The following is a 230,686-nucleotide window of genomic DNA, read 5'->3' as shown; positions in this document are numbered from 1 at the left end:
GCCCGCAGTTCCTCGGCACGGCGCTGGATGTTGCGCTCGGCGGCCAGTACGCGGTCGCGCTCGGCCTTTTCCGCGCGCGCGCGCTCGGCTTCCAGCTGGCTTTCGCTGGGGCCGGCCGGTGCGCCCTTGGCGTGCCGCGCCTTGTTCTGCTCGCGCGCGACCTGCGCGACCTGGGATTTCTTCACCAGGCCGGCCTTGAGCAGCTGCTCCTGCAGGGGGTTCGCCTTTGCCATGTTTCGCACTACGTGATCGGAACGATGCGGCATGATACCGGCCCACACCCGCCCGCGCCCGCCGATGCAGCCCCTGAACTACCTTGCCGGCTACCCCGAACACCTGCAGCAGCGCGCCCGCGAGCTGCTGGCGCAGGGTGCCCTGGGCGAGGCCGTGCGCCGCCGCTACCCGCAGCCGCACGCGGTGCGCAGCGACCGCCAGCTCTACGACTACGTGCAGGCGCTGAAGGAACGCCACCTGCGGCAGTCGGTGCCGCTGGGCAAGGTGCTGTACGACGGCAAGCTGCAGGTGCTCAAGCACGCCCTGGGCCTGCACACGGCCGTGTCGCGCAACCACGGCGGCAAGCTCAGGGCCAGCCGCGAGATCCGCATCGCCAGCGTGTTCCGCGATACCCCGGCGCCGTTCCTGCGCATGATCGTGGTGCATGAACTGGCGCACCTGAAGGAGGCCGAGCACAACAAGGCCTTCTACCAGCTGTGCCTGCACATGGAACCGGACTACCACCAGCTGGAGTTCGACCTGCGCCTGTACCTGACCGCACTGGAGCACGAGGTTCCCCGGCAGGCGCTACACTCGCCGCCCGCCGCACCTGCCCGCCCCCGATGACCACCCCCATCCGCCTCGACAAGCGCCTCGCCGCGCAGCTGAACTGCTCCCGCGCCCAGGCCCGGCACTACATCGAGGGCGGCTGGGTCAGCGTCGACGGAGTGGTGGTGGAAGCACCGCAGGCGATGGTGGCCGGGCAGACCGTCACCCTCGCCGCCGGTGCCGCCAGCGAACCGGCCGAGCCGGCGACACTGCTGCTGAACAAGCCGGCCGGCTGCAGCGCCGCGGACCTGTCCGCACTGCTGCGCGAGGAGGCCCGTTTCGCCGACGACGCCTCCGGCATCCGCCTGCTGCACCGCCACTTCCTGCGCCTGGAAACGCCGATGCCGCTGGACGACGACGCCTGCGGACTGGTGGTGCTTACCCAGGACTGGCGCGTGCGCCGCCACCTGCTCGAGACCGGGGCATCGCTGGAACAGGAATACATGGTGGACGTGGACGGCGAAGGCAGCCCCTGGGCGCTGCCGAGGCTGACCCACGGCCTGGACTACCAGGGGCGCGCGCTGCCGCCCTGCAAGGTCAGCTGGCAGAGCGAACAGCGCCTGCGTTTCGCGATCAAGGACGTGCGGCCGGGCCAGCTGCGGCACATGTGCGCCGCGGTCGGGCTGCGCGCCACCCAGGTACGCCGGCTGCGGATCGGCCGCATCGGCCTGAACAGGATGCCGGACGGCCAGTGGCGTTATCTCGCCTCCGCCCAGCGCTTCTGAGCCACGCCGCCGCCGGCAACGACGCCCGGCAGCTACGCCAGCAGCCGCAGCACCGCCGCCGCCAGCGCACCGGCCAGCACCACGCCCAGGAACGGCAGCCGCAGCAGCAGGGCCAGTGCGGCCGCCGCCAGCGCCCCCAGGCGTGCGTCCAGTACCACGCCCTGCCCCGCGGACACCGCGTTCATCGCGGTCAGCGACGCCAGCAGGCCGATGGTCAGCGCACCGGCCACGCGGGTCATGCGCGCCGACTCCATCCAGCGCACCGGCACCAGGTAGCCGCAGAACTTGACCGCCCAGGCCACCGCGCTGGCCAGCAGCACCCAGCTCCACAGGCTCATCGGGCACCCGCCGGGTCGTGGCCGGGGGTCACGTCCGGCTCCAGCCCTTCATCGGCCGGCCCGCGCCCGAACCAACCCCACAGCGCGGCGACCGCGGCCGCCAGCAGGATCGGCACGCCCGGCGGCGCCCAGGGCAGCGCCAGCACCGTCACCAGCGCACACGTCGCGGCGATGGCCAGCGGTTCGCGCGCACGCAGCCGCGGCCACAGCAGGCCGAGGAAGGCCGCCACCGCGGCGCCGTCCAGTCCCCAGCGGCGCGGGTCGCCCAGCGCATCGCCCAGCAGTGCCCCGAGCAGGGTGAACAGGTTCCACAACAGGTACACGCCCACCCCGGCCACCCAGAATCCGCGACGCTGCTCGGCCGGCGTGTCCTGGCCGGCGGCGGTGGCCGCCGATTCGTCGATGGTCAGCTGCGCCGACAGCGGGCGCAGCCAGCCGCGCGGCCGCAGCATGCGGTTGATCTGCGCACCGTAGACCGCGTTGCGGATGCCCAGCAGGGTGGCCGCGCCGAATGCGGCCATGCCGCTGCCGCCGGCACCGATCACGCCGATGAAGGCGAACTGCGAGCCGCCGGTGAACATCAGCAGGCTCAGTGCCGCGGTCTGCCCGACGCTGAAGCCGGAGGCCACCGCCAGCGCCCCGAAGGACACCCCGTACAGGCCGGTGGCCAGGGCGATGGACAGGCCGATGCGGACCGCGGGCGTCAGGCGCGGGGCCATCTTCAGCCGCGCCCGCGCGCCTGTTCGGCGGCGGCCACGAACACCACGTCGGTCGAGGAGTTGAGCGCGGTTTCGGCAGAGTCCTGCACCACGCCGACGATGAAGCCCACCGCCACCACCTGCATCGCCACGTCGTTGGAAATGCCGAACAGGCCGCAGGCCAGCGGGATCAGCAGCAGCGAGCCGCCGGGCACGCCGGACGCACCGCAGGCGCCGATCGCCGCCACCACGCTCAGCAGCAGCGCGGTAGGCAGGTCCACGGCGATGCCGAGCGTGTTGACCGCCGCCAGCGTCAGCACCGAGATGGTGATCGCCGCGCCGGCCATGTTGATGGTCGCCCCCAGCGGGATCGCCACCGAGTAGGTTTCCTCGTGCAGGCCCAGCTTGCGGCACAGCTCCAGGTTGACCGGAATGTTGGCCGCCGAGGAACGGGTGAAGAACGCGGTGATGCCGCTTTCGCGCAGGCAGCGCAGCACCAGCGGGTACGGGTTGCGGCGGGTGGTCAGCGCCACGATCAGCGGGTTGCCGACGAAGGCCATGAACAGCATCGCGCCGACCAGCACGCACAGCACGTGCAGGTAGTTCGCCAGCGCGCCCAGCCCGGACTCGGCCAGCAGCGAGGCGACGATGCCGAACACGCCCAGCGGCGCCAGCCGGATCACCATGCGCACGATCCAGGTGATCGCCGCGGACAGGTCGCCGACCACCGCGCGCGTGCCGGCACCGGCGTGGCGCAGCGCCAGCCCCAGTCCGATGGCCCAGGCCAGCAGGCCGATGTAGTTGGCATGGGCCAGCGCGTTGACCGGGTTGTCGACGACCTGCATCAGCAGCGTGCGCAGCACCTCGCCGATGCCGCCCGGCGCGCTCAGCCCGGCGTCGGTGGGCGCCTTGAGCAGCAGCGTGCTGGGGAACAGGTAACTGGCCAGCACGCCCACCAGCGCCGCGGCCACAGTGCCGGCCACGTACAGCAGCAGGATGGTGCGGATGTGCGTCTTCTGCCCCTGCTGGTGGTTGGCGATGGAGGCCGTCACCAGGACCAGCACCAGCACCGGGGCCACCGCCTTCAACGCCGATACGAACACCGTGCCGAGCAGGCCGGCCGCGTGCGCGCCCTGCGGCCAGGCCAGCGCCAGCGCGATGCCGGCGAGCAGGCCGATGATGATCTGGACCACCAGGCTGGGGGCACGGAAGGAGCTGGAACGGTTGTGCATCGGCGGGCTCGGGCAGGGCAAACCGCGATTCTCCCCCAGACCGGCCGCCGCCCACACCCCCGGAACGTCATGGCCCGACGCAGCGGCATCACCCGGACCCCGCTAGGATGCACGCATGGAACCTTCCCCGTACCGCGGCAGGCGCCTGCTGCGCCTGTGCACCCGCATCCTCGCCGCGCTCCTGCTGCTGGTCGCCAGTGGCCTGCTGCTGGGCGACTGGCTCACCCCGCGCGCGGTCGGCGAGCCCTCCACCGCACTGCCGCCGCGGGCCGCGCAGACCGCGCTGGACCGGGCGCTCGAAGCGCAGCTCGCCGCGCACCCGGGGCAAAGCGGCGCGGCCTACCTGGTCGACGGCCTGGAAGCCTTCGCCGCGCGCTCGGTGGTCACCCGCCAGGCCGGCCGCAGCCTCGACCTGCAGTACTACATGTGGCACGACGACATGGTCGGCCACCTGCTGGTGAACGACGTGTACGCGGCGGCCCAGCGCGGGGTGCGGGTGCGGCTGCTGCTGGACGACATGAACGCCAAGGGGATGGATGCGCAGCTGCTGGCGCTCGACGCCCATCCGCGCATCGAAGTGCGCCTGTACAACCCGTTCCGCAACCGCGAGGGCCTGTGGCGCCTGCTGGAGATGGTGCAGCGGGTCTTCAGCATCAACCACCGCATGCACAACAAGGCCTGGATCGCCGACGGCCGCGTCGCCATCGTCGGCGGCCGCAACATCGGCGCCGAGTACTTCGACGCGCGACCGGACGTCAATTTCCGCGACCTGGACCTGCTGCTGGCCGGCCCGGCCGCCGGCGAGGCCAGCGCCATTTTCGACGCCTTCTGGAACAGCCGCGCCGCCGTGCCCATCGCCGCCCTCGCCCCGCCGTCGGCGCGCCAGCTCGACCAGCTGGTCTCCCGTGCCGAGCTGGATGCGCGCCGGGCCGAGGCGCTCCCCTACCTGCAACGCCTGCGCGAGCGGCTCACCGACACCTATGTCGGCGGGCGCCTGGCACTGCACTGGAGCGACCGCATCCAGGTCCATTCCGACCCGCCGCTCAAGCACCGCGACAACGACCGCGGCGACTGGCTGGTGACGCGCCTGGGCGCGGAGCTGGGCCAGGCGCGGCACAAGACCCTGCTGATCTCGCCGTACTTCGTCCCCGGCGACACCGGCACCAGCGAATTGCTGCAGCAGGTGGCAGACGGCGTGCATGTGGGCATCATCACCAACTCGCTGGCGGCCAACGACGTGGCTGCCGTGCACAGTGGCTACATGCACTACCGGCTGCCGCTGCTGCGCGGTGGCGTCCAGCTGCATGAGCTCAAGGCGCGCGGCAGCAGCGGCCGCAGCTCGGCCTTCGGCAGCAGTGGCGCCAGCCTGCACACCAAGGCCATCGTCGTGGACGACCGGCGCGGCTTCGTCGGGTCCTTCAACCTCGACCCGCGCTCGGCGTACCTGAACACCGAGATGGGCGTGCTGTTCGACGACCCGGTGCTGGCCGCGCAGCTGCGCGAGGAGTACCTGCGCCTGTCCGGCCCCGACCTGAGCTACTACCTCTACCTGGACAGCGACGGAAAGCTGCGCTGGCTGGACCGTGCGCGCAGGCCACCTGCCGGCTACGTCGTCGAGCCGGATACCACCTGGCTGCAGCGCGCCACCACCCGCGTCATCAGCTGGCTGCCGCTGGAATCACAACTGTGACGCGCCGCGCCCGCAGTATCCAGCTCAGCCCTCGCCCGGCGCATCGGGGCTGACCCGCTTCCACAACCAGCCACCGACATGGCCGGGAACGCAGGCGGACAACGTTTCCAGCGCCTGCGCTTCCTCGAGCAATCCTTCCCGGCACAGCATCGACAACGCCGCGGCCAGTTCGCCGACCTGCAGCGAACGCGCCAGCGGCGTCGATGGCACGCCCTGGCCGCCGGCCTCCAGCGCCGCGGCGACATCGGCGGAAAGCTGCCAGGCGCGCGCGATCCGCGCCGCCAGCTGCGGAGTGCACCGTTCCAGCAGGGACAGCAGCAGTGCCGGCGATGGCGCCAGCGTCTGCCGGCGCGAATAGGCGTCGGCGGTGGCGCGCACCACCATCACCATCGCCAGCCCGCGCAGCAGGCCGGCCAACTGCGCGGAGAAACCGTCCTCGCGCTCGACGCTGCGGGCATGATCGGCCGCGGCCAGCGACATGCGCAGGGTGTAATCCCATACCCGCTGCGAGAACCGGCCGCCATCGCCGTCGGGAGGGTTCATCACCGGCTGCACCAGCGCCGCGGAGATGATCTGGCGGATGCCTTCGTTGCCGACCACGGTCACCGCGCGCTCGATGCTGCGCACTTCCTGTTGCTGGAAGCGGTACAGCGCGCTGTTGGCGATGCGCAGCAGGTTGACCGTCAGCAGCGGGTCGCTGCCGATGATGCGGCCGATGGAGCGCGCCGAGGCGGTGCTGTCGTTGACGCTATGGATCAACTGCGGCAGCAGGTGCGGACGCCGCGGGATGTAGCGTTGCGACAGGTCGGCGCGCTCCAGCACCGCGATCACGGTATCGGCGATCTGGCGGTGCCCGGCCGCATCGGGCAGCTCCGCCACGTCGTCTTCGATGCCGAGCGCGGCGCGCAGGAAGCGCCGGCGCATCCGCGGCAGCAGCGCCGGGTCCATTGCCGGGGCGGCAGCGTGGTCCGCATCGGCGGCCTCGGGGACGAAACTCCAGGCCGCATCCGCGCGCCGCCGGCCGAACCACCACGCCGCACCCGCGCCGGCCAGCAGCGCGGCCAGCAGCGCCGAGACGATCACCGGCTCCACTGCTGGAACCCCGGTCGGGCAGGAGCTGAAGGCCGCATGCCGCGCCCCGTTACCTGTCGGCTTTTTCCAGGCGGATGCCGAGCGGACCGCCCAGCGAACCGTCTTCGTTGATGGTGAAATTCAGCGACGCGCCCTTCTGCGGCAGCGCCACCTTCAAGGTATCGCCCTCGCGCACGTAGGTGGTTTCCTGCGAGATGCCCATCGCCTCGATGGTGACCGTGCCACCGGGCGTGAAGCTGTACCGGGTGACGCCCATCGCATCGGCATAGACGCCCTTGATCCCCTGGCTGCAGGCCGACAGCAGGCACAGCACGGCGATGACGGGCAGGTACTTCTTCATTGCTTCCCCCGGGGTAATGGCGCGGCCATCCACGGCCGCCGCATGCGGATTGATTCTGCCACAGGCCGGCGCCGGCCAAGCCGCCGGTCGTCAGTCGTCTGCGTCCGCCCGTGCGCCGCCGGCAACAGCGGCCTGCGGCAGCGGCGCGCGCACGAAGCGCGCCGACAACCGCAGCGCGTAGACCAGACCGGCGACCAGCGCCAGGCCGGCACCGCTGGCGAACGCCGCGCCCAGCCCGAAGCGCGCGGCGACCAGGCCAGCCAGCACCATGCCGGCGCCGATGCCCACGTCCAGCGCGCAGAAATAGGTGGCCACCGCGGTGCCGCGGCGGGCGTGGCCGCCGAGATTGACCATCATCGTCTGGTAGGCCGGGTACACCACCCCGAAACCGAAGCCGGCCAGCAGTCCGGACAGGTAATACGTCGCCGGCGCGGCCGCGTACGCCATCAATCCCAGCCCGGCGACGATCGCCAGGCTGCCGCCGTTGGTCGCCAGCACCACCCGGCCGCCATCGATCAGGCGCCCGGAAAAGGCGCGCGAGACCATCATGCCCACCGCCATCAGGGTGAAGAAGATGCCGGTATTGCCGGCGCCGAGCTGTTTGCCGTGGAGCGCGGCGAAGGCCAGCAGCATGCCGTAGCCCAGGCCGATCACGGCCAGGTTCAACGCCAGCGGGATGCCGCGTACCAGCAGGAAGCGATCCAGCGACAACACCGTGGCGGCGCCGTCGCGCTGCTTGCGCGGCGCATGCACCCACGACGCCACCAGCAGGCCGGCGATGCCGGCGGCCACCGCCGCCTCGAAGATCACCTGGAACGGATGGTGGTCCATCAGCCACAGCCCGGCCATCGGGCCCAGCGCCATCGCCAGGCTGCTCATCAGCCCGAACAGGCCGATGCCCTCGCCGCGGCGCGCCGAGGGGATGATGTCGATGGCCTGGGTGTTGGCCGCGGTGCTCATCACCGCGAAGGTCACGCCGATGCCCAGCCGCACCAGCACGAACACCAGCACGGTGTGCGCCAGCAGGTAGCCGGAGGTGAACAGCACGTAGGCCGCCAGCGCCACCAGGTAAGCGTGCTTGGCGTTGAAGCGATCGACGATGAAACCGGAAAACGGCCGCACCAGCAGCGCCGCGATCACGTAGCTGGACAACACCAGCCCCACCGTGGCCTCGCCGATCCGCAGCTGCTCCACGAGATGGAACGGCAGCGTCGGCATCAGCACGTAGAACGACATGCCCATCAGGAAGTTGGCGATGCACGCCAGCACGAACCCCGGGGTCCACAGCGCGGGCCGCGGCTGGCTCATGCGCGGCCGCCACCACGGGATGCGCGCGCCGGTACCGGATGGGCGCCAGCGCGGATGCGCCTGCGCGGCACCCGCGCCATCAACCGACGCCGCGCAGCGCCAGGGTCAGCGCCAGCACGCTCAGGATCACCGCGATGGTGCCGTCCAGCACCCGCCAGGTGCCGGGCTTGTGGAACAGCGGCGTCAACAAGCGCGCGCCCAGCCCCTGCGCGGTCAGCCACAACGCGCTGGCGGTGACCACGCCGGCGGCGAACGCCATGCGCGCGTGGCCGAAGTTGTCGGCGATCGAACCGATCACCACCATGTCCAGCCAGAAGTGCGGGTTGATCACCGAGAATCCGGCCGCGGCCATCATCGCCGCGCGGCGCGAGGATTCGGCGCTGTCATCCAGCTGCATGCCGCCACCGCCGGCCACGGCCCGCCGCGCCGACTGCAGCGCATACCAGACCAGGAAGGCGACGCCGCCCCACAGCAGCACCGTGGTCAGCCACGGCAGCTGGTCGGTGAGCGTGCGCAGCCCGGCCACGCTGGCGAAGATGAAGGCCGCGTCGATGGCGAAGCAGGTGGCGATCACCGGGATCACGTGCTGGCGCAGGATGCCCTGCCGCAGGATGAAGGCGCTCTGCGCGCCGACCACGGCGAAAAGACCGATGCCGGTACCGGCACCGCTGAGCCAGGCGGCACTGGTGGCCTGGGCGGTTACGACGGAAAACATGGGGGAACTGCCTGTCTGCTAAGAGGGGGACGGCACCGGGGGTGCGTCGATGGCGGCAATTGTCGCAGTGCAGCATCAAGAAGTGGAGCTAAACTTCTTAAACCCTCATTAGCCATGCTTAATCATGCGCATCGACCATGCCCAACTCCGCGCTCTGGCCGCGGTGATCCGCGAAGGCAGCTTCGAACGCGCCGCGCTGGCACTGAACGTCACCGCCTCGGCGGTATCGCAGCGGATCAAGGCGCTGGAGGAACGCGTCGGCAAGCTGCTGGTCAGGCGCACCACCCCCACCGAGGCCACCGCCGAGGGCCAGGTGCTGGTGCGCCTGGCCGAGCAGACCGCGCTGCTGGAGCGCGACGCGTTCGAGCGGATCGGCCTGTCCGACGCCGACCTGCCGCGCGCCAGCATCCCGGTGGCGGTGAACCACGACAGCATGGAGACCTGGTTTCCCGAAGCCGCGCTGGCGTTCGCCCGGCTCGGCAGCACCACGCTGGACCTGCATACCGAGGACCAGGACCACACCGCGGCGCTGTTGCGCCAGGGTGCGGTGCTGGGCGCGGTCACCACCCTGTCCGAACCGGTGCAGGGCTGCCAGATCCACGCGCTGGGCAGCATGCGCTACGCTGCCACCTGTACCCCGGAGTTCCATGCGCGCCACTTCGCCAGGGGCGTCACCGCGCAGGCCCTGGCACAGGCCCCGGTGCTGGTGTTCAACCGCAAGGACGACCTGCAGGCGCGCTATGCCCAGCGCCTGACCGGCTCGCAGCAGCCGCTGCAGGCGCCGACCTGGTGGATCCCCTCCACCCGCGCCTTCGTCCACGCCAATCTCGGCGGCCTGGGCTGGACCATGAACCCGCTTCCGCTGGTCCGCCGCCACCTGGACAGCGGTCGCCTGGTCTACGTCAAGGCGCGTGCCTGGGAGGACATCCCGCTGTATTGGCAGCACTGGAAGGGCGAGGTCGCCTCGATGGCGCTGCTGACCCGCGCCATCCTGCAGGCCTCCTCGACCCTGATCCGCCGGCGCCGCTGAGCGCGCCGGTGCGCACCGCCCGGAGCGGCGTCAGTCGAAGTACAGCGCCAGCCCGACGCCGCCCTGCCAGTCGGCGGTCGCTGCGTCCAGCCCGCGCAGGAACGAAACGTCGAGCTGCAGCCACGGCGTCGCCATCCAGGCCAGCCCGGCACCGGCGGCGCGCATGTGCCGGGCGTCTTCGCCGTAGCCGGCTTCGACATAGGCCGCCACGTCCTCGCCCAGCGGGAACCCGTAGCTGGGCGAGAACAGCCAGCCGCTCCCTTCCGCACCCCATTGCCGGTCGGCGTACAGCGCCAGGCTGGTGTCGGCCGGCAGCGCCCAGGCCACGGTCACGCCCGCGTCGCGGACGCGGCCATCGCCGCCCAGCGGGGCGCGTCCCCAGGGCAGCGTGGTGCCGAGCCTGAAGGCGACCGTCAGCGTGTCGCTGGCCAGCGCCGGCGCCCACTTCAGCGCGACGCTGCCATCGCCGCCGCCTTCGGCACGCTCGCGCAGGCCGGCACCGCGGATGCGCTGGCCGCTCCAGGTGTCCGCGCCCAACTGCAGCTCCACGGTAGGGGCCAAGCCAAGCCGCAGCAGCGTGTCGGCCGTCCACGCGGTGGTGGTCACCCCGCCGCTGCGGTCGCGGCTGCCATCGGGCAGGCCCTGCTCCCAGGCGAGCACGCCCTTGCCCACCGTGCTGGCCGAGAAACCGATGCCCGGCCGGTCATAGGCCGGCGCCTGTGCCGCCTGCGCGTCGGCGCAGGCCAGCAGGGCCATCGCCATTCCAGTCAGAAACCCGTGCATGCCCTGCCGCCCCGCTGTGCTGGAGCCCGGCAGTGTACGCACGGAACCGCTCAGCGGTGCGCCAGCGCATAGGCCAGGGCGCCGGTCACCGCCGCCACCTGGGCGTCGTCGCACTGCTCGGGCGTGGCGCGCGGGCTGTCCGGGTAGACCTCGGTGGTGGTGGTGTAGCGCGCACCGGTGATGCTCGCGCACAGGCCCAGCGCCTTGAGCGGGTATTCGATGACACCATGCGCCACCACCGGCGAGCCGATGATCCGGCCCTGCGCATCCGGCGGCGCGATGTGGGTGACCCTGGCCACCGCGGCGATCACCGCCTGCTGGAACGCCGGCTGCGGGTTGAGCGAATCGGCGCACAGGTAGAAGCCGTCGGGGACGCTGTCCGGCTCGAACGGCTTGCCGTCGCGCGCGGCCAGCGCCGGGCGGAACTCGCTCTCGTCGCTGTCGGTGGTCTCGTGCAGGTCGACGTGCATCAGGAAGCGCCCCGCCAACGGCTGCACCAGCGCCATCAGCGCGGCCGATTCCGGGGCCGGGCTGGCGGCGATGAAATTGCGGTTCGGATCCAGCGCCAGCGCGTTCCAGCGCTGGATCCGCTCGTAGCCCCACGGGCTCACGCAGGGCGCGACCAGCAGGTTGCAGCGGCCGGCGTAATCGGCCGCGTGCCGCTCGACGAACTTAAGCGCCCCCTGCACGCCGCTGGTTTCGTAGCCGTGCACGCCCCCGGTCACCAGCGCGACCGGCAGGGCGTCGTCCCAGCCGCGGCTGCGGATGGCCAGCAGCGGGTAACGACCGGAGGGATAGTCCAGCTCCCCGTAACCGGCCACGTCGAAGCGGTCGCGCAGGGCATCGATCCGGGCCAGCACGTCGTCGGCATAGCTGCGCTGCACGCGCTGCCGGACCAGCCATTGCGCTTTTTCCGCCACGCCCCAGGCCTGGCCGGGGGTTCCGATGGGATAGAAGGCGGTGGTCATGGCGGCTCCTGGTTGCAACGGACTGGCGCGCACTCTACACCGCCGGGCACGGCAGCGATGCCGCGCCCGGGCCCGGCCGCGTCATCTGCCGGGGTCGGCGAGCAGCCGGGCGATGTCCTCGTCCTTCTGCTGCCACATGCCGTTCATCCACTGCTGGAAGCGCGCGCGGAAGGCGCGGTCGCCCTGGTAATCGCCGGCGACCAGCTCGGCCGGGATCGGCCGCTCCCGCACCAGTACCTTCACCTCGGGCACGCGGTCGGCCATCAGGTCCAGCATCGACGGGATGCCCCCGGGGTAGACGATGGTCACGTCCAGCAGTGCATGCAGGCCCTGCCCCATCGCATCCAGCACGAAGGCCACGCCACCGGACTTGGGCTTGAGCAGGTGCCGGAACGGCGAGCCCTGGCCGTCGTGCTTGGCACGGGTGAACCGGGTGCCTTCGACGAAGTTCATCACCGCCACCGGGATGTCGCGGAACCGCGCGCAGGCACGCCGCGTCGCTTCCATGTCGCGCCGGCCCAGCTCCGGGTTGCGGGCGATCTGCTTGCGGCTGTAGCGGCCCATGAACGGGAAATCCAGCGCCCACCACGCCAACCCCAGCACCGGTACCCAGAACAGCGAGCGCTTGAGGAAGAAACGCAGCAGCGGGATGCGCCGGTTGAACACCTTCTGCAGCACCAGGATGTCCACCCAGCTCTGGTGATTGGCCAGCACCAGGTAGTGGCCGTCGCGCTCGAGCGTGGCCGGCATGTCGGCCTGGAAGCGGGTGCGGGTGAACGCACCCATCATCGCGCTGTTGACCCCGATCCAGCTCTCGGCCAACCCGGTCAGCAGCGGATTGCAGGCGCGACGCACCGCGGCCAGCGGCAGCAATGCCTTGAACAGCGCCACCGCAAACAGCGGCAGGCAGTGCAGCAGGGTGTTGAGCGCGATCAGCAGCAGGATCGGGACGATGCGAAACCATTTCATGGGGGGGAATATCTCGCGCAGTGCGGACCGGGGCCGCCATCCGGAACAGAGCGGCACAGGGTAACAAACGCCGCAGGCGCTGGCGGGGCCGGCGCGCCCACTTCCGCCGGACACCCATGCTGGCGCGATAATCTGCTTCCCGTCCCCGCCTCGCCGTCCCCGCATGCCCTCGACGCTGCCGCCCCCGGGCGAGATCCTCGACCTGTTGCCCGACGTGGTGTGCGTGGTCGACCCGGAAGGCCGTTACCTGGCGGTCAACGCCGCCTTCGAGCGGCTCATCGGCTACCGCCCCGAGGATGTCCTGGGGCGCTGCATGACCGAACTGATCCACCCCGAGGACCACGCCACCACCGTGCAGGCGGTGCAGCGGGTCATGGCGGGCCACCCGCTGCCGCATTTCCGCAACCGCTACGTCCGCCGCGACGGCGGGCTGGTGGACATGCAGTGGTCGGCCAGGTGGCTGCCCGCCTACGGCGTGCGCATCGCCGTAGGCCACCCGGTCGGCGAACTGCGCGAGCTCGAGCGCCGGCTGGAGTTCATGGCCGCGCACGACCCGCTTACCCGGTTGCCCAACCGCTACCGGCTGCGCGAGGAGCTGGACCGGCTGCTGCGCGATGGCAGCCGGCCGCTGGCCGTGCTCTACCTGGACCTGGACGGGTTCAAGGCCATCAACGATAGCCATGGCCATGCGCAGGGCGACCGCCAGCTGCGCGAGACCGCCGATGGGCTGCGCCAGGCGCTGCGCCACGGCGATTTCATCGCCCGCGTCGGCGGCGACGAGTTCGTGGCGCTGCTGCCTGACTGCAGCGGGCCTGACGACGCCCGCGCGGTGGCCGGCGTGCTGCAGTCCGCGCTGGACCAACGCCAGGCACACTCGCCATTTCCGCGCATCGGGGTCAGCATCGGCGTGGCCTGCTGCCCGGCCGACGGCCGCGACGCGGAAACCCTGCTGCGCCGCGCCGATGCCGACATGTACGCGATCAAGCACCGGCGCGAGCGGGCGCCCGGCGCCTGAGCCACGGGGCCGGCACGGGCCTCTGCTACCCTATCGCGATGAACCAAACCGCTGACCCTTCGGCCACCACTGCTGATTTCACGCCGATGGCGCAACGCTTCCGCGGCTTCCTGCCGGTGGTGGTGGACGTGGAGACCGGCGGCTTCGACTGGAACCGGCACGCGCTGCTGGAAATCGCCGCCATCCCCCTGGACATGGACGAGAACGGCCTGCTGCTGCCTGGCCAGACCAGCTGCGCGCACGTGGTGCCGGCCGAAGGCACCGACATCGACCCCAAGTCGCTGGAGGTCACCGGCATCGTGCTGGACCACCCGTTCCGGCTGGCCAAGCCCGAGCGCGAGGCACTGGAGCACGTGTTCGCGCCGGTGCGCGCGGCGCTGAAGAAGTACAACTGCCAGCGCGCGATCCTGGTCGGCCACAACGCCCATTTCGACCTGAACTTCCTCAATGCCGCGGTGGCCCGCAGCGGCCACAAGCGCAATCCGTTCCATCCGTTCAGCGTGTTCGACACGGTGACCCTGGCCGGCGTGGCCTACGGCCAGACCGTGCTGGCGCGGGCGCTGCAGGCCGCCGGATTCGAGTGGGACGCCAACCAGGCGCACAGCGCGGTGTACGACACCGAGCAGACCGCGCGCCTGTTCTGCCAGATCGTCAACGGCTGGCCACGACAGTAGGCGCCCACGCCCGGCCGATGGCCAGGGCCGGAACGGCCGGCCACCTGGTCAACCCAGGCAGATCCGGTCGCGGCCATCGCTCTTGGCCTGGTACAGGGCCTTGTCCGCGCGCTGGAACAACAGCAACGGCGTGCGGTCGTCCGCGGCCAGCTGCACCAGCCCGGCGCTGAACGTCACCCGCAGGTTGTCGATGCCGGCCCAGTTGCGCTGCGCATGGAACAGCCCCTGCAGGCGCGTGCACACCCGTTGCGCCTCGTCCAGCGCGGTGTCGTTGAGCAGCAGCGCGAACTCCTCACCGCCCAGTCGCGCCGGCAGGTCGGAATCGCGGCAACTGGCCGCCAGCAGCCGCGCCACCTCGCGCAGCACCTGGTCGCCCACGCTGTGCGACCAGCTGTCGTTGACGGTCTTGAAGTGGTCGATGTCCAGCACCAGCAGGCTCAGCGGGTGGCCGCTGCGCTGGGAGCGGGCGAAGTCGCGTGCCAGCGCCTCGTCGAAGGCGCGGCGGTTGGGCAGGCCGGTCAACGGGTCCTCGTGGGCCTGGCGCTCGAACGCCACGGCCTGCTGCCGCAGGCGCTCGGCCAGCGCGGTCTTTTCCTGGTTGGCCGCCAGCAGGCGCTCGGCCTGCAGCTGCAGGTCGGCGGTACGCTCGGCGACCTGGCGCGCCAGGCGCATGTTGCTGGTCTTGTAGCGGTGGATCAGGTACCGGTACAACGCCACCAGCGCCAGCAGCAGCACGATGCCGGCTGCCGCCTGCATGCTGCGCCGCTGCCACAGCAGCGGCTCGACGGTGAACTTCCAGGCCGCCTCGCTTTCGCTCCAGCGCCCGCCCGGGTGCATGGCAGACACGTGCAGGGTGTAGTCGCCGGGCGGCAGCCCCATGAATTCCACGCTGCGCTGGTTGCCGCGACCGATCCAGTCGGCGTCCAGCCCTTCGAGCCGGGTGCGGTAGCGGATCCGGTCGGACATCAGGTAGCTCAGGCCGACGTAGCCCACGGTGAGCCGGCGCCCGCCGGGAATCGCGGTGACGCCGTTGGCCTGCCAATGCAGCGGCACGCCGTCCAGCTGCACGCTTTCAACCACCACCGGTGGCGGCAGCCGCTCGCGGAACCGCTGCAGCCGCGATGGATCGACCATGCTCAGGCCACCGGCGGTCGCGACCCAGTAGGTCCCGTCGCCGCGCAGCACCGCCGATGGCCCGGTGCTGCCGTTGGCCTGGGCGTTGTACATGCCGTCGATCTCGTTGTAGCGCTCCACTTCGATGCGCGGGCTGCGCCCGTCGGCCACGGCGTCCAATGCAGCCTGGGTCGTACGCAGGATGCCGCGGTTGCTGCTGATCCAGACGTTGCCCAGGCGGTCGGGCACCATCTCGAACACGGTATCCACCGGCATGCCCTGCTCCAGCCCCACCCGGGCCAGGTGACCGTCGCGGTAGCGGTACAGGCCGCGGTCGGACGTGGCCCACATCGCATCGCCCACCGGGGTGAAGCCGAAAATGCTGCGGCCACCGCCCAGTCCGTCCACGTCCAGCCGTTGCACGGTGGTTCCGCGCAGTATGCGGATGCCTTCGATGGTGCCGATCCACAGGCCGTCGTGGGTGTCGCGCAGCGCGGTCACCAGTCCCCCCGGCAACCCGGCGGCCACGGGCACCTGCACGCCATCGGCGCCCAGCCGCACCACCCCGCGCTGGGTGCCGGCCCAGATGCCGTCGCCATTGCGGTCGGCGGCCATCACCCGCACGTTGCCCGCCGCCAGGCCGCTGGCCGTGCCGTAATGGCGGCTGCTGCCATCGCGGTCGATGCGATAGATGCCGTCGCCGAAAGTGCCGACCCACATCGCGCCATCGCGGCTCTGGACCACGCTCAGCACCGACGGCGCCTTGCCGACGCTGTTGCGCAGCGGCACCGGCACGATGCGGCCGTCCTGCTCCATCCGGTCCAGGCCGGCGGCGCCGCCGATCCACAGGCGCCGCTGGTCGTCCTCGATCACCGCGCGCACGTAATCGCCGCTCAGTCCATCACGGGTGGTATAGCTGGTGAACAGGGTTTCGCGCAGCCGGTACAGGCCGCCATTGCCGCCCGCCCAGATGCTGCCCTCGGCATCCTCCATCAGGCTGGTGATGCGCCCGTTCTGCATCTGCCGGCTGTTCGGCAGGCGCTCCACGCCGTGGCTGCCGATGCGGTACAACCCCTGGTTCTCGGTACCCAGCCACAGATCGCCATGGCGGTCCTGCAGCATCGCGGTGGTGTGGGAAACCCCGGGCAGCACGTGCACCCGCCGCGCACCGCCGGATTGCATCCGGTACAGGGCGCCATCGGTCACGATCCACACCACGCCGTCCGGCGCGCGGTAGGGCCAGGCCGGGCCCGGCGGCAGGCCCAGGGCGGCCGGTGCATCGCGCAGCACGCCATCGTCGCCGCGCAGCTTCAGCCCATCCATCGTGCCGACCCAGACCCGGTCCTTGTCATCGACGGCCAGCCAGTTGGACAGGGTCATGTTCACCTGTGCGCCCGGCTGCGGCGGCTCGTAGACCATGCGTCCGTCAGCCGCCAGATAGCCGAGCCCGCGCCCCTCGTACAGCAGCCACAACCGGCCCTTGCTGTCCTTCTGCATCGCCTGGATCAACACCTTCGGCGCCGGCGGGTGCTGCGGCCATTGTCGCCAGCGACCGTCGAGGGTGCGCCGCAGGACGTTGCCGCGCGAGTCGCTCACCCACAGCGCACCGTCGCGATCCACGTACAGCGCGCCTATGCCGTTGTCGAGCAGGCCGGGGCGGGTGCTGCGGTCATAGAGGTCGAAATCGAGCCCGTTGTAGCGCGCCACCCCTTCCCAGGTGGCGAACCACAGGTGCCCCTCCGGGGTCTGCGCGATGCCGCGCAGCGAGTTGTGCGGCAGCCCATTGCGCGAGGTCCACATGTCCACGGCGTAATCGCGCAGCGGCGGCGTCTGCTCGGCCGCGGCCACACCCCCGGCCGCAACCAGCAGGCACAGCCACAGCAGCACGAAGCGCTGGGCCCAGCGGCCGCGGGCAGTGCCGCGGTGGCACGATCCACGGCATCGATCCAACGACGGGGCCGGGCGGTCGATGCGGTCGGACGGCTGCGGCAACGTCATGTGCACGGGCAGGGGGAGAGTGGGCACATGGTAGGGGGGATTGCCCGCCCCGTGGAGTCCCCGTGGAGCCCCCGTGGCGGGAACCGGGCAGCGGAACCGGCCGGTCCGGCGGCGGTCAGCCTCGGCGCGGGGCGTCCGCGGCGGGCGCTGGCCAGCGGACCACCGCTTCCAGCCCGCCATCGGGATGGTTGCGCAGGACCAGGGTGGCGCCGTTTTTCTCGGCCAGCGTGCGGGCGATGGTCAGGCCCAGGCCGGCACCGCCGGTATCGCGCGAACGCGAGGTCTCCAGGCGCAGGAACGGCGTGAACACCGCCTCCAGTTCGTCCGCGGCCAGGCCAGGCCCGTGGTCGCGGATGCGCACCTCGACCTGGCCATCCCATGCCTGGGCGCGGATATGTGCCGAATGGCCATACTTGACGGCGTTGTCCACCAGGTTGGAGAACAGCCGCTGCATGGCCAGCGGGCGCAGCGGCAGCACCGCGCCACAGCCCTGCTCGAACACGACCCGGTGCCCGGCTTCGGCCGCATCCTCGGCCACGCTCTGCAACAGCGAATCCAGGTCCAGCACCACCCGCTGCTCGGCGCTCTCGGCGCTGCGCGCCAGTTCCAGTCCCTCGCGCACCAGTGCCTGCATCGCCGCCAGGTCGGCGATCAGGCGCTCGCGCAGCGGTTCATCGGCCACGTTCTCCAGCCGCAGCCGCAACCGCGTGAGCGGCGTCTGCAGGTCGTGGGTGATCGCGGCCAGCATCTGCGTGCGCTCGCCGATATGCCGCTGCAGGCGCTGCTGCATGGCGTTGAAGGCTTCGGCCGCACGCCTTACTTCCTGCGGCCCGGTCACCGGCAGCGGGTCGCGCTGCAGGTCCTGGCCCAGTTCGGTGGCCGCGTCGGCCAGCCGCTGCAGCGGCGAACTGGCGATGCGCGCCACCACGTAGGCGAGCACCGCGATGGCCAGCGACAGCAGCGACAGGAACAGCGGATCGAAAGCGAAGGGGCTGATACGCGCCGTTGCCGGGTACTGCAGTGTCAGCCGCAGCGGCGTGCCATCGCCCAGGGTCAGCTCCACCAGGCGGCAGCGCGGTGGCATCACCGCCGGATAATGCTTGCGCAGCTGCTGGGGAATGTGCCGCCGCTGCAGCTCCGGCAGCGGCGGCAGGCAGGCGCGGAAGCCGGTGACATAGGCCCGCGCATTGGCCACCGGCCCGTCGCGATCACCCAGGACCTCCATCAGCGCCACGTCCTCGGCGCCAGCGTGGACGTCGCCCCGCGCCAGGTGCACGCTGGCGCCGCCGGTTTCCAGCAGGCGCGCACGCAGTTCGGGGTTGATCTCAAGCAGGGCCACGAAGCCCTGCAGGCGGTCGGCCATGCGCATCAGGTTCTGCTGCTCGAACTCCTGGCGGCGGTGGGTATCGGCCAGCAGGGTGGCGCCGATCGCAGCGGCCAGCATGCCGGCCAGCAGGATGACGAACAGCCGCCCGGTCATCGAGGCCAGGAACCGCCGCAGCCGCTGCGTCATTCCAGGGTCACCACGCCGGCGAACACATAGCCTTCGTTGCGCACGGTCTTGATCAGGCCGCCGGCAGCGCCGAGTTTCTGCCGCAGGCGGCTGACCTGCAGGTCCATGGCGCGGTCCTGGGTCTCATAGCTGCGGCCGCCACTCAGTGCGGCCAGCTGATCGCGCGAGAGCACCTTGTTGGCATGGCCGACGAATACCCGCAGAAGGCGGAACTCGGCGCCGGACAGCATCACCACGCACCCGGCCGGATCCACCAGGTGGCGCCGTTCCAGGTCGAACACCCAGTCGGCGAACGTCGCCCGGCGCATCGCCAGCGGCTCCAGGTTGGCCGGCAGCGCCTCGGTCCGCCGCAGCACGCTGCGGATGCGGGCCAGCAGTTCGCGCGGCTCGAACGGCTTGGCCAGGTAGTCGTCGGCGCCCATCTCCAGGCCGAGCACGCGGTCGATCGGCTCGGCGCGGGCGGTAAGCATGATCACCGGGGTGGTGGAGCGCGTGCGCAGTTCGCGGCACAACGCCAGCCCGTCCTCGTGCGGCAGGTTGAGGTCGAGCACGATCAGGTCGATGGGTTCGCGCGCCAGCGCATGGCGCATCTCGACGCCATCGGCGGCGGTGCTCACCGCATAACCGGTGCGGCCGAGCTGTTCGGCCAGCAATCCGCGGATGTCACTGTCGTCGTCGACCACCAGCAGGCGATGCATGGCCCGGACCTCATTCGTGGACAGACCGCCATGCTAACCGAGCGTGGCCCGCACGCGCCGCGGTACCACGGGACCGGCCTCAGCGCGCCCCTGCCGTGCCGTTCCATCCCAGGTCCGGCTCGCGGTAGTAGCGGACGCCCAGTGCGTCCAGATGCGGACGCAGCGCCCCCATGCGCCGCACGAAGCCGGCATAGCCGCGCCGCGGCGCGGAGCTCCACGCCACCTCGGCCACCGCCGCCAGGCGCGGCCACAGGCGCTCGTCGGTGGCGGCATCGGTATGCACGAACTCGCTCCACAGGGCCGCTTCCACGCCCACCGCCGTCCTGTAGGGCGTCGGGTCGAAGGCATACACCCGGGCCAGCGGCACGCCTTCGGCACGGCACCAGTCGGCGCCGGGCTGGCCCGCATGGTTGCCATGATCGATGTACAGGTACGAACACGGCGACAGGATCAGCGGATGCCCCCTGGCGACCGCCGCATCGATGGCATAGTCGTCGTTCCACAACTGCAGCAGCGCGCCGGGCTGCAGGTCGGCCACCGAGCCCTCCTCCCAGACGATGGGCGTCCGCCCCATCGCCTCCACCATCGCCGCCGCGCGTGCGACGAACCCGGCGTACAGCGGATGCTTGATCTCGTCGCCGCCGATATGGATCTCGGCGGACGGGAAGATCGCCACCACCTCCTCCAGCACATCGCGGACGAAGGGGTACACGACGTCGGGCTTGTCCAGGCACAACACGCTGAAGCCCACCTCCACGCCCGAGTAGGTGCCGCGGTTGGCCACGTCATCGCAGGCCAGCGCGTTGTACGAGGCCAGCGCCGCCTGCACGTGGCCGGGCATGTCGATCTCCGGCACTAGGGTGACGCCACGCACCTGCGCGTAGGCCACCAGGTGCTTCAGCTGCGCCTGGGTGTAGTAACCGGCGCGCCCGCCCTGCACCGCGCTGGCGCCGCCGATTTCCACCAGCCGGGGATACCGCTTGATCTCGATCCGCCAGCCCTGGTCGTCGGTCAGGTGCAGGTGCAGCCGGTTCATCTTGAACAGCGCCATGCGGTCGATGTGCCTTTCCAGGTAATCGACCGGCAGGAAGCTGCGCGCCACGTCCAGCGAGAGCCCGCGCCAGCGGTAGGCCGGCACGTCGGTGATCGCCAGCCGCGGCACCCGGTACGCCGGGCCGGCGCTGGCCGGCAGCAGCTGGCGCAGGCTCTGCACCGCGTGCAGCAACCCGGCATCGGTACGCGCGCTCAGGTGGATCGCATCGTCCACCACCAGCCGGTAGCCCTCCTCTCCGAGCGCGGCGTCGTCGACCCGTTGCAGGCGCAGCGGCGTGCCCGTGTCCGCGTTGGCGATGTCCAGCGTCGCCAGCAGTTCGTCCAGCGCACGCCGGGCCATGGGGGCGGCGCCCGCGTCTTCCACCGCCACCGCCGCGGCAATCCGCAGCGTGCCCGGACGGGTCTCCAGCGAGCGTGGCAACGGCACGATGTGCGCCACCGGCGCCGCCTCGACGGCCACCGCTGGCACCCGGTGCGCACAGCCGGCCATCACCGCCAGCGCCGCCCAGGGCAAGAGAATGTCGAGCTTGAACAACCGTTTCATCGCGCCCTCGCCTGCCGGTAGTGGAGCAGCGGCAGTCTGCCGGCGCCGCAGCGGCGCCCCTCCACGGGGGGCCCCATGCCCGCCCTGCCTGCGATGATCAGTCGGCGCCCTTGACGATGCGCCCGTCCTTGACGATCACCGCGAAGTTGCGCGCCGGGTCGGCGATCACCTGCAGGTCCTCCAGCGGATTGCCCTCGACCAGCAGCAGGTCCGCCAGCGCCCCATCCTCGACCACCCCCAGGCGCCCGCGATAGGGGCTGCGCAGGCCGGACAGCGCCAGCAGTTCGGCATTGTCGTGGGTGACCATGCGCAGGATCTCGGCCGGCGTGAACCACTCCCGCAGGCCGAGGATGAAGGCGTTCTGCTCGACATTGAGCGCCGGCTCGAACAGGAAGTCGGTGCCCCACGCCATGCGCACCCCGGCACGCTTGGCCATGGCCCACATGCGCGCCTGCCCGTCGATCACCGGCTTGCGCTTCTCGCGGCGCAGCGGGTCCATGTTCTCCGTGCTCGCGCGCAGGGTCTGGCTGGACAGCCAGACACCGCGGCTGGCCATCAGCTTCAGCGTGTCCTCGTCCAGCATCTGCCCGTGCTCGATGCTCTTCACGCCGGCTTCGATGGCGCGACGCACCGCATGCACCGTATAGGCATGCACGGTGACGTAGGTGCCCCAGTCCCCGGCGGCCTCCACCGCGGCGCGCATCTCGTCGAGCGTGTACTGGGTGACGTCCACCGGGTCATAGGCCGATGACGTGCCGCCGCCGGCCATCAGCTTGATCTGGCTGGCCCCCATGCGCAGGTTCTCGCGCACCGCGGTGAGTACCTCGTCGCGCCCGTCGGCGATGAAGGTCGCGCCCATCTCCTCGGCCAGCGCCGGCTTGCCGAAGAAGCGCCGCGAGCGCTCGTGCGGCAGGCGCATGTCGCCATGCCCGGCGGTCTGGCTGATGGTGGCGCCGGACGGCCAGATGCGCGGGCCGCGGGTGCGGCCGGCATCGATCGCCGCCTTGAGTTCGAAGATCGGCCCGCCGACATCGCGCACGCTGGTGAAGCCGCGCAGCAGGGTGCGCTCGGATTCGGCCGCCACCCGGGCGGCGAGCTGGTCCGGCGTGGCGGCCAGGGCCACCATGTCCGCCTGCGACAGTGCGGTGAAGGTACTGTGCCAATGCGCGTCGATCAGCCCCGGCATCAGCGTGCGGCCTCGACCCTCGATCACCGTGGCCGCGGCCGTGGGCGTCGCCGCCGCGCCGATCGCGGCGATATGGTTGCCGCGCACCAGTACGTCGGTGGGCGCCCCCAGCGTGCCGCGCACGGTGTCCAGCACCCGGACCCCGCGGAACAGCAGTTCGCCCTCATCCGGTACGGCCTGCGCGAATACCGGTGCGGCGAACAACAGCGCCCACAACAACGACAGCAGGCGCATCAGCCAGACGCTGGACATGGCGGTTCCTCCCTGTGGCATGCCGATACCGCCGGCCGGCGGCCGCGCCAGTATAGGCGGCGGCACCGCCACACCGGCACGGGGAGCCGCCCGCCGCGGGCCGTCAGCTACCGGCGAACACCGGTTCCAGCAAGCGGAAGGTGCCGGCGTCGGCGTCCATTTCCACGCGGCCGCCGACCGGCACGATGAACTGTTCGCGGATGTGGCCGATCATCGCCCCGCGGAAGGCCGGGATCTTCAACGGCGCGATGTAGTCGGCGAACAGCTGGTCCAGGGTCAGCGAGCCGTAGCCGTCGCCGGGGGTGCAGCCGGTGCATTCGCCGAAGATGAAACCGGCGATCCTGTCCAGCGCGCCCATCAGCTTCAGCGTGCTGAGCATGCGGTCGACGCGGTACGGCGCTTCGTCCACGTCCTCCAGGAACAGGATCTTGCCGTTGAAATCGGGCAGGTACGGCGAACCGGCCAGCGCGGTCAGTACCGTCAGGTTGCCGCCCACCAGCTCGCCGCGCGCGGTGCCGCCGGTGATGGTGCTGGTGCGGTTCTTGCGCGGCACCAGTTCGTCGTCGGTATCGACGCTGTTGCGGTATTCCATCAGTTCGCGCTTGAAGAACAGGCGCTCGAACTGGTCCACGTTGAACCGGTTCCAGCTGCCCGATCCGATCGGCCCGTGGAAGGTCACCAGCCCGGTCTTGGCCTGGATCGCGCAATGCAGCGCGGTGATGTCCGAGTAGCCGAGCAGCACCTTGGGGTTGGCGCGGATGGTGGCGTAGTCCAGCAGCGGCAGCAGCCGCGCCGCGCCGGAACCGCCGCGCACGCAGACGATGGCCTTGACCTGGCGGTCGCCGAACATGGCGTTCAGGTCGCCGGCGCGCTCGGCATCGGTGCCTGCCAGGTGGCCGTAGCGCGCGCCATAGTGGGCGCCGGTCCTGACCTTGAAGCCCAGCGCCTGCATCGCCTCGCGCGCCAGCTGCAGGCTGAGCTGGTCGCTGCTGGCCGCCGACGGGCTGACCAGCCCCACCGTATCGCCTTTCTCCAGCGGCAGCGGCAGCAACCGCGCGCCGCGTTGCGCCGCCAGCGCGCTGCCCGTGCCCATCAGGGGCAACAGGGCCCCCGCCAATGCCGTGCCGCCGAGGAATCGCCGCCTGTCCATGCCACCGCCTGTCTGCAGAAAGTCCGGCCGAGGGTAGCAACGGGCCCGCCTGCCCGACAGTGCGGCGCCGGCTTCATGCACACCGGCCTCCGCACACTGGAAAAGCGCATGGCACAAGGCACCCGGCGTGTTTCGTGCAGCGCTTGCCGGGGCGCATCCATAACCGCGCGGCATGGGTGCCGCACGAACTGTCATGCCCTGCCACGGGCACGCCACGCATGCCTGCCGGGCGGTCAGTCTCCCGGCACCGGAGAAACGCCATGCAAGGCACTGCTCACGGCAACGCCGGCCGAGGCAGGCGGGTCATGAGGCCACGCACACGCCCAGCGACCGGCTCTTGGCGCGGTACATGGCCGCATCGGCCGCGCGCAGGTAGTCGTCGATCGTCTTCAGGCCGGACTGGCTGCTGACCAGGCCGATGCTGGCGCTGCTGCTCACCGTATGCGGGCCGATCATGTACGGCACTTCGAGCGCCGCGGCGATCTGCCGGGCACGCTCGGCCGCCTCGCCGGGGTCGATGGATTCGAGCAGCAGGTTGAACTCGTCGCCGCTCATGCGCGCGACCAGGTCGACGTTGCGTACGCACGATTCGAGGCGACGCGCCACCTGCTGCAGCAACTGGTCGCCGACATGATGGCCCAGGCTGTCATTGACCGCCTTGAACCGGTTGAGGTCCAGCAGCAGCACCGCGAACATCGTGGTCCCGCCACGCGCCGGCATGTCCGCGCCGTCCCCGGATTCGTTGCGGTGCAGGGCGATGGCGTGTGCCAGGCGGGCCCGGAACAACGGCCGGCCCGGCAGGTTGGTGAGCGCGTCATAGGAGCTGCCGCGTTCGGCCAGGTCGCTCAGCGAGCCGGCCATGCGCACGGCAACGCCGTCGTCGAACTGGGCCACGCCGCGCCAGTTCACCCACACCAGGCGCCCGGAGCCGTGGAACGCCCGGAAATCCACCGAGAAATTCGGGCTGTTCCCGGACAGGTGCCGGCGGTAGGCCAGCTGCACGCGGGCGCGGTCGTCGGGGTCGATGAGCTGCTGCAGGAAGTGCCAGCCGCCGTGATGCACCGGGTCGCTGTCGCCCATCCCCACGATCTGGCGGAAGCGCTCGGACACGTGCATGACATCGGTGCGCAGGTCCCAGTCCCAGATGCCGTCGTTGGAGCCGAGGGTGGCCAGCGCGTAGCGGTTGTCCGAGCGCAGCAGTTCCAGCTCGGTGTGCTTCTCGCGGGTCACGTCGATCATCAACCCGATCATGCGGTTCGGCCGGCCCGGCTCGACCACCGCCCGGCACAGGTCGCGCACCCACACGACCTTGCCGCACTTGGCGATCAGCCGGTAGCTCATCTCGTAAGCGTAGCTGTGCGTGGCGTTGTACGCGGCCTCGTCGATGAGCAGCGCCTCGGCCAGGTCGTCCGGGTGCACATGCGCGCGCCAGAAGCCCGGATCGGCGCGCCATTCCTCCACGGTGTAGCCGAACAGCCGCTCCACCTGCGGGCTGAGGAAGGTATTGCCCACCCCGCGCTCGGCTTCCCAGACCACGCCGTCGATGGTCTCAAGCAGGCGCAGGAAGCGCTGGCGGACCTCCACCAGCACCTGCTCGGTGACCTCGGTGATCTCGATCAGCACGCCCTGGCGGCTGATCACCCGCTCGGCCTCGTCGGTCTCCGGCTGCAGTTGCAGCCGCACCCAGCGGTAATCGCCCGCGGCAAAGCGCAGCCGGAACACAGGCATGCCCGAGCGCAGGGTGCCCACGTCGTCGGGATGCACGAATTCCAGCAGCGACCGCCCCAGCGCCGCCTCCAGCGGATGCCCGGTAAGCGCGTGCCAGGCCGGGTTGAGGTAGGTGATCGCCCACAACGCATCCGTCTGCACCACCGCTTCGGGCAGCAGCTGCAGCAGGCTCGCGGAGGGTGTGGGGAGGGCGGACATACGGGGCTATGGTCACCGAGCGCAATCGCCCCGTCCAGCGGCGGGCCCGCTTGGGCGTTCATCCCGGCGGGGGCGCATGATCGTGGCCGGACGATCCTGCCCACCCCACCCCGCGGGCCGGCCGGCGCCACCGGGTGCGCCGGCAATGCGGCAAGGCCCGCCCCGGGGCCCTGCCGTCGCGGCCAATCACATGTTCCGGCGGTACTCCCCGCCCACGTCGTACAGCGCGTGGCTGATCTGGCCGAGGCTGTGGGTCTTGACCGCCTCGATCAACGCCGCGAACACATTGCGGCGCTCGCGCGCGGTGTTCTGCAGGTAGGCCAGGCCGTGGCCGTCGTGGACGCCGTCGTCGTTGCAGGCGCTGCCGACCACTTCGTGGCTGTGCGAGGTCTCGCCGGCCGGGGCCAGCACATTGCGGTTGCGCTGCCAGTTGCGCACGTTCTCGATCTGCTGCCCCTTCTCCTCCTCGGTCGAACGGATCAGTTCGATCTCGGTCGCCACTTCGCCGGCATGCTCCTTGGGCAGGAACATGTTGACGCCGACCAGCGGCAGGCTGCCGTCGTGCTTCTTGTGCTCGTAGTACAGGCTCTCTTCCTGGATCTTGCCGCGCTGGTACATGGTGTCCATCGCGCCGAGCACGCCGCCGCGCTCGCTGATCGCCTCGAACTCCTTGTACACGGCCTCTTCGACGATGTCGGTGAGCTTGTCGACGATGAAGCTGCCCTGCCACGGGTTCTCGCAGAAGTTCAGCCCCAGCTCCTTGTTGATGATCATCTGGATCGCCACCGCGCGGCGCACGCTTTCCTCGGTGGGCGTGGTGATCGCCTCGTCGTAGGCGTTGGTGTGCAGGCTGTTGCAGTTGTCGAACAGCGCGTACAGCGCCTGCAGCGTGGTGCGGATGTCGTTGAACTGGATCTCCTGCGCGTGCAGCGAGCGGCCGGAGGTCTGGATGTGGTACTTCATCATCTGGCTGCGCTCGTTGGCGCCGTAGCGCTCGCGCATCGCGCGCGCCCAGATGCGGCGGGCGACGCGGCCGATGACGGTATATTCCGGGTCCATGCCGTTGGAGAAGAAGAACGACAGGTTGGGCGCGAAGTCGTCGATCCTCATCCCGCGCGCCAGGTAGTACTCGACGATGGTGAAGCCGTTGGACAGGGTGAAGGCCAGCTGGCTGATCGGGTTCGCGCCGGCTTCGGCGATGTGGTAGCCGGAGATCGACACCGAGTAGAAGTTGCGCACGCCGTGGTCGACGAAATACTGCTGGATGTCGCCCATCATGCGCAGCGCGAACTCGGTGGAGAAGATGCAGGTGTTCTGCGCCTGGTCTTCCTTGAGGATGTCGGCCTGCACGGTGCCGCGCACGGTGGACAGCGTCTCGGCCTTGATCCGCGCGTAGGTGTCGGCATCCACCAGCTGGTCGCCGGTGACGCCGAGCAGGCCCAGGCCGAGGCCGTTGTTGGTCGGCGGCAGCTCGCCGTGGTACTGCGGGCGGGTACGACCTTCGAACATCGCCGCGATCTTCTTTTCGGCCTCGGCCCAGCGCGCCGGGTCGGCCTTCAGGTACTTCTCCACCTGCTGGTCGATGGCGGTGTTCATGAACATCGCCAGGATCATCGGTGCCGGGCCGTTGATGGTCATCGACACCGAGGTGGTCGGCGCGCACAGGTCGAAGCCGGAGTACAGCTTCTTCATGTCGTCCAGCGTGGGAATGTTGACGCCGGAGTTGCCGATCTTGCCGTAGATGTCCGGGCGCGGCGCCGGATCCTCGCCGTACAGGGTGACGCTGTCGAAGGCGGTGGACAGGCGCGCGGCCGGCTGGCCGACGCTCAGGTAATGGAAGCGGCGGTTGGTGCGCTCGGGGGTGCCCTCGCCGGCGAACATGCGGATCGGGTCCTCGCCGCTGCGACGGTACGGGTACACGCCGCCGGTGTACGGGTAGGAACCGGGCAGGTTCTCCTTCTGCAGGAACACCAGCAGTTCGCCCCAGCTGCGGTAGGTAGGCGCGGCGATCTTCGGGACCTGCTGGTGGCTGAGCGACTCGCGGTAGTTCTCGACGCGGATGGTCTTGCCGCGCACCTGGTACTCGTTGACCTCGTCGGTGATCGACTTCAACCGCGCCGGCCACTCGCGCAGCAGGCGCAGGGCCTCCGAATCCAGCGACTGCACCGCGTCGTTGTAGCGCTGGCGCAGGGTGCGCAGGCTGGTGTCGGCGGCCGCGTCGGTGAGGGCATCGGCCGGGTACAGGTCCAGCGCCGCCGGCAGCGCGGCATCGCCCAGCTCCTTCAGCGCCTGCCAGCAGCCCTGGGCGCGCTCGGCCACCTCGGCCTGCGATTCGATGCGGGCATTGATGGCGCGGCCCTGCTCGGCGATCTCGGCCAGGTAGCGCACGCGGCTGCCGGGAATCAGCACGGTCGCGCGCGGCTCCTTCAGCGTGGTGTCGATGGCCGGCATCCAGTCGCAGCCGCCCTGCGCTGCCGCCTCTGCGTTCCCCGCTCCGCGCTTGTCGCGCAGCAGCCGGCACAGGTTGGCGAACATCCAGCTGATGCCCGGGTCGTTGAACTGCGAGGCGATGGTCGGGTACACCGGCACGTCCTCGTCCTTCATCGCGAACGCCACGCGGTTGCGCTTCCACTGCTTGCGCACGTCGCGCAGCGCGTCCTCGGCGCCGCGCTTGTCGAACTTGTTGAGCACCACCAGCTCGGCGTAGTCGAGCATGTCGATCTTTTCCAGCTGGCTCGGCGCGCCGAAGTCGCTGGTCATCACGTACATCGGGAAATCGACCAGGTCGACGATCTCCGAGTCGCTCTGGCCGATGCCGGCGGTCTCGACGATCACAAGGTCGTAGGCCAGCGACTTGAGGAAGCCGATGCAGTCGCGCAGCACGGTATTGATCGCCGCATGCTGGCGGCGGGTGGCCATCGAGCGCATGTACACGCGGGGGCTGCGCAGCGAATTCATGCGGATGCGGTCGCCCAGCAGCGCGCCACCGGTACGGCGGCGGGTCGGGTCGACCGAGACCACCGCGATGCGCATCTGCGGGAAGCTGGCCAGGAAGCGGTTGAGCAGTTCGTCGGTGACGCTGGACTTGCCGGCGCCGCCGGTACCGGTGATGCCGATGACCGGGGTCCTGGCGCCGGCCAGCTGCCATTGCCGGCGCAGGTGCGCCAGTTCCGCTTCGCCGAAGGCGCCGTCCTCCAGCCGCGACAGCATGCGGCCGATGGCGATCTCGTCGCCGATGCCGGGCACGCCGTCGTCGTCCACCGCCGGTGCCGCGTCGCGGGCATCGCCGGCGCGCCGGACCACGTCCTCGATCATCTCCACCAGCCCCATCTTCATGCCGTCGTTGGGGTGGTAGATGCGCTCGACCCCGTAGGCCTGCAGTTCGCGGATCTCTTCCGGGGTGATGGTGCCGCCGCCGCCGCCGAACACGCGGATGTGGCCGGCGCCGCGCTCGCGCAGCATGTCCACCATGTACTTGAAGTACTCGACATGGCCGCCCTGGTAGGACGACAGCGCGATGGCGTCGGCGTCTTCCTGCAGCGCCGCGCGCACCACGTCCTCCACCGAGCGGTTGTGGCCCAGGTGGATCACCTCCGCGCCCTGCGCCTGGATCAGCCGGCGCATGATGTTGATGGCCGCGTCATGGCCGTCGAACAGGCTGGCGGCGGTGACGAAACGCAGCGGGCTGGTTTCCGTCTGCGTCTGCGGGAGGTGGGGGGCGGGAGTGCTCATGGGCCGTGCGACATCTCGGTTTCTGTTGAAACCGATGATAGAGCCGCGCGCCGCGCAGGTCAGGTTGCAGCGCAGCGTGACCCGACCGTCACGCCGCCCCTGCCCCCAGCGGTACCCGCCCCTCGGCCCCCCGGCAGCCTGAACATGCGCTGGCCGCCGAATGCTTTAGAATGGCGCCCCGCGACCCGTCACCGCAACGACGAAGTCGCATTTTTGTTTTCTGGCCCACCAGTTGTCTGCAGGATCACGGACGTTGTCGCAGTAACGCCCATCGGAGCTTCCATGCTTTTCGAAACCCTCGCCACTTCCGGCCACGAACAGGTCGTGTTCTGCCACAACCGCGATGCCGGCCTGAAAGCGATCATCGCCATCCACAACACCACCCTGGGCCCTGCCCTGGGCGGCGTGCGCATGCGCCCCTACGCCAACAGCGACGACGCCCTGCGCGACGTGCTGCGGCTGAGCCGCACCATGACCTACAAGAACGCGCTGGCCGGGCTGAACGTCGGCGGCGGCAAGGCGGTCATCATCGGCGACCCGCGCACCGACAAGAGCGAGGTGCTGTTCCGCGCCTTCGGCCGCCAGGTCGAGGCGCTGGGCGGGCGCTACATCACCGCCGAAGACGTCGGCAGCGACGTCAACGACATGGAGCAGATCTACCTGGAGACCGGCTATGTCACCGGCGTGCACCAGGTCCATGGCGGCTCCGGCGACCCGGCCCCGTTTACCGCCTACGGTGCGCTGCAGGCGCTGATGGCCTCGATCAACCGCAAGTTCGGCCACGAGGAAGTGGGCAAGGTCAGCATCGCCGTGCAGGGCCTGGGCCACATCGGCATGGAACTGGTGAAGCTGCTGCGCGAGCGCGGCGCCAAGCTCTACGTGACCGACCTGGACCCGGTGCTGGTGCAGCGCGCGGTCACCGAGTACGGCTGCGAGGCGATCAAGCCCGATGCCATCTACGACGTCGCCGCGGACGTGTTCGCGCCCTGCGCGATGGAAGGCGCCATCGGCATGGAGGAGCTGGACCGGCTCAAGGCCAAGGTCATCTGCGGTACCGCCAACAACCAGCTCGCCAGCCATGCGGTGGGCGACGAACTGCACCGGCGCGGGGTGCTGTGGGCGCCGGATTACGCGGTCAACGCCGGCGGCGTGATGAACGTGTCGCTGGAGATCGACGGCTACAACCGCGAGCGTGCCATGCGCCTGATCCGCAGCATCTACCACAACCTCGGGCGCATCTTCGACCAGTCCGAGCGCGATGGCGTCTCGCCACAGCGCGCGGCCGACCGCATCGCCGAGACCCGCATCGAGGCCATCGGCAAGCTGAAGATGCCGCTGGGCCGCGCCGCGCCGCGCATGAGCCGCCTGCGCGGCGAGTAGACACGGCACCCGGCCGGCACGAAAAAGGCGGGCGACCCGGTCGCCCGCCTTTTGCATGTCCGCTGCCGGCGGATCAGAACCCGCGCATGAACCGCAGCGACAGCTGCCGGTTGTCGCCGCGTCCGCCCAGGCGCTGGTCGTAGCCCAGCGACAGCTGCGCATCGCGCGCCAGCCAGGCATCGAGCGACACGCCGAACAATCCAGCGGCGCGCGCAGGTTGCAGGCCATACAGCGGCGCCCAGGCATCGATACCGGTGAAGCGTGCCTGCAGCGGCCCGGCACCGGCGGACAGCGCCTGCTGCCACTCGGCATAGCCGTTCAGCTCCAGCCCGCGCCAGCGGTAGCTGCCGCGCATGCCCGCCATGGCCCGCACCTGGCTGGAATGCCAGCCGCCGGCACTCAGCCCGAACCCGTAACCGCCCTGCTCCTGGAACGCGTCGCTGTCGATGCGGGCGTAGTCGGCGCCCAGGTACGGGGTGAACGCGCCCCGACCCAGGTCGAAGCGGTACCCGGCCTCGGCACTGCCGGACAGGAAACGGCCGTCGTAACGCGCCATCACCCCGGCACGTTCACCGCCCAGCAGCAGGCCGCGGTCCAGCTCACGCTGGAAGCCGCCAAAACCGATCTGCCCGAGCGCGTACGCCTGGCGCCACTGGCGCCCGGCATAGAACCGGGCCTGGGTCTGGCGGTCGCGGCCGCGGTCGCTGGCCTCGCCGCCGGCCAGTTGCGCCTGCATCTGCCCGAACGCGAAGCCCACCCGGGCATCGCCCATGCCGGTCTCGCGGCCCAGCATCCAGCCGCCCAGGCGGTAGTCGCCACCGGCGTAGCCGCCCTGCCCGCCGCCGCCCAGCGAACGCGACCAGGCCCCGTCGGCGCGGCTGCCGCCCTCGCCGAACTGCGCGGACAATGCCCGCCGGTTCATGTCGATGCTGTCGAAGGTCATCGCCAGCGCCAGCGCATGTGCTTCGCCGGTGAGGCTGCGCAGGCTCGCGCCCAGCCCATTGAAACCACCGCCACCCTGCTGCAGCGCGCTGGCTCCGGCCGCGAACGCACCCGCCCGCAGGCCGGCATCGCCATCGAGCAGCTCGAAGGCACGTTCCACCCGCTGCGCCGCGGCCAGCGTCGTCGCATCCATGCCGGCGGCACGCGCGGCCGCGGTCACGTTGACCCGCTGCAGGTCCAGCCACGCGTTGTGGCTGTCATAGCCGTAGCCGGCCTGCAGCAGCGCCACCCCGGCACTCTGGGTGGCGGCCGGCGCCGCGTCGAACTGCCCGTTGACGCCACCAGCGGCATGGATCAGGTCCTGCCGCGTGCCGTCCTGCGGCACGTAGCCGGCCACCACCCCGTTGACCAGCACCCCGCCCCCCTGCAGCGTGGCCGTGCCGGTCACCTGCAGGGCATTGATGCCCAGCGCGATCAGCAGCCGCGCACCGCTGCGCTGCAGGTAGTCGCCATCGATGGTGCTGCTGTTGCCGCCGCCGAGCATCACGATGCTGGCGCCGTTGTCCACGTTGCCCGTCACCCGGGTCGTGCCGCCCATGAACTGCAGGGCCGCACCCGTCGGGTCGGGCTGCGCCACGACAGTGACGCTGGAACGTATCGAGGCGCCATCGCGCAACGCCAGCGTGCCCTGCTCGATACGGGTAGCGCCGCCGTAGGTATTGGTGCCGGCCAGGGTCAGCGCACCGGGGCCGCGCTTTATCAGCCCGCCAGTGCCGCTGATGTCGTTGCTCCAGACCGACCCCAGCCCCAACTGGTTGACGCCCACCGCCACATCGCCCCAGTCGAACCGGGCCGGGCCTTTCACCGCCTTGCCGACGTTGAGCAGGCCGTAGCCGAACACCGCATCCGGGCCGGGATCGCCCAGGTCGGTGGCGGTGCCCAGCAGGGTCTGCCGCACCAGGTTGTTGTCGAAGTACGGGAAGGCCTGCCACACCAGCGCCGCCGCACCCGATACCAGCGGCGCGGCGTAGGAGGTGCCACTGCCGTAGTAGTAGGACAGGTTCGACGCCGTGGCATTGGGGCCGACGAAGGCGGACGTGCCCGGCGCCACCAGGCAGTAGTTCCTGGCTACGCCGCAGGCGTTGGAGTAATCGGCCAGGCGGCTGGGATTGGCCGTATCCAGCGCCGCCACCGCCAGCCAGCCGCGCTCCAGGTCGGCCGCCGGGCGCGAGCCGTTCTCCCCCGGCTGGCTCGGCAGCGCGGCCATGTCGCTGGGATTGGCGCGCGATTCGTTGCCGGTGGCGAACACCACCAGCCCGTCGTTGCCGACGATGAACGGGCGGTACTCGGCGGCGATCTGCGCCGTCACCGTCGGCCGCGTCCAGTACAGCCCGCCCCAGGAGTTGTTCATGATGCGCACGCCGGCACGGATCAGGTCGTCATGGACGCCGCTCATCCCCAGCCCACCGGTGACCTCGTTGCCCTGCCCGGACCCGTCGTCCTTGGGCCGCTCGTCGTTGATGATGCGCGCCGAGACGATCTGCGCGCCCGGCGCGATGCCACCGGGCCATTGCCCGGCGGCGGCACCGGCGGCCAGCTGCGCCACCGTGGTGCCATGGCCGACCACGTCGTCCACCGCCAGATTGTTGCGGCGCGGATCCACGTAGCTGAAATTGGCCACCACCCGCCCGGCCAGCGTGGGATGGTTGCGCATCACGCCCGAATCGACCACGCCGATGCGGATGCCGGCACCGGTGAAGCCGGCCGCCTGCGCGGCCCTGGCGTTGGTCAGCGCCAGATGCGCGTCCATTGCCGGCTGCGGTGTGGTCGTGGTCGGCGGCGGCGAGGTCGGCGGCGGATTGGGCGACGGTGGCGGGCTCGACTTGCTGCCACCACCGCCACCGCATGCGGCCAGCGCCAATGCCATCGAAGCGGCCAGTGCGTTGTAGCCCCTGAACGTGCTGCGCATCCCCTCTCCCCCATGACTGGCCGGACACCGGAATCCCGTCGGGTAGTGCCACCTGCCGGCCATGCGGTGGCTCACCTTCTATACTGCAACGACAAACCGCTGTCTGCCGGGATGTGCCGTTGGTCCAATGGGCACCCCGCCGGCGGCTTTCGATAATCGTTGCAGGATACAACCGAGACCGCACATGTCCGACATCGTCATCGCCGCCGCAAAGCGCACCGCCATCGGCTCCTTCCTCGGCCAGTTCAACGGCGTCCCCACCCCGACCCTCGGCGCCACGGCGATCCGTGCGGCCATGGAACAGTCCGGCGTCGCCGCCGCCGATGTTTCCGAAGTGATCATGGGCTGCGTACTGCCGGCCAACCTGGGCCAGGCACCGGCGCGCCAGGCGTCGCTCGCTGCCGGCCTGCCCGCCAGCACCGGCTGCACCACGCTCAACAAGGTGTGCGGCTCGGGCATGAAAGCGATCATGCTGGGGCACGACCTGATCAAGGCCGGCTCGGCCAGCATCGTCGTCGCCGGCGGCATGGAGTCCATGTCCAATGCGCCGCACATGATCCCCAACTCGCGCACCGGCAACCGCTACGGCAACTTCCAGGCGGTGGACCACATGGCCTGGGACGGCCTGACCAACCCCTACGACGGCCAGGCCATGGGCGTGTTCGCCGAAGGCACCGTCGCCAAGTTCGGCTTCACCCGCGAAGAGCAGGACGCCTACGCCATCGAGTCGGTCAGGCGCGCGCAGGCCGCGCAGGCCGCGGGCGCGTTCAAGGATGAGATCGTTCCGGTCAAGGTCGCCACCCGCAAGGGCGAGGTCGAGGTTGACCAGGACGAACAGCCGGGCAAGTCCGACATCGCCAAGATCCCGACCCTGAGGCCGGCCTTCAAGAAGGATGGCAGCGTCACCGCCGCCAGTTCCTCCAGCATCTCCGACGGCGCCGCCGCCGTGGTGCTGATGGACGCCGGCGAAGCCGCGCGTCGCGGCGTGCAGCCGTTGGCCCGGATCGTCGCCCACGCCACCTTCGCGCAGGAGCCGGAGTGGTTCACCACCGCGCCGATCGGCGCGGTCAGGCAGGTGCTGGACAAGGCCGGCTGGCAGATCGGCGACGTGGATCTGTTCGAGATCAACGAAGCCTTCGCGGTGGTGGCGATGGCTCCGATCCGCGAGCTGGGCATCGCGCATGACAAGCTCAACGTCAACGGTGGCGCCTGCGCGCTGGGCCATCCGATCGGCGCTTCGGGCGCGCGCCTGGTGGTCACGCTGGTCAACGCGTTGCGCAGCCGTGGCCTCAAGCGTGGCATCGCCTCCCTCTGCATCGGCGGCGGCGAAGCAACTGCCATCGCCATCGAATTGATTTGATTGGGCTTAATGCCTTTTTTACAAAAATGAATGCGCGGTCGCTTGACAGTCCAAATGGGCTTGTCATCATGTTTAAGGCGCGCAATGGCGCGTTGCCTAATCTAACGACGAGGATTCACACAATGAGCATCAACAAGCTGCTGATCGCGATGGCCCTGGGCCTGGCCCTGGCCGCCTGCTCGAAGCAGGAAGCTGCCCAGGACGCCGCTGCTTCGGCCAACGAAGCCGCCACCGACGCCCAGGCCGCCGCTGACCAGGCTGCTGCCGCCGGCGCCGAAACCGCCGACGCCGCCCAGGCTGCTGCCGACACCGCCGCCACCGCTGCTGACGCCGCTGGTGACGCCGCTGCCGCCGCTGCTGGCGCCGCCACCGACGCCGCTGCCGGCGCCGCTGCCGACACCGCCAAGGCTGCTGAAGATGTGGCCGACAAGGCCAAGGACGCTGCCGAAGAAGCCAAGAAGTAATAACTTCTGCTTCGACGCAAGTCAGAAAAGCCGCTGGTTCGCCAGCGGCTTTTTTTTGTCTCCTCTCCCAGCTCCAGCGTGCGCATGCGGTGCGGGCGCGCTGGCCGCAGGCCCGCGCAGTTGCTGCATGAGGCACCGGCGGCGTTGACGCAATCTGAATCCGCCTCGCCCTACGCTGCGCGCGTCGTCCCCCAAACCAGGAGAACGCGATGAAGCTGTTTGTCCCGCTGCTGGCCGGCAGCCTGATGCTGGCCCTGTCCGCCTGCAACGACCCCAATGCCGAACAGGCCAAGCGCGATGCCGAAGCCGCGGCCGACCACGCTGCCGAAGCCGCGCGCAACGCCGGTGAATCGGCGTCCGACGCCGCCCGCAATGCCGCCGACCGCGCTGCCGACGCCACCCGCGAGGCGGCCGCCAGGTCGGAGCAGGCACTGGACCGCGCGGCCAATGCGACCAGCGCCGCGGCGGACGATGCCTCGGTAGCGGCCAAGGAGGCCGCGGCCAATGCCAGCGCGGCGACCGCGGACGCCGCACAGAAGGTCGCCGACGAAGCGCACGACGCGGCCGAGAAGGCCCGCCAGAAGGCCGACGACGCCAAGCACTGACCGGGTAGCCTCGTCTCGATCGCGCAGCCGCCCCCGCCGGGCGGCTGCGCGGTCCCCGCGGTGGCGGCGACACGGCCCCTCTGCGGATCCACGGCCGCCGCGCTTGCGGCCGACAAGGTGGCCGACAAGGTGGCCGTGGCGGTATCAGCGCGAGGGCACGGCCCGTTCCAGGATGTCGCTGAACGCCACCGACGCGTCCAGCATGCCGTAGGCCGGGGGCATGGGCGCCGCCAGCCGCGCGGCGATGAACGCCGCCGCCACCGGGCTGCCGGCACGCAGCAACGTGGCGGCCTGCAGCAGGATCGCCAGCGAGGCGGCCATGCGTCGCGCCATGGCCTCGGCGACCACCTCGCCCTCGCCTGTCGGCGGCAACGCATCGAACGCGGCATCGTAGGCGGCATCATGTCCACGCGCCTGCTCCAGTTCGTGCAGCAGCACCTGCCGCGACTGCGGTTCGCGCGCCAGCGCGCGCAGCACATCCAGGCACTGCACGTTGCCACTGCCTTCCCAGATCGAATTGAGCGGCGCCTGCCGGTACAGGCGCGGCAGCATCGATTCCTCGACGTAGCCGGCGCCACCCAGGCACTCCTGCGCTTCGTTGACGAAGCCCGCCGCCCGCCGGCAGAGCCAGAACTTGCCCAGCGCCGTGGCCACGCGTGCGAACGCTGCTTCCGCCGGGTCGCGGGCGGCCGCATCCACCGCGCGCGCCACGCGCATCGCCAGCGCGGTGGACGCCTCCGACTCCAGCGCCAGGTCCGCCAGTACGTTGGCCATCAGCGGCTGCTCGACCAGGCGCCGGCCGAACGCGCGGCGGTGCCGCGCATGATGCAGTGCCTGGGCCAGCGCCATGCGCATTTCCGCCGCCGCGCCGAGCATGCAGTCCAGCCGCGTCAGCATCACCATCTCGATGATGGTCGCCACGCCATGCCCTTCGGCACCGATGCGCCTTGCCCACGCGCCGCAGAACTCGACCTCGCTGGAGGCGTTGGCCCAGTCGCCGAGCTTGTCCTTCAGCCGCATCAGCCGGAAGGCGTTGCGCGCGCCGTCGGGCAGCCGCCGTGGCATCAGGAAGCAGCTCAGTCCGCCGGGGGCCTGCGCCAGTACCAGCCAGGCGTCGGACATGGGCGCGGACAGGAACCACTTGTGCCCGACCAGGGCGTACTCGCCCTCGCCCGCCAGCGGGGTCGCGCAGGTGCGGTTGCTGCGCACGTCCGAGCCGCCCTGCTTCTCGGTCATGCCCATGCCCACGGTGATGCCGGCCTTGCCGGCGATCGGTACGTCGCGCGGGTCGTAGTGCGGTGCGGCGGCCTTGGCCGCCCACTCGGCCAGCGCCGGCTCGCGGCGCAGCACCGGCACCGCGGCGTGGGTCATGGTCAGCGGGCAACTGCTGCCGGCTTCCGCCTGGTGGTGCAGGAAACTCAACGCGGCACGCGCGACGTGCGCACCGGCCTGTGGTGGCTGCCGCCACGACAGCCCGGCCACGCCGTGCACCTTGGCCTGTTCCATCAGGCGATGCCAGGCGGGGTGGAAATCCACGGTATCCACGCGCAGGCCCTGCGCATCGTGGGTGCGCAGCAGCGGCCTGTACCGGTTGGCATCGAAACCGAGCCGGTACAGTTCGCCGCCGGCCAGCGCGCCATAGTCATCCAGCAGCGTGGCGAACGCCTCGCCGCCTTCGCGCGCGACCGCTTCGCGCAGCACGCGGTCGTCGCGCCACAGGTTGCACTCGGGAAACGGCGGCGGCTGGTTGAATACCACGTGGGTTTCGAACGGCGCTGCATCGGTGTTCATGGCCGGCCCCTGCGCACGGGAGGATGCCGCCCATTCTGCCGCACCGCGCCGGCGGCGACGGCGCGGCGTGCGGCGGCCCCGGCTCAGTCGTCGCCGGCAAGCGCGCGCACGAACTCCGGCGCCAGCGGCAGCGCGCCGAACACACCCTGCTGGGTGCCGCTGAGCACACGCAGCATGTGCCCGCGCCCGCCCGGCATGCGTCCCAGCGGCCTGAACAGGAGGTCGCGCGCATGCGCGATCCAGTCGCGGTCGGACTGGAACAGCGGCGTCAGCCAGCGGCTCCAGAACTGGTACAGGCGCACATGCGCCTGGCGCATGGCCTGGTAGTGCGCCAACGCCGCATCGACATCGGCCTGGCCGCGCAGTGCGTCGCGCAGGGCCAGGGCGTCGAGCAGGGCCATGTTCACGCCCTGCCCGAGCTGCGGGCTCATCGAATGCGCGGCGTCGCCGGCCAGCACCAGGCGACCGCGGTACCAGCGGTCCATCACCGCGTCGCGGTAGCTGGCCCGCGCCAGTTGCGACGGCAGGGTGATGTCCTGCAGGCGCTGTCGCGCCTGTGGCCACAGCTGCCCGATCTCGTCGAGCCAGGGTTCGAGCCCGGCCCGCTCCCAGGCACTGAAGCCGTCGCCGGGCAGGCTCCAGAAGAAGCTCAACCGCGGCACCGTGTCGCCGGGGCGCGTACCCACCGGCAGCAGGCCGATCATCCGCCGCGCCGCCACGTAGCGCTGGCGCAGTTCGTCGGCGAACGGCCAGTCGCCCGCGGGCAGCAGGCACCACAGCGCCCCCCACGGGTACGGGCGGTCCAGCCGCGTGCCGCGCACCTGCGCGCGCAGCGCCGACGCGGCGCCGTCGGTGGCGACCACCAGGTCGAATGGCCCGTGCCATTGCCCGTGCTGGTCGCGTACCCGGCGCAGGCTGTCGTCGATGGCGCCGATGCAGCGGTCCACGTGCAGCGCGTCGCCGTGCTCCCAGGCCGCGTCCAGCAGCGAGAACAGCGCCCCGCGCTGCATGCCGACCCCGTGCAGGCGCGCATCCAGCCCGGCGTAGCGCATGTCCATCACCGCGCGGCCGCAGGGCGTCTCGCCGTACAGGCGGCGCACCACCGCGCCATGGGCCAGCACCTGCGGCAGCAGGCCCATCCGCCACAGCACCTGCAAGCCACTGGGCTGCAGCAGGAAGCCCGCGCCTACCGGCCCGGGCCGCGGCGCGCGCTCGAACACCTGCACGCGGTGGCCGTCGCGCGACAGCAGCACGGCCAGCGACTGGCCGGCCGTGCCGTAACCGACGATGGCGATATCCAATGACCTGTCCATTGCGTTTCCCGGGGCCGGCGGCCTAAAAAAAAACCCCGCCTCGGCGGGGTTTTTCCGGCACAGCCGAGTGGATCACTCGACCGGCGTGATATTGGAAGCCTGGGCGCCCTTCGGGCCCTGGGTCACGTCATAGCTGACGCGCTGTCCTTCCTGCAGGCTGCGGAAACCCTTGGAATTGATCGCGGAGAAGTGCGCGAAGACATCGGCGCTGCCGTCCTCCGGTGAGATGAAGCCAAATCCCTTGGCGTCGTTGAACCACTTGACGGTACCGTTCGGCATGGTGATGCGAGACCTTGTTCGATGAATGGATTGATGCACGCTGAATGAAGCGCACTCGCTGAGTATGCAAAGCTTGGGCCGGGATGACAATCACCCCCGGGCCAGTTCCCCCACCAGGGCCGGCAGCCCCGCCGACGCCGCGGCGACGTTGGCCAGCACTTCGTCCATGGTGATCTCGGCCGCGTCGCCGCAGCCCGCCGCCCAGTTGGCGACGATCGCCAGGCAGGCGTAATCCAGCCCCAGCTCGCGCGCCAGCCCGGCCTCGGGCATGCCGGTCATGCCGACCAGGTCGCAGCCGTCGCGGCGCATCCGCGCGATTTCGGCGATGGTCTCCAGCCGCGGCCCCTGGGTCGCGCCATAGCAGCCGCCGTCATGCACCGCGACGCCGCGCGCACGCGCCGCGGCCAGCACCTGGGCGCGCAGCGCTGGCGTGTACGGGTGGCCGAAATCCACGTGCAGCACCTCGCTGCCCTCTTCCTCGCACAGCGTCGAGATCCGCCCCCAGGTGTAGTCGATCAGCTGGTCCGGGCAGGCCAGGACGCGCGGGCCGAAGTCGTCGCCAATGCCGCCGACGGTGTTCAGCGCGAGCACGCGGGTGGCGCCCAGCTGCTTCAGCGCGGCCAGGTTGGCGCGGTAATTGACCTTGTGCGGCGGGATCGAATGCCCTTCGCCATGGCGGGCCAGGAACGCCACCCGGCGCCCATCCAGCCGGCCGATGCGCACCGGGCCGGACGGCGCCCCGTAGCGGGTCTGGACCTCATGGGTCTGGACGTCGTCCAGCGCGGCAAGCTTGTAGACACCGGTGCCGCCGATCACGGCCAGTGCGATATCGTCCATCGTTGTTTCCTGGTGTTCTGTTCGCAGTCGAAGGCGACGCGGGGCGCGGCCCGGTCATCCTAGCGGCCGATGGCCGGCACCCGCCAGCGCCGTGTGCCCCGGAAGCTGGCCGGGGCCCGGGGTGCATGGCAGGCGGGAGACGGGGCCCACGGTTCGCGGCGCGGACCGTGGGCGGCAGCGCGAGGCGATCGCGCGTGCCGGCCGATGCCCGGCCTTGCTGTTACTGTTTCATCGCGTAGATCGCCGGCAGCGAGCGCAGCGATTCGCTTACGTCCATGCCGAAGCCGAACACGAAGCGGTCGGGCAGTTCGATGCCCGCGTAGTCGGCCTTGACGCCGTCCAGGCAGCGGTCGTGCTTCTTGACCGTGAGCACCGCGATGCGGACGTCGGTGGCGCCCTGCTCAAGGCACCAGTCGCGCACGCCCTGCAGGGTGAAACCCTCGTCGAGGATGTCGTCCACCAGCAGCACGCGGCGGCCGAACAGCGAGGACACCGGGCGGTGCTTCCAGACCAGCTCGCCACCACTCTCGCCGTGGTAGCGCGAGGCCTGCATGTAGTCGAACTGCGCGTCCTGGCCGCGCGCGCCCAGTTCCAGCGCCAGCTGGCCGGCAAACGGCAGCGCGCCGTTCATGATCGACAGGAACACCGGGACCTCGCCCTTGTAGTCGCGCGCGATGGCGTCGGCGATGCCGGCGATGGCCTTGTCGATGGCGGGGCGATCGACCAGCAGGTCGGCCTGGGCCACGGCTTGTTCGAGAGTGAGTTTGGACATCAGGCGGTTCTTCCAAGAGTTTCGAGCAGACGGGTTCGGGTGTCGCCGTGGCGGGCGTCGGCCAGCAGGCCGCCCCAGCCCATGGCACCGTGGGCGATCAGGCCCAGCAGCGCGGCGGTGTTGAGGCTGCGGCCGGCCACGGCCTGCAGCGATTCTTCGACCAGCTCCGGGTGGCAGACCAGCACCACGTCGCAGCCGGCGTCCAGGTGGGCACGGACCCGGGCGCTGACGCCACCGGCGGCGGACGAGGCCGCCATGCCGATGTCGTCGGAAAACACCACGCCGCGGAAGCCCATCTTTTCGCGCAGGATCTGGTTGATCCAGCGCGGCGAACAGCCGGCCGGTTGCGGCGCCACCTGCGGGTAGACCACGTGGGCCATCATCACCGCATCGGCGCCGGCCTGGATGCCGGCGCGGAACGGCAGCAGATCCTGCGCCTCCAGCTCGTGCAGCGGGCGCGGGTCGATGGCGGTGTCATGGTGGGTGTCCTCGCGCACCGTGCCGTGGCCCGGGAAGTGCTTGAGCGTGGCGGCCATGCCGGCCGCGTGCATGCCGCGCACGTAGGCCTGCGCCAGCGCCGCCACGACCGGCGGGTCTTCGGCGAAGGCGCGGCTGCCGATGGCCAGGTTGCCGCGCCCCAGGTCCACCACCGGGGCGAAGCTCAGGTCCAGCCCGGTAGCGCGGATTTCGCTGGCCATCAGCCAGGCATGCTGTTCGGCCAGCGCCAGCGCCGCGTCCGGGTCGGTGGCGTGCAGCCGGCCGAAGCCCTCCAGCGGCGGCAGTTCGGTGAAGCCGGCGTGGAAGCGCTGCACGCGGCCGCCTTCCTGGTCCACCGCCACCAGCAGCGGACGCGCGGTGGCGGCGCGGATCGCCGCGGTCAGCTCGACCACCTGGTCGCGCGAGGCGAAATTACGCTTGAACAGCACCACGCCGGCCACGGCGTCATGCTGCAGCCAATCGTGTTCCTGTGCGGTCAGGGTGGTACCGGCGACGCCGATCAGAAGCATGTGCGGATTCCCATACGGCCAAGCGTGGCATTGTCGCAGATGGCGCCCGCCACGTCAGACGCTGCAGCCGTCCGCGCCGCAGGCCGGTTCATCGTTGCCGGCGACCGGCGCCGGCGCCAGCTCGGCGGCGACCTTCTCCAGCACCTGCGCGAACACCTCCGGCGGCTGCGCGCCCTGCACCGCGTAGCGGCCGTTGATGACGAAGGTCGGCACCGACTGGATGCCCAGTGCCTGCGCCTGTCCCAGCCCGGCGCGGACCTCGGCCAGCCCTTCATCCGAGGCCAGCAGGGCCTCGACGCGCGCGGCCGCAATGCCGCCAGCGGCGGCGGCCGCGGCCAGTACCTCCGGGTCGGCCAGGTTGCGGCCCTGTTCGAAATGGGCGCGGAACAGCGCTTCGCCGACCGCCTCCTGTACCCCCTCGCGCCCGGCCAGCCACAGCAGGCGGTGCGCCGGCAGCGTGGTCACCCGGACCTGGCCACGGTCGAAATCCATCGGCAGGCCTTCGGCGCGGGCGGTGGACTGGGTCTGCGCCAGCATCTGCGCGGTGCGCTCGGCGCCGCCGAACTTGGCCGCGTAGGCCTCGCGCAGCGGCACCGGGGTGGTGTCGGCGTCCGGATCCAGCAGGAACGGGTGCCAGCGCACCTCCACCTGCGGGGCCTTGTCGCCCATCAGTTCCAGCGCGCGCTGGAAACGATGCTTGCCGATCCAGCACCAGGGGCAGACCACGTCGGACCAGATGTCGATGCGCATGGGGATTCCTTAGTTTCGATGGGGGTTCAGGCGCGCTCGTCCGCATCCCACCGGGTATAGGGATGCGAGGCCAGCGCGAGGTTGTAGTAACGGGACTGGTCGGTCACTTCGGTACCGGCCCAGTCGGGCTTGTCGACGGGCTGTCCGGCATGCTGCAGCTCCACCTCGGCCACCACCAGCCCGGCGTTGTCGCCGAGGAACTCGTCCACCTCCCACAGCAGCCCGCCATGCCTGACCAGGTGGCGGCGCTTGTCGATCAGGCCGCCGACGCACAGCGCCAGCAGCGCGCGCGCCTCGTCCACCGGAATCGGGTAGTCGAACTCCTGGCGGGTATGCCCAAGCTCGCGCGACTTGATGTTCAGGTACGCCGCGTCGCCCTGGATGCGCACCCGCACCGAGGCCTTCTGCGCGCCGCTGTCCATCGCCGCCATGTCATTGATGTAGCCCTGCGCCATCGGGATGACGGCGTGCGCGGCGGCGCGCCAGCCGTCGTCGGTGACTAGGAACTTGCGCTCGATCTCGATACCCATCCGGAACCTCGCAGGTGTGGATCCCTCACGGAATCAACGCACGTCCATGTGCGCGTATTCGACTGGTGCGGATCCTTCGCAGGAACGGCGCACATCCATGCGCGCGGATTTCATTTATGCGAGTCCCTCGCAGGAGCTGCGCACATCCCTGTGCGCGGATTTCACCTATGCGAATCCCTCGCAGGAGCAGCGCACGTCCCTGTGCGCGGATTTCATTTTTTCTCGAACACCGCGATGCTTTCCACGTGCGCGGTATGCGGGAACATGTCCATCGCACCGGCCGACACCAGGGTGAAGCCCTGCTCGTTGACCAGGTAGCCGGCGTCGCGCGCCAGCGAGCCGGGGTGGCAGCTGACGTAGACGATGCGCTTGAACTGCTTGAGCGGCAGCTGCTGCAGCACGTCGATCGCACCCGAGCGCGGCGGGTCGAGCAGCAGCTTGTCGAAGCCCTGCCGCATCCACGGCGCGCCGCGCTGGTCCTGGGTGAGGTCGGCGGCGAAGAACTGCGCGTTGTCCAGCCCGTTGCGCTGCGCGTTCTCCTTCGCCCGCGCCACCAGCCCGGCCTCGCCTTCCACGCCCACCACCTCGCGCACGGTACGCGCCAGCGGCAGGGTGAAGTTGCCCAGGCCGCAGAACAGGTCGAGCACGCGCTCGTCCGGCTGTGCGTCCAGCAGCGCCAACGCATGCGCGATCATCTGCTGGTTGAGCTTGGCATTGACCTGGATGAAGTCGAGCGGGCGGAACGCCAGCTCCACGTCCCACTGCGGCAGCGCGAACGACAGCGGCACGCCTTCGGCCGGCCACAACGGATGCACCGACTCCAATCCACCCGGCTGCAGGTAGATGGCAAAGCCATGCTGCTGGCCGAACGCCTGCCAGGCCTGCCGGTCCGCGTCGGACAGCGGCTGCAGGTGGCGCACGGTCAGGGCGATGGCGGCATCGCCGCCGATGAATTCGATCTGCGGGATGTCGCGCTTGCCGTCCAGGCCCTCGATGAAGGCCGACAGCGCCGCCACCCGGGTACCGATCTCGGGGATCACGGTCAGGCACTGCGACAGGTCGGCGACGAAGCGCGGGTCCTGCTCGCGGAAGCCGACCAGCGTCTTGTCCTTCTTTTCGACCCGGCGCACCGAGAAACGGCCCTTGCGCCGGTAGCCCCAGTTGTCGCCCACCAGCGGCGGCAGCACCGCACCGGGGCTGACGTGGCCGATGCGGGTCAGGTTGTCCATCAGCACCTGCTGCTTGGCCACGATCTGCTGGCCCTCGTCCAGGTGCTGCAGCACGCAGCCGGCGCAGACGCCGAAATGCGGGCAACGCGGCTGTACCCGGTGCGGCGAGGCGGCGAGCACTTCCACGGTCCGCGCCTCGTCGAAATGGCGGCTCTTGCCGGTCTGCTCGGCCATCACCGTCTCGCCAGGCAAGGCACCGGCCACGAAGGTCACCTTGCCGCCCTCGCCTTCACGGCGGGCAACGCCGCGGCCGTCATGGCTGAGGTCGAGGATGTCGGTCTGGAACGGGGTCTTGTCTATGCGGGATCTGGATCGGGCCACGTGGCGGAAGGCTGCGGGTTGCGGGGCGACATTGTCGCAGATGCACATCGGCCTGACTTCCGCCGCTTGCGCGGCAGCGCCACATCGCCAATCATGCCCGGCACAGCTGACATGGAGGCAGCAGATGAATACGCATGCCCAGGTGGATCCACCGCGCCTGCTGCTGGTCGAGGACGACGCGACCAGCCAGGGCTTTTTCAGGGCCGCACTGGAAGCACTGCCGGCCGCGGTCGATGTCGCCGGTTCGGTCGCTCAGGCATTGCAGATGGGCAGCGCCGCCCGCCACCACCTGTGGCTGGTGGACGCCCATCTCCCCGACGGCAGCGGCCAGGCGCTGCTGCAGCGCCTGCGCGCACTGCACCCGCAGGTCCCGGCACTGGCACACACCGCCGACAATGGCGCAGGCGTCCGGCAGTCGCTGCGCGCGGCCGGTTTCGAGCGGGTGCTGGTCAAGCCGATGACCCGCGCCGAACTGCTCGCCGCGGTCCGCGACTGCCTCGGCCAGGCCGATGCCGGGCACGCCCCGGCGGGCGAGGACGCGGTCGCGCCGGACTGGGACGAGAGCGCGGCGCTTAGCGCGCTCAACGGCCAGCAGGCCCATGTCGTGGCGCTGCGCGAACTGTTCCTGTCCGAACTGCCGGTTGCCCGCGACGCCGTTTCGGTGGCACTGCGCCAGCACGACGACAGCGCCCTGCGCAGGCAACTGCACCGGCTGCAGGCCAGCTGCGGCTTCGTCGGCGCCTCGCGGCTCGGCCGCGCGGTACGGCAACTGCACCAGGCGCCGGAGTCGGACATGGCGCGGCGCCAGTTCGACGCGGCGGTGAGCGCCCTGCTGCACTGAGCCCGCCGACCGCTCGGAGGTTGCTAGCTCCCGCCCTTCAGCTCACCCAGCATTTCCCAGGATTTGAGCCCGCGCCCGCCCAGATGGTGCAGCAGCACCGCGCGCATCTGCGGCCGCAGGCTGGCCAGGTCGGCCGCGGCCGGCGCCTGGTCCGCGGCCAGCGCCAGCAGCGCCGCACCGGTGGCCAGGCCCCGGCGCTCGGCGGCGTTGCGCTCGCTCAGCAGGCGCAGCGGCCCCTCCTGCGGGTCCAGCCGGTAGCGGGCGGCCGGGTCGATGGGTTGCCCGTCGGCGCTGCAGGTCCAGTCGAAACCGAAGCCCAGCGCATCGAGCAGGTCGCGCTCGAAGCGCCGCAGGGCCCACGCCAGGCCGGCCGCATCGGCCAGCTGGTCGCGGACCTGGCCATAGGCATGGTGCAGCTCGGGCAAGGGGTCGTGGCGCGGCGCCAGCCGCAGCACCAGTTCGTTGACGTAGAAGGCGGCCAGCATCGACTGTCCATGCAGGCGCGGCGCCGCGTCCTGGCTCTCGGCACGGCGCAGCTGCGCCAGTTCGCCGGTCATCACCGCATCCAGGCGGATCGACTGCAGCGGCTGCAGGGCCGCGCGCAGGAGCTGTTTTTTCGGTCCCTGCACGCCGCGCGCCAGCAGGCCGATGCGGCCATGCGCGAGCGTCAGCGCCTCGACCAGCAGGCTGGTCTCGCGCCAGGGGCGCGCATGCAGCACATAGGCGGGTTCGTCGTCGATCCGCATTGGCGCTCGCCGCGGGCGCGGACGGGCGGACCGCCCGGCACGCCCGCCTGCCGGTTACTCGCCGTACCCGAAGGCCCTGAGCGCGGCTTCGTCGTCCGACCAGCCCTCGCGCACGCGCACCCAGGTTTCAAGGAACACCTTGGCACCGAACAGCCGCTCCATCTGCAGGCGGGCCTTGGCGCCGATTTCCTTCAGCCGCGTGCCGCCCTTGCCGATCACGATGGCCTTCTGGCCCTCGCGTTCGACCCAGATCACCGCACCGATGCGCAGCAGGTTGCCGTCCTCGGCAAAGCGCTCGATCTCCACCGTGGTCGCATACGGCAGTTCCTCGCCCAGCTGGCGCATCAGCTGCTCGCGCACCAGTTCGCCGGCCAGGAACCGCTGGCTGCGGTCGGTGATCTCGTCCTCGCCGAACATCGGCGGGGCCTCGGGCAGCAGCTTGAGCACGTCGCGCACCAGCGCTTCCAGACCATTGCGCTTCTGCGCCGAGATCGGGTGTACGCCGGCGAAATCGCGGCCTTCGGTGACCTCCTGCAGGAACGGCAGCAGCGCGCCCTTGTCCTTCAGGCGGTCGACCTTGTTGACCACCAGCAGCACCGGGATGCCGGCGTCGCGCAGCACGTTGAAGGCCAGCGTGTCCTCTTCGTCCCAGCGCCCGGCCTCGATCACCAGCAGGCCGGCGTCCACGCCCTCCAGGGAGCTGCGCGCGGCACGGTTCATCACCCGGTTCATCGCCCGCTTCTGCTGGCGGTGCAGCCCGGGGGTATCGACCAGCACCAGCTGCCCCTCGGGGAAGGTGGCGATGCCCAGCAGGCGGTGGCGCGTGGTCTGCGGCCGGTTGGAGACGATGCTGACCTTGGCGCCCACCAGGGCGTTGGTCAGGGTCGATTTGCCGACATTGGGGCGGCCGATGACGGCGACGCTGCCACAGCGGTGGGAGGAGGTGTCGTTCACTTGGAATCCAGTTGCTCGATCGCGGCCGCAGCCGCCTGTTGTTCGGCCAGCCGCCGGGAGCTGCCTTCGCCCTCGGTGGTCACGTCCGGGTCGGTCAGGCGGCAGCGTACCCGGAAATGCCGGGCATGGTCATCGCCGGTTTCCGATACCAGTTCATAGACCGGCAGCGGCTTCTGCCGCGCCTGCAGCCATTCCTGCAGGCGGGTCTTGGGGTCTTTTTCGGGTTTGCCGACCGGCACCGCGGCCATCGGCGCGTCGAACCAGGGCAGCACCCGCGCGCGGCAGGCCTCGAAACCGGCGTCCAGGTAGATCGCCGCCACCACCGCCTCGAAGGCATCGGCCAGGATCGAGTCGCGGCGGTGGCCGCCGGACTTCATCTCGCCGGGCCCCAGGGTCAGGCGCTGGCCCAGTTCCAGGGTACGGGCCATGGCCGCCAGTGCGCCTTCGCACACCAGCGCCGCCCGCGCCCGGGTCAGCGCGCCCTCGTCGGCCTTGGGCCAGCGGGCGAACAGGGCCTCGGCCACGATCAGGTTGACGATGCTGTCGCCCAGGAATTCCAGGCGCTCGTTGTGCGGCGCGCCCGCGCTGCGATGGGTCAGGGCCTGCTGCAGCAGACCCGGATCCCGGAACGGGTGGCCGATGCGGTCACCCCGCGTCACCGTCCTACTCACCGTGCGAGGTCAGGTCCTGGGAGTTCTCGAAGCGGCCGACGATGTCGAGGTTGCCCACCAGCGGGCGGCGCACTTCATAGCTCACGTTCATGCGCACGCCGCCATCGATGCGGTCGAACTTGATGTTGTCGCGCTTGACGCTGTCCGAGTAGTTCATGTCCATGCGCTTGAAGAACAGCTCCTGCGCCCTGGACGGATCGGACGTGCCCGGCTCCTTGGCCAGGGCCTTCATCGAGGTCTTGACCGCGTAGAACTCCTGGTACATCGGGAACAGCTTCATGCCGACGTAGAGGGCGAAACCGACCACAGCCAGCACCATCAGGAACGACGTCAGCGTCATGCCGCCTTGCTTGCGATTCATAGCGTTCTCCCCCGGGTTGCGCCTAGGTTACTGGATGCCCGAGCCGATCCGCGACGGCTCGAAGCCGTCCTTGCAGAACCAGCCACTGCAGTTGAGCCAGATCAGGAACGCCTTGCCGCGCAGGTTCTGCTCCGGCAGGAAGCCCCAGAAACGGCCGTCGTCGCTGTTGTCGCGGTTGTCGCCCATGACCAGGTACTGGCCCTGCGGCACCTGCCAGTCACCCTGGCCGGCCGGGTTGGCGCGCCCCAGGTACTCCAGCACGGTATGCGTGCGGCCCGGCAATGCCTCGCTGAGCAGGGTGGCGCCGTTCATTTCGGCGCCGCGGCCCTTGCCCACGTACTCGCCCTTGACCTCGTAGGCCAGCGGCTGGCCATTGATCGACAGGGTGTCGCCGTGGAAGCCGATGCGGTCGCCCGGCAGGCCGATGACGCGCTTGATGAAATTCTCGCCGCGCTGCGGGTCGCCGGGCATGTCCGGATGGCCCGGGAACTGGAATACCACCACGTCGCCGCGACGCGGCTCGCCGGTCGGGATCACCTTGGTGTTGGTGATCGGCAGGCGGATGCCATAGGCGAACTTGTTGACCAGGATGAAATCGCCGATCAGCAGGTTGGGCATCATCGAGCTGGACGGGATCTTGTACGGCTCGGCGATGAAGCTGCGCAGCACCAGCACCACCGCCAGCACCGGGAAGAACGCGCGCGAGTAATCGACGAGCGCCGGTTCCTCGCTGTCCAGCAGGCCACCCTTGGTCGCGCGGCGCTTGGCCAGGAACAGTTTGTCCAGCAGCAGGACCAGGCCCGAACCCAGGGTCAGCACCACCAGGGCGATTTCAAACCATTTCATTCGTCATCCTTCGCTATGCACGGGTCCCGGCGGCAGGCGCCGGTCACTTGTTGTCCATCTGCAGCACGGCCAGGAAGGCTTCCTGCGGGATCTCCACGCGGCCGACCTGCTTCATGCGCTTCTTGCCTTCCTTCTGCTTCTCAAGAAGCTTCTTCTTGCGCGAAATGTCGCCACCATAGCACTTGGCCAGCACGTTCTTGCGCATCGCCTTGACCGTGGTACGGGCGATGATCTGCGAGCCGACGGCGGCCTGGATGGCGACGTCGAACATCTGCCGCGGGATCAGGTCCTTCATCTTCTCGCACAGCTCGCGGCCGCGGCGGTCGGCGTGGCTGCGGTGCACGATCAGCGACAGCGCGTCGACCTTGTCGCCGTTGATCAGCACGTCCACGCGCACGAACGGACCGGCCTCGAAACGCACGAAGTGGTAGTCCAGCGAGGCGTAGCCGCGGCTGACCGACTTGAGCTTGTCGAAGAAGTCCAGCACCACCTCGGCCATCGGCAGCTCGTAGCTGATCTGCACCTGGCTGCCCAGGTAATTGATGCCGATCTGGCTGCCGCGCTTTTCCTCGCACAGCTTGATGATGTTGCCGATGTACTCCTCGGGCGTGAGCACGTTGGCACGGATGATCGGCTCGCGGATCTCCTCGACCTGGTTGACCGGCGGCAGCTTGGCGGGGTTGTCCATCATCACGATGGAGCCGTCGCTCTTGAGCACCTCGTAGACCACGGTCGGCGCGGTGCTGATCAGGTCCAGGTCGTACTCGCGCTCCAGGCGCTCCTGCACGATCTCCATGTGCAGCATGCCGAGGAAGCCGCAACGGAAGCCGAAGCCCATCGCCTCGGAGCTTTCCGGCTCGAAACGCAGCGCCGCGTCGTTCAGGCGCAGCTTGTCCAGCGCCTCGCGCAGGTCCGGGTAGTCCTCGGCGTCGACCGGGAACAGGCCGGCGAACACGCGCGGCTGCATTTCCTGGAAACCGGGCAGCGGCGCCGGCGCCGGGTCGGCGGCCAGGGTCAGGGTGTCGCCGACCGGCGCGCCGTGCACGTCCTTGATCGACGCGGTGATCCAGCCCACCTCGCCGGCCGACAGTTTGCCGGTGACCTTGCGCTTGGGGGTGAACACACCCACCGCGTCGACCTGGTGGTTGCGGCCGGTGGACATGACCAGCAGCTTGTCGCCGGTCTTGACCTCGCCCTGCATCACCCGCACCAGCGAGACCACGCCCAGGTAGTTGTCGAACCAGGAGTCGATGATCAGCGCCTGCAGCTTGTCGGTATCGCGCGGGGCCGGCGGCGGGATGCGGTGGACGATGGCCTCCAGCACCTCCTCCACGTTCAGGCCGGTCTTGGCCGACACCGGCACCGCGTCGGTGGCGTCGATGCCGATCACCGCCTCGATCTCGGCCTTGGCACGCTCGATGTCGGCGGTCGGCAGGTCGATCTTGTTCAGCACCGGCACCACTTCCAGGCCCATCTCGACCGCGGTGTAGCAGTTGGCCACGGACTGGGCTTCCACGCCCTGCGCCGCGTCCACCACCAGCAGCGCGCCCTCGCAGGCGGCCAGCGAACGGCTGACTTCATAGGAGAAGTCGACGTGGCCGGGGGTGTCGATGAAGTTCAGGTAGTAGGTTTCGCCATTGCGCGCGGTGTACGGCAACGACACCGACTGCGCCTTGATGGTGATGCCACGCTCGCGCTCGATCGGGTTGTTGTCCAGGACCTGCGCTTCCATCTCGCGCGCGGTCAGGCCGCCACAGATCTGGATGATGCGGTCGGCCAGGGTGGACTTGCCATGGTCGACGTGGGCGATGATGGAGAAATTGCGGATGTTCCGCATCGAATCGGCAGACATAAGGTGGCGGCGGCGCGTCGCGTCGTCAGGATAACGCGCCATTATCGCACGCCAGGCGGCCAGCCCGCACAGACCGCCGGCCCGGACGGCAGGAGCCGCCCGGAGGCGGCCCCTGCGTACAGCTTGATGAAGGCCAGACTCAGCCGCCGGCCCGGACCGCGACGAAGGCACTGTTGCCGCCCGCCCGCACCAGCAGCATCACCACGTCGCCCTTCTTGTAGCCGGCCAGCTCGCGGTTGAGCGCGGCCACGCTGCCGACCGGGGTCCGGCCGACCTGCAGCACCACCATGCCCGGCGACAGCCGCGCCTCGCGCGCCGCCTGGCTGTTCACCGCGGTGATGCGCACACCCTCGCCGGCGTCCAGCCCCAGCTGGCGGCGCTCGGCGGCCGTCAGGTCGGCCACCTCCAGCCCCAGTAGGGCATTGGCGCCGGCCTGCGGCTTGTCGCCGCCGGCCGCGGCCGGGGCATTGGCCGGGCGTGCCGCGTCCTCGGCCAGTTCGGTCAGGGTCACGCTGATCTCGCGCGGCTTGCCGTCGCGCAGGATGCCCAGCCGGACCTTGCTGCCCGGCGGCATCGCGCCGATCAGCGGCGGCAGGTCGCTGGAGGCGGCGATCTCGGTGCCGTTGACCGAGCGGATGACGTCGCCCAGCTGCACGCCAGCCTTGGCAGCGGCCGAATCCTCGACCATCTGGTTGACCAGCGCGCCGCGGCTGTCCGGCAGCTTGAAGCCCTGCGCGATATCGGCAGTCACCGCACCGACCATGACGCCCAGCTGGCCACGGCTGACCTTGCCGGTCTTCTTGATCTGCTCGACCGCGCTCATCGCCAGGTCGATCGGAATGGCGAAGCTGATGCCCATGTAGCCACCGGACGCCGAGAAGATCTGCGAATTGATGCCGACCACTTCGCCGCGGGTATTGAGCAGCGGGCCGCCGGAATTGCCCTGGTTGATCGCCACGTCGGTCTGGATGAACGGCACGTAGCGCTGTTCGGCGTAGGGGTTGCTGCGGCCGGTGGCACTGACGATGCCGGCGGTGACCGAATGGTCCAGGCCGAACGGCGAGCCGATCGCCACCACCCACTGGCCGGGCTTGAGCGTATTGGAATCGCCCACTCGAACGGTCGGCAGGCCCTTGGCGTCGATCTTCAGCAGCGCCACGTCGTACTGCTCGTCGCTGCCGACGACCTTGGCGTCGAACTCGCGGCGGTCGCTGAGCTTGACCTTGACCGTCTCGGCGCCGTCGATCACGTGGTGATTGGTCAGCACGTAGCCGTCAGCGGAAATGATGAAGCCCGAGCCCATGCCGCGGCCGCGCGGGCCGTCTTCCGGCGCCTCGCGGGGCATCTGGAAGTTCGGGCCGAAGAAGCGCCGGAAGAACTCCGGCAGCTGGTCCATGTCCGGCCGCGCGCCGCCCGCCATGCGCGGACCGCGCCGCGAGCCGATCACGGTCTCCACGTTCACCACGCCGGGCCCGACCCGGTCCACCAGCTGGGTGAAATCGGGCAGGCCGCTCACCAGTTGCGGGGCCGGCGCAGCCGGGCGCGCGGCGACCGCCTGTTCGGCGGGAGCGGTAGGGGCGTTGCTCTGGGCACAGGCGACCAGCGGCAGGGTCATTGCCAGCAGGCCGAACAGCCGCGTATGGATACGGTGGGTCATCAGACTCGAGCCTCCGATTGGAAAGTGAAGAAACACGCTCCGCCCGGCATCGAGCGCCAGACGGGGAAATCCCGGGAAACCGCACCCGCCGCGCATGGCCGCCGGTGCGGAAAGAAGTGCCTGCTCAGGGCCGCGCCGGCTGCGCGTCCGGGGCCGCCTGTCCCCCTTGGGATGGCAGCCGCGGCTCGAACGGGTAGAAGGTCGCCCCGCCTTCCGTCGGCGCGCTGGCATTCAGGGCGGTGCCCGACAGTGCCGGCGACAGGCTCGAGCGCGGCCATGGACGCGCCTGCAGCACGCCACCAGGGTCGGCGAACGGATCGCGGCGGAGCGCCGGCGGCGGTGCCTGCGCGGCCACCGCGCGCGCCGGCTCGGCCTGGCGTGCGGCCACGCTGCGCGCCGCCTGCTGGGTACGGGTGGCGCTGCCACGCCGCACCGATGCATCCGCACGCCGCAACGCCACGGCGGCCACGGCAGGCGCCGCGGCGGCCAGCCCGGCCTCGGTGCCAGCCTCGGTACCGGCACCCGCGGCCGGGTCGGCATCGGCCACCACCGTGGCCGCCGGAACCTGTGCGGCGGTGGCGATCACGGTCTCCGGCACGGCCGGTCCGGGCAACTGCCCGCGCGCCATGAACAGGGCCACGGCCGCGACCGAGGCCGCCAGCGCGGCGCCCCCGCCCCAGCGCCGCCAGCCACCGCGACGCGCCTGCCGTTCGGATGCCGGGGAGGCCTGCACCGCGCCGGCTTCGATCGCCGCGCGGATCCTGAGGTCGAAGCCGGCCGGTGCCGGGGCGCAGGCCTGGCCGCGCAGCACGTCGCCCAGCAGCTGCCAGCGCTCCTGGCAGCCGGACAACTCGCCGTCGTGCTCGAGCCGGCGCAGCAGGAAACGCGCCTCGTCGGTGGGCAGCTCGCCATCGACCAGTGCCGACAACTGCTGCCGGTAATGAAGTTCGAACTTGTCGGCGGTATTGCCCGCCGCCGCATCGACGCGGCCGGAAACATTCATGCGCGGCTCCTTTCACGGGTGGCGCTGGCGGTATCCAGCAGCGGACGCAACTGCACGTCGATGGCCTCGCGGGCACGGAATATCCGCGAACGCACGGTACCGATCGGGCAGCCCATCCTGTGTGCGATTTCCTCGTAGCTCATGCCTTCCACCTCTCGCAACGTGATGGCCGAACGCAGCTCCTCGGGAAGCGCGTCGACCGCCTTCATCACGGTCTGTTCCAGTTCCTGCCGCATCAGTTCGCGTTCGGGCGTGTCGGTGTCGCGCAGGCGCGCACCGGCGTCGAACTGCTCGGCATCGCCGATATCGATATCGTCGGTCGGCGGGCGCCGGTTGTGCGCGGCAAGGTAATTCTTGGCGGTATTCACTGCGATTCGATGCAACCAGGTATAGAACTGGGCGTCGCCACGGAAATTCCCGATCGCGCGGTAGGCGCGAACAAAAGTGTCCTGGGCCACGTCCTGACATTCACTCCAGTCGGCGATGTAGCGCCCGATCAACGCGACGATGCGGTGCTGGTACTTGCGCACCAAGACATCGAACGCCGCGCTTTCGCCGCGCTGCACGCGCCGGACCAGCTCCAGATCCAGCTCCTGCGGTGTTTCAACCTCGGCCATAAAGGGCCGCACTCCTGTCAGCCCAACCGACGTCGGGCAATGAGACCGCCTGTGGCGGAAAAAGTTCAGCGTCCGGTCCCCGGAGCGCCGCACCGTCCTTCAGAGCATGTTTACATTGCGGCCACCGCCCCCGCGCCACGGCCTGGCGCGCGAAGGGCACGTACACACCCTGCAACCTGCGTTCGGATAGCCTGTCGGCCACGACCGGCCGGCACGAACGCCCCTGCTTCCCAGAGCATTGGGATTTGACGCCGGGGAAACAACCTCTGGATCATAGCGATCTTCTCCATACACAACCGGATGGAACGTCCCATGCTTTCAGGTTTCGATGGGCTCCGCTTCACTCACTGGCAGGCCGAGATCCGCGACGACGGCTTCGTCGTGCTCGCCCTGGACCGCCGCGACAGTCCGGTCAACGCGATGTCACAGGACGTGCTGCTGGAGCTGGGCGACATCGTCGAACGGCTGGCGATCGACCCGCCCAAGGGGGTGGTGGTCCGCTCGGCCAAGGCCGCCGGCTTCATCGCCGGCGCCGACCTCAAGGAGTTCCAGGAGTTCGACCGCCGCGGCACCGTCAACGACGCCATCCGCCGCGGCCAGTCCACCTACCAGAAGCTGGCAGAGCTGCCCTGCCCCACCGTCGCCGCGATCCACGGCCACTGCCTGGGCGGCGGCACCGAACTGGCCCTGGCCTGCCGCTACCGCGTGGCGTCCAGCGATCCGTCCACCCGCATCGGCCTGCCCGAGACCCAGCTGGGCATCTTCCCGGGCTGGGGCGGCAGCGCGCGCCTGCCGCGCCTGGTCGGCGCCCCGGCGGCGATGGACATGATGCTGACCGGGCGCACCCTGTCGGCCTCGGCCGCACGCGGCATCGGCCTGGTCGACAAGGTCGCCGCACCGGCGGTCCTGGTCGACGCGGCGATATCGCTGCTGCAGTCGGGCGTGACCCGGCCGTTCAAGCAGCGCGCCACCGCCTGGGCCACCAACACCTGGCTCGCACGCAGGATCCTGGCGCCGCAGATGGCCAAGCAGGTCGCGCGCAAGGCGAAGAAGGAACATTACCCGGCACCATACGCATTGATCTCGACCTGGGAGCGCAGCGGCGGCAGCGGCATCCAGGCACGTCTGGACGCCGAGCGCCGCGCGGTGGTCAAGCTGGCCGGCGGCCCGACCGCGCGCAACCTGATCCGCATCTTCTTCCTGACCGAGCGGCTCAAGGCGCTGGGCGGCAAGGCGTCGGACATCCGCCACGTACACGTGGTCGGTGCCGGGGTGATGGGCGGCGACATCGCCGCCTGGGCGGCCTACAAGGGCTTCGACGTGACCCTGCAGGACCGCGAACAGCGCTTCATCGACCCGGCCATGGCACGTGCCCAGGCCCTGTTCGAGAAAAAGGTGAAGGATCCGGCCAGGCGCCCGGAAGTGGCTGCACGGCTGAAGCCCGACCTGGCCGGCGACGGCGTGGCCAGCGCCGACCTGGTGATCGAGGCGATCATCGAGAACCCCGAAGCCAAGCGCGAGCTTTACCAGGCGCTGGAGCCGCGGCTGAAGGCCGACGCGCTGCTGACCACCAACACCTCCTCGATCCCGCTGGACGAGCTGCGCGAACACATCGCGCAGCCGGCCCGGTTCGCCGGCCTGCACTACTTCAACCCGGTGGCGCAGATGCCGCTGGTGGAGATCATCCACCACGACCGCATGGCACCGGAGACCGAACAGCGGCTGGCCGCATTCTGCAAGGCGCTGGGCAAGTTCCCGGTGCCGGTGGCCGGCACCCCCGGGTTCCTGGTCAACCGCGTGCTGTTCCCGTACATGCTGGAGGCGGCCACCGCCTATGCCGAAGGCATCCCCGGCCCGGTGATCGACCGCGCCGCGGTGAGGTTCGGCATGCCGATGGGCCCGATCGAACTGCTCGACACCGTCGGCCTGGACGTGGCCGCCAGCGTCGGCAGGGAGCTGGCGCCGTTCCTAGGCCTGCAGATCCCGGCCGCGCTGGCCGCCGTGGAACCGGGCAAGCGCGGCAAGAAGGATGGCCAGGGCATCTACAAGTGGGAGAACGGCCGCGCGGTGAAGCCGGAAGTGGCCAGGGACTACCAGGCGCCGTCGGACCTGGAGGACCGCCTGATCCTGCCGCTGCTCAACGAGGCGGTGGCCTGCCTGCACGATGGCGTGGTGGCCGATGCCGACCTGCTCGATGCCGGGGTGATCTTCGGTACCGGCTTCGCGCCGTTCCGCGGCGGCCCGATCCAGCACGTCCGCGCCACCGGCGCCGATGCCCTGGTGGAAAAACTCCGGACCCTGCAGGCACGCCACGGCGACCGTTTCGCACCGCGTCCGGGCTGGGACATGCCGGTCCTGCGCGCACCCATTGCCTGAGCGGCCGGTCCGGCACGCAGGCAGGCTCCCCGGGGCGGCGTGGCAGCCCCGGGCGCACCCTGCGCACGCACCCATCGACCCTGCCGCCACGGCGGCGGCAGCGGCCGCGCACTCACCGGTGGATGGTGGATGAATGCATGGCGTGCCGGCATGCGCCAGCGCTGGATTGATTGACCCAGATCAAGGCGATGAAGCCCGCCTGGAACGACTCTATGCGCGTCGTCTGGCGCAGTGTCGCGCCAGGCCGTGACGACCAGGCCCCGCGCCGCGTCCATTGCCTATCCCACAGGAGCAACACCCATGAAAACCTCGCGCCGTCTTCTCCTCGCCCTAGCCCTCGTCGGCGCCGCGGGCGCGGCCCAGGCTGCCGGCAACTGCACTGTCTCGCTCAAGGGCAACGACGCGATGCAGTTCGATCTCAAGGAAGCCACCGTTTCGGCCAGCTGCGCCACCGTCACCATCGAACTGACCCACACCGGCAAGCTTCCGGCCACCGCCATGGGCCACAACGTGGTGGTCTCCACCACCGCCGACATGGCCGGCGTCAACCGTGACGCGATCCGTGCCGGCGTCGCCAACAACTACGTGCAGCCCAAGGATGCGCGGGTGATCGCCCACACCACCCTGATCGGTGGCGGACAGAAGACCCAGGTCCGCTTCCCGGGCAACAAGCTGACCGCCGGCGGCGACTACAGCTTCTACTGCTCGTTCCCGGGCCATTCGGCCATGATGAAGGGCAAGCTGGTCGTAACCCGCTGATTCACCTCGCAATGCATCGGAGGCCCGGGCGACCCTGTCGCCCGGGCCTCCGTCATATACTGTTCAGCATGGCATCCATGGAACACACCCCCTGGATGGCTGCAAACCGCCCGGGACACGCATTGATTCAAGTCAATGCCCGGAGTGCTCCACACGGGGGATGATTTTCCCCGTTCAGACCGAGGATCAGGCCGCATGCAAAGCGTGCAGGGGACGTATAACGACAAGGTGGTGCGCCAGTTCGCGGTGATGACCGTGGTCTGGGGCATCGTGGGCATGCTGGTAGGCGTGATCATCGCCGCCCAGCTTTACTGGCCGACGCTCGGCGAAGGCATACCGTGGCTCAGCTACGGGCGGCTGCGACCACTGCATACCAATGCGGTGATCTTCGCCTTCGGTGGCTGTGCACTGATAGCGACCAGCCTGCACGTGGTGCAGCGCACCTGCCACGTCCGGCTGATATCGGACAAGCTGGCGGCCTTCGTGTTCTGGGGCTGGCAGCTGGTGATCGTGGCCGCGGCCATCACCCTGCCGCTGGGTTACACCCAGGGCAAGGAATACGCCGAGCTGGAATGGCCGATCGACATCCTGATCGCCGCGGTGTGGGTGGCTTACGCGGTGCTGTTCATCGGCACCATCGCCAAGCGCCGGGTCAAGCACATCTACGTGGCGAACTGGTTCTACGCCAGCTTCATCATCGCCATCGCGCTGCTGCACATCGTCAACAACATCTCCATCCCGGCCGGCCCGACCAAGTCCTACTCGGTCTACAGCGGCGCGGTGGATGCGATGGTGCAGTGGTGGTACGGCCATAACGCGGTGGGCTTCTTCCTGACCGCCGGCTTCCTGGGAATGATGTACTACTTCGTGCCCAAGCAGGCCGGCCGCCCGGTGTACTCCTACCGGCTGTCGATCGTGCACTTCTGGGCGCTGATCGCGGTCTACATGTGGGCCGGCCCGCACCACCTGCAGTACACCGCCCTGCCCGACTGGGCGCAGTCCCTGGGCATGGTGTTCTCGCTGATCCTGCTGGCCCCGTCGTGGGGTGGCGCGATCAACGGCGTGCTGACCCTGTCCGGCGTGTGGCACAAGCTGCGCACCGACCCGATCCTGAAGTTCCTGATCGTGGCGGTGTCGTTCTACATGATCGCGACCTTCGAAGGCCCGATGATGTCGATCAAGACGGTCAACTCGCTCTCCCACTACACCGACTGGACCGTGGGCCACGTCCACGCCGGCGCGCTGGGCTGGGTGGCGATGATCTCGATCGGCTCGATCTACGCGCTGATGCCCAAGCTGCTGGGCCGCGAGCAGATGTATTCGGTCAAGGCCATCGACACGCACTTCTGGCTGCACACCATCGGCGTGGTGCTCTACATCGCCTCGATGTGGATCGCCGGCGTGATGCAGGGCCTGATGTGGCGCGCGACCAACGACGACGGCACCTTGACTTACACCTTCGTCGAATCGCTGAAGTTCACCTATCCGTACTACCTGATCCGCCTCGGCGGCGGCCTGGTCGTGCTGAGCGGCATGTGCCTGATGGCCTGGAACGTCTGGCGTACCTGGCGTACCGCCCCCGCGATCGAACCGCAGCCGCTGCTGCCCGTCGACGCCTCCGAAGTGCGTGCCTGAGGAGGAAGGAACCCCATGAGCGAGAACAAGAATCCCCACGAGAAAGTCGAGAAGAACGTCGGCCTGATGGCGGTGCTGATCGCGGTCGCCGTGTCGTTCGGCGGCCTGGCCGAGATCGTGCCGCTGATGTTCCAGGCCGAGGCGATCAAGCCACTGGAGGGCGTCGAGCCCTACCCGGCGCTGGAACTGGCCGGCCGTGACGTCTACGTCCGCGAAGGCTGCTACAACTGCCATTCGCAGATGGTGCGCACCCTGCGCTTCGAGACCGAGCGCTACGGCCACTACTCGCTGGCGGGGGAATCGGTCTACGACCGTCCCTTCCAGTGGGGCAGCAAGCGCACCGGTCCGGACCTGGCGCGTGTCGGCGGCCGTTATTCCGATGCCTGGCACCGCGTGCACCTGATCAATCCGCGCGACGTGGTGCCCGAGTCGAACATGCCCAGCTTCCCATGGCTGGAGAAGAACCAGGTCGACGGCGCCACCGTGACCCGGCACATGAGCGCGCTCAAGGCCCTGGGCGACCCCTACAGCGACGAGCAGATCGCCAGCGCCGCAGAGGACGTCAAGGGCAAGACCGAGCTGGACGCGGTCGTCGCCTACCTGCAGGGACTGGGCCGGCACGCGCCGCGGGGAGGCCAGCAATGATCTCCGGCATCGTGACCGCGCTGCTGCTGGTGCTGTTCGTCGGCGGCTGGATCTGGGCCTGGAGCCCGAAGCGCAAGCGTGAGTTCGAGGATGCGGCACGCCTGCCGCTGGAAGATGACAACGTGCAATACGGCAACGGGGGAGAGCGCGGATGATGAGCATGGGATGGACGTGGTACGTCATCGCCCTGGTTGCGCTGAACATCCTGGGCTGCGTGTGGCTGCTGTGGTGGACCGCGCGCCGCCGTCCGGGCGACCCGAAGCCCGAGGACACGCTGCATACCTGGGACGGTGACATCACCGAGTACAACAAGCCGTTGCCGCGCTGGTGGATCAACCTGTTCTACCTGACCATCTTCTTCAGCATCGGTTACCTGTTCTGGTATGGCGGGCTGGGCAACATCCCCGGCTACAGCGGCTGGACCTCCAAGGGCGAGCACGCCAAGGAGAAGGCCGTCGAGGACGCCAAGCTCGAGCAGACCTTCAAGCCGTATGCCGGCAAGGCGATCGACCAGCTGGCCAAGGATCCCAAGGCACTGGCGCTGGGCCGCTCGATCTTCGGCAACACCTGCGCCACCTGCCACGGCTCCTCGGGCCAGGGTGCCATCGGCTACCCGAACCTGACCGACGACATCTGGCACTGGGGCGGCTCGCCCGAGCGCGTCCTGGAAACGGTGCTGGACGGCCGCGAAGGCATCATGCCCGAGTGGGGTACCGTGCTCACCGGCATGGGCGGCCCGGAGGCGATCGACTACACCATCGCCTACGTGCGCACCCTGTCGGCCCCGGAAACCCTGCAGAACAACTACATGGCCGCCCGCGGCAAGAAGCTCTACGAGGGCGTCTGCGTGGCCTGCCATGGGGTCGACGGCAAGGGCAACCAGGACATCGGCGCGCCGGACCTGACCGACAACTACTGGCTCTACGGCAACAGCCGTGAAAGCCTGTACAAGACGATCACCGAAGGCCGCCACGGCAGCATGCCGGCGCACCGCGAACTGCTCGGCGAGACCCGCGTCCGCCTGGTCGCTGCCTATGTCTGGTCGTTGTCGCATAATCAGGCTGACACCAAGGCCAGCACGAGCGCAAAGTGACCGACTTCAGCGAGCCACGCTTCGACCACCCCCCACGTCCGCTTGCCCAGCGCGTGGGGGCCATCGCCTGGCCCAGCTTTTTCGCCGCCGGCGTGGCGACGATGGTGTTCTTCGCCTTCGTCGACCCGCTGACGCTGCGCGACATGACCTTCCCGGACCTGCAGATTTCACGCGAGCTCGGCTATACGCTGGGCTTCGCCATGTTCTGGCTGGCCACCGCCTCGTCCAGCCTGTTCACCTGGATCCTGCTGCGGCCCGCCAGCCGCTTCAACCGCGCCCTGCCGCCGGACCGCTGAGCGGCGGCTGCGACAATCCGTCGCTTCCTTGCATTCGTTTCAAACCGATACTGACCGCTCCCGCGCAGCAACACGCCCCGCATACGCCATGACCGTCAACCGCCCGTTCCCGCTTCCGCCCTCGCCGCCCGCCACCGGACGCCTGCCATGAGCAAGCGCATTCCGCTGGATGTCGTGGACGAACAGGGCAATTCGTTCTACGTCAGCGAGCGCAAGGTCTATCCGCGCGACGTCTCGGGACGCTTCAACCGCCTGCGGGTGGCCGCGGTGGTGTGGCTGCTGGGCATGTACTACCTGTTCCCATGGCTGTCGTGGGACGGCCGCCAGGCCGTGCTGTTCGACCTGCCGGCACGCAAGTTCTACATCTTCGGGCTGGTGTTCTGGCCCCAGGACTTCCTGTTCCTGGCGCTGCTGCTGATCATCGCGGCGATGACGCTGTTCTTCTCGACCGCGCTGTCCGGACGCCTGTGGTGTGGCTACGCATGCCCGCAGACGGTGTGGACCGAGACCTTCCTGTGGATGGAGCGCTGGACCGAGGGCGACCGCCCGCGGCGCATGAAGCTCGATGCCGGCCCGTGGAACCGCGAGAAGGTGCTGCGCAAGGGCAGCAAGCACCTGCTGTGGCTGCTGTTCGCGCTGTGGACCGGGTTCACCTTCGTCGGCTTCTTCACCCCGATCAAGGACCTGGGCGCGCGCCTGCTGCCGTTCGAGTGGGGCGGCTGGGAGACCTTCTGGGTGCTGTTCTACGCGCTGGCCACCTGGGGCAACGCCGGCGTCCTGCGCGAGCAGGTATGCAAGTACATGTGCCCGTATGCGCGCTTCCAGAGCGCGATGTTCGACCGCAACACGCTGTTGATCGCCTACGACCCGATGCGCGGCGAACCGCGCGGCCCGCGCAAGCGCGGCCTGACCAGCGTACTGGAGCGCGCGCGCGGCCTGCTGATCCCGTCGGTCGCCTATGACTATGTATTCCGCGCCGGGCGCCATCCGTCCGCCGCCACCCAGGCCGCGCACGCCAAGGGCACGATCACCTGGGACGGCGAGCTGGCCGACGTCGCGCCGTTGCCGAAGTTCGCCCCCGAGGAACTGGGCGACTGCATCGACTGCACCATCTGCGTGCAGGTGTGCCCGACCGGCATCGACATCCGCAACGGCCTGCAGTACGAGTGCATCGCCTGCGGTGCCTGCATCGACGCCTGCGATGAAGTCATGGACAAGGTGGGCTACCCGCATGGCCTGATCCGCTACTCCACGCAGAACGCCATCGACGGCAAGCCGACCCGCGTGCTGCGCCCGCGCATCTTCGTCTACGGCCTGCTCCTGCTGGGGCTGTGCGGTGCCTGGGTGTGGGGCGTGGGCCATCGCAGCGAGCTCATCGCCGAAGTGCTGCGCGACCGCAACGCCCTGTACCGGCAGTCCGCCGACGGCAGCATCGCCAACGACTACACGCTCAAGCTGATCAACAAGAGCCAGGAAACCCGGCGCTACCGCATCACCCTGGAGCCTGCCGACGCCGGCCTGCGCCTGCAGGGCCAGACCGAGGTCCAGGCCGGTCCCGAGCAGGTGCTGCCGGTGGCGTTGAACGTGGTGGCCGACGGCGAGGTCAGCGGCCGCCGTGCGCTGCGCTTCGTGGTCGAGCGCGAGGGTGGCGGCGAAAAGCGCGTCGTCGAAAGCAGTTTCTTTGGTCCGGTGCAATGAACGAACGTTCCAGATCCCCCTGGCGGGTCCCCGTGTTCTGGCTGGTGGTCGGCCTGCCGCTGCTGTCGATCGTGGCCGGCGTCGGGCTGGTGATCATCGCCGTGCGCTCCGGCGGCGCCGACGTGGTGTCCGATCCGGTGCAGCGCGTGTCGCAGATCCAGACCACCGACCTGGGGCCGGACGAAGCGGCCGCCAAGCTGGGCCTGAGCGCGGTGCTGCGTGTGGAGGACGGCGTGGTCGAAGTACTCCCGGCCACCGGCAAGTTCGCCACCGGCGCCCCGCTGCAGCTGGTGCTGGAACACCCCACCCGCCAGTCCGACGACCTGCGCCTGGAACTGCTGCCGCAGGGCCCGGGCTGGCGTGTCCAGCAGGCCGTGGACGGCGAGCACGACTGGGTCGTGCAGCTGCGCGACGGCGAAGGCCGCTGGCGCCTGCACGGCCGGCTGCCGAAGCAGCAGCATGCCGCCCGCCTCTCTCCCTCGCTGGGCGGGGAACACTGAGCCCGGACGTGATCGCCGATCCGGCGCGGTCGCCCGCCGTCATGGCGGCCACCGGCACCTGCCACCACTGCGGCGAAACACTGCCGGCCCAGCCCCACATGGCGACGCTGGACGGCAGCACGCATGCGTTCTGCTGCCATGGCTGCGCCGCGGCCGCCGAGTGGATCGCCAGCGCCGACCTGGACGGGTATTACCGCCTGCGCAGCGCCAATGGCGCGCGCGTGGGCGAAGTGCTGCCCGATCTGGCGGTCTGGGACCGCGCCGACGTGCAGGCCGAGCACAGCCGCGCGGTCGATGGCGGCCGCGAGATCACCCTGCTGACCGACGGCATGCGCTGCGCCGCCTGCGCCTGGCTGATCGATCGTGCGCTGGCGCGCGAACCGGGCGTGATCGACTGCGGCGCCAATGCCGTCACCGGCCGCATCCGCATCGCCTGGGACCCGGCCCGCACCGCGCTGTCGGCACCGCTGCAGCGGCTGGCGATGCTCGGCTACCGCCCGTACCTGGCCGGCAGCGAGGCCGCCGAGCGGCAGCGCACCCGCGAACGCCGGCGCTGGCTGTTGCGGCTGGGCATCGCCGGCCTGGGCATGCTGCAGGCGATGATGCTGGCAGAAGCCCTGTACCTGGATTTCAACAGCACCATGCCGGTGCCCACGCGTGATTTTTTCCGCTGGCTGACGTTCCTGCTGTGCACGCCGGTGGTGTTCTACTCCGGCTGGCCATTCCTGTCAGGGGCGATGCGCGAACTGCGCGAGCGCCGCCTGGGCATGGACGTGCTGATCGCCAGCTCCACCCTGCTCGCCTACCTGGCCAGCCTGGTGGAGACCATCCGTGGCGGGCCGCATGTGTGGTACGACGCGGCGGTGATGTTCGTGTTCCTGCTGCTGGCCGCGCGCATGCTCGAACAGCGCGCGCGCTCGGTGGCCAGCGCCCAGGTCGACGCGCTGGCGCGCGCGCGCCCGGCCTTCGCCACCCGCGAACACGCCGACGGCCAGCGCGAAGCGGTGCCGCTGGCGGCGCTGAGCGTCGGCGACGTGGCCTGCGTGGCGGCCGGCGAAGCGGTACCGGCCGATGGCGTGCTGCTCGGCGACGGCGGCGAGGAGGCCTGGTTCGAGGAGGCGCTGCTGACCGGCGAATCGGCCCCGGTACGCAAGCAGCCCGGCGAGCCGGTCTATGCCGGCACCGTCTGTCGTGAACGCCCGGCGCGGCTGCGCGTCACCCTCACCGGCACTTCCACGCGCCTGTCGCAGCTGGCGCGGCTGGTCGAACAGGCCCAGGCGCACCGGCCGGCGCTGGCCCGCCTGGCCGATCGCATCGGCAGCCGCTTCGTGCTGGCACTGCTGCCGGTGGCGCTGGTCGTGTTCGCCGGCTGGTGGCACTACCAGCCCGAACGCGCGCTGGAGGTCACCCTCGCCCTGCTGGTGATCAGCTGTCCCTGCGCGCTGTCGCTGTCGGTGCCGGCGGCACTGGCCACCGCGCACGGCGCGCTGGCCCGCATCGGCCTGCTGGCGGTACGTGCGGATGCAATGGACACGCTGGCGCGCGCCACCGACATCGTGTTCGACAAGACCGGCACGCTCAGCGACGGCCGCCCGGTGCTGGCCGCCACCCAGGTGCTGGACCCCGCGCTGGATACGGCCGGCGCACTGGATATCGCCGCGGCCCTGGAGCGCGACAGCGGCCATCCGCTGGCCGCCGCCTTCACCCGCGGTGACGCCACCGCCCTCGGCGCGGCACGGGTCGAGGCGGTTCCCGGGCGCGGCGTGCAGGGGGTGGTCGATGGCCGCCACTGGCGCCTGGGCCGGGCCGACTTCGCCGCCGCGCGCCAGGACGATGGCGCACTGTGGCTGGGCGACGGCCAGCGCGCCGCGGCCCGCTTCGTACTGGAAGAGCGCGCCCGCGACGACGCCGCGCAGGCGCTGGCCGCGCTGCGCGCGCAGGGCCTGCGCGTGCACCTGGCCAGCGGCGACGGCGAGGCGGCGGTGCGCCGCATGGCCGCGACACTGGCGCTGGACGATGCGCACGCGCGGCAGTCGCCGGAAGACAAGCTGGCGCTGGTGCGGCGCCTGCAGGCCGAAGGCCGGGTGGTGGCGATGGTTGGCGACGGCCTCAACGACGCACCGGTGCTGGCGGGCGCCGACGTCTCCATCGCCATGGGCGAAGGCGCCTCGCTGGCGCACCGTGCCGCCGACCTGGTCACCACCGGCGGCGGCCTGCGCCGGATTCCGGCCGCGATCACGCTGGCACGTGCCACCCAGCGCATCATCCGCCAGAATCTGGCCTGGGCCACCGGCTACAACCTGCTGGCGCTGCCTTTGGCCGCGGCCGGCTGGGTCACGCCGTGGCTGGCAGCGCTGGGCATGGCGCTGTCATCGCTGATCGTGACCCTCAACGCCCTGCGCCTGGCGCGGCTCAAGACACCCATGGAGGCACCCTGATGGCCATCCTGCTGATGCTGATCCCGATCAGCCTGATCCTGCTGGGGCTGGCCGTGGCCGCCTTCGTCTGGGCGGTAAAGCGCGGCCAGTTCGATGATCTCGACACCCCGGCGCTGGACATCCTCGAGGACAACGACCGTCCCGCGCCGCCCGCCGGCGACACCCACGCGCGTGCCGGCGAGCCGAGCGGTCGCGACTGAACGTGTTGCCACTGGACATCCCGGTCCTGACCGCCGCGTTCGTCGCCGGCCTGCTCGGCGGGCTGCACTGCGCGGTGATGTGTGGCGGCATCGCCACCGGCTTCCCGGCGATGGCCCCGGGCCGCGCCCTGAGCGTCGCCTGGCAGGCCAATCTCGGCCGTGTCACCGGCTACACCGTGGCCGGCGCGCTGGCCGGTGGACTGGGGGGCGGCATCCTGCGGCTGGCGCGCAGCGACACCCTGGCGCTGGGCGTGCGCGTCGCCGCCGGCCTGGCCCTGGTCCTGCTGGCGCTGCGCCTGCTCGGCCGTGGCGGCCGCCTGGACCTGCTGGCCCGTCCCGGCCAGCAGCTGTGGCAATGGCTGCGACCCCTGCACCGGCACCTGCTGCCGGCGGACCGCGCGTGGCGCCGCCTGGCGCTGGGCGCGCTGTGGGGCTGGATGCCCTGCGGCCTGAGCCTGAGCCTGCTGAGCGTGGCGTGGCTGCAGGCCAACGCACTCGGTGGCGCGCTGGTGATGGCCGTGTTTGGCCTGGCCACCCTGCCTGTGATGTTGCCGCTGACCTGGTCCGGTGCGCGCATGGGCCGCTGGCTGCAGCGCCCGGGCCTGCGCGTGGCGCTGGCCGGCTTCATCCTCGCCGCCGGCCTGCTGACCATCGCCACCCCGTGGCTGATGCAGGTGCCGGCGCTGCATGGGGTGCTCAGCGCGCTGGGCTGCCAGCCACTGCAATCCCGCTGATCAATCGCCGGCCGAACCGCCGGCCCTGGCCATGAACGACGGCAGCCGGCCCTTCAGCGCGACATGGCCGAACAGGCATGCGGCATACAGTGCGCCGAGCAGGGACACCGGCAGCCAGTAATCGAACGGGATGTCGCCGATGGCGACCTGATGCACCCGATACGCCAGCGCGGCACAGAGCGAACGCAGCACGAGGCGCGAATCGACGATTTCCTGCGCGGTTTTCATGCACGGCCTCCGCTGCGCGGTGCCGTGTCACCGAGGATACGACACCTACGTGGCCCGCCGGCAATGCCGCTCAATGCCCGTGATCGTGGCCGTCGTGCCCGTCGTCGTGCGCGCCCTGCCGCGCGTGCACGGCGCAGGCATCGCCACAATGGTCGGCCTCCACCTGCAGGGTCACGTGATCGATGCCGAAGCGCTCGTGCAGCATGGCGGCCAGCGCGCGCCGCAGCGTGTCCGCGTCCTGGCCGGTGGCCGTCGTCACCACGTGCGCGGTCAACGCCGGCGTGCTCGAACCCAGCGCCCAGACATGCAGGTCGTGGATGCCGGTGACGCCGGCATGGCCGCGCAGCGCCTGCTCCACGTCGGCCAGCGCGATGCCCTTGGGCACGCCTTCGAGCAGCACGTTCAGCGCGTCGCGCAGCAGCACCCAGGTGCGTGGCAGCACCCACAGGCCGATCAGCACGGCGAGGATCGGATCAACCAGGGTCCAACCGGTGAAGCGGATGACCAGCGCGGCGAGGATCACCGCCACCGAGCCCAGCATGTCGCTCCACACTTCCAGGTAGGCGCCCTTGACGTTCAGGCTCTCGCCACTGCCGGCACTGAGCAGGCGCATGGCGATCAGGTTCACCAGCAGGCCGAAGCAGGCCACCCACAGCATGCCGGTGGAAGCGACGGCCTGTGGCTCGCGGAAGCGGCCCACGGCCTCCCACAGGATGTACAGGCCGACCGCGAACAGCAGGCCGCCGTTGGCCAGCGCGCCCAGCGCTTCCAGCCGCGCGTAGCCATAGGTGCGGCGCGCATCGGCCGGGCGCCGGCTGAGCCGCACCGCGGTCAGCGCGATCACCAGCGCCAGTGCGTCGGTGGCCATGTGCGCCGCATCGGACAACAGCGCCAGGCTGTTGGTCATGAACGCGCCGACCACCTCCACCACCAGGTAGGACGAGGTCAGCGCCAGCGCCCACCACAGGGGCTTTTCGTGGCGTATCTCGCTGGGGACGTGGTTGTGGTCGTGGCTCATGGCGGGCTCCGTGCAGGACGCCGCCAGCTTAGCCAGCCCGGTGCGGCGGAGACTATTACATCACCGCCGCCCGCAGCGTCGTGCTCAACCCACTGGTGCCGCGATCAGCGCGGTCCCAGCACCGCCTGCAGGTCGTCGCCCTGCGGCAGGCCCGAACGTGTCTGTACGCTGCCGTCTGCGTCCTTGAAGACGATGCCCGGCGTGCCCTGGAACCCGAGCTCCAGCATCGCCAGTTCGTTGTCGCGCAGCTTGGCCTCGATCTCGGCCGGCACCTTGGCCAGGCCCTTGATGCCGCCGCGGGAAAAATCGCGCTCGTTCTGCTGCAGCGCCTGCTCCGGCGACGCCGCGCCGAGGATCGCCGCGGCCTTGTTGGCGCTGTCCTCGCGGATCACCCCCACCAGGATCTGCACCTTGCCCGACTCCACCCACGGGCGTGCGGCTTCCCAGAAGCGATTGCAGTACGGGCAGTTGGGGTCGCTGAAGGCATACACGATGCGCGGCGCGTCGGCCTTGCCGTCGGCTACCCAGTGGCTGGCCTCGACCCGCTGCCACAGTTTGGCGCCCATCGGCCCGGACACCAGCTCCTTGAGCTTGGCCGCACCGACGTCTTCGCCCTTGGCATTGACCAGGGTGCCCACGATCGCATGCTGCCCGTCGCTGGACACGTACACCGCCAGCGGACGCTGCCCGGCGACGCCGGCGTAGCCGGTCAATCCCACCGGCGTGTCGAACGTGCCCATGAACTCCACACCCTGCCCGCGCAGGGTCTTGACCACCTCCGGCTCGGCGGCGGCGGTGCTGGCAGCCTGGGGGGAGGCCGGCGGCGCGGCGCCGCCATCGCGGGCGCAGGCGGCCGGCGCCAGCATCGAGGCCGAGAGCAACAGCAGGAGGGGACGGGAACGGGTCATCGCATATCTCGCAGGAGGAATCGGGAAGTCATTGCAGCTCGCGCAGGCGCATTTCCAGCGTGGCCCGCGACAGCTCGCCCATGTGCGCGCGGCGCAGCCGGCCGTCGGCGTCGAAGAACAGCGTGGTCGGCAGCGCGCGCGCACCGGTCAGGCGCATCAGCTCCGACTCCGGATCCAGCAGAATGTTCCCCGGCGCCAGCATTTCGGCGCGCAGGTAATCGGCAACCTCGCTGGCGTCCTCACCCTGGTTGGCGAATACGAAGGCCACCTGCGGGTGCTCCGCCTGCGCGCGCGCCAGGGTGGGCATCTCGCGCCGGCACGGACCGCACCAGCTCGCCCACAGGTTCACCACCAGCGGTTTGCCAGCGTGGGCGGACAGCGGCACCGCGCTGCCCTGCATGTCGCTCAATACGATGTCGGGCAGGACGATGGTCGAGCGTTGCACCGCGAACAGCGCCATGCTGCCGACCAGCCAGAACGCGGCGCCCGCGGCCAACCCGAGCAATACCGGTCTGCGCGGAGCCTGGCGCCGGGTCCGCCACAACGCATAGGCCGACGCCACGGCCACGCCGGCCCAGACCGAATACCCGCCATCGCCCAGGCGGATGATCGAAAGCGGCTGCGGCAGATAGTCCGCCGCGTGCCACAGTACGTGCGCCACGCGCGCACCCAGGACGCCGAGCAGGAACGCGTCGAGCACCACCGCGCCGGCGCGGCGGCGTGCGCCATCGGCGGCACTGGCCATCCCGCGCGCGAACAACCAGGCGATCAGGGCCGCGACCAGACCCAGCACCGCCATCAACGGAAACGGCCCGGCACTGATCACCGACATGGCGCAGCGCCATGCGGCAGGTAAACCTGAACGGGAAGGAGCCGGATCACATCCGGCAGTTGCGCGCACGCTGGAGGCAAAGCGAAAGAAAAAACGCTGGATGACACGTTGGCATGGACCGTTGCGGATAAGCCCTCAAACAGTAGCGGCTACGGCCGATAATGTCTCTTCGCCCCGCCACATCCCCGCAATCGCCATGCCCAACACCCCCTCTCCCCGCGCCGACCACGACGACAACAGCCTTGCCGCCGACTGGCGCAGGAACCTGGTCGAGGCCGGCCCCGAAGCGGCGCAGGTGCTGGCGGCGCTGGCGGAAACGGGCGCGGCGGAGATGGCGGTGCATTTCTACCAGGTGATGATGGGCGACCCGCGCGCCTCGCGCCTGCTGTCGCATGAACAGGTACGCACGCGCCTGCAGCCGGCCATGCAACGCTGGGTGAACGGCCTGCTGCGCGCCACTCCGGACGACGTGGAGGGCCTGATCGCCGCGCAGCGCGTGATCGGCGACGTCCACGCCCGCGTGGGCATCCCCGTGGACCTGGTGACACGCGGCACCCGCGTTCTGAAGCAGCGCCTGTTCCAGTCCATCGCCACGTTGGCGGGCCACGGCCAGGTCGCGCACGCAGCCGTGGCCAGCCTCACCGCCTCGTTCGACATGGCGCTGGAAGGCATGACCCTGGCCTATTCCAACGCGCGCGAACGCTCCTCGCGTACCGATGCCGCCTACCGCCTGTTCTCGCTGGTGCAGAACGTGGGCACCGAGCGCGAGCGCCAGCGCGCACTGCTGCTGGACTGGGAAAACACCCTGCTCTACGCCCTGGCGAGCCAGTGCGACACCGCCGGCTTCCAGTCGCTGGCAGGCTCGGAGTTCGGGCTGTGGTTCACCCACAAGGGCGTGCCAAGCTTCGGCGAAAGCGCCGAGACCCGGCAGATCTGCGAGCTCATCGGCGAGATCGACGATGCCCTGCAGCAGACCCTGCATGACGAGAACGACGCCCGCGTGCGTGCCACCCAGCTGCAGGACATCCGCGGCCGCGTCAGCCAGGTCCGCAGCCTGCTGGGCATGCTGTTCGAACGCATCGGCGAACTCGACGCCGGTTGCGACACGCTGACCAACCTGCTCAACCGGCGTTTCCTGCCGACCGTGCTGCGCCGCGAAATCGAACTGGCGGCCAAATCGCAAAGCAGCTTCGCGGTGCTCCTGCTGGACCTGGACCATTTCAAGACGATCAACGACGAACACGGCCACGAAGTGGGCGACCGCGCCCTGCAGCACGTTGCCACCATCCTCGGCCAGTTCACCCGCGGCAGCGACTATGTATTCCGCTACGGCGGCGAGGAGTTCGTGGTGGTCCTGGTGGCGGTGGACGAGCCGCAGGCCCTGGTGATCGCCAACAGCCTGTGCCGGCGCGTGGCCGAATCGCCGGTGGCGCTGGCCAACGGCGGCGGGCTGGGCATCACCACCAGCATCGGCGTGGCCGTGCATGACGGCCATCCGGACTACGAGCGGGTCATGGCCCGCGCCGACGCGGCGATGTACCAGGCCAAGAAGCGTGGCCGCAACCGCGTGGTGCTGGCCGATGGCTCGCTGCCCGAGGCGCCGGGACGCATCGCGTTGCAGCGCAGCTGAGCCGGCACCGGCCATCGCATGCTGGGCACGTGGCATGATCGGACCGCCACCGCCACAGGAAAGCCCGATGCCGACTTGCCGTCCGTCGTTCCGCCGCATGCTCCTGGCCTGCTTCGTGCTGTTCGCCAGCACCTCCGTGCTGGCCGCCACGCCGGTCGCCGAACCCGCGCATGTCGATGCCGACGGTCCTTACGTGTTCCGGGAGGACGGCCACCTGCGCGCCCGCTGGATCTGCGATGACGCGGTCCAGGAGCAGGCCTGGGACGACGCGCAGGCGACGGTCGCGGCGCGCTGCGGTTATCCGCACCCGGTCGCCGTGGCGCCGCCGCTGCCGGTGGCCACGGCGCTGCTGCCGCCGGCCGCGCGCATCGTCGCGGTGTCCGATATCCACGGCCAGTACGGCCTGCTGGTGAAACTGCTGCGCGCCAACGGCGTCATCGACGAACAGGACCGCTGGACCCTGGGCCGCGACACCCTGGTGATCGCCGGCGACGTGTTCGACCGCGGCCCGCAGGTCACCGAGGTGTTCTGGCTGCTGTACGGCCTGCAGCAGCAGGCCGCGGCGGCCGGCGGCGCGGTGCACTTCGTGCTCGGCAACCACGAGACCATGGTGCTGTACGACGACCTGCGCTACGTCAACCCCAAGTACCTGCGCAGCGCGCAGCTGCTCGGTCGCAGCTATCCGCAGCTGTATGGCGCCGACTCGGTGATCGGGCAGTGGCTGCGCACCCGCCCGGTGCTGCTGCGCGTCGGCGACACGCTGTTCCTGCACGGCGGCATCTCGCCCGAGGCGCTGCAGCTGGCGCTGGACCCGGCCGCCACCAATGCCGCCTACCAGGCATCGCTCGGGCGTCCCAAGGCCGAGGTCAAGGCCGATCCGGCCACCGCGCCGCTGTACGACGGCAAGACCAGCCCGATCTGGTACCGCGGCTACTTCGACGGGCGCCTGGATACCGCCGGCGTGCAGAACCTGCTCGACCAGCTGGGGCTGGAGCGCATCGTCGTCGGCCATACCTCGATGCCGCACGTGAGCACGTTCCACGGCGGTCGCGTCATCGCCATCGACAGCAGCATCAAGAACGGCGAGAACGGCGAACTGCTGTTCATCGAAAACGGGAAACTCAGCCGCGGCCTGCTCGACGGCTCCCGGGTGGCGCTGGCCGAGGGGACCCTCGACGCGGGCGACTGACCCGCCACGCGGCTGCCGGCGCCGCCATCGTTCCTCGACGGAAGCCGGCCGCAGCGTGCTGGATATCGCAGGTTCCCTACGGGCGACCTGTACCGGCACGTACGCGGGGGGCATGCGGCAGTTCGTCGCCGGGCACCGCCAAGAAGGCGAAGTGAGGGTGGGAATGCAGCACCCGGTCCCTCCCCGAGCCAATTTTCAACAGCCCTCCGTTCCGTCAATACGGGCGACCACATCTGCTATCGGGACTGGCTGGGATTGGTGGCCCGTCGTAGCCTGGTGAATGCGGAGTACTCCCAACTGCGCAATGCGAACACTGCGCTGCAGCCACTGCGCGCTTCCAATGGCAAGGCTGCATCCTGGCGTGCGAGAGCATCGAACTCGCGCGCCAGGCGGGACATTTCCGCAGCGATATAGCGCATCGAACCATCGGACAGCGATCCGCCCATGAAGTGGAAGCCATCGGTCGGTGCATCGAAACGCGCGGCAAAGAACTCCGGAAGGATGTGCTCGATGAAGAACCGATGGACCGAGCCATCCTTGCGCCAGGAAAAGTTGCGCGCGGTCAGCTTGCGGATCCGGTTCGGCGGCCTGTAGTCCACCAGCCGCATCGCGTCCAGCCTGAGCAGAAGCGAGACCAGTTCATTCTCGTCGATGTGGAAAGCGGCGATTATTTCCGCGAATTTCCAGTCGTTGAGCACCAGGTAAGTGATCAGCAGCAAGCGGGCATCGGCGATCAGCTCTTGCTCCTGCACGTCGCTCAATTCGGTCAACAGGACCGGGCCCTGTCCATCGCCGCGGATCAGCTCCTCCATGCCGACTCCGAGGACTTCGCAGATGCGGTCCAATCGCCCCAGCGAGAAATTGCCCCGGCTGAGGTCGCGCTTCACCGTCGGCTCACTGACGCCCAGTTGTGCGGCAAGGTCGCGATAGGTCATGCCCCTCGCCCGCAGCAGTTCACGGATACCGCGCAGGATGAGCTTTGACCCCGACATGATTGACCTTCCGGCGAGTTGATCGACGCAAAAAGTATCACTATTTGATACCTTCCCGGGCATCACCTGCGCTCCGCGCTCCCGCTGCTTGCCGCCATTCGATGGGTCGAACAGGCTCTCGCTCACCTCAACCGAACAACCTGTCGAATGGACCACGACTCCCCGCATCCGATACCGCTGCGCATCCTGGGAACCGGCGAGTACATCCCATCGCGCCGGGTGGACTCGAACGAGTTCGACCGTCGATGGAGCAAGCCCGACGGCTGGACCCGGCGCCATGTGGGGATCGACTACCGGCATTTCGCCGGCGCCGACGAGCCGGCTTCGATGATGGCTGCGCAGGCGGCACAGGATGCGTTGCGGCGCGCCGACCTGCGCGCCGACCAGGTCGATGCGGTGATCAGCGTTTCCGGGGTGATGGAGCAGGCGATCCCCTGCACCGCCGCATTGGTGCAGCGGCGACTGGGACTGTCGGGCAGCCGTATTCCGGCCTTCGATGTCAACGCCACCTGCCTGGGCTTTCTGGTCGCACTGGACCTGGTCGCCTCGGCGATCGCGACGCACCGCTTCCGCCGCGTGCTGCTGGTCGCCGGCGAAGTCGCTTCGGCTGGACTCGACTGGGACGATACGGACACCGCCGCCCTGTTCGGCGACGGCGCAGCCGCGGTCGTCGTGGAAGCAGCCGGGAAAGGTGACGCTTCGTGCCTGCTGGCTACACACATGGAAACCCACAGCGAAGGCACGGAGTTCTGCCAGGTGCGCGCCGGCGGTACCCGCGTGCGCCTGTCCGATGGCGCCGGACAATTCTCAGCCGCCTCGCGCTTCGAGATGTCCGGGCGCGCGACCTACCGTTTGGCCGCGCAGAAGCTGCCCGGCTTCATGCGCGCGCTGTTCGACCGCGCGAACGTGGCGGCCGGGGATCTGAAGCGGCTGGTCCCGCACCAGGCCAGCGTGAAAGCGCTGGACCACCTGCAACGCGCATTGCGGTTGCCGCAGGATAGTTTGGTGCGGATCCTGGAAACGCACGGCAACCAGATGGCGGCATCGATTCCATTGGCGCTGCACCACGCGATAGAGCACGGCGAGCTGCGCCGCGGCGACCTGTTCGCGATGGTCGGCTCCGGTGCCGGCCTGTCGTTCGCCGGCGCGGTACTGAGGTACTGAGCATGGCGCAGATCCTGGTCACCGGCGCTACCGGCTTCATCGGCAGCCACGCCGTGCGGCGGTTGGCCTCTGCCGGACACCAGATCATTGCCACCGGCCGCGATCCGACCCGGCTGCCTGCCGGCGACGGCCTGATCCGGCCCGTTGCCGCCGACCTGGCAGGCGACGCGCTCGAGCCGCTCCTCGCCGGATGCGACGTCGTCGTGCACTGCGCGGCATTGTCCGCGCCATGGGGCTCCGCCGAGGCGTTCCGCAGGGCGAACGTGACCGCGACCGCGCGACTGCTCGACGCCGCGCGGCGCCAGCGCGTTAGCCGCTTCATCCACATCGGCTCGCCGAGCATCTACTTCCGGTTCCGCGACCAGTTCGGCGTAGGCGAGGAGTTCACTCCCCCGCCACGCTGGATCACCGAGTACGCACGCAGCAAGTGGGAGTCTGAATGTCTGGTGCGCGACGCGTGCGTAGATGGCATGCAGACGCTGATCCTGCGTCCGCGCGCGGTATATGGGGAAGGCGACCGCGCGATCCTGCCGCGACTGATGGCCGTGGCCGCACGCGGCTGGTTTCCGCTGGTCGACGGTGGTGGTGCACTGATTGATGTTACCCACGTCGACAACCTCGTCGCACTGATGGCGCATTGCGTGGATGCCGATCTGCCCGCCAACGGCCGCGCCTACAACGTCAGCAATGGCGAGCCGGTGCGCGTGCGTACGCTGCTCGAAAATCTGTTCGCCGCACTCGGCCGCGACGTGAGGCTGGTGTCGGTGCCGCGCGCACCGGCATTGGCGCTGGCAACGTTGTCCGAGTGCCTGTCCCGGCTGCGGGCTGGCCGGCCGGAACCCCGCTTGAGCCGCTACGGCATTGGCGTGATCGGCTATTCGCAAACACTGGACATCACGCGCGCGCAGCGCGAACTGGGCTACCGCCCACACACGGATATGCAGGCCAGCCTCGCCCGCTTCGCACGCTGGTGGGAGACCCATGGCCACGCTTGAATGGCGGCTCTACGAAGCCGGGCATTGCACACACCCCGAACTGGCGACCCGCCGGGGCGCTTCGCCGCGCGCGTGCGAGTTTCCCGCCCTGGTCACGCTGCTGCGGCACCCGGAGCACGGCCGGATCCTGTTCGACACCGGCTATTCCGGACATTTCCTGGACGCCACCGCGCGGTTCCCGGAGCGGCTGTATCGGCTGGTCACGCCCGTCAATCTGTCACCATGCGAATCGCTGGCGGCACAACTGCACCGCGATGGCGTTGCACCGGAGGACATCGGCTGGGTGGTGGTTTCGCACCTGCATGGGGACCATGTCGGTGGGCTGGCCGATTTCGCGGGCGCACGCGTTGCCTGTTCGCGCGCGGCGTGGGACGACCTGCACGGGCGCTCCCGCCTGGGTGCGCTGCGCGTGGGCCTGCTGCCGTCCTTGCTGGAACGGCAACAGCACGCGTCGCTGCACTGGTTCGAAGACCGACCGGCGCGGGAACTGCAACCGCCGTTCGACCATTTCGGCCATGGCTACGATCTGTTCGGCGACGCCAGCCTGCTGCTGGTGCCACTACCGGGCCATGCTGCCGGACATTTCGGCGCATTGTTCGATGACGGAAACGGCCCCGTTTTCCTGGTTGCGGACGCCAGCTGGTCGTCGCAGGCGATTCGCGACAATGCGCCACCGCCCGCGCTGGTCACCGGCTGGCTCGGAGACACCACTGCCTATCGCGATACGCTCGCCCGGCTGCATGATCTGCATCGCACCACCCCGCGACTGCGCATCGTGCCTTCGCATTGCCACGAGTGGCGTCCCCGTCGGGAGCGGCAACGATGACATGTCGGGTCCTGATCCTCGGAGGCCGCGCACCGGTGGCACTGGACCATGCGCGCCGCTTCCACCGCCACGGTTGGGAAGTGCATATCGCCGACAGCATTCCGTGCCGCCTGTCGGGCTGGTCGTCCTCGGTCACCGGGACCCATTCGCTGCGGTCACCGCGCCACGACGCCCGTGGCTTCGTCGCCGACCTCAACCACGCTGTCACCGCCCGGGGCATCGATCTGCTGGTGCCGACCTGCGAGGAAGCGCTGCATCTCTCACGCCACCGCACCGCGTTGCCACGCGAACTGCACGTCGCGGTGGATGAATTCGACAAGCTGGCGGCATTGCACAGCAAATGGGAGTTCGTCCGCATCGCCCGCAGCAACGGCATGCCTACCCCGGCCAGCGGCCGCGTGCGCACACTGGCCCAGGCACGTGAATGGGCGCGCGGTCGAGCAGTCGTGGTGAAGCCTGAATTCTCACGCTTCGGCGTGCACGTGCGCCTGTACCCTCATGGCATCACAGGCGATGCGCCGGAGCTGCCGCCGCTGGGCGATTGGGTCGTGCAGGCCTTCGTCGCAGGCGATGAACTGTGCAGCTATGCCATCGCCGACCGCGGCCGGCTGCTGGCGCACGTGATCTACCGCCCCGCATATCGGCTGGCGCGCAGCTCGAGCTATTACTTCGACCCGGTGCGACGGCCCGCGATCCACGATGCCGTCGCTGCCTTCGTTCGCGGCACCGGATACAGCGGCCAGGTTTCCTTCGACTGGATCGAAACCCGCGACGGCGAAGCGCTGGCGCTGGAATGCAATCCGCGCGCGACCAGCGGTCTGCACCTATTCCCGTTCGCTGCGGATCTGCCGACGGCGCTGCTCGGCGATGGCGATCTGCGCGAACCTTGGCCCGCAAAGCCGAAGATGATCGCCGCGCTGATGACGATGGCGGGGTTGCCGGCGGCAGTGAGGAACCGACGGTTTGGAAAGTGGCTGAGAGACTTCCAGCGTGCGGATGACGTGATCTCGGTACCCGGCGATCGCCTGCCGCCGGCAGGCAGCATCGGCGACCTGGCTTCCTACTCACGGCTGGCGCTCCTGCAGCGCTGCAGCCTGCGCGAGGCGGCGACACGCGACATCGAATGGGACGGCGAACCACTGGAGGCACTGGGCGCATGACCGCACTTGCCGCCGCCGATGAGGAGAGCTTCGCGGCACGCGCCCGTGCCTTTGCGGCGATTCATGCCGGCCGCGCGACGGAAACGCTGATATCCAATCTGCATGCGCGCGTCGAAACGATCCGCTGCGCTGCCGGCGACCTGCCCGTGACCGTTCACGACGGCCGCGCCGGTGACGCGTGGGTCTGTTCGCCACGCACCACCTACGCTGATTGCGCCGCTGAGGAGAGTGCACGCTACCTTCCCGGCTGGATGGCGCCGGCATCGCTGCGCATGATCTCGTCGATCGGGCGGTCCTTGGGCTGGGCCGGAATCGACCATGCCGTGGCGATCAACAACTGGCTGTTGTCGACCAACCTGTACCCGCCGCGGGCGTGGCTGGATCCCGGTGTATTGCTGGAGCAAGCGGTCGCCCGTTGGCCCCACCATGCGCTATGGTTCCGCTCGCTCAACGAGCATGACAACGCCGACTGGCTCGAGGCACTGCAGGCGGCCGGTTGCCGCCTCGTCGCCAGCCGCCAGGTTTACCTGTACGCCGATATCGGCGCATTGGCCGGCATGCATGGCAACTTGAAGCGCGATCTGGCGCTGCCGCGGAAGACCTCGTTGCGGCACTGCCGGGACCAGGACATCACCGACACTGACTACGCGCGCATCGCCGAACTATATGCCCTGCTCTACATCGGCAAGTATTCGCGTTTCAATCCGATGTACAGCGAGGCGTTCCTGCGCTGCTGGCACCACGCCGGCCTGCTGGCGTTCGAGGGCTTCCGTGATGCCGACGGCCGGCTGACGTGCGTTATCGGCCTGTTCCGCATGGGGCGCACGGCTACAGCGCCCATCGTCGGCTATGACACAACGCAGCCGCAAAAGTCGGCACTGTATCGATTGACCACCGCTTGCGCCTACCGTGCCTGCCTCGAGCACGGCTGGCGGCTGAACTTCAGCGCAGGTGCAGCAGGCTTCAAACGTCTCCGTGGCGGCATGCCCTCGATCGAGTACAGCGCGGTCTACGCACGCCACCTTCCGACGCGCACGCGCATTGCTGTGGATGCGCTATCATCGACCACGTGCCGGATCGGCATTCCAATGCTGCGCAGGTACCGCCTGTGAAGCCCTGGCATCCCTCGCTGTTCGCGCACTGGTACGCAGTGGCCCGCGCCGACGAGGTCGGGCCGAGGCCGATGGCGATTTCGCTCATGGACAGACATCTGGCCTTGGCACGCACAGGCGCAGGTGCATTGATTGCGCTGGAAGACCGCTGCCCGCACCGCCACGCACCGCTATCCGCCGGCCGCGTCTCCGGCGATCGCCTGGCGTGTCCGTACCACGGCTGGTCGTTCGGTGCGGATGGGCGCCTGTGCGATATCCCCGGTTTGCCGCCGGATATCGCACTGCCCGACGTGCGTGTCCACGCCTTCGCCACGTGCGAGCTCGACGGCTTCGTCTGGCTGCGGCCGGGTCGTACGGGCGCGACCGAGCCCAATGCCATGATCCGCGCGACCGACCCGAACACACGCCGCTTCCTGTGGCGCACCTGCTGGCCGGCCAACGTGGTCGACGCGATGGAGAACTTCCTCGACCCGATGCATACGCACTTCATTCACGCCGGACTGGTCCGGCGCGACGATCGCCGCGTGCCGGCGACCGTCGGTTTCCATACCACGGCAGAAGGCTTTACCGTCGAGTACCACGGCATGCCTTCCCAATCCGGGCTGCTGTATCGACTGTTCGAATCGAAACGCATCGTCGAACGCGCGCACTTCGCCGCACCCGGCAGTACCCGGCTGGAATATGCCTATGCGAACGGCAGCCGCGTGTTGATCGACCTGCACTTCACGCCGCGGACGCAGGACACGACAGATGTCTTCGTCGCCCTGCATGTCGAAGGCCGCTCGGCGCCGGCCTGGGCAGTACGCCTGCTGGCCTGGCCATTCCTGAAACGGGTCAATGCCCAGGACACGGAAATGCTCCGGTTGCAAGCCATGAACAAGCAGCGGTTCGGCAACCGGAATGGCGCCTCGACCTCCCTGGACATCGTGCGCGGCGCGCTGGAACAATTCTGGACGAACGGCGAATGGCCCGAGCTCCCGACGACGCGGGAAGTGCGGATGATGCTCTAGGCAGGATCTGCCGCGGTCATTGTCGGTAAATCGATGTCCGCCGGGGGGCGAATCGGTTCAAATGGCCACTTGGGATCATTACCCTCTACCGCTGTCAATGAAGTCGTTCTCAAGTCGCCATGTCCCGCATGGGTACCCGATGAACACTCCACAGCCCACAGCTGCCCAGAGCCTGTTTTGCGCCCTTGCTCACCCTACCAAAGAGCATTGGAAAAACGCGTAAGCTGTTGCTCCAACTTGGGAAGTACCTACCAAGTAATGGCATACACCGATAATGTTCATGAGCAAGACAACTTGCTCCAAAAATCCACATAAGCCATTGAATACGAAAGAAGTACAACCAACCGCACAAGTAACGCCGTTGATGAAGCAGTTCTTCGCGGCCAAGGCCGATTACCCGGACCTGCTGCTGTTCTTCCGGATGGGCGATTTCTACGAGCTGTTCTATGACGACGCGCGCAAGGCCGCGCGGCTGCTGGACATCACCCTGACCCAGCGCGGCAGCTCCGGCGGCGCGCCGATCCCGATGGCGGGGGTGCCGGTGCATGCCTACGAGGGCTACCTGGCGCGGCTGGTGGCGCTGGGCGAGTCGGTGGCGATCTGCGAGCAGATCGGCGACCCGGCGCTGGCCAAGGGCCTGGTCGAACGCAAGGTGGTGCGCATCGTCACCCCCGGCACGGTCACCGACGAAGCACTGCTGGACGAGCGCCGCGACACCCTGCTGATGGCGCTCTCGCGCAGCAAGCAGGGCTACGGCCTGGCCTGGGCCGACCTGGCCGGCGGCCGCTTCATGGTCAACGAGGTCGAGACCGAGGACGCGCTGGAAGCCGAGCTGGCGCGGCTGGAACCGGCCGAGCTGCTGGTGCCGGACGAAGAGAACTGGCCGGAATTCCTGCGCCAGCGCAGCGGCGTGCGCCGCCGCGCGCCATGGTTGTTCGATGCCGACAGCGGCCGCCGCCAGCTGCTGGCCTTCTTCAAGCTGCACGACCTTTCCGGCTTCGGCATCGACGACAAGCCGCGCGCCACCGCCGCCGCCGGCGCGCTGCTCGGCTATGTCGAGGAAACACAGAAGCAGCGGCTGCCGCACCTGACCTCGATCGCGGTGGAAACCGCCGGCGAGGCGATCGCGATGAATGCCGCCACCCGCCGCCACCTGGAGCTGGACACGCGCGTGGACGGCGACACCCGCAACACCCTGCTGGGCGTGCTCGACAGCACGGTGACGCCGATGGGCGGGCGCCTGCTGCGACGCTGGCTGCACCGCCCGCTGCGACTGCGCGAGGTACTGCAGCAGCGCCACCACGCGGTGGCGACGCTGATCGACCGCGGCGCCGACGCCGACCTGCGCGAGTCGTTCCGCGCGCTCGGCGACATCGAGCGCATCCTCACCCGCATGGCGCTGCGCTCGGCGCGCCCGCGCGATTTTTCCACCCTGCGCGACGGCCTGGGCATGCTGCCGGCGATCGCCGCGCAGCTGGAGGCGCTGGATTCGCCACGCCTGCAGCAGCTGCGTGCCGAGCTCGGCTCGCACGACGACAGCGCGCACCTGCTGGCCGGCGCCATCGCCACGCAACCGCCGCTCAAGCTGTCCGACGGCGGGGTGATCGCCGAGGGCTTCGATGCCGAACTGGACGAACTGCGGCGGCTGTCCACCCATGCCGACCAGTTCCTGATCGACCTGGAGGCGCGCGAACGCGAGAGCAGTGGCATCGCTAACCTGAAGGTCGGCTACAACCGGGTGCACGGCTACTACATCGAGATCAGCAAGGGCCAGGCCGACAAGGCGCCGGTGCACTACACCCGGCGCCAGACGCTGACCAACGCCGAGCGCTACATCACCGAGGAACTCAAGAACTTCGAGGACAAGGTGCTGTCGGCGCGCGAGCGCTCGCTGTCGCGCGAGAAGCTGCTGTACGAAGGCCTGCTGGATACCATCGGCGAGCGCCTGGAGCCGCTCAGGCGCTGCGCCGCCGCGCTGAGCGAGCTGGACGTACTGGCCTGCTTCGCCGAACGCGCGCAGGCGCTGGACTGGGCGCGGCCGGAACTGGACACCGCGCCGTGCCTGAAGATCGAGCGCGGCCGCCACCCGGTGGTGGAAGCGGTGCGCGAGGCGCCGTTCGAGCCCAACGACCTGGACCTGCACCCACAGCGGCGCATGCTGGTCATTACCGGCCCGAACATGGGCGGCAAATCGACCTACATGCGGCAGAACGCACTGATCGTGCTGCTGGCCCACATCGGCAGCTTCGTGCCGGCCAGCCGCGCGGTGATCGGCCCGATCGACCGCATCCTCACCCGCATCGGCGCCGGCGACGACCTGGCCAAGGGCCAGTCGACCTTCATGGTCGAAATGGCCGAGACCAGCTACATCCTGCACCACGCCACCGCGCACTCGCTGGTGCTGATGGACGAGATCGGCCGCGGCACCTCCACCTACGACGGCCTGGCCCTGGCCGACGCGGTCGCGCGCCACCTTGCCCACGTCAACCGCTGCTACACCCTGTTCGCCACGCACTACTTCGAACTGACCGCACTGGCCGACGAACCGCACGAGGGTGGCCCCAGCGGCATCGCCAACGTGCACCTGGACGCGGTGGAACACGGTGAAACGCTGGTGTTCATGCACGCGGTCAAGGACGGCCCGGCCAACCGCAGCTTCGGCCTGCAGGTGGCCGCGCTGGCCGGCCTGCCCCGTGCCACCGTGGCGCAGGCGCGGCGGCGCCTGGCCGAGCTGGAACAGCGCGGTGGCGAGACCCACGCCGCGCAGATGGCGCCACAGGCCCTGGATGCGCCGCAGCAGTTCGGCCTGTTCGCGCCCGTGTCCTCGGCGGCACTGGAAGCACTGCAGGCGATCGATCCGGACGAGCTGACGCCGAAGCAGGCGTTGGAAGCGCTGTACCGGATGAAGTCGTTGCTGTGAGCGCACGCCCACTGGCTGCACGCCCCTGCAATTGCAATTGCAGTTGCAGTTGCGGTTGCGGTTGCGGTTGCCCGTGATTCTGCAGTTGCCCGATGGCTTTTGACTTCCGGATCCCCTGCCTACGCGCCCAACCCGCTACGCGGGCTGGGTCCACTCCACCTCCGGGATTTTTCGACACGCCCCAGCTGCGATGCAGCTGGGGCCGGGGCAGTCGCCTCACGGCGCCAGCCCGCTCACCGGGGCGAAGCAGTGCTTCGCCTATTTCCGGTTCGCCCCTGTCGTGTCGAAAAACGACATGCGTCCCTGCACGTCGCCCCTGCGCGGTCTTGTCCGTCGGCTCCGTCGCTGCGGAAGGGGATCCGGAAGTCAAAAGCGGAGCAACTTCACAAGCACGGCAACGGCAACGGCAACGGCAACGGTGGGCAGCGTGCCTCGCTCAGGCACTCTCCGCCCGCGCCGCCACCAGCGCGTCGTCCCGCGCGTTGGCCCGCAGTGCCGCCGGCCGCTGCAGGTGCGCCGCCGCATACGCTTCGAACGCCGGCCTGGGCTCGAGCTCGCCCATCCGCATGTAGTAGCCAAGCAGCGCCGCCATGTACAGATCGGCGACGCTGAACCGGTCACCCACCAGATACCGCCGGCCTGCCAGCGCGCCTTCCAGGGTGCGCATCAGGTCGGCCTCGCTGCCGTAGCCCGCCTCCCTCGCCGGTGCCAGCGCGCCATGCCGGCGCGCGCTGATGAACGACTCCAGCGGACCGGCGGCGAACAGCACCCAGCGGTAGCATTCGCCGCGTGCCGGTGAACCCGGCGGCGGCAGCAGGTGCTGGTCCGGGACCTGTTCGGCCAGGTGCAGGCAGATGGCCGCGTTCTCGGTCACCACGCTGTCGCCGTGGCGCAGCGTCGGCACCTTGCCCATCGGGTTGATCGCCAGGTACTCCGGTGCCTTCATCGTGGTGCCGTAATCGAGGATGACCTCCTCGTAGGGCAGGCCGGTCTCTTCCAGCATCCAGCGCGCGACGCGGCCGCGGGAGAACGGGTGGGTGTAGAAAACCAACGTGTGCATGGCGAGCTCCTGTGGCGGGAGCCGGCAGTGTGCGCGGGGGCTGCTGACAGCGGCTGTCAGCAGTCGGCAGCCAGCGCCTTGCGCTGCCGCCGCTGCTCGCCCCAGCGTTTGAGCAGCCGGTGCCGCTGCTCCGGGTAGCACTGGCCGGTATCGTGCAGGGCCAGCACGCGGTCGGCGCGGAAATGGCGGAAATCGCCGCGCATCTCGCACCAGGCCGCCAGCAGCCGGACCTCGGCCAGGAAGGCCATCGCGAACGGCCAGATCACCCGCTCGCTGGCGCGGTCCTCGGCATCGCGGTAATGGATGCGCACTGCATGCCCGGCGCGGATCGCGCGGCGCAGCGCCGGCAGCCAGGGCTCCGGCTCGGTCGGGTGCCACTGCGGCGCGTACAGGCCGCTGGTCTCCACCTGCAGCCGCAGGTTCTCCGGCAGTACCCCGGTGACCCGGTCCAGTGCCGCGCCGGCGGCGGCGGCCAGGTCCGGGTCGGCGTGCGAGGCCACCCAGCGCACGCCAAGCACGATCGCCTCCAGTTCCTCGGCCGAGAACATCATCTGCGGCAGCAGGAAGCCACCACGCAGCTGGTAGCCGACGCCCGGGTCGCCGCCGATGTCCGCGCCCTGCCCGCGCAGCGCGTCGATATCGCGGTACAGCGTGCGCAGGCTCACCCCCAGCTGTTCGGCCAGCTGCGCACCGCGCACCGGGTTGCGCCGCCGCCGCAGTTCGTCCAGCAGGTGCAGCAGGCGGGTGGCGCGTTCGCTCATGCGGGGCGGTCCAGGAGGGTTCGGGGGCGATGCGCAGTCTGGCAGATGGCGGCCGTCCACGGGCATCGGCATGGCCGCCCGTGCCCCTTGCGCGGCGCCGGCATTCCGCCCACATTGCCATCGCCGGCATCCGCCGCGGAGGCTCCCATGTCGCTGCAGCTCTATGGCCATCCGTTCTCCTCGTACACCCAGAAGGTGCTCATCGCCCTGTACGAGAACGCCACGCCGTTCCAGTTCCGCATGCTGGGTCCGGACACGCCGGACAATGCGGCCGAATGGCTGCGGCGCTGGCCGCTGCGCAGGTTCCCGCTGCTGGTGGACGACGGGCGCAGCGTGGTGGAGAGCAGCATCATCATCGAGTACCTGCAGCAGCGGCATGCCGGCCCGGTGCGGCTGCTGCCGGACGCCCCGGAGGCCGCGCTGGAAGTACGCTTCCTCGACCGCTTCTTCGACCTGCACGTGATGAGTCCGGTGCAGCATGCGGTCGGCGGTGCGCTGAGCGGCGACGACGGCAAGGCCGGCGATGCGCTGGCCAGCGCGGTGGAACGGCTGGAGCTGGCCTACGCCTGGCTCGAGGACCAGTTGGCCGGCAGGCAGTGGGCGGCCGGCGCAGCCTTCACCCTGGCCGACTGCGCCGCCGCACCGGCGCTGTTCTACGCCGACTGGACGCACCGCATCGCCGCCCACCATCGCGCGCTGTGCGACTACCGGGCGCGCCTGCTCGCCCGGCCTTCGTTCGCCCGCGCCGTCGCCGAAGCCCGGCCCTACCGGCCGCTGTTCCCGCTGGGCGCGCCCGACCGCGACTGACCCCTGGCAGCCGGCGCAACCGGTGCGTCACGCCATAGACGGAGCCTATGACCCCGAGCGGATCATTCGATTTTCCATTTCACCCACCCGTAGCTATCGTCGTCGCACGATGTTTCCAGATGCCAGCCAGGAGCCCGCCATGAGCAGCAACGACAGCAAACCCACCTGCCCGTACCATGTCGCGCCCACGCCGGCGCAGGCCGCGCAGTCGCAGCGCGATACCCGTACCACCCCCGCCCAGAAGCACGGCGACGCACCGGTCACGCCGATGACCACCGCCTTCGGCGCGCCGGTGGTGGACAACCAGAACAGCCGCACCGCCGGGCCGCGCGGGCCGCTGCTGATGGAAGACGTGTGGCTGCTGGAGAAGCTGGCCAACCTCAACCGCGAAGTGATCCCGGAACGGCGCATGCACGCCAAGGGTTCGGGCGCGTTCGGCACCTTCACCGTCACCCACGACATCACCCGCTACACCCGCGCCAGGCTCTTCTCCGAGGTCGGCAAGAAGACGGAAATGTTCGCCCGCTTCACCACCGTGGCCGGCGAACGCGGCGCGGCCGATGCCGAGCGCGACATCCGCGGCTTCGCGCTGAAGTTCTACACCGAGGAAGGCAACTGGGACCTGGTGGGCAACAACACGCCGGTGTTCTTCCTGCGCGACCCGCGCAAGTTCGCCGACCTCAACAAGGCGGTCAAGCGCGACCCGCATACCAACCTGCGCAGCGCGCGCAACAACTGGGATTTCTGGACCCTGCTGCCGGAGGCGCTGATGCAGGTCACCGTGGTGATGAGCGACCGCGGCATCCCGCGCACGTTCCGCCACATGCACGGCTTCGGTTCGCACACCTACAGCTTCACCAACGCCGGCGGCGAGCGCTTCTGGGTGAAGTTCCACTTTCATAGCCAGCAGGGCATCGAGGCGCTGACCGACGCCCAGGCCGAAGTGCTCGCCGGCAAGGACCGCGAAAGCCATGGCCGCGACCTGTTCCAGGCGATCGAGCGCGGCGATTTCCCGAAATGGAAGCTGTTCGTGCAGATCATGCCCGAGCTCGATGCCGAGACCTACCGGTTCCATCCGTTCGACCTGACCAAGGTGTGGCCGAAGAGCGACTACCCGTTGATCGAAGTGGGCGAGTTCGAGCTCAACCGCAACCCGGACAACTGGTACCAGGACGTCGAACAGTCGGCGTTCGCGCCGAGCAACCTGGTGCCGGGCATCGGTCCGTCGCCGGACAAGATGCTGCAGGCGCGACTGTTCGCCTATTCCGATGCGCAGCGCTACCGGCTGGGCGTCAACCACCACCAGATCCCGGTGAACGCGGCGCGCTGCCCGGTGCACAGCAACCACCGCGACGGTGCCATGCGCGTGGACGGCAACTACGGCGGGCTGCCGCATTACGAGCCCAACAGCTACGGCCAGTGGCAGGAGCAGCCACAGTACCGCGAGCCGCCGCTGCGCATCCGCGGCGATGCCGATTACTGGAATTTCCGCGAGGACGACAGCGACTACTTCAGCCAGCCCGGCGCGCTGTTCCGCAGCTACGACCCGGCGCAGCAGCAGCGCCTGTTCGACAACACCGCGCGCGCGCTGGGCGATGCGCCTGACTTCATCAAGCAGCGCCACGTGGACAACTGCAGCAAGGCCGACCCGGCCTATGGCGCCGGTGTCGCGGCGGCGTTGAGGAAGCTGGCGGAAAGCGGCCCGGCGGACCCGTTCGCGCCGGCACGGCCGGAAGCCGGGTTCCCCAGGGCCACGCCAGGCGCGGAAGACATCGTGCTGTAAGCGTCCCCGGCCCCGCCTGCGGGCGGGGCCGTGTGCGCCGCGGCCGGCCCATCACCCCACGCACCCACCGCCCTCGCCCGACTGGCGCTCAACGGGGCGTCCGCTGCCGGGCCGCGCCCCATGCCCCTGCCCCATGGCTGTGCGGCGCACGTACCGGGCCCGTCCGGCCGGGTCCGCCGCCGGCATGGCCGCCCATGCCCGTCCCCGGCGGCGCTACCATGGCCGTGCACATTCACCGCCAGGACCCGCCCGATGAGCCTCACCGACGATCTTCTTGCCCAGTTGCAGGGCGCACCGCTGCAGCAGGTCTCCCAGCAGCTGGGGCTGGACAGCCAGCAGGCCGCAGGCGCGATCAGCGCCGCGCTGCCGCTGCTGATGGGCGCACTGGGCAACAATGCCGCCCGGCCGCAGGGCGCCGAAGCCCTGCTGGGGGCGCTGCAGGACAACCACAGCGGCCTGGACATCGGCGGCGTGCTCGGGGCGGTGCTTGGCGGCGGAAACAGCCCGGCCACCAACGGCGCCGGCATCCTCGGCCACATCTTCGGCGGCAGCCAGGGCCGTGCCGAGGCCGGCCTGGCCCAGGCCACCGGCCTGGGCAGCGACCGTGCCGGGCAACTGCTCAGGATCCTCGCGCCGGTGGTGATGGCCTACCTGGCCCAGCGCATGTCCGCGGGCGACCAGGCGCAGGTCGATGCCGACGGCCTGGGCCGGATGCTCGGCCAGGAAAAACAGCACGTGGTGCAGCAGGGGGGTGTTGCCGGCGGCCTGCTCGGCAGCCTGCTCGACCAGGACGGCGACGGCCAGCTCGGTGTATCCGACCTGATCCGGCTCGGCAGCGGCCTGCTGGGCAGCGGCAAGCGCTGAGCCACCGCTCCGGCGGCGGGCGTTGCCCGCGGCGTCGCTGGTGGTACGGCACCGGCGCAGGCCTGCGGGCCTGCGCCATGCAGCCGCGCCCTACAGCGCGTCGATGTCGCCGAGCGCGCGGATCAACCGGCGCGCACGCTTGTCCGGCTTGTGCTCGGGCGGCAGGTAGCCGTCACGCGCGGCGGCGCGCTGCAGCCGCTGTTCCTCGCGCGCCCTGCGCGAGGCGTCGGTCTCTTCGTACAGCGCCTGCGCCACCCCAGCCGGCCCGCGCGTGTCGCTGAGGCCGCGCACGCCGATCTCGAAGATCTCCTCGCCACGCTGCACGCGCAATGCGTCGCCGATGCGGACCGCGCGCGAGGATTTCGGGCGCTGCCCACCGATCTCGACCTTGCCGGTCTCCACCGCGTGCTTGGCCAGGCTGCGGGTCCTGAAGAAGCGCGCGGCCCACAGCCATACATCCAGGCGGATCGCCGCCGGCCCGTGTTGCGTTTCAGTCATGCTTTTTCTTGAAATCCACTTCCATCGCATCCTTGCGCGATTGGTCGCTGCTCCAGTTCAGGTCGTCGGGGTTGCAGCGCCGGCTGCGCATCGACGGTGAGACGCCCTTGGCCACCGGCTCGCCGCGCTCGGTGCCCACCAGGCAGTCGGCATGGTCGGACGGGCGCACATTGGCGTCCATCAGGCGCTCGGAGTTGGCGCAGGCCGACAAGGCCAGCACCGCGCCCAAGCCACACAGTTGTTTCAGCATCGTCTTCCCTCCAGCAGGGAGATCAGGGCACCATCGTAGCGACACCTGCGGCCACCGTCACACCGGCGGTGCTAGTGTCCGCATTCAGCCGCCGACCGCCGCCCATGACCGCACCCGCCCCTGCCTCCCGCTCGCTGACCGAAGGCCCGATCGGGCGCAACCTGCTGCTGTTCGCCCTGCCCATCCTGGCCGGCAACATCGCCCAGTCGCTCAACGGCTCGGTCAACGCGATCTGGGTCGGCAAGTTCCTCGGCGAAGCGGCGCTGACCGCCACGGCCAACGCCAACAACATCATGTTCTTCCTGATCGGCTCGGTGTTCGGCATCGGCATGGCCGCCACCATCCTGATCGGCCAGGCCATGGGCGCGCGCGACGTGGCCCAGGCGCGACGGGTGATGGGTACCAGCGCCACCTTTTTCATCGGCATCTCGGTGCTGATCGCCATCGCCGGCTGGTTCATGGCGCACCCGCTGCTGGCGGCGATGGGCACGCCGGCCGTTTCGCTGCCGCTGGCCGAGACCTACCTGCGCATCATCTTCCTGGCCACGCCCACGCTGTACGCCTTCGCCTTCCTCGGCGCGGCGCTGCGCGGTGCCGGCGATTCGCGCACGCCGTTCCGCTTCCTGCTGTTGTCGGTGGCGCTGGACATCGTGCTCAACCCACTGCTGATCTTCGGCATCGGCCCGTTCCCGCAGCTGGGCATCGCCGGCGCGGCCTGGGCCACGCTGCTGGCGCAGTCGCTGTCGCTGCTCGGCCTGCTGGCCTACATGCGCCAGCGCGGCCACGTGCTGTGGCTCGGGCGCAAGGACATGGCGCTGTTCCGCATCGACCTGGCGATCCTGCGGGCGCTGGTGGTCAAGGGCGTGCCGATGGGCCTGCAGATGGTGCTGATCTCGCTGTCGATGATCATGCTGATGACCATGGTCAACGACTACGGCACCGATACCGCCGCCGCCTATGGCGCCTCGCTGCAACTGTGGACCTACGTGCAGATGCCGGCGATGGCGATCGGCGCGGCGTGCTCGTCGATGGCTGCGCAGAACGTGGGCGCGGGCCACTGGAGCCGGGTACGCGGCACCGCGCGCAAGGGCGTGCTGTTCAACTTCCTGCTCACCGGCGTGCTGATCCTGCCGCTGATCCTGCTGGACCGGCACTCGCTGGCGCTGTTCCTGCCCGACGGCAGCCAGGCGCTGGCGGTGGCGCGCCACCTGAACCACATCGCGGTGTGGTCGTTCCTGTTCTTCGGCGTGAGCTTCGTGATTTCCGGCGTGGTGCGTTCCACCGGCGCGGTGATCGCGCCGCTGCTGATCCTGGCCGCCTCGCTATGGGGCGTGCGCGTGCCGTTCGCCGAACTGCTGCAACCCCGGCTGGGTGCCGACGCGATCTGGTGGAGCTTCCCGGTCAGCTCGCTGGTGTCGATGCTGCTGTCGTTGGCCTATTACCGCTGGGGCGGCTGGCGCAGGGCCAGGATGATGTCGCCGCCGGCGCATGCCGGGGAGCTGGCGACGCCGGCCGAAGTGCCGGCCTGCCCGCCGTCACCGGTGGCGGACGCCGATGCCGGGGCCGATGTCGATGCGCAGCCCGGCAGGTCCTGACGGCCCGGCATGGGAGCGCACCGCAGTGCGCTCCCGCAGCGGTCAGTAGCGCCCGTCGAACGCGAAGATCGGCTTGCGCTGCTGCCACAGGCCGCCGGTGAAGTCCGGGAATTCCAGGGTCTGGAAACCGTTGCCGATGGATTGCTCGGACAGCGGCGTGATCGCGCTCCAGGTCACCGCGTCGAAGATGTCGATCGGCATCGGCGCCCGCGCCTTCAGCGCCTCGACGAAGGCGTGGATCACGAACCAGTCCATGCCGCCGTGGCCGGCACCGGCGGCGGTGTCGGCGTATTGCTTCCACAGCGGATGCTCGTACTGGTCCTGGTAGGCCTTGAAATCCTCCCACTCGTGCGGCGGACTGCGGCCCTCGATGTGGATGCCGTGGTTGAGGTCCATCCACAGGCCCTGGGTGCCCTGCACGCGGAAGCCCAGCGAGTATGGGCGCGGCAGCGAGGTGTCGTGCTGCAGCAGGATGGTCTCGCCGTTGGCGCAGGCCAGGGTGGTGGTGACGATGTCGCCCAGCTTGAACTGCACGCGGGTGCTGGGGTGCGTGGTGCCACCGCTCTTGGCCACGGTGTATTCGTGCAGGCCGCGCGCCTTGCTGGCAAAGGCGTTGATGTGGGTGAAGCGGTTGCCGCGGTTGATGCCGGTGTACATCGCGCAGGGGCCGATGCCGTGGCTCGGGTACAGCTCGCCGTTGCGGGTGACCGAGTGCTCGGTGCGCCAGCGCGCCTCGGACCAGCCCTTGGGCCCGAACTCGACGCCGCTGCCGTAGGGGTGGTCGGGATTGCCGTCGTTGAACTTCACCGCGCGCAGGTCGTGCTGGTACCCGCCCTGCAGGTGCACCAGTTCGCCGAACAGGCCCGCGCGCACCATCTGCAGCACCGCCATCACGTCGCGGCGATAGCACACGTTCTCCAGCAGCATGTACGGCGTACCGGTCTGCAACTGGGTATTGAGCACGTCCCAATGGTCCTGCAGGGTGATGCCGGCCACCACCTCGCAGCCGACCGCGACCTTGGCCTGCATCGCCGCGATCGCCATCGGCGCGTGCAGTTCCCACGGCGTGGCGATGATCACCCCGTCCAGGCCACGCTGCTCCAGCAGGCGCTTCCAGGCATTGGCATCGCCATCGGCGCCGTAGGTCCTCGGTGCCGGCTTGCCGGCCTTGGCCGCCATGGCGGTGGCGCGGCCGAGCATGACCGGCTCGATGTCGCACAGCGCCACCATGTCCACGTCGTCGCGGCGCAGCAGCTCCTTGAGCAGCACCTGGCCGCGCATGCCGGTGCCGATCATGCCCAGCCGCACCTTGCGTCCGCGCGCCCAGGCCGGGGTCTCCGGCAACAGACTGGTGGCGGCCAGCGCGGCGCCGGCCAGGATGAATTCCCTGCGTTTCATTGCATGTCCTCTTTGGCTTGGAATCACGCCCGGTGCGGCCGCCATGGCACGCCCCGCGCGGGCGAAGCAGGCGTGCTCCCCTTCATGCCATGCACGCAGGGGAGCACGCAACGGTGCAGCATCAGAACCGGTAGGTGGCGGTCACGCTGTAGATGCGGCCGAAGTTGTTGGTGTAGCCGGCGAAGTTCATCCAGTCGTTCGGATCGTAGAACGGCAGGCGGTTGAACAGGTTCTTCACCGTCACGCCCACGCTCAGCTTCTCGACCGGCCGCCAGTTCACGCTCAGGTTGGCCGTCCACCAGGCCGGCGCGCCCGAGCACTGGCCCGGCGACACGTCGACATAGCTGCCGGTACAGGTTTGGGCATTGTTGTCTTCCGCATCGATGCGGTCGTACGCCCACTTGGTGCCGCCGACATAGTTGATGTAGAAGCCGGTGTCCCAGTTGCCGTAGGTCCAGTTGGTGTTGAACGTGGCGCGCAGCCGCGGGTTGTTGTAGTAGCCGACGAAGTTGCCGTAGTACCAGCCGTCGGCGTCGTCGGAGTTGTACATGTTGCGGTTGGCGATGGTCGCGGCCACGCCGACGTTCAGCCGGCCCCACTCGCCCAGCTCGAAGCGGCCGCGGGCGTCCACGTCCAGGCCGTCGATCAGGGTGCGGCCACGGTTCTTGTACTGGCCGATGACGCTGGCCACGTTGCCGGTGCTGTAGCCCGGCAGGGTGGTCGGGCAGGTCACGCCGCTGGCCGGGTCGGCGCACATGCTGGCCAGCGCGGCCAGGTTGGCCAGGTCGGTCTCGGTGATCGGGAAGCGGGTCTGCGCGCTGATCTCCTCGGGCTTGCTGTAGTCCGGCGCGACGATCTCGTTGCGGCGGTACACGAACCAGTAATCGGCCGACAGCGACAGCCAGTCGGTCGGCTCGAGCACGAAGCCCAGCGTCGCGATCCTGGCCTTCTCCGGCTTCAGGTCGGGGTTGGGCTGGGTCATGCGCGCCACGTTGCGGCTGCAGTCGCTGTTCCACAGGCTGTTGCCCAGGTCCTTGTCGACGCCGCGCGCCGACTGCCGCAGCAGGCCGGCGATGGCGTTGGTCTCGGCGCAGCGGGTCTCGTCGCGGTAGCCACCGATCTGCGCGTACACGCCACCGGTACCGGACTCGGCCAGGCTGGGCGCGCGGAAACCCTCCGAATAGGTACCGCGCAGCATCAGCTGCGGCAGCGCCTGGTACTTCAGGCCGATCTTCGGCGCCAGGTTGGCGCTGAAGCCCGGGTACTTGTCCAGGCGCAGCGCGGCGTCCAGTTCCAGCTTGTCGGTGATCGGCGCCACGGCCTCGGAGAACAGCGCGTAGGTGTTGCGCTTGCCGTCGAACCACGAGCCGCCCTGCTGGGTGATCAGGCCGTTGGCGGCGTCCTGGTTGCCGGGGGTATAGAAGGTCTCGCGGGTGGCGTTGAAGCCGAAGGCGGCGCGCACTTCGCCGGCCGGCAGGTCGAACAGCGGGCCTTCGATCTTGCCGTCCAGGGTATGCAGGCGGGTCCACGACTGGATGTCGAAGGTCGGGAACGCCTCGCGGATCAGTGCGGCGTTGGCTTCGCTGAGCTCACCGAACTTGTACGCCGGATGGTCGGAAATGATCACCCGGCCGGTGCCCGGGTCGATGGTGTACGGGCCGAAGGCCTTCTCGAAGCCGCGCAGGTTGACGTTGGTGGTCTGGTAGGTGACCGAATGCGAACCGGCGGTGGCGAAGGCGGTTTCCCAGTTCCAGTCGCCGATGCTGCCGCGCAGCCCGGCCACCGCGCGGTAGCTCTTGTCGGTGTTGCGCTGGCCGAAGTGGTTGCCGCCCACGTCCTGCAGCAGGTAGCCCAGGCCGACCACGCCGCCCATCAGCGCCTTCAGCTCCGGGCTGGCGTGGTTGTACTCGTTGTTCGGGCCGAGGAACGGATACAGGAACTGGTTGACCGTGTTGCCGGTGTTGCGCGAGAACCAGCTCTGCGGGTTGCCGGTGGTGGTGCCGTAGGCGCGCGGCGTGCCGCCGTTGGCGCGCAGGTCGATGTCGGTGTAGGTGACCTCGGCGAACGCCTCGGTGGCGTCGCTCACCTGGAAATGGCCGTTGACATAGGCGGTCACGCGGCGGGAATCGGCGCCGCCGTTGATCTGGCGGTTCATCCACGTCTGCCAGATGCAGCGTGTGCCGCTGCTCACCTGCAGCACGTTCTTGCAGCCCGGCGCGGCTTCGTCCACGCGCGCCTTGGTCACCGGATCGAAGGCGAAGTAATAGCCCGGGTTGAACACCCCCGGCGCGCTGCCCGTGTCCAGGCGCAGGTTCTTGATGTAGTCGGGATTGTTGACGTAGAACTGGGCCGGGTTCTTGTCGTACCACTCGCTGTCGGGGATGCCGTTGCGTTCGTACAGATTGACGCTGGCGTAAACGTTGTAGCGGTCGCTGGACAGGTCGCCGAAGCCGCCGGTGATGCTGGCCTGCTTCTCGCCGTAGGAATCGAAGCGCGGCGCGGTGTCCCAGGTACCGCTGACCTCGAGCCCCTGGTAGCTGCGCTTGGTGATGACGTTGATGACGCCGGCCACCGCATCGGTGCCGTACACCGCGGAGGCACCGTCGGTCAGCACTTCCATGCGTTCGATCGCGGCGGCGGGAATGGCGTCGATGTTGACGAACTGGGTCTGGAAGCCCGACGGCGCGCCGTAGTACGACAGCCGGCGGCCATTGAGCAGCACCAGCGTGCCCTGCGGGCCGAGGCCGCGCAGGTTGGCCTGGGAGGCGCCGTCGGAGCCGGTGAACAGCGATTTGGAATCGACCTGGGCCGGGCGCGCGGCCGGCAGGTTGTCCAGCACCTGCAGCAGGGTGCGGGCGCCCATGTTCTGGATGTCCTGCTTGCTGATCACCTGTACCGGCGAGGCGGTTTCCACGTCGGTGCGGCGGATGTTGGAACCGGTGACCTCGATGCGGGCCAGTTCGGTGGTCTTGTCCTTGTCCTTGCCGGCATCCTGCGCGAGGGCGGGTGCGGCGATGGCGATCAGGGCGCTGGCCACGGCCAGCGACAGCGGCGTGAACAGGCAACGGGTGGGATTGCGGCGGGCTGGCAACATCGGGGTTCTCTCCTGGCGGTGACGCACGGAACAGCGGATGGCGGGCATGGCGATCCCGTTCCACGGCCGCGACGGCCGTGGTCGGTGTGTTGGGGGAGCAGCGGTGTTACGCGGGGGTCATGGGGCGACGAGTTCGGCGGAGTCGCCCTCCTCGCCGACCAGCACGGCATTGGCCCAGTTGCCACAGACCTGGGTGGGTTGGCTGCCCTGCGCACCGAGCGTGCGCAGGCTCAGCGAGGACAGGCCGCGGATGTCCAGTTCCGGCTTGACCACGCCCGGGGCCTTCACCAGGCCGCTGTCGTACAGCAGGCGGCCATCGCCCCAGACCTGGAACTGCATGCCGCCGGCGGCGCGGCAGGCATCGTCGATGCCGAGGTCGGCACGCAGCAGCTGCCAGCGGCCCCTGAGCGCCAGGTCGACGCGGCTGTCCGCGCCCACGCCCAGGCCGCTGCGGAACAGCAGGCCGTTCATGCGCATGCCGGCATCGCCACGCAACGCCCGGTCGGCCTGTACCTGCCCGGCCAGCGCGGCCGGCAGCGGCAGCCGGGAGAGGTATTGCTGCCGTGCCGGCCGCTCCGGTAGCTGTTGTTCGAGGATATGGAAGGTGGACAGCGCGATCGGCCCGACGTCGCGCGGCCGCAGCGCGTCGATGGCGCGCGCGGCAGTGGCCTGCGCGGCGCCGGCCATCGGGTCGCTGCCGGCGGCGCCGTCGCCGTCCGGGTTCTGCACGCCGAGCACGCGGAAGCGCAGCAGGCGACCGGCATGGGCCGGAAAATCGATGCGCTGCAGGCCTTCGTTCAGCGGCAGGCGGCCGCGCGCGACCGGCTCGCCCCACTCGCCGTTGCTGTCGGCCAGGTAGATCTCGTAGTCGCGCACCTGGCCGTGCTTCCAGTGCTGGTCGTTGCGCGGTGCCAGTTCGACACCATCGATCACTCGCCGCTCGCCGAAGCCGATCACCCATTCGTGGGCGCCGGTGCGGATGGCCTGGTTGCGCACGGTGCGGAACCAGGTGGCCGGATCGTCGTCGAAGGCGTTCTCCAGCGGGTAGCCCGTTTCCTCGGCCGGGCGGTTGACCACCAGCAGGCTGTCCGGCGGCAGCACGCGGCCCTGTTCCGGAGCCGCCGGGAAGGCGTCGTCGGCCGTGGCCGCGGCCAGCGGGAAATCCAGCCGCAGCTGCAGCGGCTGGCGGATGTCCACGCTGGCGGTACGCACGTGCAGGGTGCCGCGGCGTTCGCCGGCATCGAAGTACCAGCCCTCTTCGGCCGCGTCGAAGGCGGCCGCGCCGGCCAGCATCGGCAGCGCGCGGTCGTCCAGCCGCACCGCGGCCGGGGCCTGCCGGTTGAGCACGCGCAGGCCGTAGCGGCGCTGCGCCAGCTGTCCGCGGTACTGCCCCTGCACCGCGTCGATGCGCACCTGCACCGGGCCGCTGCCCTGCGCCGGCGCCTGCACCTGGATGCGCTGGGTGCTGGATTCGCCCTGCTGGTAGCGGCGTGTATTGCCATCGTCCTCGTACAGCGTGTAGCTGGAGTCGCCCTGCGGGTACAGGTCGAAGGTGACTTCATCCAGCGGCTTCTCGCCGTCGAACAGCATGGACGGATACATCGGCACGATCGCGCCGGCACGCACGAACACCGGCAACGTCGCCAGGTCCACCTGGCGGTCGAGGCGGCGGCCTTCGGCGCCGGCCTGCACGCGGCGGCCGTCCCAGTAGTCGAACCAGCCGCCGGCCGGCAGGTGGATGTCGCGGCGCCAGCCGCGGCTGGCGGCCTGGCTGCGGTACACCGGCGCCACCAGCAGCTCGCGGCCGAGCAGGAACTGGTACTTGTAGGTCTCGTCGCGCGCATGCGGGTCGCGCGGGTTGTCCCACATCAGCCCGCGCACCGGCGGCGCGCCGGTCTGCGCGGCCTCGTGCACCAGCCCGTACATGTACGGGGTCAGGCGCATCTTCAATTTCAGGTAATCGCGGTTGATGCCGCGATAGGGCTCGTCGAACCACCACGGGTGCTTGCGCGCCCCCGACGACCAGCCGCTCATGCCCATCAGCACCGGGGTGAAGGCCTTCCACTGCAGGTCACGGGTGAAGGTCTCGGCACTGCCGCCGAAGATCGCATCGACGTCGCCGCTGGCGTAGGCCATGCCGGACAGGCCCGAGCCGACCAGGGTCGGCACGTGCCAGCGGATGTAGTCCCAGCTGCTGCTCTGGTCGCCGGTCCAGGCCACCGCGTAGCGCTGGATGCCGGCCCAGCCCATCACCGTCCACAGGAACGGGCGCGAATCGGAATTGTCGACGATGCCGTCGAACGCCTGGCGGTTGGCGTCCATCGCGAACTGGTAGCCGGGGCCGGTCCAGGCCACGTCCAGCTTCTGCACGCGGCTGCCGGCCTTGCCGACTTCCCAGGCGATCTTGTCCACGCCGTTCTCGGTCCACAGGCCGGTCCTGAAGCCGTACTTGGCCAGCCGCTGCACGGTTTCGGGCAACTGCCGGTAGCCGCAGCCATAGCCGTCGTTGGGCAGGATCCAGCCGCCGGGCATGTCGTGGGCGCGGTACTGCGCGGCGACGCTCTCCACCACGTCCGGCGTGGTGCCGGTGGGGCCGTCGCTCCAGCCTTCGGGCACGCTGCCGGGCTTCTTGACGTTGTCGCCGTCGTTGTAGCAATCGGCATCGCCATAGGACAGCGCCCAGCGCGCGACCAGGTTCGGGCGCCCGGTCAGGCGGGTGTAGCGCTCGATCAGCCGCGGCAGGTCCGCGCCGACGAAGTAGTAGGCATCGAAGCGGTCTTCGCGGTGCAGCAGCGTGGCCTGGTCGGGCTGGCGCAGGTCATAGCTGCCATCGCTCCAGGTGTTGCGCAGCATGCCCCAGCCGCGCGAGCTGAGCAGCATCGGCGCCGGGCTCGGGCGGTCGCCCTCCTCCCAGCCGCCGGAATAGGAAATCTCCAGCTCGCGGCCCTTGAACTGGAAGCGGCCATTCTGCTGGCCGCCGCCGAAGAATGCCTCGTCGGCCTGCGAAGACAACACCTGCACGCTCTGTGCGGTGTCCAGGTCCAGCGGCTGCAGTTCCTGCCACAGTGCCACCGGCTGGTCGCCGTCCAGCCGCTCCAGGCGCAGGCGCAGGGGCTGGCGCTGTACATGCAGCACCAGGGCATCGGTACGCACGCGGATCTCCTGCGCATCCTGTTCCAGGTGCGCCTGCACGCTGGCCCGGGGCTGCGGCAGCACGATCGGCGCGGCCTTGTCGCCGGCCCCGCTCAGCCTGCCCTTGCGCCCGGCCTGTACGCGGACGATGTCGGCGGCCGGCAGCTCGATGCGGATGCGCGCGCCGGTGTCGGTGAGCAGATCCCAGCCGCGCACGCCGTCGCGGCCATCGCCGGCACTGACCGAGCGCAGGTTGCCCACCGGCTCGGCATGCGCCGGCAGCGCCGGCAGCAGCAGCACGGAAAGCAGCGCCACCGGCAGTGGCAGACGTCGTACGCGGTTGTGCACCTTGCTCCCCAGGCCCAGGTGGGCATCCGATGGCGTTGCGCCGACTCTAGGGCAGCAATTCGAAAGGTGTCAACAAAATGAAAGCAAAAGATAAGGATTTTTGAATGAAACGAAAGTTTGTGCAAAGCACCACTTTCCTTATCGCCCCGTTCCGCGCGGGATGCGCCAACGAAAGGCCGTGCGCGGAAACCTTTCGTTCGCCGATTCAGGTCCGGCATTCCATCTCGCCGAAAGATTTCTTTCTTTTTTCTTTCGATGTTTGACATTTCGAAAGAAAAAGCAGATCGTGCGCTGGCCCAACAGGAACCAAGAATGGACGCCACCCTGCTTACCGACCCATCTGCCTGGCAGCGCCTGGGCGGAGCCGATACCGCTGCCGAAATCGCCCAGCAACCGGCCTTGTGGGACGCCCTGGCCGCCGCCCTGGAACGCGACCAGCCGCGCCTGCAGGCCTTCCTTGGCCAGCGCCTGTCCGATCCGGCGCAACGCGTGCTGTTCACCGGTGCCGGCAGTTCCGGCTTCATCGCCGAGATGGTCGCCGACCACCTCAATGCGCAGTGGCCGGCGGACGTGCGCGCGGTGCATACCACCAGCCTGCTGACCCACCCGTCGCTGTATCTGCAGCGCGAGCGCCCGACCCTGCTGGTGTCCTTCGGCCGCAGCGGCTCCAGCCCGGAAAGCGTGGCCGCGGTCGAGCGCGTGCGCGCCGACGTGGACGACGCCCGCTTCCTCGACATCACCTGCAACGCCGATGGCGAACTGGCGCGCCGTGGCGCCGGCCGCGCCGATACCTGCACGCTGCTGATGCCGCCGGCCAGCTGCGACCGCGCCTTCGCCATGACCAGCAGCCTGAGCTGCATGCTGCTGGCGGCGCTGGCGGTGTTCGAACGCGCGCCGTGGAGCGCGCGCGGCCAGCGCATCCACGACCTCGCCGCGCTGGCGCGACAAGGACTGCAACGCTGGGACGCGCCGGTGGCCGCACTCGCGGCGCAGCCGTTCGAGCGGGTCATCTACCTGGCCAGCGGCCCGCTGGAAGCGCTGGCCCGCGAAGCCGCGCTGAAGGTGCTGGAACTGACCGCCGGCCGCGTGCTGGCGATGGCCAACACCCCGCTGGGCTTCCGCCATGGCCCCAAATCCACCCTCGACCCGCGCACCCTGGTGGTGATGCTGCGCAGCGTGCAACCGCTGGCGCGCCGCTACGAACAGGACCTGCTGGAAGAACTGCGGGGCGACGGCGTGGCCGGCAAAGTGCTGTCGGTCGGCCCGCATTCGGATATCGGCGCCGGCGACGATTTCACCCTGCAGGTGCCGCCGCTGGCCGATGCCTGGCTGGCGCCGGCGTGGCTGCCGTTCGTGCAGCTCTATGCGCTGCGGCGCTCGGCCGCGCTGGGGTTGACGCCGGACAATCCGTTCCCCGACGGTACCGTCAACCGCGTGGTCAAGGGCGTCACCATCCACCATGGCTGAGTCCACCGCCGACACCTGCTACGGCATCGACATCGGTGGCACCAAGACCGAGCTGGTGGCCTGCGATGCGGCGTTGCAGGTGGTCTGGCGCAAGCGCATCGCCACCCCGCAGGGCGACTACCCGGGCTTTCTGCAGGCGGTCGAACGCCTGGTCGCCGATGCCGATGCGGCACTGGGCGCGGGCGCGCATGCCACCGGCATCGCCCTGCCCGGCGTGCGCGACCGGCGCAGCGGCCGCCAGCTCAGCGCCAACGTGCCGGCGCTCACCGGCCAGTGCGTGGCCCGGGACCTGCAGGCACGCCTGCAGCGGCCCCTGCGCTTCGGCAACGACCTGCAGTGCTTCGCCCTGTCCGAGGCACATGGCGGTGCCGCCGACGGCTACCCCAGCATGTTCGGCGCGATCCTCGGCACCGGTGCCGGCGGCGGCTACTGCGTGCAGGGCCGGCTGATCGGCGGCTTCAACGGCCTGGCCGGCGAATGGGGCCACTGGAGCGTGCCGGCCGACCTGCTGCAGCGCCACGGGCTGCCGCTGCTCAAGTGCGGCTGCGGGCTGCGCGGCTGCGTGGAGCGTTATGTCTCCGGCAGCGGCGTGGCGATGATCGAACGCCATCTGGGCGGCAGCGCCGGCAACGCCAGCGACGTCATCGCCCTGGCCGAGGCCGGCGATGCCCGCGCGCGGCAGGCGCTGGACATCCACCGCGACCTGCTCGGCCACAGCCTGGCCGCGCTGGTGCTGGCGCTGGACCCGCACGTGATCGTGCTCGGCGGCGGCCTGTCGCAGTACGCCCCGCTGTACCGGCAGCTGCCGTCGGCGATCGCCGCGCACCTGTTCGCCGGCGTGCAGGTGCCGCCGATCGTGCCGCCCCGCTTCGGCGATGCCGGCGGCGCGCGCGGTGCCGCCCTGCTCGCCTGCCAGCCCACTTTTTCCTGATCCCGTGAGTACGCCCATGTCCCCGCTGCAGTCCCTGCTCGCCGACCACCGCGCCGGCCACAACGTCGGCCTGTACAGCGTCTGCTGCAGCCATGAACAGGTGCTGCGCGCGGCGCTGCAGGTGGCGGCCCGTCGCGGCACGGTGCTGCTGATCGAAGCCACCTCCAACCAGGTCGACCAGTTCGGCGGCTACACCGGCATGACCCCGCCGCAGTACCGCGATTACGTGCAGGCGCTGGCCGACGCAGAAGGCTTCCCGCGCGGGCGGCTGATCCTTGGCGGCGACCATCTCGGCCCCAATGCGTGGCAGAAGCAGCCCGCGGCCGAAGCGATGGCGCACGCACGGGTGCTGATCGAGGCCTATGTCGCCGCCGGTTTCCACAAGATCCACCTGGACTGCAGCATGTCCTGCGCCGACGACCCGGTGCCGCTGCCCGACGCCATCGTCGCCGCGCGCTCGGCCGAACTGGCGGCCATCGCCGAACGCACCGCCGCCAGCCATGGCCTGCCGCCGCCGGTCTACGTGATCGGTACCGAAGTACCGGTTCCAGGCGGCGAGGCATCGCTGGCAGCCGGGCTGGCGGTGACCACGCCGGCCGCGGCGGCACAGACCCTGGAGATCCACCGCCAGGCCTTCGACACCCCGGCGCTGCGCGATGCCTGGCAGCGGGTGATCGCGATGGTGGTGCAGCCGGGCGTGGATTTCGACCACAGCAGCGTGCACGACTACGATGCCGCGGCCGCCGCCGAGCTGGCCGATTTCCTGGAGCGGCAGCCGCGCATCGTGTTCGAGGCGCATTCCACCGACTACCAGCGCGAGAGCGGCCTGCATGCGCTGGTGCGCGACCATTTCGCCATCCTCAAGGTCGGCCCCGCCGCGACTTTCGCCTACCGCGAGGCGTTGTTCGCACTGGCCGCGATCGAAGCCGAGCTGCTGCCGGCCGCGCAATGCTCGCGCCTGCCACAGGTGCTGGACGAGGTGATGACCGCACAACCCAGGCACTGGCAGGCGCACTACCACGGCGACGCGGACACGCTGCGGCGGCTGCGCGCGTTCGCCTTCAGCGACCGCTGCCGCTACTACTGGGGCGAACCGGCGCTGCTGGATGCGGTGCGCACGCTGTTCGCCAACCTGGAACGGCACGCGCCGCCGCTGGCGCTGCTCAGCCAGTACCTGCCCGAACAGTTCCGCGCGGTACGCGAAGGCACGCTGGCCAATACCCCTGGCGCGCTGGTGCGGCACCGCATCGGCCTGTGCCTGGACGAATACGCGCGCGCCTGCGCGGCCAATACCGCCGGCCCGCGCAGGCACAACGCAAGTTCCGCCCCGCCAAACCTTGCGAACGGCTAAGCTCGACCTTTCCCGGAGAAAGTACGAAATGGCCATGCGCAACACCCGTTCCCGCCGCCAGCAGATCCTGCAGCAGCTGCTCGAGCAGGGCTCGGTGCAGGTCGCCGACCTGGTCGGCCGCTACGGCGTGTCGGCGGTGACCATCCGCACCGACCTGGGCCATTTCGAGGAACAGGGCCTGGCCACGCGCACCCACGGCGGCGCCACCCTGGTGCGCACGCCGCCGCAGGAGCAGGACATCCACGAAAAGGATGCGCTGAACCTGCCGCTCAAGGAGTCCATCGGCGCGCGTGCGGCGCAGCTGGTGCAGCCCGGCGACAACATCATCATCGACTCCGGCTCGACCACCATGACCCTGGCCCGCCACCTGCGCGGGCACCGCGACGTGACGGTGATGACCAACGGCCTGAACATCGCCTGGGAGCTGGCCAACGCCGCCGGCGTCAACGTCCTGCTCACCGGCGGCCAGCTGCGCAAGCAGTCGCTGTCGCTGCAGGGCAGCCAGGCCGAGGCCAGCCTCAATCCCTACAGCTTCGACACCCTGTTCCTGGGGGTCGACGGCCTGGACCTGCAGTTCGGCCTGACCACCCACGACGAGGCCGAGGCGCGCCTGAACCACCGCATGGTCGAACGCGCGCGGCGCATCGTGGTACTGACCGACGCCTCCAAGTTCGGCCGCGTCAGCCTGCACCGCATCGCCTACCTGGACCAGATCCACACGGTGATCACCGACGCCGGCATCGACGAGGCCACGCGCGAAGGCCTGCAGCGCCGCGGCATCGACGTGGTCGTCGCCGAACCGGCAGCGTAACCGGGCCCCGCGCCACCCCGGGCATCGCCCGGCGGACTTCCCCGCCCTCCTCCTCCAGCGCCTGGCCCGGTGCCGGCTCCCATCCGCGACGGCCGGATACCGTCCGGCTGCAGGCAGTGGCGGCCGCGGGCCAGTCCGCTCACGGCGGCACTTCACGGGCACGCAAACGCAAACGGCCGCCCGAAGGCGGCCGTTGCGCGGCGACGGGCGCGAAGCCCGCGGCGGGATTACTCGGCGGACTTGGCGGCCTGGCGGGCAGCCTTGGCCTGCGCAGCGGCGGCCAGGTCTTCCTTGATGCGGGCAGCCTTGCCTTCCAGGCCACGCAGGTAGTACAGCTTGCCGGCGCGGACCTTGCCGCGGCGCTTGACTTCGACCGAGTCGATCAGCGCGCTGTGGGTCTGGAACACGCGCTCGACGCCGTAGCCGTGCGAGATCTTGCGCACGGTGAACGAGGAGTTCAGGCCGGCGTTCTTGGTGCCGATCACGACGCCTTCGTAGGCCTGCACGCGCTCGCGGTTGCCTTCCTTGACCTTGACGTTGACGACAACGGTGTCGCCCTGGCTGAACTTCGGCAGTTCGCGGGTGATCTGGGCGGATTCGAAGTCCGCGACGATGGATTTGTTCAGCTTGCTCATGATTGCACCGATGTATTCGGGTGGACGTGTCGGGTCGACAACTTGGGCTGATGCAGTCGCCGGATTGCGCTGCACGATTGTTGTTCTGGCAGTCCGCATGGCACTGGGACCATGGGAATCCGCAATTCTAGCCTATGCGCCGTCCCCGGCGCCAGTAGGGGCATCCCCTCCGGCGACCAGGGCCTGCCGGGCCTCGTCCAGCAGCCTGCGGTCGGCCTTGCCCAGGCGGGCTTCGTCCAGCAGGTCGGGACGGCGCAGCGCCGTGCGCAGCAGCGACTGCTGCCGGCGCCAGCGGGCGATCGCGGCATGGTTGCCCGAGCGCAGCACTTCCGGCACGTCGCCCAGCGCATGGCTGGCCGGCTGGCTGTAATGCGGGCAATCGAGCAGGCCGTCGCCCTCGAAACTGTCCTGCACCGCCGATTCGGCGTCATTCAGCGCACCGTCCTGCAACCGGGTCACCGCATCGACGATCACCGCCGCGCCCAGTTCGCCGCCGGACAGCACGTAGTCGCCGAGGGAGATCTCCTGGTCCACCTCGGCGGCCAGGAAGCGCTCGTCCACGCCTTCGTAGCGGCCGCACAGCAGGATCATCCGCGGCAGCGCCGCCAGTTCGCGCACCTTGGCCTGGGTCAGCGGCTGCCCCTGCGGGCTCAGGTAGATCACCGGCGCCGGGGTCGGGTCGGCGGCGCGCGCGGCGGCCAGCGCCGCGCGCAGCGGCTCGATCAGCATCACCATGCCCGGGCCGCCACCGAACGGGCGGTCGTCTACGCGGCGGTAGTTGCCCTCGGCATGATCGCGCGGATTCCAGCCATGCAGGTCGAGCAGGCCGCGCTCCTGCGCGCGGCCGACCACGCCCAGCGCGGCGGACTGCGCGATGAACTCGGGAAACAGGGTGATGACGTCGATGCGCACCGGGGTCAGAACTCCGGATCCCAGTCGACCACGATCAGGTTGGCGTCGAAGTCGACCGACTTGACGAAATCGTCCATCACGAACGGCACCATGCGCTCGCGGTCGCCGCGCACCACCAGCACGTCGTTGGCGCCGGTGTTGAACAGGTGCGAGGCGCGGCCCAGCTTGACGCCGTCCACGGTCTGCACGTCCAGGCCCTCCAGGTCGACCCAGTAGTACTCGTCCGGCCTGGGCGGCGGCAGCGCGCTGCGCGGGATATGGATCTCGGTACCGCGCATGGCCTCGACCATGTTGCGGTCGTCCACCCCGGGGAAGGTCGCCACCAGCGTCTTGCCGGCCTCGCGGCCGCGCACGCCGGCGATCTGCGACTCCTGCCCCGAGGGGCTGCGCAGGATCCAGGGCTGATAGTTGAAAATGGCCAGCCGCGGCTCGGTCCAGGACTCGAGCTTGAGCTCGCCGCGCACACCAAAAGCGCCGGTCACCCTGCCCAGCAGGATCCGGCGCTCGGAATCTTTCTTCATAAAGCAGTCGGGCCGCGCTCGCGCGCGGCCCGCCAGGATCAGGCCGCTGCGGCCTGGGCCTTGGTCGCTTCCTTGTACAGGTTGCGAACCTTGTCGGTCAGCTGGGCGCCGTTGGCGACCCACTTGTCGACCGCGGCGATGTCCAGCACCACGCGCTGCTCGGCGCCCTGGGCGACCGGGTTGTAGTAGCCGACGCGCTCGATGTTGCGGCCGTCGCGGGCGCTGCGCACGTCGGTGACGATGATGTGGTAGAACGGACGCTTCTTGGCGCCGCCGCGGGTCAGTCGAATCTTGACCATGGTGGTTTTTCCTTTGTAGCCCAGTCGCCAGGATGGCGCGGTAAGCCGGCGATTATAGCCGCGCCCCCGGCCCATTCCAAGCCCGCCCCCTGCCCTGCCTGAACAGGCCGGTTCACAGCGGCTGCCAGGGCGTCTGCGCCAGGGCGTGCCGCAGTTGTCCCAGCAGCGCCTCCGAATCCGCGAACCGGCAGTCGCCGATCCGCGCCAACGGCCACATCCCGGTGGCGTTGCAGGCCACCGCCGCGCGGAAGCCGCCCAAGGCGTCCAGCGGCACCTCCCGCCACGCCTGCGCCTGCCCCAGCCGCTCCAGGCCGGCGATGAGCAGTTGTTCGGCTGTCCCGCGCAGTGCTTCGGCACGCGGCCATATCACCTCCGTGCCGGCGAGCAGGGCGATGTTCCAGGTACTGCCCTCGCTGATCCGCCCGGCCGCATCGACGAACAGGGCGTCGTCGAAACCCCGGCGCATCGCCAGGCGCCGCTGCTGGAACAGCGGCAAGGTGCCGGCATGTTTGAGCTGCGGCAGCTCGCGCTGGTAGCACACCGGCAGCACCGCCCGGGCCTGGCCGGGCACCGTCGCCGGTGCCGCGACGCTTACCAGTACGTCCACCGGTACCGCCCGCAGCGGCTGGCGGAAGTCGAACGCGCGCGAGAACACGGTGATGCGCAGCGAGGCATCCTGCATGCCCCGCGCAATGAGTGCCTGCCGCAGCCAGTCGAGCAGGCGCGCTTCGTCCAGTTCGGCATCGAACAGTTCGCGCGTGCCCTGCTGCAGCCGCCGCAGGTGCAGCGCCCAGCCCTGCACCGCACCCGCGCGCACCTGCAGCGAGGTGAAGTGCCCGTAATTGACCAGCGCCGCGTCGAGCAGCCCGGCATCGACCGGCTCGCCGTTGCAGGACACCGCGTTCACAGCAGCGCCTGGGCCTGCTGCCACATCGCCCGCACCACGCCGGCGGCGGGGCCGCGCCGCGCCATCCACGCCGACTGCCCGGCCCAGGCCTGCATCGCCTCCAGCCGGTCGTCGGCCTGCGCCTGCCGGCGCATGCCGGCGGTGAGGCCGCGCTGCACGGGGTACGGCTGCGGGCGTGGCGCATCGGCCGCTTCCGCGGCGCATACATAGGCGGTGTCGAGCGCACGGCCGAGGCGGCCGCTGAAAACACGGGTGGCGCGGGTATGTTCCGGCTCCGCCGCGGGCAGCGCCTGCTTCCAGGCCTCGGCGATGGTGGATTCGTCGGTGGCCAGGAACGCCGTGCCCAGCTGCACCGCGCTGGCACCGAGCAGCAGCGCGGCGGCCACGCCACGGCCATCGCCGATGCCACCGGCCGCGACCACCGGCACCTCGAGGCGGTCGGCCAGGCGCGGCAGCAGTGCGAACAGGCCACTGGTCTGCGCCTCGGCGCGCGCGTCCACGAACGCACCGCGATGACCACCGGCCTCCATGCCCTGCGCGACCACCGCGTCGGCCCCGGCCGCCTGCGCCTGCAAGGCCTCGTCCAGCGTGGTGGCACAGGCGAACCAGGCGATGCCGGCGGCCTTCAGGCGCGAGACCTGCGCCGCGGAAAACACGCCCATGATGGTCGAGGCCACCGCCGGCCGTGCCGCGAGCAGGGCGTCGAACTGCGCATCGAAATCGGCCGGTGCGGCATCGCCGGCACTGGTCGGCACCGCCGGCCCCCAGCGCTGCAGGAACGCGCGGGTCGCCGCTTCGGCCGCTGCGTCGCGGACCGGCGGCGGATCCGGCACCCAGACATTGACCTGGGCCGGTCCGTGCGACTGCCGGCGGAAGTCGTCCATCCAGTGCCCGATCTGCGCCGGCGTGGACAGCACCGCGCCCATCGCGCCCATGCCGCCGGCGCTGGCGACGGCCGCGGACAGGGCCACCGGGCAGGCGCCGGCCATCGGCGCCAGCAGGATCGGCAGCTCAATGCCGAAGCGCTGGCAGAAGCGGTCCACGCGTCGGCGGATGTCCGGGGTCATGCCGCACTCCAATCGGGAGCCGCCATCATCGCCGAGCCCCTGCGCCGGCGCCAATGGCGGCGCGCGCCACCGGGCTCAGCGGAACGGCAGGCCGCCCTTGCCACCCATCGCGCCGAGCATGCCCTTCATGTTGCGCAGCATGCCCTTCATGCCGCCGCCGGACAGCTTGCCCATCATCTTTTCCATCTGCATGTACTGCTTCATCAGCTTGTTGACGTCGGCCGGCTGGGTACCGGAGCCGCGCGCGATGCGGGCCCGGCGCGAGCCGTTGAGCAGGCCCGGGTTGCGGCGCTCCTTCTTGGTCATCGAGTTGATGATGGCGATCATGCGCGGCACTTCCCTGCTCTGCTGCACCTGCTGCTTGAGGTGCTCGGGGATCTGCCCCAGGCCCGGCAGCTTGTCCATCAGGCCGCCGATGCCGCCCATGTTCTGCATCTGCTCGAGCTGGTCGCGCATGTCGTTGAGGTCGAACTTCTTGCCCTTGGCGACCTTCTCGGCCAGCTTCTGCGCCTTGTCCTTGTCGACCTGCTGCTCGACCTGCTCGACCAGCGACAACACGTCGCCCATGTCCAGGATGCGGCTGGCCACGCGCTCGGGATGGAACACGTCCAGGCCGTCGACCTTCTCGCCGGTACCGGTGAACTTGATCGGCTTGCCGGTGATGTAGCGCACGCTCAGCGCGGCACCGCCGCGGGCGTCGCCGTCGGTCTTGGTCAGCACCACGCCGGTCAACGGCAGCGCCTCGCCGAACGCCTTGGCGGTGTTGGCCGCGTCCTGGCCGGTCATCGAATCGACCACGAACAGGGTTTCGGCCGGGTTGACCGCCGCGTGCAGGGCCTTGATCTCGGCCATCATCGCTTCGTCGATGGCCAGGCGGCCGGCGGTATCGACCAGCAGCACGTCGACGAACGACTTGCGGGCGTCGTCGATGGCGGCGCGCACGATGTCCACCGGCTTCTGCTCGGCCGACGACGGGAAGAACAGCACGCCGACCTGCTCGGCCAGCGTCTTCAGCTGCTCGATCGCGGCCGGGCGGTACACGTCCGCCGAGACCACCATCACCTTCTTCTTGCGCTTTTCCTTCAGGTGCTTGGCGAGCTTGCCGACCGTGGTGGTCTTGCCCGCGCCCTGCAGGCCTGCCATCAGGATGATCGCCGGCGCCGGCACGTTGAGGTTCAGGTCGGTGGCCTGCGAGCCCATCACCGCGGTGAGTTCGTCGCGCACGACCTTGATCAGCGCCTGGCCCGGGGTCAGCGACTTGAGTACCTCCTGGCCGACCGCGCGCACCTTGATCTTTTCGATCAGCGCCTGCACCACCGGCAGCGCGACATCGGCCTCCAGCAGCGCGATGCGCACCTCGCGGGTCGCCTCGCGGATGTTCTCCTCGGTCAGGCGGCCACGGCCGCGCAGGCGCTCGATGGTGCCGGAAAGGCGCTGGGTCAGGGACTCGAACATGCGGTGCAACCTGCGGGAACGTTGGCAAAGAGGCCAAATTATAGCGGCCACCGGCGCCTGCCGCCGCCCCGTCGCGGCGCGCATCGCCAGCGGCGGGCGCGTATGCGAAACTGTGTCGATGACAATCGTTCTCATCGCGACCGCGCTGTACCTGCTGTCCACCGGACTGCTCGTCCATGGCCTGGCGGCCGAACGTGGCGCCGGGTCGCGTACCTGGCTGTGGCCGGCGGCCGCGGCGGTGGTGCTGCACGGCAGCTACCACCTGCTGGTGGCGATGCGCACCAGTGGCGGGCCGGACATGCATTTCTTCGCCGCGCTGTCGCTGGTAGCGCTGGGCATGGCCGCGCTCACCACCGTGGTCGGCGCGCGCGGGCGCATGGCGGCGCTGGGCGTGCTGGTGTTCCCGATGGCCGCGCTGCTGCTGCTGGCCTACCACGGCTACGGCCACGAACCGAGCAGGGCGCTGGGCTGGCGGCTGGCCACCCATGCCTGGCTGGCGCTGCTGGCCTACGCGACGCTGAGCATCGCCGCACTGCTGGCGATCATGTTGTGGCTGCAGGAACGGGCGCTGCGCCGGCGCGACTTCCGCCCGTGGCTGCGCGCACTGCCGCCGCTGACCGACCTGGAGGCGCTGCTGTTCCGCACCATCACCGTCGGCTTCTGCCTGCTGACCCTGACCCTGGTCACCGGGGTGCTGTTCGTGGACGACCTGCTGGCGCAGAAGCTGGTGCACAAGACCGTGCTCAGCGTGCTGTCCTGGCTGGTGTTCGGCACGCTGATGATCGGCCGCCGCCGGCATGGCTGGCGCGGGGTGAAGGCCGTGCACTGGACGCTGAGCGCGATGGTGCTGCTGTTGCTGGCCTTCTTCGGCAGCCAGTTCGTGATCGAACTGGTGTTCGGGCACCCACGCTGACCCTGGCGTCGACGCCGCCCCGGCGGCCTCAGGGGAACGGCCGCGCCAGCAGCGCGCGCATGGATTGCCCGCGGTGGGTGACCAGGTCCTCCAGCCGCCAGCAGCCATCGGCCTGGCGGCGCATCGCCAACCGCGTCAGGTGCGGCTCACCCCATACCGGGAAGCGCACCTCCACCGTGCCGGCTGCCGGCGACTGCGCCCGCCACCGGTAGCCGGGTTCGGCATCCACCTCGCCATCCTGGCCGTCCAGCCAGGGGTCATGGTCAAGCCGGCAGATGCCCTGCTCGCGCTGCTGGCAATCGCGCTCGGCCGCGATCACCCGCGCGAACCCCGGAGCCAGCAGGGCATCGGGCGTGTCGAGGAAGCGCGCGGACGTCCCGGCCTCGAACAATGCCCGCGCCACCGCCAGCGGCGCCGCGCAAGCAGGTGCGGCCAGCGCCGCCGGCGCCGACAGCAGCCCCAGCACCCCGATCCCGACCACGGCCCGGGCCATGCGCATCGATGCACTCCCCCGGCGGCGCATCGCCGATCCTGCGCGCGCCACTCAGGCCGCCTCGATCGCTTCGGCCAGCCGCTCGACCGCGATCACCTCCATGCCCTTGACCGAACCGGCCTTGGGCGCGTTGGCGCGGGGTACGATGGCGCGCTTGAAACCATGGGTGGCCGCCTCGCGCAGGCGCTCCTCGCCATTGGGCACCGGGCGGATCTCGCCGGACAGCCCGACTTCGCCGAAGGCGATGGTCTTCTCCGCCAACGGCTGGTCGCGCAGCGACGACAGCACCGCCAGCAGCACCGGCAGGTCGACCGCGGTCTCCTGCACGCGGATGCCGCCGACCACGTTGATGAACACGTCCTGGTCGCCAACCATCACCCCGCCATGGCGGTGCAGCACCGCCAGCAGCATCGCCAGGCGGTTCTGCTCCAGTCCCACCGCGACCCGGCGCGGGTTGGACAGCGGCGAGGAATCGACCAGCGCCTGCACCTCCACCAGCAGCGGCCGGGTGCCCTCGCGGGTGACCATCACGCAGCTGCCGGGCTGGCGCGTGCTGCCGCCGGACAGGAAGATGGCCGAGGGATTGGGCACTTCCTTCAGCCCCTTCTCGCCCATCGCGAACACGCCCAGTTCGTTGACCGCGCCGAAGCGGTTCTTGAACGCGCGCAGCACCCGGAAGCGGCTGCCGCTCTCGCCCTCGAAGTACAGCACCGCGTCGACCATGTGCTCGAGCACGCGCGGGCCGGCGATGCCGCCCTCCTTGGTGACGTGGCCGACCAGGAACACCGCGGTGCCGGTCTCCTTGGCAAAGCGCACCAGCCGTGCCGCGCTCTCGCGCACCTGGCTGACCGAGCCCGGCGCGGCGGTCAGCGTCTCGGTCCACAGCGTCTGCACCGAGTCGGCGACGATCAGCCTGGGGCGCGCCGCGGCGGCGTGCTGCAGGATCAGTTCGACGCCGGTCTCGGCCAGCGCATCCAGCCCGTCCAGCGGCAGGTCCAGGCGCACCGCGCGCCCGGCCACCTGCGCCAGGGATTCCTCGCCGGTCACGTACAGCACCGGCAGGCTGCCGGCCATCCTCGCCAGCGCCTGCAGCAGCAGGGTCGATTTGCCGATGCCGGGGTCGCCGCCGACCAGCACCACCGCGCCTTCGACCAGGCCGCCGCCCAGCACCCGGTCGAACTCGCCGATGCCGGTGGAAACCCGCGCATGCTCGCTCTGCTGCACGTCCTTGAGCGCGGTGATCTTCGGCGGCTCGAGCTTGCCGGCCCAGCCGCCGCGGCGCGCGGCCGGCGCCTTCGCCGCGGCCGCGCTTTCCAGCACCACCTCGGCCAGGACGTTCCAGGCGCCGCATTCGCCGCACTGGCCCTGCCATTTGCTGTACTCGGCGCCGCATTCGCTGCAGACATAGGCGGTGCGGTTCTTCGCCATCGGGGTTCCTTCGCTGGGGGCCGGCACAGGATACCCGCCAGCCGTCGCAGCCGATGCGACCCTCACGACTAAAGAAGCACACCCAGGCGCCGCTGTCTGGTGCACTCTTGCATCGACGAACCGCCGGACGCTCCCCGCATGGTTGGCACCTATAACCCGATCCTGGTCGTCTTTTCCCTGCTGGTCGCCATCCTCGCCTCGTACACCGCCCTGGACATGGCCGGACGCCTGGCGACGGCGCGCGGGCGCGGCCTGTATGGCTGGATGGCCGGCGGCGCCCTGGCGATGGGCCTGGGCATCTGGTCGATGCACTTCATCGCCATGCTGGCCTTCCACCTGCCGATCCCGGTGGGCTACGACCTGGCCATCACCCTGTACTCGATGGCCGCTTCGATCGGCGCATCGGCCTATGCCCTGTGGCTGGCGTCGCGGCCACACCTGCCGTTGCCACGGCTGGTGGCCGGCGCCGTGCTGATGGGCAGCGGCATCGCCGCCATGCACTACCTGGGCATGGCGGCGATGCGCATGCAGCCGGGCATCGACTACGACCCGCTGTGGTTCGCCGCCTCGATCCTGGTCGCCATCGGCGCGTCCGGCGCGGCGCTGTGGATCGCGCTGTGGCTGCGCCGCGAGAGCCGCCATACCCGGCTGCTGCGACTGGCCGCCTCGCTGGTGATGGGCCTGGCGATTGTCGGCATGCACTACACCGGCATGGCCGCCGCGACCTTCCCGGCCGGCAGCATCTGCGCGGCGGTGATCGATGGCGGTCTGGAAACCCGCTGGCTGGCGGTGCTGGTGATCGTGGCCACCGTGGCCATCATCGGCATCACCCTGGTCGCCTCGCTGTTCGACCGGCGCCTGCACCACCGTACCGGCCACCTGGCCGACTCGCTGGCGCGCGCCAACCAGGAGCTGGTGGAGGCGTCGCTGCACGACCCGCTCACCCGCCTGCCCAACCGCATGCTGCTGCAGGACCGGATCGAACAGGCGATCGAGAACGCGCACCGGCACGGCACCTCGGTCGCGGTGCTGTTCTGCGACCTGGACGGCTTCAAGCTGGTCAACGACGCCTACGGCCACCAGTTCGGCGACCGCCTGCTGGCGCGCGTGGCCGAACGGGTACGCGGGCTGCTGCGGCCGCAGGACACCCTCGCCCGCCTCGGCGGCGACGAGTTCGTCGCGGTACTCGGGGTGGAATCGACCGACGATGCGGTGGTGGTCGCCGAACGCGTCACCGCGGCGGTGGCCGAGCCGCTGCTGATCGACGGCGCCGAGCTGCAGCTCAGCGCCAGCCTGGGCATCGCGCTGTACCCGGACGATGCCACCAGCGAGCGCGAGCTGATGGCGCACGCCGACGCGGCGATGCACCACACCAAGCAGTCCGGCCGCAACGGCTACACGTTCTTCACCCCGGCGATGCAGGCCAGCACCAGCCGCCGCCTGCGCCTGCTGCAGGACCTGCGCCGGGCGATCGCGCGCGACGAACTGCTGCTGCACTACCAGCCCAAGTTCCCGGCCAGCGGCAAGCCGGTGATCGGCGCCGAGGCGCTGCTGCGCTGGCAGCACCCGGAACTGGGCCTGCTGGGCCCGGATACGTTCATCCCCATCGCCGAGCGCAGCGGCCTGATCCTGGCCATCGGCGACTGGGTGCTGGACCGCGCCTGCGCCCAGCTGCGCGCCTGGCATGATGCCGGCCACCCCGGCTGGTCGATGGCGGTGAACCTGTCGCCGCTGCAGTTCGCCTCGCCGGCGCTGGTGGAAACGGTGCGCGAGACACTCCGGCGGCATGCGCTGGACCCCGCCCACCTGACCCTGGAGGTCACCGAGACCACGGCGATGAAGGACGTCGAGGACAGCCTGCAGCGGCTCAACACGCTGACCGCGATGGGGGTGAAGATCGCCATCGACGATTTCGGCACCGGCTATTCCAGCCTGCTGTACCTCAAGCGCATGCCGGCCTCGGAACTGAAGATCGACCGCGCGTTCGTGCGCGACCTGGAGCACAACCCGGAGGACGCGGCCATTGTCTCCTCGATCGTCGCGCTCGGCCGCTCGCTGCAGTTGCAGGTCGTGGCCGAAGGGGTGGAGACCGAGGCCCAGCGCGCATTCCTCGACCAGCTCGGCTGCGACCTGCTACAGGGCTACCACCTCGGCCGGCCGATGGATGCGGAAACCTTCCTGCAGCGGGCCGGCTGAGCGCAGTCTCGCACCCGGCCGGCGCCGCCCGGACACGCGCCGGCCCGGCGCCTGCGACGCACGCGCAACGAAAAGGCCGCCCCGGGGGGCGGCCTGGCTTTCGATCGCGGCGTCGTACGGCGTCAGTGCATCATGTGGTAGTTCATGTTCCACATGACCCACAGCGTGCCGGCGACGATGATGCCGATCACCACCACGGTGAACAGGCCGGCATTGACGTTCCAGCGCGCGGCCGAGGAGCGGTCCAGGTGCAGGAAGAACACCAGGTGGACCAGCAGCTGCAGCAGGCCGGAGACCAGGATCACCATCGCCGTGGCGAAGGTCGAGGACAGGCCACCGCTCATCACCACCCAGAACGGGATGATGGTCAGGATGGCCGCCAGCACGAAGCCGATCAGGTAGGACTTGACGCTGCCGTGGCTCTCGCCGCCGGCACCGTGGGCGTGGTTGTCATGTGCGGACATCAGAGGGCTCCCGACAGATAGACGACAGAGAACACGCCGATCCAGACCAGGTCCAGGAAGTGCCAGAACAGGCTCAGGCACGCCATGCGGGTCTTGTTGGTCTGGGTCAGGCCGTTGCGCTTGAGCTGGATGAACATCACCAGCAGCCACAGCAGGCCGGCGCTGACGTGCAGGCCGTGGGTACCGACCAGGGCGAAGAACGCCGACAGGAAGGCGCTGTGGTCCGGGCCGTAGCCCTGGTGCACCAGGTGGTTGAACTCCCAGATCTCCATGGCCATGAAGCCGGCGCCCAGCAGCCAGGTGATGACCAGCCAGGTGAACATCAGGCCGACCTTCTTCTGGTGCATGGCGATCATGCCCAGGCCGAAGGTCAGCGACGAGATCAGCAGCAGCGCGGTCTCGCCGGCCACGAACTTGAGGTCGAACAGCTCCTTGGCGCCCGGGCCGCCGTTGGTACCGCCGGCCAGCACAACGTAGGTGACGAACAGCGAGGCGAAGATGAGCAGGTCGCTCATCAGGTACACCCAGAAACCGAAGATGGTCTTCTCGCCGGTGTCGTGGTGGTGCTCGTGGTCGTGGCCATGGTCCGCCGCGTGCGCGGCGTGGCCATGGTTCAGCGTGTGGGCGGTCGTGCTCATGCCTTCACCTCGGTCTTCACCAGCCCCTGCGCTTCCAGGTGGCGGCGATGTTCGTTTTCGATGCGTTCCACTTCGGCGGCCGGCACCCAGTAATCCACGTCATTGTCGAACGTGCGGTAGATGAAGGTGCCGATCATGCCGACCAGGCCGACGATGGCCAGCCACCAGATGTGCCAGATCATCGCGAAGCCGAACACCAGGCTGAAGGCGCCGATCACCACGCCGGTACCGGTGTTGCGCGGCATGTGGATGTCGCTGTAGCGGGCCGGCTTCGGCCAGGCTTCGCCACGCTGCTTGCGCTCCCAGAAATCGTCCAGTTCCTCGCCCTTGGGCAGGACGGCGAAGTTGTAGAACTGCACCGGCGAAGCGGTTTCCCACTCCAGCGTGCGCGCATCCCACGGGTCGCCGGTCAGGTCCACGTTCTTCTTGCGGTCGCGGATGGACACGATGATCTGGATCACCTGGCACAGGATGCCAGCGCCGATGATGAAGGCACCGATCATCGCGACCACGAAGTACGGCTGGTAGTCGGCGTTCGGATAGCTCTGCAGGCGGCGGGTGACGCCCATGAAGCCCAGCACGTACAGCGGCATGAAGGCCACGTAGAAGCCGATGAACCAGCACCAGAACGCGCGCTTGCCCCAGGTCTCGTCCAGCTTGAAGCCGAACATCTTCGGGAACCAGTAGGTGATGCCGGCGAACATGCCGAACACCACGCCGCCGATGATCACGTTGTGGAAGTGGGCGATCAGGAACAGCGAGTTGTGCAGCACGAAGTCGATGGCCGGGATCGCCAGCATCACGCCGGTCATGCCGCCGATGACGAAGGTGACCATGAAGCCGATGGTCCACAGCACCGGCGAGGTGAAGTGCACGCGGCCGCGGTACATCGTGAACAGCCAGTTGAAGATCTTCACGCCGGTCGGGATCGAGATGATCATCGTCGTGATGCCGAAGAAGGCATTGACGTTGGCACCCGAACCCATGGTGAAGAAGTGGTGCAGCCACACGATGAACGACAGCACGCCGATGCAGGCCGTGGCGTACACCATGCCCTTGTAGCCGAACAGGGTCTTGCGCGAGAAGGTGGCGATGACCTCGGAGAACACGCCGAACGCCGGCAGCACCAGGATGTAGACCTCCGGGTGGCCCCAGATCCAGATCAGGTTGATGTACAGCATGGCGTTGCCGCCGCCGTCATTGGTGAAGAAGTGCATGCCCAGGTAGCGGTCCAGGGTCAGCAGCACCAGGGTGACGGTCAGCACCGGGAACGCGGCGATGATCAGCACGTTGGTCACCAGCGCGGTCCAGCTGAACACCGGCATGTGCATCAGCTTCATGCCCGGGGTGCGCATCTTGAGGATGGTGATGAAGAAGTTGATGCCGCTCAACGTGGTACCCAGGCCGGAGACCTGCAGGCCCCAGATGTAGTAATCCACGCCTACGCCGGGACTGTATTCCTTGCCCGACAGGGGCGGGAACGCCAGCCAGCCGGTCTGCGCGAATTCACCCACGCCCAGCGAGATCATCACCAGGCCCGCGCCGGCCACGAACAGCCAGAAGCTGAGCGAGTTCAGGAACGGGAAGGCGACGTCGCGCGCGCCGATCTGCAGCGGCACGACCAGGTTCATCAGGCCGGTGATCAGCGGCATCGCCACGAAGAAGATCATGATCACGCCGTGGGCGGTGAAGATCTGGTCGTAGTGATGCGGTGGCAGGTAGCCCTCGGCGCCACCGGCGGCGACGGCCTGCTGCAGGCGCATCATGATCGCGTCGGCGAAGCCGCGCAGCATCATGATGAAGGCGACGATCAGGTACATCGCGCCGATCTTCTTGTGGTCCACCGAGGTGAACCACTCGTTCCACAGGTAGCCCCACAGCCTGGCGCGGGTGATCAGGCCCAGCACCAGCAGGCCGATCAGCCCGGCCGCGCCGAGCGTGATCATGATGATCGGCTCGTGGTACGGGACCGCTTCGATAGTCAGTTTGCCCAGCATTGTCATTCTCCCGAGGCGCCGTGCCCGGCGTGGGCGGCGTGCTCGTCAACATTGTGTCCGGCGTCATCGGCAGCGTCCGGCCGGCTGTCGCCCGCGTCGTGGCCGTCATGGCCCGCGTGCGCGGCGGCATCCTGCGGCGCGGCCGCGTGGTCGTGCTTCTTCATGCCGAAGTGGTGGTTCTCGCCCATGTGGCGGGCCAGGATCCAGTCGAACAGACCGGCTTCGGTGCGGCCGTAATAGGTCACCGGATACCAGTCATGGTTCTTCTCGGCGCCCAGTTCGGTGAACGCGGCCTTGTCCAGCAGCCTGTCGCTGGCGCGGACCTTGTCCAGCCAGGCGCGGTACTGTTCGTCGCTCACCGCGTGCGCGGTGAAATGCATCTTGTTGAAGCCCGAGCCGCTGTAGTGCGAGGCCATGCCCTCGAACGCGCCGGCCTCGTTGGCGATCAGGTGCAGCTTGGTCTGCATGCCCGCCATCGAGTAGACCATGCTGCCCAGGCTCGGGATGAAGAACGCGCTCATCACCGTGTCGGAGGTGATCTTCAGGTTCAGCGGCGCATCGACCGGGAAGGTCAGCTCGTTGACCACGGCCACCTTCTCTTCCGGGTAGACGAACAGCCACTTCCAGTCCATCGAGATCGCCTCGACCACCACCGGGGCGCGCTCGGATTCGATCGGCCGGTACGGGTCCAGCGCGTGCGAGGAACGCCAGGTCAGCACCGCCAGCACCAGCACGATCATGCAGGGGATCGACCACACCACCACTTCGATGGCGGTGGAATGCGACCACTTGGGCTCGTAGCGGGCCTTGGTGTTGGAGGCGCGGTACTTCCACGCGAACGCCAGGGTCATCACGATCACGGGGACGACGACCAGCAGCATCAGCACCGTGGCGGTGATCAGCAGGGTCTTCTCGTCCTGGCCGATCTGGCCTTTGGGGTTGAGGATGGCCGCGTCGCAGCCCGCCAACAGCGCGGACAGGACAAGCAGCATGCCCGGACGCAGGCTGCGTCCAAGTGATTTCAACGGAATCATCGGTCGATCCAATTGCGAGGGGGGGCCTGGTCCGGCACTCCCTTGCACGCTTGCGCGAAACGACCACCCGGTGATGAACCGCCGGGGAAAACGTATACGGGACTGCCGGATTCAGCGCGGCAATTCTAGGCTTCGCCCATCACTTTAGAAAGGCATTGACAATGATCCAGCGCAGCTGGAGCCCGATTCAGCATGCGACATGTTGTCGCACCCGCGCACAAGGCGCGCGTTCATGTCGCCTCCCGGTGGCCGGCGCCGGCCACCGGGAGGACTTGGTGCATCAGAAGCGGTAACCCACGCCCAGCATGACCCCGTTCACGGTCTGGCCGTCGCGGCGTTCACCGACGTAGTCGAACATCACCGACAGGCGCTCGCTGGCACGGCTGCTGACGCCCAGGTTCCACGACAGCAGCTGCTCGCCCACGTCCTGGCTGGCCGCGCCGAAGGTCAGGTCCGGCGCCGCGGCGAAGGCCGAGGTGAAGCGGGCCTGCGAATCGCCCAGTTCCTGCTGCCACAGCACCCGCGCGTGCGGGGTGATGCGCTCGCCGTTGCTGCCGTGGAAGCTCTTGAACAGCTGCAGGCCGGCGCCGACGCGCACGCTCTCCAGGCTGCCGCTGCGACCGGTCAGCGCGCCGACGGCCTGGCCTTCGTTGAAGCGGGCGTTGGACAGGCGGGTGTAGTCGACCACCGGCAGCAGCGGCTGCACCACGGTGCCACCGGCGGTGGTGAACGACAGGCCGTGCTCCAGGCGTGCCGACAGCGCGTCGCTGTCGTACTTGGCGCGCAGCGGGGCGTCCAGGCCCTCGATGCCGGCAATGCCGCGGCGGGTGTCGTGGCTCAGGTCGGTGTAGCGCACCGACGCGGCCACGTAGCCCTTGGCATAGGCCGCATCCAGGTAGCCGCCGATGTCCAGGGCACGGACGTCGCCGTGGAAATCAGAGCCGTCGCGACCCTTGGCCGACATGTCGGCCGCGGCCACGCTCACGCCCAGCGCCACCTTGTCGTCGGCCACGCGGGTGTCGGCACCGATCACGATGCCACCGATGTTCTGCTTCATCCCGGCAACATCGCCCTGCGCCTTGATCCGGCCCTGGGTGCTGAAGCCACGACCCCAGATGCCGACGCCACGACGGCTGTCGCCGCCCTGCATGCCGCCCTCCCCTTCGCCATTGGCGGCCGGCTCGACCAGGTGCATGGCCAGCTGGCTGAACAGGCTGCTGTTGCCCGTGCCCGGCTGCGCCGACGCCGCCTGCGCCGCACGCGCGGCCAGGCCATCGGCATCGCCACCGTTGCTGCGCATGTCGAACTGGTGGTGCTGGATGACGCTGCCGATGCTGTCGACCAGCGCGGCGTCGGCCAGCTGCAGGGTGGCGTGCGCGTCGCCGCGCAGCGCACCGGCCTGCTGCCGGATCACGTCGCGGTCGGAGAACTGCAGCGCGCCCAGCAGCGGCTTCATGCCGGCGCGACCGCTGTTGGCGGCCGCCGCCAGCGCGCGGCCCAGGCCATCGCCGGACTGCGTGTTGGCGAACAGCCCGGTCTGCTCGAAACCGGTGTTGGCGGTCAGCCACAGTCCGTCGGCGCTCTGGTGCACGTTGAAGCTGAGCAGCGAGTTGTGGCGCGGGCGGAACACCTCGCCGTCGACGATGCTGGCGCTGTAGGCGTCATCGCCCAGGCGCGCGACCTGCTGGAAGCCCTTGTAGGCGCCGGCCATGTAGATCGGCCCGTCGATCAGCTCGCGGGTGTAGTCGGCGCCATAGAAGCCCTCTGCCACGTTCAGTGCCAGCTGCGCGCCCGGCGCCACGACCAGCGCACCGTCGTTCATGCCGTCGTCGAAGAACCCGCCCACGCGCAGGCGGCCGGCCGCCGCGCCGCCGGCCTCGGTCACGTCGAAGGCCACCAGCGAGCCCGGCTGGATGTTGACGTAGCCGTGGGTGGTGAGGTCGCCGCCGCGCGGCATCAGCAGGCCGTTGATGACCACGCGGCTGAAGCCGTCCTCGCGCCACGACGGGCCGGTGATGCCGAGCATGGCATTGGAGTCGATGGTCGCCGAGCCGATGTCGCCATGCCCGACCAGCGCGCCGTCACGCTGCACGCGCAGTTCGGTGGTGCGCAGGGCGCCGCCTTCCAGCACGATGGCGCCGTTGTCCACGCGCATCAGGTCCGCGCCGGTGGTGGCCGCGGTCCGCCATACCGCACCGTTGCCGATGCTGATCACGCCTGCCGAGTCGGCCAGGGCCGAGCTGTCGAGCTGGTCCAGGCGCAGCTTCGAGCGCAGCAGTGCCTGGATCCCCGGGTCGCTCAGATAGTCCTGGAGCGAGAACTGGCCGATGCCGTTGGGGCCATCCTGCGCCAGGTTGTAGAGGGTGACGGCCAGGTTGATGTAGGTGGTGCCGTAGTCGGCGTCGGTCCAGCGCGCGAAGTCGTCGTCCACCAGTGCCTGCAGCAGCCTGCCGGTACGCAGGTAGCCGGGATTGATGTCGCCGGTCACGTTGGACGTCACCCGCAGGGTGTCGCCCGGGTTGTTGTAATCGGCCGAGGTCATGATGTTGTTGTTGAACATGTCCTGCCCGGGGAAGGTCTCCTCCGCGCGGCCGGTGCCGTCCGGATCGAAGCTGACCGAGTCGCCGTTGGTGCGCGCCGGGTCGGCGAACACCAGCAGGCCGTTGGGCTGGGTCACCTGGAACAGCGCCTTGTACAGCAGCTCCTCGTCCATGCCGCCGCCGTAGTTGCCGGCGTAGATGCCGAACATGCGCGGCGACGGCCCGTAGGTCACGCGGCCGCCGGAGCTGGCGGCGTGGATCTGCACCGAGTCGACCTCGGTCGGCAGGTCACCGGCCATGTAACGCTCGACGCCACCGGACTGCATGATCGAGCAGGAGGAGATGCAGCGGCCGGACACGATGGTGTTCAGGCCGGCGGTACGGATCACCGCCTGCAGCCATTCGCCGCTGATCAGCGCGCCGCCGTTGGACGTGCGCAGCACCACCTCGCGGAACGGCCGCCCTTCGGCCTCGGCCTTGGCCAGCATCGCCGGCAGCGCCATGATGTCGGCCAGGGTGACATCACCGCTCAGGAAGATGCGGTCACCGTTGACATGGACCGCCATCGCGTTCGCGTCCCCGGCCACGCCGAAAGCGGCAGTGGCCAGCAGTCCGGACAGCGCCATACTCAATACCGATCGTTTCATTCGCACTTCTCTCTCCATGGTTGCAGCGGCATCCCGCTCATCCCGCGCCTGCGGGACCACAGCAGAACGCGCAGCAGCGCCGATCACCCCCAGTCCCGCCGCCCATCGACCCTGAACGCGTTCACCAATGCGCCCGGTATTCCGCCGGATGCTTCCCGCCGGCGCCGTGCTGCGTACACTCTCCGGCACACTTGGCTTACGGATACCCCGACTGTCTGCTTCCCGTGCCCCGGTCGACGGCGTCGCGCCCGCCCCCTTCGGCGATGGCTTCACGCTGTTCCTGCGCACGCAGCGCGAGCCGCTGCGCGCCTTCCTGCGCGCGCGCGGCACCAGCGAGGAGGACGCCGAGGACATCGTGCAGGACTGCATGGAGCGGCTGATCCGCTACCGCGAGCATCCGCACGCGGAACTGAAACTGCTGCTGTACCGGATCGCACGCAATCGCCTGGCCGACCGCGGCCGCTCACCGCACGCCGCACCGCACCTGCCGCTGGCCGAACAGGACCTGCCGAGCGAAGCGCCGTTCTCCACGCCCGGGCCGCTGCGCCAGGCCGAATCGGGACAGATGCTCAACACCCTGCGCCAGGCGCTGCTGAAACTGCCCGAGCGCTGCCGCGAGGTCTACCTGCTCAACCGCATCACCGGCATGAGCTACAGCCAGATCGCCCGCCACCGCGGCATCACCGCCAAGACGGTGGAAAAGCACGTCGCGCGCGCCCTGCAGGGGTTGCGCCGGGAGCTGGGGGCCGACGCGTTCGGCATGGGCGGGGACGAATGACCGGGCGCGATACGCCGCCCCGCGACGCGCTGTTCGCCCGCGCTGCGGCCTGGGTGGCACGGCTGGACGCCGCCGACTGCACCCGCGCCGAACGGGCGGCCTTCGAGGAATGGCTGGCCGCCGATCCGGCGCGGGTGCGCGCCTGGGCCGAGGCCGAACGGCTGCACGCGTCAGCCGCGACGCTGCGCGATGATCCCTGGCTGCGCGCCGGCGCCCGCCACGTGGTCCGGCGGCCCCTCTACCGGCGGCCCCTGTTCGGGGTGGCCGCGGCCGCGGCGCTGTGCCTGGCGGTCGGAACCGGCTGGGTACTGGCCACCGATGGCAACCCTACCCCGCATACCTACGTCAACAGCGGCTTCGCGCCCCAACGCCAGCTGCTCGAGGACGGCAGCGTCGTGGTACTCGACGCCCGCACCACCCTGACCGCGCGGTTCGGCTGGCGCAGGCGCGGCATCGAACTGCAGCAGGGCCGGATGCAACTGCAGGTGGCGCCGTCGTCGCGGGCTATGCGGGTGCAGGCAGGCAACAGCGTGCTGCGCGATATCGGCACCACCTTCCAGGTCGAACTGCTGGATGACGGGCGGATCGACATCGCGCTGCTCGACGGCGCCCTGGAAATCGACAGCCGCGGCACGCAGCGCATGCACGCCGCCCTGCGGCCGGGACAACAACTGCAGGTGCTGCCGTCGGGCCGCATCGAGCCGGCCAGCCCGCTTCCGCAGCCGCAGGCCGAGGCCTGGCCACAGGGGCGGCTGCTGTTCGACGCCACGCCGTTGCCGGTGGTGATCGCCAGGATGAACCGCTACACCGCCACACCGCTGGCCATCGCCGATCCGGCGCTGGCGCCGCTGGCCGTGAGCGGCACGTTCGCCGCCGGCGACCAGGCTGCATTGCTGTCCGCACTGGAACTGGGCTGGTCGGTCACCGCGCGCGCGCGCGCCGACGGTACGCTCGAGCTGCGCGGCGTGCGCTGAGCACCGCGATGGGCATGCTGATCGACCGCCTGCGCCCGCCCCTGCTGTGCCTGGCACTGCTGGTCGCGTCGCCGGCCATGGCCGCGTCGGCTGGCAAGGCGGTGGACTACCAGGTCGCGCGCGGCCCGCTGGTACAGGCCCTGCGCGAATGGTCGCGGCAGGGCGACACCCCGTTGTTGTTCGACGCCCGCGAACTGGCCGGGCTGGACAGCGCCGGCGTCAACGGCACGCTGCCGCCCGCGGCCGCACTGGAATGGCTGCTGCAGGGGCTGCCGGTCAGGCTGGCGCGCTCGCCCGGGGGGATATTCACCGTACGGCGCCAGCAGGCACCGCCCCGCCCAGCACCCGGACCCACCGCTGCGCCTGCAGCCGCGGCCGCACCCGCGGTGACGGCACCGGACGTCGAATTCGCGCCACTGCATGTCACCGGCAGCCGCCTGCCGCGCACGTCGCTGCAGACCACGATGCAGGTGGACGTGATCGAACGCGAGGACATACGCCGCAGCGGCTACGGCTCGCTGTTCGACCTGCTGCGCCACCTGCCCGGCATGAACGGGCGGCCACCGCTGGATGCGGCGCGCGACGGCGATTCACCCTACCTGCCCGGCGGCGCCGCGGCGGCCACCAGCCTGGACGGGATGGGCCCGCGCGCCACGTTGTTCCTGGTCAACGGCCGGCGCCTGCCGCGCTACCCCATGGTGTCGCTGCAGCAGGGCGCCCTCACCGACCTGGGCGGGCTGCCGCTGAGCTTCGTCGAACGCATCGAACTGGTCCGCGGCGGCGCCTCGGCCATCTACGGCGCTGATGCCATGGCCGGCGTGGTCAACATCGTGCTGCGCGACCACGCCGATGGCCCCGAAGCCATGCTGCAGACCGGCACCAGCAACCAGGGCGATGGCGCCCAGTACCGGGTGCAGGCCGCCACCGGCAACGGCGGTGCGGGCGACGACTGGTTCCTCGGCATCGACCTGCAACGGACCGACCACGTCGCCGGCGACCGCCGCGACTGGCACCGCGAACGGCAACGCTATCCGATCGGCCTGCTGACCCGCGACGGGTACTACCTGCCGGCCTACCTGTGCCCGTCCGGCATGCGCGAGGACAGCGGCTGCTGGTACGACAGCTCGCGCCCGCGCTCGCTGCAGCCCGCCTCATCCACCGCCGCCGCCTACGGCCATTGGCGGCACGACGCGGGCAACGGCCTGCACGCCCACGCAGAACTACGCGCCAGCCTTGCCCGCCAGCGCTACGGACTGGGGCCGACGGCGGCGGCCCTGCGCCTGGCCGACGGCAGCCTGATCAACCATGTATTCGAGGAAGGCGGCAGCGTGCGCCCGACGATCCACAGCCTCGAACTGGACCTTGCAGCCGGCATCGGCCGCGATCGCGGCGACGGCGGCTGGGAAGCGGGACTGGGCCGGCAACGCAGCGAAACCACGCTGTCGACCGAGGGCGCGGTGCGTAGCGCGCGGCTGTTCGATGCCGTGGCCAACGGCTACATCCCGGGATTCACGCCACTGGATCCATTCCTGAGCGAGCAGTTGTTCCCGCGCAGCCGCAACCGCGGCCGCACCGACCAATGGCTGGCGTGGTGGGGCGTGCGCCACGCCCTGGGCACGCTTGCAGGCGGTACCGCGCAACTGGCCACCGGCATCGACCTGCGGCACGAAACCTGGACCTCGCGCCCGGACCGGCTGCTCGAGGACGGCGAACTGGCACTGGGCCTGCCCACCGACCGGCGCAGGCTTTCCACCCAGAGCAACGCCGGCTATGTCGAAATCGGCCTGCCGCTGGCCGAGCCGCTGCGCCTGGACCTGGCCGGCCGCCTGGACCACGATGCCGGCGAACTTTCTTTTTCACCCCGCGCCGGCCTGCGCTGGAATCCCTCGCCGGCCTGGTCGCTGCTGCTCTCGGGCGGCCGCGGCTATCGCGCGCCGAGCCTGTTCGAACGGCGGCGCCCGCCGGGGTACTTTGGCGCCGAAGCCATAGCGTGGTCGCCCGCGCTGCCGGCCTGCGCGCACCCCGCTGGCAACGCCTGCCTGGTGGACGTACAGGTGGTGGAGAACACCGGCGTGCGGGCCGAAACCTCGCGCAACCAGAGCCTTGGCGCCATCTGGAGCCCAACGCCCGGACTCAGCCTGTCGCTCACCCACAACCGCGTCGAACTGCGCAACGAGATCCTGGCCCTGCGCCCGGCCGATGCCGGCTGGAACGCGGATACCTGGCTGCTCGACGAACGCGGCCGGTTGCAGTCGCTGCGCCTGTATTTCGACAACATCGGGCGCACCGTGTCGCGCAACTGGGTGCTGCACGGCGACTACCTGCGCACCTCCGCCGCCGGCCAGTGGCGGCTGTCGCTCGACGCGCTCCACCAGCAGACGCTGCGCCGCCGCGAGCACGCCGGTGGCCGCTGGATCGACCTGCGCGGCCACGCCACGCCGGGCACGGCGGCCAATGCCTCGCTGCACTGGCAGGGCGCGCGCTGGGGCAGTTCGCTGCATGCGCGCTATGCCGGCAGCACCCGCGCCTGGCCGGCCGCCGGCAACTGCCCCGCGGCGCAGCGCGGCAACGACCAGTGCAGCAATCCGGCGCAACTGCGCTGGAACCTGCACCTGGACCGCCGCATCGGCGCGCGCATGACCGCGGCGCTGGACGTCCTCAACCTGTTCGATACCCAGCCGGTGAACTACCTGCCCGGCAACGGCGGCTTGTCCGCCGGGCTGGACGATCCGCTGGGACGCTATTTCCAGCTGACCCTGCAGTTCCACTGACCCGGGCGCCGCCTGCGCTGCAAAACAAAAGGCCAGACGCGGACGCCTGGCCTTTGTTCGATGCTGGTGCCGGAAACAGGAGTCGAACCTGCGACCTACGCATTACGAATGCGCCGCTCTACCAACTGAGCTATTCCGGCGGAGCCGCGAATTGTAGGGGCTGGCCGGCGATGTGGTCAATCGACCAGGCGCAGGCGCAGTTCCTTGGGCAGCGCGAACACCATCGACTCCGGCTCGCCGGCCAGTTCGGCGATGCCACCGGCGCCGAGTTCGCGCAGGCGCTCGATCACGCCGTCGACCAGCACCTGCGGCGCCGATGCGCCGGCGGTCAGGCCGACGCGCTGCTTGCCGGTCACCCACTGCGGGTTGATCTCGTGCGCGCCGTCGATCAGGTACGACTCCACGCCCTCGCGGCGGGCCAGTTCGGCCAGGCGGTTGGAGTTGGAACTGTTCGGCGAACCGACCACCAGCACCAGATCGCACTGTTGCGCCAGTTCGCGCACCGCGTCCTGGCGGTTCTGCGTGGCGTAGCAGATGTCGTCGTTCTTCGGCCCCTGGATGGCGGGGAACTTGGCGCGCAGCGCGGCGATCACGCTGCGGGTGTCGTCCACCGACAGCGTGGTCTGGGTGGTGTAGGCCAGGTTCTCGGGCTGGCCGACGCGCAGCGCGGCGACATCGTCCTCGTCCTCGACCAGGTAGATGGCACCGGCGCCCTCTTCGCTGCGCCACTGCCCCATCGTGCCCTCGACCTCGGGGTGGCCCTCGTGGCCGATCAGCACCACGTCGCGACCCGCGCGGCAATGGCGCGCGACCTCGAAATGCACCTTGGTCACCAGCGGGCAGGTCGCGTCGAACACCTTGAGCCCGCGCCGCCCGGCCTCGTCGCGCACCGCCTGCGACACGCCGTGGGCGCTGAAGATCACCGTGTTTCCGTCCGGCACCTCGTGCAGCTCCTCGACGAAGATCGCGCCGCGCTGCTTCAGGTCGTCGACCACGAAGCGGTTGTGCACGACTTCGTGGCGCACGTAGATGGGGGCGCCCAGCGTCTCGATCGCGCGCTTGACGATCTCGATGGCGCGGTCGACGCCGGCACAGAAGCCGCGGGGGTTGGCAAGCAGTACGTCCATGCGGCGATTCTAATGGCGACGGCGGGAAATAAGGGGAACGGGACCGAAACCGTACCGCCTCATCCCGCCTTCCCGGGCCCGCGCCTGCGCCCCTCGAACAGCCCGGACAGGGCGATGCCGATGGCGCCGGCCACGATCGCCGAATCGGCGATGTTGAACGACGGCCAGTAGTGGTCGCCGACGTACCACTGGATGAAGTCCACCACGTGGCCGTGGACCTGGCGGTCGATGACGTTGCCGATGGCGCCGCCGATCACCAGCGCGTACGGCAGCGCCGCGCGCCAGTTGCCGCGCGCGGTGCGCGACAGCCAGAACGCCATCAAACCGCTGATGCCCACCGCCAGCGCGGTGAAGAACCACAGCTGCCAGCCGCCGGCGTCGCTGAGGAAGCTGAACGCCGCGCCGGTGTTGTAGGTGCGGTACCAGTTCCAGAAGCCGTCGATCACCGGCACCGGGGTGAACTCGGGCAGGCTGGCCAGTACCCAGGCCTTGCTCCACTGGTCCAGGCCGATGACCGCCACCGACACCAGCAGCCAGATCAATGCGTTGGGTTTGACAGCCTTTGCTTGCATGTAATGCGCCTGTAGTGGAGTGGCATGGAACGGAGATGCGTCATCGCGCACCATCCGTTCCGGGTAACGCGCGGATCAGAACCAGCGGCGGTCTTCGCCGGCGCCGTCGATGTTGCCGACGCAGCGGCCGCACAGCTCCGGGTGCGCGGGATCGCCGCCGACGTCGCCGCGATGGTGCCAGCAGCGCACGCACTTGGCCTTTTCGGTCGGCTGGGCGCTGACGAACACCTCGTCGGTGGTCGCCGGGCGCACGCTCACGTCGCCGCTGATGAACAGGAAACGCAGTTCATCGGCCAGCGGCTGCCAGCGCACCGCCTGTTCCTGGCTGGCGGCCACGGTGATCTCGGCCTCCAGCGCGGCGCCGATGGCACCATTGGCGCGCATCGGCTCCAGCACCTTGGCCACCTGCTCGCGCAGGGCCAGCAGTTGCTCGAAGTCGGCGGCCGACAACTGCGCGTCGGCCGGCAGCGGCGCCAGGCCGTCGTACCAGGTGGTGAACAGCACGTTGCCGGCATGCTCGCCCGGCAGGTAGCCCCACAGTTCGTCGGCGGTGAAGGTCAGGATCGGCGCGACCCAGCGCACGAACGCCTCGGCGATGCGGTACATCGCGCTCTGCGCCGAACGGCGGCCGCGCGAATCGGCCGGCATCGTGTACAGGCGGTCCTTGGTCACGTCCAGGTACAGCGAGCCCAGGTCGACGCTGCAGAAGTTCAGCAGCAGCTGCACGATCTCGGCCATGTTGTAGCTGGCGTAGGCGGCCTTGATCTTCTCCTGCAGCTCGAACGCGCGGTGCACGATCCAGCGGTCCAGCGCCACCATGTCCTCCAGCGGGCGCAGGTGCAGGGACGGATCGAAGCCGTCGAGGTTGCCGAGCAGGAAGCGCGCGGTGTTGCGCAGGCGCCGGTAGGCGTCGGCATTGCGCTTGAGGATTTCCTGCGACAGCGACATCTCGTTGCTGTAGTCGGCCGAGGCGATCCACAGGCGCAGGATGTCCGCGCCCAGGGTGCGCATGATTTCCTGCGGCTCGATGCCGTTGCCCAGCGACTTGGACATCTTGCGTCCGTGCTCGTCCACGGTGAAGCCGTGGGTCAGGCACTGGCGGTACGGGGCGTGCCGGTCGATGGCCACGCCGGTCAGCAGCGAGGACTGGAACCAGCCACGATGCTGGTCCGAGCCTTCCAGGTACAGGTCGGCCGGCTTGCCGAAGCCGCGCGCCAGCAGCACGCCCTCGTGGGTGACGCCCGAGTCGAACCAGACATCGAGGATGTCGGTGACCTTTTCGTACTGCGCGGCCTCGTCGCCGAGCAGCTCGGCCGGGTCCAGCGAGTACCACACGTCGATGCCGCCTTCCTGCACGCGGTCGGCCACCTGCTGCATCAGCTCGACGGTGCGCGGGTGCGGCTGCCCGGTTTCGCGGTGGGTGAACAGCGCGATCGGCACGCCCCAGGTACGCTGGCGGCTGATGCACCAGTCCGGGCGGCCATCGACCATGCTGGCGATGCGCGCCTTGCCCCAGGCCGGGAACCAGCCGACGTTGTCGATGGCGGCCATCGCATCGGCGCGCAGCCCGGCCTTGTCCATCGAGATGAACCACTGCGGGGTGGCGCGGAACACCACCGGCGTCTTGTGGCGCCAGCAGTGCGGGTAGCTGTGCTGGATCTCGGCGAACGCCAGCAGCGCGCCATTGCCGCGCAGCACGTCGACGATCAGCGGCTGCGCCTTCCACAGGTGCACGCCGGCCAGCGCCACGTCGCCGGCCGGCGGCGTGGAAGGCAGGTAGACGCCGCGGCCATCGACCGGGTTGATCTGGCCGGCGGTGTACGCATCCATCACCCCGTACTGCTGGCTGACCGCGAAGTCCTCCTGGCCGTGGCCAGGCGCGGTATGCACCGCGCCGGTGCCGTCGGCGTCGGACACGTGCTCGCCGTTGAGCAGCGGGATGTCGCGGTTGGCGTAGAACGGGTGCGCCAGCAGCTGGTTCTCCAGCGCCGCGCCCTTGGCATGGCCGTGCACGACCATCCCGGCCACGCCATAGCGGGCCAGTGACCGCTCGGCCAGCGCCGCGGCCAGCACCAGCCAGCGCGGCTGGCCGTCACGGGCCGGGCCTTCGACCAGCGCGTACTCGATGTCCGCGCCCAGCGACACCGCCAGCGAGGCCGGCAGGGTCCACGGGGTGGTGGTCCAGATCGGCACCGCCACTTCCACCCCAGCCGGCAGCTCGACCCCGAAGCAGGCCGCCAGCGCCCTGGAATCGCGTGCGGCGTAGGCCACGTCGATCGCCGGCGAAGTCTTGTCCTGGTATTCGATCTCGGCTTCGGCCAGCGCCGAGCCGCAGTCGAAGCACCAGTGCACCGGCTTGGCGCCGCGCACCAGGTGCCCGTTGGCGACGATCTTGGCCAGCGCGCGGATCTCGTTGGCCTCGAAATCGAAGCTCAGCGTCTTGTACGGGTTGTCCCAGTCGCCGATCACGCCCAGGCGCTTGAAATCGGCGCGCTGCAGGTTGATCTGCTCCTCGGCGTATTCGCGGCACTTCTGGCGGAACTGCTCGGCATCGAGCTTGGTACCGACCTTGCCCCACTTCTTCTCGACCGCGATCTCGATCGGCAGGCCATGGCAGTCCCAGCCTGGCACGTAGGGCGCGTCGTAGCCGTCCAGGTAGCGCGACTTGACGATGATGTCCTTGAGGATCTTGTTGACCGCATGGCCCAGGTGGATCTGGCCGTTGGCATACGGCGGGCCGTCGTGCAGCACGAACAGCGGCCGCCCCTGGGCGTTCTCGCGAAGCTGCGCGTAGATGCCCTGCTCTTCCCAACGCGCCAGGATGCCCGGCTCGCGCTTGGGCAGGTCGCCGCGCATCGGGAATTCCGTTGCCGGCAGGTGGAGGGTAGCTTTGTAGTCTTGGGTCACGGGTACTTACCCTTGCGCGGCTGTTAATGAAGAGTCCGCACAGGGATGTGCGGGCTGTTGCGAAGGACTCGCATTTCCGGCGTCCGCACAGGGATGTGCGGGCTGTTGCGAGGGACTCGCATGTTCGTTGAGGAGGGTGCGCGCCTGCTCGGCGTCGCGGTGCATCTGCGCGGTCAACGCCGGCAGATCGTTGAACTTCTCTTCGTCACGCAGCTTGGCGACGAACTCGACTTCGATGTGGCGGCCGTACAGGTCGCCCTGGAAATCGAACAGGTGGGCTTCCAGCAGCGGCTCCACGCCCTGCACGGTCGGGCGCGTGCCGAAGCTGGACACCGACGGCCACGGCCCGCCCTGCCCGGAATCGCCGGACACGCCGTGCACCCAGGTGGCGTAGATCCCTGAAAGTGCGGGCGTCCGCGGGAAACGCAAGTTGGCGGTCGGGAAGCCCAGGGTGCGCCCGAGCTGCTTCCCGCGCACCACCCGGCCGCCGATCGCATACGGACGGCCCAGCAGGTCGGCGGCATGGTCGAATTCGCCGGCCACCAGCAGTTCGCGGATGCGGGTACTGGAAATGCGCTCGCCGTTCAGGTGCACCGGCGCGATCTCGCCGGCGGCGAAGCCCAGCTCGGCGCCCATGGCCTGCAGCAGCGCCAGGTCGCCGCCGCGGCGGTGGCCGAAGTGGAACTTCGGGCCGATCCATACTTCGCGCGCTCCCAGCCGGCGCACCAGCATGTCGCGCACGAAATCCTCGGCGGTGATGGCCGCCATCTTCGCATCGAAGCGCAGCAGGCCCACGCTGTCGATGCCCAGCCCGCGCAGCGTGGCCACCTTGTCGCGGGCCAGCATCAACCGTGGCGGCGGGGTATCGCGGGCGAAGAACTCGCGCGGCAGCGGCTCGAAGGCCAGCGCCACCGCCGGCACGCCGAGCGCGCGCGCGCGCTCGACCGCGTGGCGCACCAGCACCCGGTGGCCCCTGTGCAGGCCATCGAAGGCACCAATGCAGACCACGCTTCCCTGCGGGAACAACACCCCGCCCTCGACGTCTCTAAACAGCCTGCTCATTCAAACCCGGATCCGGCCCTTGCGGGCCGGCGCTTTGCCATGTGTAGCCGGGAAGTATAGCGGCGGCGCGGGCACGGCCGCCTCACTGCCCGCGCAGGTCGCGCGGGCGGAAGCCCATGGCGAGCATCGCCAGCAGGTAGGTCAGGCCACCGCCGCCCACCAGCAGCGCCAGGCCGCCGATGCGCTGCCACTTGTCCATGCCGCCGAAGCCCGGCAGCCAGTGCAGCAGCGCCAGCAGCACCGCGCTCATGGCCATGCAGGCCAGCACCAGCCGCAGCACGTAGCCGCCCCACCCCGGGCGCCGCCGGTAAACCCCGGTCCTGCCCAGCCAGTACCAGAGCAGCGCCAGGTTCAGGTAGCTGGACAGCGCGCTGGCGATGCCCAGCGCCAGGTGCAGGCCCGGCTGCGCCGCCAGCGCCGCCATCACGCCCTGCGCCTTCAGCGCTTCGGGCACCATCACCTGGTACAGCACCGCCAGCAGGATGAAGTTGAACACCATGTTGGCCACCAGCGCGGCCACGCCGGCGCGTACCGGGGTCTTGGTGTCCTGGCGCGAGTAGAACGCCGGCAGCACCACCTTCAGCAGCGCGAACGCCGGCAGGCCGAAGCTCAGCCCGTAGACCGACAGCGCGGTCATGCGGGTGTCGAAGTCGGTGAACTCGCGGTACTGGAACAGGGTGGCGATCAGCGGCTGGGCGAGCAGCAGCAGGCCGAGCATGGCCGGCACCGCGATCAGCAGGGTCATGCGCAGGCCCCAGTCCAGCGCGTTGGAGAAGCCCTCGCCGTCGGTCTTGACGTGGTGCCGGGCCAGCGCCGGCAGGATCACCGTGCCCAGCGCCACGCCGAACACCCCCAGCGGCAGCTCCAGGAAACGATCGGCCAGCGACAGCCAGGACTGCGAGCCGTCGCTGAGCCGGGCCGCGATCACCGTGTCCAGCATCAGGTTGATCTGCGCCACCGAGGACCCGAACAGGGTCGGCACCATCAGGGTCAGCACCTTGCGCACGTCGGGATGGTTCCAGCCCCAGCGCGGCAGGGTCAGCAGGTCGATGCCCTTCAGCGACGGCAGCTGGAACAGCAACTGCAGCACGCCGGCCGCCAGCACCGCCCAGCCCAGCGCCAGGATCGGCACCTCCAGCCGGGGCGCCAGCCACAACGCGCCGGCGATCATGCACAGGTTGAGGATCACCGGGGTCAGCGCCGGCATCGCGAACTTCTGGAAGCTGTTCAGCGCCCCGCCGGCCAGCGCGGTCAGCGACACGAACAGCAGGAACGGGAAGGTCAGCCGCAGCAGGTCCACCAGCAGGCCATACTTGACCGGGTCGGCGGCATCGGCGTCGGCGAACAGCCAGGCGATCTGCGGGGTGAAGATCAGGCCCAGCGCGGTCAGCACCAGCAGGACCCCGCCCAGGGTGCCGGACACCCGCGCCATCAGCTCGCGCAGGTCGGCGTGCGGGCGGGTCTCCTTCACTTCGGTGAACACCGGCACGAAGGCGGTGGCGAACGAGCCCTCGGCGAACAGCCGGCGCAGGAAGTTGGGCACGCGGAACGCCACCCAGAATGCATCGGTGGTGGCATTGGCGCCGAAGGTGATGGAAATCGCCTGGTCGCGGACGAGCCCCAGCACCCGCGAGATCATCGTCATGCTGCTGAACGACAGCAGCCCCCGCAACATGCGCGGTGAACTCACCCACGGCCCCCTTGACAACTCGACTTGACGTTCATTCTGACAGCCATCATACTTGCGTGCTTGCTGTTCCCACCATACCGATTTTCAGGAAACCACCACCGTGGCCAATATCAAGTCCGCCAAGAAGCGCGCCAAGCAGACCGTTGTGCGCAACGCGCGTAACACGGCTCAGCGTTCGATGCTGCGCACCGCCGTCAAGAAGGTGATCAAGGCTCTGGATGCCAATGACGCCGCCGGCGCCGAGGCTGCCTTTGCTGTCGCCCAGCCGATTCTCGACCGTTTCAGCGCCCGTGGCCTGATCCACAAGAACAAGGCCGCCCGTCACAAGAGCCGCCTGACCGCCCGCATCAAGGCCCTCAAGGCCGCCTGATCGGCGCGATCATCGGGAGCCGCGCGGCTCCCGACGCCAGAAACCCGGCCAAGGCCGGGTTTTTTGTGTCCGCCATCCGTGGCGGCCACCCTTCGGGCCATCGGCAGGCGATGCCGGAAACCGCTCCCGGCGGGCTTATGTTGCCCGACTCCGCCAGGCAGCGGCAGGAACGGCCACCGCCGCGCGGGGACCGCCTCCGGGAAGCAGCCGCACCGCAGAAACCATCGCAGGGAACGAACGCCGTGGCGTCGGCAGCAATGAAAAACCCGGCCGTGGCCGGGTTTTTCCTGTGCGCCGGAGCGGAGTCGCCTCAGCCCTGCGCCTCGCGCGCCTCGGCCTCGAGCAGCTTCTGCTGGTCGAAGAAGGCCATGATGTCCTTCATGATCGGCCAGGTACCCTCGCGGCCCAGTGCCGAGACCAGGTACCACGAACCGGTCCAGCCCAGCTCCTTGACCACCTGCTCGGCCGCGGCCCGCGCCTCGTCCTCGAACATCAGGTCGGCCTTGTTCAGCACCAGCCAGCGCGGCTTCTCCAGCAGTTCCGGGTCGTGCTTGCCCAGTTCGCGCTCGATCGCGCGCACCTGCTCGACCGGGGAAACGCCTTCCACGCCTCCCTCCATCGGCGAGATGTCGACCAGGTGCAGCAGCAACCGGGTGCGCTGCAGGTGGCGCAGGAACTGCGCGCCGAGGCCCGCGCCATCGGCCGCACCCTCGATCAGGCCGGGGATGTCGGCGATCACGAAGCTGCGGTAGTTCTCCACCTTGACCACGCCCAGGTTCGGGTACAGCGTGGTGAACGGGTAGTCGGCCACCTTCGGCGTCGCCGCCGAGACCGCCCGGATCAGGGTGCTCTTGCCGGCATTCGGGAAGCCCAGCAGGCCGACGTCGGCCAGCAGCTTCAGCTCCAGCTTGAGCAGGCGCTGCTCGCCCTCCTCGCCCGGCAGCGCCTGGCGCGGCGCGCGGTTGGTGGAGCTCTTGAAGTGCATGTTGCCCAGCCCGCCCTTGCCGCCCTTGGCCACCAGCAGGCGGTCGCCATGGCGGGTCATGTCGCCGATCACCTCGTCGGTGTCGACGTTGATGACCACGGTGCCGACCGGCACGGTGATGACCAGGTCTTCGCCACCCTTGCCGTAGGCCTGGCGGCCCATGCCGTTCTCGCCGCGCTGCGCCTTGAAGATGCGCTCGTGGCGGAAGTCGACCAGCGTGTTCAGGTTTTCATCGGCGCGCAGCCAGACGCTGCCGCCGTCGCCGCCGTCGCCACCGTCGGGACCGCCGAGCGGAATGAACTTCTCGCGGCGGAAACCGACGCAGCCATTGCCGCCATTGCCGGCGATTACAGAGATTTCGGCTTCATCAACGAGTTTCATCTTGGTATCGCAAGGTTCTCAGAATTACTTCGGCCCGCAGCACCGGCGCGTCCTGCGCCGCGCCGGCGGCGCGGTACAGGCGCACGATGCGGCGGGGGTTGCCCCGCCCGTCGGGCAGGAAATAGTGATTGGAGACGCGGTATTCCGCACCTTCCAGCAATTCCGCGTCGTCCAGCGGATGCCCCTGCGCATCGCGCGCCAGGACCTGGCGGCGCTTGTGGACGGGGGCGCCATCGGGCGCGACGCTGGTTGATTCTTCCAGCTCGACCCGGTTGGACGCGCCAAGGGTCAGGCTTCTTTCAAAATCTTCGCGACCCTCGATGCCCGGACGGCGGCCTTTGTAGCTCAGGGTACGCGTGGCGCCAGCATAGCGGACCGTGCCCTCGCCCATCGGCCAGTCCGGCTGCCCGCTGCCTTGCGGCGCCCGCAGCCAGATCCGTACCGTGGCCGGCGGCGGGCGCTTGCCCTCGCCATAGGCCATGTGGACTTCCCAGCCGCGACTCCCGTCCCAGCTGAAGACCATCGTGCGCAGCCAGCCCCCGGCATCGAAATCGCCACGGGCGCTGCTGCGCTCGACGCCTTCGGCGCCAGGCTCGGGCTGCCAGCCCTGCGGATCGGCCAGCAGGGCCGGCAGTTGCGGCGAGCCCGGTGGAAGGGCCAGGGTTTCAGCCTGCAACGAGACCAGCGGCCCGGCAACGGCCAGGGTGTCACGGTCGCTGGGAATATCGGCCGCGCATCCGGCGCAGGCCAGCAGGCCGCACAGCAGGGCCACAGCCCGGTAACGGATCACCCTTCCCTGCCTCCTGCCCACACGCGGCCCGCGGATCATCTGGAAACGAGAAGCCCCGCCGAAGCGGGGCTTTCGTCGGCGGCGCCCACGCCGTGGCCCGGGCACCCGTGCGTGCGGGAGATCAGACTTCCGCGACGACGCTGACGGTGCGGCGCTTCTTCGGGCCCTTCACCGCGAACTCGACCTTGCCGTCGACCAGCGCGAACAGCGTGTGGTCACGACCCAGGCCGACGCCGGCGCCCGGATGGAACTGGGTGCCGCGCTGACGCACGATGATGTTGCCGGCTTCGATGGCCTGGCCACCGAAGATCTTGACGCCCAGATACTTCGGGTTGGAGTCGCGGCCGTTGCGCGAGGAGCCTACGCCCTTTTTATGTGCCATGACGGATTCTCCTTGGATTAGCCGGCGATGCCGGTGATTTCGATTTCGGTGTAGTACTGGCGGTGACCCTGGCGCTTCATGTGGTGCTTGCGCCGGCGGAACTTGATGATCTTCACCTTGTCGGCGCGGCCGTGGGCCACGACCTTGGCGGTCACCGAAGCGCCCTTCAGGGCATCGCCGATCTTGATGCCGTCGGCATCGCCGAGCATCAGGACGGTGTCGAACTTGATCTCGCTGCCGGCTTCGGCTTCGAGCTTCTCAACGCGGAGGGTCTCACCCTGCGCGACGCGGTACTGCTTACCGCCGGTTACCAGGACTGCATACATGGGATGTCTCTTCTGTAGTTATTCTCAGGAGCTGCCCACCATCGAGGGCGGACAGAAGCGGAATTTTACCGGCACCCGGCCGTCCGGGTCAAGTCGACCCCGGTGCGGAAAACCGTGCCTGAACAATGGCCTGCGCCGGGCCCGGGCGCGGGCATGCGCGCTGGCAATTCCGGCAATTGCCCCCAAATCCCAAGCTCGCTAGGCTGATCGACTGCCGTCAGCTGCATCCCCTGCCCCCTCCGCGCCCGGTACCCGCCGTGCACGGCCAAGAACGGACCTCCCATGGCGATGGATTTCATCCGCATCCGCGGCGCGCGGACGCACAACCTCAAGAACATCGACCTCGACCTGCCCCGCGACAAGCTGATCGTGATCACCGGCCTGTCCGGCTCGGGCAAGTCCTCGCTGGCGTTCGACACCATCTACGCCGAGGGCCAGCGCCGCTACGTCGAGTCGCTGTCGGCCTACGCGCGGCAGTTCCTGAGCGTGATGGAGAAGCCGGACCTGGACCACATCGAGGGCCTGTCGCCGGCGATCTCGATCGAGCAGAAGTCCACCAGCCACAACCCGCGCTCGACCGTGGGCACCATCACCGAGATCTACGACTACCTGCGCCTGCTCTACGCCCGCGTCGGCAGCCCGCGCTGCCCCGACCACGGCTACCCGCTGGAAGCGCAGACCGTCAGCCAGATGGTCGACCAGGTGCTGGCGCTGGACCCGGAACAGCGCTACATGCTGCTGGCGCCGGTGATCCGCGAGCGCAAGGGCGAGCACGTGCAGGTGTTCGACCAGCTGCGCGCGCAGGGCTTCGTGCGCGTGCGCGTGGACGGCGAACTGCACGAGATCGACGCGGTGCCGCCGCTGGCGCTGCGCCAGAAGCACACCATCGAGGCGGTGATCGACCGCTTCCGCCCGCGCGAGGACCTCAAGCAGCGCCTGGCCGAGAGCTTCGAGACCGCGCTCAAGCTGGGCGACGGCATGGCCACCGTGCAGTCGCTGGACGACGCGCAGGCGGTGCCGCAGCTGTTCTCGTCCAAGTACTCCTGCCCGGTCTGCGACTACGCGCTGCCGGAGCTGGAGCCGCGCCTGTTCTCGTTCAACTCGCCGGTCGGCGCCTGCCCGGGCTGCGACGGCCTGGGCATGGCCGAGTTCTTCGACCCCGCGCGCGTGGTGGTGCACCCGGAGCTGTCGCTGGCCGCCGGCGCGGTGCGCGGCTGGGACCGCCGCAACGCCTACTATTTCCAGCTGATCGCCTCGCTGGCCAAGCACTACAGGTTCGATGTCGACGCGCCGTGGCAATCGCTGCCCGCGGACGTGCGCCAGGCCGTGCTGTACGGCAGCGGCGAAGACCAGATCACCTTCACCTACTTCACCGAGAACGGCGGCCGCAGCCAGCGCAAGCACCGTTTCGAGGGCATCATCCCCAACCTGGAGCGCCGCTACCGCGAGACCGAATCGCCGGCGGTGCGCGAGGAACTGGCCAAGTTCATCAGCGAACGGCCCTGCCCCGAGTGCGGCGGCGCGCGCCTGAACAAGGCCGCGCGCAACGTGTTCGTCGCCGACCGCCCGCTGCCGGAGCTGGCGGTGCTGCCGATCGACGAGGCCAAGCGCTTCTTCGGCGAGCTGAGCCTGCCGGGCTGGCGCGGCGAGATCGCCGCCAAGATCGTCAAGGAAATCAGCGAACGGCTCGGCTTCCTGGTCGACGTGGGCCTGGACTACCTCACCCTGGAGCGCAAGGCCGACACGCTGTCCGGCGGCGAGGCGCAGCGCATCCGCCTGGCCTCGCAGATCGGCGCCGGCCTGGTCGGGGTGATGTACGTGCTCGACGAGCCGTCCATCGGCCTGCACCAGCGCGACAACGAGCGCCTGCTCGGCACCCTCACCCGCCTGCGCGACCTCGGCAACACGGTGATCGTGGTCGAGCATGACGAGGATGCGATCCGCCTGGCCGACCACGTGGTGGACATCGGCCCCGGCGCCGGCGTGCACGGCGGCGAAGTGGTCGGCGAAGGCCGGCTGGAGGACATCCTCTCGGCGCCACGCTCGCTGACCGGGCAGTACCTGTCGGGCAAGCGCAGCATCGAGATCCCGGCGCGGCGCCACAGGCCGAACCCGAAGATGACGCTGCACCTGCGCGGTGCCAGCGGCAACAACCTCAAGGCTGTGGACCTGGACATTCCGGCCGGGCTGCTGACCTGCATCACCGGCGTGTCCGGCTCGGGCAAGTCCACGTTGATCAACGACACCCTGTACTCGCTGGCGGCCAACGAGATCAACGGTTCCTCGCACCCGGTCGCACCGTACCGCGAGGTCGAGGGCCTGGACCTGTTCGACAAGGTCGTGGACATCGACCAGTCGCCGATCGGCCGCACCCCGCGCTCGAACCCGGCCACCTATACCGGCCTGTTCACCCCGCTGCGCGAGCTGTATGCGCAGGTGCCGGAAGCGCGCGCGCGCGGCTATTCGCCGGGCCGCTTCAGCTTCAACGTGCGCGGCGGCCGCTGCGAGGCCTGCCAGGGCGATGGCCTGATCAAGGTGGAGATGCACTTCCTGCCGGACGTGTACGTGCCCTGCGACGTCTGCCACGGCAAGCGCTACAACCGCGAGACGCTGGAGATCCTGTACAAGGGCTACAACATCAACGACGTGCTGGAAATGACCGTCGAGGATGCGCTGAAGCTGTTCGAGCCGGTGCCGGCCATCGCCCGCAAGCTGGAAACCCTGGTCGACGTGGGCCTGAGCTACATCAAGCTGGGCCAGAGCGCGACCACGCTGTCCGGCGGCGAGGCGCAGCGCGTGAAGCTGTCCAAGGAACTGTCGCGGCGCGACACCGGGCGCACCCTGTACATCCTCGACGAGCCGACCACCGGCCTGCACTTCCACGACATCGAGGCCCTGCTCGGCGTGCTGCACAAGCTGCGCGACGAGGGCAACACCGTGGTGGTGATCGAGCACAACCTGGACGTGATCAAGACCGCCGACTGGATCGTCGACCTCGGCCCGGAAGGCGGCCACCGCGGCGGCACCATCCTGGTTTCCGGCACGCCCGAAGACGTGGCCGCGCACCCGGCCTCGTACACCGGCCAGTTCCTGGCCAGGCTGCTGCCCTCCACCAGTGCGCGCCCGGAGCAGCCCGCGGCGGTGGCCAACAAGCCCGACGCGCGGCCGCCGCGCAAGGAAAAACCCGCAAAGAAAGCGACCGCGAAGAAGGCCGCCGCCCCCCGCAACAGGAAGGTTTCGTGATGAGCACCGAACACAAGCAGCTGGCCCGCGTGCCGATCAGCGTGCGCTGGCGCGACATGGACTCGATGGGCCACGTCAACAACGCCAAGTACGTGTCCTACCTGGAAGAGGCGCGCGTGCGCTGGATGCTGGGCGTGGAAGGCGTGTCGATGAACGACCGCATCGCCCCGGTGGTGGCCAACACCAACATCAACTACCGGCTGCCGATCGTGTGGCCCGACGACATCGTGGTCGAGCTGTTCGTCGAGCGCCTGGGCACCAGCAGCGTGACCATCGGCCACCGCATCGTCGACCAGAAGGACCCGGGCAAGCTGTACTCCGACGGCAACGTGGTGGTGGTGTGGATGGACACCCAGACCGGCCGCAGCGCGCCGCTGCCGGAGGCGGTGCGCGCCGCGTCGAGCTGAGCCGGCGCCGCGGCCGCGCCACGCGGCAGCGAAGCACCGCCTACACGACGAAGGGGCCGCGATGCGGCCCCTTGTCGTTTCCGGCAGTGGTGCGTGGGTCAGTCTTCCAGCAGCGGCTTGCGCGGCATCTTCTCTTCGCGCATGGCGGCGTTGTAGGCGAACGCGGCGACGATCGCCGCGGCCTGCTTCAGGTCTTCGGCCTCGGCGTGGTCCCAGGTATCCAGGTTGCTGTGGTGGACGTTGCTGAAGTAGTCCAGCCGGTCCTGGATGAACTGGAAGCCCGGCAGGCCGACCCGGTCGAAGCTGATGTGGTCGGTGCTGCCGGTGTTGCGGCTGGCCACGGTGGCGGCGCCGACGTCGTTGAACGGCTTCAGCCAGGCCTCGAAGATCGGCATCGCGGCGATGTTCTCCTGGGCGTAGATGCCACGGAAGCGGCCCGAGCCGTTGTCCATGTTGAAGTACACCGAGAACTTCTCGTAGTCGCGCAGCTTCTGCAGCGGGCCGGTGGGCGCGCGCAGCGAGGCAGGCAGCGCCTTCTGCGCCGGATCGGTCGGCTCGGGATAGTGCGCGAAGTGCCTTGCCACATACGCCTGCGAACCGATCAGGCCCTGCTCCTCGCCGCTCCACAGCGCCACGCGGATGGTGCGCCGGGGCTTGGCGCCCACCGCCTTGAGGATGCGCATGGCTTCCATCATCACCGCCACGCCGGCGGCGTTGTCGGCCGCGCCGGTGCCGGTGTGCCAGGAGTCCATGTGCGCGCCGAGCATCACGATCTCGTCGGCCTTGCCGCCGCCGCGGATCTCGGCGATGGTGTTGTGGCCCGGCTGGTCGGCCTCGTCGGTGAAACGTGCATCGACGTTGATCCGCAGCTTCACCGGCTGCTTGCGCTCGAGCGCGCGCGCCAGCTGGTTGTAGTGCTCGGCGATCATCGCCAGTTCGGGGATGCCCACCGGCTCGCCGGCCTTGCGCGAACCGCCGCCGCCGACACGGATGATGCCGTTGTCCCAGCCGCTGATGCTGATCGAGGCCAGCGCGCCCTCTTCGGCAAGGAAGGCGTTGGTGGCGCGCACCAGTTCCTGGCGCTCGGCGTACTCCTTGACCCGCTTGGCACGGTCCTTGTCCGCGGATTTGGGAATGGTGAATTCCTGCAGCCCCTCCAGCGAGGTGGCGTCATGCCGGTGCGAGTCGGCTTCGATGCCGCGCTTGTACTCGCGCGCGTCGCCCAGCAGCAGGATCTTGCCACGCAGCTTGCCCTTGTATTTTTCCAGGTCGGCAAGCTTCTTGATGTCGACCTTGACCACTTCGCCTTCGACCGTGCCCTGGGTGCCCGGCGTCCACGCCTTGGGCAGCGCATACAGCTGGGTCAGGCGTGGCTCCAGCATCTCCACGCTGGCCGACTCGAACTCCCAGCCGCGGCCGAAGTCGTCGAACGCCTCGTCATGCACGCTGGTCAGCCCCCATTCGCCGAATTTCTGCCGGGTCCAGGCGTTGGCCCGGATCATGGCCGGCGAATTGGTCAGGCGCGGCCCGATGCTCTCGGTGAGGTAGGAAAAGGTGTCCATCACCTGCGAGCGGTGGAACGCCTCCTGGCGGATCTTGCCCACCATGTCCAGGTCCACCTGCTCGGTCGCGCCCGCGCCACCGGCGAACGCCAGCCCCATGCCCAGTACCAGCAAGCACCGCTTGATCATCATTTCCCCCGGCCCGCGGCCGATCACGACAAAGGCCCGAGTCTAGCCAGCGCCGGGAGCGGCCGAGCCGGCCAATGGTCATGGTCGCGCATGGGCAGCGGGCCTGCGCACCATAGGCGCGGGCTCAGCCCGGTGATACCACGGCGCGTTGCAGCAGCGGCCGCCACTGCCCCGGCCAGTCGCGGTCGTTGGCCACCTGCGCGTGTGCACGGCTGGCCTCGAAGGCGGCGAAATCCAGTTCTGCCATCGCCCAGGGCTGGCCATCAGCGGTCCGCGCCAGCACGCCGTCGTCGGGGAAGCCGCGGTCCATCGGCGCATACACCGTCGCCTCGCCGGTATTGACGTCCAGCGCCGGGCTCCAGCCGGCCATGCCGGCGGTCACCGCCTGCGCGACGAACATGCGGTTCTCCAGCGCCCGCGCCAGGCAGCCCACGCGCACGCGGGTGGCGCCGGCTTCGGTGTCGGTGCAGCTGGGCACCACCAGCAGGCGCGCGCCGGCTTCGTGCTGGGCACGCACCGGCAGCGGGAACTCGCTGTCGTAGCAGACCGCCACGCCGGCACGGATGCCGTCAATCTCGAACACCTTGAGCACGTCGCCGGCCTCGATCACTCCGCTGGCCTGCTCGAAGCCGGTCAGCTGCAGCTTGTCTTGCCACAGGTGCGTACCGTGCGGGGTCAGCCAGTCGCAGCGGTTGCGGTAGCGGCCGTGGCCGGTGTCGAGCAGGAACGTGCCGGCGACCACGTGCATGTCCAGCTCGCGGGCGAGGCCGGCGAACAGCTGCAGCCACGGTTGCCGGTAGCGCTGGATCGCCGCCAGCGACGCCGCCAGGTCGCGCTGGATGCCCGCGTCGAAGGTGGCCGCCAGTTCCAGTGACAGGTATTCGGGCAGCACCGCGATGCGCGCGCCGGCCGCGGCCGCGCTCCCCAGTTCCTGGCGCTGGCGCCCGGCGAAGGCGTCGAAATCGACCGGGGCGCCGATCCGGTAGCGGGCAACGGCGATCTTCATGCGGCAGGCTCCAATGCACGGGTCCAGAGGGTGAGGGCGTGCGACAGCTCGCCGCGGCCGACCTCGTCCCAACGCAGGTGCAGGGTCATGCCCGGCTGCCGCGCATAGCCGCGCCTGCGCCAGAACCCGTCGTTGTCGCGGTGGCCGGCGGGCCGGCGCGGGTCGTCGTGGTCGCGGTCCACCGCGCAGAACGCGGTCATCGCGAAGCGCCCGAGCGCGCGCGCATGCGCCTCGCGGGCGTCGAAGAAGGCATGGCCGATGCCACGCCCGCGCCAGGCCGGCAGCAGCACCGATTCGCCGAAATAGAACACCTGCGCCGGATCGATGCCGGCCGCCTCGAACGGCTCGCGGAACGCCGGGCCGTCATCGAGCAGCGGCAGGCCGGTGGAGGCGCCCACAATTTCATCGCCGGCCCGCGCCACCACGCACACCGCATCCGGCGTGGCCGCATAGGCGGCCAGGTAGTCGCGCTCGTAGTCCAGGCTGCCCTGGTACAGATACGGCCAGTCGTTGAATACCCGGATGCGCAGGCGCGCCACGTCGTCCAGTACCGGCAGCAGGTCGGTGCCGCGCAGGGCGGCGATGGCGGGAGAGGCGTCCATGGCGGAATTCTAGCGCCGCGTGTTTCCCGCGCAGCAACGCCTCAACCGCAGCCGACCGAGGCGCCGCCATCCCCGTCGGAGACGAGGCATTCGTCGCGACCATCGCGCCTGAACCGGTAGACGGTGGGGCACAGTACAGTCGTGCGCCTCAGGGTCCGGCGCTTTTCCGGCGCGAGCAGCCGTGGCATCGCCAGGGTGACATCCCGTGATGCCGGGCACCGGGATGCCAGCGGCACGACGACGGCCAACGCAAGCACCATCGCGGTCAACACCGACAACACCGCGCCTCCGGCCGGAACCCGCCTGTGGCCCGCTTCGATGGCGACCAACGCGCCGGCCAGCAGTGGCAGCACGACGGTCGCGAACAGTGCCGGTCCATGATGGAAACGCATCACGCCCCGGTGCCAGTTTCAGTAACCGCGTGCGCACCGGGCCGTTCCCGGTTCGCGCCACAACAGCCACAGCCGCTGGTGCACGGCATCGCACACCACCACCTGGCGCTCCCGCAGCACCGCCCTGAAGCGCAGGCCACGACGACCCAGCGCCTGCCAGCGGCCCGCGCCGTCCAGCGCGGGCAGGCCTTCGGCGCCGCGCTGGCGGATCCATTCGGCCAGCGTTGCGTCCAGTTGCAGGCGCAGGCAGCCGTGGCGCGGGGCCGTACCCAGTCCCAGTGCCGCCAGCGGCGAAGCGGACCAGCCAGCGCCCTGCTCCACCCGCAGCACCGCTGCCGCCAGCCCCGGCGGCAGCCCTTGCCGCAGCCGCCGGAGCAACCGTGTACTGAGCCGCATCGGGTTCACCGCAGGCCGCCGCCGAGGTCGTACCAGTCCACCTTGCGGGTCAGCCACATGATCGCCGCGAGGATCCCGAACAGCAGCAGCGAGCCCATCAGCAGCGCATTGTTCTCCGACGCCAGCAGCAGGTACAGGACTCCGTACAGCAGGGTCAGCAGGGTGGCAAAGCCCAGCCCGTGGCCCCAGCTGCGCAACACCCCGCTGAGGTAGAAACCCTGCAGGCCGATGCACGCCACCGCCGATACCAGGTAGGCCTGCCAGAAGGCGATGTGCTCGGACAGGCTCAGCAGCAGCAGGAAGAAGATCGCCAGCGCCAGCCCGACCAGCAGGTACTGCAGCGGATGGATCCTCAGCCGTTTGATCAGCTCGAACAGCGCGAAGCCGACGAAGGTCAGCAGCACGAACAGGATGCCGTACTTGCTGGCGCGGTCGACCTGCGTGTACACGTCGACCGGGTCGACCAGCGCCACCTCCAGCGCTTCGACCGCGCCGCCATCGCTGCGCAGGTCGCGGCGCAGCTGTTCCTGTGCGGCCGAGGCCAGCGAGGATACCGCCCAGTCGGCCTTGAACCCGGCATCATCGATGTGGCGCTCGTTGGGCGCGAAGCTGCCGCCGAACAGCGGATGCGGCCAGGTGGAGGCCAGCGACACGCGGGTGTCGTCGCCCACCGGCACCACCGACAGCGAGCGGGTGCCGTCGAGCACGAACTCCAGCTCCACCCTGCGCCCCTCGGCCAGGGTGCCCTGGTCGGGGTGGCCCAACGGCGACAGCATGGCGTGCAGCCCCTTGGACGCACCCTCCAGCGCCAGCGAACCGGCCTGCAACGTCAGCGCGCGCCCGTCCACGCGCAGGTTCGGCGTACCCACCAGGCCGCGCACGTCGGCGATGCCCAGCGCCAGGTAGGGGCGGCCGTAGACGCGGCCCGGCACGGTGGCATAGGCGGCATCGGCGAACTCGGCCTGCACCCGCGCGTGCCAGCTGTACACCGGCACCCGGAACAGGCCAACCCGGCGTTCGTCCGGGCGCAGCTCGCCCTGTATCCGCAACTGCCGCGGCATCTGCAGGTCATAGCCGTGCTCGGTCCGCAGCTCGCTCTTGCGCACGCCCGCCTCGACCACCTCGACCTCGCGCTGCTGGGTCCACGGCAGTACCCGCACCGGGCCGATCAGCGACTGCGCGCCGGCACGGCTCTGCGCGACCCGTTCGATGGCCTGGTCGCGGTAACGCTCGCGCTCGCCGATCGTGCCGCGGATCAGCAGCAGCGGAACCAGCAACAGCAACACCAGCCCGCCGACCACGGCGAAGCGCAACAGCAGTTTCAGGGAATTCATGACCCGTCCTCGTGTGGAAACGGGTACAGCGTGGCGGCAGCGGATGGGCGGGGTTTGTGGCGAATTTGAAGTGGGCGTGAAGCGCCCCGTGGCGACCACCCCGCGCCGGCGGCCACGGCCGGTTGCGGACACGGGCCGCGACATAGTATGAATCCGCGCTGCCCCGCCGCCCGGCCCCCTCTGGCTGCGCCGCCATTCCCCGAAGGAACCCTACGTGCTGCATGCCAGGTCGCGTACTTCGCTGATCCACCGGCTGTCCCTGAGCATATGGGGCCTGTTCCTCGCCCTCCTGCTGCTGCTTTGCGCATTCGGCTACCTGGCGATGCGGGTGATCACCGACCGGGTGGTGCCGGTGGTGGCGCAGCGCAGCGTCGACCTGCGTGCAAAGGCCAGCGAGGGCCAGTTCCTGCAGGCCGAACGGAGTGTGCAGCGCCTGCAGCGGGAACTGCTGTGGCGGCTTGACCATGCCGACCGGCAGGCCGCGCTGGCACGCTTCGATACGCTGTTCGCGCGCAGTCCCGACGGCCTGTGGCGGCTGCAGCCCGGGCAGGTGGATCCCGAGCGCGCGCCCACCCTGTACCTGCACCAGCCGCCGCAGGGCCTGGATGCCTCGGCAAGGATGCGCGCGGTGGTCGCCTACGACCTGCTGCGCGAGCAGGGCCCGGCGCTGGTGCCGCCGTTCTTCTCGGTCTACATGGACTTCGTCGAAGACGGCCTGATGGTCTACGCGCACGGCATGGACTGGGGCAGCAACGCCGATGCCAGCGCCACCAACGCCGGCTACCCGACCATGCGCGGCTCGGACCCGCGGCGCAACCCGCAGCGCAAGGTGTTCTGGACACCGGTCTACCTGGACCGGCAGGCCGATACCTGGATGGTGTCGGTGATCAAGCCGCTGGACTGGCAGGGGCGATGGGTCGGTACCCTCGGCCACGACGTGCTGGTGCAGAGCCTGATCGACCGGACCACCACGAACGACAGCGCCGGCGTGCAGCTGGTCATGGCCGCCGACGGTGCGCTGATCGCGCACCCGCAGCTCAGCCGGCGCATCGCCGCCGCGGACGGCCAGCTGCAGCTGTCCGCGCTCGACGACCCGCTGCTGGCCCAGGTGCACGGGATGATCGCCTATGGCCGCGGCGACCACGGCGTGGGCCGCTCGCCGGATGGCAGCCACTGGGTGGCATGGTCGAAGATCCACGGCCCGGGCTGGTACCAGGTGTTCCTGCTGCCGCAGGCACGGGTGGACCGGGTGCTGATGTGGGGCCTGCTGGCGGTGTCCAGCTTCGGCATCCTCGGCCTGCTGCCGGCGATGTGGCTGCTGCGCCGGCGGGTCGGCCTGCTGTTCGCGGTACCGCTCACGCGCCTGACCCAGGCGGTGGACGAGTTGAGCCAGGGCCGCGAACCCAGGCCGATCGCGATGCAGGGCAACGACGAGCTGGGGCACCTGGCCGATGCGTTCGACGACATGGTCGAGGAGCTGGTGCAGCAGCGTGCCCTGCAGTTCGCGCATGCACAGGCACTGCAGACCGAGATCGATGAACGCCGCCAGTTCATGACCCGGCTGGAGGAGGAACGTGCGCGCCTGCTGGCCCTGCTCGGCGCGATGAACCTGGGCATCCTGTTCGTCGGCCACGAGAACCGCGCCACCTACTGCAATGCCGCCTTCCTGGCCATGTGGGATTTCCCGGAGGGCACCAGCGTGGTCGGCAAAACCACCGGGCAGTGGCTGGACGCGTCGCAGCGGCTGATGATCGACCCGCAGGAGTTCCGCCGGCACATGGACGAGGCCACGGTCTCGCCCGAACTGCACAAGCGGCTGGAGATCCGCCTGCACGACGGTCGCATCGTCATGCACGACGCCTACCCGGTGCGCGACGCGCAGGAACACTTCATCGGCCGGCTGTGGGTGCAGGAAGACGTCACCCACGAGCGCCAGACCGCCGAGCAGCTGGTGCGGCTGGCCCAGCACGACCCGTTGACCAGCCTGTACAACCGTCGCCGCTTCGAGGACGAGCTGGCGCGCTTCTTCCACGCCGCCGAACGCATTCCCAGCCAGGCCGCGCTGCTGTTCTTCGACCTGGACGAATTCAAGTACATCAACGACACCTTCGGCCATCGCGCCGGCGACTCGGTGCTCAACCGCATGGCGGTCGAGATCCGTACCCTGGTGCGCAGCGGCGAGACCCTGTTCCGGCTCGGCGGCGACGAGTTCGCCGTGCTGATGCCGCATGCGAGCCTGGACGATGCCCAGCACCTGGCCGAACGCATCGTGCTGCGGATCGCGCAGACGCCGCTGTGCCTGCACGAACACACCGTGCGCCTGACCACCAGCCTGGGCATCGCCCACTTCCCCGCCCATGCCGACAATGCCGAGGACCTGGTGGCCCACGCCGACGCGGCGATGTACCAGGCCAAGCACACCGGCAAGAACCGCTGGAACGTGTATCGCCCGGACCGCGACAGCTCGCGCGAGATGGCGACCCGGCTGGCCTGGAACGACCGCATCGCGCACGCACTGGAGAACGACCTGCTGCGCCTGCATTTCCAGGGCGTGCACCATGCCGCCGACGGCCGCCTGGCGCACCTGGAAGCGCTGATCCGCATGGAGGACGAGGCCAACCGGGGCCAGCTGATCATGCCGGCGCAGTTCATCGAGCCTGCCGAAAAGAGCGGCAAGATCCTGGAGATCGACCGCTGGGTGATCGGCCGCAGCATCAGCCTGCTGGCCACGCACCCCAACCTGCCGGCCATCGCCGTCAACATTTCCGGGCGCTCGTTCGACGACCCCGAGCTGCCGGCATGGATCGGTGGCCAGCTGCGCCAGCAGCACGTCGCCCCGCGGCGCCTGCTGGTGGAACTGACCGAAACCTCGGCGGTCTCGGACATGGGCGACGCAGCGCGCTTCATCGCCGCGCTGCGCGACACCGGCTGCCCGATCTGCCTGGACGACTTCGGCACCGGCTTCTCCTCGTTCGCCTACCTCAAGAACCTGCAGGCCGACGTGCTCAAGATCGACGGCATGTTCATCCGCGACCTGCCCAGCGAGCGCGACAACCAGGTGTTCGTGCGCGCCATCATCGAAGTGGCGCACGGCATGGGCAAGCTGACCGTGGCCGAATTCGTCGAAGACGAGGCAACGCTGCAGATGCTGCGCGCGATGGGCGTGGACATGGTGCAGGGCTACCACCTGGACCGGCCGCGCGCAGACCATCCGGCGCTGGCCGATTGAGTAGCTCCGCCCGGTGCGTGCCGGCCTAGGCGGACGGCAGCCACAGCGTGGCCTGCGCACCGCCGGCCGGGCCGTTGCGCAGGCACGCGTGGCCGCCGTGCAGGCGCGCGACCTCGGCCACGAACGGCAGGCCCAGCCCGGAACTGCGCTGGCCGCTGCCGGGACGGGCCAGCGAATAGAAGCGCTCGAACACCCGCTCCAGTGCGTAATCGGGCACCCCTGGCCCCTGGTCGGACAGCACCACCTCCCAGCCGCCCTGTCCGGCCTCCAGCCGCAACCCGATCCGCCCGCCCTCCGGCGAGAACGCGATGGCGTTGTCCAGCAGGTTGTCCAGCGCCTGCCGCAGCAGGAACGCATCGCCCTGCACGTTGGCGTGCCCGGGCAGCTCGCAGTGCAGCGACAGGTGCGCCGCCTGCAGGCGTGGCGCCGCGTCCTCGGCGAGCTGCCGGCACAGCATCGACAGGTCCACCACGGTGCGCCGCTGCAGCCAGCCATGCTGCTCCACCTCGGCCAGCCGCAGCAGCTGGTCGATGGTTTCGGTCAGGCGCCGTTCCTGCTGCGCGATGTTGGCCGCGAAGCGCTGCCGGTCGGCTTCGGGCAGGGGCTCCTGCAGCAACTCGGCGGCACCGCGGATCGCCGCCAGCGGGCTCTTCATCTCATGGGTGAGCGACTGCACGTACTGCTCGACATAGGCCTTGCCTTCGAGCTTGCGGCGCATGGTCTCCAGGGCCTGGCCGAGGTCGCCGATCTCGTCGCCGCGCGGTTTCGGCGGCGGCACCGGCTCGCCGGCGCTGACCTCCTTGGCATAGCGGCTCAGGCTGCCGATGCCGCGCGCCAGCCACCAGGTCATCAGCAGGCCGATCAGCGCCGCCGAGCCGATCAGCCACGCGCCGCGCGCGACGATGGCGCGCTGGCTGGCGGTGATGAACGGATCGATGCTGTCGTTGGGCTGGGCCAGGGTCAGCACCCCGATCAGGGTGCGGCCGTCATCCGGATCGTAGACCGGCGCCGCCACGTGCATGACGGTGCTGTCCGCATCGCCCGGCGCGCCCGGGCTGGAACGCGCGCCGTACTGGCCGCGCAGGGTGCGGTAGACATCGTTCCAGCGCGAGTTGTCGCGGCCCACGTCCTGCCCGCGCGAATCGTAGACGACGATGCCGCGGGCGTCGGTCACCGTGACCCGGTAATCGATGCTGCGCTTGGGGAAGCGCCACACCATCGCCCGCGGGTCGCGCCGCTGCGCGGTCGCCATGTGCGCGGCGAAGCGGCCATCGGCGATGCGCCCGGCCTTCAGGTCCGGCGCGGCCATCACCGCCAGCACGTTGGCCGAATCGACCAGGGTGGACTCCATCGCCTGGCGCACGCCCGGCTTGACCTCGTCGACGAACACCCGCATCACGAAGAACGCGGCGATGCCGACGATCAGGAAGAAGCCGAGAAAGAGCTTCAGGCCGAGGCGCACGCCCACCCCACATGGTCGAACCTGCTGCGGCTCGTGACTTTGCCGTTGCTTTGGCCGTTGATCTTACGGGCTCCCTTCCGTAGCGACGGAGCCGCCGGAAGAGACCCAGAGGACGACGTGCATGGGTCCGGCGGAAAAAGGCGAAGCACTGCTTCGCCCCGCCGGACGGGCAGGCGCCTGGCGGCGCCTGCCCCGGACTCGATCGCGAAGCGGGCGAGCACGTCGTTTTTCGACGAGACATGGATGTCGCGTCGAAAAGCCCCGGCGGAGTGGACCCGGTGCGCGCAGCGCGTCGGGCGCGGACGCAGGGCGTGCTTTCTTTGGGTTACCTTTTCTTTGCACGAGCAAAGAAAAGCAACCCGCTCACGCGAAGCGGGAGCGAAAGCTCTTGCTTCATCTCGACGCCACCGCCGCTCAACCCGACTTCCGCTCACTGCCCCGACCCATGCCTGCGGCGCAGGTACTTCAAGGCACCCGCGCCAGCGGTGCGCCGGCCATGCCTTCCCGCCCCGCAGGGAGACGGGCCTCAAAGGCGGTCGCATCGCCTGCGCCAGGCTCACGGCGATGTCAGACATCCAGCGCATACCCCACGCCCCTATGCGTACGGATCGGGTCATCCTCCGCCCCGGCCGCGCGCAGCTTGGCGCGCAATGTCTTGACGTGCGTATCCACCGTACGGTCGGCGCTGTCGCTGGCATGGTCCCAGCCACGCTCCATCAGCTGCGCGCGGCTGAGGATCGCCCCCGGCCGCTGCAGCAGCGCCGCCAGCAGCGCGTACTCGTAGCGGGTCAGGTCCAGCAGCGCCTCGCGGTAGCGCACCCGCCGGCCCTCGCGGTCGATCGCGAACGCGCCCTGCAGCACCCAGCCGGCCTCGGCCGGCAGCGCCTGCGCCGGGCGCCGCAGCCGTGCGCGCACCCGCGCCACCAGTTCGCGCGGCGAAAACGGCTTGCCGACGTAGTCGTCCGCGCCCAGCTCCAGGCCCAGCACCCGGTCGAATTCGTCGTTGCGCGCGGTGAGGAAGATCACCGGCACCTGGCTGAAGGTACGCAGCTGGCGGCAGACCTCGAAGCCGCCCAGGTCGGGCAGGCCCACGTCCAGCACCACCACGTCGATGCCGCCGGCGCGCACCCGTTCCAGCGCCAGCCGCCCCAGCGCGCAGTGCTCGGCGGCATGGCCCTCGCTGCGCAGCGCATACAGGACGGTATCGGCGATGGCGGCCTCGTCTTCGACGACGAGTACCCGGGCGGGCTGTTCGGACATGCCGCCAGCATAGCCGCCCCCGGGCGGCACCCGTACACTGCACCGATGAACTACCGCCACGCCTTCCATGCCGGCAACCACGCCGACGTGCTCAAGCACATCGTCCTGCTCGCGCTGATCGATGCGCTCAAGCGCAAGGACGCGCCGTTCTTCGTGCTCGACACCCATGCCGGCCGCGGCCGCTACCTGCTGTCGGCCGAGGAAAGCCGCAAGACCGCCGAGGCCGACGAAGGCATCCTGCAGCTGATGGCCTCGCCGACCCTGCCGGACGTGGTCGAGCGCTACCTGCGCGCGATCCAGGCCAACAATCCGGTGGGCGGGCTGATCGCCTACCCCGGCTCGCCGCTGTTGGCCGCCCAGGCCATGCGCGAGCAGGACCGGCTGGCCGCCTGCGAACTGCAGCCGGAGGAGGCCGCGGCGCTGAAGGAACTGTTCGCCCGCGACCGCCGCGTACAGGTGCTGGCCGCCAACGGCTACGACAGCATCCGCGCCCTGCTGCCGCCCAAAGCCGGCGCCGCGAAGATCGGCCGCGCGCTGGTGCTGGTCGATCCGCCCTACGAGGTGCAGGACGCCGAGTACCCGCAGATCATCGCCACCCTGCGCGAGATCCTGACGCGCATGCCACAGGCCCAGTGCGCGGTGTGGTACCCGATCAAGCAGCGCCGCAGCCTGCTGCCCTTCTTCCGCAAGGCCGCCGCGCTGCCGGCGAAATCGGCACTGGTGGCCGAACTGATGGTGCGCCCGGACGATTCGCCGCTGCGCCTGAACGGCAGCGGCATGCTGCTGCTCAACCCGCCCTGGCAGTTCGACCAGGTGCTGGCGCCGGCCTTGCCGGTGCTGCAGCGCGAACTGGGCGAAACCGGCGCATCGACACGGCTGGAGTGGATCAAAAACGGGGATTGAGCCCCGCGACCGCAGCGCCCGGCGCCGCGCTCCACGCCACGACGGACCCTGCCCGGCAGAGCCCGCGCAGAACGCTTGCGCTGGACAGCGCCGCGTTCCCACGGTTGAATCACGTTCACAGAATCTCACTCTACAGGTGCAAGAATCGGCGGACTCTCGAGGAACCGAAGTCATGGCTACCCGCAACCGCATGCCCCCGTGGCATGAAAACTTCAAGGCGCCCAGCGGCCGGGAACTGCTCATCCGCCCCATCCGCCCCGAGGACGGCGCCCCGCTGCAGGGCGCATTCGCACTGTTCGGACCGGAAGAAGTCCGCGACCGCTTCCTGCAGGCCGTCGACGTGTTGTCGGACGAAACCGCCCAGCGCCTGACCCATCCCAATCCCAAGACCGAGATCTCGCTGGTCGCGGCCGAGCCGCTGCCGCCGGGCGAAGCCGTGGTCGGCGCGGTGGCGCGTGCCTCGATCATCCCCGGCACCCGCGACGCCGAGTACGCCATCCTCGTCAGCCGCTTCCTTGCCGGCCAGGGCCTGGGCCGGCAACTGATGCGCAAGCTGGTCAAATGGGCACGCGGCAAGTACCTGGACCGCATGTACGGCGACATCGCCCAGGACAACGAACCGATGCTGCAGTTGGCCGCCTCGCTGGGTTTCAAGCAGGTGCCGCACCCGTCCGGCACCCCGGGCCTGGTGCGCATGGTGCTGGAACTGGCCAGCTGACGGCATGCCGGTACGACACCTGGCCACCGGGGGTGCTGCCCCCGGCCGGTCGCGTACCCGCGCTGCCTGGCGGCCGCCGGCCCATGCCGCACCGGTCGATGCGCCGGTCGGCAGCATCGACCGTGACGATGACGTCCGGGCCTGACGGCCGGCACCCGGCACTGCGGTAAAATCGGCGGTCTCATGCCGCATCACGCCTCCTACCCCGTTCCGCCGCTGCCCCGCACGGGCCAGCTCCGCGCCTGGTGGCGCGCCCCCGCATCGACCAGCGCGCTGGCCTGGTACGTGGCCCGCGCCGCGCAGGCCCATGCCGGGCCGTTGCTGCTGGTCACCCGCGACAACCACGGCGCGCACCAGGCCGTCGCCGACCTGCAGACTCTGCTCGGCGACGACGCAACGCTGCCGGTGGTGCCGTTCCCGGACTGGGAAACCCTGCCCTACGACCAGTTCAGTCCGCACCCGGACATCATTTCCCAGCGCCTGGCCGCGCTGCACCGCCTGCCCGGGCTCGCCCACGGCATCGTGGTGGTGCCGGTACAGACCCTGCTGCAACGGCTGGCGCCACTGAGCTACATCGTCGGCGGCAGCTTCGACCTGCAGGTCGGCCAGCGCCTGGACATGGACGCGGAGAAGCGCCGCCTGGAAAGCGCCGGCTACCGCAACGTGCCGCAGGTCATGGACCCGGGCGATTTCGCCGTGCGCGGCGGCCTGCTCGATGTCTACCCGATGGGCGCCGACGCACCACTGCGCATCGAGCTGCTGGACGAGGACATCGACTCGATCCGCGAGTTCGACCCCGAATCGCAGCGCTCGCTGGACAAGGTCGCGGCGGTGAAGATGCTGCCCGGCCGCGAAGTGCCGATGGACGAGGCCAGCCTGGCGAAGGTACTGGCCACGCTGCGCGAGCGCTTCGACGTGGACACGCGCCGCAGCCCGCTGTACCAGGACCTCAAGGCCGGGGTGCTGCCCTCGGGCATCGAGTACTTCCTGCCGCTGTTCTTCGAGCGCACCGCGACCCTGTTCGACTACCTGCCGGCCGGCTTCCTGACCGTGGTCGCGCCCGGCGTGGGCGAAGCCGCCGATGCGTTCTGGGCACAGACCGGCAGCCGCTACGAACAGCGCCGCCACGACATCGAACGGCCGCTGCTGCCGCCGGAGGAGATCTACCAGTCGCCGGACAGCCTGCGCGAGCAGTTCAACCGGCTGCCGCGGGTGGACGTGTGGCCGGCCGGGCACCCGCGCATCGCCGAGGCGCAGGCGCTGGGCGACCAGCCGCTGCCGCCGTTGCCGGTCGCGGCCAAGGACGCTCCGGCCGGGCAGGCGCTGAAGTCCTTCCTCGACCATTATCCCGGCCGGGTGCTGATTGCGGCCGATTCGCCGGGCCGCCGCGAGGCGCTGCTGGAAGTGCTGCAGGCCGCCGACCTGCGGCCGCCGGTGGTGCCGGGGCTGCCGGCGTTCCTGGCCGCCGACGCACCACGCTTCGCCATCACCGTGGCACCGCTGGACGACGGCTTCGCCCTGGCCGAGCCGCCGCTGGCGGTGCTCACCGAGCGCCAGCTGTTCCCCGAACGCGCCGGCCAGCCGCGCCGCAGCCGCCGTGCCGGGCGCGAGCCGGAGGCGATCATCCGCGACCTCGGCGAGCTGACCGAAGGCGCGCCCATCGTCCACGAGGACCACGGCGTCGGCCGCTACCGCGGGCTGATCGCGATGGACGTCGGCGGCATGCCCGGCGAATTCCTGGAGATCGAGTACGCCAAGGGCGACCGCCTGTACGTGCCGGTCGCGCAGCTGCACCTGATCAGCCGCTACTCCGGCGCCTCGCCGGAAACCGCGCCGCTGCACTCGCTCGGCGGCGAGCAGTGGGCCAAGGCCAAGCGCAAGGCCGCCGAGAAGGTGCGCGACGTCGCCGCCGAACTGCTGGAAATCCAGGCCCGGCGCCAGGCCCGTGCCGGCCTGGCGCTGGACATCGACCGCGCCATGTACGAACCGTTCGCCGCCGGCTTCCCGTTCGAGGAAACGCCGGACCAGCTGGCCGCGATCGAAGCCACCCTGCGCGACCTGCAGTCGTCGCAGCCGATGGACCGCGTGGTCTGCGGCGACGTCGGCTTCGGCAAGACCGAGGTGGCGGTGCGCGCCGCCTTCGCCGCCGCCAGCGGCGGCAAGCAGGTGGCGGTGCTGGTGCCCACCACGCTGCTGGCCGAGCAGCACTACCGCAACTTCCGCGACCGCTTCGCCGACTATCCGCTCAAGGTCGAAGTGCTGTCGCGCTTCAAGTCCACCAAGGAGATCAAGGCCGAGCTGGACAAGGTGGCCGCCGGCAGCATCGACGTGATCGTCGGCACCCACCGCCTGCTGCAGCCCGACGTGAAGTTCAAGGACCTGGGCCTGGTCATCGTCGACGAGGAACAGCGCTTCGGCGTGCGCCAGAAGGAAGCGCTCAAGGCCATGCGCGCCAACGTGCACCTGCTCACGCTCACCGCCACGCCGATCCCGCGCACGCTGAACATGGCCATGGCCGGGCTGCGCGACCTGTCGATCATCGCCACCCCGCCGCCGAACCGGCTGGCGGTGCAGACCTTCGTCACCCAGTGGGACAACGCGCAGCTGCGCGAGGCGTTCCAGCGCGAACTCGCGCGCGGCGGCCAGCTGTATTTCCTGCACAACGACGTGGAAAGCATGGGCCGGATGCAGCGCGAGCTGTCCGAACTGGTGCCTGAGGCGCGCATCGGCATGGCCCATGGCCAGATGCCCGAGCGCGAGCTGGAAAAGGTGATGCTGGACTTCCAGAAGCAGCGCTTCAACGTGCTGCTGGCCAGCACCATCATCGAGTCGGGCATCGACATCCCCAACGCCAACACCATCATCATCAACCGCGCCGATCGCTTCGGTCTGGCCCAGCTGCACCAGCTGCGCGGCCGCGTCGGCCGCTCGCACCACCGCGCCTATGCGTACCTGGTGGTGCCGGACAAGCGCTCGATCACCCCCGATGCGCAGAAGCGGCTGGATGCCATCGCCTCGATGGACGAACTCGGTGCCGGCTTCACCCTGGCCACCCACGACCTGGAGATCCGCGGTGCCGGCGAACTGCTCGGCGAGGACCAGAGCGGGCAGATGGCCGAGGTCGGCTTCAGCCTCTACACCGAACTGCTGGAGCGGGCGGTGCGCTCGATCAGGTCCGGCAAGCTGCCCGACCTGGACGCCGGCGAGGAAGTGCGCGGCGCCGAGGTCGAACTGCACGTGCCGGCGCTGATCCCGGAGGACTACCTGCCCGACGTGCATACGCGCCTGACCCTGTACAAGCGCATTTCCAGCGCGCGCGACAGCGCCGCCCTGCGCGAACTGCAGGTGGAGATGATCGACCGCTTCGGCCTGCTGCCGGATCCGGTCAAGCACCTGTTCGCCATCGCCGAGCTCAAGCTGCAGGCCAACGCGCTGGGCATCCGCAAACTGGAACTGGGCGAGAACGGCGGCCGCATCGTGTTCGAGGCCAAGCCCGACATCGACCCGATGGCGGTGATCCAGCTGATCCAGAAGCAACCCAGGCTCTACCAGATGGACGGCCCGGACAAGCTGCGCATCCGCCACCCGTTGCCGGAAGGCGCGGACCGCTTCAACGCCGCCCGCGCACTGCTGGCCACCCTGCGCCCGGGGTGAGCGGATGAGAGGTTTGCCAGGAACGGGGGCGGCGGGGACAATAGCCGCCCTCCTCCCGGCCAGGCCGTTTTGCCACTACGGTGCGGCGCTCCATGTCTTCGACTTTCTCGGCCCCGGGCCTGTCCATCCCCCCTGAAAACGAAAGCTGCGGCATCTCCGTGCTGGCCGCCGCACTGGACGAGCGCGACAGCTACACCGACCAGCACTGCGACCGGGTTTCGCTGCTCGCGCATGGTCTTGGCGAGCGCTGCGGGCTGTCCGGCACCCAGCTCGAGCAGCTGGCATTGGCGGCACGTTTCCATGACGTCGGCAAGATCGGCATCCGCGACGACGTGCTGCTGCACCCCGGCCGCCTGGACGAGCCGCGGATGGAGAAGATGCGTACCCATCCCGAGCGCGGCGCGCGCCTGTTCGCGGCCACCGGCCGCGACGATGCCGCCGCCGTGGCGCGGCTGATCCTGCACCACCATGAGGCCTGGGACGGCAGCGGCTACCCGCACGGCCTGCAGGGCGACGAGATCCCGCTGGAGGCGCGCATCCTGACCATCGCCGACGGCTACGACGCGCTGACCTCGCGCCGCCCCTACCGCGGCCCGCTGCACACCGACGATGCCCTGGCCATCCTCAACCGCGAGAAGAACCGGCTGGTCGATGCGCGCCTGCTCGGCGAGTTCCGCGGCCTGCTGCGCGCGCGGGCGCGCGGGCGACCGGCCAGCTGACCCGGCGGGCCGGCGCGCTCACAGCACCGGCGACATCATCGCCACCGCGTTCTGCACCAGCCGCGTGGCGAAGGACCAGCCCTGCACCTGCTGCACGGTCACCGGCACGGACACCGACAGGTAGCGGTCCTGGCGCCGCCGGATCGCCGCCGTCACCCGCGGGTCGGCGACCAGCAGGCTGTTCTCGAAATTCAGCTCCAGGCTGCGCCGGTCGATGTTGGCCGACCCGACAAGGGCGACCTGCCCGTCGACGGTCAGGGATTTGGCATGCAGCAGGCCGAGCGGGTACTCGTGGACCTCCACCCCGCTGCGCAGCAGGTCGCCATAGGTGCTGCGGCTGGCCTGCCCGACCAGCCACGAGTCGTTGCGCCGCGGCAGCACCAGCGTGGTGCGCACGCCACGCCGCGGTGCCGCGCAGATCGCGCGCAGGATCGATTCATCGGGCACGAAGTACGGCGTGGTGATCACCAGCTCGCGCCGCGCCGCGTAGATGCAGGCCACGTACATGTCGGCCATGACGTTGTGCCGCGCCACCGGCCCGGTCTCGAACGCCATGGCCACGCAGCCGTCCTCGTGCCACGCCGGCGCCGCGGCGGCGGCATAGCCCTCCAGCCCGGCTTCGCCGGTCTCCGGGATCCAGCCGCTGAGGAACAGGAACTGGATCTGCGCCACCACCGGCCCCTGGCAGCGCAGCAGCAGGTCGATCCACGGCGCCTGCGCCGGCTTCACCCGGAACTCGGGATCGGCAAGGTTCTGGCTGCCGCAGTAGGCGATGCGGTTGTCGATGACCACGATCTTGCGGTGGTCGCGCAGATCCATGCGGCTGAACACCACGTGCTGCAGGCGGTGGATGTCGTCCAGCGTCTTGAGTTGTCTGACCCCGGCCTGGGCCAGTTGTTTCCAGCGTGGCCCGTCGATGAAGGCACGCGAGCCCAGCGCATCGACCATCACCCGGCAGGCCACGCCGCGTCGCGCGGCGGCGGCCACCGCGTCGGCCAGGCGGCCACCGGCGCCGTCGTCGAGCCAGATGTAGACGGCGATGTGCACGCTCTCGCGGGCCTGTTCGATATCCGCGACCAGCGCATCCAGCGCGCGGCGGCAGTCGCGCTCGGGCGCATCGGCCGGGCTGCCCTCATCGCCCAGCAGCTGCACCCGGTTGCCGCCCACCGCCGGCAGGCCGTTGATGGTGCGCGCCAGTTCCAGCAGCGGCACCGCGCCGTCCACCACCGTGACCGGTGCGGCCGGCGGCGCCGCGGCCGCGGCCGCGCCCATCCGTCGCAGCACCTGCTCCACCCGGTGGAACCGCGCGCGGCCGATGCTGGTCTCGCCCAGCAGCAGGTACGCGAGCATCCCCACCCCGGGTGCCAGCATCACCACCGCCACCCAGGCCGCGCGCGAAGCCGGGGTGCGGTTGGCGCGGGTCAGCGCACGCGCGGCGACCAGCAGGTGCGCGGCGAACGCCAGCGCGGCGATTGTCCACTGCAGCGGCGCGTGCGCCCCGCCTGCTTCCGGCACCATGCGTGCCTCCCGATGATCGATGATGCGCCATCCCGTGGCGTGGTCGATCAATACCACGGCCGCCCGCCGCCGGCATCTCCGGGGCGACGTCGCAACGTCGTATCGCCGCGGTCCCGGTGGCCGGCTGCATGCCGCACAATACGCGCTGCGGTGGCCGCGACCGACCGCGGCGGGTTGCAACCGGGTCGCCGGACTGCCAGGGAGAGCAATGAAGAACGTGCCGGGGTTGACCCCGTGGCTGCTGCCACTGCCGGCTTTGGCGGGCGATGGCAGGTGGCCGTGCCGGAGCGCCTCGCCGGGCATGGGGCCAGACGCCCAGGCGGCTGCGCGTCGGACGCGGACGAGCCTGTCCTCCGCATCGTGCCCCGCCACCTCAGCTACCGGGCGCACGAGGGGTCCGATGAAGGCCGTCGTGGTTCGCGGGAACAGCCGGAGCGCTGATCGCCGGACTGCCCGGCGCGGGTACGACCTGGCTCTCCACCGCGGATTCCCCGCTTTCCCTGGACGGGCGCCGGTGCGTCGACACCCGCAGCGGCCGGCAACGCCTGCGCCACCGGTGTCGTGCACCGGCGGGCGCGCCGTCCCACCCCCCATCCATGCCGGCAGCGTCCAGCGGCGTGGCGCATTCCCCACGTCAGGAGACATCGTGAAGTTCATCTACCTACTTCTCTGCATCGCCGGCACGGTCCTGCCGCTGTCGCAGTTCGTTCCGTGGCTGTCCGCGCACGGCCTCGACCTGCCGCTGCTGGTGCAGCAGGCCACCTCGGCGCGCATCGCGGCATTCGCCTGGTCGGACGTGCTGGTCTCGGGCATCGCCGTGGCCGCGTTCGTGGTCGCCGAGGGACGCAGGCTGGCGATGCCGCGGCTGTGGCTGCCGCTTTCGTGCCTGGCGGTCGGTCCGTCGCTGGCCCTGCCGCTGTTCCTGTACCTGCGCGAACGGCATCGCGCGGTGGCGCCGCTTCGCCGGGCGGACTGAGTCGCCCTCGACGGACGCCAGCGCGGACTGCAGGCCGGCGCTTCGGCCACCACCGGCAGGGCATCGCCATTGCCGCAGCGGGCCCACCACGCGGGCGTACACGGCAACAGGCGCCCGAACGCAAAGGCCCGGCATGCGCCGGGCCCTGCGTCGGTTGCCAGCCGGACTACCGGCGGTTTACCAGATGACCACGCGCTTGTCGTCGCCACGCACCATCGCGTCGCCCGCCTTGCACTGGAACGCCGTGGCGAAGGACGGCATGTTCGACGGCGCGCCGTTGGCACGGAAGTTGGCCGGCGCGTGCGGGTCGGTGTTCAGGCGCACGCGCAGTTCGCCCTCGGTGAAGTTGCGGCGCCACACCGTGGCCCAGTTCATGAAGAAGCGCTGGTCCTGGCTGTAGCCGTCGACGGCCACGTTCTTCGACGGGTCTTCCTTGAGCGCCATCTGCAGCGCGTCGTACGCCACGGTCAGGCCACCGAGGTCGCCGATGTTCTCGCCCAGGGTCAGCTTGCCCTTGACGTTCACGCCCGGCAGCGCCTCATAGCCGTCGAACTGCGCGACCAGCTGGTCGGTGCGGCCGTTGAAGGCGCTGCGGTCGGCGTCGGTCCACCAGTTGTCGAAGTTGCCGTTGGCGGCGAACTGGCTGCCCGAGTCGTCGTAGCCGTGCATCATCTCGTGGCCGATCACCGCGCCGATGCCGCCGTAGTTCAGCGCCGGGTCGGCCTTGGCGTCGAAGAACGGCGGCTGCAGGATCGCGGCCGGGAACACGATCTCGTTCTTGGTCGCGTTGTAGTAGGCGTTGACCGTCTGCGGGGTCATGCCCCACTCGGTCTTGTCCACCGGCTTGCCGATCTTGTCGAGCATGTAGCGGTAGTTGAAGGCGCGCGCGGCCTGCATGTTGCCCAGGTAGCTGTCGCCATGGGTGGCCAGGCCCGACCAGTCGCGCCACTTGTCCGGGTAGCCGATCTTCGGGGTGAAGCTGGCCCACTTCTCCAGCGCCTTCTTCTTGGTCTCCTCGCCCATCCACGGCAGGCCTTCCAGGCGCGTCTTCAGCGCCACCGACAGGTTCTCCACCAGGTGCTGCATGGCCACCTTCGACTCGGCCGGGAACACCGCGTCCACGTACAGCTGGCCGAGCGCCTCGCCCATCGCGCCGTTCACCGACTCCAGCACGCGCTTCCAGCGCGGCTGCATTTCCTGCTGGCCACGCAGGGTCTTGCTGAAGAAATCGAAGTTGGCCTGCTCGAAGGCACTGCTCAGGTACGGTGCCGCGTTGTCCACGGTGTGGAAGCGCAGGTAGGCCTGCCAGGTCGTGGCCGGGACCTCGGCCAGCATCGTGTCGACCTCGGCGAAGAAGCCCGGCTGCGCCAGCGAGAACTTGTCCTTGGCCGGCACCTTCAGGGTGTCGAACAACGCGGTCCAGCTGAAGTTCGGGGTCTGCGCGTCGGCGGCGGCGGCGCTGACCGGGTTGTAGCGCTTGGCCGGGTCGCGCAGTTCGATGCGCGACAGCGAGGCCTTGGCCAGGCGGGTTTCGAATGCCATCACCGCCTTGGCCTGCTCCTTCGCGTGCGCGGCATCGACGCCGGACAGCACCAGCATCCGTTCGATGTAGGCGACATAGGCCTCGCGGATCCTGGCCTGCGATTCGTCGAAGTAGTAGCCCTTTTCCGGCAGGCCCAGGCCGCCCTGGCCGACGTAGGCGATGACGTTGGCCGAATCCTTGAAGTCCGGGCTGGCATACAGCGAGAACAGGAAGCCCTGGCCGCGCGCATAGGCGTCGCGCAGGTAGCCGGCGATGGCGGCACCGTCGCCGAGCGCGGCGATCTTGTCCAGTTCCGGCTGCAGTGGCGTGATGCCGGCCGCTTCGATGGCGGCTTCGTCCGAACCGGTCTTCCAGATGTCGCCGATCTGCGCCTGCACGCTGCCGGCCTTGGCGTTGGCCGCGGCGGCCTGCTGCACCAGCGCGTGCTGCACTTCCAGCGAGCGCTCGCGCAGGATCTCGAAGCTGCCCCAGGTCACCTGGTCGCCCGGCACCGGGTTGGCCCTGAGCCACTTGCCGTTGACGAAGCCATTGAGATCGCTGCAGGCCGCAACCGCCGGATCCAGGTCGGCGACGTTGAACGACACCGACGGCGTCTTGATCTGCGACAGGTCGAACGCCGGCTTGGCGGGCGTGTCGGCGGCGGGCGCCGTGGCTTCGCCCTTGCCGCCGCAGGCGGCCAGCGAGGCGGCGATGGCGACGGTCAGGGACAACGGGACGAGCTTGGAAAGGGTCATGCGGATCTCCGGCCTTGCAGGGAACGCCGCGCCTGCGCGCGGCCAATCCACGAGCGTAGGCGATGGCGCCGTGCCGCGGATAGGCCGAAGGTCATGCCACGGCACCCGCGGCACGCCGGTGCGCGGCTCAACCGCGACGCGCGGCCTCGATCGCGGCGATGTCGATCCTGCGCATGCCCATCATCGCCTCGAACGCGCGCCTGGCCGCGGCCGGGTCCGGATCACTGATCGCCGCGGTCAGCGCGCGCGGCGTGATCTGCCACGACAGCCCCCACTTGTCGCGGCACCAGCCACAGGCGCTTTCCTCGCCGCCGTTGCCGACGATCGCATCCCACAGGCGGTCGGTCTCTGCCTGGTCATCGGTGGCGACCTGGAACGAGAACGCCTCGCTGTGACGGAACGCAGGGCCGCCGTTCAGGCCCAGGCACGGAATGCCGAGCACCGTGAACTCGACCGTCAGCACATCGCCCTGGCGGCCGGCGGGATAGTCGCCGGGCGCGCGATGCACGGCTCCCACCCGGCTGTCGGGAAAGGTCGCCGCATAGAACGTGGCCGCCTCCAGGGCGGTACCGTCGTACCACAGGCAGATCGTGTTCTTGCTGGTCATCGCGCTGCTCCTCGTCGGGAAAGGCATGCCGGCCGGGCAACGCGCACGCGCCACCGCACCGGCCCGTTGGAGCCTAGCGCAGCATCACGCACCCTGCCGTCATGGTCCGGCGCGGGCGGCGCCGGCAGCGGCATCGACACGATGGCTGGCCGGGTTCGCGGCTCCGCAGCGGCACGCTGCGCCTCGCGTCATGCGCGTTCAGCCTGGGCCGGCGGCAATCCGCAGGTAGCGTTCGCCGTCGAACTCGAAGCCGGACAGTTGCCCGTTCGCATCGCGCAGGAAACGCAGCGGCTCGGCGACATCCAGCGGCCCGGCCTGCGCGCCGAACAGATCGACCGCCGCTGGCTGCAGTGCGCGGTCCAGCGCCCCGATCCGCAACCGCAGCAGGTCAGCCTCGGAGGCCACGACCGCCTCCACCGGCAACCGCTCGCCGCGGAACCTCCCCGCGTAGGCGGCCCGCGCCGCGGCATCGGGATGCCATGCCCACGCCTGCCAGAGCGGCTGCGCGCGCACCTGCGCCTGGCGCTCGCGCTGGTCATGCAGCTGCGCGGCCACGCGCTGCGGGTACATGCGCTGCCGGGTGGTCGCCCACGATGCCGCCTGCGGGTGGTCCACCAGGTACTGGAAGAACTGCACCACCGTGCGCGAGGTGAGCCAGCCGGTGGCGTTGTCCGCATTGGAGAACACGCCGATGCCCACCCCCAGGTCCGGCGAGAACGCCATCATGCTGCGCGCACCGGTGTAGCTGCCGCCGTGGATGTAGAGCACGTGCCCTTCGAAATCGCAGACGTTCCAGCCGAAGGCGTAGCCCACGCACGGCAGTTCGTAGGCGTTGCGCGCGGTGCGCTGGACCTGCGCGCCGATGGCGTGCGCGGCCTCGACCGCGGCGACATCGAACCCCGCCGGCGCCGCGCCGCCCAGTTGCAGGCGCAGCCAGCGGCCGAGATCGCGTGGCGAGCTCATCATGCCGCCGGCCGCATGCATGATGGCGTCAGGCTTGGGTTCCACCACCCGCCAGCCATCGGCCGGCCCCAGCCACTGGTGGTTGTAGGCCAGCTGCGCCGGGTCGAAAGTGGACGTGCGCGTTGCGGTATCGCTCATCCGCAACGGGAGGAACAGTTCGTCGCGCAGCCATGCCTGCCAGGAGCGGCCGGTGTGCTGCTGCAGGATCGCGGCGTAGATCGTGTAGCCCAGGTTGTCGTAGTCGAAGCCCTGCGGGCGCGCACTCGCCAGCGTGCCCAGCAGCTGCGGATACAGGGCCGGATCGGGCGCCTGGACATAGGCTTCCAGCACGGTGATGGCGTCCGCGCTCAGCGGTACGCGATGGTTGAGCAGGTCGGCCAGGGTCCAGGCGGCCGGATCGACACCGCCGGGCAGGCGCAGCTGCGGCCAGTGTTCGGCCAGCGTGCTGTCCAGGCGCAGCACCCCGCGCCGGTCCAGCAGGTGGGCCAGCAGCCCCATGTACGACTTGGTCTGCGAGGCGATGTACATCGGCGTGTGCAGCGCCAGCGGTGCGCCGCTGGCGGCGTTGCGCTGGCCGCGCGTGTAGCCGAGCAGTTGCCGCTCGCGGTCCACCACCACCACCGCGTACCCCGGCCCCAGCCCGGGGATGCCGTCGAGGAACTGCCGCAGGTGGTGCGCCGCCTGCTCGGCACTGGCCGCCTGCGCTGCGGACAAGGGGAGGATGAAGCCAAACAGCAGGCCCAGCACGGTCAGGCGCATGGAACGGTTCCAGGGCAAGGGGTCGCCATCCTCGCGCGGAAATGGCCGCGTTTCTTGCACGGATTGAACCTGCTCACGCCAACAGCGCGCGCAGCCGTGCCGGTGCCACCCCGCAGTGGTGCCGCGCGATGCGGCTGAAGTGCGCCTGGTCGGCGAATCCGGCATGCAGCGCCGCCGCGGACAGCGGTACGCCCGCGGCCACCTGCGCCAACCCGCGCTGCAGCTGCGCGCGCACGCGGAACACCGAAGGCGGGCAGCCCACCCAGCGCGCGAAGCCCCGTGCGAAGTACACCGGATGCACACCCTGCTCCGCTGCCAGCCACGCCAGCGGCACCGCCTCCTCCTGCAGGCGCTCGCAGGCGCGCGCGACCCATCGCGGGGGCGACCCGCCACGGCGGTCGGCACAACCGGCCATCGCCGCGAGCAGCTCCCAGGCCTGGCTTTCGACTGCATCGGGGGCGCTGGCGCCGGCGGCCAGTACCGACAGCAGCGCGCCGCCCTGCCCCAGCAGCGGCGACGCCGGCCGCGTGCGCCAGCGCCAGTCCGGCGCAAGCCCGATCGCGCGCGGCAGGTCGAGGTCGCCCGGCAGGTCGATGCCCAGCACCAGCGCGCCGGCCGGCCCGTAGTCGTTGGCATGCGCCAGACCTGCCGGCTTCACCCCGACCGCGGGCACGCCCAGCCGTACCTCCTCGCCCTTGCCGCGCTCGGCCAGGGTGCCGGCCAGCAGCAGCGACACCTGGTGGCAGTCGTGCGTGTGCGCGGGCATGCGCGAGCCCGGCGCATACCACGCCACCCGTGCCGACAGCCGCTCGCCGGCGAACAGGATGCGGCCGCGGGTCGTACGCATCGGCCGGGAAACGCCGGCGGGCATGGAGGACATCGGCAATCCGCCCAAGGGGACCGGGGGCAGTCTAGCGAGCACGCCGGCGGCGACACCTGCCATTGGTCGTGGCGGCGTGCCGGCCTGGACCCGGCGCGGCCGCGCAGGCACGCGCGCCGCGCGGCCCCTGGGGACGCCAGCGCACACCGGCTCAGCCGTACCGGACCAGCGCGCCCAGCTCACGCTCCAGCAACGCAGGGTCGGCGGCATTGAGTTCGATCAGGCGACGCAACGCGGTGATGCTGTCCAGGTCGATCTCGTCGCAGCGCAACCCGATGGTGCGCCCGTCCACGTGCACCACGGTGGCCTGCATGCGGATCGGCGTGTCCTGCGACAGCTCGACCTGCAACTGGCAGGGTTCGTCCAGCCTGCAGTCGCCACCGGCATCGAATTCGAACAATGCGCCCTTCAGCGACACGTCGTGCACCTGCCCGGCGTGGATGCTGCCATCGGCGCGCACCAGCCAGGCCGGTGAATGGAAGGGTGCACGCCAGAAATGGCGCCGTTCCGTGGACGTGTTCATGCGCTCCCCCGTGCGTTGGAAGGAAAAGCCGACTGCGCAGCCGTGGCCGTGGCCGTGGCCGTGGCCCAAGCATAGCCCGGCCGGCGGGTACCGGCGCGACGACCGCCCGACGGTCCCGCAAGACCTTGATCGGCAAGGCCTGTCGTGAATCTGGCGCAGCGCTGTCGTGGTCCAACGCGGCGCATCGCGGCAGCGTGCCGGCTCACATACCATCGCCGGGCAGTCACAGTGGACGAGGAACAAATGAAGATCGACGCCAACCGGATCAGGTCATTGCGCGAGGCGCGCGGCTGGTCGCAGGAGCACCTGGCCGCCGTGGCCGGGCTCAGCCCGCGCACCGTGCAGCGGCTGGAAGCCGAAGGCAAGGCCGCGCATGAATCGCGGATGGCGGTGGCGGCGGCGCTGGGTATCGAACCAACACAACTGGCCGGTTTCCAGGCCGCCGCGCCGGTGCCCACTTCCGGCATCGGCGCGGCGCACCGCATCAAGATCACCCTGTGGATCGTGAGCATCGTGCTGGCGGTGATCATGTTCCAACGGGTCGCCGGCTACGTCCCCGGCAAGAACGCGGCCGAACGCGACAACCGGATCGAGGAAGCCTGCAAGGCCGCGCCGGCCAGCTGCGACCGCTGACGCCGCCCTGCCCCCTGGCCACAAACGAAACACCCGGCCGGAGCCGGGTGTCTCGACGCGTCCAGCAAGCCGGCTTTACTTCGCCTTGCCCTGGTTGGCCACGGCCTCGGCCGCCTTCTTCGCCGCTTCAGGGTCGCCCAGGTAACGGAACGACTGCACGGTCAGGTCATCGTTCAGTTCGAACAGCAGCGGGATGCCGGTGGGAATGTTGAGCTCGAGGATGTCCTCGCGGCTGACATTGTTGAGGTACTTGTACAGCGCGCGCAGCGAGTTGCCGTGGGCGGTGACCAGCACGGTCCTGCCGTCCTTCAGCTGCGGGGCGATGGCGTCGTGCCAGTACGGCAGCACCCGCTCCAGGGTGGTGGCCAGCGATTCGGTGCCCGGCAGTGCGTTGCGGTCCAGGCCGGCATAACGGCGGTCGTGGATCGGGTGGCCCGGGTCTTCCAGGTCCATCGGCGGCGGCGGGATGTCGTAGGAACGGCGCCACACCTTGACCTGCTCCTCGCCATGCCTGGCGGCGGTCTCGGCCTTGTCCAGACCCTGCAGGCCGCCGTAGTGGCGCTCGTTGAGGCGCCAGGACTTGTTCACCGGCAGCCAGTCCTGGCCCAGCTCGGCCAGCGCGCCCTGCAGGGTGTGGATGGCGCGCTTGAGCACCGAGGTATGGGCGACGTCGAACTGCAGCCCTTCCTCCTTCATCAAGCGGCCGGCGGCGGCGGCTTCGCGGCGGCCCTGCTCGGTCAGGTCCACGTCCACCCAGCCGGTGAAACGGTTGTCGAGGTTCCACTGGCTCTGGCCATGGCGCAACAGCACGAGTTTGCGGGTCACTGCGAAAGTCTCCGGTCGGGGGAAGGCAACCCGCCGATTGTAGCCGCATCGCTCCGCGCGCCCTGCACTGCGCGCCGACGCTGGTGTGGCAGGCTTGGACCATGCGCTTCCAGCCTCCCGCCGACATCGCCCCCGCCGCCCTGGCCGAGCTGCGCCGCCAGCAGGTCGAACTGGCCGCGCGGGTGGAGCTGGACGACCGCCTGTCGGCACTGCCGGCGCGGGTGGTCGGGGTGGACAGCGGCTTCGAGGACGAAGGCCGCACCACCCGCTCGGTGGCGGTACGGGTCGATGGCGGCAGCCTGCAGCCGCTCGAATCGACCCTGGCGCGACTGCCCACCGCCCTGCCCTACATCCCCGGCCTGCTCAGCTTCCGCGAGCTGCCGGCAGTGCTGCAGGCCCTGCGGCAACTGCGCGAGCCGCCGCAGCTGGTACTGGTCGACGGCCACGGCATCGCCCATCCGCGCGGGCTGGGCATTGCCGCGCATCTCGGGGTACTGACCGGCCTGCCCAGCATCGGCGTGGGCAAAAGCCGGCTGGTCGGCGACTACACCGAACCCGGTCCGGAGCGTGGCGACCACGCGCCGCTGCTGCACAAGGGCCGCCAGGTCGGCTGGGTGCTGCGCAGCAAGCCGCGCTGCAACCCGCTGTTCATCTCCCCGGGCCACCAGGTCTCGGTAGAGGCCTGCCTGCCGCTGGTGCTGGCCTGCCTCACCCGCTACCGGCTGCCCGAACCCACGCGCCTGGCCGACCGCCTCGCCTCGCGCCGCGACGGTGGCGCCTGATCCACCGCGGCAACAGTCCGTCATGGCCGCGCCGCAGAAAACCCGCGCGGCGCATGCCATCCTGCCGGTACCCGCAATGGAGCCCGTGCATGACCACGATCATCAGTCCCCGCGTCCATGACCTCGGCGGTTTCCAGGTACGCCGCGCCGTGCCCACCCTGCAGGCGCGCAGCGTCGGGCCGTTCGTGTTCGTCGACCACATGGGCCCGGCCGTGTTCACGCCCGGCCAGGGCATCGACGTGCGCCCGCATCCGCACATCGGCCTGGCGACGGTCACCTTCCTGTGGTCCGGGCGGATCGGCCACCGCGACACGCTCGGCTCGGAGCAGGTGATCGAACCCGGCGACGTCAACTGGATGACCGCCGGCCGCGGCATCGCCCATTCCGAACGCACCCCGCCGGACGAACGCGGCCACGCACACCCGCTGCACGGCATGCAGACCTGGGTGGCGCTGCCGCGCACGCACGAGGAGACCGCGCCGGCGTTCTACCATTTCTCCGCCGCGCAGTTGCCGCAGCAGCGCCGCGACGGCGCCTGGCTGCGGGTGATCGCCGGCCGCGCCTACGGCGAGGAGTCGCCGGTGCGGGTATTCGCCGACACCCTCAACGTCGCCATCGACCTGGAACCGGGTGCGGAGATCGACCTGGATGCCTCGCATGCCGAACGCGCGCTCTACGTGCTGGAGGGCCAGGCCCAGCTCGACGGCGTCGACATCCCGGTCCAGCACCTGGTCATCCCCGAGCCCGGGGCCCGCGCGCGCCTGCGCGCCATGACCCCGCTCAAGGCGATGCTGATGGGTGGCGAACCGCTCGATGGCCCGCGCCACCTGTGGTGGAACTTCGTCTCCAGCTCGAAGGAACGCATCGAACAGGCCAAGGACGACTGGCGCCAAGGCCGCTTCGGCACCATTCCCGGCGACGACAAGGAATTCATCCCGCTGCCGGGCTGAGGGCCGGGTTAACGCTTTGAATACGCCGCCGTCCCGGTTCTTGGGTATGTTCCCGGTGCCCATTCCGGGTCATTGCGGGGGAGCAGACGATGAGCATGGGGAAACGACTGGCGGCCGAGTTCCTCGGCACCTTCTGGCTGGTGCTGGGCGGTTGCGGCAGCGCGGTGCTGGCGGCCAAGTTCGGCGGTGACGGCAATCCACTGGGAATCGGTTTCCATGGCGTGGCGCTGGCGTTCGGCCTGACCGTGCTGACCGGTGCGTATGCATTCGGGCACGTCTCCGGCGCCCACTTCAATCCGGCGGTCAGCCTCGGCCTGTGGGCCGGCGGCCGCTTCGCCGGCAAGGACCTGGTGCCCTACGTCGTCGCCCAGGTGCTGGGCGGCATCCTCGCCGCCTTCATCCTGCTGCAGATCGCGCAGGGCCAGGCCGGGTTCGCCATTGACGGCAGCCAGGCCGGCGCGTTCGCCAGCAACGGCTACGGCGCCTTGTCGCCGGGCGGCTACGGCGTGGCCGCCGCGTTCCTGTGCGAAGTGGTGATGACCGCGATGTTCCTGGTGGTGATCATGGGCGCCACCCATGGCAAGGCACCGGCCGGCTTCGCGCCGATCGCGATCGGCCTGGCGCTGACCCTGATCCACCTGATCAGCATCCCGGTCACCAACACCTCGGTGAACCCGGCGCGCTCCACCGCCGTGGCGCTGTTCGCCGGGCCCGGCGCGATCGGCCAGCTGTGGCTGTTCTGGGTGGCGCCGCTGCTCGGTGCGCTGATCGGCGGCCTGGCCTACAAGTGGGTGGGCAGCGACGCGCGTTGAAGCGACCTGTGGCACGCACCGGCGACGGCCCCCACGCGGGGCCGTCGCTGTTCCGGCCAGCGCCCGGTTTGCGACGGCCGGTGTTTTTGTAATACCGTGGAAACACAGCTGGCGCGCAACGGGGACGCGCGCATCGGGCAGGGGCAACACCGCCCGCAGGTGTATTCGGTTCCAGACAGACAACACTGCCGTCGCGCCCGCGGTGGCCGGCGTCCGGGGGAAAACGCATGCTCAAACACGTCCGTATCGTTGCTTGCGCGCTGCTGCTGGCCGGCAGCGCCGGCGCATCCGCGCAACAGGCCGGGCAGTGCCCGATGCTGCCGTCCGGCAGCGGCCTGCAGTGGCAGGAGCAGGCCCAGAGCGATTTCATCGTCTGCAAGGCCACCACCGGCGACGGCCGCACCGTGTTGAACGTGATGCTGACCGCACGCGACCCGGGGCTGAGCCTGGTGCGCGCGCTGCGCGCCGAGAAGGGCAGCTTCGCCGGCGAGGAACTGTACTGGTACAAGCTGGACATGGGCGGACGCGACATGCCCGGCCTGGAAACGCGGCGCATCACCGCGGTCAAGCTCGGCCGCAACCGCTACGCGCAGATCTGGATCGATGCCGGCGACGTCGCCGAGCTGGCCAGCCTGCAGCAGTTGACCGGCACGCTCGGCGACGCGACCGCCAACTTCGCCGGCAAGTAAGGCGCCCTGGCAGGCGGCGCGCCGGAACCCACTGCGGCGCGCGCGCCCCTCAGAAGCGGCCTTCCTGGTAGTCGATGAAGGCCTGCATCAGCTGCTCGCGGGTATTCATCACGAACGGCCCGTGGCGCGCCACCGGTTCGCGCAGAGGGCGCCCGGCCACCACGATCAGCCGTGCGCCCTGCGCGCCGGCCTGCAGGCGCAGCAGGCGGCCACCGCCGAGCAACGCCAGCTCATGCCGCGCCACCTCGCGCGCGGCCTCGCCGTTGCCCAGGGTCAACGCGCCTTCGAACACGTAGGCGAAGGCGTTGTGCCCGTCCGGCAGGTCGTAGGCCCAGTCACGGCCCGGTGCCAGCTCCACGTCCAGGTACAGCGGGTCGGTGGCCGGCTGCACGATCGGGCCCCGGACATCGCCAACCTGCCCGGCAATGACCCGGACGCCGACCCCATCGGCCGGCACCACCTGCGGAATGCGTTCCGGGGCGAATTCCTGGTACTTCGGCTCGGTCATCTTGTCGCGCGCGGGCAGGTTCACCCATAGCTGGAACCCGCGCATGCGCCCGGACTCCTGCTCGGGCATTTCCGAATGCACCAGGCCGCGGCCGGCGGTCATCCACTGCACGCTGCCGGGCGTGAGCAGGCCTTCGTTGCCATGGTTGTCGCGATGCCGCATGCGCCCGTCGAGCATGTAGGTCACGGTCTCGAAGCCGCGGTGCGGGTGCTCGGGGAAGCCGGCGATATAGTCCTCGGGGCGGTCGGTGCCGAATTCGTCGAGCATCAGGAACGGGTCGAGATCGGGCAGCGCCGGGGTCCCGATCACCCGGGTCAGGCGCACGCCGGCACCGTCGGACGTGGGCATGCCGCGGATGCCGCGCAGCACCCGCGCGAAGTTCTGGTCGCTCATGGTCAAGCCTCCCTTGGAATCTCCGGAAAATGGGCGCAGCGCATGGCCGCGCCAATCGCCATCACCGCAACCGATTGTTCCAGAGCCGGTGTCGGTGACGCGTTGCCGGGCCATTGCGACCGGGCGGCCGCGCCGCCTAAGACCAAAGTCGCACGCCGGCGGGCCGCCGGAGCGTTGACCCCCGGCCGCGGCGGGAGGACTCTTGCAGCGGTCTTCCCGCGAGGTGACTCGATGAAAGGTTTCTCCAAGGCCGGCTGGGCGCTGCTGTCCCTGATCGGCGCGTTCTGCCTGGGTGTCGTGGCGCTGCGCCGCGGCGAACACATCAACGCACTGTGGATCGTGGCCGCGGCGGTCTCGCTGTACCTGGTCGCGTTCCGCTACTACGGGCTGTTCATCGCCAACAAGGTGCTGGGCGTGGACCCGACCCGCGCCACCCCGGCGGTGATCCACAACGACGGCCTGGACTACGTACCGACCAACAAGCACGTGCTGTTCGGCCACCACTTCGCCGCGATCGCCGGCGCCGGCCCGCTGGTGGGCCCGGTGCTCGCCGCGCAGATGGGCTACCTGCCGGGCACGCTGTGGCTGATCGCCGGCGTGGTGCTGGCCGGCGCGGTGCAGGATTTCATGATCCTGTTCATCTCCAGCCGCCGCAACGGCCGCTCGCTCGGCGACCTGGTGCGCGAGGAAATGGGGCCGGTACCCGGCACCATCGCCCTGTTCGGCGTGTTCATGATCATGATCATCATCCTCGCGGTGCTGGCGATGATCGTGGTCAAGGCGCTGGCCGACAGCCCCTGGGGCATGTTCACGGTCATGGCCACGATGCCCATCGCCATCCTGATGGGCCTGTACATGCGCTACATCCGCCCGGGCAAGATCGGCGAGATCTCCATCGTCGGCCTGGTCCTGCTGCTGGCGGCGATCTGGTACGGCGGCAAGGTCGCCGCCGACCCGGTGCTGGGGCCGATGTTCACCTTCACCGGCGTGCAGATCACCTGGATGCTGATCGGTTACGGCTTCGTCGCCGCGGTGTTGCCGGTATGGCTGCTGCTGGCACCGCGCGACTACCTGTCCACCTTCCTCAAGATCGGCACCATCGTCGGCCTGGCGATCGGCATCCTGATCGTGATGCCGGAACTGAAGATGCCGGCGCTGACCCAGTTCACCGACGGCAGCGGCCCGGTGTGGAAGGGCGGCATGTTCCCGTTCCTGTTCATCACCATCGCCTGCGGTGCGGTATCGGGCTTCCATGCACTGATTTCCTCCGGCACTACGCCCAAGCTGCTGGCCAACGAAGGCCACGCCGCCTACATCGGCTACGGCGGCATGCTGATGGAATCGTTCGTGGCGATCATGGCGATGGTCGCGGCCTCGATCATCGAGCCGGGCATCTACTTCGCCATGAACAGCCCGGCAGCGGTGATCGGCACCGATGTGGCCAACGCCGCGCAGGTGGTCAGCAGCTGGGGCTTCACCATCTCGCCCGAACAGTTGACCGCCACCGCCGCCGACATCGGCGAGAACACCATCCTCTCGCGCGCCGGCGGCGCGCCGACGCTGGCGGTGGGCATCGCCCAGATCCTGCATGCGGTGCTGCCGGGCGACGGCATGATGGCGTTCTGGTACCACTTCGCCATCCTGTTCGAGGCGCTGTTCATCCTCACCGCCGTGGACGCCGGCACCCGCTCGGGCCGCTTCATGCTGCAGGACCTGCTCGGCAATTTCGTACCGGCGCTGCGCCGCACCGACTCGTGGGTGGCCAGCTTCATCGCCACCGGCGGCTGCGTCGCGCTGTGGGGCTACTTCCTGTACCAGGGCGTGACCGATCCGCTGGGCGGCATCAACATGCTGTGGCCGCTGTTCGGCATCGCCAACCAGATGCTGGCCGGTGTCGCGCTGATGCTGTGCGCGGTGGTGCTGTTCAAGGCCAAGAAGGAAAAGTACGCCTGGGTGCCGCTGCTGCCGGCGGCCTGGCTGCTGGTGTGCACCACCGCGGCCGGCTTCATCAAGATCTTCTCCGCCGAGCCGGCGGTGGGCTTCATGGCGCAGGCGCACAAGTACCGCGACGCCATCGCCGCCGGCAACCTGCTGCCGCCATCCAAGGACTTCGGGCAGATGCACCAGGTGATGGTCAACAACTACATCAATGCCGGCCTCACCGCGCTGTTCCTGTTCGTGGTGTTCGCGGTGCTGGTGTATTCGATCAGGACCGTCGCCGCCGCGCGCCGTTCGCCGGTGCGTACCGACCATGAAACCCCGTACGTGGCGCTCAAGCCGCACGAGGTGGACCTGTAATGGGTACCGCGCTGGTCCCGGCCGGCCAGCACCAGGCGTTCCGCCGTACCTGGCGGCGCCTGGTGCAGACCGCGCGCCTGTGCTGCGGCGTGCCGGACTACGACAACTACGTGCGGCACATGCGCGAAAAGCACCCCGAGCGCGAGGTCATGGACTACAAGACCTTCTTCCGGGAACGCCAGGAAGCGCGCTTCGGCGGCGGCAAGGGCTTCCGTTGCTGCTGAAGCCCGGGTTCCGGGGCAGGAAGACAGAAGGCCGCCGTGAGGCGGCCTTCTTCATGCCCGGCGCGGAGGCGCGGCCGGGCGCCGCGCGGGGCCGTCAGGCGCCGGCCATCCACTTGAGCATCAGCCCGGTGATGTAGGCCAGCACCGTGCCGGTGGCGTAGCCGACCGTGCCCAGCAGCACGCCTACCGGCGCCAGGCTGGGATGGAACGCCGCCGCCACCACCGGTGCCGACGCCGCCGCACCGACGTTGCCCTGCGAGCCGATGGCCAGGAAGAACATCGGCGCCTTGAGCAGGCGGCCGACCACGTACAGCAGCAGCACGTGGGTGCCCATCCAGATCGCGCCCAGCAGGAACAGCCACGGGCGCTCGAGCAGCGACAGCAGGTCCATCTGCATGCCGATGCAGGCGATCAGGAAGTACAGGAACAGGGTGCCGACCCGGGAGGCGCCGACCGCTTCCAGTTCGCGCGCGCGGGTGAAGCTCAGCGCCAGTCCGGCGAACGTGGACAGCATCACCACCCACACGAACTGGTTGTCCAGCGACGCCTGCCTGGCGAAGCTGATGTTCGCCGCGCACCACGCCGCCAGCGGCGCGGCCAGCGCGTGGGCGGCGCCGACCACGCCCAGGCCGACGCCGACGATGATCATCAGGTCGGTCAGGGTGGGAATGCGCGCGCTGCGCGCCTGGTAATCGGCGATCCGCCGCTTCATGTCGTCGATGGCCGAGGTGTCGGCGCCGTTGCGCGCATCGATGGCCTGCGCGCGCCCGGCCAGCCAGATCAGGGCCGGCATCAGCAGGATGCTGGCGCAGACCACGTCCACCACCGCGAACTGGCCGAAGGTGGTGGCATCGACATTGAAGGTTTCGCGCATCGCGGCCATGTTGGCGCCGCCACCGATCCAGCTGCCGGCCAGCGCCGCCATGCCGGCCCAGGTATCCCCGGCCACGGTGGCCGGATGGATCAGCTTCATCGCCTGGAACGAGACCAGCGCGCCGAGCATGATGCCCACGGTGCCGGTGACGAACATCAGCAGCAGCTTCGGGCCGAGCCGGGCGATGCCCTTCAGGTCGATCGACAGGGTCAGCAGCACCAGCGCCGCCGGCAGCAGCACGTCGCGGGCGATCGGGTTGTAGAGCTTGGTGCCATGGCCGTCGATCAGGCCGGTGGTGTTGTAGATCGCCGGCACGAAGTAGCACAGCAGCAGGGCCGGCACCCAGGTGAAGACCTTCCTCCAGAACGGGGTCGGCCCGCTGGCCAGCCAGAAGATCAGCGCCAGGGTCGCGGCGATCAGCCCGAGGCCGACGATGTCGTTGCTGATGAGGGCGGGAGTACTTTCGGTCGGCATATGGCCAGTTCCTGTCGATCGAAGGGAAACAAAAACGCCACGTTGATGACGTGGCGTGGGGGAGCGAAGCCTAGCATGCCGGCAGTGCCGTTGGCCCCGGCTGCGGGACGATGCCGGTTTGCCGCCACCGGGCGGTGGCGGCAAGCCGGCAGGAGCGTTCAGCCCGCTCCCGCCATCGCGCGCAGGGTGATGCCGACCACGTAGGCCGCGCCGGTACCCACCGCGTAGCCCAGGGTGCCGAGCAGCACGCCCACCGGGGCCAGCGCCGGATGGAACGCAGAGGCCAGCACCGGCGCCGAGGCCGGGCCACCGATGTTGCTCTGCGAGGCGATGGCGAAATAGAAGAACGGCACCCGCAGCAGCTTGCCGGCCAGCCACAGCAGCACGATGTGCACGCCGATCCACAGCACGCCCAGGGCGAACAGCCACGGCTTCTCCAGCAGCGCCAGCAGGTCCATCTGCATGCCGATGCAGGCGATCAGGAAGTACAGGAACATCGAGCCCCACTTGGAGGCGCCGACGCCTTCGAGCTCGCGCGCGCGGGTGAAGCTCAGGCCCAGCCCGATGAGCGTCGCCAGCAGCACCACCCAGACGAACGGCTTGTCCAGGCTCACCGAGGCCGCCCAGCCGACATGGGCGGCGAACCAGGCCGACAGCGGCCCGGCCACCGCGTGCGAGATCGCCACCGCGCCGAACGCCACGCCGGCCATCACCATCAGGTCGCCCAGCGCAGGGATGCGCGCATGCCGCGCCTGGTAGCTGGCGACGCGGTCGCGCAGGTCGTCCAGGGCGGTGGTGTCCGCACCGCTGTGCCGGTCCAGCGCCGGGGCCCGCGAGGCGAAGAAGATCAGCACCGCCATCCACACGTAGCCGACGCCGACGTCCACCACCGCGAACTGGCCGAAGGTGGTCGCGTCGACTTCGAAGATCTCCTTCATCGCCAGCATGTTGGCGCCGCCGCCGATCCAGCTGCCGGCCAGCGCGGCCATGCCGCCCCAGGTGCTGCCGGCCACCGTGTCGGGATGGATGATGCCCATCAGCCAGAACGCCACCAGCGCGCCGAGCATGATGCTCAGCACCGCCGCCACGTACATGGCCAGCATCTTCCAGCCCAGCCCGAGGATGCCCTTCAGGTCGATGGACAGGGTCAGCAGCACCAGCGCCGCCGGCAGGAACACGTCGCGCGCGATCGGGTTGTAGAGCCGCGTGGTCTCCCCGTCGATCAGGCCGAAGGTGTTGTAGATGCCGGGAATGAAGTAGCACAGCAGCAGCGCCGGCACGAAGCCGTAGAACTTCTTCAGCAGCCGGTTGCTGCTGGACGACGTCCAGAAAATGGCGCCCAGCGTGGCGGCGATCAGGCCGAACACGATGATGTCGTTGCTGATGAGTGCGCCGGATGCGGCTGCCGTCATCGTCTCTCCCCTCGATGCGTGAGTGTCGGGAACCGCGGTTCCCGTGTCTTCCCCCGGATCACGGATGAAGGGCCTGGGCGCGCGCGGCCATGTCGGGCCGCCGTTCCCCGCTGCCTGCGGGGAGGGACCCGTGGATCGCAACCGTCCTGGTCGCCCCCTTCCGCCGCATGCGGCGGAAGGGGCGAAGGCCGGGCGCGGACAGCATCCCGCTGCCGCCGCCCGGCCGTGGGCGGGCATGCCGGCGGCATGCCCCTGCCTGCGTTACCGGCCGATGTGCTGCTTCAGCCAGGCATTGACCGTGTCATGCCACTGCACGCTGTTGTGCGGCTTGAGCACCCAGTGGTTCTCGTCCGGGAAGTACAGGAACCTGGATTCGATGCCCTTGCGCTGCAGCGCGGTGAACGTGGCCAGGCCCTGCTCCACCGGGATGCGATAGTCCAGCTGGCCCTGCACCACCAGCATCGGCTTGCTCCAGTTGGCGACATGGTTGACCGGGTTGAACTTCTCGTAGTTCTGCGGGACGTCGTACGGGGTACCGCCCTGCTCCCACTCGGTGAACCACAGTTCCTCGGTGGCGTAGCCCATCGCACGCTGGTCGAACACGCCGTCGTGGTTGACCAGGCACTTCCACGGCTCGTTCCAGTTGCCGGCGATCCAGTTGACCATGAAGCCGCCGTAGCTGGCGCCCAGCGCGCAGGCCTTGTCGCCGTCGAGGAAGCCGTACTTGTGCTGCGCCGCAGCCCAGCCCTTCTGCAGGTCTTCCAGCGGGCGGTCGCCCCAGTGCTGGCTGATCGCATCGGTGAAGGCCTGGCCGTAGCCGGTGGAGCCGTGGAAATCGATCATCACCACCGCATAGCCCTGCCCGGCATAGGTCTGCGGATTCCAGCGGTAGCTCCAGCCGTTGCCGAAGCTGCCCTGCGGGCCACCGTGGATCAGGAACGCGACCGGGTATTTCCGGCCTTCCTGGTAGTCGTGCGGCTTGACCACGTAGCCATGCACGGTCTCGTCGTTCCAGCCCTTGAACGAGAACTGCTCGAAGCTGCCGAAATCGACGTCCGGCAGCATCTCGCCGGCGCTCGGGGTGATCGCGCGCTGCGGAGTACCGGCCGCGGTGCCGGTGGTGAACACCTGGTCGCCGCTCTTGAGCGAGTTGCGGGTGAAGGCCAGCGTGTCGCCGGCAAGGTCGAAGGCGGAGATGCTGCCCTCGCCCGCCACCTTGGCGACCGCGCCATCGGCGACCTTGACCGCGAACAGCGGGTGCTCGCCCATGTCCTGCGCGGTGGTGTAGATCGTGCTGCCATCGGCCGACAGGGTGATGCCGTCGGCCGAGCGGTCCCACTGCGGGGCGATCTCGCGCAGCGTGCCGCTGGCCAGCTCCAGCGCCATCAGGCCGAAGCGGTCGGCCTCGAAGCCCGGGCGCTTCATCGCGCGGTAGTACAGGGTCTTGCCGTCGGCACTGAACACCGGGCCGGCATCCCACGCCGGGTTGGCGGCGGTCAGGTTGACCGGCGCGGCCTTGCCGGCGGCATCGAGCCGGTACAGGTCGAAATTGGTCGACCACGGTTCCTGCCGGCCCTGCACGCGGATGCTGGCGACCACCGACTTTCCATCCGGCGACCACACGAAATCCTCGTTGCCGCCGAACGGCTTGGACGGTGCGTCGCCGGCCAGGCCGGCGCTGATCGCCGTGGCGGTCTTGCCCGCGGCGGCGCCGGTGGCCGGCAGCGGCGCCACGAACAGGGTGTTGCGGCGGCCGTCGGCCCAGGTATCCCAGTGGCGCACGAACATGCTGTCGAACACCACGCCGCTGCTCCTGGATTCTTCCCGCTCCTTCAGCCGGGTGGCGGTGCACGCCAGGTCCGAACCGCAGTCCTGGAACGCACCGGCGCTGAACAGCACGCGGTCGCCCTGCGGCGAGACCCGGTAGCTGTCCACGTCCAGCGCGAAGTCGGTCAGCTGGCGCGGCGCGCCACCGGCCACCGGCATCGCGTACAGCTGCTGGCTGCCGTTCTTGGCGCTGAGGAAGTACACGGTGCGGCCATCGGCCGACAGTGCGGCCGAGTTGACGTTCCAGCCGTCCGGCGAGAGCCGCTTGGGCGGCGCCAGGTCGCGGGTGCGCAGGTCGCGGATCCACAGGCTGCTGCTGGCCTTCAGGTCGGCATCGACCACGCGCTTGGCGAAGATCACCTGCGCGCCATCGGCGGTGAGCAGCGGCGCGGACACGCGGTCCAGCTTCACCATGTCGCGGACTTCGAAGCCGCGTGCGCTGGCCAGCGAGGGCAGCGCGGCAAGCAGGCACAACGGCAGCAGGGCGTGACGGAGCTTCATGGGATTCTCCCGGAACAAGGCAGGCAAACCATGGATGGTAGGCGCGGCCGGGCGCCGCGCGCAAAGGCTTGAAGTCATGCCCGGGCTCCCGCAACGACAAGGCCCCGCCGGAGCGGGGCCTTGCGCGGTGGATCAGCGCGCGTGCGCGGGCATCAGCCCTTGGCCGGCGACGCCTGCTCGCCCTTGCGGCCGACCCGGTACAGCAGCCAGCCGACCAGGAACAGCACTGCCAGCCCCACCCACTGCGCCGCGGCGCCCAGGCTGAGCGGCAGCGCCAGCACGTCCGGGTTCTGGGTGATGACGATCGGCAGCGCGATGGCGATGCCCATCAGCGCCTCGCCGGTGATCAGGCCGGCGGAGAACAGCACGCCGGGGCGATGCACGCGGTCCAGCGCCTCTTCGTCGTCGGCGCGCACCTTGTGGAAGCGCGCGACCAGGTGGGCCAGCAGGCCGCCGAGGAAGATCGGCACCATCAGCTCCAGCGGCAGGTAGATGCCGATGGCCGCCGCCAGCACCGGCACGCGGAAGCGCTTGCCGGTCTTCTTCAGCCAGCCGTCGATGGCGATCACCACCGCGCCGATGCCGCCGCCGATGATGATCATGGTCCAGGGCAGGTCGCCGCCGAACAGGCCCTTGGCGACCGACGCCATCAGGTTGGCCTGCGGCGCCGGCAGGGTCTTGGAGCCGATGCCATAGGCCTCCTGCAGCAGGTTCAGCACCGGCGCCATGATCAGCGCGCAGGAGAACGCGCCGATGCCCAGCATCAGCTGCTGCTTCCACGGCGTGGCGCCGACCAGGTAGCCGGTCTTGAGATCCTGCAGGTTGTCGCCGCCGACCGCGGCCGCACAGCACACGACCGCGCCGATCATGATCGCCGCCACCGCGCCCAGCGGCGCGCCGCCGACCTGCACCTTGCCGTCGTCGCCCAGCAGCATCAGCAGCACCACCGAGGCGAACAGGATGGTGGCGATGGTGATGCCCGAGACCGGGTTGTTGGACGAGCCGACTAGGCCGGCCAGGTAGCCGGACACCGAAACGAACAGGAAGCCGGCCACGATCATGATGATCGTCATCGGCACGCTGACCAGCCACTGGCCGACGATGGCCTGGTACAGCGCCAGCAGCGGCAGCACGAACAGCACCAGCGCCACCAGCATCCACTTCATCGGCAGGTCGCGCTCGGTCTCGGCCAGCGGCGTGGCGCCAGCGCTCTTGCGCGCGGCGGCGAAGCCGCTCTTGATCCCGGCCAGCAGCGACTTGCGCAGCGAGAACAGGGTCCACACCCCGCCCACCAGCATCGCACCGACGCCGAGGAAGCGGATCTTGGACGACCAGATGGCGAACGCCGCATCGGCCGCCGGCGCGCCGGCGATGCCGGCGGCCAGTTGCGGATCGCTGCCCAGGAACAGCGCGTGGTACAGCGGGATGGCGATGTGCCAGGACAGGATCGCGCCGGACAGCACCACGATGCCGACGTTCAGGCCGACGATGTAGCCCACGCCCAGCAGCGCCGGCGACAGCCCGGTGCCGAGGTAGCCGATCACCTTGTTGTTGGCGAAATAGCCGGCGACCGCCCAACTGTCTGGAATGACCTTCAGGCCATTGGCCGCGGCCAGCTTGACCACGCCGCCGATGGCGGCCGACAGGCCGAGGATCTTCAGCCCCGGCCCGGGGTTCTCGCCGGCCTTGAGCACTTCGGCCGCGGCCTTGCCTTCCGGGAACGGCAGCGGCTCTTCGACGATCATCGAGCGCCGCAGCGGCACCGAGAACAGCACGCCGAGCAGGCCGCCGAGGCCGGCGATGCCCAGCACCCACCAGTATTTGAAGTCGGGCCAGTAGCCCATCAGGATCAGCGCCGGGATGGTGAAGATCACGCCCGCGGCGATCGACGAACCGGCGGACGCGCCGGTCTGGACGATGTTGTTCTCGAGGATGGTGCCGCCGCCGAGCAGGCGCAGCACGCCCATCGAGACGACCGCGGCGGGAATGGCCGTGGCCACGGTCAGGCCCGCGAACAGGCCCAGGTAGGCGTTGGCGGCGGACAGCACCACCGCCAGCACGATGGCCAGGACCACCGCGCGGAAGGTGAGCTGCGGGGGTGCAGCATTGTTCATGGAAGTTTCCGGCTGGCAAAAAACGCTGCCACGCTAACGTCCGCTTAACGGCAAGTCCAGCCGTACCGCAGCATGCGCCCCATGCCCTGTGACCCGCCGCACCCCGGTACCGGGCCAGGGCGACACCCGCATCCGCGCCGCGTCCGCCGGCAGGGCCAGCGCATGTGCCGGGCGGGCGCCGCCGGGCCCGTCTCCCGCCCGGCTCCTATACTTGCCGCCGACTCCGCAGCCGGCGCCCCGATGCACGCAACCCCCGCCTCCCCGTCCAGCGACTTCCTCGGCCACCCCAAGGGGGTCTACATCTGCTTCTTCACCGAAATGTGGGAGCGCTTCTCCTTCTACGGGATGAAGGCGCTGCTGCTGCTGTACCTGACCAAGTACCACCTGTTCGGCGACAAGGCCGGGCTGGACCTGCTCGGCGCCTACGGCGGGCTGGTGTACTGCGTGCCGGTGTTCGGCGGCCTGCTCGCCGACCGCTGGCTGGGCATGCGCAAGGCGGTGGTGTTCGGCGGCATCCTGCTGGTGCTCGGCCACCTGGGCATGGCCTTCGAGGGCCACGCCGCGCACCGCGTCGGCGGCGAGGTGGTGCGCGACGACACCGCGCTGGGCGCGACCTACCTGTCGCTGGCGCTGATCGTGATGGGCGTGGGCTTTCTCAAGCCCAACATCTCCACCATCGTCGGCAAGCTCTATCCCGACCGTGCCGATGGAAGCGCTGACCCGCGCCGCGACTCGGGCTTCTCGCTGTTCTACGCCGGCATCAACCTCGGCGCGCTGTTCGCCTCGCTGGTCTGCGGCTTCCTCGGCGAGGTCTATGGCTGGAAATACGGCTTCGGTGCCGCCGGCATCGGCATGCTGGTCGGTCTGGGAATGTTCCTGTGGGGACAGAAGTACCTGCAGGGGCACGCCGAGCCGCCGCAGCCGGCCGCGCTGCACCAGCGCATCGCCGGGTTGCCGCGCGAGTGGCTGATCTACGCCGTCGCCGTCGCCGGGGTGGTGCCGGTGGCGGCGCTGCTGTGGGCCGCGGCCAACGGCGCCTTCGCCCTCGGCGGCGAGATCAGCCTGGCGCTGATGCTGATGATCGTGGTGCTGGGCGGCGTGCTGCTGTGGTTCGCCTGGTTCACCGGCACCCGCTGCACCCCGGTGCAGCGCCAGCAGATGATCGCGCTGATGGTGCTGATCTTCATGGCGCTTGTGTTCTTCACCCTGTACGAGCAGACCTACGGCTCGTGGGTCACGTTCACCGACCGCCTGCTGACCAAGGACCTGGTGCCGTCGCTGGTGATCCGCGACGGTACCCCGCTGCCGTGGTCGATCGCCTCGCTGCTGCTGGCCCCGCTGGGTTTCGTGTTCGCCGCGCGCCTGTCCGAACGCACCCCGGGTTCGGGCGCGCCGCGCCTGCTGTTCGCCGTCATCGTCGCGGCGATGCTGGTGATGCTGGTGCGCGATTGCCTGGTACTGCCGCAGACCGCCGGGTCGCTGACCTACCTCGGCGCGCTGTTCCTGGTGCTGCTCGCACCGCTGTTCGCCGCGCTGTGGGCATGGCTGGACCGGCGCGGGCTGGATCCCTCCAAGCCGGTGAAGTCCTCGTTCGGGCTGCTGTTCGGCGCGCTGTCGTTCGTGCCGCTGGCACTGGCCGCGCAGCATGTCGGCGCCACCGGGCAGATGGCCAGCGTGTGGTGGCTGGTACTGGCTTACCTGGTCCTGGAGATCGGCGAGATGTGCCTGTCGCCGGTGGGACTGTCGGCCGTCACCCAGCTGGCCGCCCCGCGCGTGGTCAGCCTGATGATGGGCACGTGGTTCCTGGCCACCGCCTTTTCCGAAACCCTGGCCGCGCTGTTCGGCAAGCTCGCCGCCATCGACGTGCCCGAAGGCGGGGTGATGGACATCGCCGAGGCCGCGGCCCGCTACGAACACCTGTTCTGGCTGCTGATGTGGATCGGCCTGGGCTGCGCCGTGCTCGCCCTGCTCGCCTCGCCGCTGCTGAAGCGGATGATGCACGGGGTGCGCTGAGCCTGCCCGGCGGAAACGACAACGGCGCCTTCCGGCGCCGTTGTCGTTTCCACGCAGGCGCATGCCGCGCTCACTTCGCGGTGTCGCCGCCCAGGTGCCGCGACAGGAACGCCAGCAGCCGGGTGTAGTACTCGCGCTGGTGCGGCTCGGTGTAGAAGCCGTGGCCTTCGGTGTCGTAGTACAGCGATTCGACCGGCACCCCGGCCTTCTTCAGTGCCGCTTCCATCATCCGGGTGTGTTCGACCGGGGCGATCTCGTCCTCGCCACCCGCCGCCAGGAACACCGGCACCGTGATCCGCTCGGCCAACCGGTTGGGCGAAGCCGCCGCCAGCGCGGCCATGTCCTCGCCCACCCAGTCCCGGGACCAGTTGCCCAGGCTGCGGCGCTTGCGGCCGTCCTGGCGCTGCATCATCGGCAGGTCGTAGACGCCGACGTACCCGGCCGCACAACGGTACAGCGAGGGCTCCTTCGCCACCCCCATCAACGCCGCATACCCGCCGTAGCTGGCCCCGTAGATGCAGATCCTCGACGCATCGGCATGGCCCTGCTCGACCGCCCAGCGCGTGGCGTCGGTCAGGTCGTCCTGCATGGCGCCGCCCCACTGCCGCGCACCGGCGGTCTGGAATGCCCAGCCGTAATTGCCGGAACCGCGGTAGTTGACCTGCATGACGGTATAGCCGGCCGCCGCCAGCATCTGCGCATCGCGGTCGTACTGCCACCCGTCGAAGATGCCGAACGGGCCGCCGTGCGGCATCAGCACCATCGGCCGCGCGCCCGAGGTGCCGCGCGGCCGGGTCAGGTAGCCGTGGATGGCGAGCCCGTCGCGGGCCTTGAAGGTAACCGGCTCGACGGTGGCGGCCTTGTCCGGGTCGATCCAGCTGCCGCTGCTGACCACATGGGCCACCTTCTTCTGCGCGGTATCGAGCAGGTAGAAGTCGCCGGGATTGTTGCCGGACCACACCCGGATCAACAGCAGGCTGCCATCGCGGGTGCTCGAGGTGATGCGCACGGACTGGCCGGGGAACGCCGCCTCCAGGCTCCGGTACTGGCGCGCCTCGGGCGACGCATCGTCGAAGAACAGGTTGCGGTGCCGCCCATCCATCACCTGTGCGCCGACCGGGATCGAGGTGCCGTTGCGATGGATGATCGACAGCGGGTCGGCCCCCGGGTCATGCAGCACCGCGGTGCGCGCGTTGCTGACCGGGTCCCAGGTGACGATGCGGTCGGTGCCGTCATCCCCGCCGCGCACCTGCAGGTAGACGAGCCGGTTGTCCGCCGAGAACCCCAGGGGAACCTCGATCCGCTTGCTGCTGTTCTGGTCGTTGACCAGGCGCCAGTCCGAGCCCGCGGCCTCGCGGTAGTACAGCTTGCTGGCGTTGTCCACGTCGGCACCGTATGCCAGCCGCACCTCGCCGCCGTTGTCGGTGACGAAGCTCGCACGCCGCACCGGCGCACGCGCCAGGGTAGTCCGGCGGCCGCTGTCCACATCCAGCCGCTCGGCACGGGTGAACGGCTCGTCGCCCATCAGCGGCCAGACCGAAATCACCGCATGGCGATCATCCCCGGGCAGCCCGTCGATCAGGAACGCGGCCACGTCCTCGACCTTCTTCGGCTGGATCCGGGTACCGGCACCGTTGCCCTGTACCCGGAACCCGACCAGCAGGTCGGCCTGACCGCCATTGGCTTTGAGCGCGAAGATCTCTCCGGTTGGCTGTGGCTGGTCGAGCATGCCGAACTTCTCGGCGAGCCCGGCGAGCACGCGGTCGTCGCTGACCCATTCGAATCCGTTCACATGCGCGTTGCGCCGGGGCCTGAACACAGCGACGACCTTGAAGTCGGCGCGCCGGAACAGCGTCAGTGCGGTGCTGTCCTCCAGCGGCACGGTGGCCGCGTAGTACTCCCCGGACGGCGAGATCTTGATCTCGTTGAACTCATCCTTGCGGATGAACTGCCCCAGGTCCACCGCCGCGACCGCCGGCAGTGATGCCATCGAAAGGGCCAGCAACAGCCCCCATTTGCCTGCCTTCATCCCGTTCCTCCGTGATAATTCAATCCTTCGGGGCCGATTCTAGCCATGCGCAGGGATGGGATGCACGCGGCCCGGCGGTATCGCTTCCCGCGCGGGCGCGGCGTTCGCATGGCAGGGCCAGGAGCAGGGACATGTGCCAACGCATGTCGCGGCAACACATCCGCGGCGGACGTCCGGCCGCCGTGCGGATCAGAAATCGATATCCAGGTTCACGTACACCGCGCGGCCCTGGATGCCATAGATGTTCTGGTAGAACGGATACCAGGTCATGCTCGCGTCCTTCGGCCCGTAGCGGTCGAACAGGTTGGTCACGTCCACGCCCAGGCGCATGTTGCCGGTGATCTTCTTCGACAGGCTGGCGTTCCACTGCACGTACGACGGCAGCTGCGCGCTGGCCTGGTAGTTGACCCGCGCACCGTTGCGGTAGCCGTACAGGCTCGCCGACCAGTCGCCGCGATTCCAGCCCAGGGTCCAGTTGCCGCGCGAGCGGAACGCCAGCGGCTGGTTGCCGCAGCTGTAGGTCGCCGAGTAGGAGCAGCCCATGTAGTCCTGCCACGGATCACCGGCGGCGACCTGCACGTCGTAGCCGAGGGTGCGGCTGTATCCGGCATTCAGGCTGAAATCGCCGAGCGCGCCGCCGCTCCAGGCGTACTTCAGGCTCGCGTCCACGCCGCGGGTGCGCACGCCGGCCTGGTTGATCGCGTCCAGGAAATACTCGGTGACCTTGCCCGCCGCATCGCGCTGCACATAGGCCAGGTAGACCGCGCACGCTCCGGAATTCGGATCGACCGGCGTGCCATCGACGCGCCGCCCGAGCAGGCAGCTGGCGTTCTCGCTCATCAGCGTGGCGGTGTCCAGGTACTGGCTCTTGCCCTTGAGGTCGATCTCCCAGTAGTCGGCACTCAGCGACAGCCGTTCGCTGACGTCCCATACGATGCCGAGGCCATTGGACGTGGCGGTCTCCTCGTGCAGGCGGCTGTTGTTGCCGCCTTCCACGTACCAGGCGCTCTCGTGGTGGTCAGCACCGCACTGCGCCAGCCCGGCCGTGGTGGTCAGGTCCAGGCCGTCGAGGCGGCACAGGTAATAGTTGGTGATGTAGTCGTCGTAACCGGTCACCGGTTCGCCATACAACCACATGATATTCGGCGCCATGAAGCTGGTCTGCCGACTTGCGCGCACCAGCAGGTTGTCGAACGGCCGCCATTCCAGGCTGGCCTGCCAGGTGATCGCGTCGCCGACGTCGGAGATGTCGTCGTACTTGTCCCAGCGCCCGGCGACATTGGCCACCAGGCGCTGCAGCAGCGGGATGCGGAACTCGACGCCGGCACCGTAACGGTCGCGCGGCCCGCCGCCGGATACACCGGTATGGTTGAAGGTCTTGTCGGCGCCCGCATACGTGCCCAGGCTGCGGCGATCCGGGCGCAGTTCGTACCTGGAGTGGGATGCCTCGAACACCGACGCCATCTCCACGTCGCCCGCCGGCAGCGCGAACAGCGCGCCGCCGAGGACGAACTGTGCCTGCGCGGTCTGCGACAGGTTGCGGTTGCGGATGGTGTCCACCATCGACGCATACTGCTGCGGTGTGATCGGCCCGAACAGCACGGACGGATCGATGCGGTACAACGGCGCGCCGTCGACCTCGCCCACCGCCTCGCCGAACAGGTAGCGGTGCACGCGGTCGGTGATCAGCTGCTTCCAGCTGCTCTTCATCTCGTCGCGCGACAGACTGAGGCTGGCATCCCAGTCGAAACGCGCGCCAATGGTTCCGCGCACCCCGGCATTGGCGCTCAGGGTGGTCTCGTCCCACAGCCGCATCGGCGCGCCGCCGATGTCGTTGGGGTCGAGCGCGCGCCAGTATTCGAACTGGCCGATATCCACGTCGTACGCGCTGCCCGCGTTGTACAGGTACATGCTGGTGCGGTGCGCGGCCTCGCTGCGCGAGCGCTGCACCAGCACCTGGCCATAGCCCTGCAGCGCGTCGCTGAAGCGGAAGTTGCCCGACACGTAGGCCGAGGTCTTGTCGTGCTTGTTGGCCAGGGTGTCGCCGTCGTAGTAGTTGGCGTTGCCGCAGGCATAGGGCCGTGCGGCACTGGCCGAGCCGTACATCGGGAAGTAATTGCGCCCCAGGGTGCGGCAGGTCTGCTCCAGCGCCGCGGTGGCCGTCGCCGGATCGACATCGCCGGCGTACAGCAGGCGGCCATCCTGGCCCAGCCAGTAATAATCGTTGTAGCCGGCGTCCATCAGCGCGGTATCCAGCCCGAAGGTCGGGCGGCTGGTTCCGGCGTTGCCCGGGGCGTTCATTCCGGTGCGGATGATGTTGCCGCGCTGCCAGGAGAAGATCGGCTCGCGGTTGAGCTGCTCGAACGCGTAGGTGATGCTGCCACGGCCCCATGCCTTGCCGCCGCTGAACTGGAACTGGGCGGTATCGCCGCCGCCACGGGTGGTGGCGCCGCCGCGCACGCGCAGGTGATCACCCTCCCAGTTGTCACGGGTGACGATGTTGACCACGCCGGCCACCGCATCGGAGCCGTAGATCGCCGACGCACCGCCGTTGAGCACCTCGATGCGTTCCACCACCACCGCCGGAATGCTGCCGACGCTGACGCCGGTGGAGGCCGCGCCGGAACTGGCCGCGTACTCGGTCATGCGCTTGCCGTTGAGCAGGATCAGCTGATAGCCCACGCCCAGTCCGCGCAGGTTGAGGAACGCGGCATCCGGTTGCGAGGCGCTGGCATTGAACTCGCCACCGACGACATCGCCGTTGAACTGGGTCAGCGTCTGCAGCGTTTCGGCCACGGTGCTGTAGCCCTGCTTGCGGATGTCCTCACTGGTGATCACCACCACCGGCGACGGGCCCTCGACCGCGGCGCGCTTGATGCGCGAACCGGTGACCTCGACCTTGTCCAGCGTACGCGCCGCATCGCCACCATCGGCCGGGTCGCCGGCCGCTGCCGGCGCCGCCTGCTGTGCATGCGCGGCACCTGCGGCCGACGCCACGGCCGGCAGCGCCAGGGCCATGAGGACCGCCATTGACAGGCGGCGGTGCTGCGGTTGTTGCGGGCCAATGGACATCATGGTTCGTCTCCCCGTTGCTCGGCATGGTTCGGCTGGAAGGCACTGCGGCGATGGCGATCTGTCGCGATGGACGGTGTTGCCTGCTGTCCGGGCACGGCAGCGGATCGCGGCGCTGCGACAGGCAGCGCCGGGAGGCAGTACCGGACCCGGATGCGCTCCGGTCGCATGGCGGCCCTGCGGGCACGCTTCCCCGGAACATGCCAGCGATCCTAGGCGCGACATCGCCTGCCACGCATCGGGAGAAACCCCGATTGTTCGCATGCTGCGGCTGCTTCGACGGAAGCTGTCCCACCCTGTTCGGGGCAACGACGAAAGCGCCTGAAAAAAGACGTCGCGCAGTGCATGGATGCGCTCGCGGATGCGGTATCGTTGCCGCGGCCCGCGCATGCCGCAGCAGCGCACAGGCCGCCGATGCGCTACCGCGCCTCGCCCTGCAGATCGCTGCATCCGCGGACATCGCCGCGCACGATGCACACCGCCTTCTCGAACAGACCGGGGAAAAGATGAAGATCCAGGCACCACGCATGGCCGTTCTCGCGCTCGCACTGTTTTCCATCGGAACCGCGCCACCGCTGTGCGCCGCGCCCGGCGCCGGCGACCGGCACGGTTGCGATGCGACCCCGGCAGCTGCCAGTGCGCAGGCACAGGCCAGGCGCGAGGCGTTCGACGCGGCGATGCGCGCGCATGGCATTCCCGGTGCGCAGCTGATCCATACCCGCGACGGAATCTCCGAGGCGTACTGCCATGGCGTGCTCAACGCCCGCGCGGCGGCCACGGTCGGCGACGACACCGTGTTCCAGGCCGCCTCGCTGTCCAAGGTCGTGGCCGCCTACATCGCGCTGCGCCTGGTCGACGCCGGAAAGCTCGATCTCGACAAACCGCTGTGGGACTACTGGCAATCGCCCAGGACCAGGGACAACCCGCTGGCACGGCAGGTCACCACGCGCATGGTGCTGGCCCACACCAGCGGCCTGCCCAACTGGCAGATATCGCCGTCGAACCCGGCCATCGACGGCACGCCGTTGGAGAGCCGGTTCGCGCCCGGCGAACACTACGCCTACTCCGGCGAAGGCTTCTACCTGCTGCAGCGCACGCTCGAGCACATCACCGGCAGCAGCTGGAATGCGCTGGCCTCGCGCGAGGTGTTCTCGCGGTTCGACATGCCCAGCAGCAGTTACCTCACCGACCCGGCGATGCGCGCGCGCAACGCCACCGGCCACGGCAAGGACGGCACGCCCGCAGCGGAGCGGGTGTTCGGCTGGGAGAACACCGCCTGGACCCTGGTCAGCAATGCGCATGACTACGACAACTTCATCCACAAAGCGCTTTACCGCGGCGAAGGACTGAGGCCGGCCACGCATGCGTTGCTGTTCACACCGGCCAGCGATGCCGACGATCCGGCGTCGCCGGGCCCGGCCGATGCGTTCATCGCCTGGGGCCTGGGCGTGGGACTGCAGGACGCCGATGGCCGGCGCCTGGCCTGGCACTGGGGCGACAACCCCGGCTTCAAGGCCTTCTTCATGCTCGACCCGGCCAGCGGCGAAAGCCTGGTGCTGTTCACCAACAGCGAGAACGGGCCCGCGGCCTACAAGCAGGTACTGCGCGCGTTCATGGGCCCGGGCAGCTACCCGGCCGTCGACTGGTCCAGCGCGCAGGATTGATCCTTGGCACCGGGCCGGTTGCAGGCGTACGCCGCGACCGGCCCGTGCGTGGCGATCAGGCGTCGTTCAACCCCACACGGCAAGCGCAGGCATCGACATGCGCCCATGCTGGTAGACAATGCCGCCCGGCCAGTCCTCGGCCTGCAGCCAGGGACCATCCAGGTCGCAGACTTCGCACAGCTGTGCGAGCACCATGCCCGGCGCGACCGATACCGATCCGCCCAGCATGCATCCCACCATCAGCCGGAAGCCCGCCGCGCGCGCCGCCGCGGCCAGTTCCAGCGCGGCGGTCAGGCCACCGGTCTTGTCCAGCTTGATGTTGACGAACTGATAGCACCCGACCAGGCCGGCAAGGTCCTCGCGCGTGGACAGCGCCTCGTCGGCGCAGACCGGGATCGCACCGTCATAGCCGCGCAGCCCGTCGCCATGCGCCACCGCCACCGGCTGCTCCAGCAGGTCCACCGCGAACGGCTGCAGGGCCGGCACGTAGGCCCGCAGCTCCTCCACGCTCCACGACTGGTTGGCGTCGACGATCAGCCGCGCCCGCGGCGCGCCGCGACGCACCGCGGCCACCGCCTCCAGCGGCGAGCCCTTGCCCACCTTGATCTTGAGCCAGGGGTAATCGGCATGCGCACGCGCGGTGGCCTCGTAGGCGGCGATGTCGCGGATGCCGATGGTCACCGCGCTGTCGACCGGCCGCCAGTGGGCGATGCCGGCGCGGGTCCATGCCGGCACCCCGCTTTGCTTTGCCTCCAGGTCCCACAGCGCCGCATCCAGCGCATGCCGGGCACCGCCGGCGGGCAGCAGCCGCAGCAGTTCGTGGCGGTCGCAGCCCCGTTCCAGCGCCGGGCGCACCTGCTCGATCTGCGCGAGCATGCTTTCCGGGGTTTCGCCGTGGTAGCCGACGCCACCGGCCTCGCCACGGCCGACCCGGCCGTCCTCGTGCAGCTCGACGATGACCACGCGCGCCTCGCTGCGCACGCCGCGGGCGATGGCGAACGGCTCCCTCAGTTTCCAGGCATGCGGCCTGGCATGCAGCGTGCGCATGGCCACGGCCTCAGCCCATGATCGAGGCCAGCGCCCGGTCAAGGGGGCTGCGCATCGGGTCGAAGGCCGGAACGCCCAGCTCGCGCTCGGCACGCTCCAGGGCCTCCTGCGCGGCGGCGGCGTCCATCGCCGAGGTATTCAGGCTCACCCCGACCAGGCGCGCGCCGGGATTGGTCAGGCGCGCGGCCTGCAGGTACAGGTCGCGTGCCACCGCCAGGCCCGGCACCGGGTAGTCCGGCCAGCTGACCAGGTGCGTGCGCAGCGGGTCGTGGCACAGCACCAGGCCGTCGGCCTGCGAACCGTGCAGCAGGCCCAGGGTCACGCCGGCATAGGCCGGATGGAACAGCGAGCCCTGGCCTTCGATCAGGTCCCAGTGGTCGGGCGCGGCGTCGGGCGAAATGCACTCGGCCGCGCCGGCGATGAAATCGGCGATCACCGCATCCACCGCGATGCCGGCGCCGGCGATCATGATGCCGGTCTGCCCGGTCGCACGGAAATCGGCATCGATGCCCTGCCCGCGCATCGCCCGGGCCAGCGCCAGCGCGGTGTACTTCTTGCCCAGCGCGCAGTCGGTACCGACCATCGCCACGCGCTTGCCGCTGCGCCGCTTGCCGGTGGCGCGCGGCAGGTTGTCCGGGGGCCGGCGCACGTCCACCAGGCGCACGCCCGAACGCAGCGCCGCCTGCGCCAGGCCGGGCACCGATTCCAGCGGCGTGTGCAGCCCACTGACGATGTCCAGGCCCGCCTCCACCGCGGCGATCAACAGCGGGCTCCAGTGCGCGGGAATGCGCCCGCCGACCGGGGTGACGCCGATCACCAGCGAGCGCGCGCCGGCGGCGGCCGCGGCAGCCGGGTCCAGTTCCGCCAGGCCAAGGTCGATGGTGCCGCCAGGCAGTCGCGTCTGGCCGATGCAGTCCTGCGCGCTCCAGTCGCGCAGGCCGAAGGCGGTCTTGGCCTTGAGCGGATTGGTTTCCTCGCCCAGGAACAACAGGTAAGGCATGTGCAGGACCACCCTGGCCGGCGTCGCGCTCATGGCCGGGCCTCCACGGGTACCTGCTGCCGCTCGTTCGTATGTCGCATGCTTGCCACCTTTTTCCCGGGCCGGAACTGATCGTCGCCATTCGACCATACCGGGTGTCGCGCCGAATCGGGAAAAACCCGCATATTCCCGGCCGGGCACCGCCGCCGCCAGCGCGCGATGCGCGCCGCTTGCCAGCACCACGGGCCGCTGCTACATAGCCACGATGCCATTCGCCGCCAGCCTGCGGGCGAGGCCGCCGCCACGCCGTCCGCACCTTCCCGGAGACGCCATGCTGATGCTCGATGCCCCACCCTGCGCGCGCGCCGATGGCCTGGCGTCCGCGCGCGCGGCGCTGGTGAAGGCGCTGGACATGGCGTCGCTGTGGCAGGCCTGCGCGGCGCTGATCAACGCGACACTGCCGTGCCATTCGTGCAGCCTGCTGTTCGATATCGACGGCTACCAGCCCCTGCAGGGCCGGCACCACCTGGCCACGGCCGGCGACGACGGGGCCCGCCTGGTCACCAGCCTGGAAGTGGCCGCGCCCTACCTGGACGCCAATCCGCGGATCCGCTGGTACACGTTCTCGCAGATCGCATCGCAGGACGCGCTTGCACCCGAACGGCTCAAGGCGCAGAACCCGGCGCCGGCCTGGCGGGAGTTCATCCACCTGGCATTCTGGGACGGCACCCGGCTGGAAGCGGTACTGAGCATCCGCATCCTCACCGCCCACACCGAGCTGTCCGACGCCGAACTGGCGTTCCTGGCCGAGCTGTATCCGTTGCTGGATGCCAGCCTGCAGCGCGTGCGCATGCTCGAATCCGACCGGTTGCGGCACAAGGCCGTGGAAGACCTGCTGTACGAGCTTCCGCTGGCCGCACTGCTGGTGGATGGCAACCTGGCGCCGTCGTACATGTCGCGCGAAGCCAAGCGCATCTGCCGGCGCTGGAGTACCGATACGGAACGCGACGGCTGCCTGCCGCGCGCGATCGAGGCGCCGCTGCGCCGCTGGATGGAGGGAACCGCAGGCACCGCCGCGGCGCCCGGCCAGCGCGCCAGCTTCATCCTGGCCCATCCGCAGCGCCCGGCGCAGACCCTGCGCGTGGAGATCAGTTCGGCGCCCGGCAATTCATTCCGCCACGCCCAGCACCTGCTTGTCCTGGCCGCGGACGGCGACACCGACGACGTGACCGAGGCCGCCGCCGCGCGCGCCCTGCCCCTGCTCAAGTGCCTGTCGCCAAGCGAGCGCAAGGTAGCCGGGCTGGTCGCCTCGGGGCTGCGCAACGACGCCATCGCCGAGCGCCTGTGCCGCTCGCGCAAGACCATCGAATCGCAGATCAGCTCGATCTTCCGCAAGTTGAACGTCAGCAACCGCACGCAGCTGGCGCGGCTGCTCAACTGAATCACCGCGGCCGCGCGCCCACTCCGGCGCGCAGGCGGCCGCAGCGGCGGGTCAGCGTGGCGCCGGCGCCGCCAGCTGCGCGCGTCGCACCGCCTCCAGCACCGGCGCCAGCGGCAGCGCCGCCGCGGTGCCGCGGTGTCCGTGCACGGTGTGGGCGCGGAACAGCGAGTTGACGATGGCTTCCTCGGTCGCCTCGGCAGCGGCCTGGAACAGCGGCGACATGGCTTCGCCGGCCAGGCTGCGCGCCGGCTGCAGCGCCCGGTCCGGATCGCGCAGGTTCTCCTTCGCGGTGGAGAAGGCGATGACGTAGTCGCCCGAGCCGTTGGACATCACCGAACCGGTGCGCGCCAGTCCGACCAGCGCCCGCTTCGCCAGGCGCTGCAGCTGCGCCGCGTCCAGCGGGGCATCGGTGGCCACCACCAGCATGATGCTGCCGTCGCCGGTGCTCGGCGGCGGCACCGCCAGGCTGCGCGCATACGCGGCCGGGTCCGGCAACACCTTCCACACCGGCACGCCGGCGATGGTCAGCTCGCCGCCGAAATTGCTCTGCACCAGCACGCCGACCGTGTAGCCGCCATCGCCGGCAGGCAGCTGCCGCGAACTGGTACCGATGCCGCCCTTCCAGCCGAAGGCGACCGTACCGGCACCGGCACCGACATCGCCTTCCTCGACCGCGGCATGCGACGGCGTGGTCAGCGCGCGCTCCACCAGCGCCGGGGTCAGCGGCCGCGCACGGATGTCGCTGAGGTAACCATCGTTGGTCTCGCCCACCACCGGGTTGATCGAGCGCACCTGCTCCATGCCCGGCTGCCGCAACAGCCAGTCCGCCATCGCGTCGGCAACCTTCCAGGTGCTCAGCGTGCCGGTCAGCAGGATCGGCGTTTCCAGCTCGCCCAGTTCTTGCACCTGGGTGATGCCGGCCAGCTTGCCGTAGCCGTTGCCGACCACGATCGCCGCCGGCACCCGCTGGCGGTACAGGTTGCCGGAATGCGGCAGGATCGCGGTGACCCCGGTATGCAGGCGCGTGCCCTCGCGCAGGGTGGCGTGGCCGACGCCGACCCCGGCCACGTCGGTGATCGCATTGTGCGGCCCGGTCGCCAGCGTACCGATGACCACGCCGGCCTCGCGCGCACGCGGCCGCTGTTCGGCGGCAAGCGTGGCCGATGCGGCGCCGGCGGCGACCAGGGCGAACAGCAGGGGGGACCAGCGCTTGATCATTCGACGGCTCCAGCAGGACACGGGGACATGGCGGCACGGTACAGGAAGCCCCCCGCCTGCGGTCACGCATGGCAGGCAGGGCCGGGTTCGCGGGCCGCACCGGTGCGATGCTGGCGCCGGAACGATGCCGGCGCATCGGGAAAAATCCTGATTCTTGCCTGGCAGGGCGCCGCGCCAGCCGCCGCGCGTCAGTGCGCGCGGCGATGCTCGTACCAGCCCCGCGAGCGATTGACGATGTGGACCACGGACAGCATCACCGGCACTTCGATCAGCACGCCGACCACCGTGGCCAGTGCCGCCCCCGAATGGACGCCGAACACGCTTACCGCGGTGGCCACCGCCAGTTCGAAGAAGTTGCTGGCGCCGATCAGCGCCGAGGGGCCGGCAACGCAGTGGGCCACGCCCAGGCGGCGGTTGAGCAGATAGGCCAGCCCCGAGTTGAAATAGACCTGGATGAGGATGGGCACGGCCAGCATCGCGATCACCAGCGGCTGGGCCAGGATCTGCCTGCCCTGGAACCCGAACAGCAGCACCAGCATCAGCAGCAGCGCCGCCAGCGACAGCGGGCCGAGCCGGGCCAGCCAGCCGTCGAGCCGCCGCTGCCCGCCGTTGCGCATCACCCAGGCGCGCAGGCCGGTGGCGATGATCACCGGCACCACGATGTACAGCCCCACGGAGATGGCCAGCGTCGCCCACGGCACCGTGATCGAGGAAATGCCGAGCAGCAGCGCGACCAGCGGCGCGAACGCCACCACCATGATCGCGTCGTTCAAGGCCACCTGGCTGAGGGTGAAGGCGGCATCGCCGCGGCACAGGTTGCTCCACACGAACACCATCGCGGTGCACGGCGCGGCCGCCAGCAGGATCAGGCCGGCGATGTAGGCATCCACCTGGTCGGCCGGCAGCCACGGCGCGAACACGTGGCGCAGGAAGAACCAGCCCAGCAGGGCCATCGAGAACGGCTTCACCGCCCAGTTGACGAACAGCGTGGTGCCGATGCCGCGCCAGTGCCGGCCGACCTGGCGCAGCGCGCCGAAGTCGATCTTCATCAGCATGGGCACGATCATCACCCAGATGAGCACCGCCACCGGCAGGTTCACCTGCGCCCATTCGATGCCGCCAAGGTGCGCGAACGCCGATGGCCAGCGATGCCCCAGCAGCGTGCCGGCCACGATGCACAACGCCACCCACAGGGTCAGGTAGCGCTCGAAGAACCCCATGCGTGGTGCTGCGTCACTCACCGGTCGCGTCCCGCGCATCGACAAAGCCAATTTTGTCCAGGGCGGCCTTGAGCTGCGCACGGTCCTCCCAGACCGACGAGGGAAGCGCCAGGAAGGCCATCAGCCGGGCCTGGATGACACGATGGGCCTGCCTGAACGCCGCACGCTTGTCGTCGTCGCTGCCACCGGCCGCCGCCGGGTCGGGCAACCCCCAATGGGTGCGCAGGAAATCCCCGAATACCACCGGGCAGGTTTCGGCTGCTGCCGAATCGCACACCGTCACCACCAGGTCCATGCGCGGCGCCCCCGGCGTGGTGAACTCATCCCAGGACTTGCTCCGCAGCCCGGCGGTGGAAATGCCCTCGGCCTGCAGTTGGGCCAGGGCGAACGGGTTCACGGTGCCGGTGGGCTGGCTGCCGGCGCTGAACACCTTGAAACGGTTGCCGGCCCACGCGCGCAGCGTGGCTTCGGCCAGGACACTGCGGGCACTGTTGCCGGTACACAGGAAAAGCACGTTGTGGGTCATGGCGAGGACGTCATGTGGAGGAAGGCGGTGTGCTGCAGGAGAACCGCCGCCCGGTCAGCAGCCGCAGGCGGGATCGGCCACCGGCGCGCATTCGGCATTGCCCGAACCGGCGCAGCAGTTGTGGGTGAGGTACTGGATCAGGCCGTTCATTGCCTGGAAGTTCGCGCGATAGCAGACATGACGCCCCTGGCTCTCGCTCTCCACCAGGCCGGCATGCACCAGTTCCTTCAGGTGGAAGGACAACGTCGCGCCGGGGACCTCCAGCGCCTGGCCGATATCCCCGGCCATGCGACCCGCAGGACCGGCTTCGACCAGCAGGCGGAAGGCCGCCAGCCGGGTAGCGTGGCCCAAGGCGGTGAGCGCGGCGATTGCATTTTTTGTTTCCATTTTTCTAGAATAATAGAATGAATGAATCCGGACAATCCCCCTTCGACCTTCCCGCGCACCTGGACACGCGCCTGCTGCCGCCGCCCACGCCACCGCTGGCCGACGGCCACGGCGAGGCACGGCGCCCGCGCATCCTCATCCTGTACGGCTCGCTGCGGCCGCAGTCGTACAGCCGCAAGCTGGCCCTGGAAGCCGAACGCATCCTGCAGTATCTCGGCGCCGAGACCCGGGTGTTCGATCCGCACGACCTGCCCATGCTCGACAGCGTGGACAAGCAGCACCCCAGGGTGCGGCAACTGCGCGAGTGGTCGCAGTGGTCCGAGGGCCACGTCTGGGTGTCGCCCGAACGCCATGGCACGATCACCGGCGTGTTCAAGAACCAGATCGACTGGCTGCCACTGGAAGACGGCAGCCTGCGGCCGACCCAGGGCAAGACCCTGGCGGTGATGCAGGTCAGCGGCGGCTCGCAGTCGTTCAACGTGGTCAACACGCTGCGCGTGCTGGGGCGCTGGATGCGCATGCTCACCATCCCCAACCAGTCATCGGTGGCCAAGGCCTGGCAGGAGTTCGACGACGACGGCCGCATGAAGCCCTCGCCCTACTACGACCGCGTGGTGGACGTCATGGAAGAGCTGGTGAAGTTCACCCTGCTGGTGCGCGGCCACGGCGAGCATCTGGTGGACCGCTACAGCGAGCGCAAGGGTGCGGAGGAAGCGCGCCGCATCTCGCGGGCGGCCGCGGTGACGGAATGACGGAATGACGCCGCGTTCCGGCGGCGCGCCGACCGGACCACCTGCATATCGCGCCGCGCCGCAGCGCGCGGCGCAGGGCGGATGAAAAAGGAAAAGCCCCCGGCAACGAGGGCTTTTCTCCAGAACGAGCAGGCGATCTCGCGCCTGGGTCAGAACGGTTGTGCGCACCCATCACTGTAAACAGATGGATAGATATTTGACTTTATTGGCTTTATTGGAAATCGAAGCCAACCATATGTAACTAAATTGCGGATTCCGGCCTCCGCTGTTTATGCACCAGCGCTAGGCTGCCGCGCCAGTCGACAGTGCCTGAAGCTTCTCCAAGAGCCTAGTACGCGCTTCGTTGGTGAAGTTCTTCGACACCTCATCAGCAATCTTCATGGCTGCGGGGAGATCACCCTGCATAGCGGCGAGATGGGAACGATGAATCGACAAAGTCTTGCCTGACAGAGTTACCCCGTCATCGGCAAGCCTCTGCAGCCGCTGGACCGCATCGACAAGAGCACCTTCATTCCGAAAGCTCACAGCTATATCAGCCTTGGTGAGTACCGGATAGATTATTTTTGGGAAGGCAGCAATTGCATCATCAATAAGATCAATAGCCTTAGCATTACTGTCGCAGCGAGCAGCAATCAGAGCGTGTGAGATCATAGCCATCCGCCTAGCCTGCTCACTTCCGACGCAGGCTGGTCTGGACCAGGCGCTCGGCCTTGCCGTTGGTACGAGGCGTATAGGGCCGTGTGCGCAGGTGGCGCAGGCCGAGCCGGCGGAGCAGGCGGTGGATTCGGCGCGATCTGTAGCAAGCCCCATTGTCGGTCAGGACCCGCTCGAAGCGCACGCCCAGGCTGCGGTAGTAACGCACCGTGCGGATCAGGGCCTTGCAGGCACTGGTTCCGCGCTCGTCCGGTGCGATGGAGGCAAAGGCCACGCGCGAGTGGTCGTCGATGGCCAGGTGGACGTATTCCCAGCCGATGCCCCGGTGCCGGTGCGAGCGGTCGCCGGTCACACGGTGGCCCGGGGAACCGATCCGCCCCAGCTTCTTGATGTCCAGATGCAGCAGTTGGCCGGGCCGGGCGTACTCGTAGCGGTTCTGCGGCAGCGCCGGTTCCAGTTCGGCCAGGCGATGCAGGCCGGCACGGCGCAGCAACCGTGCGATGGTGCTGGGCGCCACGGGCAGCCGCTGGGCGATCTGGCGATAGGTCCGGCGCGAGCGACGCTGCTCCAGCACCTGCGCCACGATGACCGGCGGCGTGGCATGGGGGCAGGTCTGCGGCCGGGAGCTGCGGTCAACCAGACCCGCAGGACCTTCCTCCCGGTATCGCTTGAGCCACTTGTAGGCCGTGCGCACGCTCACGCCGGCCGCGTGGGCGGCCTCTTCGATGCGCAGGCCCTGCACGAGGATGCGCTCCACAAGCAGGGCTCGACCGCGAGGCGTCAAACGGGCATGTTTATGCAGGTTCATCCGGGGCTCTTGGGGGCTGGGTTGGTGTCGTAACCCCCATCTTCCAGCGATGCCCCGGATGAACAACCTACTGAGAGATCACATCTAGCTCCTGGCAAAGAGAGACGAGCTGGGCGCGATGACGTTCCGGGCTACTTCCAAGGACGAGCGCACGGAAGTAAGCCTGAATGTGGAACTGATTCGTTCGGTTCTCTTCATAGTTGCGCCGAGCCATGTCCCGAGCTTCGTCGTACTGCTCCATCTGCAGAAGCACCTCGACGAGCTCTCGCTTGGCACGCACCCCGACAAAGCGCCCGTCAACAATCTTTGCAAGCCTCTCAATTGCTTCCTTCTGACGCCCGACAAGGCGGTAGTAGTAGCCAAGGATGAAGTGATGCTCATCTCCCTTAATTCGATGAGCTTCATCGAGAGCCCGAGGATCGCGCAGGCGTGCAAGTACTAGGCGTATCAGGCTCTCAAATCGTGGATTTCAGTCTGACAGCTCCGGGGAAGGTTGTTCAGACCTTCCTTAGCACACAGCCGTAATAGAGTCTTGCGCAGGCATCAAGCCGTAAACCGGCTCGTACCCCACGAGCACGATCTGTGACGAAGACTCGCCCCCTCGCACCGATACTGTCGCCGTCCTATAAACTGGCTTATAGCCAACGACTCCCTGCTCCAAGCCCCCCCCCATGCCGCCACCGCACATGCCACCACCTCCGACACCCGCAACACTTGCCGAAAGCGGCCACCTTTCGTTAGCCTCTTCTTGGAATGTTTTGCCACAAGGCTTCGTGAAGGGAATACTGTACAAACCGCCTTTTATACCAATAATCGGGATTTTAGCCGTATATCTAACCACTCCCGAGACCTCAACGCCCCTGCCATACCTACTCCCGAACTGATCCTGTAGCGCCCCACCGATCTCACCTGCAACGTCCCTAACATCAATCCCGGGATACGTTATATCGAACGAAACCCCATCAATTATGGTGCAGGCAATAGCCACTCCTGAAACCAGCCCCAAAGACAGCAAAAGCGACTTTTTCAATGCCCTTCCAGTTCTCATCATCAACCTCCATTGTTGTTGGATGAAACAGCCGTTTCAACGAACTTCTCGTACCCTGGGCGTACATGAGCACTCCGAGCTAGCAATTGAGTTCCGGCAAAGCTCCTCCACATTTGCTCGGTCATGACGTTTGCAAGAAGCACCTGCTCGGGCTTAATCTGCTGCTGCGCGATGTAGCTTTGTACATAACCGGCATGATCACCAGCACGAGCCTGCAACTGGTAATAGACCAACGACATTACCGGATCACGATAAGCCGGGTAAGCGGAGAAAATATCCCCCCCCATTTTCAACGAATAAACGGACCCGGCAGCCGCACCCTGATGCAGGATGTCTAGAATCTGCGACCGGTTCCCAGGCTGTTTGGCCAACGTTTGAGCATAGACAGCCATGGCTGAAACATTTCCTGAGTCCGCAAGTCGTTTTAACTCCACCTGCGGAATGGAATGCAGGTACTCATACACTTCAGGACCTGGGTAACCCCGAGAATTGAACCATGCAGCATCCTCTTCACTTGCCGCATCTCCGGGCCTTGATGGATTCCAAGCATATCCGTGCTCCAACTTGCCCCTTACAGCTCCGCCCCCCGACAGCATACCGGATCTCGCTGCAGTCGGTGGTCTGCTTGGGCTGGCATCATCTACATCCACCGAAAGGAGATTCACATCTTTCGATGGTGCATCCTGCTTGTCACGCCCCTCCAATGCGGTATCGTCTCTATTTATGAGAAACACAGTCCCCGCACCAATGGCAACTACACTTGCCACCAGAAAGATCCACTTACCTATGCCTGTCATTGGCCAGTGCCTCCATGAGAAATGAGTTCAAGCATCCGAAAACCACACATTTCACCGCTGAAGTCAAACTAACTAAACCTCCGACTTTCCTGTGGTCGAGTCAACCCTCCGCCAGGAGAGACAGCGGATCTATCGTGATAGAAACCGATTGTCTATCTCTACTTGGTGTGCAGTCAACACCATCCTTGCACGTGAAAATCTGACACCCCAGGCCCTGCCAGGCACCACCAATTTACTCTTTCGACTTGGTGGTTATATCCCGACCCTTAGCAGACATTGCAGAAGAGCCCCATGGGTCCAGCTATACAACTACCCAAAAGGGTCAGTATGAGGGGATTCCCCTTTAGTGCAGTTCGACCCTAGGGGATCGGGACCCGACGAACAAGTCATCACGTAGTCGGCCCCAGCGACAGGAGCCGGGGCACCGCCCTACTGAATCGCCCCTGCCTCCTCCCCCCATTAGACCCGGGCAGAATTGGAAAATTCGGCTTTGGGTTAGGGTACGAATCGGGCGGCGAACCCGGCGGGCAGGACATCCCCGATCGAAGAGTGCGCCCGAAAATGATTGCAATCGACCCTTCAGTTTTCGATCTTCCGGCGGGCTTCGTCGAGCGATAGGAACCAGTGGGTGTTGAGGCACTCGTCGCGGAAGCTGCCGTTGAATGATTCGATGAACGGGTTGTCGGTCGGCTTGCCCGGTCGCGAATAACACATGGTCGTACGCCCAGCGATCCATAATGATCGAGACGAACTCGCTGCCGTTGTCGGTCTGGATGCGCTGTGGCAGGTCTGGCTGGTGTCGTAATCGTTCCATCACCGCCACGACATCTTCCCCCTTGAGCTGCTGGTCGACCTCGTTGGCCAAGCTCTCCTTGGTGAAGTTGTCCACAATATTCAGGGCCCGGAAACGACGTCCATCGAACAGGGTGTCGGCCATGAAGTCCATGCTCCAGACCTGATTGGAGGCCGTCAGCACAGTGCGCTCCAAGCGTTGGGCCGCGGCTTTGCGCCGACGAGGGCGCTTGCGCCGCAGATTGAGCCCGGCCTGGCAGTAAAGCCGGTAGACGCGCTTGTGGTTGGCCTTCCAGCCTTCCCGACGCAACAGCACGAAGATCCTCCAGAAACCGTAGCGGACCCGAGCGGCGGCAATCTCCTCGATCCGTCGAAGCAGTGGCGCATCTTCGTTCTCCCGGGACTGGTAGTACCACGCCGAGCGGCTCTGACGGACGACCTCGCAGGCGCGGCGCACGCCGACGCGGTAACGATCGATCAAATGGCCCACGAGCGTCTTGCGTTGCGTGGGCACCAGAGCTTTTTGACAGCACGTCCTGCAGCGCGATCTGCTCTTCGGTGAACTTTGACTTCTTCATGGCGACGGGCCTCCTTGGGGCCTGAGTGTCGCCGAATCCTCTACTTCTGGCTGGTCCGAATTACAGGGAGGAGGTCAAAGATTGACCTCAGACTAACAAGAAGAAAAAATCTCCGCGTAAACATAAAAACCCCAGCAAGCACAATGGCTTGCTGGGGTTTATTTGCATCGCTGAACCACTAAAAATTAGAACGGAATATCGTCGTCGGCGAAGTCGTCCATCGGCGGCGGGGCCGGCTGCTGCGCGGGCGCCTGGCGCTGCGGGCGCTGGCCGTAACCGCCGCCGCCCTGGTCCTGGTTGCCATAGCCACCGCCCTGCGGGCGCGGGGCCGACTGGCGCTGCGGGCGTTCGCCGCCGCCGTAACCGCCACCCCCACCGCCGCCACCCTCGCCACGGCCGCCGAGCATCTGCATCTCGTTGGCGACGATGTCGGTGGTGTACTTCTCCACGCCGTCCTGGCCGGTGAACTTGTCGTAGCGGATCTCGCCCTCGACGTAGACCTGCGAACCCTTGCGCAGGTACTCGCCGGCGATCTCGCCGAGCTTGCCGAAGAACACCACGCGGTGCCATTCGGTGCGTTCCTGGTTGTTGCCGTCGCGGTCCTTGCGCACGCTGGTGGTGGCCAGGCTGATGCGGGTCACGGCCATGCCGCTCTGGGTGTACTTCACGTCCGGGTCGTTGCCGAGGTTGCCGACCAGGATGACTTTGTTGATGCCGCGGGCCATGGGATTCGCTCTTTGCGTTGTGTGCCGGGATATGTGCCGGCTGCAGCCGGCATCCGTGGGTCCCGGTGCAGGCGCCGGGAGGGAACGGGACATGGGATGGTAACAACCCATCCCGTTCCCGCCCACCCTGCCGCCTCAGCCGGCGTCGTTCGCCGACAGGCTGGCGAGGTAGTTGCCTACATCGCCGGGCCATTGCCGGAGGTGCGCGGCAAAGCCGGCGGCGTCGCCCGCGAACAGCGCGCGGCTGGCGTCCTCGAAGCCCGGCAGGTCCCCGGCCAGCACCCGCATCGCCTGGTACTGCGCCTCGCGGCGCTGGCGCAGGTCGCCGGCCCCGTCGTCCGCCCGGCGCGCCTGCTCCACCAGCCGGCGCAGGGCCGCAGAGGCCCCGCCGGGCTGCGCCGCCAGCCATTCCCAGTGGCGCGGCAACAGAGTGACTTCGCGCGCCACCACGCCCAGCCGCGGGCGCCCGCGCTCCCGCGTGGCGGGCCCTGCGGCGGCATCGGCCGGCGGGAAGCGCGCCCGCAGCCGTTCCAGCACCTGCGCGACGTCGCCGCGCAGGTCCAGGTCCACGCTCTGCCCGCTGCGGTCGTCCAGCAGCAGCAGCGGGCGCCCGTCCGCGCCGGTGCCCGCGCGCGCGACAGCCTCACGCACCACGTCGCGCAGCTCACCGCGGACCAGCAGCCGACGGCCTTCGAACAGGGCATGGGGGGCCTTCAGGGGATCGTTCATGCATCGGCTCCATATTTGACCCGGGTAATATTGCCATCGTATTTTTACCCGGGCAATATCATCCACCCCTCCAGGACCCGTTTCCCATGGACAAGCTCCAGCGCCGGCAGCAGATCGCCGACTACAAATGCCGCGCGATCCGCAGCGGCATCTACCACGTGCGCTGCACCACCAGCGGCGAGCGCTGGGCCGGGCAGGCGCGGGATCTGTCCACCATCGGCAACCGGCTGTGGTTCACCCTGCGCATGGGCAACCACCCGCACCGGCAACTGCAGCAGGCCTGGAACCTGCACGGCGCCGATGCGTTCGAGTGGCACCAGGCGCACGTGCTGGAACACGACCCGGACCTGCACGACTTCGAGCACGAGCGCCTGCTGCAGGACGCGCTGGCCGAGGTCTGCCGGCGGACCGGCGCCACGGCGCTGCGCTGATCCGGCGCGGCGGACGCGGCCGCCGCCGCCCCATGGCATGATGGCCGGCACCTTCACCTTGCCGGTCATGATGGTCATCAAGGGCAAAGCCACGTCACTGGATATCGCGCACCTGGCCGGCGTTTCGCAACCGACGGTGTCGCGCGCCCTGCGTGGCAGCCCGATGGTCAACGCCGACACCCGCCGGCGCATCCTGGAGATCGCCCGCCAGCTGAACTACAAGGTGGACAAGAACGCTTCCAGCCTGCGCTGCCAGCAGTCCGGCACGCTGGCGCTGCTGTTCTTCGAGGACCCGACCCCGGACGACTCGCTGATCAACCCGTTCTTCCACTCGATGCTGGGCTCGATCACCCGCGCCTGCGCATTGAGGGGACAGGACCTGCTGGTGTCGTTCCAGCAGCTGTCCAGCGACTGGCACGCCGATTTCGAGGACAGCAACAAGGCCGACGGCATCATCCTGCTCGGCTACGGCGACTACCACCAATCGGTCGAGCGGCTGCAGCGGCTGGTCGAACAGGGCACGCATTTCGTGCGCTGGGGCGCAGCCCTGCCCGGCCAGCCCGGGGTGTCGGTGGGCAGCGACAACTTCCAGGGCGGTTTCGACATCACCGCGCACCTGCTCGACCAGGGCCGGCGCCGCATCGCCTTCCTCGGCCATGCCTCCAGCCATTACCCGGAATTCCAGGAACGTTACCGCGGCCACGCGCAGGCGCTGCGCGCGCGCGGCCTGGAGCCGGAGCCGGCGCTGCAGCACGACGCCATCACCACCGAAGAATCCGGCCACGCCGCCTGCGCCGCCCTGCTGGCCGGCGGGCAGCGTTTCGATGCGGTCTGCGCGGCCAGCGACCTGATCGCCATCGGCGCATTGCGCGCGCTGCGCGAACATGGCCTGCACATCCCGCGGGACGTAGCGGTCACCGGCTTCGACGACATCCCGCTGGCGGCGTCGGTGTCGCCGGCACTGACCACGGTGCAGCAGGACACGAAACTGGCCGGGCACCTGCTGGTGGAGAAACTGCTGGCGCTGATCGCGGGCGAGCCGGTGGACAGCCAGAGCATCGCGGTGAAGCTGGCCCTGCGCGAGTCGTCGCAGGCGCGTCCGTGACCTGATCGTGGTCGGGCCACCCGGGCATCGCCCGGGCAGCCGCCCCGGATCTCAGCCGAAGTCCCTGAGCAGCTCGCCCACGCCCGAAGGCGCTATCTCGAAGCCCAGCGACGTGCCCGGGTTCACCACCACGCCGTAGCCGCCCGGCACCCGGCGCAGCACGTCCAGCATCAGCCAGCGCAGCGTATGCGGCGCCTGCTGGGTGTGGATGCCGACCCGCGCCATGTCGGTGAATACCGCCACGTGCAGCACGCCCTGCTTGTCGAACAGCAGCGGATCGAAGCCGCTGCCGTCGGGAGTGACCCGGCTGCCGGTGAGCAGCACCACTTCCGAGGCGACGAAGCCCTGCATGAAGGCCTTGATCGGCACCGTGCCCTCCATGGCCGCCTTGAGCAGCGTTTCGAGCGGGTTCTGCGGGGCAGGCGTGTCCATGGCGGCAGGCATCGGGCGGGGCCGGGATTGTACCGTCGCAGCGCCCCATGCCGGCCCCTGCCGGCGCCAATACCGGCGCCGGCACCGCGTGTCAGCGGGCCAGGCGTGCGTCGCGCGCGGCCTGGTCGGCCATCGCCGCGTCCAGCCGTGCCTGCAGCGCCGGTTGCCGCACCTCGGCGTCGAGCACGAACACCTTGACCCCATGTGCCGGCAGCGTCGCCTTCAGCACATCACGCACCACCTGGGTGCCGCCATCGAGCGCATCGCGCCAGGTGCCGGCCTGCAGGTAGCGGCGTACTTCGAAGGCCTGCGCTGTATCGCCCTTGTTGAGCAGCACCAGTGCGGTCTGTGCGGTCCGACCATGCTGCAGCACGCGGTAGAACACGGCCTGGTCGCCCTGCAGGCGTTCGTTGACCTGCAGGCCGCGCTGCAGTGCCGGCGTGGCCTCGCGCAGGCGTGCGATGCGCTGCAGCGGGGCGAATATCGGGCTGCGTGGCGCCGCGGCGATGCGATCCTGGCCGAAGTAGGCGCGGTTGCCGGCATGTTCGGCGCGACCGCGCATGAAGCCGGTTTCCGAGCCGTAGTACAGCACCGGGATGCCGCGTGCGGTGAACAGCCAGTTGTGCGCGTCGATGAAGCCGCTGTCGCTGGCGTCCAGCCGCGCCATGTCGTGGTTGTCGTAGAACGTCATCAGCGCGTATGGGTTGGCATACGGGCCGCCTTCCAGATGCAGCGGTCCGGCCAGCGCCTCGTAGCCCTGCCCTTCCCTGCCGAACACCGCCGACAGCGCACCGCGCAGCGGGAAATCGAGCACGCTGACATTGGCATTGGCCGGCCAGGTGTGCTCGGCGATGCGCGCGGCGTCGTAGTCGAAGGCCTCGCCGAACATGAACATGCCCGGGTGCGCGGCGCGGATGCGCTGGACGAAGGCATGCCACCACGGGTGCGGCAGCCAGCCGATGGTGTCGATGCGCAGCGCGTCCACGCCCTGCGCCGTCCACTGCAGGTAGGCGCCGACCAGGTAGTCCATCACCGCCGGGTTGTGCTGGTTGAAATCGGACAGCTCGGCCAGGTTGCCGTCGAAGATCGAGCCCTTTTCGCCATCGACCGGGCCGATGGTGTTGTAGAAGGCATGCAGCGGGTTGTGCTTCGGGTCCAGCTGCTGCGGCGGCAGGTTCTGGTGGTCGGCCACCAGCCGGCCCTGCGCGTCGAACAGCTGGCCGAACTGCGGCTGCCGCACCGGCATCGTCCATGCCGGCGAGCCGTGGTTGCCGACGATGTCCAGCACCACCTTCAGGCCGGCATCGTGCAGGCCGCGCGTGAGCCCGGGAAAATCCAGGTCCGCGCTCGGCAGGTGCTCGTCCAGCCGGTAGAAATCGATGCCCCAGTAGCCGTGGTAGCCGGTCTTGCCGCGGTCGGTCAGGCTGCTGCTGCAGGTCACCGGGCGGCTGCCGGTGAACGCCTGGTCGGGGTTGTCCACGATCGGCGTGATCCACACCGCGCCGAAACCGAGGCCGCGGATGTACTGCGCATTGTCGAGCACGCCGCGGAAGTCGCCGCCGAGGTAACCGATGTTGCCGTCGATGCCGTCCGCGCAATGCACCGGGATGTCGAAGGTGGGGTGCTCGCCGCCCTGGTCGCGGTGGTCGTTGCCGGGATCGCCGTTGACGAAGCGGTCGGTGACCACGAAGTACACCGCGTCGCTCGCGAACGGCTCGGTGGTGCCGACATAGTCCGGGCGCGAGGCGGCTGCCGCGGCGCCGGCCAGCAGCACGAGGGAAAGGGCCGCGGCAAGCCGGGCCATCGACAGACATGCATGCATCACACCACCTCCGGACGCGACGGGACCCGCAGCACGCACAGGCCGGCCACGAACAGGCTGCAGCCGCCCAGCACCAGCACGTGCATCGGCACGCCGCCCAGCCACGCGCGCAGGGCGAAACCGAGCGCGCTGGCGGCCACCAGCTGCGGGATCACGATGAAGAAATTGAAGATGCCCATGTACACGCCCATCTTCGCCGCCGGCACGCTGTCGGACAGCAGCGCGTACGGCAGCGACAGGATCGAGGCCCAGGCGAAGCCGACCCCGACCATCGACAGCAGCAGCCACTTCGGGTCGCTGATGAACATCAGCGAGACCAGCCCGGCACCGCCCAGCCACAGGTTGAGCAGGTGGCTCCCGCGCAGGCCGAGGACGCGCACCATCGCCGGAATGGCCAGCGCCGCCAGCGCGGCGAAGCCGTTGTAGGCGCCGAACAGCACCCCGACCCAGTTGGCGCCTTCGTTGTAGGCAGCCGATTGCGGATCGGTGGAGCCGAAGTGGGTACCGGCCACCGCCGCGGTGGTGTAGATCCACATCGCGAACAGCGCGAACCACGAGAAGAACTGCACCCACGCCAGGCGCCGCATGGTGGCCGGCATCGCACGCAGGTCGCCGACGATGGCCGCCAGCATGTGCGTGCCCGGCAGCAGCCGCGCCAGCGCCAGCAGCACGCCGTAGGCGGCGCACAGCCCGGCCAGCACGTACAGCATTCTGTCGCCCTGGCGCCAGGCGATCAGCATCGCCAGCGCGGTGCCCAGCAGCAGCCAGGCCGCGGCCTGCGCCCACGACGGCGCACCACCGGCCGCGGCTGTGCGGTGTGCGCCGGCCGGCTCGGCATCGTCGAATGCCGCCAGCTCCGCCGGCGTGTACTCGCGGGTACTGAACACCGTCCAGGCGATCGCCGCCAGCAGCACCACCGCGCCGAAATAGAACGCGTAGCGCACCGTGTCCGGCACTTCGCCCGGCGCGGCGGTGTTGGCCACGCCCCAGCGCGCCAGCAGGAACGGAAGCAGACTGGCGACGATGGCGCCGACGCCGATGAAGAAGCTCTGCATCGCATAGCCTGCCGGGCGCTGGCGCGGCGCCAGCTGGTCGCCGACGAAGGCGCGGAACGGCTCCATCGACACGTTGATCGAGGCATCCAGCACCCACAGCGTGCCGGCGGCGATCCACAGCGTCGGCGAGTTGGGCATCACCAGCAGCGCCAGCGTGGTCAGTACCGCGCCGAGCATGAAGAACGGCCGGCGCCGCCCCCAGCGTGTCCAGGTGCGGTCGGACAGGTAGCCGACCACCGGCTGCACCAGCAGCCCGGTCAGCGGCGCGGCGATCCACAACCCCGGCACCGCGTCCATCGACGCGCCCAGCGTTTCGAAGATGCGGCTGGCATTGGCGTTCTGCAGCGCGAAGCCGAACTGGATGCCCAGGAACCCGAAACACATGTTCCAGATCTGCCAGAACGACAGCTGCGGTTTGCTTTTCATCAAGCGCTTCCCCCCTCCGGGAATCACGGATGCGATGTACGCCGCCACGGCGCCCGGGCCATGGTAGAGGCCGCCCGTGGGATGCGCACCGCCGGTGCATACGTATTCAATGCAGGTACCGGCGATGACGCTGTGCACCAACTGGAATAGTGGCGGCACCTGCCTGCCGTTCCCGCACTCCGGAGTCGATACCCGCCATGGCCCTGCCACGCCCATCCTCCCGCCTGTCGCGCATCGTGCCCGCCCTGGCCCTGCTGCTGGCCGGCATACACGCCGCGCAGGCGGCCGATCTGGCGCGCGTCGCCTCGCCCGGCGACGTGCTCGCGGTCACCCTCGAAGCGCAGCACGAAGGCCGCATCGCCTACCGCGTGGAACGCCGCGGCCAGGCGGTGATCGCGCCCTCGCGGCTGGGCTTCCTGCTCGGCGACGGGCGCCTGGAACGCAACCTCGAACTGGTCGGGCAATCGCGCCGCAGCTTCGACGAAACCTGGGAGCAGCCCTGGGGCGAGCGCCGCCTGACCCGCAACCACTACAACGAGCTGCGCGCCCGCTTCGCCGAGAAACCCGTGGACGCCGCCCATCCCGGGCGTCGCTTCGACGTGGTGTTGCGGGTCTACGACGACGGCGTCGGCCTGCGCTACGAGTTCCCGGAACAGGCCGGGATGAGCGAAGCGCGGATCCGCGCCGAGCTGACCGAATTCGCGCTCGCCCGCCCGGCCACCGCCTGGTGGATCCCGGCGTTCGAGTGGAACCGCGAGGAGTACCTGTACCGCCACACCCCGTTGCGCGGGATCGGCACCGCGCAGACCCCGCTCACCCTGCGCGACGACAGCGGCCTGCACATCTCACTGCACGAGGCCGCGCTGGTGGACTACGCCGGCATGAACCTGGCACGCGGTGACGGCGACGTGCTGCGTGCCGCGCTCACGCCCGGCAGCGGCGACGCCGCGGTGGTGCGCACGCTGCCGTTCGCCACGCCGTGGCGCACGATCCAGATCGGCGAGCGCGCCGGCGACCTGGCCGAATCCAGCCTGGTCCTCAACCTCAACGAGCCCAATGCCATCAGCGACGTGAGCTGGTTCAGGCCGGCCAAGTACGTCGGCGTGTGGTGGTCGCTGCACCTGGAAACCGAGACCTGGGCGACCGGCCCCCGGCACGGCGCCACCACCGCCAACACCCGGCGCTACATCGACTTCGCCGCGGCCAACGGCTTCCGCGGCGTGCTGGTGGAAGGCTGGAACCCGGGCTGGGACGGCAACTGGTTCGCCAACGGCTGGGGCTTCGACTTCACCCGCGCCACCGCCGACTTCGACCTGCCGGCACTGGCGCGGTATGCCGCCGGCAAGGGCGTGCACCTGGTCGGCCACCACGAGACCGCCTGCGCGGTCAGCCACTACGAGCGGCAGCTGCCGGCCGCGCTCGACCTGTACGCGCGCAACGGCGTGGACGTGGTCAAGACCGGCTATGTCTGCGACGCCGGCGACATCCAGCGCCAGGACGACGCCGGCGGCCCGGTGGTGCGCGAATGGCACGAGGGCCAGTGGATGAGCAACCACCACCTGCGCGTGGTCCAGCAGGCGGCGCAGCGGCACATCGCGGTCAACGCGCACGAACCGATCAAGGACACCGGCCTGCGTCGCACCTATCCCAACTGGGTCTCGCGCGAGGGCGCGCGCGGCATGGAGTACAACGCGTGGGGCGCGCCGCCGAACCCGCCGGAACACGAAGCCACGCTGGTGTTCACGCGCATGCTGGCCGGGCCGATGGACTTCACCCCCGGCATCGTCAGCCTGAAGGGCCGCAACGGGCTGCCGCTGCGCAGCACCCTGGCCAAACAGCTGGCGCTGTACGTGGTGCTGTACAGCCCGATCCAGATGGTGGCCGACCTGCCCGAGCACTACGCGCAGCATCCCGAGGCCTTCCGCTTCATCCGGGATGTCGCGGTGGATTGGGAGCAGAGCCGCGTGCTGGACGGCGAGGTCGGGCAGTTCGCGACCATCGCACGCAAGGCGCGCGGCAGCGGCGAGTGGTTCCTGGGCAGCGTCGGCGACGACCAGCCGCGCGAACTGGATACGCCGTTGGCCTTCCTGGAGCCGGGCCGACGCTATCGCGCCGAGATCTACCGCGATGGCGACGGTGCGGACTGGCAGCAACGCCCGTTCGCCTTCGTGCGCGAAATCCGCCAGGTCGACAGCGGCGACCGCATCACGCTGAAGCTCGCGCGCGGTGGTGGCGCGGCGATCCGTTTCGTGCCGCTGGAATGATCCGCCGGGTGGCGGCGAGCCGGCGATTCCCATGGACGGCGCCCGCGAGGCGCCGTTGCCATCGTTGTCATGCGGAAACCCGGCGGGCATGCCGCTTGCCGGCGCATTGAATACGTATGCAGGCCGATTCCGCGCCGTTGCCTGCTGATTACCATGCATGACAGTCGCAACCAGACCGCATCGCATCGGCGACCAGAGCCCTGGATCCAATCCGGGCGCACGCACAGAACAATCCAACGACATCACCTGGGAGAGGGGAGAATGTTGAACATCAAGCGCAACCTGTTGAGCGCGGCGCTCGCATCGGCGCTGGCGCTGCAGGCCAGTGGCGCATACGCGCAGAGCACGGGCGACGAGGGCCAGAAGAAGGCCGACGCCGTCGACCTGGACACCGTCACCGTCACCGGCATCCGCCGCGGCATCGAGAGCGCGATATCGGTCAAGCGCGACGCCACCTCGATCGTCGAGGCGGTCTCGGCCGAGGACATCGGCAAGCTGCCGGACGTGAGCATCGCCGAATCGATCGCGCGCCTGCCCGGCCTGGCCGCCCAGCGCGTGGCCGGTCGCGCCCAGGTGATCAGCGTGCGCGGGTTGTCGCCCGACTTCGCCACCACCCTGCTCAACGGCCGCGAGATGGTCAGCACCGGCGACAACCGCAGCGTGGAATTCGACCAGTACCCGTCCGAGCTGATCAGCGGCGTGACCGTGTACAAGACCCCCGACGCAGGCCTGGTCGGCCAGGGCCTGTCAGGTACGCTGGACATGCAGACGGTGCGTCCGTTCAGCTATGGCGGCCGGGTGATCGCCGTCAGCGGCCGTTACCAGAAGAACTCGCTGGGTGAAGCCGCCGGCGTCGACCCGTACGGCAACCGCTTCAACGTCAGCTTCGTGGACAAGTTCGCCGACGACACCCTCGGCCTGGCCATCGGCTACTCGCATTCGGACATGGCCAAGCAGGAAAACCAGGTCGGCCTGTACGAGCCGTGGCAGGCGCTGGGCGGCAACGACTGGCGCCCCGGCGTGGCCGCCGGCACGTTCTACTCCGACGGCATCAAGGCGCTGCGCCGTACCGGCAACGCCAAGCGCGACGGGGTCATGGCCACCGTGCAGTTCCGCCCGAACAATGCCTGGACCAGCACGCTCGACGCGTTCTACACCAAGGCCAAGGAATACGACACCGCCAACCAGCTCGAAATCCACCTGGGCGGTTACAACGGTGGCTACGACCCGCTGTACCTGACCGACGTGGTGACCCGCAACGGCAGCTTCGCCAGCGGCGTCGCGCACAACGTCTATCCGCTGGTGCGCGGCATGTACAACCACCGCGAGGACAGCATCAAGGCCTTCGGCTGGAACAACGAGTTCGCCTTCGGCGACGTGCGCCTGGTGGCCGACGTCAGCTGGTCCAAGGCCGTGCGCGACGAGACCAACCTGGAAAACAACCTGCAGCTGCTGCCCGCCCCGCAGCTGGATTCGGTGCGCCTGGACTTCGCCGGCGGCAACTTCCCGCGGTTCACCCCGGGCCTGGACTACTCCGACCCCGGCAAGCTGTTCCTGACCAACACCATCTACGGTTCGGGCTACGGCAAGACCCCGCACGTGGACGACGAACTGAAGGGCTTCAAGCTGGCGCTCAACTTCCCGGCGCCGGAAGCCCTGGGCTGGTTCAGCGATATCGACGTGGGCGCCAACTACGCCGACCGCAGCAAGGACAAGACCCAGGCCGAAGGCAACATCAACCTCGGCGCGCAGGGCATCACCGCCATCGCTTCCGACCTGCAGTACGCACCGGTCGACCTGGGCTTCGCCGGCGCCGGCCGCATCCCGGCCTGGAACGTCCCGGCCGCGGTCGCCAGGTACATGGTGTTCAGGCCCACCACCACCGAAAGCTACCTGATTCCCAAGCAGTGGACGGTGGACGAGGAGATCGCCACCCTGTTCCTGCGCGCCAACATCAGCACCGAGATCGGCTCGATCCCGGTGCGCGGCAACATCGGCCTGCAGGGCCAGCGCGTGGACCAGTCCTCGCGCTCCAACTACTGGGACGGCTCGCAGCCGGTCGGCAGCCGGGTGATACCGATCAACGAGGGCAGCAAGTACTTCAAGCTCCTGCCGAGCATGAACCTGGCGTTCGAACTGCCGGCCGAGAACACCGTGCGCTTCGCCCTGGCCCGCCAGGTGGCGCGCCCGCGGGTGGACGAGATGCGCGCGTCGATGGAATTCGGCGTGGACACCAACACCGGCAAGCCCGGTGCCAGCGGCGGCAACCCGCGGCTGGACCCGTGGCTGGCCGACGCGGTCGACCTGTCCTGGGAGAAGTACTTCGGCAACAAGGCCTATGTGTCCGCCGCGGTGTTCTACAAGGACCTGAAAACCTACATCTACACCGAAAAGCGCGACGGCTACGACTTCACCCAGCAGGTGGATGCATGGCTGCAGGCCAACGGCGTCACCCTGCCGCCGGGCATCGTGGTGGACAAGACCGGCTACTACACCGCGCCGTTCAACGGCAGCGGCGGCAGCCTGCGCGGCGCGGAGCTGACTGCCTCGCTGCCACTGGACCTGTTCGCCGACGCCCTGCGCGGCTTCGGCGTGGTCGCCAGCGCCAGCTTCAACGACAGCAGCATCACCATCCCGCCGGATCCGGGCACCGTCTCCAGCGTCGGCAGCGCCCCGATCATGCTGCCGGGCCTGTCCAAGCGCGTGTACAACTTCACCGCCTACTACGAAAACGACGGCTTCGAAGTGCGCCTGAACCAGCGCAAGCGCTCGGACTTCATCGGCGAGATCGGCAACTTCAACGGCAACCGCACCCTGCGCTACGTCAAGGGCGAGAACGTGCTCGATGCGCAGCTGGGCTACAGCTTCGGCAATGACACGATGTTCAGCGGCCTGAGCCTGTTCCTGCAGGCCAGCAACCTGACCAATTCCAGGTACGAGACCTACGCCGGCAGCAAGGACCGCCCGCTGGAGACCGTCGAGTGGGGCCGCAGCTACCAGATCGGCGTGAACTACAAGTTCTGATCCCTCACCGGTTGCCGCATTCCGGACCCGCTGCCCAGGCAGCGGGTTTTTTTTCATGCGCGCGGCCGGCACCCTGGCCGGCCTGCCGAGTACGCTGGTCACGATCCATGCGGTCGAGGCCGCCGCGGCTGCGCCGACGACGCCGTGCCCGGCCAACGGCCGGGATGGCCACGCCCGCGTCCATGTACGGCGGCGCTGGCAGCCGGCCGCTGCATCGCGTTGCGGCCGCCACCCACCGCACCTTTCCCGCGGACCGGTGACGCTTGTCGCCGGGGCGCCGGGCACGTGCCAGCACGCCGTCCATGCGCGATGGCACTGCGTTCCATCCGGATCGGGACGCGCGTTGCACGCCTCAGCCGGGCCAGCGCCCTGACATGGCCCCTCGCCGGTCCGCGGCGCCGGAGCGCATGCGGCGCACGATGGCCGCTGCCGGGCGGCACGCACTTCCGTACACGCGCACGCGACGCGGAACGCCGCAGGGGCGGAGATCGCTCTCCGCCCCTGCGGGCTGCGTCGCGGGTTGCAACGCTCAGTCGCGCCGTGCGCAGTACACCGCGTGGGCCGGCAATGCCAGTTCGCCGTCTTCGCACCGGCCCGCGACCGGGCCGGGCATGTCCAGCGCCTGCCAGTGGCCGCCGGGCAGCGGATGCCGCACCGGCGCGGCCGACAGGTTGAACGCCAGCAGCAGGGTTTCGCCCTGCGATTCGCGCTCGAACATCAGTACCGGCTCGGCGCTGTCGAGGAAGCGGATCGCGCCGCCGGTCAAAGCCGGGCGGGCGTGGCGCCAGGCCAGGAACGCGCGGAAGGCGTTGAGCACCGAATCCGCTGCGGCGTCCTGCGCCTGCACCGACAGCGCGCGGTGTTCGGCCGGGATCGGCAGCCACGGCCTGGCGCTGCTGAAGCCGGCCAGCGCCTCCCCGGTCCACGGCATCGGCGTGCGGCAGCCATCGCGGCCCTTGAAGTTGGGCCAGAAGGTGATGCCGTAGGGATCGCGCAGTGCCTCGAACGGCACGTCGGCCTCGCCCAGGCCCAGTTCCTCGCCCTGGTAGATGCAGACCGAACCGCGCAGCGAGCACACCAGCACGGCCAGCATCCTGGCCATCGCCGGGTCGGCCGGGTGCCCGCCCCAGCGGGTCACCGCACGCTGTACGTCGTGGTTGGACACCGCCCAGCACGGCCAGCCGTCGCGCATCGTCGCTTCCAGCTTCTCCACCGTGGCGCGGATGTAGCCGGCGCTGTAGTCGTCCACCAGCAGTTCGAAGCTGTAGCCCATGTGCAGGCGGCCCGGCGCGGTGTACTCGGCGGTGGTCGCCAGCGAATCCTCGGAGGAGATCTCGCCCAGCGTCACCGCCCCCGGGTACTGGTCCAGCAGCGCGCGCAGGCGCTCGAGGAAGCCCACGTTCTCCGGCCGGGTGTTGTTGTAGTAGTGGTACTGGAACGCATACGGGTTGTCCGGGCTGAAGCCGCGGCCCACGCGCTCGCTTTCCGGCTTGGCCGGGTTGTCGCGCAGCTGCGCGTCGTGGAAGCAGAAATTGATCGAATCCAGGCGGAAACCATCGACCCCGCGGTCCAGCCAGAACTTCACGTAGTCCAGCGTGGCCTGCTGCACTTCCGGGTTGTGGAAGTTCAGGTCCGGCTGCGACGACAGGAAATTGTGCAGGTAGTACTGGCGCCGGCGCGGCTCCCACTTCCAGGCCACGCCACCGAAGATCGACAGCCAGTTGTTGGGCGGGGTGCCATCCTCGCGCGCGTCGGCCCACACGTACCAGTCGGCGCGGGGGTTGTCGCGGCTCTGCCGGCTTTCGCGGAACCAGGCGTGCTGGTCGGAGGTGTGGCTGAACACCTGGTCGATCATCACCTTCAGGCCCAGCGCATGCGCCCTGGCCAGCAGCCGGTCGAAGTCGTCCAGGGTGCCGAACAGCGGGTCGACGTCGCGCTGGTCGGCGATGTCGTAGCCGAAGTCGGCCATCGGCGAGCGGAAGAACGGCGACACCCAGATCGCATCCACGCCCAGCGAGGCGACGTAGTCCAGCCGCTCGATGATGCCCGGCAGGTCGCCGACGCCATCGCCATTGGTGTCCAGGAAGCTGCGCGGATAGATCTGGTAGATGACGGCGCCCCGCCACCAGGGAGTGTTCGACATCGAGCGCCCCTCCGGGCTTGTGCGTGCCCGCGGCCGGGCATGGATGAACCACGCCAGCTTAGCGGCGGCACCGGAGCCATGGCGCGCAGTGCATACGTATTCACGGGCGTGCCGGCGGCGGCGCCCGGTCACCGGCGGCACCGCCTATAATCGCCCCACGCCCCCCGACGCCATCGCATGAGCATCGCCGAAGACCTCCGCCCCGCGCTGGGCCTGCCCGCCATCCAGACCCTCGCCGCCCCGGACATGGCCGCCGTCGATGCCCTGATCCGCCACCGCCTGTCGTCCGATGTCGTGCTGATCAACCAGATCGCCGACCACATCATTTCCGCCGGCGGCAAGCGCCTGCGGCCGATGCTGGTGATGCTGGCCGGCCATGCCGCCGGCGGCGCCGGACCCGAGCACCACCAGCTGGCGGCGATCATCGAGTTCATCCATACCTCCACCCTGCTGCACGACGACGTGGTGGACGAGTCGGACCTGCGCCGCGGACGCAGCACCGCCAACGCGCTGTGGGGCAACGCGCCCAGCGTGCTGGTCGGCGATTTCCTGTACTCGCGCAGCTTCCAGCTGATGGTCGAGCTGGACCGCATGCCGGTCATGCGGATCCTGGCCGACACCACCAACCGCATCGCCGAGGGCGAAGTGCTGCAGCTGCTGCACGTCCACAACCCGGATACCGACGAGGCGGCCTACCTGCGCGTGATCGAGCGCAAGACCGCGGTGCTGTTCGCCGCCGGCACCCGCCTGGGCGCGCTGGCCAGCGGCGCCGGCGAGGCCGTGCAGCAGCAGCTGTACGACTACGGCATGGCGCTGGGCTACGCGTTCCAGATCGCCGACGACGTGCTGGACTATTCGGCCAATGCCGAGGAGCTGGGCAAGAACCTGGGCGACGACCTGGCCGAAGGCAAGGCCACGCTGCCGCTGATCCATGCCATGGCGCATGCGGACGCGGCCGTGCGCGAACGTCTGCGCGGAATCGTGCAGGACGGCGATGCCGCCGCGATGCCCGAGGTGCTGGCCGCGATCCGCGCCACCGGCGGGCTGGAATACAGCCGCCAGCGCGCGGTCGAGTACGCCGACGCCGCCGAACGCGCGCTGGACGGCCTGCCCGAGAGCGATGCCGTCGCCGCCCTGCGCGGCCTGGCCCGCTACGCGGTCGAACGCAGCCACTGAGCCCTGCGCGGCCGGTTCGCCGGCCGCGCGCTGGACCGCATGGCCGGACCGGACGCCGGCTCAGCGTTGCAGCCGTTCCTCCAGGAAGTCGTCCATCATCTTCCACGCACGCCTGGCCGCACGCGGGTCGTACAGGCAGCCCGGCGGGCTGTTGGCGTCGGATTCGGCGAAGCAATGCACCGCGCCGCTGAAATTGACGAACTGCCAGTCGGCACCGGCGCCGTCCATTTCCTTGCCGAAGGCGGCGATGTCCTCGGCCGTCACCCCGCGGTCGGCGGCACCGTTGAGTACCAGCATCGGCACCTTGGCGCTGCCCGCGGCGGCCGGGCTGGGCGTGGACAGGCCGCCGTGCAGGCTCACCACGCCGGCCAGCGGCATGCCCGCGCGCGCCATTTCCAGCACGGTGCTGCCGCCAAAACAGAAGCCGACCGCGGCGATGCGCGAGGCATCCAGCGGCGCCTTGCCGGCCTGCGCCTTCAGCGCGTCCAGCGCGGCGCGGGCGCGGGCGCGCAGCACGGCGCGGTTCTCGCGCAGCGGCCTGGAGGCGGCGGCGGCTTCGGCATCGTCCTTCGGCCGCACCGCACTGCCGTACACGTCGGCCACCAGCACCACGTAGTCGTCGCCGGCGATGCGCCCGGCCTTTTCGATCGCCGAAGCGTTCACCCCGCGCCAGTTCGGCACCATCACCACGCCCGGACGACGCCCGTCGCCCTCGTCATCGAAGACCAGCACGCCGCTGTAGCGGGTGCCGTCCAGCTGCCATTCCACCGGCCGCTGCTGCAGCTTGGCCAGCGCCGGCATTGCCGCCGACACGCACGCCACCAGCAACGCCACCTGCCACTTGCGCATGGTCCGCATGGGAGTACTCCGGTTGGGTCACCGCTCCGAGTCTATGCCCGGCCGGCGTGAAAGGGCCGCACCGGCACCACGCCGGGCACCCCGCGGCCGGTGACGGCCAGCGGATGCCCGGCGGCCCGCGGCGTCAGGCGACGCCCAGTCCCGGGATCGCGCTGATGCTGTCCGGGTCGAAGCCGGCCAGTTCGGCGAAGTGGCGGCCACGTGCCACGTAGTCGCGGTAGGCGCCGAAGCTGGGCGCGCCCGGCGACAGCAGCACCACCCCGCCCTGCCCGCCCAGCGCGGCGCGCGCCTGTTCGACCGCGTGCGGCAGGTCGCCGGCCGCATGCAGGCCGAACCGGCCGGCATCGGCCAGCGGCTGCAGCAGGGCATGGATGCGCGGTCCGTTGGCGCCCATGGTGACGATCTCCAGCGGCGCGTTGTCGCGCATGTGCGCGGCGAAATCGTGCCAGTCCACGCCGCGGTCGTGGCCGCCGACCAGCAGCGCGATGCGCTGCCCGGCAAAGCAGTCCAGCGCGGCCAGCGACGCATGCGGCGTGGTGCTGATCGAGTCGTTGACCCAGCGCACGCCGTCGCGCTCGCCCAGCAGCTGCAGGCGGTTGGGCAGCGGGCGGAAGCCGCGCACCGCCGGCGCCAGCGCCACCGCGTCCAGCCCCAGCGCTTCCAGCGCCGCCAGCACCGCGCACAGATTGCCGCGGTTGTGGCGCCCCGGCAGCGGCGTGTCGGAGGTATCGAATACCGGCTGCGCGCCGCGGTGCACCACCTCGCCGACCATGTGCCAGCCGGCGGGCTGGTTGAACCACACCACCTGGCTGTGCGGCAGCTGCAGCGCGCGCAGGTGCGCGTCGGCGGCATTGAGCACCGCCACCCGCGGGTGGCCGGCGGTCACCAGCGCCAGCTTGTCGTCGATGTAGCGCTGCTCGCTGCCGTGCCAGTCCAGGTGTTCGGGAAAAATGTTCAGTACGACGGCCACGTCCGGGCGCGCGCCGCTGCGCGCGACCTCGCCAGTCTGGTAGCTGGACAGTTCCACCGCCCAGTACTCCGGCGCCGGCTGCGGGTCGAGTACCTCCAGCAGCGGCAGGCCGATGTTCCCGGCCAGCCCGGTGCGGTGCCCGGCCGCGCGCAGCAGGTGCGCCAGCAGCGATGTGGTGGTGCTCTTGCCCTTGGTGCCGGTCACGCAGACCGTGTCCGGCAGGCGGCCGTCGGCGCGGGCGTGCTCGCTGAACCACAGCGAGGTGCCACCGATGAACTGCGTGCCCCGTGCCTGTGCCTGCAGCGCCTCGGGCGTGTAGGGGCTGATGCCGGGCGACTTGACCACCACGTCGAAGCGCGCCAGGGCCTCGCCGGTGACCGCGCTTTCCACCTGCAGCGCGCCGGCGCTTTCAGCGCGCGCGGCGGCGGCTTCGGCCTGCGGGCAGAACAGCGTCAGTGACAGGCCGGGCAGGCGTTCGTGCAGCGCATGGAAGGCGGCGCGGCCCTCGCGGCCCCACCCCCACAGCGCCACGCGCTTGCCCTCAAGCTGCGAAATCCGCACGCAGGCGCTCCCACAGGGCGGCCGGGATGCGGTGCTCGCCGTCGATGACCAGCAGCGGCTCGAGCTTCAGCTCGTCGGCCGCCAGGGTGGGCTGGATCACGCTGGCGAAGCGCTTGACCAGCACGTCCTCCTTCCATTCCGGGCGCGCCGCCAGCGTTGCCATCGCCGCCCGCGACTCCCGGCCCTCGCCCACGCACTCGAACGGTTTGTGGTCCTGGAACTCCAGCAACGCGTCGAAGCCGCCGGCCTGCTCGCCGTCGTCGAGCAGGTTGCGGCCGAAGATGCGTACCAGCCGGGTCTTGGGCATGAACGGGGCCAACGCCAGGAACACGAAGTGGCACTTCGGGCAGACCCCGCACCAGCGGTTCACCGGACGCTCGCCGAGGATGTGGAAATTGCGGTTGCAGCTGGAGAAATGCGCGTCGTAGTAGTCGGTCCGGGCGAACTGCCGCGCCACCGCCAGCTCCGACAGCGGCCGCAGCAGCGAGTAGTAGTGCAGGTCGGCGGCGACGTGCCGCTGCACGTGCTCGCCGAACGCCTTCTCGAATGCCCAGCCCTTGGACCACTGGTGGTTGACCTCGCCGGTGCCGGCGATCTGGCTGCCGTAGCTGGCCGAGCGTTCGTTGGAGAACACCACCTGGTCCACGCCCTGCGCCAGCGCCGCCAGCACCATGATCGCCGAGTTCACCGCGGTCACCGGGATATGCCCGTTCCACGCGCCCTGGCGGTTGAGTTCGAACAGCTCCGGCGCCAGCGTGCGGCCGATGTTGAGCATCGGCAGGCCGGTGCGCTCGGCACAGGCGCGGATCAGCTGCGAACCGCCGATCCAGGTGACGGTCGCGGCGACGCCGGCATGGCGCAGCGCCTCGATGCTGACCAGCGAATCCTTGCCGCCGCCGATGGCGACCAGCGCGTGTTCGCGCAGGCCCAGCGGCTGCGCCGCCGGTTCGGCCTGCGCCTCCACCGGCAGCCGGAACCGGCCGCGCAGGTTCAGGCCGTTGCGGTAGGCGAACTCGCCCAGGCCGTTGAGATAGACCGTTTCCACCAGCGCCGCGGTTGCGGCGTCGATGGCGTAGCTGTCGATGGCCACCTGCGCCGGCACCGCCGCCTTGTAGTAGCTCACGCCGGCGATCAGGTGCAGCAGGCGCAACGCGCGCTGCACCGCCGCCGCGCGCGCACCGTCCAGCTGGAACGGCGCGCCCGGCACGGTGACGGTTTCGGTCATCTCCGGGCCGTCGTCGAAGGCGTAAACCAGTTGCGCCACGCCGGTGTCCGCGGCGAAGTCGCAGCGGACGAAACGGAAGCGGGTAACCTGGTCTTTGTCGAAAGCTGTCATGGCGTATCCGGAATCAAGCGGGGTGCCGCGTGGGGCGCGATGCCGGCGCGGCGGAACGAAAGGGGATGCGGGGCATGCCGGTCAACGCGCATCGTCGATGATGTCCTCGTGCGGCAGCGCGCGGTGGTTGTAGCGGCTGGCCATGCTGAAGCCGTAGGCGCCGGCGTCGGCGATCAGCATGACGTCGTCCGGGGCGGTGGTGGCCGGCAGCTTGACCCGCTGCGCGAACACGTCGCTGGATTCGCAGATCGGGCCGACCACGCTGAAATCGAGATCGCGCGCGTCGTCCAGCAGCGACAGGTTGGCGATGTCGTGCCAGGCGTCGTACAGCGCCGGGCGCAGCAGCGCGTTCATGCCCGCGTCCAGGCCGACACGGCGCACGCCGTCCTTCTCAACCACCTGGGTGGCATGGGCCAGCAGTACGCCGGCCTCGGCGACCAGGAAGCGCCCCGGCTCGACCGCCAGCTGGAACGCCGGGTGCACCGCCTTGACCTCGGCCAGGCCGGCGGCCCAGGCATCCAGGTCGAACGGCTCGTCGTCGTCGCTGTACGGCACCGGCAGGCCGCCGCCGATGTCGAGAATCTCCACGCTGCCGATGCGGCGCGCGAAACCGGCCAGTTCGTCGACCACCTGCTTCCAGTGGCCGCTGCTCTCCACGCCGCTGCCCAGGTGCGCGTGGATGCCGGTCACGCGCACGCCGATGCCACGCGCCACGTCCATGAATTCGTCCACCCGCTGTGCCGACAGGCCGAACTTGGCTTCCTTGCCGCCGGTGTTGACCTTGCGGTGGTGGCCGTCGCCATGGCCCAGGTCGATGCGCAGCCACAGCACGCGGTCGCGGAACACCCCGGGCCAGCGCCGCAGCAGCTCGACGTTGTCGACGGTGACGTTGACGCCGCGCGCCAGTGCCGCGGCGTACTCGCCGATCGGGGCGAAGCTGGGGGTGAACAGCACCCGCGACGGCGCCAGTTCCGGCAGCGCCTCGAACACGTGCTCGACCTCGCCCAGCGAGACGCACTCCAGGCCGAAGCCTTCCGCGGCCAGCGCGCGCAGGATGGCCGGATGCGGGTTGGCCTTGATCGCGTAGTAGCGCCGGTCCAGCGCCGCCACGGCCTGCAGCTGGCGCGCACGCGCGCGTACCGTCGGCAGGTGGTAGACGTAGCGCGGCGTGCCCTGCGCGGCCAGTTCCAGCAGTTGCGCGCGCGACTGCGGCGCGCGCCACCACGGCGTCGGGCGCGGGCGCACGCTGCCGGTGATCTCGCGCCAGCGCGGGCCGAACACCTGCTCCTCGTAGACCGGCATGGCACCGCTTTCGATCAGTTCGTCGTGCAGGATCGGCAGCAGGCCGTCGGCGTCGGCCTCGTCGATCACGAAGGTCAGGTTCAGGTCGTTGGACGACTGCGAGATCATGTGCACGCGCTCCTTGCCGAACGTGGCCCACACGTCCGAGAGCTTGTACAGCAGCGAGCGCATGCCGCGGCCGACCAGGGTGATCGCCGCGCACGGCACGATCACCTTGACCTTGCAGATCTGCGACAGGTCGGCCGACAACGCCGCCAGCACGTCGGTACTGACCAGGTTCTCGGACGGATCCAGCGAGACGGTGACGTTGGTCTCGGCCGAGCCGATCAGGTCCACCGACAGGCCGTGCCTGCGGAACAGGTCGAACACGTCGGCGAGGAAGCCGACCTGCTGCCACATGCCGATGCCTTCCATCGACACCAGCACGATGCCGTTGCGGCGGCTGATCGCCTTGACTCCCGGGACCGGCTCGGCGCTGCCGTCGATGCTGGTACCGGGCATGTGCGGACGCTCGGTATCGAGGATCGCCATCGGCACGCCGGCGTCGCGGCACGGCTTGATCGAGCGCGGGTGCAGCACCTTGGCGCCGGTGGTGGCGATTTCCTGGGCCTCGTAATAGTCCAGCCGGGTCAGCAGGCGCGCATCGGGCACGTCCTTCGGGTTGGCGCTGAACATGCCCGGCACGTCAGTCCAGATCTCCACCCGGCTGGCGCCCAGCAGCGCGCCGAAGTACGCGGCCGAGGTGTCCGAGCCGCCGCGGCCGAGGATCGCCGTGCCGCCGTCGCCGTGGCGGGCGATGAAGCCCTGGGTGATCAGCATGCGCGGGGGCTGGGCCGCGAAGCGCTGCCGGAAACCGGCGTCGCCCTGCCACTGGCAGTTCACCGACAGCCGCTGCGACCAGGCGCTCTGGTTGGGCGCCGGCGGCTGCGCGTGCAGCCACTGCCGGGCGTCCATCCAGCCGAAATCCAGGCCATTGCCATGCAGGTAGGCGGCGCCGATGGTGGAGGACAGCAGTTCGCCCTGGCCCAGCACCTCGGCCTGCCAGTCCAGCGGGCGCTGCGCCGCACGCGGGTCGTCGAGCAGCGCCTGCAGCGCCGCCAGCCGCGCGGCCAGCACCTCCTCGCCCAGTTCCAGCTCGGCCAGGAATGCGTTGTGGCGGGCGACCAGCGCGGCCACCCGCTCGCGGCTGTCGGCGGCGCCATCGGCGATCGCGGTCAGCTCATTGGTCACGCCCGACAGCGCGGACACCACCACCAGCACGCGGCCACCGGTCTCGTCCGCACGTTTTTTCGCCAGTTCCCCGATCGTGTTCCAACGATGACGACGCGACACCGAGGTGCCACCGAACTTGAGGACGATCCAGCGATCGACGAGGGGGGAAGAGGACATTGGCGTGGGGGTTCACGGTGGGGAAAGACCCGACTGGCGGGCGGAACCGTCGATTCTATAGCCATGCCCCGCCCTGCGCCGCCGGTTGCGGGCCACGGCATTGCACCGGCGCCGGTCCCGGCGTGCGCGGGTGGCATGCCGCGACCGGCCGGGTGCTCGCGATGCGGGCGCGCCCGCCCTATGCTGGCCGGCCCCCGTACCGGCCGTAACCATGAACGCACGCCGCTATCTGCAACTGGATGTCTTCGCCGCGCGCCCGGGCGCCGGCAACCCGCTGGGCGTCGTACTCGATGCCGAGGGCCTGGACGATGCCGCCATGCAGGCCATCGCCGCCTGGCTGAACCTGTCCGAGACGGTCTTCTTCCTGCCGCCGGAAGCCGGTGCCGACTACCGTATCCGCATCTTCACCCCGAAGATGGAACTGCCCTTCGCCGGCCACCCCAGCGTCGGCGCGGCCTGGGCGGCGGTGGAGTACGGCCTGGCCACCCCCGACGACCAGGGCAGTCTGCTCCAGCAGTGTGCCGCCGGCCTGCTGCCGGTGCGCGTGCACGGCGGTGGCCGTTTCCGCCTGCTGCACGTGCGCAGCCCGCGCGCGCAGCACCGCGACCTGGCCGCGCCGCCATTGCCGCCCGGGCTGGCCGCGCTGGCGCATCCGGACGCGGCACCGGCACTGTGGAACAACGGCCCGGACTGGTGGCTGCTGGAGGCCGGCGACGAAGCCGCGCTGCGCCGCTACCGGCCGGAACTGGCGGCCATCGCCGCCCTGCCCGGCAACGGCAAGCTGGCCGTGTTCGCCGCCGCGGCGCGGCCGGATGTCGGCTACCAGTACGTGGTGCGCGCCTTCGCCCCCGGCGTCGGTATCGACGAGGATCCGGTGACCGGCAGCGCCAACGCGCTGGTCGCCGCGCACCTGCTGGCGCAGGGCCGGCTCGGGCCGGGGCAGCAGTACCGCGCCAGCCAGGGCCGTGAGCGCGGCCGCAACGGCGAGGTCCACGTGCAGCTGGACGCCGAGGGCCATGTCTGGATCGGCGGCGAAGTGCAGCCGGTCATCGACGGCCGCCTCGACTGGTAACCCCTTCACAACGGAAACACCGCATGACCACCCGCCGCTTCCTGCAACTGGACGTCTTCGCCCCGCGCCCCGGTACCGGCAACCCGCTGGCCGTGGTGCTCGACGCCGATGGCCTGGACGATGCCGCCATGCAGGCCATCGCCCGCTGGACCCGCCTGCCCGAGACCACCTTCGTGTTCCCGCCCACCACGCCGGGCAGCAGCTACCGCATCCGCATGTTCGCGCCGCAGAAGGAAGTGCCTTTCGCCGGCCACCCCAGCGTCGGCAGCGCCCACGCGGTACTGGAGTGCGGCCTGGCCACGCCGGTCGACGGCCTGCTGGTGCAGGACGGCATCGCCGGCCAGCTGCCGCTGCGGGTGGACACGATCGACGGTGTCCGCCGCATCGCCATCCGCACCCCGCGCGCGTCGGTGATGGACGTCGTGGATGCCACCGATGCGCGGCTGCGCCCGGCCATCGCCGGCTGGCCGCTGGGCACGCTGCCGCCGGTGCTGATGGACGGCGGCCGCCGCTGGTGGCTGGTGGAGCTGGCCGACGAGGCCACGCTACGTGCCCTGGCCCCTGACTGGGACGCCATCGCCACCCTGGCCGAAGCCACGGGCGCGATGGGCGTGTTCGCCTACGCCCGCAGCCATGGCCAGCCGCACGACCTGGCGGTGCGCGCCTTCGTCGGCAACGGCCGTCGCTTCGAGGACGCCGCCTCCGGCGCCGCCAATGCGGTGCTCGCCGCGTGGCTGGACGAACGCGGCGCGCTGCCCGGCCATGGCGGCCGCTACAGCGCCAGCCAGGGCCGCGAAGTCGGCCACGACGCGCTGCTGGAACTGCGTGTCGACGAACACGGCGACGTGTGGTCCGGTGGACAGGTGCAGACGGTGATCCGCGGAACCATCCACTGGTAGTCCGGTCGAACCGGCACACCCCGGGCGGATCGTCCCCATGCGTCGATGGATGCTGCTGTTGTCCCTGCTCGTCGCCGGCATGCAGGTACCTGCGGGTGCCATGCAGCCGGCAGCCCCGCAACGCGTGCTGTTCGTCGGCAACAGCCTGACCTATGTCGGCAACCTGCCGGCCACGTTCGCCGCGCTGGCCAATGCCAACGACCAGCGCGTGCACAGCGCGATGATCGTCCAGGGCGGCGCCACGCTCGAACAGCGGGTGGCCGACGGCAGCGTGCGGCAGGCACTGGCCAGCTACCGGCCGGCGGTGCTGGTGCTGCAGGAACGCGGCGGCGAGCTGCTCTGTGGCGCCGGCGAGGCTGCCTGCCAGGCGTCCCGGCAGGCCGTGCAGGCACTTGCCGCGGCGGGCCGCCAATCCGGCGCACGGGTACTGCTGCTGGGCAGCTACCAGGCCCATCCCCGCGCGTCGGCGGCGATTGTCGAAGCCGAACGCGCCGCCGCCCTGCAGGCCGGCATCGGCTACGTGGAGATTTCCGAAAGCCTGCGCCGGCTTTCCACCGAGGCCGGCGCGCTCGCCTGGTACCACGCGGACGGCATGCATCCCGGGCCGGCACTGACCCTGCTCGATGCCATGCAGCTGTACCGGGCGCTGTTCGGCGTGCCGCCCGCGCGTGGCTTCGAGGTCGCCGCCCCGGTCTACGCCGTCCGCAGCGGGCTGCATGCCGAACTGCGCGATGCCGATGCACCCGCCCCGCTGCCGGCGGCGACGGCGCAGGGCACCCGTTACACCGACGCACTCGTCATGCAGCTCAATGCGCTGCTCGATGGCGAGCGCAGATGATCCAGGGCCAGCAGGCACGGCGCCAGGCCGGCCACCGTGACGGGAACGCGGTCACGGCGGGCACCGTCCGCGCCGGCGCCCTCAGCGCGAAGCGCGCAGCGCCTGCTGTTCGACCAGCGTGAGCGCGACGTTGTCGCGCAGGTAAGCCGGCTGTACAAGCTCCGGGGCGATGCCCTCGCCGCGGGCGAAGGCCGGCACGGCGATCTTCAACACGTCCGATGCGCGCGGCAGCGCCTGCGCATCGACCGACGCCAGGCGGGCCTGCAGGCGCGTGGCCAGCAGCCCTTCGGCAGCAGCGAAACCGGTGCCGACACCGGCCCAGCGGCTGCCATCGTCGGGCAGCTGCAGCGCATCCGGGGCAATCACCACTTCCGCGCCCTGTTCGTCCCACAAGCCATCGTCGCGGCGCACGCAGCGCGCGGCATAGACCTCGCCCATGCGCGCATCGATGCTGGCCAGCACGTGGCTGGCGTCGCCGGGTGCCTGCATCGCCAGCACCTGCAACGTGGACACCGGCAGCAGCGGACGGTCCAGCGCCAGGGCGATGCCCTGGGCGATGGCGATGGCCAGGCGCACGCCGGTGAACGCGCCCGGGCCGCGGCCCAGGGCGATGGCGTCCAGCTGCGCGCGGGCGATGCCGGCTTCGGCCAGCAGCTGTTCCGCCCACGGCAGGGTCAGTTCCGCATGCCGCCGCGGCGCGATCCCGAAGCGTTCCAGCACCTGCCCGTCGACATGCAGGGCGACGGAACAGGCTTCGGTGGCGGTTTCCAGGGCGAGCAGCTTCATGGGGTCACATCGGGATCGGGAAGGGACGGCATGGCGGTTTCCATGCCCGGCGCGTCGGCATCGGGCTGCCATTGTCGCGCAAAGAACGCCTGCACATCGGCCAGTTCGCGGGTGCGGCGGAACGGCGGCAGCGAATCCAGGAACACGCGCCCGTAGCCACGGCTGAGCAGGCGCGGGTCGCACAGCACCAGCACGCCGCGGTCGCTCTCGCTGCGGATCAGCCGGCCCACGCCCTGCTTGAGCGCGATCACCGCCTGCGGCAGCTGTTCGTCGCGGAACGGGTTGCCGCCGGCGCGGCGGATCGCGTCCAGCCGCGCCTCGTACACCGGGTCGTCCGGCGCGGCGAAGGGCAGCTTGTCGATCACCACCACGCTCAGCGCGTCGCCGGCCACGTCCACGCCTTCGCGGAAACTGGCCGAGCCCAGCAGCACGCCGTTGCCCGACTCGCGGAAGCGCTGCAGCAGGCTGGCGCGCGGCGCCTCGCCCTGCACGAACAGCGGCCACGGCCCGCCGCGCAGCGCATCGGCGGCCTCGCGCAGCGCGCGGTGCGAGGCGAACAGCAGGAACGCACGGCCCTGCGAGGCGTCCAGCACCGGGCGCAGGGTGGCGATCAGCGCGGCGCCGAAGCCGCGCGCGGCCGGGTCTGGCAGCTGCTGCGGCAGGTAGCACAGCGCCTGCACCGGCCAGTCGAACGGGCTGGGCTGGACCAGGGTGTGCGGATCGTCCAGCCCCAGGCGCGCGGCCAGGTGGTCGAAGTCGCCATCGACGGTCAGCGTGGCCGAGGTGAACACCCAGGCCGCGTGCGAGCGCTGGCGGTGTTCGCGCAGCGGCCCGGATACGTCCAGCGGGGTGCGCTGGCAGCGGAAGCCGCGCGGCGTCAGTTCGTACCAGAGCACGTCGTTGCCGGCGGCGGCCACGTCGGCGTCATCGCTTTCGAAATCGGGCAGCGGCGCATCCTCGCCCAGCCAGCGCGCCAGCCGCGCCGCACCTTCGAGCGCGCGTGCGTGGCACGCATCCAGCCCCGGCGACGCCTCGCGCAGCACGGCCAGCGCGTCGCGCAGCTGGGCCAGCGCCGCGGCCAGCACGTCGAAGCCTTCCGCCACGTCGGGCGCCGCCAGCGCGCGCCACCGGGTGCCGCGCGGCGGCAACGGTTCCATCGCCGCGCGCAGTTGCCGCAATGCCATTTCCAGCGTCGCCACCGGCTGCTGCAGCACCGGCTGCGCACCGGCCACGCCGCGGCACTCGGCCAGGCAGTCGCGCGCCAGCTCCTGCCACGGGCGCATGCCGAACCCCTCGCCGAAGAAGCCGGCCGCCAGCTCCGGCAACTGGTGCGCCTCGTCGATCACGAACGCCTGCGCGCCCGGCAGGATCTCGCCGAAGCCCTCCTGCTTGAGCGCCAGGTCGGCCAGCAGCAGGTGGTGGTTGACCACCACCAGGTCGGCTTCCTGCGCGCGTTGCCGCGCCTGCACGACGAAGCACTCGCTCCAGAACGGGCAGTCGCTGCCCAGGCAGTTGTCGACGGTGGAGGTGACCATCGGCAGCAGCGGCGAGTCGTCGGCCAGCCCGTCGAGCTCGGCGACATCGCCAAAGCGGGTGCGCCCGGCCCAGGCGACGATGCGCTGGAACTGCGCGGCCTGCTCGGGCGAGGCGAAGCGCGGTTCGCCGCGCGCCTGGTCCAGCCGGTAGCGGCACAGGTAGTTGGCGCGGCCCTTGAGCAGTGCGCTGCGGAGGCCGACCCCGAGCGCGGCGCGCACCCGCGGCAGGTCACGGTGGTAGAGCTGGTCCTGCAGCGCGCGGGTACCGGTGCTGACGATGGTCTTCAGCCCGGACAGCAGCGCCGGCACCAGGTAGGCGAAGGTCTTGCCGGTACCGGTGCCGGCCTCGGCCAGCAGCACGTCGCGCTGCTGGAAGGCATCGGCGATGGCCTCGGCCAGCCGCAGCTGCGCCGCACGCGGGGTGAAGGCGTCCAGTTGCCGGGCGAGCGCGCCGTCGGCGCTGAGGGCTTCACGGCTGGCGGTGGCTAGCGACATCGGCGTGCGCGCATCGGGGCCGGGGCGGCCCCGCCGTCAATAGCGCTTGATTCCCGGCACGGTGCAGCCTTCGATCTGCGCATGCGCCGACGCGGCGTTTTCCTTCTCCACCCGCGCCAGATGGGTCTGCTCGATGGTGGCCCAGTGGCGACGGCACAGCGGGCCGGTACGCGAGCCGAGCGCGACCGCCTTGCGCGACAGCGTCTCGGCGCGGCCCCAGTCGCCCTGCAGCAGCGCGATCTCGGCGCGTTCCTGCAGGATCGCCGGGTCGTCCTCGACCAGCAGCAACGCCTGGTTCAGCGCGTCGGCGGCGCCGGCCAGGTCGCCGGCCTCGCGACGTTCGGCGGCGATCTGGCGCAGGTCGTCCACCTGCGGGTCGCGCAGCGGCTGCACCGTCACTTCCTTGTCGTCGGCACCGGCGGCGGCCTGTACCGCGGCCATGCGCTGGGCGGGCGTGGTCGTATCGACCGGTGCAGGCGGCGGCGCAGGCGTGCTGGTGCAGGCGGCCAGGGCCAGGGAAACGGCCAGGACGGCCAGTGCGCGGTGGATCGGGAGCGTGTGGTTCATGCCGCCATTATCGCGCAGGCGCGTCTGAAGGCGTGCTTGACGACGCCGCCGGCTCCTTGCGGTCCAGCCCGAACCAGCTGCGCCAGCCGCCGCTTTCCTGGGTCTCCTCTTCCGGCACCGCCTGCGGCGCACAGGGCGCGTAGGCCGGGGCGAAGCCGGCCACGAACGGCAGCCGGCGTGCGCCCGGGCAGCCTTCGTCGGTGCTGTTGTTGCCCTCGGCGGCCACGTACTGCCAGTCCAGGCCCTTGCTGTTCACCCGCAGCGGCCGGCTCGGCAGGTTGCGGAAGATGCCCGACCACACCCGCATCGCGCCGGTGGCGCCGAACAGGCCGGCCTGCTCGTTCTGGTCGTTGCCCATCCACACCACCGCCAGGTGGTCGCCGGTGTAGCCGGCGTACCAGCTGTCGCGGCCGTCGTTGGTGGTGCCGGTCTTGCCGGCCGGCTGCAGCCGGCCCA

Annotated in this window: 192 protein-coding genes, 1 tRNA gene and 2 pseudogenes (2 of these 195 cut by a window edge); 74 read left to right on the top strand and 121 right to left on the bottom strand. The window is 69.6% G+C overall.

Translation table 11 applies throughout. The features are described 5' to 3' along the window. Positions 1-233, bottom strand: the 5' portion of a protein-coding gene (locus tag QQA12_RS05955) for a DUF2058 domain-containing protein (protein ID WP_054664476.1). The gene continues 325 nt to the left of window position 1, outside the view; only the first 233 of its 558 coding nucleotides appear in the window; its start codon is at positions 231-233; its stop codon lies off the left edge, out of view. A 64-nt stretch (positions 234-297) separates the two neighbouring features. Between QQA12_RS05955 and QQA12_RS05950 the strand changes: the two genes are divergently transcribed. Together QQA12_RS05950 and QQA12_RS05945 are read left to right on the top strand one after the other, a co-directional pair. Continuing rightward, positions 298-840, top strand: coding sequence for a M48 family metallopeptidase (locus QQA12_RS05950; protein ID WP_056932767.1), 543 nt, complete (start codon positions 298-300; stop codon positions 838-840). Continuing rightward, the gene (locus QQA12_RS05945) at positions 837-1,547 is read left to right on the top strand and encodes an rRNA pseudouridine synthase (RefSeq protein WP_054664474.1); all 711 of its coding nucleotides are present in this window, start codon (positions 837-839) and stop codon (positions 1,545-1,547) included. The genes QQA12_RS05950 and QQA12_RS05945 overlap by 4 nt, the downstream gene beginning before the upstream one ends. A 32-nt stretch (positions 1,548-1,579) precedes the next feature. Here QQA12_RS05945 and QQA12_RS05940 read toward each other — a convergent pair whose 3' ends face one another. From QQA12_RS05940 to sstT, 3 genes are read right to left on the bottom strand one after another with little or no spacing between them, the layout of a single operon-like run. Then, a complete protein-coding gene (locus QQA12_RS05940; RefSeq protein WP_054664471.1) occupies positions 1,580-1,885 on the bottom strand; it encodes an AzlD domain-containing protein in 306 nt (101 codons plus the stop codon). Then, complete coding sequence (locus QQA12_RS05935; protein WP_054664468.1) at positions 1,882-2,604, bottom strand: AzlC family ABC transporter permease; 723 nt, start codon at positions 2,602-2,604, stop codon at positions 1,882-1,884. The genes QQA12_RS05940 and QQA12_RS05935 overlap by 4 nt, the downstream gene beginning before the upstream one ends. A 2-nt stretch (positions 2,605-2,606) precedes the next feature. After that, on the bottom strand, positions 2,607-3,815 hold the full coding sequence (gene sstT, locus QQA12_RS05930) for a serine/threonine transporter SstT (protein ID WP_054664465.1): 1,209 nt from the start codon (positions 3,813-3,815) through the stop codon (positions 2,607-2,609). Between the two features lie 115 nt (positions 3,816-3,930). Between sstT and QQA12_RS05925 the strand changes: the two genes are divergently transcribed. Next, on the top strand, positions 3,931-5,505 hold the full coding sequence (locus tag QQA12_RS05925; protein ID WP_226050050.1) for a phospholipase D family protein: 1,575 nt from the start codon (positions 3,931-3,933) through the stop codon (positions 5,503-5,505). A gap of 24 nt (positions 5,506-5,529) precedes the next feature. On the opposite strand, the gene QQA12_RS05920 is transcribed toward QQA12_RS05925, so the two are convergent. The 4 genes from QQA12_RS05920 to QQA12_RS05905 form a co-directional block, all read right to left on the bottom strand. Then, positions 5,530-6,597 carry an HDOD domain-containing protein gene (locus tag QQA12_RS05920; protein WP_226050051.1) on the bottom strand — a complete coding sequence of 356 codons (1,068 nt, stop codon included), beginning with the start codon at positions 6,595-6,597 and terminating at the stop codon, positions 5,530-5,532. Between the two features lie 49 nt (positions 6,598-6,646). Beyond that, positions 6,647-6,937 (bottom strand): hypothetical protein, encoded by a 291-nt coding sequence (locus QQA12_RS05915; RefSeq protein ID WP_054664458.1) that lies wholly within the window; start codon positions 6,935-6,937, stop codon positions 6,647-6,649. Between the two features lie 90 nt (positions 6,938-7,027). Continuing rightward, positions 7,028-8,245, bottom strand: a complete 1,218-nt coding sequence (locus QQA12_RS05910) for an MFS transporter (protein WP_054664454.1) — start codon at positions 8,243-8,245, stop codon at positions 7,028-7,030. Between the two features lie 79 nt (positions 8,246-8,324). Then, positions 8,325-8,960, bottom strand: a complete 636-nt coding sequence (locus QQA12_RS05905; RefSeq protein WP_054664451.1) for a LysE family transporter — start codon at positions 8,958-8,960, stop codon at positions 8,325-8,327. Between the two features lie 124 nt (positions 8,961-9,084). Between QQA12_RS05905 and QQA12_RS05900 the strand changes: the two genes are divergently transcribed. Next, positions 9,085-9,990, top strand: coding sequence for a LysR family transcriptional regulator ArgP (locus QQA12_RS05900; RefSeq protein WP_054664448.1), 906 nt, complete (start codon positions 9,085-9,087; stop codon positions 9,988-9,990). 30 nt (positions 9,991-10,020) lie between these two features. On the opposite strand, the gene QQA12_RS05895 is transcribed toward QQA12_RS05900, so the two are convergent. The 3 genes from QQA12_RS05895 to QQA12_RS05885 form a co-directional block, all read right to left on the bottom strand. Beyond that, the gene (locus QQA12_RS05895; RefSeq protein WP_226050052.1) at positions 10,021-10,746 is read right to left on the bottom strand and encodes a transporter; all 726 of its coding nucleotides are present in this window, start codon (positions 10,744-10,746) and stop codon (positions 10,021-10,023) included. A 77-nt stretch (positions 10,747-10,823) separates the two neighbouring features. Then, positions 10,824-11,741 carry a M14 family metallocarboxypeptidase gene (locus QQA12_RS05890; protein WP_226050053.1) on the bottom strand — a complete coding sequence of 306 codons (918 nt, stop codon included), beginning with the start codon at positions 11,739-11,741 and terminating at the stop codon, positions 10,824-10,826. Positions 11,742-11,822: 81 nt separating this feature from the next. Then, positions 11,823-12,710, bottom strand: a complete 888-nt coding sequence (locus tag QQA12_RS05885) for an acyltransferase (protein ID WP_054664440.1) — start codon at positions 12,708-12,710, stop codon at positions 11,823-11,825. Between the two features lie 163 nt (positions 12,711-12,873). On the opposite strand from QQA12_RS05885, the gene QQA12_RS05880 reads away from it, so the two are divergent. Both QQA12_RS05880 and rnt read left to right on the top strand, forming a co-directional pair. Continuing rightward, positions 12,874-13,725, top strand: coding sequence for a sensor domain-containing diguanylate cyclase (locus tag QQA12_RS05880; RefSeq protein WP_226050054.1), 852 nt, complete (start codon positions 12,874-12,876; stop codon positions 13,723-13,725). 86 nt (positions 13,726-13,811) lie between these two features. Beyond that, positions 13,812-14,399, top strand: a complete 588-nt coding sequence (rnt, locus tag QQA12_RS05875) for a ribonuclease T (RefSeq protein WP_226050277.1) — start codon at positions 13,812-13,814, stop codon at positions 14,397-14,399. 48 nt (positions 14,400-14,447) lie between these two features. Here the strand turns inward: rnt and QQA12_RS05870 are convergent, their stop codons facing one another. The 8 genes from QQA12_RS05870 to QQA12_RS05835 all read right to left on the bottom strand — a co-directional run bounded on the left by QQA12_RS05870 (position 14,448) and on the right by QQA12_RS05835 (position 29,564). Further along, complete coding sequence (locus QQA12_RS05870) at positions 14,448-17,510, bottom strand: ligand-binding sensor domain-containing diguanylate cyclase (protein ID WP_226050055.1); 3,063 nt, start codon at positions 17,508-17,510, stop codon at positions 14,448-14,450. Between the two features lie 115 nt (positions 17,511-17,625). Then, the gene (locus QQA12_RS05865) at positions 17,626-19,023 is read right to left on the bottom strand and encodes an ATP-binding protein (RefSeq protein ID WP_226050056.1); all 1,398 of its coding nucleotides are present in this window, start codon (positions 19,021-19,023) and stop codon (positions 17,626-17,628) included. Continuing rightward, a complete protein-coding gene (locus tag QQA12_RS05860) occupies positions 19,020-19,721 on the bottom strand; it encodes a response regulator (protein ID WP_054664429.1) in 702 nt (233 codons plus the stop codon). The genes QQA12_RS05865 and QQA12_RS05860 overlap by 4 nt, the downstream gene beginning before the upstream one ends. A gap of 79 nt (positions 19,722-19,800) precedes the next feature. Further along, on the bottom strand, positions 19,801-21,318 hold the full coding sequence (locus QQA12_RS05855) for a beta-N-acetylhexosaminidase (RefSeq protein ID WP_226050057.1): 1,518 nt from the start codon (positions 21,316-21,318) through the stop codon (positions 19,801-19,803). A 97-nt stretch (positions 21,319-21,415) separates the two neighbouring features. After that, positions 21,416-22,756: an amidohydrolase family protein gene (locus tag QQA12_RS05850; protein WP_226050058.1), complete on the bottom strand. Its 1,341-nt coding sequence runs from the start codon at positions 22,754-22,756 to the stop codon at positions 21,416-21,418. 103 nt (positions 22,757-22,859) lie between these two features. Next, positions 22,860-23,906, bottom strand: a complete 1,047-nt coding sequence (locus QQA12_RS05845) for an LD-carboxypeptidase (RefSeq protein ID WP_226050059.1) — start codon at positions 23,904-23,906, stop codon at positions 22,860-22,862. 303 nt (positions 23,907-24,209) lie between these two features. After that, the gene (locus QQA12_RS05840) at positions 24,210-25,832 is read right to left on the bottom strand and encodes a sensor domain-containing diguanylate cyclase (RefSeq protein ID WP_226050060.1); all 1,623 of its coding nucleotides are present in this window, start codon (positions 25,830-25,832) and stop codon (positions 24,210-24,212) included. 186 nt (positions 25,833-26,018) lie between these two features. Beyond that, positions 26,019-29,564 carry a methylmalonyl-CoA mutase family protein gene (locus QQA12_RS05835; protein ID WP_226050061.1) on the bottom strand — a complete coding sequence of 1,182 codons (3,546 nt, stop codon included), beginning with the start codon at positions 29,562-29,564 and terminating at the stop codon, positions 26,019-26,021. Positions 29,565-29,846: 282 nt separating this feature from the next. Here QQA12_RS05835 and QQA12_RS05830 point away from each other — a divergent pair, with 282 nt between their 5' ends. Beyond that, positions 29,847-30,944, top strand: coding sequence for a Glu/Leu/Phe/Val dehydrogenase dimerization domain-containing protein (locus QQA12_RS05830; protein WP_054664416.1), 1,098 nt, complete (start codon positions 29,847-29,849; stop codon positions 30,942-30,944). 73 nt (positions 30,945-31,017) lie between these two features. Here the strand turns inward: QQA12_RS05830 and QQA12_RS05825 are convergent, their stop codons facing one another. Then, entirely contained in the window at positions 31,018-33,855 is a 2,838-nt protein-coding gene (locus QQA12_RS05825; RefSeq protein WP_226050062.1) for an autotransporter serine protease, read from the bottom strand. A 184-nt stretch (positions 33,856-34,039) separates the two neighbouring features. On the opposite strand from QQA12_RS05825, the gene QQA12_RS05820 reads away from it, so the two are divergent. From QQA12_RS05820 to QQA12_RS05810, 3 genes are all read left to right on the top strand, one after another. Then, positions 34,040-35,215 carry a thiolase family protein gene (locus tag QQA12_RS05820; RefSeq protein WP_054664411.1) on the top strand — a complete coding sequence of 392 codons (1,176 nt, stop codon included), beginning with the start codon at positions 34,040-34,042 and terminating at the stop codon, positions 35,213-35,215. A 122-nt stretch (positions 35,216-35,337) separates the two neighbouring features. Next, complete coding sequence (locus QQA12_RS05815) at positions 35,338-35,679, top strand: hypothetical protein (RefSeq protein ID WP_054664409.1); 342 nt, start codon at positions 35,338-35,340, stop codon at positions 35,677-35,679. A gap of 209 nt (positions 35,680-35,888) precedes the next feature. Continuing rightward, the gene (locus tag QQA12_RS05810) at positions 35,889-36,284 is read left to right on the top strand and encodes a hypothetical protein (RefSeq protein WP_226050063.1); all 396 of its coding nucleotides are present in this window, start codon (positions 35,889-35,891) and stop codon (positions 36,282-36,284) included. A gap of 144 nt (positions 36,285-36,428) precedes the next feature. Here the strand turns inward: QQA12_RS05810 and QQA12_RS05805 are convergent, their stop codons facing one another. The 9 genes from QQA12_RS05805 to rlmD all read right to left on the bottom strand — a co-directional run bounded on the left by QQA12_RS05805 (position 36,429) and on the right by rlmD (position 45,113). Continuing rightward, the gene (locus QQA12_RS05805; protein ID WP_226050064.1) at positions 36,429-38,075 is read right to left on the bottom strand and encodes an acyl-CoA dehydrogenase family protein; all 1,647 of its coding nucleotides are present in this window, start codon (positions 38,073-38,075) and stop codon (positions 36,429-36,431) included. An 83-nt stretch (positions 38,076-38,158) separates the two neighbouring features. Then, the gene (locus tag QQA12_RS05800; RefSeq protein ID WP_226050065.1) at positions 38,159-39,388 is read right to left on the bottom strand and encodes an NAD(P)/FAD-dependent oxidoreductase; all 1,230 of its coding nucleotides are present in this window, start codon (positions 39,386-39,388) and stop codon (positions 38,159-38,161) included. Between the two features lie 72 nt (positions 39,389-39,460). Then, entirely contained in the window at positions 39,461-39,667 is a 207-nt protein-coding gene (locus tag QQA12_RS05795) for a cold-shock protein (RefSeq protein WP_003488188.1), read from the bottom strand. A 90-nt stretch (positions 39,668-39,757) separates the two neighbouring features. Next, the gene (locus tag QQA12_RS05790) at positions 39,758-40,504 is read right to left on the bottom strand and encodes an S-methyl-5'-thioinosine phosphorylase (RefSeq protein ID WP_054664377.1); all 747 of its coding nucleotides are present in this window, start codon (positions 40,502-40,504) and stop codon (positions 39,758-39,760) included. 220 nt (positions 40,505-40,724) lie between these two features. Next, positions 40,725-41,276 (bottom strand): hypoxanthine-guanine phosphoribosyltransferase, encoded by a 552-nt coding sequence (locus tag QQA12_RS05785; RefSeq protein ID WP_054664375.1) that lies wholly within the window; start codon positions 41,274-41,276, stop codon positions 40,725-40,727. Further along, positions 41,276-42,283, bottom strand: a complete 1,008-nt coding sequence (nagZ, locus tag QQA12_RS05780) for a beta-N-acetylhexosaminidase (RefSeq protein ID WP_226050066.1) — start codon at positions 42,281-42,283, stop codon at positions 41,276-41,278. Before nagZ ends, QQA12_RS05785 begins: the two co-directional genes overlap by 1 nt. Positions 42,284-42,337: 54 nt before the next feature. Then, positions 42,338-43,033, bottom strand: a complete 696-nt coding sequence (locus QQA12_RS05775) for a DsbA family oxidoreductase (protein ID WP_182333934.1) — start codon at positions 43,031-43,033, stop codon at positions 42,338-42,340. A gap of 26 nt (positions 43,034-43,059) precedes the next feature. After that, complete coding sequence (locus tag QQA12_RS05770; RefSeq protein ID WP_054664368.1) at positions 43,060-43,563, bottom strand: CYTH domain-containing protein; 504 nt, start codon at positions 43,561-43,563, stop codon at positions 43,060-43,062. Between the two features lie 212 nt (positions 43,564-43,775). Then, entirely contained in the window at positions 43,776-45,113 is a 1,338-nt protein-coding gene (gene rlmD, locus QQA12_RS05765; RefSeq protein ID WP_226050067.1) for a 23S rRNA (uracil(1939)-C(5))-methyltransferase RlmD, read from the bottom strand. 124 nt (positions 45,114-45,237) lie between these two features. Here rlmD and QQA12_RS05760 point away from each other — a divergent pair, with 124 nt between their 5' ends. Beyond that, positions 45,238-45,954: a response regulator gene (locus tag QQA12_RS05760; RefSeq protein WP_226050068.1), complete on the top strand. Its 717-nt coding sequence runs from the start codon at positions 45,238-45,240 to the stop codon at positions 45,952-45,954. A gap of 23 nt (positions 45,955-45,977) precedes the next feature. On the opposite strand, the gene QQA12_RS05755 is transcribed toward QQA12_RS05760, so the two are convergent. The 9 genes from QQA12_RS05755 to rpoE all read right to left on the bottom strand — a co-directional run bounded on the left by QQA12_RS05755 (position 45,978) and on the right by rpoE (position 54,661). Continuing rightward, on the bottom strand, positions 45,978-46,700 hold the full coding sequence (locus tag QQA12_RS05755; protein ID WP_054664362.1) for a DNA repair protein RecO C-terminal domain-containing protein: 723 nt from the start codon (positions 46,698-46,700) through the stop codon (positions 45,978-45,980). Positions 46,701-46,754: 54 nt separating this feature from the next. Beyond that, entirely contained in the window at positions 46,755-47,654 is a 900-nt protein-coding gene (era, locus tag QQA12_RS05750) for a GTPase Era (protein ID WP_226050069.1), read from the bottom strand. After that, positions 47,651-48,325, bottom strand: coding sequence for a ribonuclease III (gene rnc / locus QQA12_RS05745; RefSeq protein WP_054664356.1), 675 nt, complete (start codon positions 48,323-48,325; stop codon positions 47,651-47,653). Before rnc ends, era begins: the two co-directional genes overlap by 4 nt. After that, positions 48,318-48,686, bottom strand: coding sequence for a DUF4845 domain-containing protein (locus QQA12_RS05740; RefSeq protein ID WP_056932176.1), 369 nt, complete (start codon positions 48,684-48,686; stop codon positions 48,318-48,320). The genes rnc and QQA12_RS05740 overlap by 8 nt, the downstream gene beginning before the upstream one ends. Positions 48,687-48,713: 27 nt before the next feature. Beyond that, entirely contained in the window at positions 48,714-49,532 is an 819-nt protein-coding gene (gene lepB / locus QQA12_RS05735) for a signal peptidase I (protein WP_054664350.1), read from the bottom strand. 43 nt (positions 49,533-49,575) lie between these two features. Then, positions 49,576-51,369 (bottom strand): translation elongation factor 4, encoded by a 1,794-nt coding sequence (lepA, locus tag QQA12_RS05730; RefSeq protein WP_054668627.1) that lies wholly within the window; start codon positions 51,367-51,369, stop codon positions 49,576-49,578. A gap of 154 nt (positions 51,370-51,523) precedes the next feature. Further along, complete coding sequence (locus QQA12_RS05725) at positions 51,524-53,041, bottom strand: DegQ family serine endoprotease (protein WP_226050070.1); 1,518 nt, start codon at positions 53,039-53,041, stop codon at positions 51,524-51,526. A gap of 124 nt (positions 53,042-53,165) precedes the next feature. Then, entirely contained in the window at positions 53,166-54,044 is an 879-nt protein-coding gene (locus QQA12_RS05720) for a sigma-E factor negative regulatory protein (protein WP_226050071.1), read from the bottom strand. After that, positions 54,041-54,661, bottom strand: coding sequence for an RNA polymerase sigma factor RpoE (rpoE, locus tag QQA12_RS05715; protein ID WP_054664342.1), 621 nt, complete (start codon positions 54,659-54,661; stop codon positions 54,041-54,043). Before rpoE ends, QQA12_RS05720 begins: the two co-directional genes overlap by 4 nt. A gap of 312 nt (positions 54,662-54,973) precedes the next feature. On the opposite strand from rpoE, the gene QQA12_RS05710 reads away from it, so the two are divergent. The 12 genes from QQA12_RS05710 to QQA12_RS05655 all read left to right on the top strand — a co-directional run bounded on the left by QQA12_RS05710 (position 54,974) and on the right by QQA12_RS05655 (position 67,035). Further along, on the top strand, positions 54,974-57,037 hold the full coding sequence (locus QQA12_RS05710) for a 3-hydroxyacyl-CoA dehydrogenase NAD-binding domain-containing protein (protein WP_226050072.1): 2,064 nt from the start codon (positions 54,974-54,976) through the stop codon (positions 57,035-57,037). Positions 57,038-57,337: 300 nt separating this feature from the next. After that, a complete protein-coding gene (gene azu / locus QQA12_RS05705; RefSeq protein WP_054664340.1) occupies positions 57,338-57,796 on the top strand; it encodes an azurin in 459 nt (152 codons plus the stop codon). A 195-nt stretch (positions 57,797-57,991) separates the two neighbouring features. Then, entirely contained in the window at positions 57,992-59,431 is a 1,440-nt protein-coding gene (ccoN, locus tag QQA12_RS05700) for a cytochrome-c oxidase, cbb3-type subunit I (protein ID WP_054664337.1), read from the top strand. A gap of 15 nt (positions 59,432-59,446) precedes the next feature. Then, positions 59,447-60,076, top strand: coding sequence for a cytochrome-c oxidase, cbb3-type subunit II (gene ccoO / locus QQA12_RS05695; RefSeq protein ID WP_054664334.1), 630 nt, complete (start codon positions 59,447-59,449; stop codon positions 60,074-60,076). Continuing rightward, positions 60,073-60,231, top strand: coding sequence for a cbb3-type cytochrome c oxidase subunit 3 (locus QQA12_RS05690; RefSeq protein WP_082393911.1), 159 nt, complete (start codon positions 60,073-60,075; stop codon positions 60,229-60,231). The genes ccoO and QQA12_RS05690 overlap by 4 nt, the downstream gene beginning before the upstream one ends. Further along, complete coding sequence (gene ccoP / locus QQA12_RS05685; RefSeq protein WP_054664331.1) at positions 60,231-61,169, top strand: cytochrome-c oxidase, cbb3-type subunit III; 939 nt, start codon at positions 60,231-60,233, stop codon at positions 61,167-61,169. The genes QQA12_RS05690 and ccoP overlap by 1 nt, the downstream gene beginning before the upstream one ends. Further along, a complete protein-coding gene (locus tag QQA12_RS05680; RefSeq protein WP_054664328.1) occupies positions 61,166-61,465 on the top strand; it encodes a hypothetical protein in 300 nt (99 codons plus the stop codon). The genes ccoP and QQA12_RS05680 overlap by 4 nt, the downstream gene beginning before the upstream one ends. Before the next feature lie 147 nt (positions 61,466-61,612). Then, entirely contained in the window at positions 61,613-63,163 is a 1,551-nt protein-coding gene (locus tag QQA12_RS05675) for a 4Fe-4S dicluster domain-containing protein (RefSeq protein WP_056932170.1), read from the top strand. Next, positions 63,160-63,663, top strand: coding sequence for a FixH family protein (locus tag QQA12_RS05670; RefSeq protein ID WP_226050074.1), 504 nt, complete (start codon positions 63,160-63,162; stop codon positions 63,661-63,663). Before QQA12_RS05675 ends, QQA12_RS05670 begins: the two co-directional genes overlap by 4 nt. Positions 63,664-63,671: 8 nt before the next feature. Continuing rightward, positions 63,672-66,101 (top strand): heavy metal translocating P-type ATPase, encoded by a 2,430-nt coding sequence (locus QQA12_RS05665; protein ID WP_226050075.1) that lies wholly within the window; start codon positions 63,672-63,674, stop codon positions 66,099-66,101. Continuing rightward, the gene (gene ccoS / locus QQA12_RS05660) at positions 66,101-66,301 is read left to right on the top strand and encodes a cbb3-type cytochrome oxidase assembly protein CcoS (protein WP_054664316.1); all 201 of its coding nucleotides are present in this window, start codon (positions 66,101-66,103) and stop codon (positions 66,299-66,301) included. The genes QQA12_RS05665 and ccoS overlap by 1 nt, the downstream gene beginning before the upstream one ends. A 2-nt stretch (positions 66,302-66,303) precedes the next feature. Beyond that, positions 66,304-67,035 carry a sulfite exporter TauE/SafE family protein gene (locus QQA12_RS05655; RefSeq protein WP_226050076.1) on the top strand — a complete coding sequence of 244 codons (732 nt, stop codon included), beginning with the start codon at positions 66,304-66,306 and terminating at the stop codon, positions 67,033-67,035. Here the strand turns inward: QQA12_RS05655 and QQA12_RS05650 are convergent, their stop codons facing one another. From QQA12_RS05650 to QQA12_RS05635, 4 genes are all read right to left on the bottom strand, one after another. Next, complete coding sequence (locus QQA12_RS05650; RefSeq protein ID WP_226050077.1) at positions 67,036-67,263, bottom strand: hypothetical protein; 228 nt, start codon at positions 67,261-67,263, stop codon at positions 67,036-67,038. A 70-nt stretch (positions 67,264-67,333) separates the two neighbouring features. After that, on the bottom strand, positions 67,334-68,281 hold the full coding sequence (locus QQA12_RS05645) for a cation diffusion facilitator family transporter (protein WP_056932165.1): 948 nt from the start codon (positions 68,279-68,281) through the stop codon (positions 67,334-67,336). 104 nt (positions 68,282-68,385) lie between these two features. Continuing rightward, on the bottom strand, positions 68,386-69,189 hold the full coding sequence (gene dsbG / locus QQA12_RS05640; protein WP_226050078.1) for a thiol:disulfide interchange protein DsbG: 804 nt from the start codon (positions 69,187-69,189) through the stop codon (positions 68,386-68,388). A gap of 28 nt (positions 69,190-69,217) precedes the next feature. Continuing rightward, entirely contained in the window at positions 69,218-70,021 is an 804-nt protein-coding gene (locus QQA12_RS05635) for a TlpA disulfide reductase family protein (RefSeq protein WP_054664303.1), read from the bottom strand. A 196-nt stretch (positions 70,022-70,217) separates the two neighbouring features. Here QQA12_RS05635 and QQA12_RS05630 point away from each other — a divergent pair, with 196 nt between their 5' ends. After that, positions 70,218-71,651: a GGDEF domain-containing protein gene (locus QQA12_RS05630; RefSeq protein WP_226050079.1), complete on the top strand. Its 1,434-nt coding sequence runs from the start codon at positions 70,218-70,220 to the stop codon at positions 71,649-71,651. A gap of 67 nt (positions 71,652-71,718) precedes the next feature. Next, positions 71,719-72,840, top strand: coding sequence for a metallophosphoesterase (locus tag QQA12_RS05625; RefSeq protein ID WP_226050080.1), 1,122 nt, complete (start codon positions 71,719-71,721; stop codon positions 72,838-72,840). Positions 72,841-73,076: 236 nt separating this feature from the next. On the opposite strand, the gene QQA12_RS05620 is transcribed toward QQA12_RS05625, so the two are convergent. Continuing rightward, positions 73,077-73,958: a helix-turn-helix domain-containing protein gene (locus QQA12_RS05620; RefSeq protein ID WP_226050081.1), complete on the bottom strand. Its 882-nt coding sequence runs from the start codon at positions 73,956-73,958 to the stop codon at positions 73,077-73,079. 21 nt (positions 73,959-73,979) lie between these two features. On the opposite strand from QQA12_RS05620, the gene QQA12_RS05615 reads away from it, so the two are divergent. The 7 genes from QQA12_RS05615 (at position 73,980) to mutS (ending at position 83,019) form a co-directional block, all read left to right on the top strand. Next, on the top strand, positions 73,980-74,996 hold the full coding sequence (locus QQA12_RS05615; RefSeq protein WP_226050082.1) for a beta-ketoacyl-ACP synthase 3: 1,017 nt from the start codon (positions 73,980-73,982) through the stop codon (positions 74,994-74,996). Between the two features lie 2 nt (positions 74,997-74,998). Further along, positions 74,999-75,991 (top strand): NAD(P)-dependent oxidoreductase, encoded by a 993-nt coding sequence (locus QQA12_RS05610; protein ID WP_226050083.1) that lies wholly within the window; start codon positions 74,999-75,001, stop codon positions 75,989-75,991. Then, the gene (locus tag QQA12_RS05605) at positions 75,978-76,817 is read left to right on the top strand and encodes an MBL fold metallo-hydrolase (protein ID WP_226050084.1); all 840 of its coding nucleotides are present in this window, start codon (positions 75,978-75,980) and stop codon (positions 76,815-76,817) included. The genes QQA12_RS05610 and QQA12_RS05605 overlap by 14 nt, the downstream gene beginning before the upstream one ends. A gap of 35 nt (positions 76,818-76,852) precedes the next feature. Further along, on the top strand, positions 76,853-77,977 hold the full coding sequence (locus tag QQA12_RS05600; RefSeq protein WP_226050085.1) for an ATP-grasp domain-containing protein: 1,125 nt from the start codon (positions 76,853-76,855) through the stop codon (positions 77,975-77,977). Beyond that, positions 77,974-79,089: a hypothetical protein gene (locus QQA12_RS05595; RefSeq protein WP_226050086.1), complete on the top strand. Its 1,116-nt coding sequence runs from the start codon at positions 77,974-77,976 to the stop codon at positions 79,087-79,089. Before QQA12_RS05600 ends, QQA12_RS05595 begins: the two co-directional genes overlap by 4 nt. Continuing rightward, complete coding sequence (locus tag QQA12_RS05590) at positions 79,086-80,099, top strand: aromatic ring-hydroxylating dioxygenase subunit alpha (RefSeq protein WP_226050087.1); 1,014 nt, start codon at positions 79,086-79,088, stop codon at positions 80,097-80,099. The genes QQA12_RS05595 and QQA12_RS05590 overlap by 4 nt, the downstream gene beginning before the upstream one ends. Before the next feature lie 364 nt (positions 80,100-80,463). After that, a complete protein-coding gene (mutS, locus tag QQA12_RS05585) occupies positions 80,464-83,019 on the top strand; it encodes a DNA mismatch repair protein MutS (RefSeq protein WP_226050088.1) in 2,556 nt (851 codons plus the stop codon). 436 nt (positions 83,020-83,455) lie between these two features. Here the strand turns inward: mutS and QQA12_RS05580 are convergent, their stop codons facing one another. Together QQA12_RS05580 and QQA12_RS05575 are read right to left on the bottom strand one after the other, a co-directional pair. Further along, complete coding sequence (locus QQA12_RS05580; RefSeq protein ID WP_226050089.1) at positions 83,456-84,079, bottom strand: glutathione S-transferase family protein; 624 nt, start codon at positions 84,077-84,079, stop codon at positions 83,456-83,458. Positions 84,080-84,135: 56 nt separating this feature from the next. Next, on the bottom strand, positions 84,136-84,840 hold the full coding sequence (locus tag QQA12_RS05575; protein WP_054664289.1) for a YafY family protein: 705 nt from the start codon (positions 84,838-84,840) through the stop codon (positions 84,136-84,138). Positions 84,841-84,987: 147 nt separating this feature from the next. Between QQA12_RS05575 and QQA12_RS05570 the strand changes: the two genes are divergently transcribed. From QQA12_RS05570 to QQA12_RS05560, 3 genes are all read left to right on the top strand, one after another. Beyond that, positions 84,988-85,647 (top strand): glutathione S-transferase family protein, encoded by a 660-nt coding sequence (locus tag QQA12_RS05570; RefSeq protein WP_054664286.1) that lies wholly within the window; start codon positions 84,988-84,990, stop codon positions 85,645-85,647. Positions 85,648-85,915: 268 nt separating this feature from the next. Next, a complete protein-coding gene (locus QQA12_RS05565; protein WP_226050278.1) occupies positions 85,916-87,430 on the top strand; it encodes a catalase in 1,515 nt (504 codons plus the stop codon). Between the two features lie 252 nt (positions 87,431-87,682). Then, positions 87,683-88,294 carry a DUF937 domain-containing protein gene (locus QQA12_RS05560; RefSeq protein ID WP_054664281.1) on the top strand — a complete coding sequence of 204 codons (612 nt, stop codon included), beginning with the start codon at positions 87,683-87,685 and terminating at the stop codon, positions 88,292-88,294. A gap of 90 nt (positions 88,295-88,384) precedes the next feature. Here the strand turns inward: QQA12_RS05560 and QQA12_RS05555 are convergent, their stop codons facing one another. Then, a complete protein-coding gene (locus tag QQA12_RS05555; RefSeq protein WP_054664278.1) occupies positions 88,385-88,792 on the bottom strand; it encodes a S4 domain-containing protein in 408 nt (135 codons plus the stop codon). Further along, on the bottom strand, positions 88,785-89,042 hold the full coding sequence (locus QQA12_RS05550; RefSeq protein ID WP_226050090.1) for a hypothetical protein: 258 nt from the start codon (positions 89,040-89,042) through the stop codon (positions 88,785-88,787). Before QQA12_RS05550 ends, QQA12_RS05555 begins: the two co-directional genes overlap by 8 nt. A 104-nt stretch (positions 89,043-89,146) precedes the next feature. Here QQA12_RS05550 and QQA12_RS05545 point away from each other — a divergent pair, with 104 nt between their 5' ends. Beyond that, entirely contained in the window at positions 89,147-90,637 is a 1,491-nt protein-coding gene (locus tag QQA12_RS05545) for an MATE family efflux transporter (RefSeq protein WP_226050091.1), read from the top strand. A gap of 42 nt (positions 90,638-90,679) precedes the next feature. Here the strand turns inward: QQA12_RS05545 and QQA12_RS05540 are convergent, their stop codons facing one another. The 3 genes from QQA12_RS05540 to QQA12_RS05530 form a co-directional block, all read right to left on the bottom strand. After that, the gene (locus tag QQA12_RS05540) at positions 90,680-92,035 is read right to left on the bottom strand and encodes a Gfo/Idh/MocA family oxidoreductase (protein WP_056931010.1); all 1,356 of its coding nucleotides are present in this window, start codon (positions 92,033-92,035) and stop codon (positions 90,680-90,682) included. Positions 92,036-92,156: 121 nt separating this feature from the next. After that, complete coding sequence (locus QQA12_RS05535; protein WP_226050092.1) at positions 92,157-95,129, bottom strand: TonB-dependent receptor; 2,973 nt, start codon at positions 95,127-95,129, stop codon at positions 92,157-92,159. Positions 95,130-95,246: 117 nt separating this feature from the next. Beyond that, entirely contained in the window at positions 95,247-98,609 is a 3,363-nt protein-coding gene (locus QQA12_RS05530) for a TIM-barrel domain-containing protein (protein WP_226050093.1), read from the bottom strand. 312 nt (positions 98,610-98,921) lie between these two features. Between QQA12_RS05530 and QQA12_RS05525 the strand changes: the two genes are divergently transcribed. Genes QQA12_RS05525 through QQA12_RS05510 form a run of 4 tightly spaced genes read left to right on the top strand, consistent with a single transcriptional unit; the run spans position 98,922 to position 103,169 of the window. Beyond that, on the top strand, positions 98,922-100,076 hold the full coding sequence (locus tag QQA12_RS05525; protein ID WP_226050094.1) for an SIS domain-containing protein: 1,155 nt from the start codon (positions 98,922-98,924) through the stop codon (positions 100,074-100,076). Beyond that, the gene (locus QQA12_RS05520) at positions 100,069-101,007 is read left to right on the top strand and encodes an ROK family protein (protein WP_226050095.1); all 939 of its coding nucleotides are present in this window, start codon (positions 100,069-100,071) and stop codon (positions 101,005-101,007) included. Before QQA12_RS05525 ends, QQA12_RS05520 begins: the two co-directional genes overlap by 8 nt. A gap of 16 nt (positions 101,008-101,023) precedes the next feature. Then, the gene (locus tag QQA12_RS05515) at positions 101,024-102,358 is read left to right on the top strand and encodes a D-tagatose-bisphosphate aldolase, class II, non-catalytic subunit (RefSeq protein ID WP_226050096.1); all 1,335 of its coding nucleotides are present in this window, start codon (positions 101,024-101,026) and stop codon (positions 102,356-102,358) included. A 34-nt stretch (positions 102,359-102,392) separates the two neighbouring features. After that, positions 102,393-103,169 carry a DeoR family transcriptional regulator gene (locus QQA12_RS05510; RefSeq protein ID WP_226050097.1) on the top strand — a complete coding sequence of 259 codons (777 nt, stop codon included), beginning with the start codon at positions 102,393-102,395 and terminating at the stop codon, positions 103,167-103,169. 227 nt (positions 103,170-103,396) lie between these two features. Here QQA12_RS05510 and rplS read toward each other — a convergent pair whose 3' ends face one another. From rplS to ffh, 7 genes are all read right to left on the bottom strand, one after another. Further along, positions 103,397-103,804, bottom strand: coding sequence for a 50S ribosomal protein L19 (gene rplS / locus QQA12_RS05505; protein WP_054664251.1), 408 nt, complete (start codon positions 103,802-103,804; stop codon positions 103,397-103,399). Positions 103,805-103,936: 132 nt separating this feature from the next. After that, entirely contained in the window at positions 103,937-104,716 is a 780-nt protein-coding gene (gene trmD / locus QQA12_RS05500) for a tRNA (guanosine(37)-N1)-methyltransferase TrmD (RefSeq protein ID WP_054664248.1), read from the bottom strand. Between the two features lie 5 nt (positions 104,717-104,721). Beyond that, positions 104,722-105,237 carry a ribosome maturation factor RimM gene (gene rimM / locus QQA12_RS05495; RefSeq protein ID WP_226050098.1) on the bottom strand — a complete coding sequence of 172 codons (516 nt, stop codon included), beginning with the start codon at positions 105,235-105,237 and terminating at the stop codon, positions 104,722-104,724. Positions 105,238-105,275: 38 nt separating this feature from the next. Further along, positions 105,276-105,536, bottom strand: coding sequence for a 30S ribosomal protein S16 (rpsP, locus tag QQA12_RS05490; RefSeq protein ID WP_054664242.1), 261 nt, complete (start codon positions 105,534-105,536; stop codon positions 105,276-105,278). A 112-nt stretch (positions 105,537-105,648) separates the two neighbouring features. Continuing rightward, the gene (locus tag QQA12_RS05485) at positions 105,649-106,443 is read right to left on the bottom strand and encodes an aminotransferase class IV family protein (protein ID WP_226050099.1); all 795 of its coding nucleotides are present in this window, start codon (positions 106,441-106,443) and stop codon (positions 105,649-105,651) included. Continuing rightward, positions 106,440-107,510, bottom strand: a complete 1,071-nt coding sequence (locus QQA12_RS05480; RefSeq protein WP_226050100.1) for a nitronate monooxygenase — start codon at positions 107,508-107,510, stop codon at positions 106,440-106,442. The genes QQA12_RS05485 and QQA12_RS05480 overlap by 4 nt, the downstream gene beginning before the upstream one ends. A 75-nt stretch (positions 107,511-107,585) precedes the next feature. Continuing rightward, positions 107,586-108,965: a signal recognition particle protein gene (ffh, locus tag QQA12_RS05475; RefSeq protein ID WP_054664236.1), complete on the bottom strand. Its 1,380-nt coding sequence runs from the start codon at positions 108,963-108,965 to the stop codon at positions 107,586-107,588. Between the two features lie 118 nt (positions 108,966-109,083). Here ffh and ccsA point away from each other — a divergent pair, with 118 nt between their 5' ends. Beyond that, positions 109,084-109,878: a cytochrome c biogenesis protein CcsA gene (gene ccsA / locus QQA12_RS05470; protein ID WP_056931003.1), complete on the top strand. Its 795-nt coding sequence runs from the start codon at positions 109,084-109,086 to the stop codon at positions 109,876-109,878. 28 nt (positions 109,879-109,906) lie between these two features. On the opposite strand, the gene QQA12_RS05465 is transcribed toward ccsA, so the two are convergent. Then, positions 109,907-110,377, bottom strand: coding sequence for a hypothetical protein (locus QQA12_RS05465; RefSeq protein ID WP_226050101.1), 471 nt, complete (start codon positions 110,375-110,377; stop codon positions 109,907-109,909). A 45-nt stretch (positions 110,378-110,422) separates the two neighbouring features. Then, positions 110,423-111,799 carry a DNA repair protein RadA gene (radA, locus tag QQA12_RS05460; protein ID WP_056931002.1) on the bottom strand — a complete coding sequence of 459 codons (1,377 nt, stop codon included), beginning with the start codon at positions 111,797-111,799 and terminating at the stop codon, positions 110,423-110,425. Between the two features lie 138 nt (positions 111,800-111,937). On the opposite strand from radA, the gene QQA12_RS05455 reads away from it, so the two are divergent. Further along, positions 111,938-113,995 (top strand): bifunctional diguanylate cyclase/phosphodiesterase, encoded by a 2,058-nt coding sequence (locus QQA12_RS05455; RefSeq protein WP_226050102.1) that lies wholly within the window; start codon positions 111,938-111,940, stop codon positions 113,993-113,995. 122 nt (positions 113,996-114,117) lie between these two features. Here QQA12_RS05455 and cyoD read toward each other — a convergent pair whose 3' ends face one another. The 5 genes from cyoD to QQA12_RS05430 all read right to left on the bottom strand — a co-directional run bounded on the left by cyoD (position 114,118) and on the right by QQA12_RS05430 (position 121,315). After that, positions 114,118-114,459, bottom strand: a complete 342-nt coding sequence (gene cyoD, locus QQA12_RS05450) for a cytochrome o ubiquinol oxidase subunit IV (protein WP_054664221.1) — start codon at positions 114,457-114,459, stop codon at positions 114,118-114,120. Next, a complete protein-coding gene (cyoC, locus tag QQA12_RS05445; RefSeq protein ID WP_054664219.1) occupies positions 114,459-115,097 on the bottom strand; it encodes a cytochrome o ubiquinol oxidase subunit III in 639 nt (212 codons plus the stop codon). The genes cyoD and cyoC overlap by 1 nt, the downstream gene beginning before the upstream one ends. Then, on the bottom strand, positions 115,094-117,094 hold the full coding sequence (gene cyoB, locus QQA12_RS05440; RefSeq protein WP_054664216.1) for a cytochrome o ubiquinol oxidase subunit I: 2,001 nt from the start codon (positions 117,092-117,094) through the stop codon (positions 115,094-115,096). The genes cyoC and cyoB overlap by 4 nt, the downstream gene beginning before the upstream one ends. A gap of 2 nt (positions 117,095-117,096) precedes the next feature. Further along, positions 117,097-118,128, bottom strand: a complete 1,032-nt coding sequence (gene cyoA, locus QQA12_RS05435) for a ubiquinol oxidase subunit II (RefSeq protein WP_226050103.1) — start codon at positions 118,126-118,128, stop codon at positions 117,097-117,099. 280 nt (positions 118,129-118,408) lie between these two features. Then, entirely contained in the window at positions 118,409-121,315 is a 2,907-nt protein-coding gene (locus QQA12_RS05430; protein ID WP_226050104.1) for an autotransporter outer membrane beta-barrel domain-containing protein, read from the bottom strand. A 148-nt stretch (positions 121,316-121,463) separates the two neighbouring features. Between QQA12_RS05430 and QQA12_RS05425 the strand changes: the two genes are divergently transcribed. The 3 genes from QQA12_RS05425 to QQA12_RS05415 are packed head-to-tail and all read left to right on the top strand — an operon-like array spanning position 121,464 to position 125,838. After that, positions 121,464-122,093, top strand: coding sequence for a sigma-70 family RNA polymerase sigma factor (locus QQA12_RS05425; protein ID WP_233324860.1), 630 nt, complete (start codon positions 121,464-121,466; stop codon positions 122,091-122,093). Beyond that, complete coding sequence (locus QQA12_RS05420) at positions 122,090-123,067, top strand: FecR domain-containing protein (RefSeq protein ID WP_226050105.1); 978 nt, start codon at positions 122,090-122,092, stop codon at positions 123,065-123,067. Before QQA12_RS05425 ends, QQA12_RS05420 begins: the two co-directional genes overlap by 4 nt. A gap of 8 nt (positions 123,068-123,075) precedes the next feature. Further along, positions 123,076-125,838, top strand: coding sequence for a TonB-dependent receptor (locus QQA12_RS05415; protein ID WP_226050106.1), 2,763 nt, complete (start codon positions 123,076-123,078; stop codon positions 125,836-125,838). A gap of 64 nt (positions 125,839-125,902) precedes the next feature. Here QQA12_RS05415 and QQA12_RS05410 read toward each other — a convergent pair. The 6 genes from QQA12_RS05410 to murJ all read right to left on the bottom strand — a co-directional run bounded on the left by QQA12_RS05410 (position 125,903) and on the right by murJ (position 133,181). Further along, a tRNA-Thr gene (locus QQA12_RS05410) sits at positions 125,903-125,978 on the bottom strand. 36 nt (positions 125,979-126,014) lie between these two features. Further along, positions 126,015-126,965: a 4-hydroxy-3-methylbut-2-enyl diphosphate reductase gene (ispH, locus tag QQA12_RS05405; RefSeq protein ID WP_054664189.1), complete on the bottom strand. Its 951-nt coding sequence runs from the start codon at positions 126,963-126,965 to the stop codon at positions 126,015-126,017. 59 nt (positions 126,966-127,024) lie between these two features. After that, complete coding sequence (lspA, locus tag QQA12_RS05400; RefSeq protein WP_226050107.1) at positions 127,025-127,537, bottom strand: signal peptidase II; 513 nt, start codon at positions 127,535-127,537, stop codon at positions 127,025-127,027. 75 nt (positions 127,538-127,612) lie between these two features. Further along, positions 127,613-130,444, bottom strand: coding sequence for an isoleucine--tRNA ligase (gene ileS, locus QQA12_RS05395; protein WP_054664183.1), 2,832 nt, complete (start codon positions 130,442-130,444; stop codon positions 127,613-127,615). Between the two features lie 6 nt (positions 130,445-130,450). Then, the gene (locus tag QQA12_RS05390; protein ID WP_226050108.1) at positions 130,451-131,506 is read right to left on the bottom strand and encodes a bifunctional riboflavin kinase/FAD synthetase; all 1,056 of its coding nucleotides are present in this window, start codon (positions 131,504-131,506) and stop codon (positions 130,451-130,453) included. An 82-nt stretch (positions 131,507-131,588) separates the two neighbouring features. Then, on the bottom strand, positions 131,589-133,181 hold the full coding sequence (gene murJ / locus QQA12_RS05385) for a murein biosynthesis integral membrane protein MurJ (RefSeq protein WP_226050109.1): 1,593 nt from the start codon (positions 133,179-133,181) through the stop codon (positions 131,589-131,591). Positions 133,182-133,296: 115 nt separating this feature from the next. Here murJ and rpsT point away from each other — a divergent pair, with 115 nt between their 5' ends. Then, entirely contained in the window at positions 133,297-133,566 is a 270-nt protein-coding gene (gene rpsT / locus QQA12_RS05380; protein WP_054664179.1) for a 30S ribosomal protein S20, read from the top strand. A gap of 310 nt (positions 133,567-133,876) precedes the next feature. Here the strand turns inward: rpsT and obgE are convergent, their stop codons facing one another. The 4 genes from obgE to rplU all read right to left on the bottom strand — a co-directional run bounded on the left by obgE (position 133,877) and on the right by rplU (position 136,430). Further along, on the bottom strand, positions 133,877-134,932 hold the full coding sequence (gene obgE, locus QQA12_RS05375) for a GTPase ObgE (protein WP_226050110.1): 1,056 nt from the start codon (positions 134,930-134,932) through the stop codon (positions 133,877-133,879). Next, on the bottom strand, positions 134,919-135,722 hold the full coding sequence (locus tag QQA12_RS05370) for a hypothetical protein (protein ID WP_226050111.1): 804 nt from the start codon (positions 135,720-135,722) through the stop codon (positions 134,919-134,921). Before QQA12_RS05370 ends, obgE begins: the two co-directional genes overlap by 14 nt. Before the next feature lie 121 nt (positions 135,723-135,843). Continuing rightward, positions 135,844-136,104 (bottom strand): 50S ribosomal protein L27, encoded by a 261-nt coding sequence (rpmA, locus tag QQA12_RS05365; protein WP_054664168.1) that lies wholly within the window; start codon positions 136,102-136,104, stop codon positions 135,844-135,846. Positions 136,105-136,121: 17 nt separating this feature from the next. Next, the gene (rplU, locus tag QQA12_RS05360; protein ID WP_054664165.1) at positions 136,122-136,430 is read right to left on the bottom strand and encodes a 50S ribosomal protein L21; all 309 of its coding nucleotides are present in this window, start codon (positions 136,428-136,430) and stop codon (positions 136,122-136,124) included. 282 nt (positions 136,431-136,712) lie between these two features. On the opposite strand from rplU, the gene uvrA reads away from it, so the two are divergent. Beyond that, positions 136,713-139,673 carry an excinuclease ABC subunit UvrA gene (uvrA, locus tag QQA12_RS05355; RefSeq protein WP_325167382.1) on the top strand — a complete coding sequence of 987 codons (2,961 nt, stop codon included), beginning with the start codon at positions 136,713-136,715 and terminating at the stop codon, positions 139,671-139,673. Beyond that, on the top strand, positions 139,673-140,080 hold the full coding sequence (locus QQA12_RS16465; protein WP_054664159.1) for a thioesterase family protein: 408 nt from the start codon (positions 139,673-139,675) through the stop codon (positions 140,078-140,080). The genes uvrA and QQA12_RS16465 overlap by 1 nt, the downstream gene beginning before the upstream one ends. A 98-nt stretch (positions 140,081-140,178) precedes the next feature. Here the strand turns inward: QQA12_RS16465 and QQA12_RS05345 are convergent, their stop codons facing one another. From QQA12_RS05345 to creD, 6 genes are all read right to left on the bottom strand, one after another. Then, entirely contained in the window at positions 140,179-141,741 is a 1,563-nt protein-coding gene (locus QQA12_RS05345) for a M20/M25/M40 family metallo-hydrolase (protein WP_225546729.1), read from the bottom strand. 154 nt (positions 141,742-141,895) lie between these two features. Then, positions 141,896-142,777 carry a carbon-nitrogen hydrolase family protein gene (locus tag QQA12_RS05340; protein ID WP_226050112.1) on the bottom strand — a complete coding sequence of 294 codons (882 nt, stop codon included), beginning with the start codon at positions 142,775-142,777 and terminating at the stop codon, positions 141,896-141,898. After that, the gene (locus QQA12_RS05335) at positions 142,774-143,379 is read right to left on the bottom strand and encodes a GNAT family N-acetyltransferase (RefSeq protein WP_054664154.1); all 606 of its coding nucleotides are present in this window, start codon (positions 143,377-143,379) and stop codon (positions 142,774-142,776) included. The genes QQA12_RS05340 and QQA12_RS05335 overlap by 4 nt, the downstream gene beginning before the upstream one ends. Before the next feature lie 41 nt (positions 143,380-143,420). Then, entirely contained in the window at positions 143,421-143,774 is a 354-nt protein-coding gene (locus QQA12_RS05330; RefSeq protein ID WP_226050113.1) for a hypothetical protein, read from the bottom strand. Between the two features lie 15 nt (positions 143,775-143,789). Continuing rightward, positions 143,790-144,167 carry a hypothetical protein gene (locus QQA12_RS05325; protein ID WP_226050114.1) on the bottom strand — a complete coding sequence of 126 codons (378 nt, stop codon included), beginning with the start codon at positions 144,165-144,167 and terminating at the stop codon, positions 143,790-143,792. A 5-nt stretch (positions 144,168-144,172) separates the two neighbouring features. Further along, positions 144,173-145,501, bottom strand: a complete 1,329-nt coding sequence (gene creD, locus QQA12_RS05320; RefSeq protein ID WP_054664145.1) for a cell envelope integrity protein CreD — start codon at positions 145,499-145,501, stop codon at positions 144,173-144,175. Between the two features lie 214 nt (positions 145,502-145,715). Here creD and QQA12_RS05315 point away from each other — a divergent pair, with 214 nt between their 5' ends. Next, a complete protein-coding gene (locus QQA12_RS05315) occupies positions 145,716-148,730 on the top strand; it encodes an EAL domain-containing protein (protein ID WP_226050115.1) in 3,015 nt (1,004 codons plus the stop codon). Positions 148,731-148,755: 25 nt separating this feature from the next. On the opposite strand, the gene creC is transcribed toward QQA12_RS05315, so the two are convergent. Both creC and creB read right to left on the bottom strand, forming a co-directional pair. After that, entirely contained in the window at positions 148,756-150,192 is a 1,437-nt protein-coding gene (creC, locus tag QQA12_RS05310) for a two-component system sensor histidine kinase CreC (RefSeq protein WP_226050116.1), read from the bottom strand. Between the two features lie 567 nt (positions 150,193-150,759). Continuing rightward, complete coding sequence (gene creB / locus QQA12_RS05305) at positions 150,760-151,452, bottom strand: two-component system response regulator CreB (RefSeq protein ID WP_054664139.1); 693 nt, start codon at positions 151,450-151,452, stop codon at positions 150,760-150,762. 45 nt (positions 151,453-151,497) lie between these two features. On the opposite strand from creB, the gene rlmJ reads away from it, so the two are divergent. The 4 genes from rlmJ (at position 151,498) to QQA12_RS05285 (ending at position 157,446) form a co-directional block, all read left to right on the top strand. After that, the gene (rlmJ, locus tag QQA12_RS05300) at positions 151,498-152,355 is read left to right on the top strand and encodes a 23S rRNA (adenine(2030)-N(6))-methyltransferase RlmJ (protein WP_056932349.1); all 858 of its coding nucleotides are present in this window, start codon (positions 151,498-151,500) and stop codon (positions 152,353-152,355) included. A 172-nt stretch (positions 152,356-152,527) separates the two neighbouring features. Beyond that, positions 152,528-153,073 carry a GNAT family N-acetyltransferase gene (locus QQA12_RS05295; RefSeq protein WP_054664133.1) on the top strand — a complete coding sequence of 182 codons (546 nt, stop codon included), beginning with the start codon at positions 152,528-152,530 and terminating at the stop codon, positions 153,071-153,073. Between the two features lie 183 nt (positions 153,074-153,256). Further along, positions 153,257-156,727: a transcription-repair coupling factor gene (mfd, locus tag QQA12_RS05290; RefSeq protein WP_226050117.1), complete on the top strand. Its 3,471-nt coding sequence runs from the start codon at positions 153,257-153,259 to the stop codon at positions 156,725-156,727. Between the two features lie 92 nt (positions 156,728-156,819). Continuing rightward, positions 156,820-157,446 (top strand): HD domain-containing phosphohydrolase, encoded by a 627-nt coding sequence (locus QQA12_RS05285; protein WP_182212504.1) that lies wholly within the window; start codon positions 156,820-156,822, stop codon positions 157,444-157,446. An 18-nt stretch (positions 157,447-157,464) separates the two neighbouring features. Here QQA12_RS05285 and QQA12_RS05280 read toward each other — a convergent pair whose 3' ends face one another. Then, entirely contained in the window at positions 157,465-158,964 is a 1,500-nt protein-coding gene (locus QQA12_RS05280; protein ID WP_054664127.1) for a phospholipase D-like domain-containing protein, read from the bottom strand. A gap of 646 nt (positions 158,965-159,610) precedes the next feature. Here QQA12_RS05280 and QQA12_RS05275 point away from each other — a divergent pair. Beyond that, entirely contained in the window at positions 159,611-159,940 is a 330-nt protein-coding gene (locus QQA12_RS05275) for a DUF2834 domain-containing protein (protein WP_226050118.1), read from the top strand. A gap of 177 nt (positions 159,941-160,117) precedes the next feature. On the opposite strand, the gene QQA12_RS05270 is transcribed toward QQA12_RS05275, so the two are convergent. From QQA12_RS05270 to QQA12_RS05250, 5 genes are all read right to left on the bottom strand, one after another. Continuing rightward, positions 160,118-162,217, bottom strand: coding sequence for a M13 family metallopeptidase (locus QQA12_RS05270; protein ID WP_226050119.1), 2,100 nt, complete (start codon positions 162,215-162,217; stop codon positions 160,118-160,120). Positions 162,218-162,344: 127 nt separating this feature from the next. Then, positions 162,345-162,824, bottom strand: a complete 480-nt coding sequence (locus QQA12_RS05265; RefSeq protein ID WP_226050120.1) for a VOC family protein — start codon at positions 162,822-162,824, stop codon at positions 162,345-162,347. A gap of 198 nt (positions 162,825-163,022) precedes the next feature. Next, positions 163,023-164,546, bottom strand: a complete 1,524-nt coding sequence (locus tag QQA12_RS05260; RefSeq protein ID WP_226050121.1) for a serine hydrolase domain-containing protein — start codon at positions 164,544-164,546, stop codon at positions 163,023-163,025. Between the two features lie 73 nt (positions 164,547-164,619). Beyond that, positions 164,620-165,426, bottom strand: coding sequence for an AraC family transcriptional regulator (locus tag QQA12_RS05255; RefSeq protein ID WP_226050122.1), 807 nt, complete (start codon positions 165,424-165,426; stop codon positions 164,620-164,622). Positions 165,427-165,577: 151 nt separating this feature from the next. Beyond that, positions 165,578-165,949 carry a PilZ domain-containing protein gene (locus QQA12_RS05250; protein ID WP_054664109.1) on the bottom strand — a complete coding sequence of 124 codons (372 nt, stop codon included), beginning with the start codon at positions 165,947-165,949 and terminating at the stop codon, positions 165,578-165,580. Between the two features lie 243 nt (positions 165,950-166,192). Between QQA12_RS05250 and QQA12_RS05245 the strand changes: the two genes are divergently transcribed. Continuing rightward, entirely contained in the window at positions 166,193-166,582 is a 390-nt protein-coding gene (locus QQA12_RS05245) for a helix-turn-helix transcriptional regulator (RefSeq protein WP_226050123.1), read from the top strand. Positions 166,583-166,657: 75 nt separating this feature from the next. Here QQA12_RS05245 and gpmA read toward each other — a convergent pair whose 3' ends face one another. After that, positions 166,658-167,407: a 2,3-diphosphoglycerate-dependent phosphoglycerate mutase gene (gpmA, locus tag QQA12_RS05240; RefSeq protein WP_054664103.1), complete on the bottom strand. Its 750-nt coding sequence runs from the start codon at positions 167,405-167,407 to the stop codon at positions 166,658-166,660. Between the two features lie 101 nt (positions 167,408-167,508). Here gpmA and nfi point away from each other — a divergent pair, with 101 nt between their 5' ends. From nfi to QQA12_RS05220, 4 genes are all read left to right on the top strand, one after another. Continuing rightward, entirely contained in the window at positions 167,509-168,189 is a 681-nt protein-coding gene (gene nfi / locus QQA12_RS05235) for a deoxyribonuclease V (protein ID WP_226050124.1), read from the top strand. Positions 168,190-168,278: 89 nt separating this feature from the next. Further along, positions 168,279-169,139 (top strand): pirin family protein, encoded by an 861-nt coding sequence (locus tag QQA12_RS05230; protein WP_056932340.1) that lies wholly within the window; start codon positions 168,279-168,281, stop codon positions 169,137-169,139. A gap of 89 nt (positions 169,140-169,228) precedes the next feature. Next, the gene (aqpZ, locus tag QQA12_RS05225; RefSeq protein WP_056932339.1) at positions 169,229-169,951 is read left to right on the top strand and encodes an aquaporin Z; all 723 of its coding nucleotides are present in this window, start codon (positions 169,229-169,231) and stop codon (positions 169,949-169,951) included. A 227-nt stretch (positions 169,952-170,178) separates the two neighbouring features. Beyond that, a complete protein-coding gene (locus tag QQA12_RS05220; RefSeq protein ID WP_054664091.1) occupies positions 170,179-170,640 on the top strand; it encodes a hypothetical protein in 462 nt (153 codons plus the stop codon). Positions 170,641-170,689: 49 nt separating this feature from the next. Here QQA12_RS05220 and QQA12_RS05215 read toward each other — a convergent pair whose 3' ends face one another. Next, positions 170,690-171,541 (bottom strand): pirin family protein, encoded by an 852-nt coding sequence (locus QQA12_RS05215; protein ID WP_226050125.1) that lies wholly within the window; start codon positions 171,539-171,541, stop codon positions 170,690-170,692. A gap of 231 nt (positions 171,542-171,772) precedes the next feature. Between QQA12_RS05215 and QQA12_RS05210 the strand changes: the two genes are divergently transcribed. Together QQA12_RS05210 and QQA12_RS05205 are read left to right on the top strand one after the other, a co-directional pair. Further along, positions 171,773-173,839 (top strand): carbon starvation CstA family protein, encoded by a 2,067-nt coding sequence (locus QQA12_RS05210; RefSeq protein WP_054664085.1) that lies wholly within the window; start codon positions 171,773-171,775, stop codon positions 173,837-173,839. Next, a complete protein-coding gene (locus tag QQA12_RS05205) occupies positions 173,839-174,063 on the top strand; it encodes a CstA-like transporter-associated (seleno)protein (protein WP_054664081.1) in 225 nt (74 codons plus the stop codon). The genes QQA12_RS05210 and QQA12_RS05205 overlap by 1 nt, the downstream gene beginning before the upstream one ends. Positions 174,064-174,157: 94 nt before the next feature. On the opposite strand, the gene QQA12_RS05200 is transcribed toward QQA12_RS05205, so the two are convergent. The 4 genes from QQA12_RS05200 to QQA12_RS05185 all read right to left on the bottom strand — a co-directional run bounded on the left by QQA12_RS05200 (position 174,158) and on the right by QQA12_RS05185 (position 181,265). Continuing rightward, positions 174,158-175,411, bottom strand: coding sequence for a DUF819 family protein (locus QQA12_RS05200; protein ID WP_056932335.1), 1,254 nt, complete (start codon positions 175,409-175,411; stop codon positions 174,158-174,160). Positions 175,412-175,569: 158 nt separating this feature from the next. After that, positions 175,570-176,823: a DUF819 family protein gene (locus QQA12_RS05195; RefSeq protein ID WP_054664075.1), complete on the bottom strand. Its 1,254-nt coding sequence runs from the start codon at positions 176,821-176,823 to the stop codon at positions 175,570-175,572. Between the two features lie 261 nt (positions 176,824-177,084). Then, entirely contained in the window at positions 177,085-179,151 is a 2,067-nt protein-coding gene (locus tag QQA12_RS05190; protein ID WP_226050126.1) for a S9 family peptidase, read from the bottom strand. Between the two features lie 152 nt (positions 179,152-179,303). Continuing rightward, positions 179,304-181,265, bottom strand: a complete 1,962-nt coding sequence (locus tag QQA12_RS05185) for an oligopeptide transporter, OPT family (protein WP_182333762.1) — start codon at positions 181,263-181,265, stop codon at positions 179,304-179,306. Between the two features lie 240 nt (positions 181,266-181,505). Between QQA12_RS05185 and QQA12_RS05180 the strand changes: the two genes are divergently transcribed. Beyond that, positions 181,506-183,278: an oligopeptide:H+ symporter gene (locus QQA12_RS05180; RefSeq protein WP_226050127.1), complete on the top strand. Its 1,773-nt coding sequence runs from the start codon at positions 181,506-181,508 to the stop codon at positions 183,276-183,278. Positions 183,279-183,348: 70 nt separating this feature from the next. Here QQA12_RS05180 and QQA12_RS05175 read toward each other — a convergent pair whose 3' ends face one another. Further along, complete coding sequence (locus tag QQA12_RS05175) at positions 183,349-185,307, bottom strand: S9 family peptidase (RefSeq protein ID WP_226050128.1); 1,959 nt, start codon at positions 185,305-185,307, stop codon at positions 183,349-183,351. A gap of 189 nt (positions 185,308-185,496) precedes the next feature. Continuing rightward, positions 185,497-188,325 (bottom strand): TonB-dependent receptor, encoded by a 2,829-nt coding sequence (locus QQA12_RS05170; RefSeq protein WP_233324861.1) that lies wholly within the window; start codon positions 188,323-188,325, stop codon positions 185,497-185,499. A 581-nt stretch (positions 188,326-188,906) separates the two neighbouring features. Between QQA12_RS05170 and QQA12_RS05165 the strand changes: the two genes are divergently transcribed. Continuing rightward, the gene (locus tag QQA12_RS05165; protein ID WP_226050130.1) at positions 188,907-190,043 is read left to right on the top strand and encodes a serine hydrolase domain-containing protein; all 1,137 of its coding nucleotides are present in this window, start codon (positions 188,907-188,909) and stop codon (positions 190,041-190,043) included. Positions 190,044-190,109: 66 nt separating this feature from the next. Here the strand turns inward: QQA12_RS05165 and dgcA are convergent, their stop codons facing one another. Together dgcA and QQA12_RS05155 are read right to left on the bottom strand one after the other, a co-directional pair. Further along, positions 190,110-191,090 carry an N-acetyl-D-Glu racemase DgcA gene (gene dgcA, locus QQA12_RS05160; RefSeq protein ID WP_226050131.1) on the bottom strand — a complete coding sequence of 327 codons (981 nt, stop codon included), beginning with the start codon at positions 191,088-191,090 and terminating at the stop codon, positions 190,110-190,112. Positions 191,091-191,100: 10 nt separating this feature from the next. Then, a complete protein-coding gene (locus QQA12_RS05155; RefSeq protein WP_226050132.1) occupies positions 191,101-192,123 on the bottom strand; it encodes a DUF1611 domain-containing protein in 1,023 nt (340 codons plus the stop codon). Between the two features lie 277 nt (positions 192,124-192,400). Between QQA12_RS05155 and QQA12_RS05150 the strand changes: the two genes are divergently transcribed. After that, the gene (locus tag QQA12_RS05150; protein ID WP_233324862.1) at positions 192,401-193,510 is read left to right on the top strand and encodes a helix-turn-helix transcriptional regulator; all 1,110 of its coding nucleotides are present in this window, start codon (positions 192,401-192,403) and stop codon (positions 193,508-193,510) included. A 51-nt stretch (positions 193,511-193,561) separates the two neighbouring features. Here the strand turns inward: QQA12_RS05150 and QQA12_RS05145 are convergent, their stop codons facing one another. From QQA12_RS05145 to QQA12_RS05130, 4 genes are all read right to left on the bottom strand, one after another. Further along, positions 193,562-194,728 (bottom strand): P1 family peptidase, encoded by a 1,167-nt coding sequence (locus tag QQA12_RS05145; protein ID WP_226050134.1) that lies wholly within the window; start codon positions 194,726-194,728, stop codon positions 193,562-193,564. A gap of 188 nt (positions 194,729-194,916) precedes the next feature. After that, positions 194,917-195,948 (bottom strand): ACR3 family arsenite efflux transporter, encoded by a 1,032-nt coding sequence (gene arsB, locus QQA12_RS05140; RefSeq protein ID WP_226050280.1) that lies wholly within the window; start codon positions 195,946-195,948, stop codon positions 194,917-194,919. A gap of 13 nt (positions 195,949-195,961) precedes the next feature. Continuing rightward, positions 195,962-196,474, bottom strand: coding sequence for an arsenate reductase ArsC (locus tag QQA12_RS05135; RefSeq protein WP_226050135.1), 513 nt, complete (start codon positions 196,472-196,474; stop codon positions 195,962-195,964). A gap of 54 nt (positions 196,475-196,528) precedes the next feature. After that, positions 196,529-196,861 carry a metalloregulator ArsR/SmtB family transcription factor gene (locus QQA12_RS05130; RefSeq protein WP_054664034.1) on the bottom strand — a complete coding sequence of 111 codons (333 nt, stop codon included), beginning with the start codon at positions 196,859-196,861 and terminating at the stop codon, positions 196,529-196,531. Between the two features lie 17 nt (positions 196,862-196,878). Here QQA12_RS05130 and arsH point away from each other — a divergent pair, with 17 nt between their 5' ends. Then, entirely contained in the window at positions 196,879-197,613 is a 735-nt protein-coding gene (arsH, locus tag QQA12_RS05125) for an arsenical resistance protein ArsH (protein WP_226050136.1), read from the top strand. 282 nt (positions 197,614-197,895) lie between these two features. Here arsH and QQA12_RS05120 read toward each other — a convergent pair whose 3' ends face one another. Together QQA12_RS05120 and QQA12_RS05115 are read right to left on the bottom strand one after the other, a co-directional pair. Further along, positions 197,896-198,264 (bottom strand): hypothetical protein, encoded by a 369-nt coding sequence (locus QQA12_RS05120; protein ID WP_226050137.1) that lies wholly within the window; start codon positions 198,262-198,264, stop codon positions 197,896-197,898. Positions 198,265-198,292: 28 nt separating this feature from the next. Beyond that, positions 198,293-199,075, bottom strand: a pseudogene (locus tag QQA12_RS05115) (IS481 family transposase); the annotation flags it as partial. A gap of 118 nt (positions 199,076-199,193) precedes the next feature. On the opposite strand from QQA12_RS05115, the gene QQA12_RS05110 reads away from it, so the two are divergent. Further along, a complete protein-coding gene (locus QQA12_RS05110; RefSeq protein ID WP_226050138.1) occupies positions 199,194-199,517 on the top strand; it encodes a hypothetical protein in 324 nt (107 codons plus the stop codon). Between the two features lie 66 nt (positions 199,518-199,583). On the opposite strand, the gene QQA12_RS05105 is transcribed toward QQA12_RS05110, so the two are convergent. The 5 genes and pseudogenes from QQA12_RS05105 to QQA12_RS05085 form a co-directional block, all read right to left on the bottom strand. After that, the gene (locus tag QQA12_RS05105) at positions 199,584-200,123 is read right to left on the bottom strand and encodes a hypothetical protein (protein WP_289211198.1); all 540 of its coding nucleotides are present in this window, start codon (positions 200,121-200,123) and stop codon (positions 199,584-199,586) included. Between the two features lie 2 nt (positions 200,124-200,125). Next, positions 200,126-200,920, bottom strand: coding sequence for a hypothetical protein (locus QQA12_RS05100; protein ID WP_226050140.1), 795 nt, complete (start codon positions 200,918-200,920; stop codon positions 200,126-200,128). 495 nt (positions 200,921-201,415) lie between these two features. After that, a pseudogene (locus QQA12_RS05095) lies at positions 201,416-202,272 on the bottom strand (IS3 family transposase); the annotation flags it as partial. Positions 202,273-202,475: 203 nt separating this feature from the next. After that, positions 202,476-203,015 (bottom strand): single-stranded DNA-binding protein, encoded by a 540-nt coding sequence (locus tag QQA12_RS05090; protein WP_054664025.1) that lies wholly within the window; start codon positions 203,013-203,015, stop codon positions 202,476-202,478. A 135-nt stretch (positions 203,016-203,150) separates the two neighbouring features. Beyond that, on the bottom strand, positions 203,151-203,744 hold the full coding sequence (locus QQA12_RS05085) for a DUF2239 family protein (protein WP_226050141.1): 594 nt from the start codon (positions 203,742-203,744) through the stop codon (positions 203,151-203,153). Between the two features lie 86 nt (positions 203,745-203,830). On the opposite strand from QQA12_RS05085, the gene QQA12_RS05080 reads away from it, so the two are divergent. Together QQA12_RS05080 and QQA12_RS05075 are read left to right on the top strand one after the other, a co-directional pair. Further along, the gene (locus QQA12_RS05080; RefSeq protein WP_226050142.1) at positions 203,831-204,175 is read left to right on the top strand and encodes a GIY-YIG nuclease family protein; all 345 of its coding nucleotides are present in this window, start codon (positions 203,831-203,833) and stop codon (positions 204,173-204,175) included. Between the two features lie 70 nt (positions 204,176-204,245). After that, on the top strand, positions 204,246-205,280 hold the full coding sequence (locus QQA12_RS05075) for a LacI family DNA-binding transcriptional regulator (RefSeq protein ID WP_056932635.1): 1,035 nt from the start codon (positions 204,246-204,248) through the stop codon (positions 205,278-205,280). 51 nt (positions 205,281-205,331) lie between these two features. On the opposite strand, the gene QQA12_RS05070 is transcribed toward QQA12_RS05075, so the two are convergent. The 3 genes from QQA12_RS05070 to QQA12_RS05060 form a co-directional block, all read right to left on the bottom strand. Beyond that, complete coding sequence (locus QQA12_RS05070; protein ID WP_226050143.1) at positions 205,332-205,712, bottom strand: SseB family protein; 381 nt, start codon at positions 205,710-205,712, stop codon at positions 205,332-205,334. 91 nt (positions 205,713-205,803) lie between these two features. Continuing rightward, positions 205,804-207,516, bottom strand: a complete 1,713-nt coding sequence (locus tag QQA12_RS05065) for an alpha-amylase family glycosyl hydrolase (protein ID WP_233324895.1) — start codon at positions 207,514-207,516, stop codon at positions 205,804-205,806. Between the two features lie 17 nt (positions 207,517-207,533). Next, on the bottom strand, positions 207,534-209,015 hold the full coding sequence (locus tag QQA12_RS05060) for an MFS transporter (protein ID WP_226050144.1): 1,482 nt from the start codon (positions 209,013-209,015) through the stop codon (positions 207,534-207,536). A gap of 197 nt (positions 209,016-209,212) precedes the next feature. Between QQA12_RS05060 and QQA12_RS05055 the strand changes: the two genes are divergently transcribed. Then, a complete protein-coding gene (locus QQA12_RS05055) occupies positions 209,213-211,279 on the top strand; it encodes a glycoside hydrolase family 97 protein (protein ID WP_226050145.1) in 2,067 nt (688 codons plus the stop codon). A gap of 261 nt (positions 211,280-211,540) precedes the next feature. Next, a complete protein-coding gene (locus QQA12_RS05050) occupies positions 211,541-214,303 on the top strand; it encodes a TonB-dependent receptor (protein ID WP_226050146.1) in 2,763 nt (920 codons plus the stop codon). A gap of 529 nt (positions 214,304-214,832) precedes the next feature. On the opposite strand, the gene QQA12_RS05045 is transcribed toward QQA12_RS05050, so the two are convergent. Then, the gene (locus tag QQA12_RS05045) at positions 214,833-216,446 is read right to left on the bottom strand and encodes an alpha-glucosidase family protein (protein ID WP_226050147.1); all 1,614 of its coding nucleotides are present in this window, start codon (positions 216,444-216,446) and stop codon (positions 214,833-214,835) included. A gap of 177 nt (positions 216,447-216,623) precedes the next feature. On the opposite strand from QQA12_RS05045, the gene QQA12_RS05040 reads away from it, so the two are divergent. Further along, positions 216,624-217,622, top strand: a complete 999-nt coding sequence (locus QQA12_RS05040) for a polyprenyl synthetase family protein (protein ID WP_226050148.1) — start codon at positions 216,624-216,626, stop codon at positions 217,620-217,622. Between the two features lie 60 nt (positions 217,623-217,682). On the opposite strand, the gene QQA12_RS05035 is transcribed toward QQA12_RS05040, so the two are convergent. From QQA12_RS05035 to QQA12_RS05020, 4 genes are all read right to left on the bottom strand, one after another. Further along, positions 217,683-218,480 (bottom strand): dienelactone hydrolase family protein, encoded by a 798-nt coding sequence (locus QQA12_RS05035; RefSeq protein ID WP_226050149.1) that lies wholly within the window; start codon positions 218,478-218,480, stop codon positions 217,683-217,685. Between the two features lie 124 nt (positions 218,481-218,604). After that, positions 218,605-220,011, bottom strand: coding sequence for a UDP-N-acetylmuramoyl-L-alanine--D-glutamate ligase (gene murD / locus QQA12_RS05030; protein ID WP_226050150.1), 1,407 nt, complete (start codon positions 220,009-220,011; stop codon positions 218,605-218,607). Then, the gene (murL, locus tag QQA12_RS05025) at positions 219,992-221,347 is read right to left on the bottom strand and encodes a UDP-N-acetyl-alpha-D-muramoyl-L-alanyl-L-glutamate epimerase (protein WP_226050151.1); all 1,356 of its coding nucleotides are present in this window, start codon (positions 221,345-221,347) and stop codon (positions 219,992-219,994) included. Before murL ends, murD begins: the two co-directional genes overlap by 20 nt. Before the next feature lie 81 nt (positions 221,348-221,428). Then, a complete protein-coding gene (locus tag QQA12_RS05020) occupies positions 221,429-224,038 on the bottom strand; it encodes a bifunctional aspartate kinase/diaminopimelate decarboxylase (protein ID WP_226050152.1) in 2,610 nt (869 codons plus the stop codon). 211 nt (positions 224,039-224,249) lie between these two features. Here QQA12_RS05020 and QQA12_RS05015 point away from each other — a divergent pair, with 211 nt between their 5' ends. Genes QQA12_RS05015 through QQA12_RS05005 form a run of 3 tightly spaced genes read left to right on the top strand, consistent with a single transcriptional unit; the run spans position 224,250 to position 226,847 of the window. Beyond that, complete coding sequence (locus QQA12_RS05015) at positions 224,250-225,110, top strand: PhzF family phenazine biosynthesis protein (RefSeq protein ID WP_056932896.1); 861 nt, start codon at positions 224,250-224,252, stop codon at positions 225,108-225,110. Positions 225,111-225,133: 23 nt separating this feature from the next. Further along, the gene (locus tag QQA12_RS05010) at positions 225,134-226,009 is read left to right on the top strand and encodes a PhzF family phenazine biosynthesis protein (protein WP_226050153.1); all 876 of its coding nucleotides are present in this window, start codon (positions 225,134-225,136) and stop codon (positions 226,007-226,009) included. A 37-nt stretch (positions 226,010-226,046) separates the two neighbouring features. Further along, positions 226,047-226,847, top strand: a complete 801-nt coding sequence (locus QQA12_RS05005) for an SGNH/GDSL hydrolase family protein (RefSeq protein WP_152985148.1) — start codon at positions 226,047-226,049, stop codon at positions 226,845-226,847. Between the two features lie 81 nt (positions 226,848-226,928). On the opposite strand, the gene tsaB is transcribed toward QQA12_RS05005, so the two are convergent. The 4 genes in view from tsaB to mrcB are tightly spaced (at most 36 nt apart) and all read right to left on the bottom strand, a layout consistent with a single transcriptional unit that may run on beyond the window. Further along, positions 226,929-227,633: a tRNA (adenosine(37)-N6)-threonylcarbamoyltransferase complex dimerization subunit type 1 TsaB gene (tsaB, locus tag QQA12_RS05000; RefSeq protein ID WP_054663981.1), complete on the bottom strand. Its 705-nt coding sequence runs from the start codon at positions 227,631-227,633 to the stop codon at positions 226,929-226,931. Next, positions 227,630-229,663: an ATP-dependent DNA helicase gene (locus QQA12_RS04995; RefSeq protein WP_226050154.1), complete on the bottom strand. Its 2,034-nt coding sequence runs from the start codon at positions 229,661-229,663 to the stop codon at positions 227,630-227,632. The genes tsaB and QQA12_RS04995 overlap by 4 nt, the downstream gene beginning before the upstream one ends. A gap of 36 nt (positions 229,664-229,699) precedes the next feature. Continuing rightward, positions 229,700-230,230 (bottom strand): hypothetical protein, encoded by a 531-nt coding sequence (locus QQA12_RS04990; protein WP_054663976.1) that lies wholly within the window; start codon positions 230,228-230,230, stop codon positions 229,700-229,702. A gap of 7 nt (positions 230,231-230,237) precedes the next feature. Then, positions 230,238-230,686: the final stretch of a penicillin-binding protein 1B gene (mrcB, locus tag QQA12_RS04985; RefSeq protein ID WP_226050155.1), read on the bottom strand. The gene runs 1,957 nt beyond the window's last position; 449 of the gene's 2,406 nt are visible here — the last part of the coding sequence; its start codon lies beyond the right edge, outside the window; it ends in the stop codon at positions 230,238-230,240.

The sequence above is a fragment of the Stenotrophomonas sp. 17(2023) genome, from assembly GCF_030345315.1.
In the GTDB taxonomy this organism is placed as follows: domain Bacteria; phylum Pseudomonadota; class Gammaproteobacteria; order Xanthomonadales; family Xanthomonadaceae; genus Stenotrophomonas; species Stenotrophomonas acidaminiphila.
The sequence above is the reverse complement of the archived record's forward strand: the minus strand, read 5'-3'. Positions and strand labels throughout refer to the sequence as shown.

Coding starts and splice junctions, on each gene's coding strand:
- QQA12_RS05950 (WP_056932767.1), top strand. CDS start 298: ATGCAGCCCCTGAACTACCTTGCCGGCTACCCCGAACACCTGCAGCAG.
- QQA12_RS05945 (WP_054664474.1), top strand. CDS start 837: ATGACCACCCCCATCCGCCTCGACAAGCGCCTCGCCGCGCAGCTGAAC.
- QQA12_RS05940 (WP_054664471.1), bottom strand. CDS start 1,885: ATGAGCCTGTGGAGCTGGGTGCTGCTGGCCAGCGCGGTGGCCTGGGCG.
- QQA12_RS05935 (WP_054664468.1), bottom strand. CDS start 2,604: ATGGCCCCGCGCCTGACGCCCGCGGTCCGCATCGGCCTGTCCATCGCC.
- sstT (WP_054664465.1), bottom strand. CDS start 3,815: ATGCACAACCGTTCCAGCTCCTTCCGTGCCCCCAGCCTGGTGGTCCAG.
- QQA12_RS05925 (WP_226050050.1), top strand. CDS start 3,931: ATGGAACCTTCCCCGTACCGCGGCAGGCGCCTGCTGCGCCTGTGCACC.
- QQA12_RS05915 (WP_054664458.1), bottom strand. CDS start 6,937: ATGAAGAAGTACCTGCCCGTCATCGCCGTGCTGTGCCTGCTGTCGGCC.
- QQA12_RS05910 (WP_054664454.1), bottom strand. CDS start 8,245: ATGAGCCAGCCGCGGCCCGCGCTGTGGACCCCGGGGTTCGTGCTGGCG.
- QQA12_RS05905 (WP_054664451.1), bottom strand. CDS start 8,960: ATGTTTTCCGTCGTAACCGCCCAGGCCACCAGTGCCGCCTGGCTCAGC.
- QQA12_RS05900 (WP_054664448.1), top strand. CDS start 9,085: ATGCGCATCGACCATGCCCAACTCCGCGCTCTGGCCGCGGTGATCCGC.
- QQA12_RS05895 (WP_226050052.1), bottom strand. CDS start 10,746: ATGGCCCTGCTGGCCTGCGCCGACGCGCAGGCGGCACAGGCGCCGGCC.
- QQA12_RS05890 (WP_226050053.1), bottom strand. CDS start 11,741: ATGACCACCGCCTTCTATCCCATCGGAACCCCCGGCCAGGCCTGGGGC.
- QQA12_RS05885 (WP_054664440.1), bottom strand. CDS start 12,710: ATGAAATGGTTTCGCATCGTCCCGATCCTGCTGCTGATCGCGCTCAAC.
- QQA12_RS05880 (WP_226050054.1), top strand. CDS start 12,874: ATGCCCTCGACGCTGCCGCCCCCGGGCGAGATCCTCGACCTGTTGCCC.
- rnt (WP_226050277.1), top strand. CDS start 13,812: ATGGCGCAACGCTTCCGCGGCTTCCTGCCGGTGGTGGTGGACGTGGAG.
- QQA12_RS05870 (WP_226050055.1), bottom strand. CDS start 17,510: ATGACGTTGCCGCAGCCGTCCGACCGCATCGACCGCCCGGCCCCGTCG.
- QQA12_RS05865 (WP_226050056.1), bottom strand. CDS start 19,023: ATGACGCAGCGGCTGCGGCGGTTCCTGGCCTCGATGACCGGGCGGCTG.
- QQA12_RS05860 (WP_054664429.1), bottom strand. CDS start 19,721: ATGCATCGCCTGCTGGTGGTCGACGACGACAGTGACATCCGCGGATTG.
- QQA12_RS05855 (WP_226050057.1), bottom strand. CDS start 21,318: ATGAAACGGTTGTTCAAGCTCGACATTCTCTTGCCCTGGGCGGCGCTG.
- QQA12_RS05850 (WP_226050058.1), bottom strand. CDS start 22,756: ATGTCCAGCGTCTGGCTGATGCGCCTGCTGTCGTTGTTGTGGGCGCTG.
- QQA12_RS05845 (WP_226050059.1), bottom strand. CDS start 23,906: ATGGACAGGCGGCGATTCCTCGGCGGCACGGCATTGGCGGGGGCCCTG.
- QQA12_RS05840 (WP_226050060.1), bottom strand. CDS start 25,832: ATGTCCGCCCTCCCCACACCCTCCGCGAGCCTGCTGCAGCTGCTGCCC.
- QQA12_RS05835 (WP_226050061.1), bottom strand. CDS start 29,564: ATGAGCACTCCCGCCCCCCACCTCCCGCAGACGCAGACGGAAACCAGC.
- QQA12_RS05830 (WP_054664416.1), top strand. CDS start 29,847: ATGCTTTTCGAAACCCTCGCCACTTCCGGCCACGAACAGGTCGTGTTC.
- QQA12_RS05825 (WP_226050062.1), bottom strand. CDS start 33,855: ATGCGCAGCACGTTCAGGGGCTACAACGCACTGGCCGCTTCGATGGCA.
- QQA12_RS05820 (WP_054664411.1), top strand. CDS start 34,040: ATGTCCGACATCGTCATCGCCGCCGCAAAGCGCACCGCCATCGGCTCC.
- QQA12_RS05815 (WP_054664409.1), top strand. CDS start 35,338: ATGAGCATCAACAAGCTGCTGATCGCGATGGCCCTGGGCCTGGCCCTG.
- QQA12_RS05810 (WP_226050063.1), top strand. CDS start 35,889: ATGAAGCTGTTTGTCCCGCTGCTGGCCGGCAGCCTGATGCTGGCCCTG.
- QQA12_RS05805 (WP_226050064.1), bottom strand. CDS start 38,075: ATGAACACCGATGCAGCGCCGTTCGAAACCCACGTGGTATTCAACCAG.
- QQA12_RS05800 (WP_226050065.1), bottom strand. CDS start 39,388: ATGGACAGGTCATTGGATATCGCCATCGTCGGTTACGGCACGGCCGGC.
- QQA12_RS05795 (WP_003488188.1), bottom strand. CDS start 39,667: ATGCCGAACGGTACCGTCAAGTGGTTCAACGACGCCAAGGGATTTGGC.
- QQA12_RS05790 (WP_054664377.1), bottom strand. CDS start 40,504: ATGGACGATATCGCACTGGCCGTGATCGGCGGCACCGGTGTCTACAAG.
- QQA12_RS05785 (WP_054664375.1), bottom strand. CDS start 41,276: ATGTCCAAACTCACTCTCGAACAAGCCGTGGCCCAGGCCGACCTGCTG.
- nagZ (WP_226050066.1), bottom strand. CDS start 42,283: ATGCTTCTGATCGGCGTCGCCGGTACCACCCTGACCGCACAGGAACAC.
- QQA12_RS05775 (WP_182333934.1), bottom strand. CDS start 43,033: ATGCGCATCGACATCTGGTCCGACGTGGTCTGCCCCTGGTGCTGGATC.
- QQA12_RS05770 (WP_054664368.1), bottom strand. CDS start 43,563: ATGGGTATCGAGATCGAGCGCAAGTTCCTAGTCACCGACGACGGCTGG.
- QQA12_RS05760 (WP_226050068.1), top strand. CDS start 45,238: ATGAATACGCATGCCCAGGTGGATCCACCGCGCCTGCTGCTGGTCGAG.
- QQA12_RS05755 (WP_054664362.1), bottom strand. CDS start 46,700: ATGCGGATCGACGACGAACCCGCCTATGTGCTGCATGCGCGCCCCTGG.
- QQA12_RS05740 (WP_056932176.1), bottom strand. CDS start 48,686: ATGAATCGCAAGCAAGGCGGCATGACGCTGACGTCGTTCCTGATGGTG.
- lepB (WP_054664350.1), bottom strand. CDS start 49,532: ATGAAATGGTTTGAAATCGCCCTGGTGGTGCTGACCCTGGGTTCGGGC.
- lepA (WP_054668627.1), bottom strand. CDS start 51,369: ATGCGGAACATCCGCAATTTCTCCATCATCGCCCACGTCGACCATGGC.
- QQA12_RS05725 (WP_226050070.1), bottom strand. CDS start 53,041: ATGACCCACCGTATCCATACGCGGCTGTTCGGCCTGCTGGCAATGACC.
- QQA12_RS05720 (WP_226050071.1), bottom strand. CDS start 54,044: ATGAATGTTTCCGGCCGCGTCGATGCGGCGGCGGGCAATACCGCCGAC.
- rpoE (WP_054664342.1), bottom strand. CDS start 54,661: ATGGCCGAGGTTGAAACACCGCAGGAGCTGGATCTGGAGCTGGTCCGG.
- QQA12_RS05710 (WP_226050072.1), top strand. CDS start 54,974: ATGCTTTCAGGTTTCGATGGGCTCCGCTTCACTCACTGGCAGGCCGAG.
- azu (WP_054664340.1), top strand. CDS start 57,338: ATGAAAACCTCGCGCCGTCTTCTCCTCGCCCTAGCCCTCGTCGGCGCC.
- ccoN (WP_054664337.1), top strand. CDS start 57,992: ATGCAAAGCGTGCAGGGGACGTATAACGACAAGGTGGTGCGCCAGTTC.
- ccoO (WP_054664334.1), top strand. CDS start 59,447: ATGAGCGAGAACAAGAATCCCCACGAGAAAGTCGAGAAGAACGTCGGC.
- QQA12_RS05690 (WP_082393911.1), top strand. CDS start 60,073: ATGATCTCCGGCATCGTGACCGCGCTGCTGCTGGTGCTGTTCGTCGGC.
- ccoP (WP_054664331.1), top strand. CDS start 60,231: ATGAGCATGGGATGGACGTGGTACGTCATCGCCCTGGTTGCGCTGAAC.
- QQA12_RS05675 (WP_056932170.1), top strand. CDS start 61,613: ATGAGCAAGCGCATTCCGCTGGATGTCGTGGACGAACAGGGCAATTCG.
- QQA12_RS05670 (WP_226050074.1), top strand. CDS start 63,160: ATGAACGAACGTTCCAGATCCCCCTGGCGGGTCCCCGTGTTCTGGCTG.
- ccoS (WP_054664316.1), top strand. CDS start 66,101: ATGGCCATCCTGCTGATGCTGATCCCGATCAGCCTGATCCTGCTGGGG.
- QQA12_RS05650 (WP_226050077.1), bottom strand. CDS start 67,263: ATGAAAACCGCGCAGGAAATCGTCGATTCGCGCCTCGTGCTGCGTTCG.
- QQA12_RS05645 (WP_056932165.1), bottom strand. CDS start 68,281: ATGAGCCACGACCACAACCACGTCCCCAGCGAGATACGCCACGAAAAG.
- dsbG (WP_226050078.1), bottom strand. CDS start 69,189: ATGACCCGTTCCCGTCCCCTCCTGCTGTTGCTCTCGGCCTCGATGCTG.
- QQA12_RS05635 (WP_054664303.1), bottom strand. CDS start 70,021: ATGTCGGTGATCAGTGCCGGGCCGTTTCCGTTGATGGCGGTGCTGGGT.
- QQA12_RS05630 (WP_226050079.1), top strand. CDS start 70,218: ATGCCCAACACCCCCTCTCCCCGCGCCGACCACGACGACAACAGCCTT.
- QQA12_RS05625 (WP_226050080.1), top strand. CDS start 71,719: ATGCCGACTTGCCGTCCGTCGTTCCGCCGCATGCTCCTGGCCTGCTTC.
- QQA12_RS05615 (WP_226050082.1), top strand. CDS start 73,980: ATGGACCACGACTCCCCGCATCCGATACCGCTGCGCATCCTGGGAACC.
- QQA12_RS05610 (WP_226050083.1), top strand. CDS start 74,999: ATGGCGCAGATCCTGGTCACCGGCGCTACCGGCTTCATCGGCAGCCAC.
- QQA12_RS05605 (WP_226050084.1), top strand. CDS start 75,978: ATGGCCACGCTTGAATGGCGGCTCTACGAAGCCGGGCATTGCACACAC.
- QQA12_RS05595 (WP_226050086.1), top strand. CDS start 77,974: ATGACCGCACTTGCCGCCGCCGATGAGGAGAGCTTCGCGGCACGCGCC.
- mutS (WP_226050088.1), top strand. CDS start 80,464: ATGAAGCAGTTCTTCGCGGCCAAGGCCGATTACCCGGACCTGCTGCTG.
- QQA12_RS05580 (WP_226050089.1), bottom strand. CDS start 84,079: ATGCACACGTTGGTTTTCTACACCCACCCGTTCTCCCGCGGCCGCGTC.
- QQA12_RS05575 (WP_054664289.1), bottom strand. CDS start 84,840: ATGAGCGAACGCGCCACCCGCCTGCTGCACCTGCTGGACGAACTGCGG.
- QQA12_RS05570 (WP_054664286.1), top strand. CDS start 84,988: ATGTCGCTGCAGCTCTATGGCCATCCGTTCTCCTCGTACACCCAGAAG.
- QQA12_RS05565 (WP_226050278.1), top strand. CDS start 85,916: ATGACCACCGCCTTCGGCGCGCCGGTGGTGGACAACCAGAACAGCCGC.
- QQA12_RS05560 (WP_054664281.1), top strand. CDS start 87,683: ATGAGCCTCACCGACGATCTTCTTGCCCAGTTGCAGGGCGCACCGCTG.
- QQA12_RS05555 (WP_054664278.1), bottom strand. CDS start 88,792: ATGACTGAAACGCAACACGGGCCGGCGGCGATCCGCCTGGATGTATGG.
- QQA12_RS05550 (WP_226050090.1), bottom strand. CDS start 89,042: ATGCTGAAACAACTGTGTGGCTTGGGCGCGGTGCTGGCCTTGTCGGCC.
- QQA12_RS05545 (WP_226050091.1), top strand. CDS start 89,147: ATGACCGCACCCGCCCCTGCCTCCCGCTCGCTGACCGAAGGCCCGATC.
- QQA12_RS05540 (WP_056931010.1), bottom strand. CDS start 92,035: ATGAAACGCAGGGAATTCATCCTGGCCGGCGCCGCGCTGGCCGCCACC.
- QQA12_RS05535 (WP_226050092.1), bottom strand. CDS start 95,129: ATGTTGCCAGCCCGCCGCAATCCCACCCGTTGCCTGTTCACGCCGCTG.
- QQA12_RS05525 (WP_226050094.1), top strand. CDS start 98,922: ATGGACGCCACCCTGCTTACCGACCCATCTGCCTGGCAGCGCCTGGGC.
- QQA12_RS05520 (WP_226050095.1), top strand. CDS start 100,069: ATGGCTGAGTCCACCGCCGACACCTGCTACGGCATCGACATCGGTGGC.
- QQA12_RS05515 (WP_226050096.1), top strand. CDS start 101,024: ATGTCCCCGCTGCAGTCCCTGCTCGCCGACCACCGCGCCGGCCACAAC.
- QQA12_RS05510 (WP_226050097.1), top strand. CDS start 102,393: ATGCGCAACACCCGTTCCCGCCGCCAGCAGATCCTGCAGCAGCTGCTC.
- rplS (WP_054664251.1), bottom strand. CDS start 103,804: ATGAGCAAGCTGAACAAATCCATCGTCGCGGACTTCGAATCCGCCCAG.
- rimM (WP_226050098.1), bottom strand. CDS start 105,237: ATGAAGAAAGATTCCGAGCGCCGGATCCTGCTGGGCAGGGTGACCGGC.
- rpsP (WP_054664242.1), bottom strand. CDS start 105,536: ATGGTCAAGATTCGACTGACCCGCGGCGGCGCCAAGAAGCGTCCGTTC.
- QQA12_RS05480 (WP_226050100.1), bottom strand. CDS start 107,510: ATGACCCCGGACATCCGCCGACGCGTGGACCGCTTCTGCCAGCGCTTC.
- ffh (WP_054664236.1), bottom strand. CDS start 108,965: ATGTTCGAGTCCCTGACCCAGCGCCTTTCCGGCACCATCGAGCGCCTG.
- ccsA (WP_056931003.1), top strand. CDS start 109,084: ATGACAATCGTTCTCATCGCGACCGCGCTGTACCTGCTGTCCACCGGA.
- QQA12_RS05465 (WP_226050101.1), bottom strand. CDS start 110,377: ATGCGCATGGCCCGGGCCGTGGTCGGGATCGGGGTGCTGGGGCTGCTG.
- radA (WP_056931002.1), bottom strand. CDS start 111,799: ATGGCGAAGAACCGCACCGCCTATGTCTGCAGCGAATGCGGCGCCGAG.
- QQA12_RS05455 (WP_226050102.1), top strand. CDS start 111,938: ATGGTTGGCACCTATAACCCGATCCTGGTCGTCTTTTCCCTGCTGGTC.
- cyoD (WP_054664221.1), bottom strand. CDS start 114,459: ATGTCCGCACATGACAACCACGCCCACGGTGCCGGCGGCGAGAGCCAC.
- cyoC (WP_054664219.1), bottom strand. CDS start 115,097: ATGAGCACGACCGCCCACACGCTGAACCATGGCCACGCCGCGCACGCG.
- cyoB (WP_054664216.1), bottom strand. CDS start 117,094: ATGCTGGGCAAACTGACTATCGAAGCGGTCCCGTACCACGAGCCGATC.
- cyoA (WP_226050103.1), bottom strand. CDS start 118,128: ATGATTCCGTTGAAATCACTTGGACGCAGCCTGCGTCCGGGCATGCTG.
- QQA12_RS05430 (WP_226050104.1), bottom strand. CDS start 121,315: ATGAAACGATCGGTATTGAGTATGGCGCTGTCCGGACTGCTGGCCACT.
- QQA12_RS05425 (WP_233324860.1), top strand. CDS start 121,464: ATGCTTCCCGCCGGCGCCGTGCTGCGTACACTCTCCGGCACACTTGGC.
- QQA12_RS05420 (WP_226050105.1), top strand. CDS start 122,090: ATGACCGGGCGCGATACGCCGCCCCGCGACGCGCTGTTCGCCCGCGCT.
- QQA12_RS05415 (WP_226050106.1), top strand. CDS start 123,076: ATGGGCATGCTGATCGACCGCCTGCGCCCGCCCCTGCTGTGCCTGGCA.
- ispH (WP_054664189.1), bottom strand. CDS start 126,965: ATGGACGTACTGCTTGCCAACCCCCGCGGCTTCTGTGCCGGCGTCGAC.
- lspA (WP_226050107.1), bottom strand. CDS start 127,537: ATGCAAGCAAAGGCTGTCAAACCCAACGCATTGATCTGGCTGCTGGTG.
- QQA12_RS05390 (WP_226050108.1), bottom strand. CDS start 131,506: ATGAGCAGGCTGTTTAGAGACGTCGAGGGCGGGGTGTTGTTCCCGCAG.
- murJ (WP_226050109.1), bottom strand. CDS start 133,181: ATGTTGCGGGGGCTGCTGTCGTTCAGCAGCATGACGATGATCTCGCGG.
- obgE (WP_226050110.1), bottom strand. CDS start 134,932: ATGAAACTCGTTGATGAAGCCGAAATCTCTGTAATCGCCGGCAATGGC.
- rpmA (WP_054664168.1), bottom strand. CDS start 136,104: ATGGCACATAAAAAGGGCGTAGGCTCCTCGCGCAACGGCCGCGACTCC.
- rplU (WP_054664165.1), bottom strand. CDS start 136,430: ATGTATGCAGTCCTGGTAACCGGCGGTAAGCAGTACCGCGTCGCGCAG.
- uvrA (WP_325167382.1), top strand. CDS start 136,713: ATGGCGATGGATTTCATCCGCATCCGCGGCGCGCGGACGCACAACCTC.
- QQA12_RS16465 (WP_054664159.1), top strand. CDS start 139,673: ATGAGCACCGAACACAAGCAGCTGGCCCGCGTGCCGATCAGCGTGCGC.
- QQA12_RS05345 (WP_225546729.1), bottom strand. CDS start 141,741: ATGGGGCTGGCGTTCGCCGGTGGCGCGGGCGCGACCGAGCAGGTGGAC.
- QQA12_RS05340 (WP_226050112.1), bottom strand. CDS start 142,777: ATGAAGATCGCCGTTGCCCGCTACCGGATCGGCGCCCCGGTCGATTTC.
- QQA12_RS05335 (WP_054664154.1), bottom strand. CDS start 143,379: ATGGACGCCTCTCCCGCCATCGCCGCCCTGCGCGGCACCGACCTGCTG.
- QQA12_RS05325 (WP_226050114.1), bottom strand. CDS start 144,167: ATGCGGCTCAGTACACGGTTGCTCCGGCGGCTGCGGCAAGGGCTGCCG.
- creD (WP_054664145.1), bottom strand. CDS start 145,501: ATGAATTCCCTGAAACTGCTGTTGCGCTTCGCCGTGGTCGGCGGGCTG.
- creB (WP_054664139.1), bottom strand. CDS start 151,452: ATGTCCGAACAGCCCGCCCGGGTACTCGTCGTCGAAGACGAGGCCGCC.
- rlmJ (WP_056932349.1), top strand. CDS start 151,498: ATGAACTACCGCCACGCCTTCCATGCCGGCAACCACGCCGACGTGCTC.
- QQA12_RS05295 (WP_054664133.1), top strand. CDS start 152,528: ATGGCTACCCGCAACCGCATGCCCCCGTGGCATGAAAACTTCAAGGCG.
- mfd (WP_226050117.1), top strand. CDS start 153,257: ATGCCGCATCACGCCTCCTACCCCGTTCCGCCGCTGCCCCGCACGGGC.
- QQA12_RS05285 (WP_182212504.1), top strand. CDS start 156,820: ATGTCTTCGACTTTCTCGGCCCCGGGCCTGTCCATCCCCCCTGAAAAC.
- QQA12_RS05280 (WP_054664127.1), bottom strand. CDS start 158,964: ATGGTGCCGGAAGCAGGCGGGGCGCACGCGCCGCTGCAGTGGACAATC.
- QQA12_RS05270 (WP_226050119.1), bottom strand. CDS start 162,217: ATGACCCTTTCCAAGCTCGTCCCGTTGTCCCTGACCGTCGCCATCGCC.
- QQA12_RS05265 (WP_226050120.1), bottom strand. CDS start 162,824: ATGACCAGCAAGAACACGATCTGCCTGTGGTACGACGGTACCGCCCTG.
- QQA12_RS05260 (WP_226050121.1), bottom strand. CDS start 164,546: ATGCGCCTGACCGTGCTGGGCCTGCTGTTTGGCTTCATCCTCCCCTTG.
- QQA12_RS05255 (WP_226050122.1), bottom strand. CDS start 165,426: ATGTCCTCCATGCCCGCCGGCGTTTCCCGGCCGATGCGTACGACCCGC.
- QQA12_RS05250 (WP_054664109.1), bottom strand. CDS start 165,949: ATGAACACGTCCACGGAACGGCGCCATTTCTGGCGTGCACCCTTCCAT.
- QQA12_RS05245 (WP_226050123.1), top strand. CDS start 166,193: ATGAAGATCGACGCCAACCGGATCAGGTCATTGCGCGAGGCGCGCGGC.
- nfi (WP_226050124.1), top strand. CDS start 167,509: ATGCGCTTCCAGCCTCCCGCCGACATCGCCCCCGCCGCCCTGGCCGAG.
- QQA12_RS05230 (WP_056932340.1), top strand. CDS start 168,279: ATGACCACGATCATCAGTCCCCGCGTCCATGACCTCGGCGGTTTCCAG.
- aqpZ (WP_056932339.1), top strand. CDS start 169,229: ATGAGCATGGGGAAACGACTGGCGGCCGAGTTCCTCGGCACCTTCTGG.
- QQA12_RS05220 (WP_054664091.1), top strand. CDS start 170,179: ATGCTCAAACACGTCCGTATCGTTGCTTGCGCGCTGCTGCTGGCCGGC.
- QQA12_RS05215 (WP_226050125.1), bottom strand. CDS start 171,541: ATGAGCGACCAGAACTTCGCGCGGGTGCTGCGCGGCATCCGCGGCATG.
- QQA12_RS05210 (WP_054664085.1), top strand. CDS start 171,773: ATGAAAGGTTTCTCCAAGGCCGGCTGGGCGCTGCTGTCCCTGATCGGC.
- QQA12_RS05205 (WP_054664081.1), top strand. CDS start 173,839: ATGGGTACCGCGCTGGTCCCGGCCGGCCAGCACCAGGCGTTCCGCCGT.
- QQA12_RS05200 (WP_056932335.1), bottom strand. CDS start 175,411: ATGCCGACCGAAAGTACTCCCGCCCTCATCAGCAACGACATCGTCGGC.
- QQA12_RS05195 (WP_054664075.1), bottom strand. CDS start 176,823: ATGACGGCAGCCGCATCCGGCGCACTCATCAGCAACGACATCATCGTG.
- QQA12_RS05190 (WP_226050126.1), bottom strand. CDS start 179,151: ATGAAGCTCCGTCACGCCCTGCTGCCGTTGTGCCTGCTTGCCGCGCTG.
- QQA12_RS05185 (WP_182333762.1), bottom strand. CDS start 181,265: ATGAACAATGCTGCACCCCCGCAGCTCACCTTCCGCGCGGTGGTCCTG.
- QQA12_RS05180 (WP_226050127.1), top strand. CDS start 181,506: ATGCACGCAACCCCCGCCTCCCCGTCCAGCGACTTCCTCGGCCACCCC.
- QQA12_RS05175 (WP_226050128.1), bottom strand. CDS start 185,307: ATGAAGGCAGGCAAATGGGGGCTGTTGCTGGCCCTTTCGATGGCATCA.
- QQA12_RS05170 (WP_233324861.1), bottom strand. CDS start 188,325: ATGGCCCTGGCGCTGCCGGCCGTGGCGTCGGCCGCAGGTGCCGCGCAT.
- QQA12_RS05165 (WP_226050130.1), top strand. CDS start 188,907: ATGGCCGTTCTCGCGCTCGCACTGTTTTCCATCGGAACCGCGCCACCG.
- dgcA (WP_226050131.1), bottom strand. CDS start 191,090: ATGCGCACGCTGCATGCCAGGCCGCATGCCTGGAAACTGAGGGAGCCG.
- QQA12_RS05155 (WP_226050132.1), bottom strand. CDS start 192,123: ATGAGCGCGACGCCGGCCAGGGTGGTCCTGCACATGCCTTACCTGTTG.
- QQA12_RS05150 (WP_233324862.1), top strand. CDS start 192,401: ATGCTGATGCTCGATGCCCCACCCTGCGCGCGCGCCGATGGCCTGGCG.
- QQA12_RS05145 (WP_226050134.1), bottom strand. CDS start 194,728: ATGATCAAGCGCTGGTCCCCCCTGCTGTTCGCCCTGGTCGCCGCCGGC.
- arsB (WP_226050280.1), bottom strand. CDS start 195,948: ATGGGGTTCTTCGAGCGCTACCTGACCCTGTGGGTGGCGTTGTGCATC.
- QQA12_RS05135 (WP_226050135.1), bottom strand. CDS start 196,474: ATGACCCACAACGTGCTTTTCCTGTGTACCGGCAACAGTGCCCGCAGT.
- QQA12_RS05130 (WP_054664034.1), bottom strand. CDS start 196,861: ATGGAAACAAAAAATGCAATCGCCGCGCTCACCGCCTTGGGCCACGCT.
- arsH (WP_226050136.1), top strand. CDS start 196,879: ATGAATGAATCCGGACAATCCCCCTTCGACCTTCCCGCGCACCTGGAC.
- QQA12_RS05120 (WP_226050137.1), bottom strand. CDS start 198,264: ATGATCTCACACGCTCTGATTGCTGCTCGCTGCGACAGTAATGCTAAG.
- QQA12_RS05110 (WP_226050138.1), top strand. CDS start 199,194: ATGACGTTCCGGGCTACTTCCAAGGACGAGCGCACGGAAGTAAGCCTG.
- QQA12_RS05105 (WP_289211198.1), bottom strand. CDS start 200,123: ATGAGAACTGGAAGGGCATTGAAAAAGTCGCTTTTGCTGTCTTTGGGG.
- QQA12_RS05100 (WP_226050140.1), bottom strand. CDS start 200,920: ATGACAGGCATAGGTAAGTGGATCTTTCTGGTGGCAAGTGTAGTTGCC.
- QQA12_RS05090 (WP_054664025.1), bottom strand. CDS start 203,015: ATGGCCCGCGGCATCAACAAAGTCATCCTGGTCGGCAACCTCGGCAAC.
- QQA12_RS05085 (WP_226050141.1), bottom strand. CDS start 203,744: ATGAACGATCCCCTGAAGGCCCCCCATGCCCTGTTCGAAGGCCGTCGG.
- QQA12_RS05080 (WP_226050142.1), top strand. CDS start 203,831: ATGGACAAGCTCCAGCGCCGGCAGCAGATCGCCGACTACAAATGCCGC.
- QQA12_RS05075 (WP_056932635.1), top strand. CDS start 204,246: ATGGTCATCAAGGGCAAAGCCACGTCACTGGATATCGCGCACCTGGCC.
- QQA12_RS05070 (WP_226050143.1), bottom strand. CDS start 205,712: ATGGACACGCCTGCCCCGCAGAACCCGCTCGAAACGCTGCTCAAGGCG.
- QQA12_RS05065 (WP_233324895.1), bottom strand. CDS start 207,516: ATGGCCCGGCTTGCCGCGGCCCTTTCCCTCGTGCTGCTGGCCGGCGCC.
- QQA12_RS05060 (WP_226050144.1), bottom strand. CDS start 209,015: ATGAAAAGCAAACCGCAGCTGTCGTTCTGGCAGATCTGGAACATGTGT.
- QQA12_RS05055 (WP_226050145.1), top strand. CDS start 209,213: ATGGCCCTGCCACGCCCATCCTCCCGCCTGTCGCGCATCGTGCCCGCC.
- QQA12_RS05050 (WP_226050146.1), top strand. CDS start 211,541: ATGTTGAACATCAAGCGCAACCTGTTGAGCGCGGCGCTCGCATCGGCG.
- QQA12_RS05045 (WP_226050147.1), bottom strand. CDS start 216,446: ATGTCGAACACTCCCTGGTGGCGGGGCGCCGTCATCTACCAGATCTAT.
- QQA12_RS05040 (WP_226050148.1), top strand. CDS start 216,624: ATGAGCATCGCCGAAGACCTCCGCCCCGCGCTGGGCCTGCCCGCCATC.
- QQA12_RS05035 (WP_226050149.1), bottom strand. CDS start 218,480: ATGCGGACCATGCGCAAGTGGCAGGTGGCGTTGCTGGTGGCGTGCGTG.
- murL (WP_226050151.1), bottom strand. CDS start 221,347: ATGACAGCTTTCGACAAAGACCAGGTTACCCGCTTCCGTTTCGTCCGC.
- QQA12_RS05020 (WP_226050152.1), bottom strand. CDS start 224,038: ATGTCCTCTTCCCCCCTCGTCGATCGCTGGATCGTCCTCAAGTTCGGT.
- QQA12_RS05015 (WP_056932896.1), top strand. CDS start 224,250: ATGAACGCACGCCGCTATCTGCAACTGGATGTCTTCGCCGCGCGCCCG.
- QQA12_RS05010 (WP_226050153.1), top strand. CDS start 225,134: ATGACCACCCGCCGCTTCCTGCAACTGGACGTCTTCGCCCCGCGCCCC.
- QQA12_RS05005 (WP_152985148.1), top strand. CDS start 226,047: ATGCGTCGATGGATGCTGCTGTTGTCCCTGCTCGTCGCCGGCATGCAG.
- tsaB (WP_054663981.1), bottom strand. CDS start 227,633: ATGAAGCTGCTCGCCCTGGAAACCGCCACCGAAGCCTGTTCCGTCGCC.
- QQA12_RS04995 (WP_226050154.1), bottom strand. CDS start 229,663: ATGTCGCTAGCCACCGCCAGCCGTGAAGCCCTCAGCGCCGACGGCGCG.
- QQA12_RS04990 (WP_054663976.1), bottom strand. CDS start 230,230: ATGAACCACACGCTCCCGATCCACCGCGCACTGGCCGTCCTGGCCGTT.